Genomic DNA, 230686 nt, shown 5'->3' on the forward strand with positions numbered 1-230686 from the left:
AAGCGCCCGCCAGGAAGCCGCGAACCGAGCGCGGCAGCCAGCCGGTCGCTTCCGAGATCTGATTGACGGTCGCGCCCTCTGGCCGGCGCAGCATCTCGATCACCGTGGCGGCCTTAGCGCCCGCGCGCGGTCGGGGCGAGGAAGCTGGGTCATCTTGCTGGTCGCTGCCCTCCGGCAGTCCAGCGCCAACCCGGCCCGTCGGGGTCAGGTGGAAAACACCATCGCGTTCCTCGACTAGGTTCAGGGACGCGAGGACGGCGGCGCTCTTGCGGGGCGGTCCCTTGATGGCGAGGCCGGCGTCGGTGGCCCCGGCAAGTCTGGCGATCAGCGCTTCCTGGGCTGGGGTGAGATTTAAGTCGGTCATGTCGAGCGTCCTGTCGGGCGCGGCGGGGGTCGCCGCACGACGGGAAGCCCCGCTCGCGCCTCGGCTTCGGGGACGCTGGCGACCGCGTAGCCAGCGCCGACCACAACGCTCCGTTCGGAACCGAAGTCCAGCGCCTAGGAGGCTGCTGTCGCCATATTGCGGACCAAAGCTTCGCCCGCGCGGGCGAGCGTGACAATGTCCTCGGCAGTTCGACCCAGCAGGCGCAGCCTCGGCCCCTGATCCGCCTCTGGAGCCAGCACGGCCGTATCAGCTATGTGAATGCCAAGGTCCGAGATCGCCATCACGATCTGGTTCAAGGCCTCGTCAGCAACTTGATAGTTCATCATGTGCGGAGAAGGACATCGGCGGCCCTGTTCCGTCCACCTACGACGAGACTCTACTCGTCCAGCAGGACGCCGATTGTGATCTCGAAAGCCCGGGCAACCTTCTCCACGGTGACGATCGAGGACACTTTGGTGGCGCGTTCGATCTGCGACACGAACGTCCGATGCACGTTGGCTCGATAGGCCAGCTCTTCCTGCGACCAGCCCTTCTCGCGTCTCAGCGCCTTCACGCGCGTGGCCAGTCGCTTCTGGATCTCCATGGTCCAGACAGAGGCTCGGGCGCAGCCTTGTCATCTACAGCCTAATCATCTCGTTTCGACTTGATGGGCTGGGATTTCCATGGCTCATCGCGCCCATGGAGATGAGTAGTCTGCAGATCGATCCGTGGGCCTCCGGCGCGAGTGTCGAGAGGGAGAAACTGTTCGAACGTCAGCTCATCGGGGAGATTGTCCGCCGCATGCTCCTGCGGGGACGCCGCTGCGAAGTGCTCAGGGCCGAGTTCGATGCGTCCGGGCATGATGTCCTGCTCGAGAGCGACGGGGTGTCGAGGCATGTTCAGCTCAAGGCCATGCGCGGCGACGGTCGTCGCATGGATGTGAACATCCACACCGCCCTGGCCGCCAAGCCCTCGGGCTGCGTGATCTGGATGCTGGTTGATCCGGCCAGCCTAACGACGAGCGGGTTTCTCTGGTTCGGCGGCCGGCCGGGTGAGCCCTTGCCGCCCCTGGGCGACAGGGTGGTGAAACACACGAAGGCGAATGCCGACGGCCTAAAGACCGAGCGACCCGGTCTGCGTGAGGTTCGGCGTTCGCGGTTCGAGAAGCTCCAGGACATCGACCAACTGATCGAGCGCCTGTTCGGCACGGTGATCGAACGTGATGTCCTGCGGCTCAAGCGACATCTGCGCCAGCAGCCGCTTGTGCCAGCCGACGGCCCGGCCTGGATGGCCCATCTGCAAGCCGGTCGTTTCGAGGCGTTTCCGGAACGACTGGATGATGACGGCCAGATCGCTCTGGCGCATCTGGTCGATGGTTACGCGCTCATGGGCCTCAGCGGACCAGCGGAGGCCAGCGCCGTCGTCGCCCCAGTGCTGGTGGCGCTGGATACCGCCGACGGGATTCTCCCCTCCAACCTATGGGCGGCGATGTTTCTCGAACACCGCCGCCTGAGGTTCGAGGGGAGGGAGCCAAATGAGCAGGAAGCCGCCGCGCTTCGTCACATGGCCGATCGATTGCGCCATAGTCTCTTGGCCTGCTAGACCTTAGGCTCCACCGAAATCTTACGGTTTCGCCACTTTTCTTCCTTCGCGCCCGCCAACCGCATCCACTGGTCTTCTGGCACTTCGTAGTGGATCACGCCGCCGCGACGCTGGGAAATCTGCGATTCAAGGTGGTCGACCAAGATTTCGAGACGAGCGTTTTCCCTAAGTAGATGCCTGTGCAGCTCGGTCAGTTCCCCATGGATACCGGCCGCCTCGGCGTGCTTCTCGAGGAAGGCCTTGGCCGATGGAGCGTGACCCGAAGCCCCTTTGCGGCCGAGCGCTATCATGTTGGCCCGAACGAGACTGATCTCATCGATTTTTCCCGTCGCCTTATCGACCATTGGCACCGTCATGGCGCCAACCTCGAGCATCGCGAGGCGATAGCCCGCCGTGGTGTTGTGCGTCATTCGGCGCTTGGAAGGTCGACCGCTTGGATTGCCCGACCGGCCCTTTTCGAAACGACCACTCTTCTTGGCTTTAGTCCGCTCCATCATGCTGCCTCCAGCTCGAGGGCCACATCGGCCAACGCGTTCATCTCCGCCCGGCGACGCTCGGCCACCTCGGCGAAGGTCTCGCCCGAGGCGTCCAGCACCGCCGACTTGCCGGTCAATTGTTCCCACCGACGGATCGCCACCTCGCAGTACGTGGGTTCGTACTCGATCAGCCGGGCCCGCCTCCGGGTCTTCTCGGCGGCGATCAGCGTCGAGCCCGATCCGCCGAAACAGTCGAGCACCAGATCACCGCGCCGCGACACGTCCTTGATCGCGTCCATGATCAACGGCGCGGGCTTCACCGTTGGGTGGAACTGAAGCTCCGACGCGCGCCCCGTCTTGCGCACGCCTCGGCAGTCCCAGATATTCGTCCGGTTTCGGCCGTGCTTGCCCAGCTCGACATTGTTCAGATAGGCCGCGTCACCGACCTTCCAAGCGAACACAAACTCGTGCTGGCTGCGATAGAAGGTGCCCATGCCCGCCTGGTCCTTTGCCCAGACGCACACGTTCAGCAGTTCGGAGTAGACGCGCCGGCCAGCCGCCATCATCTCCTCGATATGCCTCCAGTCCATGCACTGATAATGGACGGCGCCGTCGACGCTCACATCCGCCGCGTTCCGGAAAACCGTCGCCAGGAAGTCCGTGAACTGGGCGGGGCTCATCTCGCCGGAAGCCATGGCGAACTCGGCGTGCTTTACCTTACCCAAGCCGCCGACGAAGCCATCGATCGGTACGTTATATGGCGGATCGGAGAACACCATGCGGGCTCTGTCGTCCCCCATCAAGACGGCGAAGTCCTTGGCCTCCCGAGCATCCCCGCACAGGAGCCTGTGTCCGCCGAGCCGCCAGAGATCGCCGCGCTCCACCGTCTCGGTGACGCGCTTCTTGTCGGGGGTCGCATCCAGCTTCGCCTGCTGCGCGGTTTGCCCCTCGAGCAAGACGTCGATCTCCCCGGTCGAGAACCCGGTCAGGTCGAGATCGAAACTGACCAGGGCATCCAACTCCTTGAACTCAATGGCCAGAAGCTCCTCATCCCACCCCGAGTTGAGCGCGATCTTGTTGTCCGCGATCGCGTAGGCTCGCAGCTGTTCCTCGGTCAGGTGAGACAACGGCAGGGTAGGGATTAACGCCAGTCCCAAGGACTTGGCCGCCTCGACACGGCCATGTCCGGCGACGATCCGACCCTGGTCGTCCGTCAGCACCGGCTGGGTGAAGCCGAACTGCCGGATAGAAGCCGCGATCTGGGCGATCTGTCTTTGGGAATGCGTCCGGGCGTTGCGCTTGGCGGGTTTCAGCTCCGACGGCGCCCGAGACACGAGCTGACCGTCAATCTCTGTCGGCGCGGTCACTTCTCGAGATCCGACAATAGGGTCCGCGCAAGGGCGGCCTCCGTCGGAGACGACTTGGCGATCGCCTCGTGAAGCTGCTTCGCCGCCTTCTCCTTGGTCAGTAGCCGCAGCTCGCCGGGCGAGCCGAGCATGACAAGCTGGTCAGCAGTCTTGATGCCCATCAGGTCCAACGCCTGCGGCGGAAGGATCATGCATCCGTTACGGTCGATAGCAATCATGTGTACATAGTCTCCCTGTTCGCTGACCGGCGGCTTCGCCACCACGGCGCGGCCATTAGCCCGGTCCCGAGCGATAACTGTGTACACATGATTAGCACTTATCGCAAGCAGTGTTGCGATTTCGGGTTTTGGCACGCCAAGCGCCACAAGTGCGCGGACTTTTTCAGCCTTTGTGGCCCCGCCAGAGACGACTTTCTCGACTTCGTTGCGCACGTCACACCTCGTTTAATCAATGTGTGATGTTCATAGGTTATCGCACGATAGATGTGAATGCTTTTGTGCGCTTAGCCGCTGGATCGCAGCGTCAGCACGGCCGAGGGTCTGAAAAGCGCCAGAAGGAGACATTAGCTGGAAGCCCGACAACAGACATTGCCTTAAGACCAGCTTAGCCTTTCCCCTACGGCCCGTCGGATAGCGAGACGTGGATTGCGTGTCGTTCAAAGCGCACCCAGATCGCCGCCTCAATTCGCGAATGGTGAGATCAGACCGCGCTCCTGCCCTTCAGGAACAACGGTGTACCACACGCGCGTGCCGAACGAATCGGGTACAGACTCCCGCGCGAAATGACCGACCCGACCTATCCCGCGCACCCCCTGCCTCTCGACGGCGTCGAGGCCCCCCGCTTTTTCGAGTGGAACACCGCGCCGGGCCGGTGGGAGCTGTTGTGCGGTCGGCTGCTGGATCGAGACCCCCGGTTCCGCGCCGCGGATCTGTTCGAATTGCGCGGCCTCAAACAGTACGGTCTGGACGCCCTGGCGGAGATCGAAGCCGGAGGTCAGGTCGGTCTGTCTGCGAAATGCTACGAAAGGGCCACGGCCTCGGAAATCCGGGATTGGTCCACGGACTTTCTCGAGGAATGGGAGACCTACTGGAAGGCGAGGGACGTTCGGACCTTCATCCTAGCCGTCGCGGCACCGAACATCACCAACGCCGCCAATCGTGATCAGATCGCGATGGAGAAGGCGCGCTTTGCGGCGTTGGGGATCGATTACGAAGTCTGGGGGCCGGAGCCCGTCTACGACCGGCTTCGCCCCCACGAAGACCTTGTCACGCGGTTTCTTGGGGACCCATGGCGCGCTGTGATCTTCGGGCCGCGCCTGCCGGCCGCCACAGCCGTCGACGCCGTCCTTCTTAGACAGCTAGATGCGACCCAGGGGGCGGTGGCGGAACAGGTGGCGGCGCGGATGTCGGACGCGCTGGAGCAGTTGTGGTCGGGAGAGAGCGCCGCTGTCGCCTCGATGCTTGAGGCAGTGAAGGGCGCCACGGTCTGGCCGTTCCTACCGGATCGGCTGAAGGCCACCGCGCTGCGCCTTTCCGCCAGGATCGCGATCGAGGAGGCGCGCCTCGGTGACGCGGAGACCGAGGCTGCTGCGGCGGCGTCGCTGTGGCCGACGGACAAGCTGATCGAAGCCAAGATCGTCCAGGCGCGGCAAGGTCCGGCTGCGGCGCTGGAGATGCTGGGGACGCCATCCGACGTCGATGCCCGTCAGTATCGCGCCAGCCTCAAGGTCGCGATCGGGGAGATGGACGAAGCCGACCGGCTGCTCGACGACCTGGGCGACATGCAGGACACCGCCGATCTTGATCGACTGCGGTCGTTTATCAGGCTCGGCCGGGGACAGTTCGACGAGGCCCTGAGTTTCGCCGAGGCCGCTGCGGCACGGGCACCCCGCCGACTATTGGTCCGGCTGGCGCTCGCTGTGGCGCGGTATGCCAGCGGACTCAGCCCGGCCATTCCGCCCATGTTCGCACTCGGCCCGAACGTCCCACCCATGGAGCTGGTCCGGCAGGACGGGGACAGCGTTGCGCGCCGAAGGGTCGCTCTTGACGAGTTCAAGGCGCTGGCCGGGACCCGGCTGGGGGATCAGGCCGGCTTGCGGGACTGGGTGCTTGCGGCTCTCTGTTGCACGCCGGCTGATCGGGCCGAGGCCGAGGCTCTTGTAGCGGCGCGTCTGGAGGCGGATCCTCTGGACCTGACGGCGCTGTATGCCGTCACCGCGCGGTCGTTCCCGACCGATGTTTCCGCCAGCCTGCAGGCCCTGACCGAACGTGTTGACGCGGGTGACGCGACCGACGGCCAGGTCCAGGCCTTCGTGCAACTCTCTATGCCGACCTCGACGCCGCCGGAGATCGCATCACGCCTCGAGGCGGCTCTGGATCATCTGTCGGGTGATGGCCTCGACGAAGCGAAGACTTTGATCAAACAGTTGCGCACCCCTGCCGTGCCCTTCGAACCCGCCGTCCGCGTCATCGACTGGCTGAACCAGGACCCGCCGGACCCTCGTGGTCTCGAACTGGCCGGCGATCTGGCGTCCGCCGGGCGATGGTCGGACCTCGTCCCGGTGCTCGACCGGCTCGACCATTTCAGGACGCCGACCTCCATCTCCCTCGTCGCCTATGCGATGCACCATGTCGCCAAGCCAGCCGAGGTCCTGGCCTTCATCGATGCGCATGTCGCCGACTATCCGGACGGCGTCCTGCCGCTGGACATGCGCAGGCTCAGCCTCTCCGCAATGAGCGACGTCAACGCGGCCGAGGCCACCCGGATCAGTCAGGCGCTGGTTCTGGAAACCGGCGTCGCCGAAGATCGGAAACATCTGGTGGGCCTCCTGCTGTCTGCGGGAACCGTGCAGACCGCCTTGCCTCACATCCGCCGCCTGTTGAATGACCAGGCGATCAGTCCCGGCGACGCGATCCGCTACTCGATCGCGACGGTTGGTGACGACGTCCTGCTCGCCCGGGCGCTCTGGCGACACGGTATGAAGCTGGGCGTCCCGGAGGCGTTGCTGCTGCATGCGCTGTCACAGGGCTACCGCTTGGGGCTCGACGATGAGGTGGCGCCCCTGATGCCCCGGATGGCGGCGCGCGCCCAAAGCGACGCCGGCGATGTCTGGATGATCGACGCCGCGGACCTGCCGGCCATGCTGACGCAGAGGCGGGACGAGATCGAAGACGTCAACACCAAACTGTTGGACGGGCTCGTGCCCATCCACCTGGCTCCGAGGGGCATCGTCGGCTCGCTGGTGGTCATCTATCGGCTCACGCCCACACCGACCTTCGGACCGCAGCCGCTCCTTCTCCTCCGCCACGGCTCACGCCCTGCAGAGATCGAGCCGCCGACGCCCTGGGACGACTGGCAGTTGGTCCTTGACCCGACCGCGCTGCTGATCGCCGATCAACTCGATCTGCTCGATCACCTCGAGGCGCTGACCCAACCGGTCCTGATCAGTCGAAACCTGCCCGATGTCCTCTACGGGTTCGAACAGGATGCGCCCCACGGGCAACCGGCCCGGGTCGAGGCGGCCAAGCAGCTTCTCGCCGCTGTGGGCGCCGGACGCCTCGGGGTAGCGACCGATGAACCCTCGACGGTCCGCGTCCGTCACGAGGTGGACGAGGGAGGCTCCGGTATCGCCCTAGGCGAGGTCGTCGATTTCATCGACGACCAGACACGGGGCGAGAGCGGCCTCCTCGCCGGTCAGGCCCTTTGCTTTTCGGAAGGGACCCTGGCGGCCCTGGCCATGAATGGGCGCCTCGAACCGGCGCTCGATCTGTTCCGGTGTGAAACGACCCGGAGCGATCTGGCGGCGGCGACGGCGGAAACCCAGGCGGCCGAGGAGGGTGACCGACTCGCCAGCCGCGTACGGGGGCTGCGAGAGCGGATCGCCGCCGGCATCGCGACCGGCCGATATCTCTTCCTGCCCGACCCGCCCGGTCTGCCCGCCGCGGAGACGGTCGACGATGAGGGAGATGAGGGAGATGAGTGCCAAGTCGAATCCGGCGGCGCTGAGCCCGAAGCGGAGCGCCCGCGCCGACGTACGCCGCTGGAGATGTGTCTCGTCAACAACTTGACCGCGTCAGACGGGCTCGGGCGTGTCGTCTGGATGGACGATCGGATGACGAGCGGATACCGGCGGACGCAGGAGAATCCGATCGTCACGACGCCGGATGTGCTCACGGCTCTCGTCGCCGCCGGGCGGCTGAGCGAAGAGGATCGGCGGCTGCGGCTCTTGAGCCTACGCCGGGGCGGTGCCGCCTTCATCCCGATGACCGCAGACGAGGTTCTTCCGCCGCTCGCCGCCGCGACGGTGCGAAACGGGCGCGTGGTCGAGACGGAGACCCTCACCGTGCTCAGGCGGAACCTGGCGTCGGCCCTCCGGCTGGATCGCCATCTCGCCATCGGCGGACGTGAAGGGCGCGCCGACGAGCAGGCCTTCATCAGCAGCACCCTGCGTTTGACCGAGGAATGTCTGCGGCGAATCTGGAGCGATATCACAATCACCCATGAGGACCGGGTCGCCCGGGCCGATTGGGTCTGGGAGAGCCTCCGGGTCGAACGCTGTGTGCGACCGCTCCCGGTCGATGCGCCGGGGGGGGGCGGCAACGGCTTGCTCGCCTCGGTCACGCTTGCCGGTCTTCTGTGTCTCGGGTCCCAGATCGACAACGGTTTATACGCCGAACGGCTCGAGCGTCGGAAGGCCTACATCGACTGGCTGGACCGACGGGCTCTCAAACCGCGAAGCGGACGCGGCAATGCGGAGTGGGTGCGACGCCTGTCGGAACAGTTCCGGTCGCTCTACGAAGCCACGTTCGAGATCGAGGTCGATCCCGAAGAGATTCCGCTCGTGCGCAAGCTGCGCAATGACGAGATCAACGCCTTGCCGAAGGAATTTCGCCGTCTGGTGCTGGATAAGCCTGACTTCGCGGAAATGGTCGGGATGACCTCGACGTTCACGACGACGGCCGGCCCGCACACCTTCGACAGCGCCCTCTTCTGGGCCGCCGTGGCCCGCGCCGTGAGAACCGGTCGGACCACCACTAGGTCCCGCGAGGGCGCGTCCATCGCCCTGAGTTGGACGGACGATCTGCTGAAGGTCGGCGAGAGCTCCCCGACATATATGGCGGTGCCGTTCGCGCAGGCTCTGGCCGGCAAAGGCGCGGAGCGACGACGCGCGATCCGAGCCCATATTTCAAGCCTCGAGCTGCCGGAGGTGCGCCGCAACGAAGCGATCGCCCAGGCCGCCAAGGCCACCTCCAACGTCGCACTCGTCCAAGCGATGACCGCCGCCCATGAGAGCGTGGTGGAGGCGCTTTACGAAGATATCGCGTCGACCCTCAACGGCGGCCGGGACTTCGCCCTGACGGTTCTGTTGCCGCCGCCCGCCAAGGCCGCCCTGCACGCCTTGCGGCTGGACGGGCCGGGCGCGCTCCCGGACCGGGCCCGTCTCGCCTGGGCGGAGCTCGCCGAGACCTTCGGCGAGGACCAGGCGTTGTTACGGCTGGGCGGGCTGCCTGTCGATCTAGCGGCGCTCGTGGGCGATCTCGAGCCGTCGTTCTCGCCGAGTCCCGTGTGTCTTGCGCATATGGCCGCTGGTCGATTGCGCGCCGGGGCCGAGCCCGACAAGGCGATCAGCGTCCTGTTCGCGCATACGGAGGATGCCCATGGATTGTTCATCGATCTGATCGAATGGACTCGAAGGGCCTACGCGAGCGACGTCGAATGGTTATCGGCGCCGCTGGATGACCAGCTCGCCCTCTGCTGGAGCCACGCCCACCGACTTCACACCATCCTGTCGTCCCTGACGGACGATTTCGCCCTGCTTCAGCAACGCTTCGCCGAGCGGCAGCCGGATCAGCCGTTCGAGCAGGAAGTCGCGGGAGGTCGCGCGTACCAATGCGATCGTGCGAGCGCAGGGCTGCTTCGGTCTTCAAGTCTGATCTACCGGGGCTTGGCCTATGTGTTCGGAGACACGGTGCCCTGGCTGGATCTTACCGCTGAGGTCCAGTCCGCCGTCGCCAGCCGCCTCATGGCGTCCGCGACAGACTCCATCGCGCCGGATGCCGGCGTCATGATCGCTGGGCCGACCAGCACCAACGCCATGGGGACCTGGCTCGACCTGGAACCTGTGGGTCTGCTCGATAAGCGCCTCGCCCCTACGGGCCTGCGCCAGCAGTATCTGAGGTCGGCGCTCGATGCGCTTGAGAGGACGCCAGATGATGTGGCGGCCTGGCGCATGGCCAGCCTCCTCGTTCGATCCGGCTGCGACGGCGAGGACGTAGACCGCTATCGCGCGGCTGTGCTCGCCGCGGACTTCGCCGCCTTGGGCACGAACGCCGAGGGACGGTCTCTCTGCCATGTGGCGATGGAGGGGTTCGCGGGGCTTCAGCCGCTGTCCGAATCGGAGCTTCTCGAACGGATACGCGCCATGGCCAGCGGCTGTGCAACGACCTGGCGAGGCGCCTTGCAACTCGGCGAGGAGGCGACGGACGCCGTGGTCACGCCGCTCGTCCTGACGCTGATATCCGGGGCGCGAGACGGCGATGTCGGGTCGACTTTGACGCGGCTTCATCGTGGAGCCCTGGCGGCGGCGCATGGCTGGCCTGCCCTCGCCGGCGTGTTCAGGATTCTATTTGATCGCTGGTACGGTCGATCGGCGCCATCAACCGACGCTCTCTGGTCCGCCTGTGTCGACTTCCGCGCCTGGCCCTGACGTCGTGCCTTTGATCGCGTAGCACTCGGAGGTCGCGCGGACCGCGACTAACGCTCAGGCCTGGCAGTGCCGCGTCGTCGGCGTAGCATGTGCATTTGGATGGCGCGCAACAGAGGAGTGCGCGCCGCCTGATCATTCTGCAGCTGATCGAACTCGGCTCCGCAACTAAACCCAGAAGGGAATCTCGGTTGATCTCCAATGGTCAGGATTGGCAATGTCCGCTACACCGAGCGACATGAAATGGATCACGATTGACCAGCTGGATATCTGGGCCAGAACCCTACAGGCGCGCACGGAGTTGCCGGAGCTGGTTGCGGATTTGATCCGCGCCTCGGCCTCGACAATCAAGGACATTCGCTTCCCCAGCGGCAGCAAGGGACAGGTTCGTGGCTTCGACGGCTGGCTCGAGGCCGTGGGGGTCCCGCCCTATGTCCCGGACGGGAAATCCATCTGGGAATTCGGGGTCTCGGGGGCGACCAACACCAAGCTGACGGCGGACTATGACAAGCGCACGGGTGAGGTGTCAGCCGCCGATCGCGCAGACCGGACCCTTGTCCTCATCACGCCCTACACCTGGGACGATCCGAAACTCAAGATTGTCGACTGGGTCGACCGGAAGAAGGCGACCGGGGACTGGAAGGATGTCAGGGTTCTGGATGGCGTCCAGATCATCGACTGGCTCAGCATGCGCACTGGCGTTGCTGCGCGCTGGGCCCGTCTGATCGGCGCCAGGCCCGCGGATGTTCGCTCAACCGACCAGTATTGGGAAGAGTACGGCTACAGGTTCGAGACGCCTTTGAGCGAAGACGTGGTGCTGTGCGGTCGCGAAAAGAGTGCTGCCCGGCTGATCGAGGGTCTGCTGGGCTCGAACGGTGCCGTTCCCTTCGTCGCCGATTCTCCTGAGGAAGTCGTTGCGTTTGCAGTCGCCGCCATCCGCAAGGCCGAACCGTCGGTGCGCGAGTTTCTGGAGGCCCGGACCCTGATCGTGGATACAGAAACGGCAGGCAAAGCCCTCCTAAGCGAAAGCCAGACGGTGTTCCTGCCCCGCGCACAGGCCGTCTCGACCATCCCCATGCTGGCTTCAAGAGGCCCGACACTCAGGGCGGGGAGTTATGATCGTCCGGATCAGGGGGCCGAGGTCCTCGACAAACCCTCTTACCAGGAGTTGACGAAAGCCTTCGAGGCCATGGGGCTGGAGAGTGACAAGGCCGCCAAGACGGCCAGGGATTGTGGTCGGTCGATTACTGTTCTGGAGCGCACCTTCCCGGGGGCAGGTTTGATCGATCCGCCGCGCTGGCGGGACCGAGGGGACAAACTTCTCGCCGCTCTCCTTGCCACCGGCTGGGATGCGCATCACCAGAAGGACTGCGCGGTTGTCGCAGCCCTCGGCACCGGGGACTACGGCGACATTGAGCGCGACCTCCGTCCTTTCCTGCGTTCAGAAGATCCGCCGTTGGAGCAGACGGGATCGGTCTGGCGCCTGAAGGCGCCGGTAGATGCCTTCGTTCACCTCGCGCACCGCCTCGGCCCGGACGATCTTGAGCGCTTCCGGGCAGCCGCCCTTCAGGTGCTTTCGGAGATCGAGCCCGACCCGAAGCCCGACGACTTCATCCTGACGGCGGCACAAAAGCAGGAGCAGTTCAGCGAATGGCTGCGCAACGGCGTCTGCACAACGATCCTGCAGATCGCAATGCTCGCCCGCCCCGCGGGCCTGAACCTGAACGGCGCGTCCTCGCAGGACTGGGTCGATGCACTCGTCGATGATCTGCCGCTCGACAAGGACCATCGCCTGTTCGCTAGCCTTCGCGGCCAGTTGACCTATCTCATGGAGGCGGCCCCCCGCCCTTTGTTGGCGGCCCTCGAGCGGTTGCTCGAGGGGAACCTGATCGCGCCGCTCTTCGAGGAGATTGAGGGCCCTTTAAGTCCGTACAGCCGCCATACAGGCGTGCTGTGGGCGCTCGAGATGCTCGCATGGGACCCAACGTATCTCGTCCGGGTCTGCGACATCCTCGCCCGCCTGGCCATGATCGATCCAGGCGGACGCCTGACCAACCGCCCCATCAACAGCCTGCGCGAAATCCTGTTGCCCTGGAGTCCGAACACGCATGCACCGGACAGCCTGCGCCTTATCGCGCTGGAGGCGGTCGAGCGCCGCGACCCTGATATCGGCTGGCGGCTGTGCCTGTCGCTCCTTCCTAAGGACCACGATTTCAGCACGGTGACTGTGAAGCCTCGGTTTCGGGAAGCTGGCCTAGACGAGGCGGTCGTGCCAACCAACGATAGCCTTGCGGAATTCTATATCGCGCTCGCCGGACGAGTGTTCGATCTGGCCAGAGGAAACGGAAACAGGATTACCGACCTCATCCCCCTGCTCGAACGCTTCGGGGGGGAGGCTTGGGGGCTGGCGATCGGCCTGGTCGATCAGTTCATGCAATCGTCGACCAGTCCCGATCGGCGTCCTGTCTGGGACGCCCTAGTCAGGCTGCGGGATCGACATCGTCGCTTCGCGGCAGCTGAATGGGCTATCTCAGAAGGTTATCTGCGGCAGGTCGAGGCCTTGGTAGACAGCTACGCCCCGGCTGATGCCTTGGCTCGGTTCGGCGACCTGTTTGATGACTGGTTCCCCACGATCAAGGACATCCCAAACCCGGATGAGGAAACCATCCTCAACGCGCGTCGCGCCGCCTTGAGGGAAATGCTCGGCCGGTCTGATGCGCCGGAAGCGCTGATCACTCTCGCCTTGCAGTCCAAGCTGCCCTGGTCTGTAGGGCAGGCGGCAACCTTCGAAATCAATGATCTCGACGAACTGGCAAGCTTGATCGCTCTCGCATTCGCCGACCCGGTGTCGGCGCGCGTTGAGTTCGCAGGGTCGGTCTCGGCCAGCGCCCATAAACGCTTTGGCGACGCCTGGCCGGCCCGCGTAGCGAAGCTGATCGCGGAAGCCGAACTCACACCGGACCAAGCCGCCCATCTGATCTATCCTTGGCCTGAGACCGATGCGACGTGGGACTTCGCGGCGTCCCTAGGCGCCGAGATCGAGACCCGGTTCTGGTCCACCAAACGGGCCTACAGGCTGAAGGCCGGGGATGCCGATCTCGGTCGCACGATCGACAGATACGTCCATGCCGGCCGACCGGGGGCAGCGCTTGACGCTGCCTCGGACCGCTTGGAGGAACTGGGCGCGCCTCGCGTCATGGAACTGCTCGACGCCCATATCGAGGAGATCCTGGTGACGGGCGGAAAGGGCGTCGACGACACCATGGGCCGCTACCGGCTGGAGCAGCTCTTCAAATTCCTCGACGCGAGCGGCGCTTTCTCACGGGCCGACATCGCCCTCAGGGAAATGAAGATCTTCCCACTTCTCTACCACGGTCAGCGCCCACTGGCCCTGCACGCGCTCATGGCGGAAGAGGGTGCCTTCTTCGCCATGATCCTGGCGCAGGTCTATCCGCCGAAGACTGACGAGATCGCCGACGAAGCCGCGAAACCGGCGCGACAGAAACGTGCCGAGGTGGGGTTCCGCCTGCTTCACGACTTCAAGACGGCACCGGGGGTAACCGACGACAACCGGGACATGGACAAGGACACGGCTTTGGCCTGGATTACCGCGGTGCGAGCCGCCAATACCGATCCGGACCGCAACTCGCTCTACGACGTCTTCATCGGTCAGGCGCTCGCTCACGCTCCGATTGGCCCAGACGGTGGCTGGCCCCACACCGCACTTCGGGGGATCCTAGAACAGTTGGCGTCCCCCGACATAGAGCGCGGGATCGCGACAGAGCGCTTCAACATGCGCGGCGTCTTCATGAAATCGCTGTTCGAGGGCGGAGGCCAGGAGCGTGATCTCGCCGCTACCTACCGGGAGTGGAAGGATCTGGCGGCAGCCTGGCCCCGGACGAGCACATTACTTGAGAACATCGCCAGGCGATGGGATAGCAATGCCGAGGATTCCGACCTGCGCGCCCGCCAGGACATGATGCGGGACTAAAGCCGAAGCTCGCCTCCGGTCTCAGGGCCTTATTGGTTCAGGTCGCATCGACTGCACCGGGAGCGTCAATGACCAAACGCAGTGAACACTTCAACGTGCGCCGAGCGGAACCGCTGAAGGTCAGCTAAGAGTCAAAATCTGCCCTTTGGCGACCTGACGACGCTTTTCGCTGACGCAGTTTTCGAGCCTAGCCCCGTCAATATCGGACGCACCTCCCTCGCTATCCCGCCGACCCCGCTGGACTTCCCCGCCGAATGACGGTCAGTGGCGGTCGTGGACACCCTCTCTCCAACCGAGCGCTCCGAGCGCATGTCGCGGGTGCGATCGCGCGACACCAAGCCGGAACTTCGGGTGCGTCGGTTGGTCCACGGCATGGGCTATCGCTACCGGCTTCATCGCAAGGATCTGCCCGGCAAGCCGGACTTGGTGTTCGGTCCTCGCCGCAAGGTCATTTTAGTGCACGGTTGCTTCTGGCACGGCCACAACGACCCGAACTGCAAGCTCGCGCGCGCGCCCAAGTCGCGGATGGAATTCTGGGGACCGAAGCTGACGCGGAACCGGGAGCGGGACCGCGAGGTGCGAGACCAGTTGATCGAATCGGGCTGGGAGGTTCTGACTCTCTGGGAGTGCGAACTGGGCGACGGCCCGGCGTTGGAGCGGCGCGTGAAGGCTTTCCTCGGATGAGATCGGTCGAACTGTTCGCGGGCGCAGGGGGGCTTGGGCTGGGCGTGGCCCAGTCAGGGTTTGACCATGCGGCGGTGGTCGAGTGGGACCGGTGGGCCTGCGATACGCTGAAGGACAACAAGCCTTGGCCGGTGACGCAGGGCGACGTGAGGCTGATGTCCTACGATGGCCTCGGGACCATCGACCTCGTCTCGGGCGGACCGCCATGCCAGCCCTTCTCCCTGGGCGGCAAGCACAACGCCCATCTTGATCATCGCGACATGTTCCCCGAGGCCATAAGGGCGGTGCGGGAACTCCGACCCCGCGCCTTCGTGTTCGAGAACGTGAAGGGCCTGACGCGGGCGACCTTCCAGAACTACCTCACCTACATTCGGCTGCAGCTGGCTCATCCGGAAGTCACGGCCCGACCCGAGGAGCCGTGGATCGACCACCTCGGTCGGCTCGAACGCCACGAGACCAGCGGCTCGACGTCGGGCCTGCGCTACAACGTGGTGCTGCGCCTGCTTAACGCCGCCAACCATGGCGTGCCGCAGAGGCGCGAGCGGATCTTCCTGGTCGGGTTCCGCTCGGACCTTGGCGTCGAATGGCGCTTCCCCGACGAGACCCACTCCGCCGCCGCCCTGGCTTGGTCGCTGACCCACGATGACGAATACTTCGACCGGCACCGGATCGGCCGCGCCGAACGTCTGCTGCTGCGAGAGGCCGCGCCCAGGATCAAGGGCGACAAGCCGACCGCGCTGCCGTGGCTGACCGTGCGGGACGCCTTCCTCGGCCTACCGGACCCCGAACTGCAGCCGAAGACGGCGAGAGGCTTCCCGGACCACCGGTTCATCCCTGGCGCCCGATCCTACCCGGGCCACACCGGCAGCCCGCTGGACGCGCCGGCGAAGACGCTCAAGGCCGGCGTCCACGGCGTGCCGGGCGGCGAGAACATGCTGCGTCGGCCCGATGGATCGATCCGTTACTTCTCGGTGCGCGAGGCCGCGCGGCTACAGACCTTCCCCGACGACTTCCTCTTCCATGGCTCCTGGACCGAAACCATGCGCCAGCTCGGCAACGCCGTGCCGGTGCGCCTGGCCGGGATCGTTGCCCGCTCGGTGGCGGATCAGCTACATCTGTCGGATGAGCGTCCTGGCCCCCTACAACCCCCTGGAGAAGCGGCACTTGGCCGAAAGCGTGGCCAACGCCCTCCTGCACAGGCCCATTGAGCCGCTCGCGCCGACCCAGCCCTTCGAAGGCGCCGGCATCTACGCCATCTATTACACCGGCGACTTCCCGGCCTACGCCAAGGTCGCCGACAAGAACCGCGACGGCGCCTTCGCCTTGCCGATCTATATCGGCAAGGCCGACCCCATGGGCGGACGCCGGGGCGGCGACTTCGACGCCCCGCACGGTCGTGCTCTGTGGAACCGGCTAGCCGATCACGCCAAGTCGGTCGCCCAGGCCGATAATCTGACATCCGAGGATTTCGCCTGCCGTTTCCTGGCGGTCGACGACGTCTGGATCCGCATGGCCGAGCGCATGCTGATCAGCTGGCACTTCCCGGTGTGGAACCTCGTCGTCGATGGCTTCGGCAATCACGATCCGGGCGGGCGTCGCGCGACCCAATATCGATCGCCCTGGGATGTGCTGCATCCGGGACGAACCTGGGCCGTCAAGCTGGCGGACAGCGGCGTGACGCCTGAGGACATCTCGACCAAGGTCGCGACCCATCTCGAGGCTCGCGAACGGGCGGAGCAGGAGAAGGCGGCGGCGGATGAGGCGGCCGCCAAAAGCTGATCGACGGCCGTTCTCAATTCTGCGTCTGAGCGAAGTGGGGACGGTCGTTGGAAACCAAGTGCATCTGTTAAGCCAGCGAGCTAAAGGATTTCGGCGTTGCCTCCGCGCAAAGCGAAACGCTCCAACGGGCTGAGGGTTTGACAGAGTGGAACAATACGATCTGGCTGCTGATCGACATTTCACAACAGCTGAGTTCCTGAACGCCGGTGGGCATGTTTGCGATGCTGGGTATCACTACGGCTTAAGCGGCGAGAATGCTTTGAAGCATTCATTACGAGCATCGGGCGTGGAAGCATTCTGGCTGTCGGTCGGGCGCGACCGTTTCCAAACCGCTATGCAAGGCCACTTCACTGGTTTGACTTCCAAGGTTGATCAGCTTCGGGCGGAAATTTTGGCCAATGCAACGGGACGGCTCGCGGCGCCGATTGTTAGCGTCGTCTTGGCGCCTGCATTCCTCAGTATGTTTTCTGGCTGGTCGATCATGATCCGTTACGCTGACACCGGATTCACCCCCGTCCAGCAGGTCGATTGCGATAGATGGAAGGTCGATGCAACGGACTTGATGCTCAATTTGGTGGTTGTTTGATGTTTTATCACGAAGTGCTTGGCATTGCAGTCGAGACGGTAGCATCTTTTGGTGTTTGTCCCGATAGTGTTGGATATGTTCGCGATGGTACTGGTCGTTTACTCGTAGTAGCTGAAGATATCCCGGACAAGGCGCAAGTTGGTATTGCGCTGAAGGATAAGCTGGGGTCTTACGCAGCTTCAGTACCTCTAATAACCGGGGAAGTCGCTAAAAAGGTCCTCGAGGGGCCCTCAAGCGATAGAGTTGTTCATTGCGAAGGCCGCGCTTGGCAAGTCCGCTATTTCGACCGAAGGCTCGTGGGTGCCGACTGGTTGCATCAGCCTGCACAAAAAGACGACGCAGTCCGCGTCCCGACCATCGTTTTCGGCTCGTTGAAAGGCGGAGTAGGCCGCTCAACTGCAATGTCAGTTTTATGCGCTGACCTAACGAAGTCGGGCAAGCGAGTCCTGGCTGTGGACTTGGACATCGAGGCGCCCGGCCTAGGGTTCATGTTACTCCCGCAGGGTGATACGCCTGAGAACGACAGGCGGCCCAAGTTTGGCACTGTCGACTACCTTGTGGAACACGGTATAGGCGGGGTCCCGCAAGATGCCTTGATCGACTTCTTAGGTGTTAGCCCTTACCTCGGCGGCTTAGCGGATGTCGTTCCCGCAGTGGGACGTCTGACAGATGATGAACCCCATCTTATGATGGAGAAATTGTCCCGGGCCCTAGTTGAGGATCTGACTAGCGAGCGTAAATCTGTGCTTGATCAGGTTAGGACTATGATTGACGCGTTGTCGGCGTCTAACCAGTACGACGTCGTGCTTATAGATGCTCGTGCAGGTCTTGGTGAGATTTCTGCGGCCCCTCTGTTAGGTCTTGGGGCTGATGTGGTTCTTTTTGCGACGGATCAGTCCCAGACATTCAGAGGATATCGCTACTTACTGGCACATATGCGCCAGAATTTTATGATGAGCGATGAAGGCGATTGGCGACAGAAGTTGCATTTCGTCCAAGCTAAAGCCCCGTCGGCGAGTTCGAGAAGATTGTCTTTTAGGGAGCGCTTGTATGAAATTTGTGCGGAGTTTCTTTATGACGAAGAACGACTGGATCAGTTCGGGCAAGTAGTCAGAGCGCCATTCAATCCATCGCCAGATGAACTAGGTTATGCTGTTCCACATGACGCGTCTTTTGTTGAGTTCCATCCGAACTATGATGCGTTTGATCCAACCGAGGACGGAACGCAGCTGGATCGAGAAGTTTACCGAGGTCCGTATGGTGCGTTTTTGAACTGGGCGTGGGGTTTGCTCGGTTTTGTTAGAGAAGAGGAAGTTTCGCTTGCTGACTAGAACCCAAGTCGATGGACTTCGTGAAGGACTTCACGATCTTCCTGCTCTCAGCGCGCATACTACTGGGCAGGAAGTGCGTGGTGAACAAATATATTTCCCGGCAAGTCACCTTGAAGCGTTAGATCCGAACGCAACACTCGTCGTCGGCAATCGAGGTATGGGTAAAAGTTTTTGGGCAAGCGCTTTGGTTCAACCGCAAACGCGTGAGATCATATCGAAAGCATATTCCGACATTGCTCCACGACGCTTGGAGGGTGTCGATGTGTATTTCGGTTTTGCCGACGCCGAAGGCGGGCATGGGTCCGTGTCGAAAGAGCAAATTGCTGCGGCTGCTGCGAGTGTTACGCCTGAAACGGTTTGGAAGGCCGTTCTAATAAGAACTTTGGCACCGCTCGTCGGCAAGGCCGTGCCTCTGCGCTTTGTTGAATTGGCTCGTTGGGTCCGAGACAATATTGAAGAACAACGGGAAATATTGCGCCTTGCTGATGATGGTTTCAGAGAGCGCGGCCGAAGTGCTTTATTTCTATTCGATCAGCTGGATCAACTGGCGGACAGCTGGGATGAAATTCAGAGGCTGACGCAGGGGCTACTGAAGGTTGCCTTATCGCTCAAAAGCTATCGTCACCTGAGGGCGAAAATCTTCATGCGGCCTGATCAGGCTGAAAATCGGGAGTTATTCCGTTTTCCTGATGCATCGAAAATTTATGGAGGGAGAGTGCGTCTCAGATGGAGAGCAGTGGAACTCTACGGGCTTCTCTATTTTGAGTTACTGAGAAACGAAGCCTCGAAGCCACATTTCGAAGAAATCTGCCGAGCTGCAGGCATCGACCTGAGAAGGAAGCATAAACGGCTGCGGATACCGGCTGACTTGGCATGGCACCCACCCGCCCAGCACAAGATTTTCAACGAAATCGCTGGTGAATTTATGGGTAAGTCTGCCAAACGTGGACTTCCCTATACATGGATCCCGGTTCACCTTGCAGATGGTAAGGGTGAAGTTTCTCCCCGCACCTTCTTAAAGGCTATAAAAACTGCTGCAGATCACATCCCGCCACCTATGTACACCGCCATGAACCACGATGGCATTGAAGAGGGCGTTCGTGAGGCATCGGAAAACCGATTGGCCGAGCTACAAGAAGACTATCCTTGGGTTTCGGATGCATTGATCCCACTTCGTGGTCTGTTGGTTCCCTGCAGTTTCGATGAAGTTAAGGCTGCGTGGACGTCTGCGGATACGACTAATAAGATTTTGAAGAAATATCACAGGACCAGTGCGCCGATTGGCTTAGAGGTTGCAGATTTGTTTGGTGATGTTGAAACTCCCCATGCACTACTTGCTAGCCTCGAAGAAATTGGAGTGCTTGAAACTCGACCTAATGGCAAAGTGAACGTCCCCGATATATTTCGAATAAAGGCTGGTATTCTTCGCAAGGGTGGAGTCACTCCTCAGCAACGACAAGCACTATAGTTAATTAGTAGTATTTTAATATGTCAAATGCTAGACCTCTATTATTGTTCGTGTCCCCAAACAGCGCGATTTGATAGTTTGATGTAGGACACGTATAGAGCGGCGACAGGCAGCAGCAAGAACGCTACCAGATCAATGGGCTGGGTTGGGCTGTTTTGCCCCCTTAGGGATCGTATTTCAGCCTGTTCCAAATGTCTGTCCACAACGATCTGCTGACAGCGAACAAACATATCTTTTTCGCGCCTAAGCGGCATTCTTGGAATGATAATGTAGCCGCTGATCTAAACGCCTTGCGCACATGCAAAACGGGAAAATTGCCAGCGACACAGCGAACCAAGTCACGATGCTTATGATTTGACAGCCGCCCCACATTCCGAAAGTGTGGCTTTAGCAATCAGGGGTGGCCATGACTTATCTTTCGAGGCTCTGCGGGGCAGCAGCGCTGCTACTCATGCTCACCCTTGCCGCAGCCACAGGCGCTCAGGCTCAAACCAGTACTTTAAATTCCGGTTGGGAGGATCGCGGCGAGTTTTTCAGCGACCCGACATCTGCATGTCGTGCGCAGTGGGTCAAGTCGGGAATGAACAATGGCTACAGCCGCTTCATCGGCTACAGCGATGCCGAGTCCAACTTTGTTACGAAGCACTGTGAGTGGACGAGTCAGCAGTATCTGTGTCCCCAAGAAACGGGTGGAGGCGTAGTCAACTGCGGAACCGTACTTCCTGGATCGGTGAGTCTAAGCTGTATTTCGGGCAGTAGAGCTGTCCTCCCTGGTTCTTGCGTTCCTGTTGGAGACGCGTTCCCAGAACGGCAAAATCAATGCGCAGCTGTCAGCGGGAAATCAATCAATCCCTCTGTTGGCAACCCAATATTGCTTTCAAGCGGATCGAAGCTGTACGATGAAACTGATTATGAGACTGATGACGGACTTCTAAGAATACGGCGCCTGTACCGTAGCAATCCAATTGGACGATCCTACAGTGCCCACGCACCGTCTGGGGGCCTTGCAGGCGGGTGGGCATTCGACTTTGCTTACGAACTTCAGTTGGATCGTTTGTGGGGCACCTCAACAAGCAGTCCGCAAGTTTATTTGGCGTTGGTGTCGCCTGAAGGATCTGCGTTCGATTATGTGATGGGGAGCGGCAATATCGTATCTCCTAATACGATCGATATCGCACCCGTCTACGCGGGCTCTCAGTACAAGATTGAGTTTCTGGGGCCTATGCCTGCTACAATAGGCGGCCTAGATGACGTTTCGACGCAGTGGAAAGTTACAGACGAGTACGACACCGTATGGACGCTCCAGACGTTCAAATCTCCAGTGACGGGCAAATTCCGAACAGCGAAGCCAATCCAAAGGGTCCTGCGTGGGGGCTACATGTGGTCGCTCTCCTACGGAGCCGATGGAGATCTTCAGTCCATCACGGATAGCTACGGACGAGTACTTTCATTTAGTTGGTCTCAATATTTCAAATCTTCTGCGCCGAGCGCCACAGGCGTTCTGCCTTATCCCGAAGCAGTTAGCGAGATTGAGCTTTTGGACGGCTCATCCCTTGTCTATTCCTACGATCCAGCTCCGGCGACAGCTGCACCGTCAACGGCGAAGGTGGAGCGACTGACCAAAGTCGAACGTCTCTCAAGCACTAATGTTGTGGTTAACAGCCGTGCGTACCACTACGAAAATCCCACCTTCCCAAGACACCTCACTGGGATCACAGACCATCGAGATGTGCGTGTCGCCACCTACGGCTATGACGCCCAGGGTAGGGCGACCTCAACTGAAGGGGCGAATGGCGTTAATAGGTATGCTGTTGAATACGGGGTCTATTCCGACGGATTAACGCGCCGTGTTACCAATCCGCTGGGCAAGGATTCAATATATAAATTCCAGCGATTTACGACGACAGCTCTCAATGACCTTCGACTCGTTTCCGTTGACGGAGAGGCAAGCGCAAACTGCCCAGAGAGCGTTCAGACCGTCGGTTACGGCTCCAACCGTTTTGTGACAAATGTTGTTGATGAAGAGGGGGTTCGTCGGACGACGACGCGCGATGCTCGCGGACGCCCGACGACGGTTGTTGAGGCGGCCGGCACTCCGAGCGCCAGGACTACGCAGATCGTATGGCATCCGACGTTCAATCAGCCGACCCAAATGGCCCGGCCTGGGTTGACGATAGACCTGACCTACAATGCGCTGGGCCAAATCGCCACGCGAACATTGACGGACACGACCACGATCACGGCGCCGTACTCAACGGGCGGAAGAACGCGAACCTGGTCATACAGTTGGTCCTCGACGGGGCTCCTTCAAAGTGAAGATGGGCCTCTCCCAGGAAACTCGGACACAACGACGTACAGCTACAACGCCTCGGGTCAGCTGACGAGCATGACCGATCCTCTAGGTCACGTCACCCAGGTCACTTCCCGCGATGCTTCGGGGGCGCCGCTGACCGTCGTCGATCCTAATGGCACACAGACGCAGTTTGCCTATGACCTAATGGGCCGGCTGCTTACGATCACCACCAATCCCGGCTCGTCCCAATCTCAGTACGCGTTGACCTATGACGCCGCCGGCAATGTGACCAAGTTGACGCTGCCGCGTGGGGGATGGCTGGAGGTCACCTACGACGGAGCAAGCCGCATCACGGCGGTCAAGAACAGCCGAAATGAGCGCATCGATTATGAACTTAACCCGGTTGGCGAGAGCGTCAGATCGACCACGCGCAATCCAGCGTCGTCGATCACCCAAGACCAGCGGCAGGCTTATGACGAGTTGGGGCGTTTGATCCGTCTGACGGGCGCCAATGCTCAGAATGTGCTCTTCGGTTACGATAAGGTCGGAAGCCTTGTCAGCGCGACCGACGCTGAAAGCGAATCCTGGTCCTACACCTTCGATCGCTTGCGGCGCGTGCTCAAGGAGACGGATCCAGAGGCTGTCGAAACGGCTTATTCCTACGCGCCGAACGATGCTCTATCCAGCTTGGAGGACGGTAGAGACCTGACGACCAATCGCGTGGTCGACGGGTTTGGCTTGACGATCCGAGAGACGAGTCCAGACCGAGGCACGCTCACATATTGGTATGATCAGCGCGATCTATTGGTGAAGTCGCAGGACGCGGACGGCGTCGTTCACAACTATGCGTATGACGCGAATGGACGCTTGTTATCGGAGACATTCAGCGGCGCTAGCTGGGAGAATATCACCTACAGCTATGACAATACCGCAGGGGGCAACAAGGGGATCGGCCGTCTCACAGGCGTTTCAGACGCGTCAGGTTCCCACGCCTATGTCTATGACGCCCAAGGACGCGTGACCTACGACACCCAGGTCATCGGCGGTCAGCTCTATGTCGTGTCCTACGCCTATGATTCGAACGGCGACCTGGCGTCCGTCACCTATCCGTCCGGGCACATCGTCAACTACGCTCGAGACAATACCGGTGTGACGACAAGCATCACAGCCAAGGCTTCGGCATCTTCGACGGCCGTAAGTTTGGTCAGCAACGTCACCTACATGCCTTTCGGCCCGCTTTCCGGAATGACCTTCGGAAATGGCCTGACGACGACCCGACAGTTCGATCAGAACTATTGGCTAGCCGGCCTGACGCTGGGCGCAACGGGTGCCAACCGGTTGAATCTGGCGTTCAGCCGGGACCTCAATGGAAGGCTCACAGGGGTCACGGACAATCTGGCGACGGGGCGCGCGGCTGCGTTCGGTTACACGGACGCCGGCAGAATCCAGTACGGCGTGGGTCCATGGGGTGTGAACAGCTATAGTTATGACGGGGCTGGAAACCGCGTTGAGGTAAGAACCGAGGTCGGGAACACGGCCAGCTACGAGTTTGCTCTCACTCCCGCTTCGAACAATCGCATCACGGAGGTTCGCGACACAAACTGGGCGTTGAAGCGGCAACTGGCCTATCGCGCTGGCGGCGATCTCAGCACCCAGACCTTCGTCGGAGGCGCGACGTTCGAATATCTCTACGGCGCGCACAAGCGTGTGCTTGGCGTGAAGAAAAACGGGGCTGACCTGTCGGCCTATCGTTACGATTACACGGGACGCAGGGTCTCTGCGCAAATGCTGGGTTCGGCGCCCTCGCTGACCCATTACGTGTTCGCGAACGATGGACGTCTGCTGGCGGAATACAATGCCAACACGGGTTCGATGACGCGTGAGTACGCTTGGCTCGACGACATGCCGATGGCCATCCTCACGGGGACCGGGACGACGCTGACGCACCTTTACATTCATACGGGGCAGATCGGCGAGCCCCTGATGATGACCGATGCGTCAAAGGCTGTGGTTTGGAGCGCGGCCTTCGATCCCTGGGGGCAGCCCGCCATGTTGTCGCCCACGGCAACATCCCCGCTGTTCATGCGATTGCCCGGACAGTGGCAGCAGAGCGAAACGGGGCTGTATCAGAACTGGATGCGGGATTACGATCCGACCTTGGGACGTTACGTTCAGACGGATCCGCTTGGATTGTACGCCGGGGCCAATCTCTATGCCTACGTCAATGGCGACCCGCTTCAACTAACGGATCCAACCGGCGAATGCCCGTGGTGTTGGGGAGCTGTGATCGGCGGTGTTGTTGGAGCTGGGGGAAACCTTGCTTGGCAGCTCTACCAAAACGGTGGCGACTTTGACTGTGTCAATCCTTGGGAGGTGCTGCGTTGGGGAGTGGAGGGCGCGTTTACCGGAGCTACGCTAGGTCAAGGAACCAGATGGGCCCTGATCGGGAAAGAGTTCAAGATTGGGAAGAATTTCAGATTGGCTCCTTTTGGGAACCGCGGTCCAGGCCGCACTGGTGCTCCTCATTACCACAGGCGGCCGTCACCAAATGAACGCGGCGAAGTGCCATCTGGGCAGAGCATTAATCGTCATCGGCCTTGGCAATCGCATCGTGATGATAAGTCTTGGTGGGATAGGTTCTAATGAGTGATTCTAAGCCGTTAGGTCTGCTAGTCGCTGCTGATGAGCCGGCTTTGCTTTACCCTAGTGTCGACGCCGCTGAGCGAGATCTAGAGGTGATTGATGTAGAGGATGGGGTTTATCCATATGCCATCGACTTTGATGGTTATCTATACGATATCAAGACTGATGGTGCGTTTAAAACATTGATAATAAGAAAAAGGCCACTCGTCAGAAATGAGTCGTTGCTAAGGAAACTTTTATTGATAGTGCTGGACAAATCTTTGTCTGGCAATGCCTCAACCTTCAGTACTGAATTTCTTTTGATGGAAGCCAAGAAGCTGAAGTAAAATCATTGCGTCAGCGTGTCGGACTGGCGCATGTGGGAATCAAGCGCTAGCAGGTTAACTGGCGCAGGCCGCGACTTGCCCAGCCCGCCGAATTCTCAGGCGGTCGCGGCTACCCAAGCTGCATTGGCTCCAGCGCGAAAGCGGCGAAGTGTGGGCCGGCTGATGAGATGGCGCTGGGTGTAGAAGGTGTTGTAGATCGCTGCGTGAGTGGTGAGGAAGCGCTGGGCCGAAGCCTGGGATTCGAAGAGCTGCTGCTGTCGCTCTCGACGCCGGATCGGCAGGTGGGAGTTCTCCGCTCGATTGTTCTCCCGAAGCCGACCGGGTGAATGCAGATGGCGCAGGCTCAATGCCTCAAGAGCAGCGGGATAAGATCGAAGACCGTCGGTGACGATGGGTTCTGGCTCAAGAGGCTGGTTTCGCGACAGCCGCTTGAGCAGCGCCAGTGCTGGCTGCGCGTCCCGACGGCTCTGGACGACGAGGTCCATGACCTCGCCCTCATCGTCAACCGCGCGCCACAGGAACATGCGCTTTCCGCCAATCGAACAGACGACCTCGTCCAGATGCCAGCGAGGGGAAGGGGAGGGGCGGAGCCGCTTCAGCCGCTTTGCGATCTGGGGTCCAAACTTGATCGTCCAGCAGCGGATGGTCTCGTAGCTGACGTCGATTCCGCGGGCGGTCAGTAACTCCTCGACGTCCCTGAAGCTCAGTCTGAAGCGAAAGTAGAGCCACACGGCGTGGCGGATGACCTCCGCCGGAAAGCGGTGGCGCTTGAACGATATCAGCTTCATGGAATTCGTCCCGAATTAGCCGCTTACGTCGGCCCTCAATGGAGACAAGTTAGCGTTAGACTGACAGCACTCGGCGGCCCGATCAAACGGATGCGATACGACTGACGAGCAGCGATCAGCCTATGCGAGCTTTATCAACAACTATCACGCGCTCGTCATCATTCGGTAGCTTGACCATTGCCGCCTAACCCGACCACGGTTCGCCAACGGGGTTTGGGGAATCACGGTGAAACAGGGACTGATGGGCCTCTCGTGCCTGACTGTACTCGCGCTAGGAGCTTCAGCCCAAGCGCAGCAGACCGACACCTACTTTTACGATGTGCAGGGACGCCTAGTGGCCACGACTAAGGCGCCGCCTAATGGTGGTTATCGCACGAGATACGGCTTGGATGCGGCGCACAACCGCAGCGGCCGCATCACCGAGCAGGTGCCTACTCGAACGACTAGCGACCAACTCTTTCCCGGACAGAATCTGTTGCCGGGTCAAAAGCTCACATCCGCTGACGGCCGCTTCATCTTTTTGCTCCAGGCCGGGGACAGCAATGCCGTCATCTACGGCCCGTCCGGCGCACTGTGGTCGACCAACACATCCAACGGGCGCGGTACGATCTTGACGCTTCAGACAGACGGCAATCTCGTCATTTACGGGCCGTCAAATGATGCTGTTTGGAGCAGCGGCACTCCCGGCAACGCGGGCGCGCGCTTGGTCATGCAGAGCGACGGCAACCTCGTCATCTATTCGGGCTACACGGCCTTATGGCACACCGGCACCGGCGGCCACTGATCTTGGGGAAGATCATGAACCACACACTCAAGGCCGCGCTGCTGATCAGCAGCGCGCTCGTTGCAACGCCGGCTTTGGCTCAGCAGCAGCCGACACCTCCCGAACACTACACCCTCGACCCTCGGGGCGTGGACTTGGTGCAGGGCACGTTCAACTATTCAACGGTTGATGTGGCGATTGGCCCGCAGGGGCAGGGCGGCCTCGCCCATGGTCGTGTATGGGTGAACAACGGCTGGCGTGACACATTGTCTGGCACGATCGCCGTTTCGGGTTCGACCTACGTGGTCAGCCTCGGGGCGCAGTCAGAAGTCTTCACGAAGTCAGGGTCGAACTTCATCCCGGCTTCGAACAATGGTTCCAAGCTTAGCCAGAGCGGTTCGGCTATAACCTTCACCACAAAAGATGGAACGGTCGCGACCTACTCGACCACTTATAGTGGCAGTACGACCCCATATCAGGCCAATAATGCCGCGCTTGTTTCGGTGTTGTATCCGACCGGAGAGCGCCTGGATTATCAATGGAATGGCGTAACCTATTGTACAGGTCCCGATCGAATGTCGCCGGATGGTGAGCCCGTTGGCTGCCTAGGCTACAGAAATGCTGTCCGTTTAGAGGGCGTAGCCAACAACCGGGGCTATGCGATTGATTTTATCTATGCGTCTGATGCTACTCCGCAAAATCTCGGAGAAGTGCGGATGCAATGGTTGAGACGGGTGGGAGCGAGGGGGGTGAACCGCGCCGTTGACCCCTGCTTAACGACGCCGGGTGGATGCGATGCCCTTACAAAAGACTGGCCTAGCGTGAGCTACGAGGCTGGCGCGTATGGTGGAGCAATTCAGTCGGTAACCAACCAGGCAGGACAAACGGAAAGTTATGTCTACGGATCTGGCGGTCTAGTTTCGATCGCAAAGCCGGGGTCGGCAGCTGTTTCCATCACCTATTCGGGGGGGAAGGTGTCCAGCGTCACCGACGCTTCGGGCAGCTGGAATTACGCCTTCGTCGACACTGGATCGGTTCGGACATCGACTGCGACGGGACCGGCTGGACAACAGGTTTCTGTCAACTCCAACATGGGTATAGGCCGGGCGACGTCTGTTCAGAACGCACTGAACCAGACGACATCGTACGCCTATGACGGCCAGCGTCGTTTGCAGCGTGTGACGCAGCCGGAGGGGGACTACGCCGAACTGACCTACGACGGGCGCGGCAACGTCACCCAGACGACCTATGTGGCGAAGGCGGGTTCGGGGTTGAGCAATCTGACGACGACGGCGAGCTTCCCTGCGTCATGTTCCAACCCTGTGACCTGCAACAAGCCCACCTCGACCACGGACGCGCGCGGCGCGGTGACGGACTACGCCTGGAACGGCACGCACGGCGGGCTGGAGAGCATGACCCTGCCGGCGCCGACGCCGGGGGCCGTGCGCCCGCAGACCCGCATCGCCTATGCGGCCCAAACGGCCTATTACAAGGACGGCAACGGGACGATCGTCGCCTCGCCGACGTCAATCACCCTGCCGGTATCGGTATCGCAGTGCGCGACCAACGCTGCGCCAGCCTGCGTGGGGACACTCGATGAAGTGCGCCAGACGGTGCAGTACGGCACGCCGGGCGTGGCCAACAATCTGCTGCCGACCGTGGTGACGCAGGGCGACGGGGCGGGAACGCTGAGCGCCTCGGTCACGACCGCCTACACCCCCAATGGCGACGTGGCCTCGGTCGATGGCCCGTTGCCGGGAACTGAGGACACGACCTACTACCGCTACGACACCGCCCGGCGACCGATCGGCGTGATCGGCCCGGATCCAGATGGTCCGTCCGGCAGTCTGCTGCGTCGCGCCCAGCGCGTGACCTATGACGCTGGCAGCCGGCCGACCCAAGTCGAGCAGGGCATTGTAAACGGCCTATCCGACACGGATTGGAATGGATTCAACAGCCTGCAGCAACAACTGACGGCCTATGACGCCTATGGTCGTCCGGTGATCGCTGCGTTGCGCGGTGGTGGTGCCGCCCATTCGGTAACCCACATCGGCTATGACGCTGCCGGTCGCCAGAACTGTGTGGCGACACGGATGAACCCGGCCGCCTTCGACAGCTTGCCGGGCTCGGCCTGCGAACTGGGCGCGCAAGGTGCTTACGGCCCGGACCGCATCACCAAATACGACTACAACGTCGCCAGCCAGCTGACCAAATCGACCTCGGGCTACGGCACGGCGAATCTGATCACGGAAGAGGCAACCTACACCGCGAATGGCAAGCCGCTGACGCTGAAGGACGGCGCGGGCAACCTCTCGACGATGGTCTACGACGGCTTCGATCGCCTCTTGCAGATGCGATACCCGAACGGTGCCGTGGGCAACGGCGCGTCCGACGCCAACGACTACGAGCAGTACTGGTACGACGCCAACTCAAACGTCACCAGCTATCGCAACCGGGCGGGCGAGATAATCAACGCTGGCTATGACGCTCTAAACCGCAAGGTGGCGATGAGCGGCACGATGATCGCGGATCGGAGCGTCAGCTACGACAACCTGAACCGTCTGAAGGGGATGAGCTTCGCCGGCGGTGGAGCGTCGTCCTACAACATTTACGATGCCTTAGGTCGCCTGATCTCTCAGGCCCAGGCCGGCGTGGGGACGATGAGCTACGCCTACGACCAAGCGGGCCGGCGCACTTCCATTCATTGGCCGGACGGCTTTTGGGCGGCTTATGACTATGACTATGCGAACGAACTAACCGGCGTTCGCGAGAACGGCGCGACGGACTGGCGATTGTCGGCCTGGGCTTATGACAATCTCGGTCGCCCCATCGCCCAGAGCCGCGGTAACGGCGCGACGACCTACTGGAGCTACGACGCGGCTGGCCGTCTGTCGGCGTTGAGCCATGACGCGGCGGGGACGGCGAGCGACTTCGGCCTGAATCTGGCCTACAATCCGGCGGGTCAGATCGTGACACGCACTCTGTCGAACAACGCATATGCTTATCAGCCGGGGGTCGGGAATACGGCCTACGCCAACAACGGCAAGAATCAGGTGACCAGCGTAAATGGCGCCGGCATCGGCTACGATGGTCGTCAGAACATCATCAGCGTCCCGGGCCTGGGCAGCTATGGTTACAACGGCTCCAATGAGCTGACTTCGGCGACGGCGGGCGGCGCAACTACGGGCTTGTCCTATGATCCCGGCGGCCGGCTGTATCAGTCGGGCTCGACGCGGTTCCTCTACGACGGCCAGCAGGTGGTGGGGGAATACAACACCTCGGGCGGCCTACTACGCCGCTACGTCCCTGGTTTGGGTCTAGACAATGTGGTTACGGCCTATGAGGGCTCTGGCTACGACCGTCGCTATCTGCTGTCGGACGAGCGTCGCTCGGTCGTGTCGATCACGGACGGGCAGGCCAACGCCTTGACGACCAACACCTACGATGAATACGGCCAGCCCGGATTGGGCAACAGCGGCCGGTTCCAGTACACCGGCCAGATGTGGCTGCCGGAAGCCCAGCTGTACCACTACCGGGCCAGAGCCTATGCACCGCAGCTCGGGCGATTCATGCAGACAGATCCCATTGGGTATCTAGCGGGTGCCAACATTTACGCTTACGTCGGCACAGATCCGATCAACCTGATTGATCCATTTGGGCTGGAGCAGGGGCCTGTGACGCTCCCGCCAGTGGACCCGGTCCCAGGGAATATTTGCGGGAGGCACGCCTCGTCCTGCATAGTAGGGCGCGAGGCTATACAAGACTTTTTGGACTCAATTGCAGATTTGGGCGAAATAGTTGTAACCGGCGTGAGAAAAAGTGAGGTCATTAAGACGGCAAAGAACAATGCCGATGCCGCAAGGGATTGGCTGCTTAGAAACTATTGTCTCGTTGGCGGTGTTGAGGGCGTGCTCGGTGGCGTAGCCGAGGGTACTGTTGGTGCTAGGGGGGGCGCGAACGCGAACGCCGGAGTTGACATCGCTTCGATACGTTATCGTTTTGAAAGTCGTGGTGGAAACTTGGTGTCGGGATTCTTTGTGACTCAAGGTGCCGAGGCGAAATTGGAGATAGGCGCACCTGGCGTGCCTGGGGGCGGTTTCGAATTTGGCCGCGAAGCGAGGCGTGAAACCACATTGAGTAGCGGCTCAGCAGCGCGCTTGCGTGCAATGCCTTTCACAAGTCAAGATGACGGGTTCTTAGGATTGCAAGCTGGTTTTGCGCTCGTAGCTGGTGGGAAAGCAAAAATCGGCGTTGAAACAGGTTCCTGCTAGTATAGTGGTAGAGTTATGAAAAAGATTTTTTGGACTATGTATGTAGTTTACGTGGTCATGGGGTGTTGGCTGTACGGTATCCCGAGATCACTATCTAGTTTTGCCGCAATTGTGGTAATACCCGGATTGGCATTAACATTTCTCTATTATTTTTATGATGGCCTGTTCAAGGCGGGCGGGCGTGCTTTGAAGAGGAAAAATCCAAACCAGCACTAAACCTGGCTGCGGACGCGTCTTGCCAGTCAAGTCCAAGCCTTCACATGGCAAGCTTCCGGAAGTCGGGGTGGACAGGCTAGCCTATCAGTTGAAACTGAGGTCAAAGGCATACACGGATACGTTCCGTACCCGTTAGGGACGGGCGGCGCCACAAGCTGACCATCTTGCTTGGATTTCAGTTGAAGCCGCGTAGAGGAACCGCCTAGCACTATTTGTCGGGCCAGTTACACTATGTCGATGCTTGCTTTGTCTAAACCAGACTGTATGCGTCAAAGCCCGAAACGCGAACGACCCTCACCGTATCCCCAGCGCAAATAGTGATGAAGCGGGTCGTACGGCGACGTGTCAGAGTATGCGGCATGATAGGCCGTCGTTGAAAACTCAGGCGAAGGATTTCGCCCTGCTTGCCAGCCCCCATTGTGATAGTCGGTCAGCGGATTGGTCGATGCCGACAGACCATAGGTCGATCGATACCAAGCCGTGTTGAAATACCGGTTGGGCCAGCGGTTCTCCGAAGCGCCATACTGAAGCCAGTGCTGATAGGGATCGAGCCCGGCATTCAATATGTCCGGATAGGTCTGCAAGTAGAAATACGGATCGAAACCGTCATCCAGCACCTGGACGCCGCCGATCGCTTCGCAACACCTCCGCTTCGAGCGGTTATCGGCCTGATCAATCTGATAATAGGTGGTGTTGGCGCTGTTCGCCCCTGAATGGGTGAGACGGCCGTGCACATCGTAGGCGTAAACCGTGGTCTGCGCGAAAGTCGGCGTGGACAGCAACGCCGATACGCACGCGATGAGAGGGACGCGACTTTTCATTCGGTGGATTCCCTAAGGCGAACTTCACTGATGGTCCGTCGGCCGTTGGGGCGGTCGAGCTGGACGAAGACGTCGACGCTGGCGCGGACGTAGTGCAGCACATCGTTACGATTGAGCGTGCTCGCACCCTGGAGGACTAGGAGCGCCAACTGTTCAACAGCGCGCTCGGGGCTGTCGGCATGGATCGTGGTCATCGACCCGGGATGGCCAGTGTTGACCGCGCGAAGGAAGGTGTAGGCCTCCGGACCTCGCAGCTCGCCCAGGATGATGCGATCGGGCCGCATCCGCAACGAGGCGTTGAGCAGATCCTCAGCGGTGACGGCCGCTTCGCCAAGCGGGCTACGCGCCGCCAGAAGGCCGACGCCGTTCGGATGGCGCAGATTCAGTTCCGGCGCGTCCTCAATCAGGATCAGCCGTTCCTGAAGTGGTATCTCGCGGATGAGGGCGTTGAGGAAGGTGGTCTTACCGGTCGAGGTCCCGCCGCTGATCAGGATGTTTCGTCGCGCAGCGACTGCCGTCTTGAGCAAAGTAGTCGCATCGCCGGCGTTGCTGAGCGCTCGAAGCTGCTCGTCCACCTCAGCCTGTCCCGCCTGGCCGCCTAGTTTGACGTCGGCGAAGGCGCCGGCGGCGGCGTAGTCGTCGAGCCGAAGATCCGCCGAGACCTGCTTACGGATGGCGATCGCGATCGGGCCTCGCGTCGCCGGCGCCATCACGATCTGCACGCGCTCGCCGCCGGGAAGGGTGGCTGACAGGATCGGATGCTCGCGACTGATGCCTTGGTGACCGTGCGCGGCGATCTGCCGAGCCAGACGTGTCAGGGTTTCGGTCGAGAGTTCTGGCGTCTCGTGGTGTTCAATGGCTCCACCGAGCGTCTCCGCCCAGATCTCGCCGGGCCGGTTTACGTAGAGGTCGGTGATGTCGGGGCGGGCGAGCAATGGGGCCAGCGCCGCTAGATAGCGATGCAGATAGACCTGGCCGGGCGCGCCGCCGTCGCTCATCGCGTCGAACCGTTGGGGATAAACTCGAGGTCTCGAGAGACCAAGGCCGTCACCCGCGCACCGGCCTCGACGCGGAGCGTCGGTTGGATGCCCCGAGCCGTGTTGCCACTTCCCGACGTCTGCGTCGATCCGGGTAGGGCGATGATGACGCCCGCGTCGCGGCTCAGGCTGCGTCCCGCCACGGCCGCGCCGACGTCCAGGGTGGTTCTCAGAAGTGCCGCTCCGAAACGCTGAAGAAAGTGATTGTCGACACGGCCCCGGACGCCCGACCGACCCTGAAGATCACCCGCGGGAGAGGACAGGGCGATCGTCACCCCGTCGGGGCGCACCAGGCGGGTCCACTCGACCAGGGCTCGGCTTTGTCCCGGAGACAGGTCGGTCTGATAGGCGCCGAACAGGCGCGAGCCGCGCGGTATAAGCACGCGGGTGCCGTCGAAGCCCCGCACGTCGCGCGATACGACGGCGCGGACGGGTCCCGGCTGGGTGGAATCGATAGCGGTTTCAAGAACGGCGGGAATGACCGAGCCTTGGGCGACCGTTGAAGCGGGCAGACGAAGCCGTCCCGACTGAGCAGCCGCCGCGCGGACCACGACGCCCTGGCCGCTCGCGTTCTGGCCCGTGCTCTGGACGTTCTGCCCTTCCGCCCGTTCGAGGTCTTCGCCACGCTGCGGACCGCGCATTGTGTCGATCACCAAGGCCGATGCCGTGGATCCGCCGCCGCCATTGGTCGCCACGGCACCCTGCGGCGAGGGCATGCTGGGAGGCGGCGTATAGGTTGGTGGTGGCGCATAGCCCGGCGGCGGGGGCTGAGGCGCGAACGGGATCGGCTGTATCGGCGGCTGCTGGCGCATCTGTGCTGGTGCGCGCGGTGGCTGACTGAATGAGGGCTGCGCCGCGATCACGACGGGATCGGTTAAACCGACTAGCGGAGGCGGCGGCGGCGCGGGTGGATCTGGTGGAAGATAGAGCGGGGGAGGCGATTGCACCGTCTGGAGCACATCGACGGACCGCGCCTTGGCAGTTGGCGCAGTCGAGGCACGCCGATGCCCGTCTAGAACCGCGAAGAGGACGATGCCGGCCAGGACGAAGCCTACGACCGTGACCCAGATCGAAAGAGGGCGATTGGCCCGAGCGACGACGGGCCGGCTGTCGTTCGAAGGCGCGAGCGCCGGTCGGGGATCGCGATCGAAAGGCGTCACCGTCTCGGCCTTTCGCGCTGTCGCTGCGCACGCGCCGTTTGGCCATCAAGTTTGAAGGCCAAGGTCCGGTGCACGCCGTCGATCACATAGCGCCCCTCGCGCATATGACCTTCGAGCAGGACCTGGTCGCCTTGATCGTCGACGGCGAAGAGCGCGGGGAGGGTTTGGTTCTCCCTCCACTGGATATAGGTCCGCACGCCGTCGTCATCCATTGCGAGGGGCCGCACGGCGCTGGCCCCCGAGATCCGATAGCGCCCGACGCCGGGCCGCGCGGCGGCGTCGGCGTCGTCCGTGACAAAGCGCACCGTGAAGACGGTGTCGGGACCGGGTGAGAAGGCCGAGGTCAGTTCGAAGGTATAGATCCTGGCGTTGGTGATCACCGTCATATTGGTCGCGCCGTTCGACCTCAGGGGTTTGAGGAAGAGGGCGTTGGATTGACCATTCAAGGTGGCCTGCCAGGCATCGGCGTCGCCGATCGCGACATTCTCGACCTGCTCGCCCGCCCCGAACAGGATGGTCGCCTGATAACTGGTGGCGACCTTGAGCCTGACGATCTGGGTAGGATCGTAGCGCACAGTTTGGATGCGGGGATCGCCGGCGGCCGCCGGCGGCGGGGCGCTGCCGACCGTTTGCGCCATGCTGGGTGACGCAATGAGTGTGAGACAGATTAGCCAGGTCTTCATGGCGTCTGGACCTCCACCGCCTCAACTGGCTCGACTGGCTCGAGCTGAGTGCCCTCGACCACGACAGGCGTAGACTGGCTATCCGGGGGTGACGGCAGGGCCTCTGGGTCGCGACGGTAGGTGAGCACCTGGAAGCCGAGGGGATTCAGGAAGCGATCGGCTGCTGACATCGGTTCGCCGGAGAATCGATATTGAACGATCGCGACCCAGGCGATGGGGGGATGCGCGGACCCGCCCGCGTCTCTTCGGATGGTGTCGAAGCGGACAAGCGCGGATCGATCGTTCAAGGGCGACACGCTCTTGATCTGGGTCTGAATGACTGTCGTCTTTGGATAGCGAGCGAGCGGACTATCGATGTTGCTCGCCTGCATGAGGCTGAGATAGTCGGTCCGCGCCTGATCAGCGGACCACAGCCCGACCTTTTGGTAGTTCGCCTGCAGCGCCGCCGTGTCGAAGCTCTCGCGCGCGATCACGTATTGAACCAGCATGGATTGGATCAGCGCTTTGTCCGGGGACAGCTGCACGGGGTCGAGGGGCTTCAACTCCTGAACAAACCCGGTCGTCCGATCGACCAGCAGCGTGTACGGCACGACGGTCTTCAGGGGCGCCATCGTCATCAGGGCCAGCCCCTCGACGACAGCGACGCCGGCCGCGCAGCCCGCCACGATCCAGGCAACGCGGCGCGAAGCGCGGAGGGAACCGATCTGGTCGGCGGCCCAGCTGCCGGCTTCCCGATAGTAGGCGTCCAGAGCCTCTCGACTGGATTTCTTCATGAGCGACGGTCTCTAAGCGCGGCGGCAAGCGAGGTTCTGGGCTTGGTTCGACGAAGCGCCTGCCCGGCTGGCGGAATGGCGAAGGAATCACTGGTCGCACCCGACCCTGACGACGACTGGACGACGGAGGGCGTAGACGTGGAGCCTCTAGCCGCGAGAGCCTGACCTTCCCGCCGTTCGGTAGAACGGACGGCGTCGGCTATGGCCAGGGCGCGTGACGGTGCGCCAAGGCCGAACGTCCCGGCGGGCAGTGCTGCTGAACGTGTTTCGCGGCCCTGAGGTGTGATCACTGCGATCTCTCTGGCGGGTCGATCCCAAGGGTACGAAGCCCGACCCAGGCTAGGCCAAGACGTCATGAAGCTGAGGCGCAACAGGATCGCGAGCGCGCCGAACAGGGCGATGGCGAACCCAAGATTGAGGACGAGGATTTCCACCGGCGCCGAAGCGGCCAGGGTGGACGACTGACGCAAGGTCACGACACGGGTGAGCCAGGGTTCAAGCAGAGCCAGTTGCACTCCCCAGATCAGCGTCGAAGCGACCGATGCGAGGAAGGTGAAGACCAGCGCGCGAGCCCAGCCGATAACGAGACCTCTCGACAGGCCAAAGAGAAGAAGGCCAGCGAACAGAGGCGTGAGCGCCAGAAGAAGGCCTGCCGTCAGTCGCACGACCGCGAAAGCGGCGATGACGCCGGTCAAGAACACGATCCTGGCCCAACCGAACGCGGGGTCGTCCGCGATTGGGAACCGTTGCTGCTCGCCCGAGGGTGACGGCAAGGTCGCGGCCGGCTCGCGCCCGGTGCCCAGATTGGTGAGCGTGATGATTGAACGGTCGGTCGTCTGCAGTCGGGCGATAAGCGAGGCGTCTCCGGCGGCGCCCGGCAGCGCCGCGGCGCCGCCCAGAGCCCTGGCGATCTGTTCGGGACCCTCGACGATGACGTCATAGACGAGCGTCTTATACGCGGGCCAACTGCTGGCCAGGGTCAACACTACGCCGATCTTGATCATGGCCATGACGCTGTCGCGCATGCTCGGCGTCCGGCCCATCATCATGCGAAGACCGAAGAGGGCGACAAACACGACCAGCAGACCGGTGATGGCCAGGGACAGGAAGGACGACGGCGACGCCAAGGCTTGATAGCCCACACCGCCCAATGTTTCCGCCCGGCAGTCGATGTGAAGCAGAAGTCCGGACAGAAAGGCGTCGCCGGTCGTGAGCGCGGGACAGACGGCCATGGTCAGACCGCCTCCAGAAGCACGGGCATCCAGTCCGCTGGATCGTCGCCGACCTCGGCGCGGATCTGATCGAGGAGGCGCACTGATCGCTCGCGACCCGAAAGGATCGTGAGAAGGTCCCGCTCGCCGGAAAGATCCAACCGGGCGATGACGCTGTCGCCGCCGTGCTTGACGAGGAAGCAGTGAGAGCTGTCGGGAAGGCTGCGCACGAGGTCGAACTCGTGCGGCGTCAGACCGAAGCCGCCGACATAGTCCTCGGCGCGGGCCTTGGGGTTGATCATGAAAATCTGAGTGGCGGCCTGTTCAACGATGGCGCTGGCGATCCGGCTTTCCAGGGCGTCCTGAGCACTTTGGGTGGCGAAACCGACGATGCCGTTGCGCTTCCGGATCGTCTTTTCCCAATCCTTGATCCGACGCACGAAGACGTCGTCGTCCAGCGCCTTCCACCCCTCATCGACGACGATGATCGCCGGCGACCCATCGAGCCGCTCCTCGACCCGATGGAACAGGTACATCATCGCCGGCGTCCGCAAGGTCGGGTCGTCCAGCAGCACCGTCATGTCGAAGCCGACGGTGTCGATCGTCAGATCGGTCAGATCCTCTGGATTGTCGAACAACCAAGCCCGCTCACCGTCGCCCCACCAAGGCCGGAGCCTGGACCAGAGATCGCCCGCATGAGGTCGGCGATCGCCTCGGAACAGCTCGACCAAGTGACGTAAACGGCGATCCTCTCGGGCTTGATCGAAGTTCGCCGCCACCGCGTCGCGGATCCGCTCCAGGTCCTCAAGATCGGTCGCGCCCGCCAAGGCCGTCAGCCAATCGACCAGGAAGGCCCGGTTGATCGGCGTATCCTCGATCTGGAGAGGGTTGAGGCCCGAGGCGGAGCCGGGTCGAAGCACGTCATAGCGGCCGCCCAGCGCGCGAATGAAGAGTTCGGCGCCGCGATCCTTGTCGAAGAAGATAATGCGAGGCGACAGCTTGCGCGCCTGCGCGAGCAGGAAGTTCAGCACCACGGTCTTGCCCGAGCCCGAGGGGCCGATGATGGTGAAGTTGCCCAGATCGCCCTGGTGGAAGTTGAAGAAATAGGGACCGGCCGCCGTCGTCTCGAGCAGGGTGACCGCCGGACCCCAATGGTTGTCGCTCGGCGAACCGAGCGGGAAGTTGTGGATGCTGGCCAAGCCGGCAAAGTTGTTCGTCGAGATCAATCCCCGGCGGGCGATATAGTTGAAGTTGGCAGGAAACTGCGCCCAGAAGGCGGGCTCCAGCGCGATATCTTCGCGCACGGCCACGACGCCCAGATCGCCCAAAACCGCCGTCACCTCGGCGACGCCGGCATCGACCGCCTCGAGCGTGTCCGCGCGCACGGCGATGGTCATGTGGTGCTCGCCATAGCCGGCGCGTCCGGCGGCGACCTCGTCCTTGGCCTGCATCAGCTCGCCACGCAAGGACAGGGCTTCATCCTCGGTCGAACGCATGCGGCGCAGCGCCAGGTTCATTTTCTCGAGCGCCGCCTGCCGCTCAACGAAAGCGAAGGACTGGGTGATGGTCAGTTCGTGCGGCAAACGCATCAGCTCATCGAACAGGCCGGGCGCGCTATAGGTCGGGTAGTCCTTGATCGAGACGATTCCCACGAAGCGTCGCCGCAGATGGCCCGCCGGCGCCAGTTCGATCGCGTCTTGCCCGAAGCTCACGCGACGGTAGGGCAGATAGGCGCCAAGATCCTGATGCGGCATCAAGACAGGACGCTGTTCGCCGTTGTAAAGCGCCGACAGGAACTCCAGGGGCTCCGAGCAGAAACCGTTTGGGGTTTCGCGAACGCCGAGCAGCCTGGGCTCATAGTCTCCGAGCGCGGCGACAAGCGCTTCACGCCCCGCATTCAATTGCGCCAGCTCGTGAGCGTGGGCCAGGTCATCTTGTTCAACAGCCCGCCCGAGCCAGGTGCGTAAGCGATCCGCCACGCCCAATCGGCCCTGGAGAGGGCGACGCACCAAGGTGAGATAGAGGTCGTTGGCGAAGAGCGCCTTGGTGTTTAGCCGGTCGGACCAGCGCTCTCCCAGGGCTTGGGAAAAGGGGTCGGGAAATCGGTCCTCGCCGACGACATCGAGCCGGCGTCGTTCGATATGGTGATACAGGGCGAACCGGGACGTGCCTACCGCTCGCAACATCGCGTCGCGTAGCGCCTTGCGATAGTTGAGCTCGGCCGTGTCCGCGGTCTCGAACAGCAGGCCTCGCAATCGGATGACCTGTAGGAGAAGGCCGTCTCGCATTTCCAGGGTGTGGTCGTCGACATGGCGTGCATAGGGCAGGTGAGCGCCGGCCGGCTGCTCGCGCCTAACCGAACGGCGGCCCTGGCTCAGGGCCGGTACGAGTTGCATCGCCACAGACTGTAGTTACGAACGCGAGGGCACCGACGCACGCGGGTCAGCCAGAGATCGACGATGCGTGGCTCCTTCAGGCAGAGCAGGACGCCCACACCGTGGATGATCAGGGCCGCTGGCAGCACCCAGATTGACCGAAAGATCAAAAAGAGCTCGGCGGCGAGGACAGCGTTGATCACGAAATAGCTGTAGGTCACGCCAGCGAACATCTGGGGACGGGTGAGCGCGGTGAAGAGCGGCGTCCGCTCGAGTTCGTTCACCCTTCAGCCCCCCATCATCGCGGTCGAGCGAATGCCAGCGACGATGCTGGCGGCCCCGAACAGAATGAAGCACCCCAAAATGACGATGGCGCCGTAGCGCCAGTTCAGACGACCGCTGAGCATCAAAAAGCCCACGCAGGCGACGGCGATGACCGCGACCACCGTGGCGATCGTGCCCAGCAAGGTGCCTTGGAGCCACTGAACCGCCTTGACGATCGGGCCCGACCCTTGCGGGTCCGCCATCAAGCTCTGCGCCTGCGCCACGGCCGGCGTGAAAATCGCGACGCACGCGGCGGCCACGTCGCGTACTCGTGCGACCACTCTACTCATCGGAACCCCCGGATACCTGCTGGATCATAGTCGCCGAGAAATCGCTGGGCGCCAAGACAGGAAGCACCACTTTGGATTGGTTTATGAGCCTGCAAGCCCAGCGCCGCGAAACGCGCTCGCTCCGCCAACGGCGGATTTGTTGGGGATAAGGCGTAATCGCTCGGCCATGCCAATCGACACTGCTCGGGGAGCGAGATCGCCTTGACCGGGAACAACTGTCACGCGCATGTTTTCGATGAGAAGCTTGGCGGTTTATCGCCTGTGCGCTCGTGACGAAGAGATCGAGCGAGGAGGGAAGCAAGATGATTAGAGCGATGGCAGGCTTGGCATGCATCGTCACGACGGCGGCATCGAGCGCGTCCGCGCAGGAAGCCCAGATCCTTGACTATGACGTTCATGGCCGGCTCGTCTCAGCCTACCGCGATAGGCTCGCCGGTTCGAACGTGACGACCTATGCGCTTGACGGGGCCGACAATCGCGCCGCGCGGTCGAGCGGTCCGGCCATGACGGCGTCCTGGGAAGCGGAAACCCTGCCTCATGTGGTCGGGTTCGCCGAAGCGGACGGCTGGGCCGCCAACATCAATCAGCCACAGCACTTCATGACCTACGGTCCCTATACGCCCGACGTGCCGATGGGGCAGCGCGTGGCGGTTTGGCGCATGATGGTCGATTGGGTCGACGTCTCGGGATCCTCCAGCGCGGTCGTGCTCGATGTTTACGACGCGACGACAGGTGAAGTGCTGGCTATCCGAGGGATCTCTCATGCCTCGTGGCGGACGCCATGGACTTATCAATGGTTCGAGCTGCCGTTTGAAATGAGCGCGTCGCGCGCGGGCCATTTGCTAGAGTTCCGGACTTGGTTCGTTCCCATCGCCCACGTGCGGGTCGACAAAATCGGCTACCGCTAACTGACCACTGCCGCTCTCATAAATGGTGACCATCGAAGCTGCTGTGTAGGGTGCGGCGGTCTGTCGCAGGCGCGTCTTTAGAGCGCGGAAAAGCAATGCTTTTGCTTTGCCTTATACAATCTCGGCGTGAGGCTTATCGACAGTTGTCGACAGCCCAATCGCTTCGGTTGGTTGACGGATAACCTAGGCCATCGAATGCTGCTTGTTGGGCCTGGGGGGCGCATGAAGTTATTTTTTGTATCGGTGACGTTTGTCGCGCTGGTTGCAAGCGCGGTGCCGAGTTTGGCTCAGGAGAGCCAAGTCTTGAGCTATGACGCGCACGGTAGGTTGCTTGCCGTCCATCGCGATTCGAGCGGCATCTCATCGGTCACGACCTACGGCCTAGACGCGGCGGACAACCGAGCGACGCGCTATTCTGGTCCTACGATGACGGCTGTGTGGGAAGCGGAAGCGCTCAACCATTACACGGGTTATGCCCAGGATGAAGGGTGGGAAGCAAACGCCCAGCAACCGAGCAGCCTCCTGATCGCGGGACCGTATACGCAGGCGGTGCCGGCCGGCTCCCGCGTCGCTGTCTGGAAGATGATGGTCGGCCCGACCAACAGCTCGGCGGCCTTAGTGAAGATCGATGTGTTCGATCTGTCGACCCACGAGGTGTTGGCTGAGCAGGTTCTGCCTCGCGCCGCCTGGCGGTCGGACTGGAGTTATCAATGGATCGAACTGCCGTTCCAGATGGACCCGTCTCGCGTCGGGCACATCATGGAGTTCCGGGTCCACTACTTTTCCGTCGCCCACGTGCGCGTCGATAAGGTCGGCTACAGATGAAGCGACTTTGTCCTTTCGCGATGGCGGCTGCTGTCGCAAGCGCCGGCGCGCCCGCGGTAGCGCAGCAGACTGAAACCTACTTCTACGACGTTCATGGCCGGCTGCAGGCGGCCGCGAAGGCTCCGGCGGTGGGGGGCTCGGTCAGCCGCTATGGGCTAGATAGCGCAGACAACCGCAGTGGTCGCCTGACGGAAGCTGCGCCTCAGCGGTCTATCGTGCACGAGTTGCAGTCGGGGCAGTTCATACTCGTTTCCCAGTTCATTCCCTCCGCCGACGGGCGGTTCTCCGTCGTCGTTCAGCAAGACGGTAATGTCGTACTCTACGGACCTTCTGGTGCGATGTGGGTGGCGCCTTGGACGTGGGGTCGAGGATCAACCACCATGACCATGCAGACGGATGGCAATCTGACCGTCCGCGGGCCGCAAAACGAACTCATCTGGCAAAGCGGCACCGGCGGTTATCCCGGCGCGCGTCTTGTCATGCAGAACGACGGCAATCTCGTCATCTATTCGGGCTGGACGGCCCTTTGGCACACCGGCACCGGCGGCCAGTAAAAGCGTGGGAAATCAAATGAAGATCGCACTTAAGGCCGCGCTACTCCTCAGCAGCGCTCTCGTCGCCACCCCCGTTTGGGCACAGCAGCAGCCTACACCCCCGGAGCATTATACGCTTGATCCGCGTGGCGTGGACTTGATTTCAGGGGCTTGGATGCCTGTGAGGGGCAAGACACAGATCGGGCCGGCGGATACTGGGCTTTCTTATAGTCGTATGCTGCTAGACAACGGAATCTGGTGGGATCCTGCTGTTGGCGGTATTACCAGCTGTGGGATTGGAGTTGATTGTGTCGTCTCGATCGAGGGTGTGACAGAAGTTTTTACTTCAACCGGGACGCTAACGTTTGCGCCAAAATCAGACACGGCATCGACGCTAGTGTTTGATTGGGGCGCCGAAAACTTCACTTACACTCGCGGTGATGGAACCATATTCCTAATGGAAAGGAAGGGTGTTGGGCATCTTCCAGATGGTGTCGTTACGCGCAAAACGACACCGGCCGGTCTTGTTACCAACTATAACTACAAGGTCGAAAAGAAATGCGTTGAAGTTGGTGGCGGCGAAGATCCCGAGCTGTACGGAAGAACGGCGGGATGCTTCGAGCAAATATCAGGTCGCATACAGTCGTATCAGAACAATGCCGGCTATATGGTCCACTATGATTACGAGTCCAACGATTTTGCGGATGAGCTGAACTGGGGAGTCGTGAAGAAAGTAACAGCGCTTAATATCGCTGTGGACCCTTGTGATGGCCTTGCTGCGACATGCCTATATTCTCAGGTCTGGCCATCTGTCACGCACCAATCAGTCTATAATCCAAACGACATCTACGATGTCGACACGGATCAAAGTGGAAGGGCGACGACCTACCGGCGATTTGGCGCTCATGTAACCAGCATCGACTATCCCGGTGGTGTGGCAGAAGATGTCGCCGTTACATATGATGGCGCTGGATCAACCCTCTGGGTGGCCAGCCTTACCGATGCGTCCGGCACCTGGACATATAGCCTCTCTGATGCAGGTGTGACTCGAACGCTCGTGTCATCTGGCCCGCTGGGTCAGCAGATCACGGTCACGTCGGACCTGACCATCGGTCGCGCGACCTCTGTGAAGAACGCTCTCAATCAGACGACATCGTACACCTACGACAGTCAGCGCCGTTTGCAGCGGGTGACGCAGCCGGAAGGTGACTATGCGGAGCTGACCTACGATCCCCGAGGCAACGTCACCCAGACGACCTATGTGCCGAAGCCGAACTCAGGGCTGAGCAACTTGACGACGACGGCGAGTTTCCCGGCGTCGTGTTCCAACCCACTTACGTGCAACAAACCGACCTCGACCACAGATGCGCGCGGCGCGGTGACGGATTACGCCTGGAACGGCACGCACGGTGGGCTGGAGAGCATGACCCTGCCGGCGCCGACGCCGGGCGCAGTGCGCCCGCAGACCCGCATCGCTTATGCGGCTCAAACGGCCTATTACAAGGACAACTACGGAACGATCGTCGCCTCGCCGGCGTCAATCACCCTGCCGGTATCGGTGTCGCAATGCGCGACCAACGCTACGCCGGCGTGCGTGGGCACGGTCGATGAAGTGCGCCAGACGGTCCAGTACGGCACGCCAGGCGTGGCCAACAATCTGCTGCCGACCGTGGTGACGCAGGGCGACGGGGCGGGAACGCTGAGCGCTTCGGTCACCACCGCATACACCCCCAATGGCGACGTGGCCTTGGTCGACGGCCCCCTGCCGGGAACTGAGGACACCACCTATTACCGCTACGACACCGCGCGCCGCCCCGTGGGCGTGATCGGTCCAGATCCAGATGGTCCGTCAGGAACTCTGCTGCGTCGCGCCCAGCGCGTGACCTACGACGCCGGCAGCCGACCGACCCAAGTCGAGCAGGGCATTGTAAACGGCCTGTCCGACACGGATTGGAATGGGTTCAACAGCCTGCAGCAACAACTAACGACTTATGACGCCTATGGTCGTCCGGTGATCACTGCGTTACGCGGCGGTGGTGCCGCCCATGCGGTAACTCACATCGGCTACGACGCCGCCGGTCGGCAGAACTGCGTGGCGACGCGGATGAACCCGGCCGCCTTCGACAGCTTGCCGGGCTCGGCGTGCGATCTGGGCGCGCAAGGTGCTTACGGCCCGGACCGCATCACCAAATACGACTACAACGTCGCCAGCCAGCTGACCAAATCGACCTCGGGCTACGGCACGGGAAGCTCTATCACAAAAGAGGCAACCTACACCGCGAATGGCAAGCCGCTGACGCTGAAGGACGGCGCGGGGAATGTCTCGACCATGGTCTACGACGGCTTCGATCGGTTGGTGCAACTGAACTATCCCGATGCTGCCACGGGTGCGGGGACATCTTCAGCGACGGACCTCGAGCAATACGGTTACGACGCCAACTCCAACGTGATCGGCCATCGCAACCGCGCGGGAGAGATCATCGATTACAGCTATGACGCGCTCAACCGACAGGTTGGGATGGGCGGAGCGGCGATCGCGGCGCGCACGATCAGCTACGACAACCTCAACCGTCTGAAGGCGATGAACTTCGCCGGCGGTGGAGCATCGTTCTACAACATTTACGATGCCTTGAATCGCCTGATCTCTCAGGCCCAGGCCGGCGTCGGGACCATGAGCTACGGCTACGACCAAGCGGGCCGGCGCACTTCCATTCATTGGCCCGACGGGTTCTGGGCCGCCTATGACTATGACTACGCGAACGAACTGACCGGCATTCGCGAGAACGGCGCGACGGACTGGCGACTGTCGGCTTGGGCCTATGATAATCTGGGTCGCCCTATCGCCCAGAGCCGCGGTAACGGCGCGACGACCTATTGGAGCTACGATGCGGCCGGGCGTCTGTCGGCGTTGAGCCATGACGCGGCGGGGACGGCGGGCGACTTCGGCCTGAATCTGGCCTACAATCCGGCGGGTCAGATCGTGACACGCACTCTGTCGAACAACGCATATGCTTATCAGCCGGGGGTCGGGAATACGGCCTACGCCAACAACGGCAAGAATCAGGTGACCAGCGTAAATGGCGCCGGCATCGGCTACGATGGTCGTCAGAACATCATCGGCGTCCCGGGCCTCGGCAGCTATGGTTACAACGGCTCCAATGAGCTGACTTCGGCGACGGTGGGCGGCGCAACGACGGGCCTGTCCTATGATCCCGGCGGCCGGCTGTATCAGTCGGGCTCGACGCGGTTCCTCTACGACGGCCAGCAGGTGGTGGGGGAATACAACACCTCGGGCGGCCTACTACGCCGCTACGTCCCTGGTTTGGGTCTAGACAATGTGGTTACGGCCTATGAGGGCTCTGGCTACGACCGTCGCTATCTGCTAGCGGACGAGCGTCGCTCGGTCGTCTCCATCACGGACGACGCGGCCAACGCCCTGACCATCAACACCTACGATGAGTACGGCCAGCCAGGCCCGGGCAACAGCGGCCGCTTCCAGTACACCGGTCAGATGTGGCTGCCCCAAGCTCAGCTTTATCACTACCGGGCCAGGGCCTACGCGCCGCAGTTGGGGCGTTTCATGCAGGCTGATCCGATTGGTTACCGAGCTGGGGCGAATGTATATGCCTACGTTGGTGGGGATCCGATGAATTTCGCAGATCCTCTCGGCCTGTCACGATTGAGACATGGCGATTGGGTCACGGAAGCTCAGTGTGTAGCGGGTGGGGGAACTGTGGTCCAGCAAAGTGGTGGCGCTTACTGTTCAGCTGGGGTCGCTTCTGGCCCGTACTTAGGTGGGGGCGGGCATGATGGAGCTGCAGGGATGGCAAGTGGCGGATCTTCGGGAGCGGGAAGTGGAGGCGCAACATCGTCGCCGGCACCTGCTGAGCCTTCGAAGTGTCCAGCGGGTGCGAGGCTGAATTTGGGCCGGGGACCCGCAGCTACTCTCTTCGGTGGCATAATAGGTGGATCTGTTGCTCTGACCGGAAATGTTTCTGTCCCTTGGCAATCTGTATTAGATGGTAGTTTCGTCGGCACTCAATTTAGCCTGACACCGTCCATCACCTTCTTGGGGGGATTTGGACTCTTTGCTGGTGCTGGTGAAAACTACTCCCTTGGTATGTCAGGGCAGCCGTCCCAGACAAATGTCAGCTACGGATCGAATTGGGTATTTCAATTGGGTGCCGGTGATGGAGGTGGAGTAGAGGTTTCCTCAGTATTTAGTGCTAACCCAAACTACGGTTTTTCAATCGGCCCTCGAGGCGCACTCGGAGCGTATGGCGCTGGCGGCTATCAGAGGTCAGTTACATTTGCAACTCCACAAATTGGGTGTGTGTCATGAGCAGTAGCAAGAATACTGGCGTTAAGATTCTAAACAGAACGATCCGGCAGTCTTTATTTCTTGCCGCTATATTTGGTGCTATTATAGTGGCGGCTACGGCTATGAATTTGTTGGGTATTGATACTGGCTTTGATGCTAGCTTATACTTCTTCTTTGGTCTATGTTGTGTCGTATCTATAGTTATCTTTGCTGTCGCAAAGTTTGCAAAATTTATTATCAAATCTTAAGCTGACAAGCGCTGCCAGGGTAGCCGCCAAGCGCTGTCAGCCTGATCGAGGCTGGCCGCAACTGTCACAACCCGATGAAATCTCAGGCGGCGGCTGCCGCTCATGCCGCCTGGGCTCCGGCGCGGAAGCGACGAAGGGTAGGAAGGGTGACAAGATGTCGTTGCGTGTAGAAGGTGTTGTAGATCGCGGCGTAGGTTGTGAGAAAGCGCAGGGCTGAGGCTTGAGATTTGAAGAGCTGGTGTTGCCGCTCTCGTCGTCGAATCTGCAGGTGAGAGTTTTCCAGCCCGATTGTTTTCTCGCAGTCGGCCGGGGGAATGCAGATGGCGCAGACCGAGTTGGCCCAAGGCCGCCTGGTATGATGTGAAGCCATCGGTGACGATCTTTTCAGGTTCGCCGGCTGGTTTCGTAGCAGTCGGCGGAGCAGCTTCAGAGCCGCATTGGGGTCTCTTAGTCGCTGAACCCCGACGTCCAGCACTTCGCCCTCATCATCCACGGCGCGCCAGAGACACATGCGCTTCCCACCGATCGAGTAAACGACCTCGTCGAGATGTCAGCGGGGAGAAGGGAAGGGGGCGAAGCTTCTTCAGCCGTCTTGCAATCTGAGGTCCGAACTTGATCGTCAAGCAACGGATCGTCTCGTAGCTGACGTCGATCCCGCGTGCGGCCATTAGCTGTTCAACGTCGCAAAGGCTTAGGCTGAAGCGAAAGTAGAGCCACACGGCCTAGCGGGTCACTGCCGCAGGGAAGCGATGGCGCTTGAACGAGAGCGGCTTCAGGAAATGCGATCGCCGATCAGACCGTTAGGCGGCACTGAAGTGGAGACAAGTTATCGTTAGACTGACAGCACCGCCACGCCGCTGTCCGCAGGAGCGAGGGTGCAACCCGAAATCAGGCTTCCGGCCGGCTGTCCCTGTCACCTGATCCTGGGCATTTCGGCAAAGATCCTCCGCGTGACCCAGGTCAGAAGCCGCAGCAGAACTGGCGCGGTTCTTTCTTGATGACGGCTCACCTGTCGCCCCTCGTGTCTGTCAGCGGGCCTCGTCATTGATGACCGCGCGCCTGTGGGGCTGCTCGCAGGCTTGACGAGGTTTGAGAACGCCTGAGCGTCTCACGCCCCAGAGACTTCGGTCGCTTCACTCTCGCGGGACTTGTGGGCGACCCCAATACCGAAGGACTGGGAAGGCGCGGCGTACCGGCGCAGGCCAACGTCTTGTCGACCCGAACGGCCTACATCGGGTCGGTGGACCCGATCTCCGCAAGCCAGTCGCTGAGCAGATCGTGACGGATCGGACCGTCCGACAGCACGATGTGCGGCTGAGGGCCGGCCGGAGGCACTTCGGACGGGGGATAGCCGAAACGTTCGCGGAACAGGCGATTGAAGTGGCTGATGGAGGTGAAGCCGTAGCTCCAGGCGATTTCAGCGATGGAAGGCTTCAGGTCGATCCGCTGTCTCAAGGCCTGGCGGGCGTGGTGCAGGCGCCGCTCCTGAACGAAGCGGTTCACGCCCCCGACCCGCTCGAAAGAGCGATACAGGGTTGCGCGCGACACCCCTGCGGCGGCGGCGATTTCCGCCGAACCGAAGGCGACGTCTCCGGCGTCCAGCCGGGTCTCGATGAAATCCACCGCAAGACGCCGCACGGTGCCCTGGATGGTCGATATTTCCGGCGCGCCGATGGATGTCTCAATGCCCGCGACCCGGCCGATCACCAGCAGCAGCGATTGGATCGCCGCGTCGAGGGCGGCGTCGCTTAATTCGGCCGCCTCCTGCGCCAGGATTTGCATCTGGCCCCTCACCAGCCTGACGCCGGGCAAGTCGGGCGACAGGATCCGTCCGTGCATCTCCGGTCCCAGCAGGGGAGGCGGCGCCAGGTTGCGCGGCACCATGATCGCCAGCAAATCGACCGTCTCCAGCCTGGTCGAGGACAGCCGCCCGAAATCTCGTATCTGCAGGGCGCCCGGCATGGCCTGGGCGCTTCGGCCGTCATATTCGCCGACCGTCGCGGTCCGGTTGATGACCAGGTTCAGACCATCGACGGAAGAGCGCCTCAGCAGATCCGGGCCGCGGCTCAGGGTTTGCTGCACGGATCGCCCCGTGCCGATCCCGCCGACCGCGCTGAGGGTGCTGCGCATATGATTGTAGAAGTTGGCCTGATCCTCATCGCTGATGCCCGACACCTCGTAGATGTCGGCCATGGCGATCAGATAGCGTTCCAGCGCATCCGGCAGGGTGGCGGTGGAAACATCCCAGGCGATCGTACGAGGGTAGGGCACGCGAACTCCTGGATCACGAAAGGAAAGCGCGAGCCATTCCCCTTGATGCGCAATTCACCGGCCGGATGTAAAGACGCTTGATCTTGCAGGATTTTGTCAAACCCTATGCGTCTCACCGGCGTGAGACGTACAGGCGTTCCTCGTTCCCCATGCACATGGCATCCGGCGGTCATAAAGGCGTCGGCGGAGGGCCGAGCGCCTCTTCGGGGAAATTCAATGGCCAGCCTCTTCAACCTTGCAGGCGTCTCCGCTGTCGCCTGTCTGGCGCTTGCGGCGCCCGCGACCGCGCAGAACTACGTCGCCAATCCGAGTTTCGAGAATCCGTCTATCGCGCCGGGGGGCAGCACGGTTGGCGCGATCCCCGACTGGACCGGCAGTCTGAGCGGCCTCTTTCCTTTCGGCATTGGCTACGAGCGCGCCGAGTTGATGACGCCGAACGGCAATCAGTGGGCCTATACGAACGACGGCGTCAACGCCCTCGCCCAGCAGACAACCAAGGCCGTAGTGGCTAATGAGGTCTATGAACTGACCGCCGAGTTCGGGCGGCGCACGGACAATCCGGCCGTTACGCCCAGTCTCGAACTCTGGGTCGGCGGCACAGTTACAGAAGGCGGTGTCGTTGGTGGTACGCGTGTCGGCGTCCAGAGCGTCAACCCTGTCGCGGGACAGTTCGCGCCCGCCACGGTGCGGTGGACGGCGCCGGCTGCCGGCCCGCTGATCGGTCAGCGCCTCAGCGTGCGACTGGCGAACAGTTCGGGCGCCCAGGCCAACTACGACAATGTCAGCTTGACCGCGACGCCGGGCGTCGCCCCCGTTCCGACCCTGTCCGAATGGGCGATGATCCTGTTCGCCGCCATGCTGGGCGGCGGTGCGTCGCTGTACCTCCAATACCGACGCCGGCTCGCCTGAAAATGCAAGCCTTAAGCCCGCCCCCGGTCTGTCGGGGCGTCGGTGACAACACTGTCCGACTGGAAACCGCCTTGACCAACAGCACCCGCACCCTCGCCCTCAAGCTTCGGGCCCACATCAAGGCCGCGTTTCTCGCCGGCGTCGTCCTTCTTGGGCCGACGAGCGCCTTGGCGCAGACCGTCACCACCTATGCGACCGGGGCAAACAATCCGTTCAAGCTGTCCTTCGATCGGAGCGGCCAACTCTACGTCGCAGAACCTGCATTCGACAGAGTATCGAGGGTCCCAGTGGGCGGGGGCAGCGCCACTCTGGTCGTCATCAACACTCCGGGCTCTGGCCTGGGGGGCATAATCGGGCCTGACGATGCTCTGTATGTCCCGAACGAGAACGGCGAGGTCTATCGATACGCGCCTGGCGCCACGACTGCCGACGCCTCGGCCTATGCGACGGGTTTTGCAGGTCGGCTCTACGCCCTCGCTTTCGATGACGCGGGCCGCCTGTATGGCGCTACATACGATACCGCAACCATTTACCGTACGCCGTCCGGCGGGGGCGCTGCCAGCTCGGTCTGCACCTTGCCGACAGGCACTTTCACCATCGTCATCAGCGCCGCCGGCAATCCCTTGGCGGTGTCAGAGTCGGACGCCCGCATTTATCAGTGTGCGGGAAGTACGGTCTCGACCTTCGGTGTTCTGCCTGACGGCGACAATTACGCCCTAACAAAGGATGCAGAGGGCAACATCTATTCCGGGTTGTTCTCAGGTGCGAACGCGGGCGAAATCTATCGCTTTCCGCCAAATGGCGGAGCTTCCACGCTCGTCGCCCGAGTTCAAGGCGCGAGCATATACTCCTTGGCGTTCAAGAACGCCGATCTGTATGCGGGAGACTTCAATACCTCCACGGTGTTGCGCATCGCGAACGTGGCGCCGCCTCCTGCACCAGCGCCCGTTCCCACGATGACTGAATGGGCGATGATCCTGTTCGCCATGATGCTGGCGGGCGGGGCGGCGCTGCACCTTCAGCGTCGGCGTCAGTTCGCCTAGGCTGGTCCAGAATGCCCGCACCGTCATGGGCAGGGAGCGCGTCAATGCCGAGAGCCACGTCGATGCTGAAATCGCCGGCGATCCAGTATCTGGGTCTGTTCCTGCTGATCACCGTGGCATTGTTCAGCGTTCTGGCCACGCCCTGGGCCGAGCGCCTGTTCGTCGCCCCCTTCACCCGCAGCCTGGTGCACGTCTGCGCCCTGCTGATCGATCTGGTCGACGATCGGGTGATCGCAGACGGCGCCATTCTGCGCTTCGATGACGGCAAGGGCGCCGTGCAGGTGCTGGCGGGCTGCAACGCCGTGGAGGTCTGCGCCCTGCTGACGGCCGCGATCATCGCCTTTCCTGGAAAGCTACGATACGGCCTGATCGGCGCGGCTGCGGGCATCGTCGCCCTTCAGACCATCAACCTGTTGCGCATCATCAGCCTGTTGTATCTCTCGCGCGGGTCGCAGGAGGTCTTCGAGTTCTTTCACCACTATGTTTGGGACGCCATGATCGGCCTGGAGGGGTTGCTGATCTTCTTCTTCTGGACCCGGTGGCAGGTGCGGCGCGAGGCCTCCGACCGGACCGCCGCCACGCCGGTCGCGGCATGAGCCGGATGTCGGGTCCAGCCGCCCGCACGCCCGAAGACGCCGCGCGTCGCCGTTTCGCGCTGTGGGCCGGCCTGTCCCTAATCGTTCTTCTACCGCTCTGGTGGATCTGGGGGGCTGACCTGATCATCGCGGCGCTGCGTCCAGTTGCGGGGGGAGTGTTCCGCCTATTCGGCCTGACCGGAGCGATCGAGCCGATGGCCGGCGGCGGCTGGGCGGTCGGAACGCATCTGACCGAATCGGGCCGTCCCATCACCCTGCCGCTCAGTCAGGAAGCGCTGCGCCGCATGATGCTGGGCTTTCCGCTTCTGGCCGCCTTCATGATCGCCCCGCCGCGTGTGGAGAGGGTCTGGCGAATGGCGGCGATTGCCGTTCCGGTCCTGTGCCTCGTCTTCATCCTCTTTCTGGTCCTGGCCGTCTGGGGCGACTTGGCCCCGATGCTGAGCCCGGACCTGGCGTCGGAATCGCTGGGCGTCCGCGTTCGCGCCGATCAACCGCCTTTGCCCGGCTTGCTTGCGCAGGTGGCGATCATCGGACGCTATGTGGCCTATTCGATCGCACCCCTGCTGACGGCCCTGATCCTGTGGGCCACGCTCAACCCCCGGGCGTTGAAGGCCTTGGTCGCCGAGATCGGGGAATGAAGCGCTCGCAAGGGGGGCGAACGTCTGCCCGACAGGATCGTCGCTAGTAAGGGCAGACGCGATTTCCATGTCAGACCCCATCACAGACCGCATCCGCTTTGCGCCATGCCGCGAGCACCGGCAGGACGATCAGGGTGAGGATCGTCGCGGTGGTCAGGCCGCCGATGACGACCGTGGCCAGGGGCTTTTGCACCTCGGCGCCGGCGCCTGAGGCGAACGCCATGGGTACGAAGCCGAGGACGGCGACCAGGGCCGTGGTCAGGACGGCGCGCAGGCGGCTGACGGCGCCGTAAAGCGCCGCCTTGGTCGGCGCATCGCCCTCGGTCAGGCGTTGGCGGATGGCCTGCATCAGCACCAGGCCGTTCAGCGTCACCACGCCCGAGACGGCGATGAAGCCGACCGCTGCGCTGATCGACAGCGGCATCCCGCGCAGCGCCAGCGCCAACGCGCCGCCCACCAGGGCCAGCGGCACGCCTGCGAACACCAGGGCAGCGTCCTTCCATGATCGCAGCGCCAGCACGAGCAGCAGGCCGATGGTCAGGAAGACGATCGGCACGATCAGCGCCAGTCGGGCCGAGGCGCGTTGCAGGTTCTCGAACTGACCGCCCCAGTCGATCCAGCCGGATGGCGGCGGCTGGACCTGTTCGGCGACCTTGGTTTGCGCCTCAGCGACGAAGCCGCCCAGGTCGCGTCCGCGGACATTGGCCTGAACGATCATGCGGCGCTTGCCGTCGGCGCGGCTGATCTGGTTCGGTCCCTCGCCGACGTCGAAACGTGCGACAGAAGACAGAGGCACGGTCGGCGCCCCGGACTGGGCGTTCTCGGGCATGACCGGCAGCTGCTCCATGACCGCCGGATCGGCGCGCAGGGCGTCGTCCAGCCGCACGACCACATCGAAGCGCCGGTCGCCCTCGTTGACCTGACCGGCCGAACGGCCGGCGAAGGCGATGGCCAGGGCGTCCGCCGCGTCAGAGGCATGGATCCCCTGCGCCGCCGCCACCGTGCGATCCACGCTGGCGGTGATGGTCGGTTGGCCCGAGACCTGCTCGACCCGCACGTCCGCCGCGCCCTGGATGCCGTTCAGGACGCCCGCGACCTGCTGGGCCGTGCGCTCCATCGCGGCGAAGTCGTCGCCATAGACCATCACCGCCACGTCCGAACGCACACCCGCGATCAGTTCGTTGAATCGCATTTCGATGGGCTGGGTGAACTCATAGGTGTTGCCCAGCAAGGTCGAGAGCCGCGTCTCCATCTCCGCGACAAGATCGGCTCTCGGCAGTCGCGGATCGGGCCAGTCTTGGCGATCTTTCAAGATGACGAAGGTGTCCGAGATGGACGGCGGCATGGGGTCGGATGCGACCTCTGCGGTGCCGGTGCGGGTGAAGACACGATCGACCTGGGGCATGGCCTTCAGCGCGCGCTCGACCTGGAACTGCATCGCCTGGCTCTGTTCCAGAGAGGTCGAGGGCACGCGCAGGGCCTGGACCAGGACGTCGCCCTCATCCAGTTGCGGCACGAACTCCCGCCCCAATGTCAGTAAGGCGATGGCGCCGGCCAGCAAGGCGACGCCCGCGCCGGCGAAAACGCGCCGTGGTCGGGCGATGGCGTGTGCAAGAAGCGGCTGGTAGCGCGCCTTGGCCGCGCGGGTCAGCCGAGTCTCCTCATGATCCAGCTTGGGTTCGCGCACCAACAGGGCGGCCATGGCGGGCACGAAGGTGAAGCTGAGCACGAAGGCGGCGGCGAGCGCCAGCATGACGGTGGCGGCCATCGGGCCGAACATCTTGCCCTCGACCCCCTCGAACATCAGCAAGGGTGCATAGACCAGCAGGATAATCGCCTGGCCGAAGGCGGCGGGTCGCGCCATTTCGCGCGCTGAGGCGGCGGCGACCGACAGCCGTTCGGCGGTCTTCAGAGGCCGACCCGTCTCCGTCCGCTTCAGGCTCAGGCGGCGCAGGGTGTTCTCGATCACCACCACGGCGCCGTCGACGATCAGGCCGAAATCCAGCGCGCCCAGGCTGAGCAGATTGGCGCTGATCCCGAAACGGTTCATCGCCGAGGCGGCGAACAGGAAGCTGAGCGGAATGACCAGGGCGGTGATGATCGCCGCCCGAACGTTGCCCAGGGCGAAGAACAGCACGGCGACGACCAGCAGGGCGCCGAGCAACAGATTGTGCTCCACCGTGCGGATGGTCGCCTCGACCAGTTCGGTACGGTCCAGTTCGGGCTTGAGGACCACGCCGGGCGGCAGGCTGGGCGCAATGGCCTTCAGCCGTTCGCCGACGCGGTGCGCCACCTCTCGCGAGTTCTCCCCCTGAAGCATCAGGGCCGTGCCGACCACCGTCTCGCGGCCGTCGGCGCTGGCGGATCCTAAACGAGGCGCGCGGCCGATCTCGACCGTGGCCACGTCGGACACGCGGATCACCTGGCCGCCCCGGTTCAGGATCGGCGTCTGGGCGAGGTCGTTCAGGCTCTTCAGCCGAGCGTCGGCGCGTACGATATAGGCCTCGCCCGCACGATTGACGTATCCGGCCCCAGCGATGCGGTTGGCGTGCTCCAGCGCCTCGACCAGTTGCACCAGGCCGACGCCATAGGCGGCCAGTCGGCTGGGGTCGGGATGGACCGCATATTCCTTCACATAGCCGCCCAGCACATCGACGCCGGCGACGCCGGGCACGGTCTTCAGCTGGGGCGCGACCAGCCAGTCCTGAACCGTGCGCAGATAGGTGGCCTTTTCCTGGTCGGTGACGAGGCGTTCGCCCTCGGGCGTGACATAGACCGCGCCCGTTCGCGCCGCAGGGCCGGTCAGTTTCAGCGTCCAGATGTAGACTTCGCCCAGGCCGGTCACGACCGGACCCATCGAGGGAGAAAGCCCCTCTGGCAAATCCTCACGCGCGGCCTGCAGTCGTTCGTTGACCAGATTGCGGGCGAAATAGATGTCGGTCGCGTCAGTGAAGACGGCGGTGATCTGCGAGAAGCCATGGCGCGACAGGGAGCGGGTCTCGGTCAGGCCCGGCAGCCCCGCCAGCGTTGTCTCCAGCGGGAAGGTGACCTGGCGTTCGACCTCTTCGGGTCCTAGCGCCGGCGCCACCGTCGTGATCTGCACCTGGCGATTGGTGATGTCGGGTACGGCGTCGATGGGCAGATGCAGCAGTTCGCGCCCTCCCAGAATGGCCAAGACGACGGCCAGTCCTACGACCAGCCAGCGGAAACGCACGGAGGCGTCGATGATCCGGTTCAGCATGATCAATGTCCGTGCTCGGCTTCGCCCTTGGCCAGTTCGGCCTTGAGCAGGAAGGCGCCGACGCCCGCGATACGCTCGGTCCCGGTCAGGCCGGACGCGATCTCGATCCGGCCGTCCGAGGTTCGTCCGGTTACGACCGGGCGTGCACGGAACCCGCCGTCCTCCTGAACGAAGACGGACGGCGCGCCCTCTAGGGTCTGCACCGCGTCCAACGGCACGACAGGCGTTCCTGAGCCCGCGCCGGCGGAAACGCGGGCGGAGACGACCGATCCCGCCGGGGCGTCTCGCCAACAGGACGGGCGCGAACCACGACGACCCCGTTGGCATTGGCCGGGGCGATGGCGACGACGACGCCGGACATGACGCGCGATCCGGCGACCGTGCTTTCCAGCCTGTCGCCGACCTTCAGGATCGCAGCGGCGGCGGGCGGCGCCTCGAACACCAGTTCGACACGGCCGGGATCGGCGACGGCGGCGACCTGCAAGGCCTCTTCGTGCAACACCTGACCCGGTGACGCGCTCAAACGCGTGACGACGCCCGCGATGGGGCTGCGCACCACCGTCAGCCCGTCCGCTCCGGGCGCGCCGAATGCGCCGACACGAGCGCGGGCGGCGCGGTGTTGCGCCTCCGCACGACGGGTCTCGGCGGCGGTGACGTCCAGGCGCGCCTGTGACACCCAGCCCTGTTCGAACAGGGTGCGATCGCGCCGTTCGGCGGCGCGCGCGGCCTGGACCGTCGCGCCCGCCGCGTCGGCGTCCGCCCTTGAGGCGGCGCCGTCCGGACTGCGCACGGTGATCAGCGGCGAACCGGCCGCCACGCGATCGCCCAGGCCGACGTGGACGCGCACCACGGCGCCGCCCAACGGCGCATCGACCGCAGCCTCGGCGCCGGGCGCAAAGGCGACGCGGCCCGGCAGCTTCAGTTCGGCGCCGCCGCCGCGCTGCACGGCGACGATCGACACCCCGGCTCGCGCGGCCTCCTGCGGCGTCAGTGCGACGAAGGCCGCTTCGCCGGGTTCGTCTTCGGCGTGGCCCGCCTCGGCATGTTCGGCTTCGGTTGGCGGTCGGTCCAGAATGCGCGCGGCGCCGAAGCCCGCGCCTAATGCGATGACCACGGCGGCGCCGGTCATCAGCCAGTATGTCTTCAAGGTCATGATCGATCCTCGCCCGGCGCACGGCCGGGCCCAGAGTTCAGGACGCGCGACGTCTCCGCCACGCGCAGGGCTCAGGAAGGGCCGGACCACAGGTCCAGCCGAGGATCAGGCTCTCGGTGGGCGCTCGGGACCGTCAGGCCGCCCGAGCGGGCAAGCGACGCTGTCGCTCCACGCCTGAGGCTGGCCGAAGACTGCGATGAAACGCGGCGTCGCCAGGTCGCTGGACATGGCGGAATGCGGCGCATGACAGCAGCCGTTGGCGCACGCCGGGCCGCAGTCTGGACATTGATCATCAGCGCCGCCGACCAGCTCGACCACCTGGACGCCGCCTGAGGCTTCCACCGCGCAGGCATGGCTTTCAAACGCGGGCATGGCGAAGGCGACCGTCAGCAACAGGGTGCAGACGAAGGCAAATCGACGGACCATTTCCGGCAGCGCTTTGAACACAAGGTGGAGCTTATCACGATCGGTCGGTGAAGTCCTTGCCGCTTGGGCAAGTGCTTCATTCGGGATGGGGAGAATGAATGTGGCGCTCCAAAACGCTGAAAATCTAAAAACTGATTTCGCGACTTGAAACTGATTTATGAAGGTCCTGTTCGATAACTGGACCGGTTAGTCAGCACGATGTGGGTTTTAAATCGCACCACCGCACGACAAATTCGGCCGCCTGACGGGCGACCTGTTCAGCTGATTGCCCCGGCTTGAACACGGCCGAGCCGATGCCGAAACCGGAGGCGCCCGCGGAGCGCCAGGCGGACATGCTGTCGGGATCCACGCCGCCGACGGGATAAACCCGGGTGGCGGCGGGCAGGACGGCGCGGACGGCTTTGAGGCCCTTGGGTCCGGCGATCTCTGCGGGGAAGAGCTTCAGGGCGTCGGCGCCGGCGTCCAGGGCCGCGAAAGCCTCGGACGGGGTGAAGAAGCCGGTCAGGGACAGCAGGCCCAGGGTCTTGGTCTCGCGGATCACGTCGACATTCGTATTGGGCGAGATGATCAGCTGGCCGCCGGCGTCCGCGACCTCGTGCGCCGCCGCGACGTTCAGCACCGTGCCGGCGCCGACCAGGGCGCGGCCGTCCAGGGCCTGGCGCAGACGGCGGATGCTGTCCAGCGGCTCGGGCGAGTTCAGCGGCACTTCCAGACAGCGGAAACCGGCGGCGACGATGGCCTCGCCGACCTCGACCGCCTCATCCGGTTTCAGGCCGCGCAGGATGGCGATCAGCGGCAGGGCGTCCAGACTTTCGATGGCGACGGGGATCATCGGGATACGGCCTCGTGAATGCGCCACAGACCCTTGGCCGTGGCGGCGGCGCCGTCCGCGATGCGGACGTCTTGGAAACCACCCTGCGCCAGGGCGGCGGCATAGCGGGGGCTCAGGGCCTCGGCGCCGATCAGGATGACGGGGCGGTGGTTGGCGTCGGCCTGGGCCGCGACCTCGGCCCCGATCAACAGGCCCGACAGATAGTCGGCCGAGGACGCGGGCGAAAGGCGTCCGGCCAGACCCTCGACCCGCACGGAAAACAGGGCAGCGGTGACGGCGGGATCGCGCAGGGATCGCTGGACACCAGCGGCGAAGGCCTCGTCGTCCACGCCCGGCTTGCCCATCTCGGCGCCCAGGATGGTGCCCTTGCGAATAGCGGCGAACAGTTCGCCGGTCATGAAAGTCCGAAAGCCCGTGATCCGTCCGCCAGCGGTGCGGATCCATTTGCTGTGGGTGCCGGGGGCGACGACCACCGCATCGTCGGGTGCGTCCAGGCCGAAGACCTGGGTCTCCTCACCGCGGATCACGTCCTGAAGGCGGCTGTCCTCGAACACGGCGACCCCGGGCACGATGGAGACGTGCGGCGCGTCTTCGGGACTGGCCACGCCTCTCGCCAGGTCGGCGACGCCGGCGGGGCAGGGCAGATAGGCCATTTCACGCCACCGGCCCCGCGCCCCGGCCATGCCGCTGATCAGGACGGGCATGCCGTCGTCCAGCCAGCCGCGCGCGACCTCGGTCAGCACGCCGTGGAACTCGTTCGGCGCAAGGCCGCCGGCGCCGCGCGGGTCGGAGCGGCTGTCCAGCACCGCGCCGCCTTGGGCGATCCGCATGACGCGAAGATTGCTGGTGCCCCAATCGACCCCGATCAGTCCGGTCGCTGAACTCACCTCACCACCAGATCGTATAGACCAGGATCAGGAAGGCGATCACGCCGACCGCCGCCAGGTTGAAGCCCAGCGAGGTCTTGTAGCTGATCTTGTCCAGCTTGATCTTCATGGCGTCAGGCTTGGGCGGGACCAGCAGGGACACGATCACCGCTGCGATCAGCGAGACGACGAAGACGACGCTGACCCGGTTCATGAAGGGGAAGATGAACTGGCCGGTTTCCTGCAGCCACCAGAAGATGGCCGACAGCACGACCGAGCCGATGGCGGCGGTCAGGGCGCCGGCTTCGGACGCGCGCTTCCAGAACAGGCCCAGCATGAAGATGACCACGATGCCGGGTGTGAAGAAGCCGGTGAACTCCTGGATGAACTGGAACGCCTGATCGAAGCCGCCCAGCAGCGGACGGGCGGTCAGGATGCCGATGATCACGGCGGCGACGGCGGCGATGCGGCCGACCGTGACCAGCTGATGTTCGGGCGTGTCCTTCTTGATCTTGGCGTAGAGATCCAGGGTGAAGATGGTCGAGATCGAGTTCACCTTGGAGGCCAGGGACGCGATGATGGCGGCGATCAGGGCGGCGAAGACCAGACCCTTCAGTCCGACCGGCAGCAGGTTCATCATCGTCGGATAGGCCTGGTCCGGCGCCGACAGATTGGGGGCCAGGATCAGCGCCGCCATGCCCGGCAGCACCACGATGACCGGCATCAGCAGTTTCAGATAGGCGGCGAAGGCGATGCCCTTCTGCGCTTCCGGCAGCGACTTGGCGGCCAGGGCGCGCTGGATGATGTACTGGTTGAAGCCCCAGTAGCTGATGTTCATGACCCACAGGCCGCCCAGCAGGACGGCGATGCCCGGCAGCTCCTGATAGTGGGGGTTGTCCTTGGACAGGATCATGTCGAACTTGTCCGGGAACTGGGTGATAAGGGTATGGAAGCCCGCCGCCGCGCCGCCCGCGCCGCCGATCGTCGACAGGGCGATGAAGCCGATGATCAGCCCGCCACAGACCAGCAGGGCCACTTGGACGATGTCTGTCAGGGCCACGGCCTTCAACCCGCCCCACAGCTGATAGGCCAGGGCGAAGACACCGATGGCGACGATGGCGTAGTCCTGGTTGAAGCCGGTGACGGTGTGCACCGCGATGGCGCCCAGCCACAGGATCGAGGTCACGTTCACGAAGACGTAGAGCAGCAGCCAAAAGACGGCCATCACATTGCGGATCGTCGGCCCGTACCGTTGCTGCAGGAACTGCGGCATCGTCACGATCTCGTTGCGCAGGAAGATCGGCAGGAAGAACTTGCCCACGATCAGCAGGGTTAGCGCCGCCATCCATTCATACGACGCGATGCCCAGGCCGATCACATAGCCCGAGCCGCTCATGCCGATGATCTGTTCGGCCGAGATGTTGGCCGCGATCAGGGAGGCGCCGATGGCCCACCAGGGCAGGCTCCTGGACGCCATGAAATAGTCGGTGGAGGTCTTTTGCTCGCCCGCCTTGCTGCGCGAGACCCACTGGGCCAGGCCGAAGATGAAGATGGCGTAGATCGCCAGAATCGCCAGATCCATACCCGCGAGCGACATAATACATTCCCCCGATGCGCCCGTGTTCGGGCTTAAGTCGAAGCCTAGGTTAGCCCCCGGTCAGCCGCAATGGACTTTTTATATGCGCTTGTGTATTTTACCTGCGGTAATGTAGCCTTCGTGTTCCAAGCCTCGGCTTCCTCCGCGACGATGGCGAGGGCAACGTAGGGCCCAAGCGACAGGAATCCCATGACCGACCAAGACGCCGCCGACGATCGCAAATATCGCGCGCCCGCCTTGGAGAAGGGCCTCGACGTTCTTGAACTGCTGTCGGCACAAGGCGAGCCGATGACGCCGTCGCAGATGTCCGTCACCTTGGGACGTTCCGTCAGCGAACTGTTCCGCATGATCCAGGTGCTGGAGTTCCGCGGCTATATCGAACAGTCCTCGGACGGCTATCGTCTGACCAACCGCCTGTTCACGCTGGGCATGACCCAGGCGCCGATCAAATCGCTGGTCGACGTCGCCATGCCGGCCATGCGCGATCTGGCGTCGGCGACGATGCAGTCGTGCCACCTTGTTGTGCCGTCCGGCGATCAGATCGTGGTCATCGCCCGGATCGAGAGCCCCGGCGACCTCGGCTATTCGGTGCGGATCGGTTATCGGCGCAGCATCCTGCACGCCACCTCGGGCTTGATGTTCTATTCGCGGGCCAATGAACGGGCACGGGCGCATCTCAAGGAGATATTGGTCGGCCTGTTCGGAGTAAAGGCGGTGAACGAGTTCGCCGCCCGTTCGGAAGCGATGACCCAAGGCGCCTATGTGGAGCGGGCCAGCGACTTCGTGAAAGGCGTCACCGATCTGGTGGCGCCCATCATGGGGGCGGACGGCGTGATCGCCACCTTGATTACGCCTTTCATCGAACAGGCGCCGATGATCTGCACCAAGGACGAGGCGGCGACGATGCTGGTGCGGGCCGCAGAGGTGATTTCGGAGCAGATGGGCGCCGTTTCCCAAGCTTGATCCCTATGCCGCCCATTTTTTGTTGACGGCAACAAGTTTCATTTGTGAAAAGAGCCTTGGGCCGCGCAGACGACCCTCCGGCCTGGGGAGGCCCGCATCTATGGCTGCCATCTACTCCGACCTGAAGGGCAAGACCGTCGTCGTCACCGGCGGCGCCGGCGGCATCGGCGAGAGCATCGTTCGCGCCTTTCACGCCCAGGGCGCGCGGGTCGGGTTTCTGGATATCGACGCCGAACGCGGGGCGAAGCTCCAGGCCGAACTGGGGCAGGACGCGTTGTTTGTCGCCTGCGACCTGACCAACATTCCGGCGCTGAAGGCCGCTATCGGCTCAGTGCGTGACGCCTTTGGTCCCATCGACGTCCTGGTCAACAACGCCGCCCACGACGAGCGTCACGCCACGCTGGAAGTGACTGAGGATTATTGGGACGGCCGCATGGCTGTGAACCTGAAACACCAGTTCTTCGCCGCCCAGGCCGTGCTGCCGGACATGAAGGCTACGGGCAAGGGCGCGATCGTCAATATGGGCTCGACTTCCTGGGTTATCGGCCAGGGGGGCATGGCCGCCTATACGGCCTGCAAGTCCGCCGTCATCGGCCTGACCCGTTCGCTGGCGCGCGACTTCGGCCCGTTCGGCGTTCGTGTGAACGCCGTCGCGCCCGGCTGGATCATGACCGAGCGCCAACTGGAGCTGTGGGTCACGCCGGAAACCGAAAAAGACATCTACGCCAACCAGTGCCTCAAGCGCCGGCTCGTGCCGGACGACATCGCCCGCGTCGTCGTCTTCATGTGCTCGGACGAGGCGGGGGCGATCACCAATCAACACTATGTCGTCGATGGCGGCTGGACCTGAATGACCGATACCTCAAAGCCCAAGAAGCCTCTCCGCAGCCGCGCCTGGTTCGACAATCCGGAGAACCCGGACATGACGGCGCTGTATCTTGAGCGCTATCTGAATTACGGCCTGACGCGCAGGGAACTGCAGTCGGACAAGCCGATCATCGGCATCGCCCAGACCGGCTCGGACCTGTCGCCGTGCAACCGCCACCACCTGGTCCTGGCTGAGCGTGTGCGCGAGGGCATTCGCGAGGCGGGCGGCATCGCCATGGAGTTTCCGGTCCATCCGATCCAGGAAACCGGCAAGCGTCCGACCGCCGGTCTGGATCGCAACCTGGCCTATCTGGGTCTCGTCGAGAGCCTGTACGGCTATCCGTTGGATGGCGTCGTCCTGACCATCGGCTGCGACAAGACCACGCCCGCCTGCCTGATGGCCGCCGCCACCGTGGACATCCCCGCCATCGCCCTGTCCGTCGGCCCGATGCTGAACGGCTGGCACAAGGGCGAGCGCACGGGTTCGGGCACCATCATCTGGAAGGCGCGCCAGATGATGGCGGCCGGAGAGATCGACTATGACGGCTTCATCGAACTGGTGGCCTCGTCCGCCCCGTCGGTCGGCTATTGCAACACCATGGGGACGGCGACGACGATGAACTCGCTGGCCGAGGCGCTGGGCATGTCGCTGCCCGGCTCGGCCGCCATTCCGGCGCCGTACCGCGAACGCGCCCAGGTCGCCTATCAGACCGGCCTGCGCATCGTGGAGATGGTGCGCGAGGATCTGAAGCCGTCCGACATCCTGACCAGGGAAGCCTTCCACAACGCCATCGTCGTCAACTCCGCCATCGGCGGCTCGACCAACGCCCCGATCCACCTGACGGCCCTGGCCCGCCACGCCCACGTCGATGTGCCGTTGCAGGACTGGCAGACCGAAGGCCTCCACGTGCCGCTGCTGGTCAACCTGCAGCCCGCCGGCGAATATCTGGGCGAGGACTATTTCCATGCCGGCGGCGTGCCGGCCGTCGTCTCCGAACTGATGAAACAGGGGCTGATCCACGAGGACGCCCTGACCGTCACCGGCAAGTCCATCGGCGAGAACTGCAAGGGCGCCGAGATCGTCCTGCCCGACGTCATCAAGACCTTCGACGCCCCGATGAAGACCGACGCCGGCTTCGTCGTCTTCACCGGCAACCTGTTCAACTCGGCCATCATGAAGCTGAGCGTGATCTCGCCTGAGTTCCGCGAACGCTACCTGTCCAACCCCGACGACCTGAACGCCTTCGAAGGCCCGGCCGTCGTGTTCGACGGACCCGAGGATTATCACCACCGTATCGACGACGAGAGCCTGGGCATCACCGAACAGACCCTGCTGTTCATGCGCGGCGCCGGCCCCATCGGCTATCCGGGCGCGGCCGAGGTCGTGAACATGCGGCCCCCCGCCTACCTGATCAAGAAGGGCGTCAGCGCCCTGGCCTGCATCGGCGACGGGCGCCAATCCGGCACCTCCGGATCGCCCTCGATCCTGAACGCGTCGCCGGAAGCGGCGGCGGGCGGCAACATCGCCCTGCTGAGGACCGGCGACCGGGTCCGCATCGACCTGAACACCGGCCGCGCCGACATCCTGATTTCGGATGAGGAATTGGCCCAGCGTCGCCAGGCGTTCGAAGCGGCGGGCGGCTACAAATACCCCGCCTCCCAGACCCCGTGGCAGGAGATGCAGCGCGACGTGGTCGGTCAGCTGGAAACCGGCGCCGTCCTGGAGCCGGCGATCAAATACCACCGCATCGTGGACACCATCGGCCTGCCGCGCGACAATCACTGACGGCCTTAGAGCGTGATCGGTTGAGGTGAGATCGCTTCGCGGTTCCGCTGATGCCGTAATCAGGCTCCAGAATTTCGCTCCAGGCGTCGCCGCCTTATTGCAGCGGCGGCGCCTTGCAGTTGGCGGCGATGAAGGCCTCGTGGGTCGGCATCCGCGCCACGCCCTGCTGGATCATCGCCTTCATTTTCTGCAACCATTGCTGGACCTGCTCCAGAGGGATGGTCTCCGTGATCGGATCATGCCGCTCGGGGATGACGCCCTGGCCGAGCAGCACGGCGATCCAGCTCGTCTCCTGAAACAGCTCGTCCTCATAGCGGAAGATGCGCCCCCGGCTGCGGAACTGATCCATTTTCTGCTTTAGCGTCTCGGGAATCGGCATGGCCCGCACGTGGCGCCACAGGGGCGAGTCGTCGCGCGCCGTGGCGTGATAGTGCAGGATGATGAAGTCGCGGATGCGCTCGGTCTCCAGCCGCATCATGCGGTTGTAGTTGTCGATATCGGCCTGGGCGAAGCCGGTGTCGGGGAAGTGCAGCAGCAGTTTGGATATGCCCGACTGCACCAGATGGATGGAGGTGGACTCCAGCGGTTCCAGGAAGCCCGACGCCAGGCCCAGGGCCAAGCAGTTCTTGTTCCAGGTCCTCTTTCGGCGACCGGTGGTGAACCGCAGGAAGTTGGGTTCCGCCATCGCCTCGCCGTCCAGGGAGGCGCGCAGCTTGGCTTGAGCCTCATCGTCCGAGATGAAGGGGCTGCAATAGACATAGCCGTTGCCGGTGCGGTGCTGCAGCGGAATGCGCCAGCGCCATCCCGCCTCAAGGGCCGTCGATTGGGTATAGGGCGTCGGATCGCCGACCCGGGTGCAGGGCATGGCCACCGCACGGTCGGCCGGCAGCCAATGGGTCCAGTCCTCGTAACCTGTCTTCAGCGCGCCTTCGATCAGCAGGCCGCGGAAACCCGAACAGTCGATGAAGAAGTCCGCCTCCAGCTCGCGGCCGTCGTCCAACCGCACCGACTGAATGAAGCCGTCGCCGTCGCGCAGGCGCACGTCGGCGATCTTGCCCTCATGCCGCACCACGCCTTGCGACTCGGCGCGCTGACGCAGGAACCTGGCGTACAGGCCGGCGTCGAAATGGAAGGCGTAGGTCATCTGCGAGCCAGCGCCGCGCGGGTCGGTGTCAGGCCGGGTGAACCGGCCCATGCGCGCCGCCATCGTCGTGACGGAATAGGCGTCCAGGTCGTCGTCCAGCCCCGCCTTGTTCAGCCTTAGCCAATATTGGTGGAAGGAGGCGGCGTCGATGCGCGTGCCATAGGTTCCGAACGGGTGGAAATAGCTTCGGCCCTTCTGGAACCAGTCGTTGAACTGGATGCCCAGCTTGTAGGTCGCTTGGGTGGCGCGGACGAACTCGTTCTCGTCGATGCCCAGCAACTGGTTGAACAGCAGGATCGGCGGAATCGTCGCCTCGCCGACGCCGACCGTGCCGATAACCTCGGACTCGACCAGTTCGATCTTCACCGTGCCGCGCGTGACGTGCGCCAGCGCGGCGGCGGCCATCCAGCCGGCCGTGCCCCCCCCGACGATCAGAATACGCTTCAGTGGGGCAGGGATCATCGTGCGTAACCGGTGAAGGTGGTGGAGTGGTCGGGCAGGGCGGCGGCCGCCCGTGCGATCAGTTGCGCGAACTGCCGCGCCTGTCGATCCACGGTCTCCAGATCATCGAGACAGACCAGGGGCGACGCCTGTTTGGGCCAAGTGCCCAAGCCGGTGAACACAGCAGCCCAACTGTCTTCGCGGAAGGATTCGTCCTCCAGCAGGCCGACCTCCCCGCGCGCGTGGAACAGTTCGATCTTTTCCATCAGCGTATCGGGCGGCGCCGTTTCGCGGCATCGGTCCCACATCGCGCCGGCGCGACCGGCCAGATGATAGTGCAGGATGATGAAGTCGCGGATGCGCTCGAACTCCTGGGCCGAGCGTCGATTGTATTCGCGGATCAGGGCCGGATCGAAGCTGCGGTCGGGGAACATCTCCAGCAACCGCCCGATGCCGGTCTGGATCAGGTTGATGCTGGTGGATTCCAGCGGTTCGACAAAGCCGGACGCCAGTCCCAGCGACACCACATTGCCCTTCCAGGCCTCGCGTCGCCGCCCGGTGACGAACCTCAACCGATTTGGCTCAGCCAACGGCTCCGACTCGATCTGGCCCAGCAGGTCGTCCAGCGCCGTCTGATCGTCCACGTGATCGCTGGAATAGACATAGCCGTTGCCGACCCGGTGCTGCAGGGGAATGCGCCACTGCCAGCCGGCTTCTCGCGCACGCGCCGTGGTGATGGGCTCGGGCGCCAGGCTCGAGCTGCACGGCACGGCGACCGCGCGGTCGCACGGCAGCCAATGCGTCCATTCCTCATATCCCGCCTGCATCGTCTGTTCGATCAACAGGCCTCGAAAACCCGAGCAGTCGATGAACAGGTCCGCCTCGACCTCGCCGCCGTCTTCCAGCGTCACGGCTCGCACCAGACCGGTCTCGCCGTCGCGATCCACACCCGTGATCCGCCCTTCGCGCCGGACGACGCCCAGCTTTTCCGCCAGCGTTCTCAGCCGCCGTGCAAACAAGCCGGCGTCGAACTGATAGGCGTATGAATAGTGGGACAGCACCGAACGGCTGTCCTCGACCGGCGGGGCGAACTTGCCGGCTCGGGCCATGGCGGTCGGCATGGACCAGGGATCAAGGCCGTCGATCCGACCGGCGGCCTTCAGGCGAAACAGATATTGCCGCCAGGCCTGTCCTGCGACGGTCGGACCATAGTCGCCGAAGCCGTGGAAATATTCCGAGCCCGGCGCAATCCAATCCTTGAAGGCGATGCCCAGTTTGGCGGTCGCGGCCGTCGAGCGGATGAAATCCTCCTCGGACAGCCCGATCGTCTGGACGAACTGTCGGATGGGCGGAATCGTGGCCTCGCCCACGCCCACCGTGCCGATGGATTCCGATTCGATCAGGGTGATCCTTAAGGCCAGACCCTGGGCGCGGGTGAAAGCTCGGCCCAATGCGGCGGCGGCCATCCAACCGGCCGTTCCGCCGCCCACGATGGCGATGTGGCGCACCGGTTCTGGCTGGTCGCTCATGCTTCTTCCCCGTCGCCCGCTTGGCGCGGATCCTGTGTCGGCATCTAATAGCCAAGGATCGTCGCGGCGCTATTGTGGTAGCGCTAACAGAAAATGCTTTTCAGCTCATGAAAACTTGTGCATCCTTGAAAGGTGATCATGCCATCGAAGGGTGGGTGAGTTCACGTCGGGAGGGATGTCGCCCTACGTCGTCAATAAGCGACGGGCGCGACCAGCAGGAAGGTTCTGAGACCGATGTCTCGTCAAAATCACGTTCGTCGCGTCGCTCTGCTTTGCGGAGCATCCTTGCTTACGGTCGCGGCGACGCTGCCGACCGCCGTGTTGGCCCAACAGGCCCCGGCCCAGTCGGATGATGCGACGACGGTCGATGAGGTCGTGGTCACCGGCATCCGCGCCCAGCTCCGCTCGGCCCAGGCCATCAAGAAGAACTCAGAGGTCATCGTCGATTCGGTGACCGCCGTGGATATCGGCGCCCTGCCGGACCGCTCGGTGTCGGAGGCCTTGCAGCGCATTCCAGGCGTCACCCTTCAGCGCACGAACGCCGCACGCGATCCGGCCCGTCTGGCGGCAGAGGGCGGCGGCGTCTTCATCCGCGGCCTGTCGTGGGTGCGTTCCGAAACCAACGGCCGCGACATCTTCTCGGCCTCGAACGGTCGCGGGCTCAGCTTCGAGGACGTGTCGGCGGACCTGCTCGCCGGCGTGGACGTCTACAAGAACGTCGCGGCGAACATGATCGAGGGCGGCATCGCCGGCACGACCAATCTGCGGACCCGGGTTCCCTTCGACAACAGCGACCCGCTGTTGGCGATCAACGCCGACTACAACTACGGCGACCTGTCCGAAAAAGGTTTCTGGTCGGGCAGCATCCTGGCGACCGATCGTTGGCAAACCGGCATCGGCGAGATCGGCCTGCTGGCCAACGTCAGCGTTTCCAACGTCGGCAACCGCACGGATTCGATCTCGGTCGACCGCTATGATCCCGTGACCCTCAACGCCGGCAACGCCAGCACCGATGGTTCGGGAACGGCTGGCGAGACTGTGTTCGTGCCCAAATATCTGGGCTGGCGCACGATCGACTGGGAGCAGAAGCGCACCGCCGTCGCACTGGCCGCCCAATGGCGCCCGAACGATCAGTGGCTGTTCACCCTGCAGGGTCTGGCTTCGCAGGCCGACGCCTACAATGTCGAATATGCGCTGGGCACCGACAGCATCGTCTCGCCCAACTCCAGCTATCGGTATGACGACCAGAACGTCTTCCTGAGCGGCAATATTCCGGCCGCGACCTGGAACACCGACACCCGCGTCGGCGACGACACCAAGAAGACCAGCGATGTCGCGCTGAATTTCCAGTACACGCCTGGCGGCGCCTGGTCGTTCTCGGGCGATCTGCAATATGTGAAGTCCTCGGCCGAAATCTATTCGATGACGGCCTTCACTCAGCTTCAGAACCGTCCGGACCTGTCGATCACCATCGACGGCGATCTGCCGACCGTGACCTCCACCGGCGGCACGCCTGAAGACAAGTCCGCCTACTGGTGGGCGGCGGCCATGGATCACATCGAGGACAACGAAGCCGACGAACTGGCGGGTCGCCTGGACGCCCGTTACGACTTCGACGAGAACTCGTCCTTCTTCAAATCCGTCGCCTTCGGCGTTCGCGGCACCGAGAAGAACTACACCAACCGCCAGACCGGCTATAACTGGGGCCTGTTGTCCAACCAGTACTGGGGCAACGGCGGCGGCGCAGTCGTTTATCTGGACGACACGGGCTATCCGGGCGGCACGCAGGACCCGCGTCTGCCGAACTCGTCTACCCTCTATCGTTTCGACAACTTCTTCCGCGGCGATGCGCCGGTTCCGGGCGTGGCGTGGTTCCCGGCTGAAAGCCTGCTGAACCAGGGCACGGCCTATGCCTACGATATCCTGCGCAACACAGAGAGCTCGGGCTGGGGTTGGACGCCGCTCAGCGACGACTATGAAAGCTATCGCCTTGGCGGCGGCAACGGCGGCATCACGGAGCTGACCGAGAAGACGCAGGCCGCTTACGTCTATGCCCGGTTCGGCAATGACACCGGCTTCTTCGGCCGCGCCTTCGACGGCAACATCGGCCTGCGCGCGGTGGACACCAAGACCACCTCCAACACGGTGACCACCCTGCCGTCCATCCAGGGCGCCTGTCCGCCAGCCAACGCGCCGGGCGCCAACTGTGCGGCCTTCAATCAGGCGGTTCGGTTCGTGAACGGCGGATCCCTGGACGGACAGCCGGTCGAAAGCAGCTACACCAACTGGCTGCCCAGCCTGAACCTGCGTGGGTTCCTCAGCGACACCCTGCAGGCTCGCTTTGCGATCTCGCGCGCCATGGTGCGGCCCGAGATGTATCAGCTCCAGCCGTTCACCAACCTGTCGATCAACTTCCAGCCCGACGGCTACACCCTGAACCCAACCACGCCCTTCACCGGCGTGGGCGGCAATCCGGCGCTGCGTCCGATCACGGCGACGAACTACGACGCCAGCCTGGAGTGGTATTTCGCGCCCACCGGAAGCCTGACGTTCGCGGCCTTCCACAAGGACATCAAGGACTACATCTTCACCGGCACGGAAACGCAGTCGATCACCAACGGCGGCGTCACCTACGACTTCCTGATCACGCGCTACACCAACGGCGCCGAGGGCACGGTGGACGGGTTCGAGCTGGCCTATTCGCAGTTCTTCGACTTCCTGCCGGGCGCCTTCAGCGGCCTCGGCTTCCAGGGCAACTTCACCTACATCAGCTCGGACGGCGGCAAGAACACCAGCCAGAACATCCTGGACACGACCCAGAACGGCGCCGCCTCGGACAGCACCCTGCCGCTCGAAGGCATGTCTCGCACCAGCTACAACGCCGCCATTCTGTATGAGAAGTACGGCATCTCCGCGCGCTTGGCCTACAACTGGCGCGAGGAATATCTGCTGACGACCTCGGCGGCGAACGTGAATGCCCCGGTGTGGGCCAGCGACTACGGCCAACTGGATGGCTCGATCTTCTATAACCTGACCAAGGACATCAAGATCGGCGTTCAGTCGACCAATATCCTGAACGAACGGACGATCTTGAAGGTGGGCAGCGAGACCCGCAAACCGCCTTACAACTGGGTCGATACCGACCGCCGGATCGCGGTGGTGCTGCGCGCCGCCTTCTGATCGGGCTTTGACAACGGGGCGCCGGCGGTCGTCGGCGCCCCGATCTTTTTCTTGTCGACGTTGGGAGGCGGCGATGGGCTATTTCACACGCGGGTTCGCCGCAGCCTTATCGGCCGCGACCCTGGTCGCCGCCGCAGCTTCGTCGGTTCTCGCCCAGTCGCCCATTCCGCAACTGGTTGAACAGAATGGCCGTCACGCTCTGATGGTGGACGGCGCGCCCTTCACCATCCTGGGCGGACAGGTCAACAACTCGTCCAACTATCCGGCGCCCCTGGCCCAGGCCTGGCCGGCGCTCCGTTATATCGGCGCCAATACGGTCCAGATCCCGCTGGGTTGGGAACAGATCGAGCCGGAGGAGGGGCGTTTCGACTTCTCCTTCGTCGATCACGCCATCGAACAGGCCCGCGCCAACGACATGCGCGTGGTCTTCCTGTGGTTCGCCACCTGGAAGAACACGGCCCCGGCCTATGCGCCCGCCTGGGTCAAGCTGAACCCCGAGCGGTTCCCGCATCTGATCGAGAAGAGTGGCAAGGAAAGCTACGCCCTGTCGCCCTATGGCGTTGAGACTCTGGCCGCCGACGCCCGCGCCTTCGCCGCCCTGATGCGCCACATCCGTCAGGTGGACGAGCGCAAACGCACCGTCATCATGGTCCAGCCGGAGAACGAGGTCGGCACCTACGGCCCCGTTCGTGACTACTCCCCCGCCGCCCGCGCCGCCTTCGACGGCCCCGTGCCCCAGGCCCTGCTGGACCGCACCGGCAAGGCGCCCGGAACCTGGTCCGCCGTCTTCGGCAAGGACGCGGACGAGTTCTTCCACGCTTGGTCCATCGGCCATTACGTCGGTCAGGTCGCCGCCGCCGGCAAGGCGGAATATCCGCTGCCGATGTACGTCAACGCCGCCCTGCGCGACCCGACGAACGATCAGGATCCCGCCACCTACGCCTCGGGCGGCCCGACCTGGAACGTGATCGAGGTGTGGCAGGCCGCGGCCCCGTCCGTCGATTTCCTGTCGCCCGACATCTACACGCGCAAGTCGGGCGAATACGAAGCCCACCTGGATCGTTACGCCCGGCCCGACAACGCCCTGTTCGTCGCCGAGACCGGCAGCGACACGCAATACGCCCGCTATCTGATGGAGACACTGGGCCGGGGCGGCATCGGCTTTTCGCCCTTCGGCATCGATTACACCGGCTATTCCAACTATCCGCTGGGCGCCAAGGAGATCACCGAGAAGACGCTGGAGCCGTTCCGCGACCTTTATCGCCTGATCGGACCGTGGCAGCGCACCTGGGCGCGTCTGGCCTTCGAGGGCAAGGTCTGGGGCGCAGCCGAACCTGACGACCGCAAGCCCGAGGTCATCGACCTGGGCGATTGGACCGCTACAACTGGCTATCAGCGCTGGCAGTTCGGACCGAGCAGCCAGCCTATCGATCCCAATGACGTGCCCGCCGCCTCGGCCCAGCCGAACGGGGCCATCGCCATCGCCGAGATCGAGCCGGGTCAATTCATCCTGGCCGGTCACCGCATCCGCATCGACTTCGCCGCCAAGCCTTCGACCGACGGCAAGCGCCGCATGGTCCTGCGCGTCGAGGAAGGCCATTTCGACGACGCTGGCAAATGGGTGTTCGAACGCATCTGGAACGGCGACCAGGTCGATTACGGCCTGAACTTCTCCACCGATCGACCGCAGCTGTTGCGCGTCGTCACGGCCACCTACTGAACCCTGCAAGAGTAACGCGAGCGCCCGCCATGATCCCGACCCTCGCCCGCCGCCTGTTCCTGGCCGCCCTGATGACCGCCCCTTTGGCCGCCTGCGCAGGGCAGGGGCTGATGAACGGCGCCTCCGCCGGGGCCATCCAGCAGGCGGCGTTCGAACGCACGGCGACCGGCATTGTCGTCACCCCGGCCGAGGGCGCGGCCCGTCGCGTCCGGCTTGAGGTCTACGGTCCCGAAACCATTCGCGTCACCGCAACCGAGAATGCGGACCTCGAACTGCCCGCCAGCCTGATGGTCACGGCACAGCCCTCGACCACGACGCCGTTCCAGGTCGAGACCCGCGGCGACCTGGTCGTGCTGAAGACCGCCGAGGCGACGGCGGAGGTTTCGCGCGAGACCGGCGCCGTCCGCTTCCTCGACGAGAACGGCCAAGAGGTGCTGAAGGAACGGGCCGGCAGCCGCGAGCTGAGCCCCGTCACGGTCGAGGACCAGAAGGGCGACCACCGCTTCCTGGCCACGCGCCAGGTCTGGGAAAGCCCGGCCGACGAGGCCTTCTACGGCCTGGGCCAGCACCAGCAGGGCGTGATGAACTACAAGGGCCACGACGTTCAGTTGGCCCAGCACAACATCGACGTCGGCATTCCGCTGGTCGTGTCCAGCCGCAACTACGGCGTCCTGTGGGACAATAACTCGATCACCCGCTTCGGCGACCCGCGCCCCTACGGCATGATTGCGGACCAGTTCATCGTCCGCGACGCCACCGGTCGGTTCGGCGGCCTGACCGCCAGCTACTATCAGAACGACCAGCTGAAGGTTCAGCGTCAGGAGACCGAGGTGAACTACGAGTTCATCCGCGAATGGTCGCGCTGGCCCGAAGGCTTCAAGTCCCAGCCGGGCCAGCCGGTCCAGACCGGCGACATGGGCAAGCCCGGCCAGGACGGCGTCAAGGTCGTCTGGGAAGGCACGCTTGAGACCGCCGCCGCCGGCCTGCACAAGTTCCGCCTCTATTCCTCGGGCTATGCCAAGGTCTGGATCGACGGGCGGATGGTCGAGGACAACTGGCGCCAGAACTGGAACCCGTTCGATCACGACTTCCAGGTCCAGATGGCCGCCAATACGCGCGTGCCGATCAAGATCGAATGGATCCCTGAAGACGGCTATATCTCGCTGCGTCACCAAGACCCGCTGCCGGCCGCCGATCTGGGCGCGCTCAGCCTGGCTTCGGAAGTCGGCACGGCCATCGACTACTACTATATCGGCGGCGACGATCTGGACGGGGTGATCTCGAACTATCGGGGTCTGACCGGCAAGTCGGTGATGCTGCCCCGCTGGGCCTACGGCTTCTGGCAGAGCCGCCAGCGTTACAACACCCAGGACGAGGTCACCGGCGTTGTACGGCGCTATCGCGAGCTGGGGCTGCCGATCGACAACATCGTTCAGGACTGGTTCTACTGGCCAGAAAACGCTTGGGGCTCACACCAGTTCGACCCCGCGCGCTTCCCGAACCCGACCCAGATGGTCAAGGACGTTCACGACATGAACGCCAACATCATCATTTCGGTCTGGCCAAAATTCTATCCGACGACGGATCACTACAAGCAGTTGGACGCCATCGGCGGCATGTATACCCGCAACGTCGATGTCGGCGCGCGCGACTGGGTCGGACCCGGCTACGCCAACAGCTTCTACGACCCGTATCTGCCCGCCGCCCGCGACCTGTACTGGAAGCAGATGTCCGACAGCTTCAAGGGCATGAACTTCGACGGCTGGTGGCTGGATTCGGTCGAGCCGGACATGCACTCCAATCTGGACATCCCAGAGCGGACCCTGCGCATGGGGCCGACCGCCATCGGTCCGGGCGCCTACGTCTTCAACTCCTATCCGCTGGTCAACGCCGAGAACGTCTACAACAACTTCCGGCGCGAGAAGGGCGACGAGCGGACCTACATCCTGACCCGTTCGGCCTGGGGCGGCCTGCAACGCACCGGCTCGACCCTGTGGTCGGGCGACGTGGTGGCGCGCTGGGACAATCTGAAGGACCAGATCTCGGCGGGCGTGAACACCGGCCTGTCGGGCCTGGCCAACTGGACCCACGACATCGGCGGCTTCGCGGTCGAGGCCCGCTATTCCAACCCGGCCGGCATGAAGCCCGAGGACAAGGCCGAGTGGGACGAGCTGAACCTGCGCTGGTTCCAGTTCGGCGCCTGGTCGCCGATCTTCCGTTCGCACGGCGAGTTCCCGCTGCGCGAGGTCTATAATCTGGCCCAGCCCGGCACGTCGCTCTACGACGCCTACGCCCAGCAGATGCGCACCCGCTACCGGCTGATGCCCTATATCTACAGCCTGGCCGGCGACGTCTATCAGCGTGACGCCACCATCATGCGCGGCCTGGTCATGGACTTCCCGTCCGACCTGAAGGCGCGCGACATCAACGACCAATACCTGTTCGGCCATGCCCTGCTGGTCGCCCCGGTGACGGAATACAAGGCGCGCAGCCGCTCGGTCTATTTCCCGCAAGGGGCCGACTGGTACGACATGCTGACCGGCCAGAAGTTCGCGGGCGGTCGTTCCGTCACGGTCCAGGCGCCCGAGGACAAGATCCCCGTCTTCGTCCGCGCCGGCTCCATCCTGCCCACCGGCCCGGCGATCCAGTACACGGCCGAAAAGCTGGACGGCCCGCTGACCCTGATCGTCTATACCGGCGCGAACGGTTCCTTCTCCCTCTATGAGGATCAGGGCACGACCTACGCCTATGAGCGCGGCGAGTTTTCCAACATCCCCATGACCTGGAACGACGCCACAGGCGTCCTGACCATCGGCGCGCGGACGGGTTCCTATCCGACCATGCCGGCGAACCGCACCATCAATGTGCGCTTCGTCAGCGGACCGGGCGCCGATGTCGGCAACTTCGACGCCGCACCGGCCAGGACGATCCAATACAATGGCCAGGCTGTGGAGGTTCGGCGTTGAACCAAGACCGAGCATCGACATCGGACATGATGTCGATGCTCAACCTGTTGTTATGACGGGACTTTGAAGAAAGATCGGGGCGCTTTCCATACAGGGTGTCCAGCCGCCTTATGATCGGGACCTGATCTTTGACATCTTAGGCCCCGATCCCGACGGCTGCGAAGAATTCGCTCGGCCCTACCGGCTGATGATCGGCCGGGCGGAAATTGCACTGTCTTGCACTTTGCACGCCATTTCGGGGTGCGGTGCATTTTCGACCCTTCCGCTGCGGCGGACAGACCGGAGGCGCGGATGCGCTCGTTCTTGCTTGCCGCCGCGGCTTTCGCCGCGCTCACGGGGGCGTCGCCCACACAGGCGCAGGTCCAGCCCCAGGCGGCCGCCACGGCTCCTCTTTTCGACGCCATGTTCCAGGACCATGCCGTCCTGCAGCGTGGCCGTCCGATCAAGGTGTGGGGCAGGGCCGCGCCCGGCGCCGCCGTCTCGGTCAGCCTAGGCCAAGCGCAGATCCAAGCGACGGCCGGCCTCGACGGCGTCTGGCGTGCGAGCCTTCCGACCCTGACCGCCGGCGGCCCCTATGTCCTGACGGCCCGGTCGGCCGGCGCGACCCAAAACGTCTCCGACATCATGATCGGGGATGTCTGGTTGTGTTCAGGCCAGTCGAACATGGAGTTCACCGTCCGTCAGGCCACGAATGCAGAGAGCGAGATCGGCGCCGCCAACGACGACAAGATCCGCCTCTTTCTGGTCGGTCGTTCCAGCCTGCCGGCGCCGTCCGCAACGCCTCGCGCCGTCGGCCAGTGGCGCGTGACCAGCCCGCAAAGCGTGCGTGATTTCTCGGCCGCCTGCTATTTCATGGGCCGAGACCTGCGTCGTGCCGAAAACGTGCCGGTCGGCCTGATCGCTGCCTCCTGGGGCGGGTCGATCATCGAGGACTGGCTGAGCCGCGACGCCGTCGAAAAGCTGGGCGGCCATCAGCAGGCGTTGAACGCCTTGGACGCTTACGCCCGCGATCCGGCCCAGGGCGACGCGATCTGGCGACGTGTGACCCAGGACTGGTGGCGGGCCAATGATCCCGGCACCAAACAGGGCTGGCATCTGGCCCGCACGAACGACGCCGACTGGGCGCCGATCCCCGCCGAGGGCTTTTGGGAGTCCACCGTGCCGGGCCTCGCCACCTTCGACGGCATCGTCTGGCTCCGCAAGGAGATCGAACTGACCGCCGCCCAGGCCCGTCAGGCCGCGACGCTGGAGTTGGGCCCGGTGGACGACGCCGACGTCACCTGGATCAACGGACAATACGTCGGCGGCCAGCAGGGCTGGGACACGCCGCGCACCTACGCCGTACCTGCCGGCACGCTGAAGGCGGGTCGCAATCTGATCGCGGTCGGCGTGCTGGACACGAACGGCGGCGGCGGCGCCTGGGGACCGGCGGCGAACAAGCGGCTGGTGCTTGCGGACGGCACGGCCGTCAGCCTGTCTTCGGGCTGGCGTCACCGCGTCGCCGCGCCGCTGGGCGACCTGCCCAATCCGCCGCGCACCCCCTGGATCGGCGGCAGCGGCACGACCACCCTGTACAACGGCATGATCGCGCCCCTGGGCGCCTATGGCCTCAAGGGGCTGGCTTGGTATCAGGGCGAGTCGAACATTGGCGACTATGTCGGTTATCGCCGCCTGCTGCCGGCCCTGTTCGCCGACTGGCGCGCCCGGTTCGAAAATCCCGAGATGCGGATGCTGGTCGTGCAACTGGCGAACTTCGGCCCGATGGCCGGTCAGCCCACCAACTCCTATTGGGCGGCCCTGCGCGAAAGCCAACGCACGGTCGTCAACGCCGATCCTCTGGCAGGCCTCGCCGTCGCCATCGACATCGGCGACCGCTACGACATCCACCCGACCAACAAGCTGGAGGTCGGCCGCCGCCTGGCGCTGGAGGCCCGCCGCCTCGACGGTCAGGCTCAGCCCGTCTCGCCCCAGCCGATCACCGTGACCCGCGACGCTGACGGCGTCCACATCCGCTACGCCGCCTCGGCTCAGCTCGTGGCCCATGGCTCGAACCGCCCGGTCGGGTTCGAGCTGTGCGGGGCCGACAGCGCCTGTCGCTTCGTTGACGCTACGCTTTCACAAAACGAGGTGGTGCTGTCGTCCGCCAGCGCGAGCGACCTCAAGGTCCGCTTCTGCTGGGCCGACAGTCCAGTCTGCAACCTTTACGGCCCCGCCGGTCTCCCGGCGGCGCCGTTCGAGGCGGAGATCCGCTAAGCGGTCAGACTAGCCCCGCGCCGCTCAGCCTCATGGCGGGCGCTGTGGCGACGGGCCGTTGGGCCGGCAGGTCGATGGTCAAACCCTCGTCCGTCTGACGGAAGGGCAGGGCGCCGCCGCCCAGCAGTTCGACCGCCTCGACACGCCCCACCTGCTGGGTCAGCGCCCGCACGACCATCTTCCGGTCCTGCGGCCAGTCCAGCGCGAAGGCGTAGAGGACGTCGCCCTTGGTGGTGAAACGGATGTCTTGGCCGGTCCACGGCCGCGCCGCGCCCTCGCCATGCATCCCGCCCACGACCGCCGTCGGCCCCTCGCCATAGATGCGCCAAGGGCGGGTGTCGAAAATGGCCTCGCCGTTGACCTTCATCCAGGCGGCGATGTCCGTTAGGATCTGGCGCTCGTCGCTGTCGATCGATCCGTCCCCGCGCTGGGGGATGTTCAGCATCAAATTGCCGTTCTTGGAGACGACATCCACCAGCCGCTGCACCACGCTGTGGGCCGGGACGTAGGCGTGGTTGGTGAAGCGAGCGCGGTTGTAGTGCCAGTCGCCGATACAGGTGTCGGTCTGCCACGGCTCCGGCTTTAGACTGTCGGAAAAGCCGCGCTCGACCGTCTCGGTGATCGCCTTGCGCTGCAGATCGTCCAGCCGCTTGCCGTTCACGACGGGCAGTTCGCCGCGCCAAGCCAGGGAAGCATTGTAGAACTCGGCCGTCGCCTCCAGCCCGTACCGCCCGAGCGGCAGGCCGTAGTTGTCGAAATAGACCATGTCCGGCCTGTATTTGGTGATCAGGTCGCGCTGTCGCAGAACCCAGGACCGCACGAACGCCGGATTGTTGGCGGGCGGCGTCTCGATCCACTGGCCGTCGCGCGCATCGTGCCAGGCGTTCATCTCGGCGATGGAACTGATGCCTTCCGGCGGAGCGAAGGTCGGGCCGGTGTAGAGCTCCTGCGGGTCCAGCCCGTCCCACCATTTGCCGGCGCCGTCGGCCTTGGTCAGGCGCGCCGCGTCATAACGCACGCCCTTCAGCGGCCCCTCGGCGTCATAGCCGTAGGCCGTCTGCCACCAGTGCCAGGCATGGGCCGCGTGGTTCGATACGGCGAACCGCAGGCCCCGCGCCCGCACCGCCTTCTCCCAGGTTCCGACAATGTCGCGCTTGGGCCCGACCCGCATCACGTTCCATTCGTGATGGGCGCTGTCGAACAGGTCCAGATTGTCGTGGTGGTTGGCCATCGACATGAGGTAGCGGGCGCCCGCCGCCTGATAGAGGTCCAGCAGGCCCTCGGGATCCCACTGGTCGCCCTTGAACTGGTCGATCAGCTCCATGAAGCCGAACCGGCTGGGGTGGCCGTAGGTCGCGACGTGGTGCTCATAGAAGGGGTTGCCCTGGATATACATCTGGCGGCCGTACCAGTCGCCGAACTCCGGCACGCACTGCGGCCCCCAATGTGACCAGATGCCGAACTTGGCGTCCCGGAACCAGTCGGGCGTCTTGTAGCCCGCCGCCAGACTGTCCCAAGTCGGCTTGAACGGCCCCGTCGCTGTTTGGCTCGGCAGGGTGGCGCAGGCCCCAAGCATCGAAGCCGACGCCCCGGCGGCCAGCAGTCCACGTCGCGATAGGGTCATGCGGGTTCTCCATAAACGACGCCGCGTCCGTCGGTGGCGACATAGACCCGGCCGAAGACGCGCGGATCGCCGGCGATGGCCCTGAAGCGTCGTCCGTATTCGTGGTGGTCGTCGTTGACGCGGACCCAGGACCGGCCCTTGTCGTCCGACCGGAAGACGCCCCTGACGTCGCCGCGCGTGCCGATGGCGAACAGGGCAGGGTAGGTCGATCCGGCGGGCGGCTTGCCGAAGTCCATCATCTCGACGCTCAGCCCGCCATCGATCATGTCGAACCGCTGACCGCCGTCGCGGCTGTTATAAAGGCCGCTGCGCGATACGAACCACAGATCGCCCTCATGATCGGGCGTCGCCTTCAGCGGGAAGGCGGTCTCGCGCCAGGTCGGGCGATCATCGGCGGTGTTCGCAGGCAGACCGCGCGACGGCACGACGGCGAAGCTCTCGGCGCCGTCGACGCTGACGTACCAGGGGCCGGTGCGGAAATCCAAAGCGTAGAACAGCATCGGGTCCTTGCGGTCCGCCACGGGTCGCAGCAGCAACGGCAAGCCCGCGCACGCCTTCCAGGTCTTGCCGCGATCCCGCGACCAGACGATCTGAGGCGTCCCCAGCACGAAGGTCGAACCGTCCGCCGACACGGTGATCGGCGCGTCGCGATAAAGGTCCATGCGCGGATTGTCGGCGACGACCGGCGTCTCGCCCAAAGCCGGCCGGGGCCGACCCAGCGGCTTCCAGGTCAGACCCGCATCGTCCGACCAGGCCAGGGTCGAACCGTCGTGCCCTTGCGACGCCACGCCCTCGTGCGGCGTGCCGCTGCGCACCACGATGTCGGGCGCGGCGCCCGCATAGTCGATCTGGTTGGTGTTGGCGAAGACGGGGGTGGTGAACTGGCGCTGGGGCGAGCGGTTCAGGTCTTCATGGGCGAAGCCGGATATGTCGCCGAAGCCGGTCAACAGTTGCGGTCCCTTGGGCGGACTGACCAAGGTGATCACGGCCGTCTGCTCGATCCCTGCGACCCAGGGCTTCCAGTCGGTCGGCCGATTGTCGTCGGCGGCGGACAGATTTCGCGTCTCATAAACGGTGGCGCCGGTCGCATAGATCAGTCGATCGCTGTCGAACGGATCCAGCGCCAGCGCGGCGATCCACCAGCCGAAGTCGGGCTTGTCATTGCCCCAGTTCAGATACGGCGTCGCGCTGACGTCGTGCCGGGCCTTTTCCCGCAGACTGGTCCAGTTGACTCCGTCGTCCGTGCTGCGCCAGAGGGTGTCGCCGGGCTGCCAGCGGTTCAAGGTCGAGACCACGATGACGCCCGGCCGGTTGCGATCCAGCGCAACGCCTATGAGGCCGCCCCCTTGTGCGGTCTGGGGGCGGGGCGGGCTGATATCGCTCCAGGCGCCGGTGTCCGTGTCCAGCCGCCAGACGGCACCGTCCGTCACGCCGTTCGGTCCGATGCCCAGCGTACACGTCACATAGAGGATGCCCCGGTCGTCCAGTTCCGCCTTGGCCGCCGACAGCTCGGGGCGCGGTCCGCCCTCGACCGGCCGCCACGTCCGACCGGTGTCGTCGGATCGATACAGGGCGTGTTCGTGCGGATCGGCGACCCCGACGAACAGCGTGCGGGACGCCTGACCGCCCTGGCCGCTGCGGGGATCGAAGACGACGAAGCTCAGCCCGCCGTGGGTGCTGCGGTCGGTGGGCGTACCCAGACCCTTCAGTGGAAAGCTATCGACCTTGCGCCAACTTGCGCCGCCGTCAGTCGAGCATTGCAGCCCGTCATGGCGCGATCCGAAGTAGAGAATACGGTTGTCATTGGGATCGATGGCCAGCCGTTCGCCAAGCCCGCGTCCGTTCTCGTTGCCGCCCATCCGGAAAGGGACGTCGGTTCGCCGCCATGTCTCGCCGCGATCGGTCGAGCGCAGCATGGCGCCGGGATCGCCTCTGTGAACGCCGACGGCCGCGTGGACGATATTCGGATCGACAGGATCGGCGGCGATGCTCTCAATGCCGAAATCGCCGGACAGAGGGCTGGAATCCATCAGCGGCGCCCAGCGGCCCGCGGCGGCATCAAACCGATAGGCGCCGCCCATGTCGGATCGCGCATAGGCCAGCCCGCGCTCGATGGGGCTGAACACGATGCCGGGAATGAACCCGCCCGCGCCGACCACGACGTTGCGCCAGACATAGCGGGGGGGCTCTTTTGCGCACGCCTTTCCGGTTGTCGCCACGCAGGCGACGGAAAACGCCATCATCCCGGCGGTGCGTCGCGTCACGCTTGTTGTCATGCCGCGTCCTCCCCCTATCGAAGGCATTGACCTGCCTCTCAATGTTAGCGCTAACTTAAACAGTTGACATCATTGTTATAGGTGCATCAAGTTGCGTCTGTAAAAATCAGGCGTCGGTCAACGGCGTTAGGGAGCGAACCTCGGGTTCAAACGGATTTCGCCGCTGTCGGCGCGTCAAACCACGCCCTGATTTTCACAAACCCTGAGCGAACTTCCGGCGCGACCTGCGTGGTCGCGCCGGGTCTTTTGTCACATGATCTGCTGACAGGCTGATGAACCGACATGACCCTGCGTATTCTGAACTCTCGCCAAAGCGCCGTTTCCACCTTGGCGCTGGGCCTTGTCCTCATGTCGAGCGCGTGCGCGATTGATCCTGGCAGGGTTCGCGCTGTTCCGGTTCAGGCGGTGACGGCGCAGGCGTCGATCGTGACGGATGCGACCCGCGCCCATCCTGCGCTGTGGCCGCGTGCGGCGTCGCCGGCGGCGATGACCGATGCGGCGACCGAGGCCTTCGTCAGCGAGCTGATGAGCCGGATGACGCTGGAGGAGAAGGTCGGGCAGACGATCCAGGCCGATATCGGCTCGATCAAGCCTGAGGACCTGCTGACCTATCCGCTGGGCTCGATCCTGGCGGGCGGCAACTCGTCGCCTGGCGGGGACGAGCGCGCCTCGGCCGACAAGTGGGTCGAACTGGCCCGGGCCTTCCGCGCGGCGGCGGCCCAGCGGCCGGGTGCCAGGATCCCGCTGATTTATGGCATCGACGCCGTGCACGGTCACAACAACATCGTCGGCGCGACCATCTTTCCGCACAACATCGGCCTGGGCGCCGCGCGCGATCCCGACCTGATCCGCCGCATCGGCGAGGCGACCGCGCTGGAAGTCGCGGTGACCGGCGCCGACTGGACCTTCGGCCCCACCCTGGCCGTGCCCCAGGACGACCGCTGGGGTCGCGCCTACGAAGGCTATGCCGAGAACCCAGAGGTGGCCCAGAGCTATGCCGGACCCATGACCCTGGGCCTGCAAGGCGCGCTTTCGGCTGATCATCCGCTGGCGGCCGGCCATATCGCCGGATCGGCCAAACACTTCCTGGCCGACGGCGGCACCACGGGCGGCAAGGACCAGGGAGATTTTGCGGGATCGGAACAGGAGCTGATCCGCACCCATCTGTCCGGCTATCCCCAGGCCATCGACGCCGGGGTGCTGTCGATCATGGCCAGCTTCTCCAGCTGGAACGGCGTCAAACACTCGGGCAACGAGACCATTCTGACCGACGTGCTGCGCGGCCCGCTGGGCTTCGACGGCTTCGTGGTGTCGGATTGGAACGCCCATGGCCAGCTGCCGGGCTGTTCAAACGAAAGCTGCGCCCTGGCCTTCAACGCCGGCATCGACATGTTCATGGCGCCCGACAGCTGGAAGCCGCTCTATGCCTCGACCCTGGCCCAGGTGAAGTCGGGCGAAATCCCGATGGCGCGCCTGGACGAGGCGGTGCGCCGCATCTTGCGCGTCAAGGTCAAGACCGGCCTGTTCAACGATAGCCGCCCGGTCGAGGGGCATCTGAACGAGCTGGGCTCGCCCGCTCACCGCGCCCTGGCGCGCGAAGCGGTGCGCAAGTCGCTAGTGCTGCTGAAGAACGAGGGCTCGGTCCTGCCGATCCATTCGGGCGCGAGGGTGCTGGTCGCCGGTCACGCTGACGACATCGGCCAGGCCTCGGGCGGCTGGACCCTGACATGGCAGGGCACGGGCAACTCGAACGCCGATTTCCCCAACGGCCAGTCAATCTGGGGCGGCATCCGCGAGGCGGTCGCCGCCGGCGGCGGTCAGGCGACGCTCAGCGCCGATGGCTCCTTCACCCAGAAACCCGACGTGGCCATCGTCGTCTTCGGCGAAACGCCCTATGCCGAGTTCCAGGGCGACGTGGACACGCTGGACTTCCTGCCGACCGAACCGCTTGAGACGTTGAAGCGGCTGAAGGCGGCGGGCATTCCGACCGTGTCGGTCTTCCTGTCGGGCCGCCCGATGTGGACCAACCCCGAGATCAATGCGTCCGACGCCTTCGTCGCCGCCTGGCTGCCGGGCACGGAGGGCGGCGGGATCGCCGATGTGCTGGTCGGCGATGCGGCGGGCAAGCCGCGCAACGACTTTACCGGAACCCTGTCCTTCAGCTGGCCCAAGACCGCCAAGGGCGAGCCGCTGAATGTGGGCCAGCCCGGCTATGACCCGCAGTTCGCCTATGGCTACGGCCTGACCTATGCGCGCAACACCCGCGTCGGCGCCCTGTCCGAAGACAGCGGCGTGGTCGGGGCGGTCGGCAGCCTGGACCGCTACTTCGTCGACGGCCGCTTCGTCGCGCCCTGGTCGCTGATGCTGCGCGATGCGGGCGGCGAGTTCCGTCTGGGTTCTGAAAAGAGCGGCGCCAGTCCGCGCGGCGGCGTCTCGGTGCGATCCACCGACGGCGCCGGCCAGGAATCGGCGCGCGCCCTGACCTTCTCGCAGGGCGGGGGGCAGGCCCTGATCGCGGCGCAGCCGGTCGATTTGACGCGCCAGTCGAACGGCGAGATGGCCATCGCCTTCCGCTACCGCGTGGACGCCCGGCCCAAGGGGCCGGTGTTCCTGACCCTGGGCGCAGGTTCGGTCGATATCTCCAGCCTGATCGCTGCAGCCCCCGTCGGCGAATGGCGCACGCTGAAGGTGCGGCTGTCGTGCCTGCGCGATCGCGGCGCCGACATCGCCGCCGTTGACCAACCCTGGGGCTTGCGCACCGCTGCCGACTTTGCGGTCACCGTCGAGGATATCCGCCTGGCCTCAAACGAGGGCGACGCCGTCTGTCCGACGCAGTAGGCTGGCGCTCGCCAACGGGGGGACCGGCCGCGTGACCAATGCTGAACTGAGCGTGGCCTTCTTCCTGCAGATGGCGACCATCATTGCCGCCTGCCGCATCGTGGGTTGGCTGGCCAAACGCTACCTCGGCCAGCCGCAGGTGGTGGGCGAGATGATCGCCGGAGTGGTCCTCGGGCCATCGCTGTTTGGCCTGTTGGCGCCCGATCTTCAGGCGGCCCTGTTCCCCAAGGAGTCGCGGTCGATCCTGTTCGTCGGCGCCCAGTTGGGCGTTGGCCTCTACATGTTCCTGGTCGGGCTTGGCTTCCGTCGCGACCACTTCAGGGCCAATGCGAAAAGTGCGGCTGCCGTGTCGCTGGCGGGCATGGCGGCGCCCTTCCTGGTCGCCGTCGCCATTGCGCCCTGGCTGGTCGCTGAGGGTTTGTTCGGGCAGGGCATCCAGACTTGGCAGGCCATGCTGTTCATGGGCGCGGCCATCTCGATCACGGCCTTTCCCATGCTGGCGCGCATCATCCATGAGCGGGGGCTCAGCGGCACGCGGCTGGGTTCGCTGTCCCTGGCGGCGGGCGCCATCGACGACGCCGGCGCCTGGTGCGTCCTGGCCATCGTTTTGGCCAGCTTCGGCGCCGGGCCGATGGTGGCGGTGACGGCCATCGCGGGGGGCGGCGCCTTCGCCCTGTTCATGCTGACGCTGGGGCCAAAGCTGCTGGCGCCGCTGGGCCGGATCGTCGAGCGGGAAGGGCGGCTCAGCCCGACGGTACTGGGGGTCGTGCTGATCCTGTTCATGCTCAGCGCCTGGGCCATGGATGCGGTCGGCATTCACGCCGTCTTCGGCGGCTTCATCCTGGGCGTCGCCATGCCGCGCGGTCTCTTGAGCGACGAGGTCAAGCGTCAGCTGGAGCCGTTCGCCGTGCTGGTGCTGCTGCCGATGTTCTTCACCTTCTCGGGGCTGAACACACAGCTGACCATGGTCAACAGCCTGGGGCTGCTGGCTGTGACCGTCGTCATCCTGCTGGGCTCAATCCTGGCCAAGGGCGGCGCCTGCTGGGCCGCCGCGCGCCTGACCGGTCAGGACAACGCCACGGCCATGGGTATCGGCGCCCTGATGAACGCGCGCGGCCTGATGGAGCTGATCATCATCAACATTGGCTTACAAAAGGGCGTCATCGGCCCGGCCCTGTTCTCCATCCTGGTGCTGATGGCCATCCTCACCACCCTGATGGCCTCCCCCCTGTTCGAATGGGTTTACGGCAGGAAGGCGAGAGAGCGGGGCGAACTGGGCGCGACCGGTGATCACGACGACGCCGCGCCGATGCGCGCCTAAATCCACGTCCACATTTTGAGGGCGATTCCTGTGAAATGCTTGCACATCAGAGGCTTGGCGCTGGTCGCAGTGCTTGTCGGCGCCTCTATGGGTGCGAACGCCCAGACGGCAGGACCAAGGGTGATTTCGGTCGATTTCGGCGGTGCGTCCACGCCCCGCGATCGCATGGCCGAGTTCTCGGTCGGCGCAGACTATCCCGGCACGACCATTCGGCCCGAGGCCTTGGCGCAGCTGAAGACGGCGCGCGACGAGCTGGGTTTTCGCTACATCCGCTTTCACGACATCTTCCATGACGACATGGGCGTCTATCGCGAGGTGGACGGCCGTCCCGTCTATGATTGGACCAGGATCGACCATCTGTACGACAGCTTCCTGGCCATCGGAATCAAGCCCTTCATCGAATTGGGCTTCACGCCCGATGCGATGAAGACGTCAGACCAGACGCTCTTCTACTGGAAGGGCAACACCTCGCACCCGCAGCCCGAAAAATGGGTCGGGCTAGTCGACGCCTTCGTGCGGCATCTGATCGACCGGTACGGGATCGACGAGGTCCGGTCGTGGTATTTCGAGTTCTGGAACGAGCCGAACCTGGACGGATTCTGGGAGCGAGCCGATCAGGCGGCCTACTTCGACTACTACGTACGGACGGCGCAGGCGATCAAGGCGATCGATCCCGCACTTCGCGTCGGCGGGCCGGCGACGGCCGGAGCGGCCTGGGTCCCAGAGTTCCTTGCCCACGCCGATCAACATCGGGCGCCGGTCGATTTCGTCACCACCCACACCTATGGCGTCGAAGGCGGCTTTCTGGACGAGAAGGGCGAAGGCGACAACAAGCTGTCGCGCAACCCCGACGCCATCGTCAGCGACGTACGCAAGGTGAGGGCTGAGATCGAGGCTTCGACGCGTCCGGAGCTGCCGCTGTTCTTCACGGAATGGAGCACCAGCTACAATCCGCGCGATCCGATCCACGACGACTATTTCGGCGCCGCCTATGTGCTGGACAAGCTGCACCGAAGCGAAGGTCTGGCGCAAGGTATGAGCTACTGGGCCTACAGCGACCTGTTCGAGGAGCCGGGCCCGCAGACGAAGCCGTTCGACGGCGGCTTCGGCCTGATGACGCCGCAGGGCGTGCGCAAGCCGACCTGGTTCGCCTACAAATACCTCAACAGCCTGGGCGACCGCGAACTGCCGACCGGCGACGACCAGAGCATCGCCACGCTGAAGGGCGACACGGTCCAGGTGTTGGCCTGGCGCTATGAACTGCCGGATCAGTCGGTCAGCAATCGGCCCTTTTTCCGCCAGGTGCGCGAGCCGGCGGCGGCCGCGCCGTTGCAGATTGTCCTGCGGGGTATTCGACCCGGCGCGTACACCGCCTCGGTCCGGCGCGTCGGCTTCAAGTCCAATGACGCCTACACCGCCTATCTCGAAATGGGTTCGCCCGCGACGCTGTCCGAAGGGCAACTGGAGACCCTGCAAACCTTGACCCTGGACGAGCCCAGGACTGTCACAGTCACCGCTGGCGCTGACGGAACCACGCAGGTGGATTTGCCGATGCGTGTCCAGGATGTGGTGCTGGTCGAAATCGGCGCGTCGTCCGATCTCTGAGCGGCAAAGCGTGTCTGACGTAGGTTCGGGCGGCGGCGATCCGTCCATGGCCGCGAGCGGGTTGCGGTAAACATCGAGCGGTGTGCGCCGGAATGGTGGACGCGCCGTGTCGAGCGTGCTGCTGTCCTTGCCGTGACCGATCAACAGAATCCCCGCCGCAACTACACCATGGGCGACATCGCGCGTCTCGCCGGTGTTTCGCCCATGACCGTATCGCGGGTGGTCAACGGCGATGCGCGGGTGCGCGAGGCGACGCGCGAGCGCGTCGAAGCCATCATCCGCGAGACCGGCTATGTCCCCGATCCCGCCGCGCGGATCCTGGCGCGGGCCGGGGGCGGGCGGATCGGTCTTCTCTACGCCAACCCGTCCAGCGCCTATCTGGCCGAGTTGCTGTCTGGCGCTCTGGATGGGGCGCGATCGGTTGGCCTTCTGCTGCTGATCGAACCGTCTCAGCCAGGGGCGCCCGAGGAGGAGCGGGAGGCGGTGCAGAGGCTAGCGGCCGGCGGAGCTCAAGGGGTGATCGTGCCGCCGCCCCTGGGCGAATCGGCGGCGACACTGGACGCAATCGCGATCAGCGGGATGAAGGCTGTAGTTCTGGCGGCCCCCGCGCTGCGGGACGGCCTCATCTCAATACGGGTGGATGATCAGGGTGCGGCGCATGAGATGACGCGGCATCTGCTGGATTTGGGTCACCGCGCCATCGGCTTCGTCGAAGGCCATCCCGACCAGAGCGCCAGCGCCGATCGCCGCCAGGGCGCTCAGGCCGCCGTCGATTCGGTTGCAGGCGCGACGATGTGGGCTGAGCCCGGCGACTTCACCTATCGCTCGGGCTTCAAGGCGGGACAGAGACTACTGGCGCGCTCGCCCCGGCCGACCGCAATCTTCGCCAGTAACGACGATATGGCCGCCGGAGTTTTGGCCGCCGTTCATGCGGCCGGCCTGTCGACGCCGGGCGACATTTCGGTGGCTGGGTTCGACGATACCTATCTGGCCGCGAGCGTCTGGCCGACCCTGACGACCATCCGCCAGCCGGTCGCCGAAATGGCGCGTTCGGCCGCGGTCATCTTGGGGCGGGATGGTGAGGCGGAGGGTGCTATCCCCCACCAGTTCATCGCCAGAGAAAGCACCGCCCCTCCGCACGATTGACATCCGCCCTCCGCTCAAAGATGTTAGCGCTAACACGTCTGAGAACGTGGGGAGGATGAAATCGTGTTGCTTGCTGAGTGCCTGCCGGCGGACTGGCGCGACGCGCGCCTGCTTGGCCGCGTGCTGACAAAGGCCGGCCCCTCGCCCGTACTGGCGCGCGGCGGGCGGCTCTACGACCTTTCGAACCGTGTCGCGACCACGGCCCAGGCGGTTGCGTTTGACGATTTGGATACGGCGGGCGTGGACCTGGGTTCGGTCGACGAACTGACGGTCGGCTCCGCCTGGTTGTCGGATCCGGACGCCATTCAACTACTTTCGCCGCTGGACCTGCAATGCATCAAGGCCTCCGGCGTCACCTTTGCGGTCTCGGCCCTGGAGCGGGTGATCGAGGAGCGCGCGCGCGGCGACGCCGACGCCGCCAACGCCGTGCGCCAGTCCATCCTCGACCGGATCGGCGGCGACCTGAAGGATCTGCGTCCCGGCTCGGAACAGGCGGAGGCCGTCAAGGCGCAGCTGATCGCCGAGGGCTTGTGGTCGCAATATCTCGAAGTCGCCATCGGCCCCTATGCCGAGATCTTCACCAAGGCCCCAGTGCTGGCCTCGGTCGGCTGGGGCGCCGAGGTTGGGGTGCGGGCGGACTCGGCCTGGAACAACCCGGAGCCCGAGGTCGTCGTCATATGCGATCCGTCCGGCCGTCCGGTCGGCGCTAGCCTGGGCAACGACGTCAATCTGCGCGACATAGAGGGACGCTCGGCTCTGCTGCTGGGCAAGGCCAAGGACAATAACGCCTCGGCCTCGGTCGGCCCGTTCATCCGCCTGTTCGACGACGGCTTCGGCATGGATGACGTGCGCGCCGCGACCGTGCGGTTGGAGGTCGAGGGGACGGACGGCTTCATGATGACGGGCGAAAGCTCGATGAGCCTGATCAGCCGCGATCCCGAAGAACTGGTGCGCCAGACCCTGAGCTCGCATCAGTATCCCGACGGTTTCGCCCTGTATCTCGGCACCATGTTCGCGCCGATCGATGACCGCGATGCGCCGGGCAAGGGCTTCACCCACAAGATCGGCGACCGTGTGCGCGTTTCGTCCGAGAAGCTGGGCGTGCTGGAGAATGTGGTGGCGACCTGCGACCAGGCCCCGCTCTGGAAGTTCGGGGTGCTGGAACTGATGCAGAATCTGGCCGGTCGCGGCCTTCTGGGAGTTTCCGCATGAGCGGCGCCATCTATCCGTCGCTAAAGGGCCGTCTGGTCGTCGTCACCGGCGGTGGGTCCGGCATCGGCGCCGGCTTCACCGAAGCCTTCGCGCGCCAGGGCGCCCGTGTCGTCTTCTTCGACATCGCCGAGGCGGACTCGAAGGCGCTGGAGGCGTCGCTGGCCGAACTGTCGCCCGCCCCGACCTTCCGCCAATGCGACCTGATGGACGTGACCGCCTTGCAGACCTGCCTGGCCGAGATCGCCGACGAACATGGCCCGATCGACGTCCTGATCAACAACGCCGCCAACGACGACCGTCACACGCTGGCGGAGGTCACGCCCGAATACTGGGACAATCGGATCAACGTGAACCTGCGTCATCTCTATTTTGCGGCCCAGTCGGTCGCCGCCGGAATGCGCGAGCGGGGCCGAGGCGTCATCATCAACCTCGGCTCGATCAGCTGGCACCTGGGGCTGCCGGATTTGTCGCTTTACGAAACCGCCAAGGCGGGCATCGAGGGCATGACACGGGCCCTGGCGCGCGAGCTGGGCGGGGACGGCGTGCGGGTCGTCTGCATCGTGCCCGGCAACGTCCAGACCCCGCGCCAGATGAAATGGTACACGCCGGAAGGCGAAGCCGAGATCGTGGCGGCGCAATGCCTACCCGGTCGTCTCCAGCCCAACGATGTCGCCGCGCTCGGCCTGTTCCTCGCGTCCGACGACGCGCGCCTGATCACGGGTCATGAGTATTTCGTGGACGCCGGCTGGCGATAGAGTTTTCTGGGTTTCACGCCCGCGTCAGACGGGCTTTCGGAGGGAATATCGAGATGGCAGGACCGACGGGGGGCTCAGGCCCCGACATCGCGGGCGACGACCGCGTCAACATGGCCTTCATCGCCCTGATCGTGGCGGTCGCCACCATCGGCGGCTTCATGTTCGGCTATGATTCCGGCGTCATCAACGGCACCCAGGACGGGCTGGAGGCGGCCTTCAACCTGTCGGCCCTGGGCACCGGTTTCAACGTCGGCGCAATCCTCTTGGGCTGCGCCGTCGGCGCCTTTATCGCGGGACGTTTGGCCGACGCCATCGGCCGTCGCACGGTGATGCAGATCGCCGCCGTCCTGTTCATAATCTCCGCCTTCTGGGCGGGCGCGGCCGACAGCTCTGCACACTTCATCATTGCCCGGTTCATAGGCGGCTTGGGCGTGGGCGCGGCCTCGGTCCTGTCGCCGGCCTATATCTCCGAAGTGACCCCGGCCTCGATCCGCGGCCGACTGTCGTCGGTGCAGCAGATCATGATCATCACCGGCCTGACCGGCGCCTTCGTGGCCAACTACGCCCTGGCCAAGACCGCCGGCGGATCGACGGCGGAGTTCTGGCTGGGCTTCCCCGCCTGGCGCTGGATGTTCTGGCTGCAGGTCATCCCCGCCGCTGTCTATCTGATCGCCCTCCTGGTCATCCCGGAAAGCCCGCGCTTCCTGGTCGTCAAGAAGAAGGACGCCCAGGCCGAGGCCGTGCTGTCCAGACTGTTCGGCGCGGGCGCCGGTGCGCGCAAGGTTCAGGAAATCCGCGCCTCGCTGGTGGCCGACCACAAGCCCAAGTTCGCCGACCTGCTGGACCCCGCGACCAAGAAGGTGCGCCCGATCGTCTGGGCCGGCCTGATCCTTGCCGTGTTCCAGCAACTCGTCGGTATCAACATCGTCTTCTACTACGGCGCGGTGCTGTGGCAGTCGGTCGGCTTCTCCGAGAACGACGCGCTGCAGATCAACATTTTGTCCGGCGTCCTGTCGATCGCCGCCTGCCTGGCCGCCATCGCCGTCATCGACAAGATCGGCAGAAAGCCTCTGCTGCTTATCGGTTCGGCCGGCATGTTTGTGACCCTGGCTGTCGTCGCCTGGTGCTTCTCCAAGGCCGCCCTGATCGACGGATCGCTGCACCTGGACGATCAGACCGGCCTGATCGCCCTGATCGCGGCCAATGCCTATGTGGTCTTCTTCAACTTCAGCTGGGGCCCGGTCATGTGGGTCATGCTGGGCGAGATGTTCCCCAACCAGATGCGCGGTTCGGCCCTGGCCGTCGCCGGCTTCGCCCAATGGATCGCCAACTTCGCCATCTCGGTCAGCTTCCCGTGGATGGCCGCGACGCTCGGCCTGGTCGTCACCTACGGCTTCTACGCGGTCAGCGCCCTAATCTCGTTCTTCCTGGTCCAGGCTTGGGTGAAGGAAACGCGCGGTCGCGAACTGGAAGACATGACGGGCTGATTTTCGCCCTCCCATACCCATCTCCCCGAAACGGGCGGCGCTCCCCCGCCGCCCGTCAGCCTTATGAAAAGGACGTCCCATGACCGACACGCTTGAACTTTCGCACTGGATTGGCGGCGAGAAGGTCGCGGGCGCGTTTGCGGGCGAGAGCCTGAACCCGTCGGATACCCGCGACGTCGTGGCCCGCACGCCCAAGGGCGGGGCCGCCGAGGTGGATCAGGCCGTTCAGGCCGCCCGCGCCGCCTTCCCTGGCTGGTCCGACGCCTCGCCGGAAGTCCGCTTCGACGTGCTGGACAAGGCCGGTTCGCTGATCATGGAACGGGCCGCCGTGATCGGTCGCCTGCTGGCCCGCGAAGAGGGCAAGACCCTGCCCGAGGGCATCGGCGAGACCATGCGCGCCGCCCGCATCCTGAAATATTTCGCCGGCGAGGCCCTGCGCGTCCACGGCCAGAACCTGGCCTCGACCCGTCCGGGCGTCGAGATTCAGACCTATCGCCAGGCCGTCGGCGTCTTCGGCCTGATCACGCCGTGGAACTTCCCCATCGCCATTCCGGCGTGGAAGATCGCCCCGGCCATCGCTTTCGGCAACACGGTCGTCATCAAGCCCGCCGGCCCCACCCCGGCGACGGCCGAGGCGCTGATCGCCATCCTGCATGAGGCCGGCCTGCCCAAGGGCGTGGTCAATATGGTCATCGGCGACGGCGACGTCGGCCGCGCCATCGTCGCCCACCCCGGCATCGACGGCCTCAGCTTCACCGGCTCGCAAGCCGTGGGCGCGGGCGTCGCCGAAGGCGCGGTCAAGCGCCAGGCGCGGGTCCAGCTGGAGATGGGGGGCAAGAACCCGCTGATCGTTCTGGACGACGCCGATCTGGACCGGGCCGTCAACATCGCCCTGGACGGCAGCTTCTTCGCCACCGGCCAGCGCTGCACCGCCTCCAGCCGCCTGATCGTTCAGGACGGCATCCATGATCGCTTCGTCGCCGCCCTGGCCGAGAAGGTCGCCGCCCTGCGCGTCGGCCACGCCCTGGATGCCAACACCCAGATGGGTCCGGCCGTGACCGAGGCCCAGCGCGAGGTCTCCTACAAATACATCGATATCGCCCGCGAGGCCGGCGGCCGCATCGTCACCGGCGGCGAGCGTCTGACGTTCGACGCCCCGGGCTGGTACGTCCAGCCGACCCTGATCGCCGAAACCGCCGCCGACGCGCGCATCAACACCGAAGAGGTCTTCGGCCCCGTCGCCTCGACCATCCGCGTCGCCAGCTATGAAGAGGCGCTCGCTGTCGCCAACGGCGTCGAGTTCGGCCTGTCGGCGGGCATCGTCACCCAGTCGCTGAAACACGCCCGCGACTTCCAGAAGAATGCCAAGGCCGGCATGACCATGGTCAACCTCGCCACCGCCGGCGTCGACTATCATGTGCCCTTCGGCGGCTCCAAAAAGTCCTCCTACGGTTCGCGCGAACAGGGCTTTGCGGCTGTGGAATTCTACACCCAGATCAAGACCTCCTATTCGGCGGGCTGATCGATGAGCGAGCCGGAACTGATCTGGCATATTCAGGCGGAGCTGGGCGAAGGCCCCGTCTGGGACGCGGCGCGCGCTGCGCTGTGGTTCGTCGACATCAAGGGGCGAAAGCTGCATCGCTACACCCCAGCGACCGGCGAAAAACGCTCGTGGGACACGCCCGACCAGACCGGTTTCGCCCTGCCCGCCGAGGACGGTTCGTTGATTTGCGGCGTGCGGGGAGGGCTTTATCGTTTCGACCCGGAAGAGGGCGACTTCTCGCGCTTCCAGCCGGTCGAGGAAGACCGGCCGCAGAACAGGCTGAACGACGGCTTCGTCGCGCCTGACGGCTCGCTCTGGTTCGGTTCGATGGACGACAGCGAGGAAGTCGAGACCGGCGCCCTATACCGCTGGTTCCGGGGCGAGCTGACGCGGCACGACGACGGCTATGGCGTCACCAACGGCCCCTGCCTCAGCCCCGACGGCCGCACCCTGTATCACCACGACACGCTGAAAAAGACCGTCATGGCCTTCGACCACTACGACGGCGTGATCTCGAACAAACGCGTCTTCGCCGTGACCGAGGACGGCTATGCCGACGGCCCCAGCATGGATGCGGCGGGCGTGCTGCACGTCGGCCTGTTCAACGGCTGGGGCGTGGCCCGTTACGCCCCGGACGGCGCGCGGATCGGCAAGATCGACATGCCGGTCCAGACGGTGACCAAGGCGGCCTTTGGCGGGCCGGACCTGCGCGATCTCTATATGACCACGGCCTGGCTCGGGAACGCCGACAAGCGCGCGGAGCAGCCGACGCTGGGCGGCCTCTATCGCACCCGCGTCGAGACGCCGGGCCTGCCTCAGAACCTGATCCGCCTGTGATCGTGCTGACGGCCGGCGACTGGCGCGCGACCCTGGCGCCGGGGCTGGGCGGGGCGGTGCTGACCCTGGACTGGCGCGGCCAGCCGGTGTTTCGGCCCACGCCCGATGGCGCGACCGACATTCTGGAGACGGCCTGTTTCCCGCTGGTCCCCTACGCCAACCGCATCGCCGATGGACGCTTCGTCTTCGAAGGGCGCTCGGTCCAACTGCCGACGCTGGAACGGTTCGCGCCTCACGCCCTGCATGGCGACGGCTGGCTGCTGCCCTGGACCGTCGAGAGCCAGACGGAAAACCGGGTGGAGATGAGCCTGGACTGGCCCGGCGACACGGACGGCTGGCCCTGGCCGTGGCGCGCGCGTCAGGTCGTCGAACTGACCGACGAAGGCCTGTCGATTAGCCTGTCCGTGACCAACACCGGCAATGCTATTATGCCTGCCGGTCTGGGCCTGCATCCCTATTTCCACCGCTATGCAGACAGCCGCCTGACCCTGTCGGCCGAGGGCGTCTGGATCACTGACGCCCGCGAAATCCCCGAACGGCTTGCGCCGGTCGCCGAGGTTGCGGACTGGTCCAACGGCCTCGCCCTCGCCGACGCCCCCTTCGTCGATCACGCCTATGCCGGCTGGACGGGCGAGGCCGTGCTAAATGACGGCGGTCGCTGGGTGATGCTGAGCGCCTACGCGCCGGCGCACTGGACCCAGGTCTACGCCCCCCTCGGCGTCGATTTCTTCTGCGTCGAACCCGTCACCCACCGGCCCGACGCCCACAACGCACCGGCGGGCGAGGACCACGGTCTGGCGCGACTGGCGCCGGGCGAGACGTCGTCGTTCGCCATGCGGATCGGCGCGACCCCCCTCTGATCGCTCAGCCTGCGGCGACCGCCCGTTTCCATGCCGGATAGTCCTTGTCCAGCAGCTCTTCGGGCCATTCGCCGACGTAGCGATAGCCGTTGCGGCGTTCGTGCTCGATCTGCATCAGGTCGCGTCGGATGACGGAATCGCGCCCGATGTAGATGGGGCGGCCGTCCTCCAGATCGTAGAACCGGGCCCAGATGCGCGCGCCGGGCTTTGGGGCGAGGATGCGGTCGCGGCGGCCTTGGGCGTCGGTGACGAAGACCTCGGTCGTGTCGCGGAGCGCCGCGCTCTCCAGCCAGGCGACGGCGCCGTCCACGGCGGCGACGACGTCGGGACGGGGGTCGGGCAGGCTCATCAGGAAACGCACGATGCCGACGCTTTCCTGGCCCGACAGGGACGGGGGCTCGAAACGACGCGCCCAGGCGGGCGCCAGGGTCTGGGCGTCATGCTGGGCGCACCAGCCGGTCAGGCCGCCGTCGCGCCGCACCTGCGTCTTCAGCAGGGTCTCGACCCCGCGCGCCACGGCCTGACGCGCCCGCTCGCGCCGACCTTCATCGACGAAGGCGTAGGGCGCCGCGCCGTCGCCCACATCGCGCAACAGCTCCATCACATGGACCATGGCGTCGTCGTTGTAGGTGATCTGGTCGTGATAGCCGCCGCGCAGCGGATAGAACTGGGCCCAGCCGCCGTTGGGCTGTTGCGCCGCCAGCAGATAGTCGAGGCCCCGGTCGAAGGCGGCGCGGCTTTCGGCGTCCCCGGCCGCGATCGTTCGCGCCAGAAAGGCCAGCGGCTGGGTCGTGCCGCCATTGTCGATCGTGTTGTTCAGCGCCGGGTCCGCATCGGGGCGGGGCGGGACGAACAGGTCGGTGTTCTTGGGCCAGCCGCCTTCGGCCGATTGATGCTGGATGACGATCGCGGCCAGTCGACGCGCTTCGGCCGATCCATACCAGTCGGTCGGATGGCGCAGGGCGGCGCTGCTCCAGGCGACGGCGGGCGAGGCGGCGACCGGCTCCTGCGCTGACGCCGGCGCCGACGTGAAGCCGGCTGCAATCGTCAGGACGCCGAGGATCAAGACTATCTTTTTCATCAAGAGACCTTCGGGTTCGGCAAAAAGAAAGGGACGCCGATGTTTCGCGGCGTCCCCCTGAAGGGACAGCGTCCCGGGAGAAGTCAGCTGTCGAACGTCGTCATCAGAATACGAACCTCGCACCGACGAAGTATTGGCGGCCGGTCGAGCCATAGTTGTTGACCACTGGATCGGCTTGGTAGGCCCAGCGCGTGTCGGTCTGATTGGTCAGGTTCAGCGCCTCGGCGGTGAAGGTGACGTTGTCCGTCAGCTTGTAGGTGAAGGACGCATCCACATTCAGCGTCTCCTCCGAGCCGATGAAGTCGTTGATCAGCGGCGAGTCGCACACGCCCGGATCGCAACCGCCCGACGCCAGCGGATAGGTGGTCTGATAGGCGGCGCGATAGGCCGACGAGACACGCGCGCTCCACTTCTCGACCTCATAGAAGATCGTGGCGTTGAACGATTTGGGCGAGGCGCCCAGGAAGGGCGCCGTGCCCGTCAGGTTGCGGGCCGGGTCCAGGATATATTCCAGCTCGGACTCGATCTGGGTGTAGTTGGCCTGGATGCCGAAACCGTCGAACGGCGCGGGCAGGAAGGTGAAGTTCTGCTGATAGGCGATCTCGAAGCCGTCCAGCTTGCCGCCTGGCGCATCATTGTACTGACGCACCTGGAAGGGCAGGTCCTGGTCGATATAGGCCCGGCGGCTGTCGGAGGCGACATCGGTCAGGCCGTCATAGGCGGCGCGCAGATTGGCGATCTGCTCGGCGTCGAAGATCTCGCTCAGCTTGCCTTCGCGCAGCACCACCTGCGGGAAGCTTTCGATCTCCTTGTGGAACACCGCGACCGACAGAATGGCGTCGCGGGCGAAATACCATTCGACGTTGAAGTCCAGATTGGACGCGCGGAACGGCTTCAGCTTGGTGTTGCCCAGGGTGATGGCCGCGTTGGATCCGTCGAACTGGGCCGGGTCGGCGCCGATGCCGACCGGAACGGTGAAGGCCGTCACGCCCGGCTGCAGGGCCGTCATCTGCGGGCGGGCCATCACCTTGGCCGCCGCGAAACGCAGCATCAGCTTGTCGTTCAGCTCCCACACCAGGTTCATCGACGGCAGGGTGTCGTTGTACTGGTTGTCGTTCTCGACCGGACGGCCGCTGGGCGAGCGTCCGCGGGAATCGATCTTGGTCTCGGCGCGGCGCAGACCGGCGTTGCCGCGCAGCTCGCCCATGAACAGCGGCACACGGAAGTCCATCTGGCCATAGTAGGACAGGCTGTCCTCATCGACCCAGAAGGTGTTGACCCCGCCGTTGCGCAGGTCCGACAGACGCCAGTCGCCCCAGGCGTTGATGCAGTCGCAGTCGAAGCCGAAGCGGTTCTTGAAGGCTTCCAGATTGGGCGCAAAGAAGCTGGTCGGCGTACCTTCCGGCACATTCAGCCCGTCGCCCCAGCTGACCAGTTGTCCCATCTGGCCGACGGTCGTGGCGGCCGCCAGTCCGGAGCGCACGCCCTCCAGCAGCGACGGATTCATCGTGTCGCTGATCAGCCGCTCGTAGCGCGTGTAGTAGAAGTCGAATTTGCGCTTGCCGATGCCGAACTTGAACGTGAAGTCGTCGTTCAGGTCCCAGACGAAGTCGGCCTTGGCGGTCCGGTAGCCGTTCTCGGTGATGGTGCGGTAGTTGCGAATGGCCGAATAGCCCTTCACGAAGTCCCAACTGTTCGGATTGGCCACGTCGAAGCCGAACTTCATGATCGGCATATCGCCGCCTTCGCGGTCGTCGTAGACGAAGTAGTCATTGCCCGCGACGCCCTGGCCCGAATCGAGCCGGATGAAGTCGACCAGCAGGCCGGTGTTCTCATTGGTCGACTTGGAATCGCCGACCAGCAGCGACATGCGGAAGGTGTCGCTGAACTCGTGCTCGATGTTGATCGAGTTCTGACGGAATTCGGTGGTGTAGCCGCCCTGATCGACCGCCGAGCGGAAATCGACATTGCCCAGCACCAGATAGTTGGCGTTGGCGCCCGTCTCGCTCAACCCCGCATCGATCAACCGCACCGACGGCCGGCCGATGAACGCGCCCCGCATGGCCAGATACTGGGGGTGCGCGACGTAACCGACCGATCCCGGCTGGTTGTAGTAGTCGTAGACGTCCAGGTTGTTGGGATTGAAGCTGCCCGTTCCGGCGGCCAGATTCTGGTTGGTCGCGCCGGGCGCCGTGGTGAAGATCGGGGTGGAGCCATACAGCGACTGGCCGCAGTCGATGGCGTCGCGGAACTCGGTCGCGGCCTGGGTCGCGCAGTTGGCGTAGGCGGCGCGACGGTTGGCGTAGGAATTGTTGGTCGCGCTGGTCGTCGGATAGGTCTGATAGCTGAAGGCCGTGGTGGTGCGGTTGCCGTTGGTGTTGTTGCGGTTCAGGCCCACCGGACCGATCTGATAGTTGGTCGAGATCTGCGTCATCTTCGAATACAGATTGTCGAAGTTGATCGTGGTCCGCTCGGTCGGACGCCACTGACCCGACAGGGTCACCCCCAGCCGGTCCTGCTCCACGTCGCGGTGGTTCAGCGTCGCCAGAGCCGGAATGCGCACAAGCGAGCCGCGCGTCGCGCCGCCGTTGATCAGATTGTAAGCGGCCGGGTTGGAGCCGATCAGCAGATTGCGCGCTTCCGGATTGGTGACGCGGGGCAGGGCGGTCGCCGGATTGGTGCCGATGGGCAAAGCAAAACCCTGATGATCGCCCGCGGCATTCGTCCCCACGTTATTGAAGGTCGCGCCGCGATAGGTGTAATCGAACGAGCCGACCTGACGCGAATAGCTGTCGATGGCCTGGGTGCGCTCATTGTAGGCGACCGAGCCCAGAAGCCCGAACTCCCCGATCTTGCTGGTCCAGCGGTCGGACGCCAGCAAGGCGAGGCGCGGATTGTGAGTGCCGCCGTTCTCGTAATAGGCGTCCTGAAGCGTCAGGGCCAGGCGGCGTTCCTTGAAGTCAAACGGACGTCCCGAGATCAGATCGACCGTGGCGCCCAGCGAACCCTCGTCCGTCTGGGCGTCGGCGGACTTCTGAACCTTCAGTGAGTTGAACAGCTCGGACGCGAAGGTGTTGAACTGGAAGCCCCGGTCGCGACGCAGGGCGCCGTCGGCATTGCTGGCGCCCGAGGTGGACAGGGTCTCCAACCCGTTCAGACGCACGCGGGTGAAGTCGCCGCCCAGGCCGCGCACCGAGATCGAGTTGCCTTCGCCGTTCTCGCGGTCGATCGACACGCCCGGGATCCGCTGCAGCGACTCCGCCAGGTTGGCGTCCGGGAAGTCGGCGATGTCCTCGGCGTTGATGACGTCGACGATGGTGTTGGAGCGGCGCTTTTCGGTCAGGGCGCTGGCCAGCGAGGCGCGGATGCCAGTGACGACGATCTCGCCCACTTCAGTGGCGTCTTCGCTGGGAGTCTCCTGCGGCTGGACCTGGGCCTGAACCGGGGCGGCGAACAGCATGGCCCCCATGACGAGCGCGACCGGCGAGGCCGCCGCGCGCAAATATCCCGTGGGTTGAGTTCTCATCCGCTTCCTCCGTTTCGTCGTGCTCCAGACCTCTTTGCGGGTCGGATGCCGACAGTCCCCTGTCCCTCGAACGCCGAGGATCTCCAAAATCTCGTGATGAGATCGACGCGCCCTAAGCATCAATGTCACCGGTGTCATAAAACGAAAAACCGTGTTTCGCCATACCCAAATATTCGAGGCGCATCACAGCGCCTTGAACGTGAAGTTCTTGAACCGCGCCTCGCCGTCGCCGGCCGCGTAGATGCCGGGCCGCAACATCATGAAGCCGCCGCGAACATTTTGATTATAGCCCGAGACCTCCATGCCCCGGTCAAACCGCTGCCAGGTCACGCCGTCGCCCGAGGTGTCGAAATAGACGTTCTGGTAGGCGTTGGTCAGACGGATGAACATGCGTCGTCCATGCGGATTGGCCGGACGCCCCCGCTCGATCCCGTACTGGTGGGTGACGTAGCGGGTCGCGTCGAAACCGAGGCCCGCATACAGCGCCCGGTCGTAGAACAGGATCAGGCCCGCCACCGCGCCGGGATCGATCTCGACCTCACACTCGATCTGATAGGCCTGTTCGCCCTGGACGAAGGTCAGGGGCGAACAGTCGACCGGCGCCTTGCCCTTGGCCTTCATGTGCAGGACGCCGTTCTCGCGGCGCAACCGATCCTTCTCGTTCGGCTGCGGGTCGTAGAAGCTCCACTGGATGCCGAATTTGTCGGTCGAGAAATCGTCCGACAGGGCCATGCCGTGCGGCACGGCCTCGCCGCCCCGGGGCTTGGCGATGGGCTGGGAGAGGTCGCCGCCCTTGGCGCGGAACCAGCCGTCGTCGGTCCATTCGATGGGGTCCAGCAGGGTCTGGCGGCCCAGGCTCCAGTAGGCGTTTTCATAGCCGTGATAGACCATCCACCAGTCGCCGTCGGTCGGGCCTTCGACCAGGGTGGCGTGTCCGCGCGACCACCATTTCTCGGCGCCCGAGGCGGTGCGGACGATGGGGTTGTGTGGGTAGTCCTCCCACGGGCCGTTGATCGACTTGGACCGTGCGGCGATGACCATGTGACCGGTCGGCGGCCCCGCCGTGCCGCCGATAGCGGTGATCATGTAGAAATACTCGCCGCGCCTCAACAGTTTCGGCCCTTCCTGGGCGAAGCCTTCGACGATCCAGTCCTCGGGATAGCGCCAGGCGTTATACACGCCGCGCTCGACCGGGCCGTCGGTAGCCAGGCCGTCGTCGGTCAGCTTGACCCGGTCGCCGCCGTTCAGGAACAGGTAGCGTTTGCCGTCCTCGCCGACCACGTGGCCAGGGTCGATGTTGGCCGGGATCTTCAGGTCGATCGGCTCGCTCCACGGCCCCTCGATCCTGTCCGCCCAGATGACGTAGTTGGAGCGATACTCGGGGAGGCGGGCGGGGATGTAGCAGTAGAATCTGCCCTCGTGCTTAATCAGCTCCGGCGCCCAGACCGAGCCGATGTTCGTCGTCAGGGCCGCGACGACCGGCTGCCAGTTCACCAGATCGCGCGAATGCCAGATGTGAATGCCGGGCACCGACTCGAATGACGAGAAGGTCATGTAGTAGTCGTCGCCGTCCTTCAGGATCGACGGATCGGGGTGGTCGCCTGACATGATGGGATTGAGGAAGGTGCCGTTCCCCAGATCGGCCATCCGCTGGCCCTCGATTCCCCGCCGCCATTTCATCGAGGCCCATTCCCGACCCAAGGGCGCGGCCTCTTCGTTCGTCTGGGCGAAGGCTGAACGCACGGGCAGGGCGGCGGCGGCGACGCCTCCCAAGAGGCCGGTCAGGGCGGCGCGGCGATCGACGGGTTCCATGGGCGTTCCAGTTGTCGTTGTCATTTGGAGTGGCGAGCGACGGCGATGATCGCCCGAAATGACACCGATGGACAGAGCGGGGTATCGGATTAGTTTTTTGCGGTCTGCTAGCGGGGAATGGACGCGAGGGCATGCGCCGTCGGATCATTCGCAACGGTCTGGGTCTTCTCGCTTCCGCACGAACGCTATCTCGGGCCGCAGGAGCTTCGGATCCGGGCGATGAGCGTCTGGCCGCGCGCCACAGAAATCGCGACCTGACACTTCAGCCGTTCGGGCAAACAGGATTGCTTTGAACGCCCGGTTGGAGTCTTGGCCGGTACGTTGCCTGATCTGCGATGGCTCCCAATCATGTGGGCAAAGGTCGCTCCTAGGCCGCCAAGACCGCCGCAGATGACGCCAGCCACTCCAGCTCGTCGCCGTAGGGATGGCAGTGCGCCAGGATGCGGGTTTCGCCGGTGGGCCAGGCTGTCAGGCGCAGCTCGACATGGCTGCGGTCGCAGGTCCATTCGAAGCTGATCCAGAGCAACGGGTGGTCGGCGTCGGCGCGGCGGCCGGCGGTCGAGAGGAGCGCTGCGATCTGGCGACGGTCGTCGTCGCTGAGATATTGCAGCACCATGGTGTGCATGACGACGCGGCAGCGCCCGGCCGGCTGAGGTTCGGCCAGCCGGTCGGCCAGCCAAGGCACGGCGTCGCCCTGATCGATGCGCGGCGGATGATCGGCGGCGATGAGCAGGGCGTTCTCGAGGCGTCGGGTGCGCGCCGGCTGGTCGGCCCAGGCGAAGGCCAGCAGCCGCTCGCGATGCGCCGGGTCTGCGGCGTTCAGCGGATGCAGGTCGACGCCGCGCGCCGCCACGATGGAGACCGGGCCGACCTTCGGCGATGCGCCCTGCCACAGGGGCTCGATCTGCACGTCCGAGAAGGGATCGCCAGCTGACGCTGAGCCAAGGGTATAGGCGTAGCGATCCAGATTCAGGTTCAGGCCGCAGCTGGACCCGAGCTCGAGCAACTCGAAGGGCATGGCGCGATCCAGAGGGGCGGCCATCAGCGCGCTCATCAGCGCGGCGGCGCGCGCCACCTCGTTCGTTTGCGGTGGATGGAGGATCCAGTCGGCGATGTATTGATCGTTCCGGGCCAAGGCGTCGGCCACGGCCGCGTCGAAGTCGGTGTGTTCGCGACGATAGAGGCTGGTCAGGGCATAGGACCGGCCCGCGCGCGCCAGGGCGTGAAGGGCGCCGTTCAAACGTAGAGCCAAGGCGGCTGCGGCCTGATCGCCTGGCCAGTCATACAGCCGTGCGGCCGTCAGCGGCGCGTGAGACAGCTGCCGGCTTGCGGCTTCGAGAACGCAGGCGACGAAGGGCGACCCCATGGCGCGGCAACGGTCAGCCTGGGCCGCGAGTTCTTGGGTGAAACGGTCGGCGACGGGGCAGATCATCCAGTCACCAATGGCATCGTCACGCGTTCCGAATAAAACGAACTGTTACTTGTGTGCCCCAAGTTCGAAAAGTATTCGCTCAAGGGTTGCGCCCCGACGTTGCTTGAAGCGCGGACGGGATGGGTGACTTACCTATGATCACCTCGCTTAACAGCGCGTGAATCTCGCGAAATTCAGGTCCGGTCGATGTAAGCGGCCAAGCGTCTCCAGCTTAACTATCTTTTTAGTCGTTCCGTCATAGGAGTGGATAGTCACCTGAAAAACAGGGTGTTTTGCGTAGCTCGAACCAAGACCGGGCTGTGCGCAGTGGCGTCAGCTGAGTAATTAGCTGCCCCTAGGTAAGTATAAGTGCGTAACGGGGGCGAGCTCATGATGTCCAAGATGCGAATTCCGAAGAAGCTGCGGCTTTCCTTCACCCTGATCTGCGTCTCGGCGGCGGTCATGATGGCGGTGTTCTTCGCCACGATCATGATGATCCGCGCGTCCATCGAGAGCAACAATCTCAGCCGCACGATCGAGGCGCAGGCGATGTCGCTGGAAACCGCGATCCTGCGTCAGAACAGCCAGTTTCGAGGCTTTCTGGTCACCGGCGACGAGACCTATCTGAAATCCTACTACGAAGGGCGCGACGAGTTCGACAAGGTCGTCGTCGAACTGAAGGGTCAGCTGGGCGACGTGGAAAAACAGGCGCTGCTCGAAAAGTCGCGCCTGGCCACCCTGGCCTGGAGAGCCGATTGGGGCGATCGCATAATCGCCGAGGTTCGCGCCGGCAAGCGCGAGCAGGCGCAGCAAGAAGTCCGTGACGCGGGCAAGAAGGTTCTGGTCAGCGACGCCGTCCTGCCTCTGCGCGATCTGCGTGAGGCCGAAGCCGCCGTCACCGAGAAAAATCTGGAACGTCAGCAGGCTGCGATCGTCACCGCGATCATCGCCCTGATCGTCGGCGGCATCGCCCTGATCACGATCGCCATGGTTCTGTCGGCCATGCTCAGCCGCATGATCGCGCGTCCGATCACGGTCCTGACCGAAGCCATGGGGCAGCTGGCCAAGGGCGACAACGACATCGTCGTGGACGCCAGCCATGCCGACGAACTGGGCGACATGGCGCGCGCGGTCCTGGTGTTCCGCGACACGGCTCTGGCCAAGGCCGAGGCCGAACGGGCCAAGGCGGCCGCCGATCTGGCCAAGGACGCCGCCGAGCGCGAGAAGATCGTCGCCGACGCCGCGCAACGTCACGTCGTCGAGGAGCTCGACACAGCTCTGGAAGCCTTGGCCGCCGGTGATTTGACCCACACCATTCGCACGCCGTTCGCCCCGGAATATGAGCGCCTGCGCACGGCCTTCAACGTGGCGGTCCAGGGTCTGGAAGAAAGCCTGGCCAGCGTCGCCGGTTCGGCACAGAGCGTTCGCCTGGGCGCCACCCAAATCTGCTCGGCGTCCGAAACCCTGTCGTTGCGAACCGAACAGCAGGCGTCCAGCCTGCAGCAAACCACCACCGCCACCAACCACGTCACCGACATGGTCGGCGACACGGCGCGCAGCGCGGCCAACGCCCGCAACGCCATCACCCTGGCCAATGGCGACGCCGCGGACGGTCGCGTGATCGTTGAAGAAGCGATCGTCGCCATGGACGCCATCAAGGCCGGATCGCAGGAGATCGGCGAGATCATCAACATGATCGACGCCATCGCCCTACAGACCAATCTTCTGGCCCTGAACGCCGGCGTCGAGGCCGCGCGGGCGGGCGATGCGGGGCGTGGGTTCGCCGTGGTCGCGGGCGAGGTGCGCGAACTGGCCAAACGCACCGTCGACGCCGCCAAGGACATCAAGCAGCTGATCAGCCGCTCTTCGGACGAGGTGCGGCTGGGCGTCGACCGAGTCGGCGAAACGAGCGAGATGCTGGCGCGGGTCGTGTCCAAGATCGGCGACGCCAACACCCTGATCGTGGACATCGCGCAAGGAGCGCAGGTCCAGTCTGAGAACCTGAAGCAGGTCAACAGCGCCGTCGGTAGCATGGACCGCATGACCCAGCAGAACGCCGCCATGGCGGAAGAGGCGACGGCGGCGGCGCGCATCCTGGCGACCGAAGCCGATGAGCTGGCGACCCTGGTTTCCAGATTCCGGCTGAATACGACGACCTCGGCCGCGCCGGCGCCTCGCCGGGACACCGCGTCCGCCCCGAGGCAGGCGCCCAAGGTCATCCGCACGGTCGGTGCGCTCGCCCTGTCGAGCGAAGCGGCCGATGACGACTGGAACGAGTTTTAAGATATCAAGCCAGTTGAGTGTAGAAGAAATCGGTGCAGTAATCCGATCTTTGTAAGCGCCGTTATGTCAGTATTAATCCGTAGTCTGGCATTATAAATCATCAAACACATCCGTGTTTTATTGATAACAGCCATGCAAGAAACTGCATGGAAGAATTTCCGAACGAAAATCAGTTGTCCAGTCTCTGCACTGCAAGACAACGCCTTGGAGGCTTCCTTGAAATCCCTGTACCTCACGGCTGCGTTTGCGCCGCTTATCCTCGCCATGCCTGCTCATGCGCAGACGCAGCCTGCGCCACAGCGCCAGACGGCCTGGGAGGCCAGCCGGACGCGGGCCAATGACGACGTGATCGTGACGGGCGTGGCCAAGGCGCGCGACAGGCTGGACAGCGCGACCTCGACCAGCTCGATCAACGATGTCGAGATCGCCAAGATCGGCGCCTATTCCGTCAACGACCTGTTCCGCACCATCCCCGGCATTCGCGCCGAGGCCAGCACGGGCGAGACCAACGGCAACTATACGATCCGCGGCCTGCCCATGGTCAGCACCGGCGCGAAGTACCTGCAATTCCAGGAAGACGGTCTGCCGGTCCTGGAGTTCGGCGACATCCTGGCGCTGACGTCCGACTATTTCATGCGCTACGACTTCAACGTCGGCCAGATCGAGTCGATCCGCGGCGGATCGTCCTCGACCTTCGCCTCGAACGCGCCGGGCGGCGTGATCAACCTGATCTCGCAGACGGGCGAGGTCGAGGGCGGTTCGGTTCAGGTCTCTTCGGGACTGGATTACGACACCTACCGCGGCGACTTCAGCTATGGCGGTCACCTGAGCGACACCGTGCGCTTCCACGTCGGCGGCTTCTATCGCGAGGGTGAAGGCCCGCGCGACGCCGGCTTCACGGGCAACAAGGGCGGCCAGATCAAGGCCAACATCACCAAGACCTTCGACGGCGGCTTCGTGCGTCTGTACGGCAAGATCCTGGACGACACCGTCATCGCCTATGGGCCGACGCCGCTGCTGGTTTCGGGCACGAACGACGATCCCAACTACAGCGACGTTCCGAACTTCTCGATGACGCGCGACACTCTGACGTCGCGCAACACCACGGTCTTCCCGCTGCTGGACGGCGACAACAACCTGAAGCGCGTCAATCTGCAGGACGGCAATCAGGTCCAGGTGCGCGCGCTGGGCTTCCAGACCCGCTTCAACCTGCACGGCTGGACGATTTCCGAGCACATGCGCTACGCGCAACAATCGGGCGATCAGTCGTTCAATTACCCGCTGGCCGTGGTGCCGGCGGCCCAGGCGCCGCTGGCGTTCGGCCGTCGTCCCGGAACCCTGGCCTATGCCACGGGACCGCGCGCCGGTCAGGCGATCACCAGCCCGACGACCCTGAACGGCAACGGCCTGCTGGCCTATTCGACCCTGGTCCATACCGACATCGATAGCCTGGACAACTTCACCAACGACCTGCGCGCCAACCGCGTCTGGAAAATCGGCGGCGGCGACCTGACGACCACCGTGGGCGTCTATTCGGCCCAGCAGGATCTGAAGTTCGATCGCCAGTACATCCCGTTCCTTCAGGACGTCGTGGGCGACGGAAACTCGGCCTTGGTCGATATCTTCAATACGAACGGCACGCCCCGCACGCAGGACGGCGTCGTCAACTTCTTCGGTCCCTCGGGCGCCGGGTCCAACTCGCGCACCGATGTGACCTACAAGGTGCTGGCGCCCTACGCCTCGCTGAACTACCGGCTGGGCAAGCTGGCGCTTGGCGGGTCGATCCGCTTCGACAGCGGCGACGTCAGCGGCCGCACGGTCGCCAACGGCCTGACCGACGTCCGTACCATCGACGTGGACAACGACAGCGTCATCTCGGAAGCCGAGCGCACCTTCGCCTTCGCGCCTGCCGCCAGCGCGACGCCGGTCGACTACGACTACGACTATGTCTCGTATTCGCTCAGCGCCAACTACCGCGTCTCGGACAGCTTCTCGACCTTCGCTCGTTACAGCGAGGGCGCACGCGCCGCGGCGGACAAGATCCTGCGTTCGCCGGCCATCAGCAATGTCGACGGCGACTTGCTGCAGGCCGACGCGGCCTATGATCCGGTGAACCAGGCCGAGATCGGCATGAAGTATCGCGCCAACGGCCTGTTCGCCAACGTCACGGGCTTCTGGGCCGAGGTCAGCGAGACCAACCAGCAGATCCGCGCGGATGCCGGCGGCGTCACCCGCCTGGTGCTGGTCCAGCGCAGCTACGAGGCCAAGGGCGCCGAGTTCGAGGCCGGCGTGCGTCATGGTCCGTTCAGCCTGACCGGCAGCGCCACCGTCACCAGCGCCGAGATTACCAAGGCCGAGGATGCGGCCCTGGTCGGCAACTCGCCGCGCCGTCAGGCCGACCTGATCTTCCAGGTCATGCCGCAGTACGAGACGGACCTGTTCACGGTCGGCGCCAGCGTCGTCGGCACGACCGAGAGCTATACGCAGGACGTCAACCAGCTGAAGATGCCGGGCTACGCCACGGTCAACGCCTTCGTCCAGGTGCGCCCCATCGACCGCGTCGTGCTGTCGCTGACCGCCAACAACCTGTTCGATGAAACCGCCCTGACGGAAGTGTCGGCCGACAGCCTGCCCGCCAGCGGCGTTGTGCTGGCCCAGGCCCTGCCTGGCCGCACCGTCACCGCGGCCGTGCGCTTCTACTTCTGATGCAAAGCAGGCTTCCGGACGCGAGCCCGGAAGCCTGTTCTGTCAGGGGCTATATCCAATGACAGCGGGCGGCGTTGTTGAGGAGGCGGGCGGCTTCGAAGATCAGGTGATCGGCGGACAGGGGCTTGGGGATGACGACGTCGGCGCCGGCGCGTGAGGCCAGATCGCGATGGTTGGACGAGGCGTTGGCGGTGAGCATGGCAATCGGAAGCCTGTTGACCTCCCGTTGCTGTTCGCCTCTGCGGATGCTGCGGATGGCCTCGACGCCGTCCATGACCGGCATCTGCATGTCCATCATGATCAGGTCGTAGGCGTGCGCTGACCACAGATCGACGGCTTCCTGGCCGTTTTCGGCGACCTCGATCTGACAGCCGAAGCCGCTGAGGAGCGCCTGGACGACCTGCTGGTTGACGAGATTGTCCTCCGCCAAGAGGATCCGCGCGCCGTAGAGTCGATCCAGCGCTTCCACATGGCTCTCGCCTTCGTGGGTGATCTCGCCGCTGGGATCCATCGGCAAGTCGAGAACGAAGAGCGTTCCCCGACCGGGCTTTGAACGCACCCTAAGGCGGCCGCTCATCAGCTCCGCCAGACGACGACTGATGGAGAGGCCAAGGCCCGTGCCGCCGAACCGCCGCGAGATGGAGTCGTCGGCCTGGCTGAACGGCGAGAACAGCAGTTTGGCCGTCGATCGATCAAAGCCCATGCCGGTATCGGCGACGCGGATGCGAAGACGCCCGGACGGCTTAGAGTAGCGCCCATCGACCAGCACCTGGCCGACTGCAGTGAACTTGATGGCGTTGGAGACCAGGTTCAGCACGATCTGACGCAGGCGGGCCCCGTCGCCCAAGAGATGGGGCGGAAGACCGTCGAACCGGGAGATCAGCTCGAGTCCCTTTTCGCTGGCAAGCGGCTGCATCAGATCGACCGCGCCGGAGATGGTGTCGGACGGCGCAAAGGGTTCGTTAACCAGGTTCATCTCGCCGGCCTGGATTTTGGACAGGTCCAGCACATCGTCCAGAATGCGCCTCAGCGTCTCGCCGGACTTGATGATCAGATCGACCTTCTGACGCGCATCGTCGGGCAGGTCGGCGCCTGACAGGGACTGTGCCAGGCCCAGGACGCCGTTCAACGGCGTTCGAACCTCATGGCTCATGGTCGCGAGGAAGGTGTCGCGCAGCGCGGCGGCGCGTTCGGCGACGAGCCGCGCTTCCGAAAGGGCCTCCAGAGCCAACACATGTTCGGTCACCTCGAAACGAATGGCCGTGTAAGACGCCGGACCATCGGGACCGCTGAGCGCCGGCACGATAGTCGTATCGACCCAATAGAGGCTGCCGTCCTTGCGACGGTTCCGCAACGTGCCGGTCCATACCTTGCCGCTGCGGATCGTGCGATACAGATCCTGGAAGAAGGCCTTGGAATGCAGGCCGGAGTTCACGATCCGATGGGTCGAGCCGATCAACTCTTCTCGGCTGTAACCGCTGACTGCGACGAACTTCTCGTTGCAGTCGGTGATGACCCCATGTCGATCGGTCGTCACCAGGATAGCGGCGACTTCGAGCGCTCTTCGAAGTTCAGCATCAAGCGCGCCTCCCGTGCTTATCCCCAGCGATCGGGCCGCCGTGACAGGGTGGGCGGGATGTCTTTTGACCGACGCCATCGGCTCTTTCCGGTTGTTGCCTCACCCACTCTGTTCCCAAAGGCTTGCGCGGCAATCTAGGATTGCGCCGGTATGAAATGATTTCCTTATGGATGCGCTGTTAGAGGTTCGGTAGCCCTAAGGGTTGACCTTCGTCTATCTTGCAGGTTGCGGCCAATCCTGTCACACCGGACCTATGGGTGTTCGGGGGACGATCAACGAGTTCACCGTGCGGGAGTTCGATGATCCCGCCATGGCGCTGTATGCGCTCGACACCGCCTTGCTTGAGCTTGATCGCCAGCTTGATCGCGTCCTGCGCGCCGATGGTCAAAGCAATGCCGCCGTCCGCGCCTTGAGCCTGATCGCCGGCGAGGGCCGTCGCGGCGTCAAACAATGTGCTCTCGGATCGACGCTTCAGGCGCCGCCGGCCTCGCTATCGCGGCTGGTTGATCATCTGGTTCGTGCCGATCTGGTCAAGCGTTCGCCCCATCCGAACGACCGGCGTGTCACCATGCTGGAAATCACCGAGGCAGGCCGCGCCGTTCTGGACGATCGGCGGTCGCAATACGGTCGTCTGGCCGGCCTTTTGACCAGCGAGGGTCTGAAGACCGCCGCCCAGCTGATCCCGCTGCTGCAGACCATGGCGAAGGACGTCGGTCATACCGCGACCTGACGTCAGACCGGCGCAAACAATGCTTCCGCTGTGAAACAGTCTACAGGCTGAAGGGACTTCAACCGGCCTTTAGATCGAACCTCGTCCAACTGACCGCCATGCAAGGGGGCCGTCATGTCGGACGCAATGAATCTGGATCAAAGACTTCGCTTCTTGAAGCTGGACAAGGCCGCGAGGTCTCGGCTTGCCGACGCCAGACCCGTCATCGAGGCTGCGCTTCAGCCCAGCCTTGAAGCCTTTTACGCCCAGGTTCGCGCGACGCCTGACGTGGCCCGCTTCTTCGGCGCGGAAAGCCAGATCGCGGGGGCCAAGGACGCCCAGGCGCGACATTGGGGCCTGATCGCCTCGGGCGCCTTCGATCCGGCCTATGTCGAGGGCGTGCGCCGCATCGGCCAGACCCACGCCCGGATCGGCCTGGAGCCGCGTTGGTATATCGGCGGCTATGCCCTGGTCCTGGAAGGGCTGATCGAGGCGATCGTCACATCCCACGCCAAGACGCGGTCGCTGTTTTCGAAGCGCGACGACGGCAAGGCTCTGTCCGCGACGCTGGCCAGCGTCGTGAAGGCCGCCATGCTCGACATGGATTTCGTCATTTCGCTGTATCTGGAAGCCGCCGAGACCAAGCGCCTGGAGGCGGACCAGAAGCGCGCAGAGGCCGAGGCCGAACAGACGCGGGTGGTGGAGGATACGGCGGCGGCTCTGGCGGCTCTGGCGCAGGGCGACCTGCGAACCCGCATCGCGTCCGACTTCACCGGCGGCTATGCGCGCCTGAAGACCGACTTTAACACCGCCATGCAGCGTCTGGACGACGCCATGGCCGAGATCGCCGGCAATACGGGCGCCATGCAGCTGGGCGCCGCCGAAATCAGCGAAGCGGCCGACGACCTGTCGCGGCGCACCGAGCATCAGGCGGCGACGCTGGAGGAAACGGCGGCCGCGCTGGACGAGATCACCGCCACGGTGAAGCGGGCGGCCGAAGGCGCCAGTCGCGCCGCCGCGGTCGTCGAAACCTCGCGTCAATCCGCCGAGCAGTCGCGCGAGGTGGTCAGCCGCGCCGTCGAGGCCATGACCGCGATCGAACAGTCGTCGTCGCAGATCAACCAGATCATCGGCGTCATCGACGAGATCGCCTTCCAAACCAACCTTCTGGCCTTGAACGCTGGCGTCGAGGCCGCGCGCGCGGGTGACGCGGGACGAGGGTTCGCCGTGGTGGCCTCCGAGGTTCGGGCCCTGGCGCAGCGCTCCGCAGAGGCGGCCAAGGAGATCAAGTCGCTGATCACCACCTCGTCCGTCCAGGTGAAGTCCGGCGTCACCCTGGTCGCCGAAACGGGCGAGGCCCTGTCGTCCATCGTCAAGCGCGTCGCCGAAATCGACGAGCTGATGAACGAGATCACGGCCTCGACGCGCGAGCAGTCGACGGCGCTGGAAGAGGTCAACACCGCCGTCAACCAGATGGACCAGGTGACCCAGCAGAACGCCGCTATGGTCGAACAGTCGACGGCGGCCAGCCACAGCCTGACCTCTGAAAGCCGTCAGCTGTCGGATCTGGTCCAGCGTTTCAGCCTGACGCGCGAAACCGCGCTAAGCAGCCGAGCCCTCGCCGCCCCGGCGCCGCGCAAGCCGAGCGCGCCCCGGCCTACGCGTCCGGCCGCGCTGCGATCCTCCGGCTCGGCCGCGCTGGCCGTCGTGGAGGAGGCGGACACGGCCGGCTGGGAGGAGTTCTGACAATGAGCCAAGGAAGCGCAAGCTACCGGATGACCTTGGCCTGCGGGCGGCTGTTGATGCTCGACGAGATCAACGCGCTGACGTCGCGCTGGAACGAAGCCCTGGCCGCCAGCCAGACCGACGAACAGACCTTCCAGACCATATCCAACGCCTGGCGCGACATGGGCGCCTTCATCAGCCGCGCCGTCTTTCAGAACGCCGCCGACGTCCGCCGACTATCGCTGGAACACCGCTGCCAAAGCGCCGGAAACGACAATGGCTAGCGGACGGGGTCCCTATTCGGCTGCGACCACTACGACCGGTCGGCGTGACATCAGCACGATCATCAGCAGACCAAGGGCGGACGCGCCGGCGCCGGCCAGAGCAACGGCCGGATAGCCGAGGCCGCCGGCGATGACGGCGCCGCCCAGAGCGGCCCCGATGGCGTTGCCGAGATTGAAGGCGCCGATGTTGACGGCCGAAGCCAGGTTCGGGGCCTCACGCGCTGCATCCATCACGCGAACCTGAAGCGGCGGCACGAGCGCAAAGCTGGCGATGCCCCACAGGAAGATGAGAACGGCGCTTACGCTGGCCAAAGGCATGGCCACGGCGAAGGTCAGCAGGACGAGCGACAGGCCGGCGAGGGTGACGATCAGCGTGCGATCGACGGAACGATCAGCAAACTTGCCTCCGACCCAGTTGCCGACGGTCAGCCCCAGCCCATAGACAACGAGCATCGCGGTGACGAAACCCAGCGACGCACCGGTCTGTTCGCGCAGGATCGGCGTGATGTAGGTGAAGACGGTGAACATGGCGCTGGAGCCGACAACGGTCAGGGCCAAGGCCGAAAGGACGCGTCTGCGGCCAAGCACGCGCAGTTCAGCCAACATGTCGCCGGCGGCAGGTGCGGCGGCTTTCGGTAGCGTTAGGGCGAGGGCCGCCATCACCATGACGCCGATCATCGCAATGCCCCAGAAGCTGGCCCGCCATCCCAAGGTTTCCCCAGCCCAGGTGGCCAGAGGCACGCCCATGACATTGGCGATGGTCAAGCCCATGAACATGGCAGCCACCGCCCCGGCCTTGCGGTCTGGCGGCACGAGCCCGGCCGCGACAATAGCGCCGACCCCAAAGAAGGCGCCATGGTTCAGCGACGTGATGATCCGCGCGATTATCAGCAGGGCGTAGTTGTCAGCGAGCGCAGACAGCGCATTGCCAATCGTGAAGATGCCGGCGAGCCCGATAAGCAGGGTGCGGCGAGGAACGCGGCCTGTGGCCAGGGTCATCAAGGGCGCGCCCAGGACGACGCCCAGAGCGTAGGCGCTGATCAGCAGACCGGCCGATGGAATAGAGACGCCCAGATCGGTTGCGATGACGGGCAACAGCCCCATGGGGGCGAACTCGGTCACGCCGATACCGAACGCACCGGCGGCAAGCGCCAGCAGGGGAGGGTTGAGTTTCATAGGGTGGAAATTGACGTGACCCCCTGAAACTCCTCCAGGAATAGCTAGAGTCCGCCCAACGAAGGACGGACAGAATGAAGCGATCGAGGTTCACGGAAGAGCAGATCATCGAGATCCTGCGGGAGCAGGAGGCCGGTGTGACGACGGCGGAGGTGTGCCGGCGGCACGGGGTCAGTTCGGCGACCTTTTACAAATGGAAGGCCAAGTTCGGCGGGCTCGATGTGTCGGAGGCTCGGCGGCTGAAGGCGCTCGAGGATGAGAATGCCCGGCTGAAGCGGATGCTGGCGGACGCGATGCTGGACAACGTGGCGCTGAAGGAGCTGCTGGGAAAAAAGTGGTGACGCCCGCCGGCTATCGCGAGGCGGCTGGCCATCTGCAGGCCGCCTACGAGATGAGCGAACGGCGGGCGTGCCGTGTGCTGGGTGTTGATCGGACGAGCGTGCGCTATCAGGCGACGCGCCCGAACGACGGCGCCCTGCGCGACCGGCTGAAGGCCCTGGCCCAGGAGCGTCGCCGGTTCGGCTATCGCCGCCTGCACGTGCTGCTGCGGCGCGAGGGCCATGCGGTCAACAGGAAACGGGTCCAGCGGATCTATCGCGACGAGCAACTGACGGTGCGCCGGCGGGGCGGCCGGAAGCGAGCGATGGGCACGCGGCGACCGCTGGACCTGCCGCTGGCGCCCAACCAGCGCTGGTCGCTGGACTTCGTCGCAGACCAGCTGACGGACGGGCGGCGCTTCCGCATCCTGACGGTGATCGATAACTGTACGCGCGAGTGCCTGGCGCTGGTGGCCGACACCTCGCTGTCGGGCGCGCGGGTCGTGCGGGAGTTGGACGCCGTCATCCGGCAGCGAGGGCGGCCCGACACCATCGTCAGCGACAACGGCACGGAGTACACCTCGAACGCGGTCCTGGCCTGGGCCGACGACACCGGCGTCGGCTGGCACTACATCGCGCCGGGCAAGCCCCAGCAGAACGGCTTCAACGAAAGCTTCAACGGGCGGCTGCGTGACGAGCTGCTGAACGAGACGCTGTTCCGCTCGCTGCCGCACGCTCGCGCCGTGCTGGAGGCGTGGCGACGCGATTACAACGAGCAGCGTCCGCACTCGAAGCTCGGGTGGCTGACGCCGCAGGCTTATGCAGAAGCGCTCACCGGACACATCGGCCGGCCTGCTGCGCTGGTTGATGGCTGCGCAGACCGGCCTCTTGCCAACCCAGCCGATCACAGCTCAGATCACCAAAGGACTCTCGTTATGGCTGGATGAGAAACGGGGGTCACGTCAAAATCCGCAGACCAATAAGACTTGCGCACAGATGGACGCGGTCGTACCCAGCGGTTAGGCCTTCCGAAAGCGAAGGATTTTTGAAATGCACGCAAAGGCGCCGTCAGCGGGCGCAGATCGCGCCCGCGATATGGAGGTGTTCGCGGCTGTGGCTGCGGCCGGCAGCTTTTCAGCCGCAGGTCGGGTTCATGGGCTGACGCCATCGGCCGTAAGCCGAACGATCGATCGGATCGAGGCGCGACTGGGTGTGCGGCTCGTTCTGAGGACAACCCGCGCATTGACGTTGACGGCCGAAGGCCAGGCCTATCTCAGCGCCGCAAGGAGAATTGTCGCCGACCTGGATGAGGCTGAACAGTCCATTTCGGATCAGGGCGCGCCGCAGGGACGCCTAAGGGTTAGCGCATCCCTGGCGCACGGTCGGCAGGTGGTCGTGCCGCTGATCGGCGCGTTCGTGGCGCGCTACCCGCAAATCCTCGTCGACATCAATCTGACGGATACTGTCGTGGATGTCGCGGCTGGGCAGGCCGATGTCGCCATTCGTTTCGGGCCGTTGCTGGACAGTCCGCTGACGGCGCGACGGCTGGGTGAGACGGGGCGAACGATCGTGGCGTCGCCGACCTATCTCGCGCGTCGCGGCGTGCCGCGCGTGCCGGAGGACCTGCACCAACATGACTGTCTGAACTTCAACTTCCGAAGGTTGGAGCCCGTGTGGCCTTTCCGACGGGACGGTCGTGACTATGCGCTCACGGTTCGCGGCCCCGGGGAAGCAAACAATGGCGAGAGCCTGACGCAGCTTGCGCTGGCCGGCGTCGGCGTAACGCGTGTGGGCAACTTCAGCGTCGCCGCCGCGATCGCGAAGGGTGAGCTCGTGCCGCTGCTTGAAGATTTCAATCCTGGTGATCGTGAGCCCATCCATGCCGTCTTTGTCGGCGGCGCGAGCGTGCCCGCTCGCATCCGGGTGTTCGTCGACTTCTTGGTCGATCAGTTGCGGCCACGGACGGTTGCAACAGACACGGCCGAAGTCGCCCCTAGTGCTGGAACGGGGTGATCGCGGCAATTCGTCGTAGAAATGAACCCTGCGGAACCGTCACAGCTGGCTTGGCTTTTCCCTTTCACGGGGATCAGGAGATCCGGCAAGGGGCGAGGGTGCAGATTTGAGTTGGACGCCGTATTGCGGACCCGCGCCGGCTTTCGGCGAGTGGCGCTGGAATCTTGATCCGATCTTGCTGGCCGTCCTCGTTGCAGCTGCGGGCGTGGTCCTGTGGCGGTTGGAAGGGCGGCGGCGCGGCTATGGCCTGGCGGCCGTCGCGGTATTGGCCGTTGGATTTGTCTCCCCGCTGTGCGCCCTCAGTTCGGCGCTGTTCTCGGCGCGGACGGTGCATCATGTGCTGTTGGTCGGCGTCGCCGCGCCCTTGCTGGCGGCGGCCCTGCCTATGAGACGATATGGGTCGCTGATCCTGGCGACGACGGTGCAGGCGGTGGTGTTCTGGGCCTGGCACGCGCCTGACGTCTATGGCGCCGCCCTGTCGAACGATGCGGTCTATTGGGTGATGCAGATCAGTCTGCTGGCGAGCGCCGTCTGGTTCTGGTGCGCGGTGCGGTCGGCGTCTGCACCGGCGGCGGTGATCGCCCTGTTGGCGGCCATGCTGGCGATGGGGCTGCTTGGTGCGGTGCTGACCTTTGCGGGGCAGGCGGTTTATGCGCCCCATGCCTATTCGACCCTGGCCTGGGGCCTGACGCCGCTGGAGGATCAGCAGGCGGCCGGGCTGATCATGTGGGCGCCGGCGGCGGCGCTGTATCTGTTCGCCGCCCTGTGGCGGCTGGGGCGGATGATCGGCCCTGACGCCGAGGCGCATCCGGCATGATCGAAAGACTGTTCAGGCAGCTGCTGGAATGGGCGGCGGGTCACCATGACGAGGGCCGCTATTCGCCAGTCGGCATCGGCTTTCATTGGGTGATGGCGGTGCTGGTGATCTTCCAACTCGGCTGGGGCTGGTGGATGGGGCGGCAGCCGGTGGGCGGGGCCATGATGGCCGCCTACGACCTGCATTTTGCGATCGGCGTGCTGATGCTGATCCTGGTGATCGGCCGACTGTCATGGCGACTGCTGGCGCCCGACCTGATCAATGATGCGGACAAGCCGGGTTGGGAGAGCATGGCCGCCCATGTGACCCACTATGTCTTCTACATCTGCCTGTTCGGCCTGCCGCTGTCGGGCTGGGCCATGGTTTCGGCGACGGATCGGACGCGTCAGCTGGAGACGTTGGGCTTCATCAAATGGCCGCTGCTGCCGCTGCAAGATCTGTCGAACACCCAGCTATGGGCGATCGAGGCGGCGGCGGAATGGATGCACTGGGGACTGGTCATCACCCTACTGCTGATGATCCCGATCCACGCCGGCGCGGCGCTCAAGCACCATCTGATCGATAGGGACGACGTGTTTCACGCGATGCTGCCGGTCGTGCCGCAGCTTCGACCGAAGCGGACCCGGTGGCAGCGGCGCTGGCGCGCGCTGGAGAAGCGGGTTGCGTCGACAGCCAGAACGCTATGGCGCGGGCTTCTGGGTCCGAAAGCGATTTGACGGCGGCGGCCATCACGCCGCGCGGGTCGTTGCGGCGTTTGCCTGCTTTCCAGCGGTCGATCTGTTCCAGCGTGTAGGCGGCGGGCTGACCCGCGATCTGCGGGTTGCCGCCTTGGCCCGAGCCTTGACCCCGGTCGCCGTGACATGAGGCGCAGGCGACGATGCCGCGCGAAGGGTCGCCGTTCAGATAGATGTCGGGCGCAGGCGCCATCGACGCGGGCGTTTGCGTCGGCGGCGCGGGCAGGGCGGCGTAGTAGGCGGCGACCTCGCGTCGGCCCTGCTGGTCCAAGGCCTTGGCGATGCGGGTCATGGCGTCGTCGGGACGAAGGCCCGATGCATAGTCTTCCAACTGTTTCTGCAGATAGCCGGCGTCCAAACCCGCCAGGCGCGGGGCGGCGACCCCGTCCCCGCCGCCGTCCAGGCCGTGACAGGTGAAGCAGGCGTTGGCCGCCCCGCCGGCGCCGCCGCTCATGGCGATGACCTGACCGTTCGCCGTGAAGGTGCGATCCGTCTGGCCCGGCGTGGGGTCGCAGGCGGCGAGGCCGGTCAGCAGCACAAGGACGGAAAGGGAGGCGCGCACGGCGGTGCAACACCTGCTTATGGCGAAGGTTCCTTATGGCGATGCGCCGAGGCTCCATGTCGCAGTCGGGAACCTCCGTCCGACAAGGGGATTGCTCTGGCGAAGCTTTGGGGGGCGGATGGGTTTTCGGACGACGGGCGAGGCGATGGGACGAAGGGCGGCGGCCTGCGCGCTGGCGCTCGCCCTGTGCGCCTGCGTGGACAAGTCCGACCTGCCCCGGCCGGTGGTTCAGGCCGATGCGGCCGCCGGACTGGCGGTGATCAAGGAAGTCGGTTGCGCCGCCTGTCACCGGATACCCGGCGTCGCCTGGCCCGAGGGCCGGTCCGGCTCGAACCTAGCGGGGTTCGGCGCGCGCCCCCTGATCGCCGGACGCTTGCCGAACCAGCCCGATGTCCTGATCCGCTGGCTGATCGACGCGCCGTCGATGGACCCCGGAACCGCCATGCCGCCCATGCCCCTGACGCAAGACCAAGCCCGCGACGTCGCGGCCTATCTGTACACGCTCGATGAAGACTGACGCCCCTCCCGGAATCGCCGGCTGGCCGCCACCCGTGCTGGATCCGGCCGGACCCTTCGCCGGACCGATCCAGACCGTCGCCTGGGTGCTGTTCATCATGGCGGCGGTGGTCATGGTTGTGGTGGCCGTGGCGCTCGGCATCGCCCTGTTCGGGCCGCGCAAATGGAAGCGGCGGGTCGGCGGCGAACGCCTGATCTGGATTGCGGGACTGGTCTTCCCGGTGGTCGTTCTAACAGGGCTGCTGGTCTATGGGCTGACCACCACGGCGCGGGTGGCCGATGCGCCCAAGCCCGGCGAAATGCGGGTGCGCGTCACCGGCGAAATGTGGTGGTGGCGCGTCGCCTATCTGGATGGTCAGGGGCGAGAAATCGTCCAGGACGCCAACGAGGTCCACATTCCGGCCGGCCAGCCTGTCGTGTTCGAGCTGGAAAGCGCGGACGTGATCCACAGCTTCTGGGTGCCGCGCCTGGGCGGAAAGACCGACATGATCCCCGGCCGCCGCAACTTCATGCGCCTGCAAGCCGATGCGCCTGGGACCTACGGCGGCCAATGCGCCGAATACTGCGGCGGTCCTCACGCCTTGATGGGGCTGGTGGTCGTGGCCCATGCGCCGGACGACTATGCCGCCTGGTTGGCGCGTCAGTCGCGGCCGGCCGCCGTCGTGCCCTCGGCCCAGGGGCCGCTTGCCTTGATCGACCAAGGGCGCAAAGTCTTCGCCGCCTCGGGCTGCGCCGCCTGTCACACCATTCGCGGGACCGAGGCGAACGGTCTGGCGGGACCGGACCTGACCCACGTCGGCTCGCGCCAGACGCTGGGCGCCGGCATCCTGCCGAACAATCACGGGACGATGGCCGGCTGGATTTCGGACAGCCAGAGCCTGAAGCCCGGCAACCGGATGCCGTCCTATGCGGTCCTGTCGGGCCAGGACGTGCGCGCCGTCGCCGCCTATCTGGAAAGCCTGAAATGAGTTCGGAAACCGGGTTCGATCCCGAACTCTACAAACGCTTCCCCACCACCGAAGCCCGGCCCGAGGGCGAGCTGGAGCAGCTCGACGAGGTCTGGTGCGGCCCGCGGCGGCCGTGGGAGTGGATCACGGCGATCAACAACAACTACATCGGCGTCTATTACGTCGGCGCGGCCATGCTGTTCTTCGTGCTGGCAGGCGTGCTGGCCCTGTTGATGCGCACGCAGCTGGCCCTGCCGATGACGGGCTTCCTGGCGCAGGAAACCTACAACCAGATCTTCACCATGCACGGCACGGTGATGATGTTCCTGTTTGCGGTGCCCGCGGTCGAGGCGCTGGGCGTGCTATTGCTGCCGCAGATGCTGGGCGCGCGCGATCTGCCGTTCCCGAGGCTGAGCGCCTACGCCTTCTGGGCCTATCTGGTCGGGGGGCTATGCTTCTTCGCTTCGCTGTTCTTCGGTCTGGCGCCGAATGGCGGCTGGTTCATGTATCCACCGCTGACGTCGACGACTTACTCGCCGGGCATCAACGCCGACTTCTGGCTCCTGGGCATCGGCTTCATCGAGATTTCGGCCATCGCCGGCGCCATCGAGATCATCGTCGGGGTGCTGAAGACGCGCGCGCCGGGCATGACGCTGGACAAGCTGCCGATCTTCGCCTGGGCCATGCTGATCTTCGCCTGCATGATCATCATCGCCTTCCCGTCGATCATTTTGTCGACCCTGCTGCTGGAGCTGGAACGCGCCCTGGGCTGGCCCTTCTTCGATGCGGCCAAGGGCGGCGACCCCATGCTATGGCAACACCTGTTCTGGTTCTTCGGCCACCCCGAGGTCTACATCATCTTCCTGCCGGCGGCGGGGGCGATGTCGACCCTGATCCCGGCCGTCGCCCAGACCAAGCTGGTCGGCTATCGGCTGGTGGTTCTGGCCATGCTGGCGACCGGCTTCATCAGCTTCGGCGTCTGGGCGCACCACATGTTCACCACGGGCATGCCGCAGATCTCGATCAACTATTTCAGCGCCGCCTCCATGGCCGTCAGCGTGCCGGCGGGGGTGCAGGTCTTCGCCTGGATCGCCACACTGGCGGCGGGCAAGATGCGGTTCAACACGCCCGGCCTGTTCGCGGTCGGGGGGCTGGTGATCTTCGTCATGGGCGGGCTGACCGGGGTGATGGTCGCCATGGTGCCGTTCGACTGGCAGGCCCACGACAGCTATTTCATCGTCGCCCACCTGCATTACGTCCTGATCGGCGGGATGGTCTTCCCGCTGTTCGCCGCCATCTACTACTGGACGCCGATGTCCAGCAGCCGGCCGCTCAGCGAGCGTTGGGGCAAGTGGATCTTCTGGCTGATGTTCGTCGGTCACAACGTCACCTTCATGCCCATGCACCTGACCGGGCTGATGGGCATGCCGCGCCGGGTCTATACCTATCTGCCGGATCGGGGCTGGGACCTGCCCAATATGATCTCGACCGTCGGCTCCTTCATGTTCGGCCTGGCAGTGGTGCTGTGGATGATCGACATGATCCGCAACTTCCGGCCCTTCGGAGAGAAGGACGCGGGCAATGTCTTTGGCGGGCCGGGGCTGGAGTGGCTGCCCGCCGGTCGATACTCGCTGCGGTCCGTCCCGGTGATCAAGAGCCTGTATCCGGTGTGGGACCAGCCGAACCTGGCGCGCGATGTCGAGGCCGGCCGCTACTTCCTGCCCGGCGCCCCGCGCGGAGAGCGAGAAACCATGATCACAAGTCCGATCAACGCCGAGCCTCAATATCTCCAGCGGATGCCCCGGCCGTCCAGCTGGTATGTCTGGGGCGCGATCTTCACCGCCGGCTTCTTTTTGATTTTGACGATCCAGGCCTACGTCGCCTCCTTGGTCAGCGGCGTGCTGGCCGTCTACTGCATCCTCAAATGGTGCTGGGGACTGGATCGGCCCGGCGGTCCAGCGGCGGTGGATGTCGGCGGCGGCGTGCGACTGCCGACCTATGTGTCCGGCCCCAGCAGTCATGGGTGGTGGGCGATGGTCATCACCCTGACCGTGTCGGGCATGGTCGCGATCATGGCTTGCTTCTCCTACGTCTTCCTGTGGAGCCGCCGGCCGGACCTGTGGCAGGCGCCGCCCGAGATCGGCTCGCTGCCTTTGACCCTGGGTCTGCTGGCGGCCGCCGGACTCGGCGCCTGGGCGTCGCAAGGCGCGCTGAAGCTGGACCGGCCGCGCAGCGCCGCCATCGCCTCTGTGCTGATGCTGGTCGCCACCGTGGCGGCGGGCGGCGCCTTTGCGTCTGAGGCCTCGGCCTGGTGGAACTCGGGCCTGCGCCCCGACGCCTCCAGCCAGGGCGCGACCGTCTATGCGCTGTTGGCCTGGCAGGGGACCTTCGTCGGCATTTCGTTGTTGATGGGACCGTTCGTCCTGCTGCGCTGGCTTTGCGGCTTGGTGTCGTCCCGTTATCCGGCGACCTTTGAAGTGGTCGCCCTGTTCGTGGCCTTCACAGCGGTTCAGGGCGCGGCGACGACCCTTCTGATCCGCCTGTTCCCGGGCGTCGGCGCATGAGGTTCTGGCTGCTGATGCTGGGGGGGCTCCTGATTTGGGCCGCCCATTTTCTGGGGCTGTATCTGCTGTCCAGCGCCGCCGACGTGGCGCGTGGCGACGCCGGCGCCTGGAACATTTTCGGGCTGACTTTCAGCGCCCTCTGTCTGGCAAGCATTGGCGCCCTATGGTGGAAATGTCTGATTGCCCTGCGTGCAAAGCCGGAAGCGACACGGTCCTTCGGCTTGCGCCTCGCGATCGCCGGGAGTTTGCTGGGTGCAATCGGAGTTGTGTTTCAAACTCTGGTGCTTGTCGTCGATGGTAAGATGTGAGGCTGATTTTGCGGCCTGATCTCTACCGACAATCAGGCTGCATAGTATTTTCTGTAGGCCCGGTAGTCGTAGTCGGCTTGGCCATAACCTAGGCCGGCCTCCGCCCGGACATCGACTTGGCTCAGGGTGACGCCGGAAAGGCGAACACCGGATTGGCTGAGGATGCGGATCGCAGCGGCGACGGCGCGCGCGGGCGTCTTTCGCCAGCGGGCGAGCAGGACGACGGTGTCGGCCTTGGCCGCTAGGATACGGGCGTCGGCGAGGACCAGAACGGGCGCGGTGTCGATGACGATCAGGTCGAAGGCCTGACGCAGTTCGTCGAGCAGGGTGGTCATCGGCGGGGCGCCGAACAGGTCGTCGGCCGACAGGCCTGATCCCGACAGGGGCAAGACCTGCGCGCCGGAGGCCGGGTCCAGCACCGAGACGTTTCGCCAGGCCGCCGCGCCGTGAAGGACCTCGGCCAGGCCGTGGTCGGGGTTCAGGCCCAGCATTCGCGTCACGCCGCGCCGACGCGGGTCGCCGTCGATCAACAGCACGCGTACGCCGGAGCGCGCGGCGACGCGGGCCAGACAGACGGCTGTAGTGGTCTTGCCTTCGCCAGGCAGGGCGGAGGTGACGGCGACGATGCGCGCGGACGGTTCGCCCACGACGCTGACGATGGGGATGATCGACGTGCGCAGCGCCCGGAAGGCCTCGGCGAAGACCGACAGCGGTCGTTGGACGACGAGGTCGATCGGGTGCAACGTCTGATCCTCCGCCGTCGCCACGGAGGAGGCGAGGGGAATGGCGCCGACGGCGCCGACGCCCAGCCTGCGCTCGATGTCATCGGGGCCGCTGAGGCCTGTCTGCAAGGCGTTGGCAATGATGACGGCCCCGGTTCCCCCCGCCGCGCCGAGCACCAGTCCCAGCGCGAGGGTGATCATCAGGTTCGGTGCGCTTTGCGCGGTCGGAGGCGTGGCGCGCGAGACGATGCGGGCGTCCGCCTGTTCGACCCCGGTTTGGGCGCTGGTCTCGCGATAACGATCCAGGAAGGCGCGGTAGACGGCGCGGGCGGCTTCGGCCTCGCCTTCCAGTTCGCGCAGGCGCACCGAGGCGGCATTGTTGTCGGCCAGGGCGCCGCGCGCGGCGTCCAGGCTGGACTGCACCGAGGCGGCGCGTTGGCGGGCGACCTGGGCCTGGGCGTCCAGGTTGGAGACGACACGGCGGATCTCGGCCTGGATCTGGGCGTCGATGTCGGCCAACTCCTGACGGGCGCGGATCATGTCGGGGTGCAGCGGGCCATAACGGACCGACAGGTCCGCGACGCGCGTGCTGATCGCCGCGCGCTGGGCCCGCAGGTTCTGGACGACGGGAGACGAGAGGGCCTCGCCCACATCGTCGCCGTTGGAGCCGGCCGCCATCTGGGCGCGGGCGGTGCGCAGGCGGGCGTCCTGCTCGGCCTGCTGCGCGCGGGCCAAGGCGAGTTGCTGGTTGTACGCCGAGATCTCCTGCTCGGTCAGGGTGGCACCTTGGGCGCTGAGCAGGCCGTTTTCTATCCGGTAGGCTGAGACGGCCGCGTCGGCGGCCTCGACCTGGCGGCGCAGATCTTCCAGCCGGGTGCCCAGGAAGGTGTTGGCCTGGGCGTTAGCGTCGAATTTGGCGGTCAGTTGAGACTGGAGATAGGCGTCGGCGAAGGCGTTGGCGATGCGGGCCGCCTTGATCGGACTTTCGGAGGTGACGCTGACCGCCATCGAATAGGTCAGGCCGACGCGGCGCACGGTCAGGCGTCGCCGGACGGCGTCGATCACCTGTTGCCGCTCGATCTGAGGGTCGGCAGCCGCAGGCGTGGCTCGCGGCAGACGCCGGGTAAGGGGCGAGGATCGCAGGCGAGCGTTGAACTCAGGATCGCGAATTAGATCCAGCGTCTGCACGACTTGGGCGGCAAGCTGGGGTGACTTCAGAACTTCGACCTCGGTGTCGACGATGGCCGCCTCGGCGTCGAGCGCCGACAGCACGGCCTGTCCCGCAACGACCTGTTCCTTGCGCGTATTGATCTGGAGGCTGGCGGTCGCAGTATAGACGGGAGGCTGGCCCAGCATCAGCGCCAGCACGATCAGGCAGACGGCTGCTGCGACAGCGATAAACAGGCCGAGACGACGCCGGAAGGCGGCGATCAGGGCACGGAGGTCGATGGCGTCGTCCGCCGGCTGGCCGGGACCGCCGATCGCGGTGTCGTGGTGGGTCATCGCGCCATCGAACGGTGATCGTCCCGTCCAGTGGTGCGATGATACCTTCAGGTTGTCAATCTTCGCGCTGTGGCCGTGCGATCAGAACTGTGAGACAACCGCGATGGACAGGCGCGTCGAGCGATATGTGGGTCCCGCAGCCGCTCCGGACGAGGATTGGTCGAGATACGTCAGACCGGCGGTGAGGCCGTAGCGACGGTCGAGGCGATAGAGGGCGCTGAAGCCGGCGGCGAAGCGGGTGTCGGTGCGGTCGAGGCCGGTGTAGTCGTCTTCGCTCCACGCCGTTTCCGCCGTCAGGATCAGGTTGCGCAGCAGTTCGTGATCCATGCTGATCGACACGTCGGTGCGCAGGGCGCCGGCCGAGCCGATCACGCCGGTGTCCTCGACGCTGCGCCCGGCGGCGGCGGTCAGGGTCGTCAATTGCGTCGGAAACCACGACAGGCGCGCACGACCGCCAAAGTCGTCGAGATCGCCGTAGGCTGCGTTCTGGAAATCCTGGCGGATGTATCCGACGGCGACCTCGCCCCGGATCAGGGCACCTAGCTCAAAGTCCATGCCAGCCAAGGCTTCGTGGCCGGAAGAAGATCGTTCCGGCGACCCTCTCACGTTTCGATAGTCGCGGTCATCGCGGGCGACCTGAAAGAAGAGGGCCGTGGCGGGTGAGAGGGCGTAGTCGGCGCGGCCGGTCAGGCGGGCGGCGGTGCGATCCCGGTCGTCATGTTCGATGACGGCGCCGGCAGCGCTCAATCCATCGCGGTAGTCGTAGCGAAGGACGGCGGCCTTGGCGGACAGGCGCAATCGACCCCGTGTGCGTGTCGCCGCCAGCGAGGCGGAGACCAGATCGAAGGCGATGGGTCGGCGAGCGACGGGATCGGCCCCGGCGGCGATGCGCGCTTCGTGATCGTGGGCGTAGTCGGCGGCCAAGGTGATATCGACGCCTCGAACGATGTCGAGACGGCCGGCGCCGCCCAGGCTCCAGTCGGTCGTGTTCTCGCTGTCGAAGTCGAGGTTGCGGTTGATCTCGGCGCGGGCGTGGGTTTCAAACGCATGGCGCGACCAGTTGGATCGGACGACAAACTCGGGTGTCAGGCGAAAAGTCGTTGCAGGCTGACGGTCGCCCTCGGCCGCAAAGATATTGTCGTCATGGACGACGCCCGACTGAAGCTGGGGAAAGGCCGTGAAGCCGCCGGCCCGGATGCCGAGCGGGTCGTAGGCGGGTTGCGGGCGGTCGCGTACGGCGACCGCACGGTTGCGAACGAAGAGGTCGATTTGCGCGTCCTGAGCCGAGCGCAAAGCCTGGGCGGAGGCGTGGGTTGCGCCGAACAGCATCAGGACGAAGCCGGCCGACAGGATTTCGCGTCGCATCGGCCCCCCAGCCTTCTTGCGTCAACCGTTCTCGTATTGACGCCACCAGGCGACGAACTTTTCCAGTCCGATCTTCAGCGGGGCCTTGGGCTGATAACCGCACAGGGCGTTCAGCTTGGAAATGTCCGCATAGGTGGCGGTGACGTCTCCGGGCTGCATGGGCCGCATGATTTTTTTTGCCTCGACGCCCAGCGCGGTTTCCAGGGTGGAGATCATCTCCATCAGGCCGACGGGCTGGCTGTCGCCGATGTTGTAGATTTCATGCACGCCCCGCGCCGGGGGGCGGTCCAGCACGGCGATCACGCCGTCGACGATGTCGTCGATATAGGTGAAGTCGCGCGCCATCTTGCCTTCGCCAAAGACCTCGATCGGCTCGCCGCGCACGATCTTCTGGGTGAAGCTGAAATAGGCCATGTCGGGCCGGCCCCAGGGGCCATAGACGGTGAAGAACCGCAGGCCCGATTGCGGAAAGCCGTAGAGCTTGGCGTAGCTCTGGCTCATCAGTTCGCACGAGCGTTTGGTCGCGGCGTAGAGCGACACCGGGTGGACGGTCGGATCATCCTCTCGGAAGCCCGAACCCTCCAGAGGCCGGTCGCCATAGACCGAACTGGACGAGGCATAGACCAGGTGGGTCACGTCACTGTGCCGCGCGGCCTCCAGCATCGACAGATGGCCGGCCAGGTTGGACCGCTCGTAGGCGAAGGGGTTCTCAAGCGAATAGCGCACCCCGGCCTGGGCCGCGAGGTGGACAATCCGCTTGACCCCGGCATCCGCGACCAGCGCAAGCATCTGCGCGTGGTCGGCGATGTCGGCGCGGACCATCCTGAAGTTGTCGCGACCCTCAAGCCGGGCGGCGCGGGCGGCCTTCAGGCGCGGATCGTAGTAGTCATTGAAGACATCGACGCCGATCACCTGCTCGCCCCGGTCCAGCAGCCGCTCGGCGACGTGCATGCCGATGAAGCCGGCAGCACCCGTGACGAGGATCGGCGACCCCATCAGCCGCGCCCGATGCCCATGTAGCGGAAGCCGCGATGCTTCATGTCCTCGGGTCGATAGATGTTGCGCAGATCGACCAAGACCGGCTGTTTCATCAGCAGCTTGATGCGGTCCAGATCCAGGGCGCGGAACTGGTCCCATTCGGTGACGAGGACCACGGCGTCGGCGCCGACGACGGCGTCATAGGCGCTGTCCTTCATCTGGATGTCCGGCAACAGCTTGGCGGCCTCATGCATGCCTTCGGGATCGAAGGCCTGGATGGTTGCGCCGGCGGCGATCAGAGCAGGCGCAATGTCCAGCGACGGGGCGTCACGCATGTCGTCGGTGTTCGGCTTGAACGTCAGACCCAGAAGGGCGACCGTCTTGCCCTGAACGCTTGTGCCCAGGGTCGCGGCGACGCGGTCGGCCATGGCCTTCTTGCGGGCGTCGTTGACTTCGACCGTGGCCTCGATCAGCTTTGTCGGCGCGCCATACTGCTGGGCGGTGCGGACCAGGGCGATAGTGTCCTTGGGGAAGCACGAGCCGCCATAGCCGGGGCCGGCGTGCAGGAATTTCGAACCGATGCGCTTGTCCAGACCGATGCCGCGCGCGACCTGCTGGACGTCGGCGCCGACGGCTTCGCACAGGTCGGCCATCTCGTTGATGAAGGTGATTTTCATCGCCAGGAAGGCGTTGGCGGCGTATTTGATCAGCTCGGACGTGCGACGGCCCACGAACAGCAGCGGGCTCTCATTCAGGTTCAGCGGACGATAAAGTTCGCTCATGACCTTCTGCGCGCGACCGCCGGCGTCGCCGGTCATGTCGTCGATGCCGATGACGACTCGGTCGGGACGTTTGAAGTCGCCGATCGCGGCGCCTTCACGCAGGAATTCGGGGTTGGAGACGACGGCGAAGTCGGCCTTCGGATTGGTCTTGCGGATGATGGCTTCGACCTCATCGCCCGTGCCGACCGGGACGGTCGACTTGGTGACGACGACGGTGAAGCCTTCGATCAGGCCGGCGATCTCCTCGGCGGCAGCGTGGACGTAGGACAGGTCGGCATGGCCGTCGCCGCGACGCGTCGGCGTGCCCACGGCGATGAAGACGGCGTCGGCCCGGCGAATGGCCTCGGCGCCGTCCAGGGTGAAGAACAGTCGACCTTCGCGCACATTGGCGGCGACCAGATCATCCAGCCCCGGCTCATAGATCGGGATTTCGCCCCGCTCCAGCCGCTCGATCTTGGAGGGATCCTTGTCGATGCAGGTGACGACATGGCCGAAGTCGGCGAAACAGGCGCCGGACACCAGGCCCACATAGCCCGTCCCAATCATCGCTACGCGCATCGAAATCCCTCATCAGCCGCGAGCCGACCTTTAGCGGTGCGGTGCGCCCGGGGACAATGGCTTTTGGTTTCGCGGTGCAACGCGCCTGCAGCCGACGCCGTCCAGCGGCGGCTGCAGGATCGGGCTTTAGAGGACGCCGATCATCGACGCGACCAGCGGGTGGCGGACGATGTCGCGCTCGGCCAGACGCACCACGGCGATGTCGGGTACGGCCTCCAGTCGCGCCGAGATGTCCGACAGGCCCGAGATGCCGGGCAGCAGGTCCGACTGCTGCGGATCGCCGGTCACCACCATGGTCGAATGCCAGCCTAGGCGGGTCAGCAACATCTTGAGCTGGACGTAGGTGCAGTTCTGCGCCTCGTCCACGACGATGAAGGCGTTGTTCAGCGTGCGGCCGCGCATATAGCCGACCGGGGCGATCTCGATCAGACCTTCGGCCATCAGCGCCTTGATCTGCTTCATCGACAGACGATCGGACAGGGCGTCGTAGAGCGGGCGCAGATAGGGAGCCAGCTTGTCTTCCATGTCGCCGGGCAGGAAGCCGATGGATTCGCCGGCCTCGACGGCGGGACGGCTCAGGACGATGCGGCCGACCTTGCCCGCCTCCAGCGCCTCGACCGCCTTGGCGACGGCGAGGTAGGTCTTGCCGGTGCCCGCGGGACCCAGCGCCATGACCAGGTTGTGGTGGTCGATGGCCTCCATCAGCTCGCCCTGGCCCTCGGACTTGGGCTTCAGCGTCTTCAGGTAGCCCTGGTCGCGGTCATCGTTCGAAGGATAGGGCGACCAACCCGATCGTTCATTTTGGGGCGCGTGAAGCCGACGAACTTTCGACTCCTCCATGAAATCACGCGAATCCAGGATTCCGTGTTCACGCGTTTGACGCTTGGTTGCAGCACGCTTGGTCATGGACGCCTCCAGGGCATGAAAAAAGGCGGACCCGAACGGGCGCCGCCTTGGATGGTCTTGGGGAGGAAGAGGTCGCGGCCTGCAGAGCAGCGGCCCGGATCGACAGCAGGGCCGTCTGCAACGGGGTGCGCCCGCCGCCAAACAACCGAACCAGGATCCCAACGCGCCACGCGAAAGCCCCGACTTGATGACCGGATCGGGCTTGATCCGGTTTCGGATCCGGGGCCGAAATGGCGACCCACGAATCGCATCAACAGAATGATGCTATCGTGGTTAGCGATCCGTTAAAGCCCTCATTTTTCAAAGATTAGGCGGTGTACAGATGACCATTTACGCCTTGGGCGACAGCAAACCGCAGCTTCCGCCGCAGGGCGAATACTGGGTGGCGCCAAGCGCATCGGTAATAGGGAACGTGATTCTCCATTCCAACGCCAGTGTCTGGTTCGGCGCCGTGCTGCGGGGGGACAACGATCCGATCACCGTGGGGCCTGACAGCAACATTCAGGACGGCAGCGTGCTGCACACCGACATGGGGTCGCCGCTAACGCTGGGGCGCGGCGTGACGGTGGGGCACAAGGCGATGCTGCATGGCTGCGAGGTGGGCGACTACAGCCTGATCGGCATCGGGGCGGTGGTGCTGAATGGGGTCAAGATCGGCCGGAACTGCATCATCGGGGCCAACGCGCTGATCACAGAGGGCAAGATCATCCCGGACAACAGTCTGGTCGTGGGCCAGCCCGGCAAGGTGGTGAGGGAGCGTGACCCGGCGCAAATCGCCGTGCTGCAAATGTCAGCCGAACACTATGTGCAGAACTGGAAGCGGTTCGCGGCGGAGCTTCGGCCTCTATGACCGGCTGAGGACAGTTCGCGCCGCCGCCGCATCGGCGTCGATCTGGGTCTTCAGGGCGTCGAGACCGTCGAAGGTCTCCTCGCCGCGCAGCCAGGCGACCAGTTCCGTGTCCAGCGTCTGGCCGTAGAGGTCGCCGTCGAAGTCGAACAGCCAGACCTCCATCAGCGGGGTCTCCAGCGCATACATGGGACGCACGCCCAGGCTGGCGACGCCGTCGATCACCCGTCCGTCCGGCAATCGGCTGCGGGTTGCATAGACGCCATAGGCGGGGCGCATATAGTCGCCGAGCGCGATATTGGCGGTCGGCACGCCGATGGTGCGGCCGCGCTTGTCGCCGTGGATGACCTCGCCGCGAATAGCGAAGGGGCGGCCCAGGATGGCGGCGGCGCGGGCCATGTCGCCGGCCTTCAGGGCCTCGCGCACGGCGCTGGATGACAGTTTCAGGCCGTCTGCGTCATCCAGCCGTTCGGCGACCGAGACAGTGAAGCCCAGCCGCTCGCCGTAGGCGCGCAAGGCCTCGGGCGAGCCGGAGCGGCCCTTGCCGAAGGTGAAGTCGAACCCGACGGCGGCGTGACGGATGCCCAGACCCCCGGCCAGCACCCGCTCGGCGAAGGCGGAGTCGCTCATGCCGGCCATCTCGGCGTCGAAGGGCAGCAGATAAAGGATGTCCACACCGAGCGGCGCCAGGGCTTCGGCCATCTGGTCGGCCGTCATCAGTCGAAAGGGCGCGGCGTCCTTCTGGAACCAGCGGCGTGGATGAGGATCGAAACTGACGACGCCCAGCGGCGCGCCCAGCCGTTCCGATGCGTGACGTGCGCCGGCGATGACGGCCTGGTGCCCGCGATGCACGCCGTCGAAGGCGCCGACGGCGACCGCCGCGCCCTTCAGCGCGTCCGACAGGTCGCGCCAGTCGCGGACAATCTGCATCAACGCTGGGACGGTTTGCGCCGGCGGGGGACGCGGACGACGGCGACGCCGTCCATGATCATGGTCTCGCCGACGAAGCCTTCGCAACTGAGCTTGACCCGCGCGCTCTCGGGCTCGACCTCGATCACGGTGATCAGGATGCGCACGACGTCGTCGATCCGCACCGGCTGATGGAAGGCCAGGGTCTGGGAGATATAGATCGAGCCGGCGCCCGGCAGGATGGTGCCGACCACGGCCGATCCGAACGAGGCGCTTAGCAGGCCGTGGGCGATCCGGCCGCGATAGGCGGTCTTGGAGGCAAAGGCCTCGTCCAGATGCACCGGGTTGAAATCGTCGGACGCCTCGGCGAACAGCCGAATGCGGTCCTCCGTCGCGACGACGATTTTCTCGGCCGCCATGCCGACGTGAAGTTCGTCCAGGATGTAACCACCGGACGGATGCTGCTGAACCAATTCGACCATGGATGAGGCTTTAGCGGCGGTGCGACAAAATGGCGAGCCTTACCAGTTCAGTTCGAGCGCGGCGTATCGCGCATAGGTCGTTTCCGCCTTCAGCAGAGCGGCGGCGCGGGCCGGGTCGAGCGCGCCGTCTTCGCCCTTGGCCTGGTCACCGTGGATGCCCTGGGCGATGAACAGGCAGTCCAGCCCTTGCGCGTTTGCGCCCATCACGTCGGTGACGACGCCGTCGCCGATGCACAGGATGCGCGAGCGATCGACGGGGCGGCCCAGCAGGCCTTCCGCCTCCTTGATCGCCAGATCGTAAATCGGGGCGAAGGGCTTGCCCGCCATCACGACCCGGCCGCCCTGCGATTCATAAAGGTCGGCCAGTGCTCCGCCGCAGTAGATCAGCTGGTCGCCGCGCTGCACGACGCGGTCGGGATTGGCGCAGATCAGTTCGATGTCGCGTGCGGCGCCGACGGCGAATCGCTCACGGTAGTCTTCGGGCGTTTCGACTGTGTCGTCGACCGGGCCGGTGACGGCGATGAAGACGGCGTCCTCAGGCGACGCCGCGCGCTCGAGGCCAAGACCCGCGTACAGCGGCGCGTCACGTTCGGGGCCGACGATCCAGGCCGGACCCGGCGCGCGCCTGGCCAGTTCGGCGCGGGTCGCGTCGCCGGAGGTGACGAAGGCCTTCCACGCCTCGCGCGGCACCCCCAGCCCGTCCAGCTGAGCGATCACGTCCGACGCCGGGCGGGGCGAGTTGGAGATCAGCACGACATGGCCGCCCTCGCGGTTGAACCGCGTCAGCGCCTCGCACGGGCCAGCCCAGCTTTCGCGGCCATTATGGATCACGCCCCAGACGTCGCAGAGCAGGATGTCATAATCGCCGGCGACGGCGCCGAGGTGGGGCAGGGCGTGGGGGAGGGTCATGGCGCCGTGATTAGCGGCTTGGCCGCCGAGACGGAAGGTCTAGCTGAACCGGCGACGCTGCTCGGCGCTGCGCAGGGTCGAGCGCAGGAACTCGGCCGGAGGGTCGGTCTCGGCCAAAACCTGTTCCTTGATGGCGCGGGGTTCGCCGAACAGGTGGCCCTGGCCCATGCCGACGTCCAGTTCGAGAATGTCGACGACCTGGCGTTCGTTCTCGACCTTTTCGGCGATGACCTCGACGCCGTAGCGGCGGGTCAGGGCGGCGAAGTCGGCGGCCTGGATGTCGGGCATGGAGCGCAAGGGCGCGCCGCCGTCCAGGTCCAGCAGTTGTTCGATCATCAGATCGGCCGCGACCTTAATGAACTTGACGTCCGAGCGTTGCAGATCGGCGAAGTCGAGATCCAGCGTCTGCACCTTATCCAGCGAGAAGCGGAAACCCAGGTCGGCCAGTTTGGCCATGTTGCGCGCCTCGATGGCGCCGCGCGCGTCGAACGTCGCCTGGCCCAGTTCGAAGATCAGGGCCTGGTTCAGGTCCCGATTCTCGCTGAGGAAATCCAGGAACTGCGGGAAGAAGGTCTCGTCGCCCAGCGAGGTCAGGGCCACGTTGCAGAAAACGCCGACCTTGCGATCCTGACGCGCCAGCCGCCGCACGATCTGGGCGCAGCGGAACAGCAGCAGGTTGTCGATAGCCGGCACCAGACCCTCGCCCTCCGCCAGGGACAGATATTCCGCCGGCATCATGACGCGGTCGGTGGCGTCGCGCAGCCGGGTGAAGCTCTCGTAGAAGATCGTCCGGCGTTGGGGCAGGGAGACGACCGGCTGAAGATACAGATCGACGCGGCCTTCGCTGAGCGCTTCGTGGATGGTGCGAAGCAGGACGTTCGACTGCGCCATGCGACGGCCCTCGAAGGTCTCGACGCCGATATGGGGCGCGGTAGCCAGGCGTTCGTCGATGCTTTCGCTCATCTGCTGGACCAGCGATTCCAGCATCCGGACCTCGCCGGTCAGGGCGTCGGTGTCGGACAGGACGCCGGTCTCGATGGCGTGCGCCAGTTCGGTCAGGGCGCCCTGTGTCGATTCCATCGCATCAGCGAGCAGGCGGTGGGCCTCGCGGACCTGGCCGATTTCCTTTTTCAGGACGCGGCGTTCGGCGATGCCGGTGACGATGCCGTGGAAGGCGCCCAACAGCCCCAGTGCGCCGAGCGTTCCGGCCACGCCTGCGCCGATCCCAAGGCCCGCGCGCCACAGGAAGGCGCCCACGGTCATGCCGAGGAACAGATAGGCGAAGTAGAGAAAGCCCGTTGTTACGTTGCGCATCGGCTGGCGGTCGGCCACTCCCGGATGGAATCGCCTGAGTATCAGGCTATCAATGTCATTCGGCTAGAGCGGGGCTGCAAATATCCCCGCCAAACCTACGGGAAACGCAATGGAACTGTTCGATCTGACCGGCAAGGTCGCAATCATCACCGGCTCATCGCGGGGAATCGGCAAGGCCATCGCCGAACGGCTGGCCGAACACGGGGCCAAGGTCGTCATCTCGTCGCGCAAGGCCGGGCCGTGCGACGAAGTCGCCGCCGAGATCAACGGCAAGTACGGCGCCAAGGCCGATAAACCACGCGCCATCGCGGTGCCGGCCAACATCGCCTCCAAGGAGGACCTGCAGCGTCTGGTCGATGAGACCAACGCCGCCTTCGGCCAGATCGACATCCTGGTCTGCAACGCCGCGACCAATCCCTACGCCGGGCCGATGGCGGGCATCGCCGACGACCAGTTCGAAAAGATCCTGCAGAATAACGTCATCTCGAACCACTGGCTGATCCAGATGGTCGCGCCGCAGATGGTGGAGCGGAAAGACGGGTCGATCCTGGTGATCTCGTCCATCGGGGGGCTGCGCGGCAATGCGTTGATCGGCGCCTACAATATCTCCAAGGCCGCCGACATGCAGCTGGTGCGCAATCTGGCGGTGGAGTGGGGGCCGTCGAACGTGCGGGTCAACTGCATCGCGCCTGGGCTGGTTCAGACCGATTTCGCCAAATATCTTTGGGAGAATCCGGAGCTGCTGAAACAGGTCACCGAACCGGCGCCGCTGAAAAGGATTGGCCAGCCCGATGAAATCGCGGGCACGGCGGTTTATCTGTGCAGCCCTGCGTCGGCCTATGTGACCGGCCAGACCCTTGTGGTGGACGGTGGATTGACGATTGCCTGGTGAAGATGCGCGCTCAAGCAGCCCGAAGGGCGGTAGCGCAAAAGAGTGGAAGCAGGATTTGATCTGGCGCCTGGAGGCCTTCGGCTTTCAGGCGCTGTTCGGCTTTCTACGCCTGTTGGGCGTCGAGCGGGCGTCCGGGTTGGGCGGCTGGCTGCTGCGCACCCTGGGGCCGCTGACCGGCACGCAAAAGACGGTGATGCGAAACCTCCGCATCGCCTTTCCCGACATGCCGGCCGCTGAGCGCGAGGCGCTGGCGCTGGCGCAGTGGGATCAGACGGGGCGGACCTTCGCCGAACTGGCAGTCATGGATCATCTGACGCCCGAAGGCGGTCGGGTCGAGGTGGTCGGGATGGAGCGGCTGCACGCCCTGCGCGACAGCGGCCGGCCGGCGGTGCTGATCTCGGGACATCTGGCCAACTTCGAGGTCATGGCGGCGGTGATCATGGCCTCGGGCGTGCCGTGCCAGGTGACCTATCGCGCCGCCAACAATCCGTATGTCGATGCCCTGATCCGCCATAGCCGCGAACGGTACGGCATCCGCCTGTTCGCGCCCAAGGGCGACGGGACGCGCGAGCTGATGGCGGGGATGAAACGCGGCGATTCCATCGCCCTGCTGGTCGATCAGAAATACAATCAGGGGCCGGAGGTGGAGTTCTTCGGCCAGCCGGTGAACGCCTCGCCTGGAGCGGCCAGGCTGGCGTTGAAGTTCGACACGGTCATGCTGCCGCTGTCGGTGGTGCGCCTGCCGGGCGTGCGGTTCCGGGTGACGGCGCACGAGCCGATCGTGGTCAATCAAAGCGAGGACAAGGCGGCGGATACGCTGGCCGGCATCCAGGCCGCCAATCGCTTCGTCGAGGACCGGGTGAAAGAGCATCCCGTGGACTGGTTCTGGGTCCACAAGCGTTGGCCGGACAAGGTCTATGCGGCGTTGGACCGCGAGGTGTCCGATCCTCGACGGTAGGGCCCGGCGTAGTCGGGCGTCTCGCGGCGCCGACGGCAGGGGCCGATATAGCCATCGGCCTTGATGAAGGGGCGGGGCTTCATGATGACGGCGTTCAGCCGATCCAGCACGGCCTTGGCGGTGATCGGCTTGACGATGAATTCGGTCACCCCGGCGTCGCGGGCCTCGTAGACGCGGCTGCGTTCGGAATGGCCGGTCATCATGATGATCGGCAGAAACGGATTGGGGCTGTCGGGGCTGGTGCGGACCAGCCGTGTGAACTCGACCCCGTCCAGCGGGAACATGTTGAAATCGACGATGGCCAGATCGATCGCGTGGCGACGCAGCAGATCGAAAGCCGTGGCGCCTTCGGACGCCTCATAGACGTTACGGATGTCGGCCGAATGCAGCACGGCCGACGCGATGGCGCGCATATTCTGATTGTCGTCCACAAGCAGGACGTTCAGCGATTTCAGAGAGAACATCGGGCCCCGCCAGATCTTTGATCGAGGCTAAGGGGATATGCGTAGTCTCGCAAGAGGAGCCTTTGATCAGGCTTGACTTTCTGGAACACGCGCACCGATCATGAGGGAAGGATCCAGGTTGCGATCGCGCCATTTCATGCGCCAGCACAGGTGCGGGCCGGTGGCGCGGCCGGTCATGCCGACGCGGCCCAGCGGATCGCCGCGCCGGACGCGCTGACCCAGCGCCACATCCAGCCGCGACTGATGCAGATAGCAGCTGATCAGGCCTTGGCCGTGGTCGATCAGGGTCAGGCCGCCCTCGAAATGCATGTCGGGGCGGACGAAGGCGATGCGGCCGTCGGCGGGGGCGCGGATCACGCTGCCCTGAGGGGCGGCCAGATCGATGCCATAGTGCGGCCGGGCGGGCGTGCCGTTTAGGACGCGCTGGGCGCCCCATGCGCTGGAGACCCGGTAGCTCTCCAGCGGCCAGACGAACCCGTCCTTGAAGTCGTCGGCGTCGATGAGGCTGGCGAAGCCCTCCGTCTTCAGCGCGATCTCCTGCTGGATGCGGGCCAGCAGAGCGGGATCGCTGGGCTCGACGGTCGAGGGCGCCAGGCCGTTCACGCTGGTTGACGGGAAGGCGTAGGGGGCGATGTCGAGCGTGCGTCGGGCGGACCGGTCGCCGGATCGGGCCTCGACCTGGGTGGTCGGATCGGCGTCGCGGTCGAAGCCGATCACGAAGAGGCCGGTGGTCGAGGCGGTGGTCAGGGCCTCGCCGTCGACGAAGATCAGAGCGCGCGGCGCGGTGCGGCCGAAGGCGTAGCCGCCCTGACGCCAGGCGCCGTTCAAGGCCAGCGGCAGGGCGTTGCGGTCTTCAGCCATTAGCGGCGCGGCGATCAGGCTGGCGCCCGCGCCGGTCAGCAGGGCGCGGCGCGACGGGATCATCGATCGCCTTGCTGGGCCGCGATGAATTCGGCCGGGCCGAAATAGGGCTGCTGACGGCTGGGGCTCCAGTAGCGGAGGACTTCCAGCGGGATCGGTTTGTCCGTCACGGCGCAGCGCACGAAGCGGCCGGGCTTCAAGACGGCGAACTCGCCGTCGCCATAGTGAAGAACGGCCTGATCTGCGGCGATTTTGTCCATGAGCGAACGATAGCGGGCGGCGGGCGGCGCGGAAAGGGGCTCAGGGCGCCGCGACCGCATCCGTGATCGGGCCATCCGCGGCTGCAGGTCGGATCGCGCCGGCGGCGGGCGGCTTCGGCTTGCCGCCCATCCGGTCGGTGAACAGGAAGACGAAGGGGTTCAGCGAAATCGACAGCAGGGCGGCGGCCAGGATCAGGTCGTGGGTCTCGCGGCTCATGGCGCCCAGGGACACGCCGAGCGCGGCCAGGATGAAGGAGAACTCGCCGATCTGGGCCAGGGACGCCGCGACGGTGAAGCCGGTCGGCCGATCCAGTTTGAAGGTCTGGGTGATGACCAGGGCCGCGACCGACTTGCCGACGATGACGATGCCCAGCACGCCCAGGACCGCCCACGGCTGGCGCACCACGATCATCGGGTCGAACAGCATGCCGACCGAGACGAAGAACAGCACGGCGAAGGCATCGCGCAGCGGCAAGGAGCGCTCGGCCGCATTGTGACCCAGCGGCGAGGCATTCATCACCAGACCGGCCAGGAAGGCGCCCAGCGCGAACGAGTGGAACAGGAAATAGGCCAGCCAGGCGATGCCCAGGGCGATGGCGAGGACGCCCAGGGTGAAGAGCTCGCGCGACTTGGTGTGGGCGATGCGGATCAGCAGCCAGGGAATGACCTTGCCGCCGACGACCAGCATGCCGACGACGAACAGCACGACCTTGAGCAGGGTCAGGCCGACGTCGGTTCCCAAGGCGGCGAGGTCCGTCTGGGTTCCGGCCGGAACCAGCACCATGGGCAGCATGACCAGGGCGATGACGATGACCAGATCCTCGACGATCAGCCAGCCGACGGCGATGCGGCCGATCTCGCCCTTGACCTGTTTGCGCTCCTCCAGAGCGCGCAGCAGGACGACGGTCGAGGCGACGGACAATGCAAAGCCCATCAGCAAGGCCTCGACATCGCCCAGGCCCAGCACGAACCGGCCGAGCCCCCAGCCCAGCACGGTGGCGACGCCGATCTGAACCAAGGCGCCGGGAATGGCGACCTTGCGGACCTGCATCAGATCCTTGGGGGAGAAGTGCAGGCCAACGCCGAACATCAGCAGGATGACGCCGATCTCGGCCAGCTGCGGGGCCAGTTCGGTGTCGGCGACGAAGCCGCCCGTATAGGGGCCGACGATCACGCCCGCGACCAGATAGCCCACCAGGGGCGACAGTTTCAGCCGATGCGCCAGCATGCCGAACACGAAGGCGAGGACGAAGCCCCCGACCAGGGTGAGGATCAGGCTGTCGGCATGCGGCATCAGGGCTCCTGTCGCGAGCGAAGGTGTGATTTGGGTAGGCTTTGCAGTTGGGGCGCGAGGGGCGGTTTGACAAGATGACGCAGTGTCGCGCGGGACGGAAAACGGCTTTGTCTTCGCGGCGTTCGGCCTGCGAAGTCTGGAGGGCTGGGCGGAGCGTCGGGCCTTCGCCCGGAGTGTGATTAGAGATTACCGTTTCGACGAAGGGTGTGACGCTCCGCGCGGGGGGTTGGCCTGCAAGCTCGGGGCGCCGAGCGGTGGCGGTCTTATCGCCTAACCCCATAAGCCTGCGACGGGCGGGTCGGAGCAGCGATCCCCAATCCCCGGTGCGGCCGAGTATCCCCCTCGACCCTGCGACGCGACTGCGGACGCCGGGGCGATTCCCCGACCGATCAGCCCCGGCGCCGCGATGGGGTCTCACCATCGCCCTCGTTCCCTCCGCTCTCGCCGCCGCAAGGTCGCAGGCCAGGCGAGCCCTCCATGCGACGAGACGGGTGTATTATGGGGCCGTTTGACCCCGTGGATGGGAGACGGGGAACATAAATCAGCAAGCGGTTGAAATCGCTGCGGATGGACCAGCGGCATTGCGATGGCTGAGCATCGTCTCCTCCCCATGTCATGGGGAGGTGGCTCGAAGCGTAGCGGAGAGACGGAGGGGCTCTTCAGCGCATCCCGGCGCTTAAGCGGCGTCTAGAACCCCTCCACCGCTTCGCGGTCCCCCTCCCCGCCAGGCGGGGAGGAGACGGTGTTGTGGTCAGGCGTGCGTCTGTTCCCAATACCGAACCGCATCGGCGTCGCGGGCCGAGAGGTCAGGATAGGCGGGGTCGGAGCCGACGTCGGGGACCCGGCGCCAGGAACGGGCGCATTTCGGGTTGTCGGAGCGTCGCACTAGGGCGCCTATGCCTGCATATTCAGGCAGTCTGAATGGCACTTCGGGACCTTGAGGGTCATCGCGAGTCAGCCTTGCGACACTGGCGATGCAGAAGTCTGCCATGAACTGGTCAGGATTCTCAGACCCTGCAACGTCTTGAACCAGTTGGATCAAAGCCGGGTCATCCAAGACGATGAGAACATCAGCATCGAGGCTGGATCCTATCATCTTGTCACGTCGTGCCAGTTCCAAACTACCTAGCACTACTTCGCGGATGGGAAGCAGGTTCTTGAGTTTGGTGTAGGCCGTTTCGTTCTCCCATTCTGCCGGAGTGTCGGGGATCACCCGGGCGCAGTTGGAGCCGGCGTCGGGGAAGCGGGTCGTCCAGGCCTCTTCCATCGTGAAGGGCGTCAGCGGGGCCAGCCAGGCGGTGAGGCGCATGAAGACTTCGTGCATCACCGTGCGGGCGGCGCGACGGCGCAGGCTGTCGGGGCGGTCGCAGTACAGGGCGTCCTTGCGGATGTCGAAATATAGGGCCGACAGGTCGCCGGCGCAGAACTCCAGCACCGGACGGACGACGTCCTGGAAGCGGTATTCGCCGTAGGCCGCACGGACCTGGGCGTCGAGCTCATGCAGGCGGTGCAGGATGAACCGCTCCAGCGGCGGCATCTGGTCCAGCGGCAGGCGTTCGGCCTCGTCGAAATCGGCCAGGGCGCCCAGCAGATAGCGAACGGTGTTGCGAAGCTTGCGATAGGCGTCAACCGTGGTCTGCAGGATCTGTTTGCCGATCCGCTGGTCGTCCGAATAGTCGACCAGGGCCACCCACAGACGCAGGATGTCGGCGCCGGATTCCTTGATGATGGTCAGGGGGTCGGTCGTATTGCCCTTGGACTTGGACATCTTCTCCCCCTTCTCGTCGAGGGTGAAGCCGTGGGTCAGGACCGCCTTGAACGGGGCGCGGCCACGGGTGCCGCAGCCTTCCAGCAGGGACGACTGGAACCAGCCGCGGTGCTGGTCGGAGCCTTCCAGATAGAGGTCGGCGGGCCAGTGGGCGGGACGGTCGCCGGTGTAGCCGTTTTCCGGCAGGCGCGGGTCCAGCGTGAAGGCGTGGGTCGAACCGGAGTCGAACCAGACGTCCAGGATGTCTTCGACCTTTTCATACCGGGCCGGGTCATGCGCGCCCAGGAAGTCGCTGTCCGGCGCGGTGAACCAGATGTCGGCGCCGTGTTCGGCGACGGCCTTGACGATCCGGGCGTCCACCTCGGGGTCGTGCAGGGGCTGGCCGGTCTGTTTGTCGATGAACATGGCGAGCGGCGTGCCCCAGGCGCGCTGGCGGCTGACCAGCCAGTCGGGACGGCCCTCGACCATCGAGCGGATGCGGTTCTTGCCGGCGACGGGATGGAAGGCGGTGGCGTCGATGGCGTTCAGCGCCGTCTCACGCAAGGTGTCGCCGCTCTTCAAGGGTTGATCCATGCGGATGAACCACTGGGGCGTATTGCGGAAGATGATCGGCGCCTTGGAGCGCCAGCTGTGCGGGTAGGAATGCTCCAGCCGCCCGCGCGCCAAGAGGTTGCCGGCCTCGATCAGCTTTTCCATCACCGCGCCGTTGGCGGGACCGAACTTGCCGGTCTTCTTGCCCTCGGTCTCCAGCACCTTCAGGCCCGCGAACAGCGGGACGCCGGGGTAGTAGGCGCCGTCGGGATCGACGGTGTCGGGCACCTCGTGATGACCGTGGGCCTTCCAGACCTCGAAGTCGTCGGCGCCGTGGCCGGGCGCGGTGTGGACGAAGCCGGTGCCGGCGTCGTCGGTGACGTGGTCGCCGGCCAGCAGGGGCACGGAGAAGCCGTAGCCGCTGTCGAGCGCGGCCAGCGGGTGGGCGGTCTCCAGGCCCGACGGATTGATGTCGTAGACACGGGTCCAAGCGGCGATCTTGGCGGCCTTGAACACCTCCTCGGCCAGCTTGTCGGCCAGGATCAGGCGGTCGCCGGGCTTGGCCCAGGGCGCGAACTCCAGGCCTTCCTCCATGGCCGTGACCTCATACAGGCCATAGGCGATCTCGGGGCCATAGCTGATGGCGCGGTTGGCCGGGATGGTCCAGGGCGTGGTCGTCCAGATGACGATGGACGGGGTGCTGGAGCGGAAGGCCAGCAGGTCGTCGGGATGGTCGTCCGACATGGCCGTGACCGGGAACTTGACCCAGATCGTCGGGCTGACGTGGTCGTGGTACTCGATCTCGGCGTCGGCAAGCGCCGTGCGCTCGACCGGCGACCACATGACGGGCTTTGATCCGCGATAGAGCTGGCCCGAGTTCTTGAACTTGTGGAACTCGGCGACGATGGCGGCTTCGGAGGTGAAGTCCATGGTGGCGTAACGGTTGGCGAAGTCGCCGACGATGCCCAGCCGGTGGAACTGGTCCTTTTGCAGGTCGATGTATTTGCCGGCGTATTCCCGGCAGGCGCGGCGGAACTCGTCCTTGGACACCTCGTCCTTGCGGCGGCCCTTGGCGCGGAACTGCTCCTCGATCTTCCACTCGATCGGCAGGCCGTGGCAGTCCCAGCCGGGGACGTAATCGACATCGTAGCCCAGAAGGAAGCGGCTGCGGACCACGAAGTCCTTCAGCGTCTTGTTCAGGGCGTGGCCGATGTGGATGTCGCCGTTGGCGTAGGGCGGGCCGTCGTGAAGGACGTAGAGGGGGGCGTTCTGCTGCTGCCGCTCGGCGCGCAGGGTCCCGTAAAGGTCGCCCCACTGTTCCAGGATGACCGGCTCCTTCTGGGGCAGGCCGCCGCGCATGGGGAAGGGCGTCTCGGGCAGGAAGACGGTGTCACGATAGTCGCGGGCGGTGGATTCAGAGGTGTTTTCGGGGGCGTCGGCCATGGGTCGTCTCGGCGTCTTGAAAATTAGGTCGCTGTTCTCTTCGCCCTATCGCGCCTCGCGCTGCTTGAGGGCTTTCAATCCCGGCGTGCACGGGGCCATGCGGCCCAGAAGCGCTACGCCGGGCGGCTAATCGAAATCAGGCGAATGGAGACGCGGACGGTCATTGTGCTGGCGGTCTAGCAGACGGATGCGGCATTGCGCCATCCCGAAGCGCAGGCCTCATCAACGGAAACGAAAGGCTTTTGCGGTTTTGTGACGGGAGGATCGGCCGGAATCTTGTTCGGCCGACACGATATTCGCTTGGGAGTTCCCGCCGATGCGGCTGCGGATCACGAAATGGATGCTGGGCCTGGCGGCCGGTCTCGCCGTCTCGGCGGGCGCCGGAGCCGCGCTGGCGCAATGCACGTCCGGCTGTCAGCCGCCGCCCTGCACGTCGTGCGAGCCTCCGCCTCCGCCTGAGCCGCCGCCCTGCAACGGCGGTGGAAACTGCGGTCCTGGCGGCGGTGGAAACTGGAACGGCAACATCAACACCAACGTCAATGTGAACGTGAACCTTGGCGCGAGCGCCAATGCGAACGCGGGCGCCGGGGCCAACGCCAACTCGGGCGCGCGGTCCTACGTCAATGCGCGCGCCGGCGGGTTCTCGGGCAGCTTCGGCGGAGGCGGCGGCGCGGCCTATGTCAGCGTCGATCAGCCCTATCCGACCACCATCCAGGGCCTGGCCGTCGAGGGCGTGATCGCCCAGACGGTGCGCACTCCCTACAGCGCCTTCCGCAGCATGATGAAGCGGGTCGTCATCCAAGCCGTCTGCATCGACGACCGCCAGGTGCCGCATCCCGCCTCGCAGGTGCGGCCGGATCGCGAGATCGCCGAAGGCTTCGAGGGCGAGCTGTATCGCTGCCTGTCGGGCACATGGCTGCAGGCGACCATCGCCGACTACAACGGCGACATCAGCTTCGATCACGGCACGACCCTGACCTGCCGCAAGCATGAGGCGCTGTGGTACGGAACGGGCGGCAAGCTGGAATGCCGTCCCGAGAAGCCCGAGCGGGATTGCAACGAGCGTTCGCTGCTGCGTCGCTACGGCGCCGGGATCAAGATTCTGACGATGTATCGCGAAGAGGAATACACCGAATACCGCGAGGAACAGGTCGAGAGCGCGACCGTGCTGACCGGGGTGATCACCCTGGACGGCGGCGTCGGCGGCCGGGTCTTCTGAACCGGACCTAAACATGCCCGTTCAGCCGCCGATCAGGCGGGACATGAGATAAGGCGACCGTCGGCTCTCCGTCGACGATCCTGACGACTGGCCCCGGTTCGCGAGAACCGGGGCCTTTTCGTGGGCGTTACTGGGCCGCCGGTTGAGCTGTGACGGTGGCGCGCCAGGCGCTGTCGGACTTCAGATACTGGCGAGCCAGGGCCTGAAGGTCGGCGGCGGTGACGGCTTCCAAGGTGGCGATCTGGTTGCGGGTCTGGTCCAGCGTCGCCGGGTCGCTCTGGGCCTGCGACAGCTGGGTCAGCCAATAGCCGTTGTCGGCCATGCTGCGACGAATGCGCTCGACGGCCGGGCGACGGGCGCGGTTCAGTTCGTCCTCGCTGATCGGATTGTCGCGCAGGTCGGCGGCGATGGCGTCCACCGTCTCGAACAGCTTGGGCAGGGCGGCCGGCGGGGTTTCCGCGGTCACCGAGATGAAGCCGTAGCCCGGATAGGTGTCCGAGGCGGTCGAGCCGGCGCTGGGCGAATAGGCCAGGCCTTGCTTCTCGCGGATTTCATCGTTCAGGCGCAGCTGAAGCACGTCCGACAGGATCGACAGCTGACGCGCGGTCTTGCGATCTTCGACCTGATCGGTGGTCGGCCAGGCGACGAAGCCCAGCGCCTGTTCGGCGGGTCCGGTGTGATATAGCTGGACCGGCGTAGTGGTCGGGGCCGGGAACTTGCGCACCGTCGAGCCGGCGGGCGGTGTGGGCGCCTGACCGCGCGAGGGCAGGGCGCCGAAGGTCGAGCCGACGGCGGCGATGACCGCGTCGATATCGACGTCGCCGACGACCGTGATCTCGACCGGACCCTGGGCCAGGGCCGAGCGAACGCCGGAACGGATGTCGTCGATCTGGATCGCGGCGATCTGTTCGGCGCTCGGGGTCGTCTCACGCGCGTCGCCGCTGGCCAGCAGGCCGGAGGCGTCGCGTTGGAAGACGCCGCGCGGCGTGGCGCCCAGCTGGGCCAAAATCTGCGGGAACATGGCCTTGGTCTGTTCGAACGATGCGCCGCGCAGACCCGGATCGGTCAGGTAGGCGGCCAGAACCTGAAGCTCCAACTGGAGATCGGCGGGCTTGGTGGCGCCGGCGAAGATATAGGCGTCGCCGGCCTGATTGACCGCGGCGCTGTAGGTGCGGCCGCTCAGGACGCGGTTCATTTCGTCCAGGCTGAGCTTGCCCAGACCCCCGGGGGCCAGGACGGTGCTGGCCATCGACAGGGGCGACAGGGCGTCGGCAGGCAGGCCCAGTTCGCCAAGACCGGTGCGGGCGCTGACCAGAATCTGGTCGGCGCGGAAGTCGGTCTTCTTGATGTTCAGCAAGGTGCCGTTCGGGAAGCGAACCAGGGTCGCGCCCAGATCTGCGACTTCCGAACGGGCGGCAGGGACCGCCGGGGCGCCGAAGTCAGCATAGGGCCACTTCAGCTCGGCCTCGGCGGCGCGGGCTTGCACCGGGGTGTTGCGCGAGGCTTCCAGCGCAGCGGTGACGGCGGCCTCGCCGCCCTCGACTGGGACGGGGGAGCTGAACAGCAGCAGCGGGCCCTGGCCCTCGAACACCGCCTTGGTGGCCTGATTGACCTGATCGACGGTCAGGCCTTCGACAGCCTTGTTGAACAGATCGAGGTTGGTCTGGGGCGAGCTGAAGACCTGGTCGTCGTTGACGGCGCCCAGGAGGCCGGTCGCAAGGGCCGGGGTCGAACGGGTCGCGGCCGAGGCCACCGCGTTCTGAAGCGCGGTGCGGGTGTTGACGATTTCGCGCTGAAGCTCGGCGTCGCTGACGCCGTACTCCGCCAGACGACGGCTTTCCTGCTCGACGCTTTCCAGCGCACGCTGCCAGCCGCCGGGATTGAAGGCGACCGACAGGGTGCCGGCGTCCAGGCTGTCGAACAGCGACTGATAACCGGCGCCGGCGCCGATGAAGGGCGGGTTGTCGGCGCGAGCGATCTCGCCCAGGCGACGGTTCAGCACGGCCAGACCCAGGCCGCGACGGACGTCGGCGGCGCGTTCGGCGGCCGTGTCGGGGCTGAGGTCCGGGGCCTTGATCCAGTTGATCTGGATGGAGGACTGAATGCCCGGCTCGACAAGGATGCTGGTCTGCGGTTGACGCGGGGCGACGGTGCCCAGATCGGGCTCCGGACCATCGACGGCGGTCGGCTTCCAGTCGCCGAAGGCGGCCCGGACCTTGGCCTCCATCGCATCCACGTCGAAGTCGCCCACGGCGATGAAGGTCGCGCGCGAGGGGCGATAGTAGGCGTCGTAGAAGTCGACGAAGCGCTGGCGCGGTGCGGTGCGGATGATGTCGAGGTCGCCGATCGGCAGGCGTTCCGACAGACGCTGGCCGGGCGCCAGCAGGCCGAGCTGGGTCTTCAGCACGCGCAGTTGCGGCGTGTCGCGGGTCCGTTCTTCGCCGACGATGACGCCGCGCTCGGAATCGATGGCGTCCGGCGCCATCAGGGCCGCAGACATCATCTCGCGCAGGATGTGCAGGCTGGGATCGACCGTCTCGTCCTTGGTGTTGGGCAACTCCAGCATATAGGCGGTCTGGTCGAAGCTGGTGAAGGCGTTGGTGTCGGCGCCGAAGGCCAGACCCAGGCGCTCCAGAATGCGCAGCATCTCGTTCTCCGGCACGTCCTTGGTGCCGTTGAAGGCCATGTGCTCCATGAAGTGAGCCAGACCCTTCTGATCGTCGCGCTCCATCAGCGAGCCGGCGTCGATGCGCAGACGGAATGAGGCTTGACCCGGAGGCGTCGCATTGTGCAGCAGGGCGTAGCGCATGCCGTTGGGCAGCAGGCCGTAACGGACGGCCGGATCGGCGGGAATGTCGCTGGCGGCCTGGGCCCAGGGGGCGGACGGCGCGACCTGACCGGCGGCCGCCGCAGCGGGCGGCGCGGTCTGGGCGAGAGCAGGGGCGGCGAACGCCCCGGTGGTCAGGGCCAGTCCCGAGACGGCGACAAGCAGCAGATGACGCGCAGAACGCATAAGATCACTCCGAAACCGCAACCCCCGATGGCGCGATGCCGGATGTGTAAAGTGTGCTTGCCTTCGCCACAAGCGGGGCTGGCGAACCTTACCGACTTGTCATGTTCAGATCAGCCGCCGGGGCGGCTGATGTAGAAGCTGGCGTTGTTGCCGACGGCGTTGGCGCCGACCACGGCGGTGCGTCCGGACGAGACCGTGGCGTTGGTGGTCGCCGTGACATTGCCGCTGTTGGTCTGGGTGTTGTTGACGTTGACGTCGCCGCCGCACTGGGAACAGGCATAGCCCGTCACCGCATTGCCGACCGCGTCGGAGCCGACATAGGCGTCATAGCCGTTGACGCCGACATAGGTGGCGTTGGCCTCGACCCCGCCGATGTTCAGCTGGGTGTTGTCCAGCTTCAGATAGATGTCGTTGTTGCCGGCGACCGTCTCGTTGGCGACGCTGCGGGCCGCCAGAACCGTCTGGCCCTGGAGGTTGGTCTGGACGCGGGCGTCGGCGCGGACGCGGCCGGCGTTGGCCTGGTCCGTCTGAATCAGCATGGAGCCGCCGGCGTTGGCGGTGATCGCCTGGTTAGCCCCGGCGTTGGCGCCGACCGTCAGGTCCCAGCCGTTGTCGACATAGACGTCGGTGCGCGCCTCGGTCGTCGAGGCGGCGTTCGATTGGCGGATGGCCAGATCCTGGTGCGATGCGCCCGTTGTGTTGGTCTGAACCGCATTGGCGACGGCCTGGGACGAGAAGGTCGCGGGCGCGGGAATGTACTGAACGTCGGCGACGGTCTCGGCGAAGACGGTGGTCTGGGCCCTCTGGTCGATGACGCCGGTCAGGGACGAGGAGGGGCCGCCCAGGGCGACGGCGTTGGCGACGGCGGTGCTGGTCGCGAAACCACCCTGCAGAACGCGGCCGTTCGGCGCCTGAACATAGGTTCCGGACTCGACCCGGTCGCCGGTCGCGGACTGGCTGGCGTCCAAGGCGAAGGTGGCGCGATCGGTGGTGACGCCGAGATAGTTGCCGCGCGCGGTGGTATCGACGCTGAGTTGGCCGTCCGCCTCGCCGTTCACGACCACATTGCTGCGGGCCACCGTCGCGCCGGTCATCGACTGGCGCGAGAGCAGGCCCGCGGAGGCGGCTGTGACCCCGCCCGCAAGCGCATTGCCCTGGGCGTTTGTGCTGACGGTCACCTGATCGACGGACAGGTCGATATCCACCAGGCCGGTGACATCGCCAGTCTGCGTCTGGGTGCTGGAGCAGGTTTCGCCGGCTTGCGGATCGCAGGTCGGCGTTTGCTGGGCGCTCGCCTCAGTGGCGAGTGCGGCGAACGTCGCCGTCGCGGCCATCATGCCAACGAGACGGATCGGCGCGGGTCTGGCCATTGTTGGTGTCCTGAGTGGGATAGGCCGGATAATAGCCGCCGGTCGGGCCGACCGTGGAATCGCCGAGCGGGTCGTTGGCGGGGTTCAGGCAGATTTCGGGGCCTGGCGCGCCATAGAGGTTGGCCATGAACTCGACCGTGGCCCGTTCGACCAGGGCGCGGACGGCCAGTTGCGTCGGCTCCATCCCGCCCGTGCCGGCCGAGATGTCGAAGACGTTGCCGTTCAAGAAGTCGAAGACGCCGGCCGAGATTTCGCGCCCGATGATCTGCTTCTGATAGGAGACGACATCGACGACCTCGAGCGTGGTCGTCTGGACCAGGCGCAGGTCCATGGCGATGTTCATCACATAGACGCGGTGGTTGACGATGCCAGAGCCGGGGCGGTTGCTGTCGACCTCGCCGCCGGCGATGTCGAAGCCGCCGGAGCGGATGTTGTAGTTCACCTCGGTGATGCCGCCGACGACATAGAAGTCGGAGCCCGGCACCTGACCGGCCAGGATGCGGCGGTACTGGGTGTCTTCGGGGCCCTTGGCGTCGGGAGCCTGGTCGCCGATCAGCTTGTTGTTGGCGTAGCGCAGCTCAAGCTCGGACACTGAGGTGTCGTAGCGTTCGACAATGCGGGCGCCGGCCTTGGCCAGCGCCGAGTTGGCCATCAGGGAGGCGCCGCCGGTGATCTGGCGGCCGCCATCGGACGACACCGTGCCGGTGTAGTCGCTGATCCGGCCCACGGCCATGCGTGGGGAGGGCAGGTTGTAGCGACGGGCGTAGTCGGCCAGGCAATAAAGCGCGGCGGAATAGGGCGTGGGGTTTGCGGTCACCGGCGCATTGCCGATCGGCGTCGCATATTGCCCCGACGGACCCGCGACGGGGCTGACGCAGCCGGCGAGCAGAAGGGCGACGGCCGAGACGGCGGCGGACCCCTTTATAAGATGACGGCGGCTCATGGCAGGTTGATGTTCCCGTTCAGGGCCGTACCGGCGTTGATGGCGCCGGTATTGGTCTGGGTCGAATTGACGATGACGGTGTTGCGGCTGCCCTGGACCACCACGTTCAGCTGATTGCCGATGGCGGTGGAGCCGCCGATGGTGGTGCCGCCGTTGCTGGACGCGCCTGCGCCGGCATAGGCCGAGGCCGCGCCGCCGGACTGGCTGGAATAGGATGAGGCGCCCGACTGGATGATGCCGTTGACGATCAGGCGATTGCCGTTGGCGTCGCGGGTATAGCCGGTCGCGGCCGTATTGGCGGCCGTTCGCGCGCCGCCATAGCCCTGCTGGAAGCGCGAAGCGCCGCCCGAACCCGTCGACTGCGCGATCGCCGGCACGCTCGCAGCGGCGGCGAAGGCCATGACGGCGGTGGATACAAACAGCCTCTTGGCGGGCATTCTGGGGTTCCTCGCGCACAAACGAACGCCGGACCACGAGCGTGATCCGCACCCCAACCTGCATTAAGGTTATTAAGAAGCGCTTGATGTGACGCAGGTCACTGAGCATTTGTGGCGTCATGTCAGACGCATCCGGTCGATTCGATCCGCCGAACAGCCGCCCGGCGCGAGAGCCGATGTTCAACGTGCCGCTGGTGGTGCTGCTGATCGCGGCATCGATGCCGACGCTGTATCTGTTCCAGCGCGACCTGCCCGACATGGGCATGAGCATGGCGTTTGCGCCCATTGATCTGGAACAGGGACGGTGGGGCGGGCTGCTCACGGCCATGCTGCTGCACGGCGGCTGGACCCACGCCATCATGAATGCGGTGGCGGCGCTGGCGTTCGGGACGCCGGTGGCGCGGCTGTTCGGGACCAAGGTTGGTCCGACGGTCTTTCTGCTTTTCTATCTGGTCTGCGGCGTGTTGGCGTCGTTGGGCTATGGACTGATCCACTGGGGATCCAGCGAGCCGATGGTCGGCGCGTCCGGCGCCGTCTTCGGCCTGATCGGCGCCGCAACGCGACTGCTGGGTGGACAGGGCAGGGTGCTGCCGATGGGCGATCGCCGCGTGATCAGCGCGGCCATCACCTGGATGGCGGTCAACGCCGTGACCGGAATGATCGGCGGCCTGCCCGGCGCCGAGGGCGCGCGGATCGCCTGGGAGGCTCACGCGGTCGGCTTCGTCGTCGGCTTTCTGGCCATCGGTCCCTTGGGGCGGATGTTCGGAAGCGGGGCCGCGCCTCATCCGTGAGGCGCGTTGATTCCGGACGGGGGCTGAGCGATCATCGCTCCCTGAGCGGCCCTGTCGCCATTTCGGCCCTGCGGTCGTCTCTTATTAGAGAGAAGGGACCGCGATGTTCGTCGCCGAAATCCTCAAGACTAAGGGAAACGCCGTCTTCTCCATCGCGCCGGATCTGACGGTGACGCAGGCGTGCGCAGAATTGGAGCAGAAGCGGGTCGGAGCGTTGGTCGTCTGTGATGGCGACCGCGTGGTCGGGGTGTTTTCCGAACGCGATGTGGTCAAGGCGTTGGCGGCCGATGGCGCCGATGCGCTGGCTCGTCCGGTCGCCGACTATATGACGGCCAAGGTGATATATGCCGAACCGGCCGAGGAGATGTCGGCATTAATGACCCGCATGACCGATCGGCGCATCCGGCATCTGCCAGTCATGCAGGCGGATCGTCTGGTCGGCGTCATCTCCATCGGCGACGTGGTGAAGTGCCAGATCGCCGAACACGCCCATGAGGCCGAGAGCTTGCGGACCTATATTGCAGGCTGAGAGGCAAGCGCGCCGTTTGCCGATTCCGGTTTTGCGAGAAACTTCCCCTTGTTGGTCAGAATCCGCTTGCTGACAAATCCGCCTCTCCGTATAGAGCCGCCTCGCTCGGAAACGGGCCGGCCGGCGGGGCCGCGGGGGTTTAGGTCCTCACGGTTTCACGGAAGAAAGAAGCGAAAAACTTCTTGCTTTCATCGGTTGGTTTAACTAGGTTCCGCGCTCCAATCGAATCGCCGACGGGTTTTTAGAGGTAAGCCTCGCTTTCCTCCGGTGGTTTCTTGCGGTCTGAAGGGTTCGCTCTTCTCTCCGAAAGATCTCTGAAAAGAGCGGTTGACACGGGGTTTGCGGTTCTCTAAATCGCCGCCTCCGCCGACGACACGGCGTTAAACGGTCGGGCCTCTTCGGAGGTTCCACGGTCTTTGACATTGTTGATTTGGAAAGAGAAACGCAGGCGGCGGTGTTCTTGCGATGACCCTAGAAGGTCATCATACGACACTGACTATCTGCGGTCTTTTTGAAAAGATACCATGCGTCGGTCTTCGGATCGATGACGTGGGAACTCGTCAATAAAATACGTAGAACTAATGCCAAGACCGCTTCGGTGGTCTTCAAGCTTAGGTCAGAAGTCAACTCAACCTGAGAGTTTGATCCTGGCTCAGAGCGAACGCTGGCGGCAGGCCTAACACATGCAAGTCGAACGAACTCTTCGGAGTTAGTGGCGGACGGGTGAGTAACACGTGGGAACGTGCCTTTAGGTTCGGAATAACTCAGGGAAACTTGTGCTAATACCGAATGTGCCCTTCGGGGGAAAGATTTATCGCCTTTAGAGCGGCCCGCGTCTGATTAGCTAGTTGGTGAGGTAAAGGCTCACCAAGGCGACGATCAGTAGCTGGTCTGAGAGGATGATCAGCCACATTGGGACTGAGACACGGCCCAAACTCCTACGGGAGGCAGCAGTGGGGAATCTTGCGCAATGGGCGAAAGCCTGACGCAGCCATGCCGCGTGAATGATGAAGGTCTTAGGATTGTAAAATTCTTTCACCGGGGACGATAATGACGGTACCCGGAGAAGAAGCCCGGCTAACTTCGTGCCAGCAGCCGCGGTAATACGAAGGGGGCTAGCGTTGCTCGGAATTACTGGGCGTAAAGGGAGCGTAGGCGGACATTTAAGTCAGGGGTGAAATCCCGGGGCTCAACCTCGGAATTGCCTTTGATACTGGGTGTCTTGAGTATGAGAGAGGTGTGTGGAACTCCGAGTGTAGAGGTGAAATTCGTAGATATTCGGAAGAACACCAGTGGCGAAGGCGACACACTGGCTCATTACTGACGCTGAGGCTCGAAAGCGTGGGGAGCAAACAGGATTAGATACCCTGGTAGTCCACGCCGTAAACGATGATTGCTAGTTGTCGGGATGCATGCATTTCGGTGACGCAGCTAACGCATTAAGCAATCCGCCTGGGGAGTACGGTCGCAAGATTAAAACTCAAAGGAATTGACGGGGGCCCGCACAAGCGGTGGAGCATGTGGTTTAATTCGAAGCAACGCGCAGAACCTTACCACCTTTTGACATGCCTGGACCGCCAGAGAGATCTGGCTTTCCCTTCGGGGACTAGGACACAGGTGCTGCATGGCTGTCGTCAGCTCGTGTCGTGAGATGTTGGGTTAAGTCCCGCAACGAGCGCAACCCTCGCCATTAGTTGCCATCATTTAGTTGGGAACTCTAATGGGACTGCCGGTGCTAAGCCGGAGGAAGGTGGGGATGACGTCAAGTCCTCATGGCCCTTACAGGGTGGGCTACACACGTGCTACAATGGCGACTACAGAGGGTTAATCCTTAAAAGTCGTCTCAGTTCGGATTGTCCTCTGCAACTCGAGGGCATGAAGTTGGAATCGCTAGTAATCGCGGATCAGCATGCCGCGGTGAATACGTTCCCGGGCCTTGTACACACCGCCCGTCACACCATGGGAGTTGGTTCTACCCGAAGGCGCTGCGCTGACCGCAAGGAGGCAGGCGACCACGGTAGGGTCAGCGACTGGGGTGAAGTCGTAACAAGGTAGCCGTAGGGGAACCTGCGGCTGGATCACCTCCTTTCTAAGGATGCTTCTCCAGGCCGTCTCTCACGAGACTGTCTATTGAGGCTCCAATAGCTGATGCGCTCAAGCAGCAATGCGATAGCGCTAGGCATAAACGGCGGAACGCCGCCGTCTCCGTTTCTCTTTCCACTTTCGTCATCGACGCCTCGACCATACGGGTCGTTGAGTTGGTGACGCGATCGCGAGCCTGGGTGTCTATGACCCGGCTGTCGCTGCCATAGGCCCGTAGCTCAGGTGGTTAGAGCGTACGCCTGATAAGCGTAAGGTCGGCAGTTCGAGTCTGCCCGGGCCTACCAGGACTTCTGGTTCGCTGGGGTTCTCAGCCTCAAGACGGCATCGCCGACAGCTCTCCTGGGCTTCGCACTATTCCTGATGGAATGGGGCCATAGCTCAGTTGGTAGAGCGCCTGCTTTGCAAGCAGGATGTCGTCGGTTCGACTCCGTCTGGCTCCACCAGGATCTTGTGATCGCATCAAGAATTGCCCGTCGGCGCTCGCCGGCTGGCATTGATATCGTAAAGGAAGAACGTGACCGGCTCCCCTGAGCTTTGAGGTCTCTGTTCGAGAAGAAGACATTGTCTGACAAAAATCAGGCTTGGTCCCCCGGCATCTTTCCAGTCGGGCGGAATAAACCAAGCATGAGTTTTGCTGAGAAACGATCAAACGTTGAAGGGCTTCTGACGGATGCCTTGGCGTAGAGAGGCGATGAAGGACGTGGCAAGCTGCGATAAGAACCGGGGAGGCGCTAGCACCCTTTGATCCGGTTATTTCCGAATGGGGAAACCCACCTTTACAGTCTTCCAACTCTGCTCTTCGGGGCAGCGATTGGCGGATTGTTGAAAGGTATAATGAGCTGAATACATAGGCTTCATTAAGCGAACCCGGGGAACTGAAACATCTCAGTACCCGGAGGAAAGGACATCAACCGAGACTCCCGTAGTAGTGGCGAGCGAACCGGGACCAGGCCAGTGCTCTTGTGAAATAAAGACGAACGATCTGGAAAGGTCGGCCATAGTGGGTGAAAGCCCCGTAGTCATCAAACAGCAAGAGACTCGAGTAGGGCGGGACACGTGAAATCCTGTCTGAACATGGGGGGACCACCCTCCAAGCCTAAGTACTCCTCTACGACCGATAGTGAACAAGTACCGTGAGGGAAAGGTGAAAAGCACCCCGACAAGGGGAGTGAAACAGATCCTGAAATCGGAAGCCTACAAGCAGTCGGAGCCGCCAAGCGCGGTGACGGCGTACCTTTTGTATAATGGGTCAGCGACTTCATGTGTCGAGCAAGCTTAAGCCGTTAGGTGTAGGCGCAGCGAAAGCGAGTCTGAATAGGGCGATAAGTTCGACGTATGACGACCCGAAACCAGGTGATCTATCCATGAGCAGGTTGAAGGTTGGGTAACACCAACTGGAGGACCGAACCCGTGAATGTTGAAAAATTCTGGGATGACTTGTGGATAGGGGTGAAAGGCCAATCAAACCTGGACATAGCTGGTTCTCCGCGAAATCTATTTAGGTAGAGCGTCCGACGAATTCCTTGGGGGGTAGAGCACTGGATGGTTGCGGGCTGCGCGAGCGGTACCAATACTAACCAAACTCCGAATACCCAAGAGAACTATCGGGCAGACACACGGCGGGTGCTAACGTCCGTCGTGAAAAGGGAAACAACCCTAACCATCATCTAAGGCCCCCAAGTCACGGCTAAGTGGGAAACGATGTGGGATTGCTTTGACAATCAGGAGGTTGGCTTAGAAGCAGCCATCCTTTAAAGAAAGCGTAACAGCTCACTGATCAAGCGATCCTGCGCGGAAAATGTAACGGGGCTCAAGCCGTGCGCCGAAGATATGGGTTTGCAGTTTACTGCAAGCGGTAGCGGAGCGTTCCGTAGGCCGGTGAAGGTCAGGCGTGAGCCTGGCTGGAGGTATCGGAAGTGAGAATGCTGACATGAGTAACGATAAGAGTGTGAGAGACACTCTCGCCGAAAGACCAAGGGTTCCTGCGTAAAGCTAATCTGCGCAGGGTTAGTCGGCCCCTAAGGCGAGGCTGAAAAGCGTAGTCGATGGGAAGCAGGTAAATATTCCTGCACCAGCTGGAAGTGACGGATGGCTTAACTCGTACCCACTTATTGGATTGTGTGTGCGGGGGCGTTGTCCCAGGAAATAACTCCAGCAGAGACCGTACCCGAAACCGACACAGGTGGTCAGGTAGAGCATACCAAGGCGTTTGAGAGAACTATGCTGAAGGAACTCGGCAAATTGCACGCGTAACTTCGGAATAAGCGTGACTCACCTTGCGCAAGCAGGACTGAGTGGCACAAGCCAGGGGGTAGCGACTGTTTAGCAAAAACACAGGGCTCTGCGAAGCAGCAATGCGACGTATAGGGTCTGACGCCTGCCCGGTGCCTGAAGGTTAAAGGGAGATGTGAAAGCGTCGAACTGAAGCCCAGGTAAACGGCGGCCGTAACTATAACGGTCCTAAGGTAGCGAAATTCCTTGTCGGGTAAGTTCCGACCTGCACGAATGGCGTAACGACTTCCCCACTGTCTCCAGCATAGGCTCAGTGAAATTGAATTCCCCGTGAAGATGCGGGGTTCCCGCGGTCAGACGGAAAGACCCTATGAACCTTTACTATAGCTTCGCCTTGGCGTTAGCGACCGTATGTGTAGGATAGGTGGGAGACTATGAAACCGGGGCGCCAGCTCTGGTGGAGTCGTCCTTGAAATACCACCCTTACTGTCGTTGACGTCTAACCGAGGGCCGTTATCCGGTCCCGGGACATGGCGTGGTGGGTAGTTTGACTGGGGCGGTCGCCTCCTAAAGTGTAACGGAGGCGCGCGATGGTGGGCTCAGACCGGTCGGAAATCGGTCGTCGAGTGCAATGGCATAAGCCCGCCTGACTGCGAGACTGACAAGTCGAGCAGAGACGAAAGTCGGCCATAGTGATCCGGTGGTCCCGAGTGGAAGGGCCATCGCTCAACGGATAAAAGGTACTCTAGGGATAACAGGCTGATTTTGCCCAAGAGTCCATATCGACGGCAAAGTTTGGCACCTCGATGTCGGCTCATCACATCCTGGGGCTGGAGCAGGTCCCAAGGGTATGGCTGTTCGCCATTTAAAGTGGTACGTGAGCTGGGTTCAGAACGTCGTGAGACAGTTTGGTCCCTATCTGCCGTGGGTGTTCGAAGCTTGAGAGGATCTGTCCCTAGTACGAGAGGACCGGGATGGACATACCTCTGGTGTACCTGTCATGGCGCCAGCTGTGCAGCAGGGTAGCTAAGTATGGAATAGATAACCGCTGAAAGCATCTAAGCGGGAAACTAACCTCAAAACAAGGCTTCGCTGAGGATCGTGGAAGACTACCACGTTGATAGGCCAGGTGTGGAAGTGGGGCGACCCATGAAGCTTACTGGTACTAATAATCCGATCGGTTTGATCGTTTCTCAGCAAAACTCATTCGATGATTGCTCCTTGACCAGAGCAATCTCAGACAATGTCTTCTCATCATCCGCTGTCCCCCTGGTTGACCTGGTGGCTATGTCGGAGGTTCCCCACCCGATCCCATTCCGAACTCGGTCGTTAAGCCCTCCAGAGCCAATGGTACTTCGTCTCAAGGCGCGGGAGAGTAGGTCGCCGCCGGGTCTACCAGGCGGACAGCCGATGATGAACAAACACCGCAATCGCGGTCCTTCTCGAACCGTTCTTCCTTCACGATACACTACCGTTTGCCGCGGGATGGAGCAGCCCGGTAGCTCGTCAGGCTCATAACCTGAAGGTCGTAGGTTCAAATCCTACTCCCGCACCCAAAACACCAAAAAGCCCCACCGCCAAAAGCCGTGGGGCTTTCTGCTGTCTGGCGGTCAGAGGTCGAGTAGCAGACCTCACGATCCAACGCACTTTATGGCGGCGTGGGCGAGACAAACGCTCCTGGGTACGCAAGCGGGCGCAACCCCCGGCCGGCCTTGGGGTTGAGCCAGGATGAAATCGTCACCTGCCGACACCGATCTTTCCGCCACAGGCCAACAGCTCCTCGTTGGAGGGCCAGCGCCCGAGCAGGACGACGGCAAGCGTTGGAAAATGCCGGCGGCGGCCGTGGCGGCTGGACTTGCTGAGATGAAGACAAAGCGATCGCAGGCCGTGGTGTTCATCGCGACCAGCGAACGTCGCGCCGATGAGATTGCGGCGGCGCTCTCACCGATGGTGAAGGACGCCGAGGTGCTGGTCTTGCCGCCTTGGGACTGCCTGCCTTACGACCGCGCCGCGCCTTCGCGAGAAAGCATGGGGCGGCGGATGGCCGTCTTGGCCGCCCTGAACGAAGCCAGCGTAATGCCTGTGTTCCTGGTCGCCTCGCCCGATGCGATCGTGCAGCGGACGCCGTCGCTCGAACGGATCAAGGCCCGCTTGTCGCTCGCGGCGGGCGAAGCGCTGGATCGCAAAGCCTTGGAGTCGTTTCTGAAAGATACGGGCTATGCGGCGGATGAGCGGGTCGATGAACCTGGCGAGTACGCTCTGCTTGGCGCGGTGGTCGACGTCTTCCCGCCCGCGTCCGCCACGCCTTATCGCATCGCTCTGGACGAGGCAGACCGGATCATCGAGATCCACGCCTTCGATCCCGTGTCGCAGCGCCGGGGCGCCGAGATCGAGACGATCTGTCTGACCCCGGCGGCTGAGTGGAGCGACCGGTCGCCCGAGGATGATGAGGCCGATCATCAGGACACGGGCCCGTCGATCGATGCTGAGACCTCCACGACCCTGTTTGATTTCCTCGTAAAGCCGATGATCCTGACCGACGTGGGCGTCGAGGATCGGTTCGAACGCATTCGCGGGCATGTGGCCGAAGCCTATGACACGCGCCTGCGGTTCAGCGAGGGCGCGCGTCCTGCGAAACCCGACACCCTCTATTTGACGGAAAAGGACGTTCGGCAGGCGTTGAAAGGCGCCAAACCCCTGAGCGTCGAGGGTTGGGCGCCGACGCCGGCCTTCGCATTGGAGAAGTCGCCGGGGCGGGCCCTTAAACAATTCATTGCCGAGCGGCGCGAGGCGGGCGACCGCATCGTTCTGACAGGATTGCCTCATGAGCACAGGATCATCCTACGCGTGCTGCGTCGCCACGATATCGATACGCCCGTGACGCTCGAGGGCTGGAGCGCGATTGCGCCTCTGCAGCCCGGGCAGATCGCCGTCGTAACCGCCGATCTGGACACAGGCTTCCGGCAATCGGCGACCGGTCTCGTCGTCCTGACGCCTTCGGACATATTCGGCGGCCGGATCGCGCGAGGATCCGGCGACACGAACGATGCGTTCGAAGAGACCGAACTGCGGCTGGACGATGTGGTCATCCATGAAGACCACGGTCTGGGCGTCCTGAAGGCGTTGGAGCGGGTCGCTGCCGATGGTGTCGAGCGCGACGTTCTGCGCATCGAATATCACGGCGGAGGCACCATCCTCGCGCCGATCGAGGAGTTCGGCAAAATCTGGCGTTATGGCTCGGAGCCGGACGCGGTGTCGCTGGATCGGCTGAATACCCAGGGATGGCTGAAGCGACGCGCCAAGGTCAGCGCGCAGATCGACGAGGCCGCAGCGGCCCTGTCCGCCCGGGCCGAAGCGCGCGCAGCGCTGAGGACCGAGCCGATCACCGCGCCGCGTCAGGCGCTGGCCCGGTTCGCCGCAGGGTTCGCCTTCCCCGAAACAGCCGATCAGGCGCGCGCCATCGAGGCGGTCCTGTCCGACCTGGGATCCGGCAAGCCCATGAACCGGCTTGTCTGCGGCGATGTCGGTTTCGGCAAGACCGAGGTCGCCCTGCGCGCTGCGGCGGCCGTGGCCCTTGCCGGCAAACAGGTCATCGTCGTCGCCCCGACCACCGTCCTGGCGCGCCAGCATTTCGAGGTCTTCAAGAGACGGTTCAAGGACACGGACGTTCAGGTCGGCCACTTGTCGCGCGCCGCAGACAGCGCGGAGGCGCGGGCGGTCAAGACGGGGCTGGCGGACGGCTCCATGCGCGTCGTGGTGGGTACGCAGGCGCTGGCGTCGGAGGGGTTGGCGTTTTCCAGCCTTGGGCTTGTCATCATCGATGAGGAACATCGCTTCGGCGCGCAGATGAAATCTGCCTTGGCAGAAAAAGCGCCGCATCTGTTGTCGATGTCGGCCACGCCGATTCCAAGAACCCTGCAGAGCGCCATGGTCGGCATTCAGGACGTCAGCCTGATCGCTAGTCCGCCCGCCCGACGCCGGCCCATCCGAACCTTCATGACCCCGTTCGACGCCGGGGCCGTTCGCTTGTCGCTGATGCGCGAGAAGGCGCGAGGCGGCCAGAGTTTCGTGGTCGTGCCGCGGATCGAGGATATGGAACCCTTGGCGGAACGCTTAAAGACCCTGACGCCCGAGCTGTCAGTGGTCTCGGCGCACGGCGACATGTCCCCTTCCGCGATCGACGACGCCATGAGCCGCTTCTCCGACGGCGAGGGGGATGTGCTGCTGGCCACGAATATCATTGAGACCGGCCTGGATGTGCCGCGCGCCAATACGATGTTGATCTGGCGGCCGGACCGGTTCGGCCTGGCGCAGTTGCATCAGCTGCGCGGGCGTGTCGGCCGGGGGCGCCGCCAGGGCTTCACCTATCTGCTTTCCGATCCCGAAGCGCCGATGGCGGCGGCGACGGAGGCCCGTCTTCAGACATTGGAGGCTCTGGACCGACTGGGGGCAGGCTTCGCGATCAGCGGGCGTGATTTGGATCTGCGCGGCGGCGGCGATCTGGTGGGCGAGGAACAGGCCGGACATGTCAGGCTGATCGGCTCGGCCCTATATCAAGCCGTCCTGGCTCGGGCGCTCGCGGCTGTAAAAGGCGATCCCAACCCTGACCAAGCCTCTCCCAGTCTAAACGTCGGCGCGACAGGACATCTGCCGGCGGACTACATCCCCGACGAAACCGTGCGCATCAATCTTTACGCCCGGTTGGCGCGCGCCACGACGGCGGAAGATGTCGACGCCCTGCGAGACGAAGCCGAAGATCGGTTCGGCTCTTTGCCAGACCCCGCAGAGGATCTGTTCACCGGCCGTCGCCTGGCGGCGCTCGCCCGTGATGCCGGCGTCACGGAAATCGTATCGGGACCGAAGGCGACGGCGTTGCGAATCGCAGCGGCGCGTCGGCCCGGCATGGAAGCGTCCTTGCCGTTGCGCGATGATCGACGCTGGTCCGAGGATCGCATGATCGTCGACGCCGCCAACGATCAGCCGCACGACACGGCTTTCATCGAGAAGCTTCTGACCGAATTGGCGGCGGCCTGAGGGCAGGGCGGGTTTGAGCCGGTTTCAACGTCTGGAGTCTGCTTTGTTGGGAGCAATTCCGCCGCTGGCGCGCTGATCGACGACCGCCGACCGATCACGGCGGAGCCTCGCGTCTTCGCATTTTAAAAAGCCCGTGCATGCCCACAGACACTCGCCTCACCGTCGTCTTCCTTCATTCCCTGGGCTCTAGTCGCCACGATTGGGACGCGGTGATCGACCGGCTTTCCGATGAGGTGCTGACGGTCACGATCGATCTTCCAGGGTTCGGGGACAGGGCGGGGGAGGGCTATGGCGATGTCCAGGTCGTGCTCGACGACCTGAGCCGCCGCCTTACCGATCTTCATCTCCCCCGCTGGATCCTTGTCGGCCACAGCATGGGCGGCAAGTTTGCGACCTTGATCGCTGCGCGGGCGCGTGACGGGGCGGCGGGTCTAAGCGGGTTGCTGGGCGTGGTGCTGGTCGCCGGATCGCCACCCTCGTCGGAGCCGATGGACGAGAGCAGGCGTGCGGATATGCTGACCTGGTTCGACGATCCGACCAGGATCGAGGATCGGGGACGCCAGTTCATCGACGCCAATACCGCCGCCGGTCTGCCGCAGGCCGCCTTCGATCGGGCCCTGGCTGATTTCACTCGATCCAGCCCCGAAGCCTGGCGCGGATGGCTGGCCGAAGGATCGCGCGAGGACTGGTCCGATCAGGCCGGCGTCCTGCCTTTCCCCGCCCTGATCATCGCCGGCGCAGAGGATGGCGATTTGGGTGAGGCAGCGCAGCGGCGTGTCAACGCCCCCCACTATCGCGCATCTGATGTGGTGGTCGTGCCGCATGCGGCGCATCTGATCCCTCAGGAACAGCCGAACCGTCTCGCGGGCCTGGTTTTAAAGTTCGTCGAGAAGGTCGGTTCATCCGCGCTGCCGGCGCGCTTTGTGAGTCTGATGGCGTCCGAGCGTGTGTCGGATCGCACCCGACGCGCAATGCTGGATCGTCATTTCGGTCCGGCGCCAGCCGAGGGCGGCGTCCTGAACCCGTCCCAGCGCGCCGTCCTGTCGGCGATGATCGCGCGCATTCTGTCTGATGCAGGCGATCCGGATGATCTGACGCGGCGTCTGGATGTGGGGCTCGCCAGCGGACAGGGCGACGGGTGGCGGTTCGCCGATCTTCCCTCGGACGCCGAGGCCTGGCGACGCGGGCTGGATGAGATCGCCGCCATGGCGCCGGAGTTCGCAACTCTGGCCCCCGATCGCCAAGACGACATCCTGCGCACCATTTCACAGGGCGAATGGCCCGAGCCGGGCCGGCTTTCGGCGGACGCCATGAGGCTGTGGTTCGAGGACGTCGTGTCCGAGGCCGCGCGCCTGTGGATGTCGCTGCCGGCGACTTGGGCCCAGATCGGTTACGACGGCTTCGCTACGGGCGGCGAAGGCCGGTTTCAGGGCTACGATCAGACGGCGGCGGATCACACCGAACCTTGGCGTCTGCCAATGGAGGGCGTGGGTTGAGCGCGCCTGCAAGGACGGCCGGCGAAACCGATGTCGTCATCATCGGCAGCGGGGCCGGCGGTGCTCCGATCGCGGCCAGGCTGGCGAAGGCCGGGCTGTCGGTCACGGTGTTGGAGGCGGGGCGGGCCTTCGATCCGGCGGAGCATACGCCAGACGAAACGACGGCCGATCTCTATTGGATGGAAGAGCGCCTCAGCGGAGGGCGCGACCCGACCGCCTTTGGAGCCAACAACTCCGGCCAGGGGGTCGGCGGCTCGCTGCTGCACTGGGGCGCCTTCTGCCCAAGACCCGATCCCCGTGATCTGACGCTGGCCTCGGAGAGGGGACGCGGGCGGGACTGGCCGTTCGGCTGGGACGAACTGAAATCCTATGTCGAGACCGTAGAGACGGTGATCGGGGTCTCAGGCCCGGCCGACTATCCTTGGGGCGGGCGACAGTTCGCCTATCCACCTGTCCCGCGCAACGCCCCGGCGGATGCGATGGCCCGTGGCGCGACGGCCGTCGGGCTGACCGTTACGGATGCGCCGGCGGCCGTGCTGTCCCGCGATCGCGAGGCGGGGGCGACGCCCCACCGCATGGCCTGCGTCAACTGCGGCGCCTGCCACCAGGGATGCAGAACAGGCGCCAAGGGCGGCGCGGACAACAGCTTTCTGCCGATGGCCGCAGCCAACGGCGCCACGATCATCGCCAACGCGCGGGCGATATGCGTGGAGCGTGAGGTCGGTGGGCGGATCAAGTCGGTGATCTATCGTCGCGAGGGGCAGGACCATCGGCTGAACTGCCGGGCGCTGTTCCTTTGTGCGGGCGGTGTCGAGACGCCGCGTCTGCTGCTGAACTGGGGATTAGGCAACGCCGGCGGCGAGGTCGGCCGCAACTTCATGACCCATGTGGCGACCCAGGTCTGGGGCCGGTTCGACGCCGATATGTCGATGAACCGCGGCTATCCCTCTTCCCTAATCAGCGAAGAAATGGTGCGGCCGTCGGACGCGAACTTCGCCGGCGGCTATCTAATCCAAAGCCTTGGCGTCATGCCGGTCACCCTGGCGGGTGGGTTCGCGCGCGGCGCGGGCCTATGGGGCGCGCCGCTGGTCGATACGCTACGCAACTATCGCCGGCTCGCCGGGATCGGCATCAATGGAGAGTGTCTGCCGAACGACGACAACCGCCTGACCCTGTCCGATGAGGTCGACGCCGTCGGGCTGCGCAAGGCGCGGATCGACTTCAGCTATGGCGAAAACGAGCGGCGTCTGGACGCCCATGCCCGGCGCGTGATGACGGAGCTTTGGACGGCAGCGGGCGCCGAGGATATCTTCGCAGTGGCCCGGTCGGCGCACACCATCGGCGGCTGCCGGATGGGGGACAAGTCGGACGGGGCGGTCGTCGACGCCGACGGGTGCAGCGTCGAGATCGACAATCTGTACGTCTGCGACAACTCCGTTTTCCCCAGCGCGCTTTCGGCCAACCCGGCCTTAACCCTCATGGCCGTCGCCCTGCGCACGGCCGATCGCTTCCTCGAACGTCAACGAACAGGAGATTTGTGATGGACCTCGGGATCAAGGGGCGGATCGCCCTCATTTCCGGCGCCGATTCCGGCATGGGCAAGGAGACGGCGCGGCTGTTGCTGGAAGCCGGCGTACGGGTCGCCCTGACCGACAAGCCGGACGGCACGCTGGATGAAGCCGTCCAGGAGCTTTCCGCCTTGGGCGAATGCATCGGCGTGACCGGCGACGTTACCAAGGCCGACGACGTCGAACGGCTGTGGGCGGAGGTCCGAGACCGCATGGGCGATCCGGACATCTATGTGAACGCAGCGGGCGTGACCGGCGCGACCGGCGATTTCCTGGATGTCGATGACGCCGGTTGGCTGGAGACGCTCGACATCAATCTGATGGGCGCGGTGCGGATGTGCCGCCAAGCCATTCCGGCCATGCGCCGCTCGGGCTGGGGCCGTATCGTCCTGTTCGCGTCGGAGGATGCGGTCCAGCCCTATGTCGATGAGCTGGCCTATTGCGCCTCGAAGGCCGGCATTCTCAGCCTGGCGAAGGGTCTGTCAAAGGCCTACGGCTGCGACAATGTGCTGGTGAACACGGTCTCGCCGGCCTTCATCGCCACCCCAATGACCGACGCCATGATGAACAAGCGCGCCGAGGAACGCGGCGAAACCTTCGAGGAGGCGATCAAGAGCTTCCTGAAGGAAGAGCGACCCGGCATGACGCTGGATCGCAGGGGCAAGCCGGAGGAGGTGGCGGCGGCCGTCGTCTTCCTGTGTTCGGAGCGCGCCAGCTTTATCAACGGTGCGGGCATCCGGGTGGATTCCGGCTCCGTCGCCACCATCGCCGGCTAGTCGCCCGGCAGAACGAGAGAGACCGGCGGCGGGATTATTCCGCCGCCGGTTTTTATCTTGTCAGGCGACGCCCATGCCGCCGGTGACGCCGAACACTTCGCCCGTGATGTAGCTCCCTTCCTGCGAGGCAAGCAGCACATAGACCGGGGCGATCTCGACAGGCTGGCCCGGACGACCCAGCGGCACCTGCTCGCCGAACTTCATCACGGCTTCCTGCGGCTGTCCGCCGGACGACTGCAGCGGCGTCCAGAAGGGGCCGGGCGCCACCACATTGGCGCGTATGCCCTTTTCGATCAGCTGCTTGGACAGGGCCTTGGTGTAGGCGACGATCCCGGCCTTGGTGGTGGCGTAGTCCAGCAGGATGGCCGAAGGCTCATAGGCCTGGATCGAGGCGGTGGTGATGACCGAGGCGCCCGCCGGCAGATGCGGGACGGCCGCCTGGGCGATCCAGTGCATGGCATAGAGGTTGGTCTTCAAGGTCTTGTCGAAGTCTTCCGACGTCACCTGAGAGATGTCCTCGCGATACTGTTGGCGGCCGGCGTTGATGACCAGGATGTCCAGTCCGCCCAGCGCGGACACGGCCTGTTCGACCATCTGCCGGCACCAGTTTTCATCGGTGATGTCGCCGGGAAGGTCGATGGCCTTGCGGCCTTCGGCCTCAATCAGCGCGATGACTTCGGCGGCGTCCTTGCGCTCGGACGGCAGATAGGACAGCGCCACGTCGGCGCCTTCCCGAGCATAGGCGATGGCGGCCGCGCGGCCGATGCCGCTGTCCGCGCCGGTGATCAGGGCCTTGCGTCCTTTAAGCTTGCCGGAACCCTGATAGCTGTCCTCGCCATGATCGGGCTTGGGGTCCATCTCGCGCGCTTCGCCGGGCACGGGTTGCGGTTGGCGTGGGAAGGGCGGCTTTGGATATTGCTCGCGCGGATCCTGAAGGGTCAGTCGATCAGTCATGGAACGTCTCCGTTTCGGGCTGGGGGGAAGTGGTCTGCGCCTTGCCGACGGCGGTCAGGGCGGTCAGATGCGCGAGGTGGCTGAGCCCCTGCGGCATGTTGCCGAGGTAGGCGCCGGTGTCCGGGTCGATCATCTCGGTCAGCATGCCCCAGCGGCCGCTGAGGGCTTCGCGCAGGCCGTCGATGCGGGCGCGCGCCTTGTCCGGTTCGCCGAGCGTCGCCCAAGCTTCGGCGATCCAGAAGGAGCAGGCGATGAAACAGCCTTCCTCGCCCTGCATGCCGGTATAGCGATAGTGAAAGACGCCGGCGCCGAGATGGCGGTCGAGCGCCTCAAGGGTTGCGCGCAGCCGCTCTTCGCCATCAAACCGGAACCGCACGGCCAGGGCCAGGGCGGCGTCCAGCTTGTCGCTGCCCGGATACATGACGAAGGCCTGAAGGTTTTCGGACCAGCAATGCGTCTCGACCCAGTCAAAAATCCGGTCGCGCTCCCGCCGCCAGCGATCCCGGCAAGTCGTCGGCAGTTGTCCCGCGTCCGCCAGCTCGACCGCGCGGGCCAAGGCCTGCCAGCAGCTGATCTTGGACATGGTGTAGTGCTGCTCGTCTTCCAGCTCCCACATGCCCGCGTCCGGCTGTCGCCAAGCGTCGGCGCACTGATCCGCCAGTTCGGACAACTGCTGGGCGCTGGCGCTGTCGAGGATGTTGCCGCAGCCGACGAAGCGCGAGGCGGTCTCAAAGATGTCGCCGAATACGCCGTGCTGGGCCTGGTCGGCGGCGCGATTACCCGTGACGACCGGACGCGAGCCTTTATAGCCCGGCATGTCCCAGTGCGTTTCCGGCGGCACGAGTGCGCCGTCGAGGCTGTAGCAGACCTTGGCGCCATGGCGCTTCAGCTGCATCAGCAGCCAACTGAAAGCGGCCTTGGCCTCCGCCTGGGCGCCGGCCGCCAAAAAGGCCTCGATCGTATAGCCGGCGTCGCGCAGCCAGGCGTAGCGATAATCCCAGTTCTTATCGCCGCCCAGACGCTCGGGCAGGGACGTCGTGGCGGCCGCGGCGATGGCGCCGGACGGGGAATACAGCAGCAACTTCAACGCCAGGGCGCTGCGAATGAAGTCTTCGCGATACAGGCCGGGGCAGTTCAGGCGCGCCGCCCAGTCCCGCCATTCCTGATCCGACAGGTCGATGCGGGCGTCGATCTCTTCGATGGACGGCACGACCAGCGGCTCGTCCCGCCCGGCGACGATGGCCACCGTTCGCCGCTCGCCTGCGCCGACCACAATGGTTCCGACAATGCCCTCATCGGACCATTCGCATGAGATGCGCGGATCGTGGACGAACAGGCCGAGCACCCGCTCGACGTGGAAGACCGTGTGTTCGCCGATCTTGGAATGATACGGATTGGCCGTATCGCCCCGACGCCCCAGACGCATGTCCAGGGCGAAGGTCACTTCGCCCTCCAGGCCATCGATACGGCGGGCCAGTTCGCACCAGGGCAAACGACCGGCCGTGCCGCTGTTCAGGCTCTCGGTCAGGCGCGCGCGCCCATTGGCGGTGGTGAACTCCGTCTCCAGCACATTGCTGTCGGGACGATAGCGGCGGGTCGCCGTGAAGACCTCGATCGGCGTGATCGAAAACCGGCCGCCCTCCGGATCCAGCAGCCGGTCGAAAAGGGGCGGCGCATCGATCGCCGGGACGCACCACCAATCGATGCCGCCATCCAAAGCCGACAGAGCCACCGTCCGGCCCTCGCCCAGGACGCCATAGTCTTCGAGGGCGACGTATCCGTCGGGACGGAGCGTCTGCGATGAACGCGCGGGATCGGGTGTGAAGACCGTCTCGGTCATCGTTTGGACGATCCGATCGCAAAGCCAGCCGCTGCGGCAAGGCCCGCAAGGACACCGACCGCCGCGACCTTGAGCGCCGCGATCTGGCGGCTGGACACGAAACCGATCAACGGTCTGATCACCCGTTCGGTGTCCGGGCCGTCGATCGCCGCCGGGCCTTCCTCCGGGCGGTCGAGAGTGCCCAGACGGGGAAGTTGGGGGTCGCCCTGCTGCGCTGTGATCATCTTGGCGGCCTGGCGATCCGCCAGCGCCGGCGTCAACTGTTGCGCCAGCGTCATCAGCCACGTCGTGCGACCCACGAAGACCTTGCGGCTGGGGCGCTGCACAGCCGACCAGACGGCGTATGCACACAGGCGAGGATCGAACAGGGGATCTGGAATGACCTGCGCTCGGTCTGTCCGGTTGCGTGACCACAAAGGCTGGGGCGTGTTGACGGCCGGCAAATAGACGGTGGTCAAGGTGACGTTGGAGGCTGAGGCGATCAGTTCGGCCCGAATGGCCTCGGTAAACCCATCGACGGCGGCCTTGGCGCCGCAATAGGCCGCCTGCAGCGGGGCAGGGCGCAGCGCCAGTCCCGAGGAAATCTGAATCACCGCCCCCTTGTCCGCCGGCCGCATGGCCCGAAGCGCCGCGCGTGTTCCGTAGACCTGAGACAGATAGGTCGTCTCGACGACGCGGCGGTAGTCGGCGTCGGTCAGATCTTCATCGCGCCCGATGACCGTAGACATGGCGTTGTTGACCCAGACATCGATGCCGCCGAAAGCGTCCACGACATCGCGGCCCGCCTGCTCGACGAACTCCGGATCGGACACATCGCCCGCCATGCCGATCACTCGGTCGCCCGAACGATTCAGCTGTTCGACGGCGTTGAAAAGCCGCTCAGCCTGTCTGGCGATAACCACGACCTGCCATCCGGCTTGGGCGAACCGCTCGGCAATCGCGAGACCGATGCCGGCGCTGGCGCCTGTGACGACGATGACCGGCATGGCGATCCTTCTGATCTCGATTGCGGAATGACGATTGCGGCTGCGGCCTAAGGGGAGGCTCTGACAACGACACGTCCGGAGGAAGGTTGCCGTCTTTCCGGCGACCGGCACTCCGGGGCGCTAGTCAGCATTTCGATGCTGGCGCGAAGCGTCGACCATAAAGATGGAACAGGCGTAAGCATGCAGGACGGCGGCAAAGACTGTGCAACGTCATTCGCTGTCGTGCGATGCGGAGCCGCTGGACCAAGCGGCTTAGCTTCGGATAGTTTCTCTCTGCTGAAGGCGGGGTGAAACGATGCGTGCAGCTTGGATCGGCTGGGTTGCTGTCGGCATTTTGGCCGGATCAGCGCCGAACGCCCTTGCGGCGGTCTCCCAAGTTCAGGCCGCACCCCAAGAGGCGGCCCAAGGCGACGCTACAGTCGCTCTGACCTATGCGGCCGCTCAGCAACGTGTTCGCTCCAACTCCAGTCTCGGTCGCGCTGCGGGCTATGGGATGCAGGCCGCCAAGGCCCAGGCGGATGTGGCTGCCGGGCTGAATCGGCCGACCGTAGCGCTCGATGCTCAGTTGATCCGTTATCGCAAGACATTCGATCTCTCGCTGGGCGACACGCTGGACCGCGCACAGGCCGAGCTCGGCGCCGCCATTCCTGGGCTCATCGCGGATTTGCCCGGTGTGCCGGGTGACGTGTTGCAGAGTGTCGGCCAGCGGCTGGAAGCGGCGCTTCCCGAAATTTTCGCCGCCTTGCCGCAAGACGTCCGATTGCAGGTCGACGACACGACCTTTCGCCCCACGGTGACGGCGCTTCAGCCGATCTATACCGGCGGCGCAATTCCAGCTCTCCGACGAGCGGCGGCGGCCAATGTGGATCTGGCGCAGGCGAAGCAGCAGGAAGCTGTCAGTCTGGAGGACGTAAATCTGGCGCGGGCTTACTTTGGCCAGGTGCTGGCAGCCGAAGCGCTGAAGATCGCACGCGAGACCCGTGACGGCTTCGATCTGCATTTGCGCAACGCTCGACTGTTGGAATCGCAAGGCGTGCTCAGCCACGCCCAGACGCTTCAGGTCGAAGTCGCCCGCGATGCGGCTCAGCGGCAGGTCAACAGGGCCGAACTGGAGCACGACAACGCCGTGGCGTCCCTCGCCAGGGTTGTTGACACCAATGGCCCCGTCATTCCAACCACGCCCCTGTTCGTGAACCGTGACCCAGTCGGTCCAGCCGGCGTGTTTCTTGACCAGGCAAGCCAGACGAACGCTCGCCTTGCGCAGGCTCAAGCCGGGCGCGATCTGGCCGAGGCGGGCGCCGATCTCGCGGCGTCACGAATGAAGCCGTCCGTCTATGCATTCGGAACCTACAACCTGAACTCAGACGACGCTCTGCCGACCGAGCCGGATTGGGCGGTTGGGATCGGCGCCCGTTACACTCTGATTTCGACGGTGGATCGACGACGTATGCTGGGGGCCGCACGTGCCCAGGCCTCGGCTGCTGCGGAGGTGGAACGACAGGCCCGAGACGACGCCCGATTGCTGGTCACGCGAGCCTATAATCAGGCGGAGTTGGCGCGTCGTCAGTTTCTGAGCATGGACAGCAGCCTGGAGGCCGCCAGCGAGAATCTTAGAGTTCAGGAGGTTGGGTTCCGTGAAGGCGAGGCCACAGCCGCCTCGGTCGTGGACGCCCGCAATCTTCTGGGGGCCGCGCGTTTGCAACGCGCAGCAGCAGCTTACGAATATGATCTCAGCCTGGCCGCCTTGCTGGCGGCGTCGGGAAGCGATCTGACCTTGAACGACTATCTGCAACGCGAAGACCGGATCAGCGCGCCATGAGCGAGACGCCTCCCTTTGCCGATGCCTCGACAAACGGTGCGCCGACCATCGCGGCCAGTCGTACGTCTGCACGGCGACGTATTCTGCCTGTGATCGTGGGCGTCGGCCTCGTGCTGATGATCGGCTTCATCATCGTGGGCCTCTTCCTCGCGGCCCGTCCTGTAAGGGATCAGGTTCAGGGCATGGTCGAGGCGGAGACCTTCACTGTTGCGACCAAGGTGCCCAGTCGCGTGGAGCGCTTCCTGGCTTCAGAGGGCGATCAGGTGAAGGCAGGTCAAGAGTTGGCTCTGATGAGCAGCCCGGAGGTTGCAGCAAAGGAGGCTCAGGCCCGGGCCCTGCTTCAGTCGAGTGAGGCCATTCAGTCGATGAGCCGCGAAGGCGCTCGCCGCGAGGATGTGCAGTCGGTCGAGTCCGTCTGGCGCGCCGCCCAGGCGACGGCTCGTTTGGCGGACCAGACTGCGCGGCGGGCGGAGAACCTGTTCGCCGAAGGCGTGATTTCCGCCCAACGCCGTGACGAAGCCGTGGCCGCTCGCGCTGCTACAGCCTCGCAGTCCGAAGCCGCCCGTCAGCAGTATCTGAAGGCATTGGCAGGGACACGGCCGCAGGAAAAATCCGTTGCCGACGCCAATGTGCAAGGCGCGCAGGCCGCCGTCGCCGAGGTCCAAAGCCTCCAGGGTGAGACACGACTGCTTGCGCCAAACGACGGCGAGGTTGCGGAGCGTTTCGCCAATGTCGGCGAGCTCGTGCTCACGGGCGTGCCAGTCTTCACAATCGTGGACATCGGCGACCCGTGGGTTACCTTCAGTGTGCGCGAGGATCAGTTTCGCGATCTGAAAATCGGCGCGATCGTGCGTGGCGATGTGCCCGCACTCGGCCTCGCTGACGTGGGCTTCCGGATCACCGCCATCAATCCTCAGGGCGAGTTCGCCACCTGGCGCTCAACCCGGCAGTCCAGCGGCTATGACGTGCGAAGCTTTCAGGTCAAGGCCAAGCCTGTTCGACCTGTCAGCGGCCTGAGGCCTGGCATGAGCGTGCTGTTCGATTGGTCCGCACGGTGAGACGCCTCGCGGCCGTCTTTGTATCGGCCGTTCGGGACGAGGCGCGCCTCTTGGTGACCCGACGGTGGGACGCGTTCGTCGCCTTTGGCCTGCCGCTGATCCTGCTGATGGTCATCGCGGCGATGCTGGCCCCTGGAGTGATCCGTCAGGCCCCGGTCGCCGTGGTCGATCAGGACAATTCGGCCTTCAGCCGCGCCGCAATCCGCAACATGGAGGCGAGCCCCGGTGTTCGCGTGACCCATGCTCCGGCGACGATGACGGAGGCCATGGCCTTGATGCGGCGGGGCGAGATTTACAGCGTCGCTCATTTTCCAGCAGATTTTTCTGACGGTGCGTTTCGTCGGCCGGAACAGGTGACCGTATCATTCAACGGCGCCTTCCAGACGGTCGGCGCCTTGTCCGCCTGGGGACAGAGCGCGGCCATCGCATCAGCGGCCGGCCAGCAGTTGCAAGAACGCGCGCGCCAGAGAGGATTGCCCGAAACCGCATTGCAACTCCCCGCTGTCCAAGTGTCGATCGTCGGCAATCCGCAGCTCAGCTTCGAGCTTTTTCTCGGCGGACTTCTGGCGCCGGGGGTCCTTCATCTGCTGGCGGCTTGTTCCGCGGTGCTGGCGGTTGGTCGGCTGATGCAGGGCGGCTCCTTCAAATGCTTCAAGGCCGAGACAGACGGCTTCACGACGACAGCTCTGATCGGGCGACTCATTCCGCACTTCGTGATCTTCAGCCTGTGGGGGTTGGCCTGGATCGCTTGGCTCAGCGGCGTCCGGGGCTGGGGTGTAGCAGGCTCGCTCCCTCTGCTGATCCTTGGCATACTCGCCTTGATGGCGGTGAGCGTTGTCTTGTCGGCTTTTCTGGTCGCCGCGCTTGGCGAGGTGGATATGGCGTTCTCGGCCACCGCCATCTATTCGGGTGCGGCTATCGCCTTTTCCAATGGCACTCTCCCGCTGGACCATGGGCCGCGCTTCGCCCGGATCTGGAGCGATATCCTTCCCTATACGCACTATCTACGGCTGCAGACCGGCCAGCTAGTCACGAGTGCGACTTCCGCATCGGCATGGCGAGACTTGATGATCCTGAGCGGCGTCGCCGTCGTTGGTTTTCTTCTAATGGCGCTGTTCATCCGGGGACGGGCGCGTCTTGTCCCCAAGCCGGAGAGTTTGAACTTTCCGCTTCCGCAACAGGGCGTTATCGCCGCCTTTGCCGCGACATTCCGGAACCTGCCGCGTGCGCGGCCGGTCAGCAGCCTGCTGATCCTGGCCGTCGTCCTTTACGCCTTCTACTATCCGGCCGCATATGCCGGACAGGCCGCGACGGGACTGCCCATCGCCATAGCGACACCGACGCAGACAGCGCTGACGCGCACCCTTGTCGAAGACCTGAATGCTTCGCGCGAGATCGAGGTCGCCGCCGTGATTTCATCCCCTGCTGAGGGCTTTGAACTGATGCGGCGCGGCGTGGTCGATGGGGTCGTCGTCCTGCCTCAGCGTTTTGAGGCCGATCTGGTCAGGGGGGCGCCGACGGGCGTGGCCATCTGGCTTAACGGCGGCTATCTGGTTCGTGTCACAGCCGTCGGCAAAGCCGTCGCCGCCGCAACAGCGCAGGTCGCCGAGGCGCAGTTGAAGGGGCTGCCTGATGTCGCCCGCACCGTCAGATTGGCGCCGACTCTGGAGCAGGTTTCGCTATTCAACCAGACGGAGGGCTATGGCGGCTATGCCGTGCCGGCGGTTAGTCTGATCATCCTGCAGCAGACGCTATTGCTGGGCGCCGGCGTGATTACAGCCGTGCGCCGACAGACCGCCGCGCCTAGGTTGAGACGCAGCGCGCGCTTGGGTCTGTGGCTGGCGCTTACGGCGATTGGGACAGCATCCAGCCTCTTCTATTTCGGTTTCGTATTCTGGTTTCAGGACTATCCGCGCGCCGGCAACCTGATGGGCGTCCTACTGCTGGCGCCCATTTTTTCAGCAGCGGTCGCCGCTGTGGGTCTGCTTCTAGGCGTGCTTTTCGATCGCCATGAGAGAGTCTTGCAGGTTCTGGTCGGCACTTCCGCGCCCTTGTTCTTCCTCTCCGGCGCTGCGTGGCCGCATTTCATGATGCCTGAAGGTCTCGTTTGGCTCGCGCATCTTTCACCGTCCACCGCTGCGGTTCAGGCCTTTGTTCGCCTTAACGCCATGGGCGCCAGCCTTTCAGAAGTCTCAGGTTTGGCAGCCATTTTGACAGGCCTTGCCCTCGTCTATGGCGGCTTGTGGGTGGTGCGCGGCTCTCTGCGCGTGACGGCAAGGTCGTCATTGTCGCAAAGCGCAGCGGGAGAATGAGGACCAATCGAAGCGCATGGATGGGTGGCTATCGCGACGCCCACCTTAGCGTCAGGCCGATCGTGCGAGGCCGCAAAGGCGTGATGGCCTGGGCGTCGGGCAGGCGGAAGGGGTCGCTGTAGGCGAAGGTGTTGGCTTCGGTGTCGAACAGATTGTCCACGAAGACGGTCGCCGTCCACGCCGACGCCTCGACGCCCAAGGCCAGCCTGCCCGTGCCGTAATCGCCCATTCGATATTGCTGGCGTCCGTCGAACGTCAGGCGCGACGCGCCGACGTAGGACAGGCCGCCGTCGGCCAAAAGTTCAAGACGCTCGCCAAGCGGACGACGCCAGTTGAAGCCGACATTCGCAGAAGCCCGGGGCACCCCGGGCAAGCTCGCGTCGCGACGGGAATCAAACCGCGCGCTGGGCGAGGTGATGCGTGGGTCGGCGACGAGCCCGTTGGCGAAAAGCTCAAGCGTCTCAGAGGGACGCCAGTTGGCCTCGACCTCGAAGCCCTTGTCGGCGCCGTCGCCGACGTTGACGACATAGGCTAGGCCGCTGGGCAAAAACTGGTCGCTCTGCACATTGCGCCAGCGTGCGGCGTATACGGCGGCGCGGAGGCGGGTGCGACCGTCCGCCGATCGGTACTTGGCCCCCAACTCGGCGTTCCACAGGCTATCTGGCTGGTATTGGCGCGCTGGTGAGTCGGATCTGCCGCTGAAGTCCTGACCGATGACCCCTGCGGTGTTGAAGCCGCCGGTCCGGTGGCCCTGGCTGATCAGAGCGGATAGATTCAGGCGATCGCTGGGCTGCCAAGCGAGTGCGATCTTGGGCGTAAAGCCGGCGGATTCCCCACTTCCGTCGAAGGATCGCGAGCGGCTGAACTGTCGAACCAGGGAGGTGGTGTCGTATTCAAGGGCGTAGTAGCGGGCCCCGGCGGTCAGGGTCAGGTCGTGGGGCAGGTCCAGCGACGCTTCGCCATATACGGCGGCCTCGTTCAGCCGGTCGCGCCGCGCCTCTGAATAGACCGTGCGAGGCTCGGGCGTCAGGGCGGACAGGACGGGATTGGTGCGTGTGGTGTTGGACGACACCAGACCGCCGGCCAACCAGCGCCAGCGACCGATATCGGGAGAGGCGAAGTTGGCCTCGCCGACGACCAGATGGATTTCCTTGCCTTCGTCCAGCGCGCCAATGCGCCAGCCCGATCCGAAGCGGCGAAGGGCGCTGGAGGCGTCGTAGCGGCTCTTGAAGCCATGCTCGACGACCGAGACGGAAGTATTTAGCCGGCCCCAGGCGCCACGTCCCTCGATCGAGGCCGAGCCCTGGTCGAAGCGGTTCTGATGCGGTTCTCGAACCAGATTGGCGCGCCTCAAAGGGCCGAGGCCGCGATAGACGTAGTGGGTGTCCTCGGTGACGATGGACTGGTGAACGACGCCGGCGCGTGCCGTCCAGCCGGGCGCAATCTCCAGCGCGGCGGACAGCCGGCCGCCGCGCCGCGTGCCGTCATTGACCCGCCGCAGGTTCAGTTCGACGTCGTTGATATAGCCGCTGTAGGTCTCGCCATAGAGGGCTGCGCGGATCGCGGCGCGGTCGCCGGCGATAGGCAGGTTGGCGACCAGGCCGTAGTCGGAGTTCCAGCCGCCGCCGTCAGTGCGCGACCGGGTCGCAGAGAGCGACAGAGATTCCTCGCCCATCGCCGGAGCCCGCGTGACGATACGCACGACGCCGCCGATGGGGCCGGTGCCGTACAGCGTACCTTGCGGGCCGCGCAGCACCTCGACCCGGTCGATGTCGATCAGCTTCAGATCCGGGTCCGGGGCGGCGTATGTGACCGGCGTCAGGTCGAGGTACAGGCCGACGGTGGATTGGGTCAGGCCGGTGAAGACGCCGTCCGATATGCCGCGCAGCAGGATCTTGTTCCGGCCGGGGCCGAGATTGGTCACAGTCATGCCGGACACGAGGCTGTCCAGTCCCTGCATGCCCGTGACCCCAGCACGGGTGATGCGATCGGCGCCGACCGCCGTCATTGCGGATGAAGAAGACTGGATCAGTTCGGGTCGGCGCGGGGCGGTCACGACGACTTCGCTGACTTGAGCCACGTCTTCCGGCGACGCCACAGCAGCGGCGGGGCGTGGGGCGATCGGTCGAGCGGGAGCGGGCAGTGCGCTTAGTTGCCTGCTGATGATCACAGCGCCGTCTTGGCGGATGGCGTAGCGACATCCGCTGCCCGCCAGCAATCGCGTAAGGGCCGCGTCCAGCGACATCCGGCCACTGATCGCTGGGCTGACGCCTGCACACGACGTCAGGCTGCCGCCCAGTGAAACGCGGGCCTGAAGCGCCAGGTCCAGCAGGGCGTCGTCTACGGACTGGCGCGGGATGTAGATGTCGAACAGACGCGCATCCGCCTGCGCCGGCGTGCTCAGGGCCGTCGTGGCGAGCAGAAAGAGACTGGGAAGAAGGGCGGCGGCGTGTGGCTTGGACCGGCCGAGGCGTTCGGGCCGCCCGCCCTTAACCGACCTCACGGGCGTTGACGCGGACTTCACGCGAAGATGCGTCCACGCGGACGGGGGCGAAATCCTGCAACTGCTTCAACATCACGGCCTCGTCGCCAATGCGAAGGGCGCCGGTGAACCGCAGCGCCCGAGCCGATGTCGATAGCACGACCGGCTTGTCGAGATAACGCGAAAGATCGTCCGCGACATCAGTCATCGGTCGGTTGCGATAGACGAGAACGCCTTGTCGCCAAGGTGAAGTCTGGTCCGGCGAAACCTGAGACAGGGCTGGGGCCTGCTCGCCGCTCTGCGCTAGCGCCTGACCGGCGACCAGTCGGACCTTGGGTGCGTTGACGGGTGTTACGGCGACGACGCCACGCTCCACGGCGACGGCGAAACGGTCGCCATGGTTCAGCACGTTGAAGGCGGTGCCCAGCACCTCGACCTGATGATCGCCGGCAGCGACGATGAGCGGATGGGCAGGGTCGTGGGCGATGTCGAAGGCGGCTTCGCCTTCAGTCAGCGACACCGAGCGGTTGTCGCCGTCGAATCGGACGTCCAAGGTGGAATGGCGGTTTAGATAGACGTGCGATCCATCTTCGAGCGCGACCGTCAAGGGCGCGTCGGTGGTGGCGTAGATTTGCGAGCCCGGCGTCAGCCACAGGAACAGGCCGACAGCCAGAGTGACGCTGGCGGCGATGCCGATCGCCGCGCCCAGCCAGGGCAAACGTGTCTTGGCGCGACGTGCACGTGCAGCGGCGAGGTCGATGACCGGGGTCTCTGTCGGTGCGGCAGGGGCGTCCAGATCGACCCACAGGCGCTCGACGGCGTCATAGGCGGCGGCGTGGGTCGGCGACGCCTCCAACCAGTCCTGGAATTCAAGCCAGGCGGATTCGGGCGCATCGTCGTCACGCAGGACGACAAACCAGTGCAGCGCCTTTTCCTCGATGTCGGTTTGTGCGGTCATCCGTTCCCAGCCTGGAGGAACGCCGTGCAACGCGCCTCCTGATAGCAAGACGGCGCCGCCAAGCTTTCACCTTCAGATAAATTCCCCCAGGGCGTGAAAAGAACCGGCATCACGGTTGAACCTTGCGGGACAGGACGCGCAGCGCGTCCATCATGTGCTTCTCGACTGAACTGCGCGAAATGCCCATTTGGACGGCGACGTCGGCATAGCTGACCCCATCGAACTTGTGCAGGCGAAAGACGGTCTGGGTCTTGGCGGGCAGGGTATCCAAGGCGGCGAGAAGGCGCGCCAGTTTCTCGCGCCCGGCCACGACCGCCTCTGCCGAAGGGGCCGCGTCCAGGTCTTCGGCGGCGCCCGTCTCGTGGTTCAGCTGACGCCACTGGGCGTCGCGGTTGGCCGACCGCTGCCCTGACCGCCAGCGATCCATCAGCAGGTTGGAGGTCAGGCGAAATAGAAAGGCGCGAGGATTGTCCGGCGACGGGTCAAGATCGAGCGTCGAGACCTTGAGATAGATGTCCTGCAGCACATCATCGACATCGCCCGACGCGCCGCCCAGCCGCGCGCGGCAGAACCGGGCCAGATCCTCGCGCTGCTCAAGATAGGCGGCGATCAGGGGATGCGCGGCAGGCGCGGTCAAACGGGCGAAGTCCTCTCGTGCAGCCAGACGGGCCAAGACCTTCAATGCCGTGACGATTTTCATGAGGCAAGGGCTGGTCGGCGGCGTCCTTGTCATGAAGGCGCCGTGTTGCGGCGACGAGCAGGACCCAGATGCGCGCGTTTGCAGGATATAACGGCACGACGGCCCCGGTTCTTTCGGTCGGCTAGGGCGTAGTCGTGTTCGATCTCTGGCGCTCGGGCTTCATCCGCCGTCCCTTAAGCAGCTTCATTGACCATGATCCGCGCGCGGACGAGATCGTCTGGCTGCCGGACTGCGGACCCCATGCCTATGTCGCGGACCCGTTCGGGATCACGCGCGACGGGGTGCTGACCGTCTTTGTCGAGGCGTTCGACTATCATGTGCGTCGAGGCGAGATTCACTATCGTCAATTCGACGCCGACGACCGGCTGGTGGGGCAGGGCGTGGCCCTGTCCGAGCCCTGGCACCTGTCCTATCCGACCCTGATTGAGGACGGCGGCGAACTCTACATTCTGCCGGAAGGCTACAAGAGCGGCGGGCTGATCCTCTATCGCTGTGTCCGTTTCCCGGACCAGTGGGAGGCGGTGGCCCGGATCGGCGAGGCGGCTGCGATCGACGCCACGGTGGTGAAGCACGACGGCCGGTGGTGGATGTTCCATGCGCTGCCCGGACCGGACGACCGAGCGATGCGCGAACTGCACATCGCCTGGGCCGACAGCCTGACGGGGCTGTGGGCGGCGCATCCCGGCAATCCGGTGATGGGCGGTTTCCAGACCTCGCGGCCGGGCGGGTCGGCGTTCGTGCACGACGGCGCGCTTCATCTGCCGGTTCAGGACTGCGCTGTGACCTATGGCGCGGCGATCAATCTGCTGCGGATCGATGTGTTGTCGCCTGACGCGTTTTCGGCGGTGGTCGTGAAACGGTTTGAGCCGGGCCATCTGCTGGACGGGTACGGCGACGGCTTTCACACCCTGTCCGGTCAGGGAGACGTCACCTTCATCGATGTGAAGGGCATCCGCCAGTCGTCGGCGGAGCCATGGCTGAAGGCCGGCTTCAAGGCGCGTCGGCTGCTGGGCCTGAACGGGCCGCGCGGTCGCCGCGCCACCGGCGCCGCCGTTCATCCTGAAATCTTTTCGACCGTCTCCGTCCGCAAGCAAGGTTGACCATGCGTATCGCCGTCGTTCTGCCGCGAGGCTGCACCTTCTGTCCGGACAAGACCAACTCGATGGAGACGGTGGTGCGCACCCTGTCCGCGCACAGCCGTTTGAACCGGTTGGTGACGCTGATCGCCGACGCCGGCGGGCCGACGCCCGCAGGCGTGCAGATGGTGACGGTGCCGGCTGGGCTGAGCCGCAAGGCGCGAAATGCGGCGGTGGTGGACGTTCTGAAGAAGCTGTCACCGGACATCGTGGAATACCATCAACAACTGAAGGCGGCCTCGGAGCTGGCGAGACAACTGCCTGACGCGATCCACGTTCTTTATCGCCACACGCGGATCAAACCGTCGCGCAACCTGATCGAACGTCTGAGATATGGTCGACGCCTCGCGCGGTTCGACCGTCTGGTGTTCGTCAGCCGGGCGGCGGGTGAAGAGTTCGCAACGGATTATCGGAGTCTGGCCGGGCGCGTCTCGTCGGTTTGCAATCCGATCGAAAGCGACGCCTGGCGCGCATCGCCCGAGCAGCGCGAGAACCTGATCCTGTTTTCGGGACGGGCGATGAGGGACAAGGGGCTGGACCTGTTCTGCGCAGCCCTGGCCGAGACGTTGGATCGTCATCCCGACTGGCGCGGCGCACTGATGCTGGGCGACTGGGACAAGCATCAGGATTGGGCCGCGCCGCAGGTGCGGATGCTTGAGCGGTTCGGCGACCGGGTTGAAATCCACAAATCAGCGTCGTTGGACGCGGTGCGGGCGATGACGCAGCGCGCCGCCATCGCGGTCACGCCGTCGCGCGTGCGCGAGGCCCTAGGTCTGGCCGCGCTGGAGGCCCATGCGGCGGGCGCGGCGCTGATCTCGTCGGGACGCGGCGGCTTGCGCGAAGCCAGCGGCGAATATGCGCTGTATGTCGATGTCGAGGAGGCCGGCTCTCTGACGAGCGCCATGATGCGTCTGGTCGAAAATCCCGATGAAAGTCTGGCTCTGGCGCGTGGCGGGCAGGCATATGTCGAGCGGGTGCATTCGCCGGCAGCGCGCGCAGCCGAGTTGGACGCCTTGCGCGAGGCCTTGGTCGACAAGGCGTTCGTCACGCCGAAGCCGACGCTGCGCCGGCGTCCTCTGTTCGGGCCGGCGGCGTCGCTGACCCGGCTTCAGGGCTAGGCTTCAGCCTCTTCGGATGAGGCTGTCGTAAACGTGGGTGACCGCGTCGAACCGCACGCGCGTCGGCTGGTCGCCCAAGGGCGCGGCCTGGAAGTCGGCGTCGGTCAGGCCGGCGGCGACGGGATCGGCGATCTTGTCGGTGTTCCAGCCCAGCAGCAGGCGACCGCCCGGGCGTAGGATGGCCGCCAGAGCCTTCAAGGCGCGCTGCTGCTGGTCGGGACTGTCGACGCCATAACCCAGCACCCCGTTGCAGACGACGGCGTCGAAGCTCAGGTCCGGGAACAGCCGATCCGCCTCGCAAACGTCGCCTGTGCGGTGGCGACCCTCGCGGCCCCAGCGTGCGGCGGCCGGATCGATGTCGGTGGTCCAGACCTCGCCGCCCTGCGCCTCCAGCAAGGCGTAGTCGTCCAGAGTATACTCGCGGCAACCGACCCACATGATGCGCCCGCCGTCGGCCGCCAACGCTGGGACATAGCTGTCGGCCATCACCTGTCGGTCGGGCAGGGCGCGGATTCGCGCCGCCTTGGCGGACCGTCGCCTGCGGTCGGCGTCCTTACCGAAGATCAGACCCCTGACGAGCGTTCCCAGACCCACGTGCTTCCCCTTGGACTGTTCGATACGGTTGTTATCGAGGGGGCGGCGATCTGTCTCGCGCTTTTCCGGGCGTTTCGGATCGCCGGGCTTTGATGTGGCGAAACGACCGCCTACTGACGGCGCATGATCCAGGACGCTCCTCCCCCCGTCACGCCCACCGCCTTGCCCGAGATCGTCGTCACCGCCGCGCGTCTGCCGCCGGCGGCGGCCGATGCTGCGTTTTCTGTGGTGCGGATCGATGAGGGGGTCTTGTCTCGGTCGTCGCGTCTGGACGAGGCGCTACGGTCCGTGCCGGCGGTGTCGCTGTTTCGACGCACCAGCAGCGCGGCGGCCAACCCGACGACGCAAGGGATTTCGTTGAGGGCCATTGCGCCGTCCGGGGCAGGTCGGACGCTGGTGCTGCTGGATGGCGTGCCGCTGAACGATCCGTTCGGCGGCTGGGTCATCTGGTCCCAGGCGACGCCGGAATCTCTGGAGAGCCTGGATGTGATCCGGGGGGCGGGCTCGGGCCCCTATGGCGCGGGCGCGCTGACGGGCACGATCACCCTGCGTGAACGCGCGAAAGGCGGCGCGGTGGATGTGTCCGCGTCCGAGCGCGGCGGGTTGCGGGCGGCGGGGTCCGCCTCCACGCGACTGGGACCTCTGGCGGTGATGTTGAGCGGGTTGCGCGAAGTCAGCGACGGCTATGTGCCGGTGCGCGGGCCGGCGGCAGGCGCCGCGGACACGCCGCTGGATCTCGACAGCCGAAGTGCAGCGCTGCGCGTCGATACGGCCTTGGGACAGGCGAACCTGTCGGTCAGGGCGGCGAACTGGGAGGAGGATCGCGGATCGGGTCTGGCCGGAACGCGCGCCAACGCCAGCGGGCACAGCCTGAGCGCCACGGCGGCTCAGACGCCGTCGGCCGACGGCTATGGCTGGCGGCTGCAGGCATGGCGGATCGACAGTAATCTGGCCAACAGTTCGGCCTCAGTGTCGGCCGATCGATCGACCACGACGCCGGCCAACGATCAGTTCAAGACGCCCGCGACGGGATGGGGACTGAACGCGGCGCTGCGCCGCCGCATGACCGATTTCGCGGGCGGACGGCTAGAGTGGGAGGTGGGCGCCGATGCGCGCTTCAACTACGGCGAAACCAACGAACTGTTCAGCAATCCGACAGGAGCCGGCTTCACCCGCATTCGGCGTGCGGGCGGGGAGACGGCGGTGGCCGGGGCCTATGTCGATGCGTCCTGGACCGCGGCCGACTGGCTGGTGGCCGGCGGACTGCGGGTGGATCGGTGGGAGAATGCCGGCGGATTCCGTCAGGAGAACACGCTGGCGACCGGCGCGGTCTTGCTGAACGAAAGTGATCCGGATCGGTCGGGCGAGGTGGTCAGCGCGCGTCTGGCCCTTCGGCGTGATCTGGGCGGCGGCTATGCGGCGCGGGCGGCGGCCTATTCCGGATTCCGGCCGGCGACGCTGAACGAACTGCACCGGCCGTTCCGCGTCGGCAACGACATCACCGAGGCCAACGCCGCCCTGACGCCGGAAACGCTAAAGGGCGTGGAGACGGGATTGGCATTCGACCGCGAGGGCATGCGTTGGGGTGCGTCGGTGTTCTGGAATCAGATCGAAGACGCCATCGTCAATGTGACGCTCGGGTCCGGGCCGGCGACCTTCCCGCGCGCCGGGTTCGTGCCGGCGGGCGGCGTGCTGCGCCAGCGCCAGAACGCCGGGACCATCGACGCCTGGGGTGTGGAACTGACGGGGGCGCTGGACCTGTCGTCAGCCGTGTCGCTGAACGCCGCTGCGTCCTGGACCGACGCCGAGATCGACGGCGGATCGTCCGCCGCGCAGCTGACCGGGTTGCGTCCCGCACAGGCGCCGGAATGGAGCGCGACGGCCGGGCTGGATTGGCGCGCGACCGATCGACTGACCCTGGCGCTGGCGGCACGTTATGAATCGAGCCGGTTCGACGACGACCTGAACAGCCGGGTGCTGGACGCCGCCGTGACGCTGGATGCGCGAGGGGAATGGGCCTTCACGCGGAACGCGACCCTTTGGATGGCCGCGGACAATCTGTTCGACGAGAATGTCGAGGTGTCGGAAACGGGCACGGGCGTCGCCGGATATGGCCCGCCGCGAACGCTCAGCATCGGTCTGCGGTTGAGCTATTGAGCACGCGGACCGGCTGTCTTCTCGACCAGGTTTTTGCGCGACGCACAGATTTCGTCCGCCTGACGGGTGAAAATGACCTTCAATGCTGTTGCGCGAGGCCGCTGGCGCGCTAAGCGCTAAAGGCGGTCGATCCACGGCCGCTGATCCCAACGACGAGCCTGTCATGTCCGAAGAATTCTACCGCATGAAGCGGTTGCCGCCCTATGTCATCGCCGAGACCAATGCGATGCGCGCGGCGGCCCGTGCGGCGGGCGAGGACGTGATCGATCTGGGGATGGGCAACCCCGACCTGCCGCCACCCCAGCATGTGATCGACAAGCTGATCGAGGTGGCCAGGAAGCCCGACGCCCACGGCTATTCAGCGTCACGCGGCATCCCCGGCCTGCGCCGCGCCCAGGCCAACTATTACGGCCGCCGCTTCGGCGTCGATGTGGATCCCGAGACCGAGGTGATCGTCACCATGGGCTCCAAGGAGGGGTTGGCCAGTCTGGCTACCGCCATCACCGAGCCGGGCGACGTGATCCTGGCGCCCAATCCCTCCTATCCGATCCACACCTTCGGCTTCATCATCGCCGGGGCTGCGATCCGCAGCGTGCCAACTACGCCGGACGAGAAGTATTTCGAGGCGCTGGAGCGGGCCATGGCTTTCACCGTACCGCGGCCCAAGATCCTGGTCATGAACTATCCGTCGAACCCGACGGCGGAGACGGTCGATCTGGCCTTCTACGAACGCGTCGTGGACTTCGCCAAGGCGAACGACCTGTGGATCATCAGCGATCTGGCCTATTCGGAGCTCTATTACGACGGTAAGCCGACGGTCTCCATCCTGCAGGTGCCGGGGGCCAAGGACGTGGCGATCGAGTTCACCTCCCTGTCCAAGACCTACAGCATGGCCGGTTGGCGCATGGGGTTTGCGGTCGGCAACAAGACGCTGATCGCGGCGATGACGCGGGTGAAATCCTACCTCGACTATGGCGCCTTCACGCCGATCCAGGCGGCGGCGTGCGCGGCGCTGAACGGGCCGCAGGACATCGTCGAGCAGAACCGCAAACTCTATCACCGCCGGCGCGATGTGCTGGTCGAGAGTTTCGGCCGTGCGGGCTGGGACATTCCCAAGCCGGCCGCCTCCATGTTCGCCTGGGCGCCCTTGCCGCCGGCGCTGAAGCATCTGGGCAGTCTGGAGTTCTCCAAGCAGTTGCTGACCCACGCAAAGGTCGCGGTGGCGGCGGGCGTGGGCTATGGCGAGAACGGCGAGGGCTTCGTGCGCATCGCCATGGTCGAGAACGAACAGCGCATCCGCCAGGCCGCGCGCAACATCAAATCCTATCTGAAATCGCAGGGCGTCAATGTGCCGCCCAGCCGGGAAGACTGACTATGCCGTCTGGACTGATCGCGCTGCTGGACGACGTCGCCGGCATCGCAAAGCTGGCGGCCGCGTCGCTGGATGACGTGGGAGCGGCGGCGGGCAAGGCCTCGACCAAGGCCGCCGGCGTGGTGGTGGACGATGCGGCGGTGACGCCGCGCTATGTCATGGGCCTGTCGCCCAGCCGCGAGCTGCCGATCATCAGCAAGATCGCGCTCGGGTCGTTTCGCAACAAGCTGATCTTCATCCTGCCGGTGGCCCTGGTGCTCAGCGCCTTCGCGCCCTGGGCAATCACCCCGATCCTGATGTGCGGCGGGACCTATCTGTGTTTCGAGGGGGCGGAAAAGCTGCTGGAGGCGATGGGGCACGGCGGGCATGAGAATGCCACGCCGGTCGCGCGCGATGCAGCGGCGCTGGAGAAGACGACGGTGTCGGGGGCGGTGCGCACCGACCTGATCCTGTCGGCCGAGATCATGGCCATCGCTCTGGCCGATGTGGCGGCGCAGCCGATCCTGACCCAGGCCGCTGTGCTGGCTGTGGTCGGCATCGCCATGACCGTCGTCGTCTATGGCGCAGTCGGCCTGATCGTGAAGATGGACGACATCGGCCTGCATCTGGCCCAGCGGCCCAACGGCGGGGTTCGCGCCCTGGGGCGGGGTCTGGTCAAGGGCATGCCGATGGTGATGAGCGCCCTGTCCGTGATCGGCACGGCGGCCATGCTGTGGGTCGGCGGCGGTATCTTGTTGCATGGCTCCCATACGCTGGGGCTGCACTGGCCGGCCGTGCCGGTCGAGCATCTGTCGCATGCCGTCGGCGAACTGTTCGGGCCGTTGGCCGTCGTGATGAGCAGGCTGACGACGGCGGTGGCCTCGGCCGTGATTGGGCTGATCGTCGGCGGGGTGGTGGTGCTGGTCCTGCATCAGGTCGCGCGCCTGCGCTCCAGGGAATCGCACTAGGAGCGAGCCGGGCTGTCACGCGGGCGCCATCCGCAACAGCTAGAGGCCGCACGGCTGTTGTTGGAGTTGTTCATGTCCCTGTCGCGTCACGTCGCCGCCGCGTGTCTGGCCGTCTTGTCGATCGCTGGCGCCGCCTGTGCGGGCGCGCCGGTCGCCCAGCCGGCGGTTCAGGCCGCTGCGCCGCAGTCGTCGCTCGCGGCCCTTACGCCGCCCAAACTGATCGTGACCATCGTGGTCGATCAGTTCAGCGCCAACCTCTTCAACCAGTATCGCAGCCGCTACAGCGGCGGCCTGCGCCGGTTGGCCGACCAGGGACTGGTGTCGATCAACGGCTATCAGACCCACGGTCTGACCGAGACCTGCCCCGGCCACTCCACGGTTCTGACCGGCATGCATCCGGCCGAGACCGGCATTCCCGCCAACGATTGGATCGACGGCAAGACCGGCAAGGAGATCTATTGCCTGGCCGCGCCGCAGAACCATCTGGCGCACGGGCGCGACGACACCGACAACGGACCGGTGGGCCCGGACCAACTGCGTGTGACGACGCTGGGCGATTGGCTGAAGGCCGTCAGTCCGGACAGCAAGGTGATGGCGGTGTCCGGCAAGGATCGTGGGGCGATCAATCTGGCCGGTCATCAGGGGCAGGCCTTCTGGTTCACCGACGGGTTTGGACTGACAACCTATGTCGAGCCCGGTCAGACGGCCGAGACGAAGCTGGCGCCGGTTGCGGCGTTCAACCGTGACTTCAACGCCTGGACGGCGGCGACGCCGACAGCCTGGGACTATCAGAACGCGGACTGCCGGGCGCTGGCGGGCGACTGGACCATTCGCGGCCAGACCTTCCATTCGGTGCTGCCGCCGGCGGGGCTGAAGTTCGACACCTCGCCATTGCTGGACGAGCAGACGCTGAAGGCGGCGGAATATCTGCTGGACAGCCAGAAGCTGGGGCAGGGGACGGCGACCGACATGCTGGGCGTCAGCCTGTCGGCCACCGACCGGATCGGCCATATGTACGGCACCCAGGGGCCGGAGATGTGCGAGCAGATGCACCGGCTGGATACGGCGCTGGGCGCATTCCTGGACAAGCTGGCCCAGGTCCCGGGGGGCGCGCTGGTGGTTTTGACGGCCGATCACGGCGGTTCGGACTTCGTCGAGCGGCTGCACGAGCATGGCTATCCGCAGGCGCACCGCGCCGATACCGATGCGATCAAGGGCGTCAACGCCGCGCTGAAGGCGCGCTTCAACCTGGACGCCGATCCGCTGCAGTCCGGCGGTTCAGGCTGGATGGTCGCCAATGCGGATCACAAGTCGCTGCCCGATCCGTTGCGGACACAGGTGGCGGAGGCGGCGGTCGAGATGCTGCGCGCCCTGCCGGACGTGGCCTTCGCCGAGACGCGCGACCGGCTGCTGGCCGAGCCCTTGCCCGACAGCCGTCAGCCCGAGATGATGACGGTGCGCGAGCGGATGCGGTTGTCGACCGTCGCCGAGCGATCGCCCGACATCCAGTTCGCCTGGACCCAGAACACCACCTCGGGCGGCCGCGTCGGCTCGACCCTGGCCGGACACGGCACGCCGTGGGAATATGACCGGCGCGTGCCGATCATATTCTGGTGGCCAGGCGCCAAGGCCGAGGAGCGGTTCCTGCCGATCCGGACCGTCGATATCGCCCCGACCCTCGCCCATGTGATCGGCGTCGCCGCACCCCAGGTCGAGGGCCGATGCATCGATCTGAACGGGTTCGCGGTTGCGGCTTGCGGGACGGCGGCCAGATAAACTCCTGTTTCCGGCCGTCAACTCGTGTTTCCTGAGGGGAAGGCGGCCTTACGCAGCGCGGGTTTCGTTGGCAGAAGAGGGCGAAATCGCCCAGGCGGCCCCGTTTTGCCGTCCGAGAGAGCCAACAGGAAACGTCATGAACCGAGCCCGTCGCGCGCGCATCGTCGCCACCCTGGGACCCGCCAGCCGTGCGCCCAGCACCGTCAAGGCGCTGGCCCAGGCGGGGGTGGACGTCTTCCGCCTGAACTTCAGTCACGGGTCGCATGAGGATCACGCCGCGGCATTGAAGGCGGTGCGCGGCGCCGAAATGGCCTTGCAGCGTCCGCTGGGCGTGCTGGCCGACCTTCAAGGGCCGAAGCTGCGTCTGGGCCGGTTCAAGGACGTCGAGATCGCGGTCAAGCCGGGCCACACCATGCGTTTCGACCTGGACCCGACGCCCGGGGACGAGACGCGGGTGCAGATGCCGCATCCCGAAATCTTCAAGGCGCTGCGCAAAGGCATGCTGTTGCTTCTGGACGACGGCCGGGTGCGGCTGCGTGTGGGCGAGCGAACTGACGAGTGGGCCGATGTGACGGTTGAGAGCGGCTCGAAGCTGTCGGACCGCAAGGGCGTGGCGGTGCCGGAGGCGGTGATCCCGGTCTCGGCCCTGACGCCCAAAGACCGTGAAGACTTGGCCTTCGCCCTGCGGATGGGCGTGGATTGGGTGGCGCTCAGCTTCGTGCAGAAGCCCGAGGACATGGCCGAGCTGAAGCGGATCGTGAATGGTCAGGCGGCCTGCCTCGCCAAGATCGAGAAGCCGGCGGCCCTGGCCGATCTCGAAGCCATCCTGGACTATTGCGACGGGGTGATGGTGGCGCGCGGCGATCTGGGCGTCGAGCTGGATCCCGAGGATGTGCCTGTGGCGCAAAAGCAGATCGTGCGCGCGGCCCGCAATCGCGGCGTCCCGGTGATCGTGGCCACTCAGATGCTGGAATCCATGACCAGCGCCCCGGCCCCGACCCGCGCCGAGGCGACCGATGTGGCCAACGCGGTCTATGAGGGCGCGGACGCCCTGATGCTGTCGGCCGAGACGGCGTCGGGCGACTATCCGCTGGAATCCGTGGGCATCATGAGCCGGATCATCGAGCGGGTCGAACGCGATCCGATGTGGCCCAGCCTGATGGGCGCCGAACACGCCGGCATGGACGAGCATGATGTGGACGCCCTGGTCGGGGCGGCGCGGATGGCGGCGAATGCGCCCTCGACTGGCTGTCTGGTGGTGTTCACGACCCTGGGCGGCACGGCGCGGCGGATGGCGCGCGAGCGGCCGCTGAAGCCGATTCTGGTGCTGACGCCCAATCCCAACACAGCGCGCCGGCTGGCCCTGGTCTGGGGACTTGAGCCGCGTCTGGGCGAGCAGCCGGACTCGCTGGAGGCCGTGACGGACGACGCCGTCAACAGCGCGGTCAAATATGGTCTGGCCGAGCCGGGCCAGCGCATCCTGATCCTGGCGGGCACGCCGTTCGGGGCGCCCGGTGCGGCCAATCTGCTGCGACTGGCTCACGCGCCTGCAGCGACGTTGAAGGGCCGCAAGAAGAGCTAGAGAGCGATCTCGCGCCCCTCCGCCGCGCTGCGCAGACCGGCATCGAGGATGCGCATGACGGTCAAGGCCTGGTCGGCCGGGACAGGCGGCGGGCCCTTGCCGAGGATCGCATCGCGCATGGCGGCGTAAAAGGCGGGATAGTCGCCGCGCTCCGGAGCCGGCGTGGTGCGGACGGTTTCACCGTCTATCTGTTTCGTCAGCACACCGGGCGAGGGATCGAGGCCCCAGTCCGCGTCGCAGGGACGCAGGCCGGCCTTGGACTGCCCCTCCTGGGCGTCGAGGCCGCGTTTGATGAAGCTGCCGCCCGTGCCGTGGACAGCGTAGCGGAGACTGGCCTCGGCGGCGAGGTGGCTCATGTTCAGGATGACCCGCAGACGGTCATAGCGCAGCAGAACGTGGGCGTAGTCGATGGCCGTGGCGCCGAAACGTTGGGCCTGGAGGTCGGCATAGATGGCCAGCGGTGGCCCGAACAGCTGGACCGCTTGGTCGATCAGGTGCGGACCCAGGTCGGCCCAGACGCCGCCGTCGCGTCTGTCCTTCCAGCGGTCGGTGACGGTCGGACGGAAGCGGTCATAGTGGCTTTCGAACACGGCGACGTCGCCCAGTTCGCCCTGGTCGATCAGGCCGCGCAAAGTCAGGAAGTCGGCGTCCCAACGGCGGTTCTGGAAGACGCTGAAGACGCCGGGGGATGATGCCGCGACGGCGGCGACGCTTTCCGCGTCAGCCAAGGTGGCGGCGAAGGGTTTGTCCACCACCACCGACTTGCCGGCCCTCAGCGCCGCGATCGACTGTTCGGCGTGCAAGGCGTCGGGGGTGGCGACGACGATCAGGCCGATGTCGTCGCGGGCGATGGCTGTGTCCAGATCGGGCAGGACCTCGACGTCGGGCAGGTCGGCGTGGACCGCTTCGGGCCGTGACGAGACGACGGCGGTCAGGGTCAGGCCCGGGGTCGCCGCGATCAGGGGCGCATGGAAGGTCTGGCCCGCCAGGCCGTAGCCGACGACGGCGACGCCGATGGGTGCATGTGAGGTCATGCCCCGATCAATAGCGGTCGGGGCGCGGGCCATCCAGCACATAGGGCACCACGCCGCGCTCGTTCTCGGGGACGTGAAGGGTGCGGTCCAGGGGCGGAAAGGCGCGCTGGGTGCAGTCGATGCGCTCGCAGATGCGGCAGCTGACGCCGATCCGGGCGGCGGGGCCGTTCAGGTCCAGACCGGCGGCATAGACCAAGGCGCCCGCATGCTCGACCTCGCAGCCCAGGGACAGGGCGTAGCGGCGGTCGTTGGCCAGATAGGATCCGCTGGGTTTGGACACGCTGCGGGCGATGGAGATGTAACGCGACCCGTCGGGCATCTCGGCCAACTGCACCCCGATCCGGTCGGGCGCCGCGAAGGCTTCGTGGACGTTCCACAGGGGGCAGGCGCCGCCGAAGCGGGCGAACTGGAAGCGGGTGGCGCTGTGGCGTTTGGTGATGTTGCCGGCCATGTCGACGCGGGCGAAATAGAAGGGCACGCCGCGCCAGCCCGGCCGTTGCAGGGTCGAGAGCCGGTGGCAAACCTGTTCGAAACTGACCTGGAAACGAGTGCGCAGCCGGTCGATGTCGTGCTTCTCCTCGCGCGCGGCCTCCAGGAAGGCGCGATAGGGCAAGAGCAACGCGCCGGCCGCATAGTTGGCCAGGCCGACCCGGGCGACGTCCCGCGCGGCGTCCGTGCGGAACGCGGCCTGATCCAGTTCGGCTTCGATCAAATCGCGGAAGGACAGCAGGGCCAGCTGGTGCGCCAGCTGGAACGACCGCGTCGCGCCGGGCTGCCAGGCGTCCAGCGTCAGGACGCGGCTGGCGGGGTCGTAGCGACGCAGGGCCTCCTGACCGGCGACATAGGCGACGCGGACGCCGTGCGCCTGGCTCAGCGCAGACTCCAGCGCCCGCTCGATCTGGCCGTCCTGCACCAGCGTCGTCGCCAGCGCCTCGGCCGCGGTGTCCAGCGTGTCGATGTAGTTGTCGCGATAATGGAAGAAGTCGCGCACCTCTTCGTAGGGCAACAGGGCCACGCTGGCGCCGTGTTCGTCCCGGCCCAGGGTGTCGTCCAGCGCCTTCACACGCTCGTCCAGGCGGCGGAACGTCTGGTGCAGGGCCAGAAACTGGTGGGCCAGACGCGGGGTGTTGGCGACAGCCTGTTTCAGCTCTGCGGCCGTGGGCGGCTCGGCCTGACCCGCAATGTCGGTGGTGGCCTCGCGCAGGTCGGCGATCAGGCGGGCGTCGCCCTCCAGATCGAACAGGCTGGCGTCCACGTGAAAGGCGCGGGTCAGGGCGATCAGGACACGCGCAGTCGCCGGGCGCTGGTTGGTCTCAATCTGCGACAGATAGGACGGCGACAGGCCCAGCCGTTCGGCGCAGGCCTCCAGCGTCCAGCCGCGGGCCTCGCGCAGCTTGCGCAGTTTGGCGCCCAGGAAAAGCTTCTCAGCCATTCGCAACTTTGCAGATCATATCGCCATCCTTTGCAAGCCCGCGCAGTTCCACACTTTTTGCAAAGTTGCGTTTGCCATTTTGCGATGAAGGCGCCACGCGTTCTTTGAACGAGAGGCGAAGATCCATCATGACTCAAGCTATCCTTGAAGAACTGGAGCGCCGTCGCGCCGCCGCCAAACTGGGCGGTGGGGAAAAGCGTATCGCCGCCCAGCACGCCAAGGGCAAGCTGACGGCGCGCGAACGCATCGACGTGCTGCTGGACGAAGGCTCCTTCGAGGAGACGGACATGTTCGTCGAGCACCGCAGCCATGACTTCGGCATGCAGGATCAGCGCATCCCCGGCGACGGGGTGGTGACGGGTCGCGGCACCATCGGCGGACGGCTGGTCTATGTCTTCTCCAAGGACTTCACCGTCTTCGGCGGCAGCCTGTCGGGCGCCCATGCGGCCAAGATCGTCAAGCTGCAGAAGATGGCCCTGACAACCGGCGCGCCGATCATCGGCCTGTTCGACGCCGGCGGGGCGCGGATCCAAGAGGGGGTCGAGAGCCTTGCCGGTTACGCCGAGATCTTCCTGCAGAATACCCTGGCCAGCGGGGTCATCCCTCAGATCAGCGTGATCATGGGCCCGTGCGCGGGCGGCGACGTCTATTCGCCCGCCATCACCGACTTCATCTTCATGGTGAAGGACACGAGCTACATGTACGTGACCGGACCCGACGTGGTGAAGACGGTCACCAATGAGGTGGTCAGCCACGAGGACCTGGGCGGCGCGCGGGTCCATGCGGGCAAGTCTGGCGTGGCGGACGGGGCGTTCGAGAACGACCTTGAGGCCCTGTCGGAGGTGCGCCGCCTGATCGGCTTCCTGCCGCTGTCGAACCGTGAAAAGCCGCCGGTGCGCGAAAGCTATGACGAGCCGGAGCGGGACGAGCCGTCGCTGGACACCCTGATCCCGGCCAATCCGAACCAGCCTTACGACATGAAGGAGCTGATCCTGAAGGTGGTGGACGAGGCTGACTTCTTCGAGATCGGGGCCGACTTCGCCAGGAACATCATCTGCGGCTTCGGGCGTCTGGACGGCCAGACGGTCGGGATCGTCGCCAACCAGCCCCAGGTGCTGGCGGGCGTGCTGGACATCGATTCAAGCCGCAAGGCCGCGCGGTTCGTGCGCTTCTGCGACGCCTTCGACATTCCGCTGGTGACGCTGGTGGACGTGCCGGGCTTCATGCCGGGGACCAAGCAGGAATATGGGGCCCTGATCAAACACGGGGCCAAGCTGCTGTTCGCCTATGCCGAGGCGACGGTGCCAAAACTGACCCTGATCACGCGCAAGGCCTATGGCGGCGCCTATGACGTGATGAGTTCGAAACACCTGCGCGGCGACGTCAACTACGCCTGGCCGACCGCCGAGATCGCCGTCATGGGCGCCAAGGGGGCGGTCGAGATCATCTTCCGCAAGGAGGCCGGCGATCCCGAGGCCCTGGCCGCGCGCGAGGCGGAGTACAAGGACCGGTTCGCCAACCCCTTCGTGGCGGCGGGCCTGGGCTATATCGACGACGTCATCATGCCGCATGGCACGCGGCGGCGGCTGGTGAAGGCGCTGCGGACGCTGAAGAACAAGGTCCAGGAGAACCCCTGGAAGAAGCACGACAATATTCCGCTGTGATATAGATGCTCCATCTGACAGCGATCCACTTCACAAAGGCTGAGCTTGATCTAATTCCTGCGGATCATCGACTAGCCTACTTCGGCATCTGTCAGATTGCCGACGAGACCGCCATTCTTCTTAGAACTGCGATATCGGCTATCAATTCGGGTGGCCCCGCCGATCCAGCATACGTGCGCGATATGTCGAACGCGACCGCACTGCTCGCGACGCGACTGCTGGCGGGTCGATTGTTTGAAGCTCGCCAATTCATCAACAGCCGCGAAGTTGCGGTGGCATTTCGAGAGCTATCAGGGCTCGCCGCTCAGCACGATCAGCGTGTTGGGCCGTCACTCGAACGAGCCCGGGTGGGTCGGGCCGCGCTGTTCAGACTGATAAATGCATCCAGATTGATAGGTCCGCTAAGAAATAGGGCGGCCTTCCACGCGGAGATGGGGCTTATTGAAGAAGCTTATGATCAACTTCCTGTTGGTATGAATTTCGTCGATTATATTGGCAGTACTAGAGGAAACTCGATCTTTGGTGGAGCCGAGTCCCTCCATTTGACAGCTCTTTCAGCTCTCGTTGGTCAAGGTGACGTTCCCGACTTTGATCGGGCTCTAGCCCAGACGGTTCGTGAAGTCGGTGAGGCCGTTGGTTATCTTGGTGACTTTACCGAAGGCTTTGTGAGCGCATTCATTGTGGCCCATCTCGGCGTTGAGCGTCTCCAAGGAGACCGCATCGCTGTGCCTAGCGCAGTACCAATTGATGAACTGCGGCTTCCCCTTTTCTCCACCCATCCTCGCGAACCCTCTTAGGTCGCGCTCCATAATTAGCCTTGGGACAACGGCCAATGTTCTCCAAAATCCTCATCGCCAACCGGGGCGAGATCGCGGTTCGGATCATCAAGACCTGCCGCAAGATGGGCATCAAAACCGTGCAGGTCTATTCGGAGGCCGACGCCGGGTCGCTGGCGGTCGAGATGGCCGACGAGGCGGTGCTGATCGGGCCGGCGCCGGCGGCGCAGTCTTACTTGCTTGCCGACAAGATCGTTGAGGCGGTGCGCCAGACGGGGGCGCAGGCCGTGCATCCGGGCTTTGGCTTCCTGAGCGAGAATGCCGGATTCGCGCGGCGGCTGAGGGACGAGGGGATCGCCTTTATCGGCCCGAACCCCGAGGCCATTGAGGCCATGGGCGACAAGATCAGCTCCAAGAAGCTGGCGGCCGAGGCGGGGGTCTCGACCGTGCCGGGGCATATGGGGCTGATCGAGACGCCGGAGGAGGCGGTCAGGATCGCCAACCAGATCGGCTATCCGATCATGATCAAGGCGTCGGCCGGCGGCGGAGGCAAGGGCATCCGCGTGGCCCATTCGGACGCCGACATGGCCGAAGGCTTCGCGGCGGTGAAGGCCGAGGCGCTGAACGCCTTCGGCGACGACCGGGTCTTCCTTGAGAAGTTCATCATCGATCCGCGCCACATCGAGATCCAGGTGCTGGGCGACAAGCACGGCCACGTCGTCCACCTGTTCGAGCGCGAATGCTCGATCCAGCGTCGCAACCAGAAGGTCATCGAGGAGGCGCCGTCGCCCCTGCTGGACGAGGCCACCCGAGCGGCCATGGGGGCGCAGGCCGTCGCCCTGGCCCAGGCGGTGAACTATGACTCGGCCGGCACGGTCGAGTTCGTGGCCGGTCAGGACAAGAGCTTCTTCTTCCTGGAGATGAACACCCGGTTGCAGGTCGAGCATCCGGTGACGGAGCTGATCACCGGGGTCGATCTGGTCGAACAGATGATCCGTTCGGCCTGGGGCGAGACGCTGGCCTTCGAGCAGAAGGACCTGAAGATCGACGGCTGGGCCATCGAAAGCCGCATCTACGCCGAGGATCCCTATCGCGGCTTCCTGCCCTCGATCGGGCGACTGGTCCGCTACGAGCAACCGGAAGAGGGCGAGCAGGACGGCTATGTGGTCAGGAACGATTCAGGCGTCCGCGAGGGCGACGAGATCAGCATGTTCTACGATCCCATGATCGCCAAACTGTGCGCCTGGGGCGAGACGCGCGAAGATGCGGTGACGGGCATGGCTCGCGCCTTGGAGGACACCCACCTGTCGGGCCTGGGCCACAATGTGCCCTTCCTGGCGGCGGTGATGGATCAGGACCGGTTCAAGTCGGGCAATCTGTCGACCAGCTATATCAAGGACGAGTTCCCGGACGGCTTCCACGGCCTGAAACCGACTCAGGATCAGGAGCGCATCCTCATCGCCTCGGCGCTGGCCATGCACGAGGTCATCGCCGAACAGGACGGCGATCCGTCGGACCGCACCGACTGGATCGTGATGATCGACAAAACGCCGCACGGCGTCGGCCTGTCTTATGACGAGGACGAGGAGATGATCCTGACCTTGACGGGCGGGGGCGACATCCGCCTGTCGGACATCGACTGGCGGCCGGGTCTGGCACAGTTCAAGGCCGATCTGGACGGCGAGCCCTTCACCGCCGAGGTCAAACGCGTCGCCGACGGGTTCGACATCCGCCACCGTGCGGCCAAGGCGCGGGTGCGGGTGCTGCGGCCCCACGTCGCCGAACTCTATGCGCGCTGACGTGACCCCCTGAAACTCCTCCAGGAATAGCTAGAGTCCGCCCAACGAAGGACGGACAGAATGAAGCGATCGAGGTTCACGGAAGAGCAGATCATCGGGATCCTGCGGGAGCAGGAGGCCGGTGTAGCGACGGCGGAGGTGTGCCGACGCCACGGGGTCAGCTCGGCGACCTTTTACAAATGGAAGGCCAAGTTTGGCGGGCTCGACGTGTCGGAGGCTCGGCGGCTCAAGGCGCTCGAGGATGAGAACGCCCGGCTGAAGCGGATGCTGGCGGACGCGATGCTGGACAACGTGGCCCTGAAGGACCTGCTGGGAAAAAAGTGGTGACGCCCGCCGGCTATCGCGAGGCGGCTGGCCATCTGCAGGCCGCCTACGAGATGAGCGAAAGGCGGGCGTGCCGTGTTCTGGGCGTCGATCGGACGAGCGTGCGCTATCAGGCGACGCGCCCGGACGACGGCGCTCTGCGCGACCGGCTGAAGGCCCTGGCCCAGGAACGTCGACGGTTCGGCTATCGTCGCCTGCACGTGCTGCTGCGGCGCGAGGGCCATGCGGTCAACAGGAAACGGGTCCAGCGGATCTATCGCGACGAGCAACTGACGGTGCGCCGGCGCGGCGGCCGGAAGCGAGCGATGGGCACGCGGCGACCGCTGGACCTGCCGCTGGCGCCCAACCAGCGCTGGTCGCTGGACTTCGTCGCAGACCAGCTGACGGACGGGCGGCGCTTCCGCATCCTGACGGTGATCGATAACTGTACGCGCGAGTGCCTGGCGCTGGTGGCCGACACCTCGCTGTCGGGCGCGCGGGTCGTGCGGGAGTTGGACGCCGTCATCCGGCAGCGAGGGCGGCCCGACACCATCGTCAGCGACAACGGCACGGAGTACACCTCGAACGCGGTCCTGGCCTGGGCCGACGACACCGGCGTCGGCTGGCACTACATCGCGCCGGGCAAGCCCCAGCAGAACGGCTTCAACGAAAGCTTCAACGGGCGGCTGCGTGACGAGCTGCTGAACGAGACGCTGTTCCGCTCGCTGCCGCACGCTCGCGCCGTGCTGGAGGCGTGGCGACGCGATTACAACGAGCAGCGTCCGCACTCGAAGCTCGGGTGGCTGACGCCGCAGGCTTATGCAGAAGCGCTCACCGGACACATCGGCCGGCCTGCTGCGCTGGTTGATGGCTGCGCAGACCGGCCTCTTGCCAACCCAGCCGATCACAGCTCAGATCAACCTAGGACTCTCGTTATGGCTGGATGAGAAACGGGGGTCACGTCAGCGCCTGCCGGAGAAGGTCGCGGCGGACACCTCCAAGATGGTGCTGTCGCCGATGCCGGGGCTGGTGGTCTCGATCCCGGTGGTCGTGGGCCAAGAGGTCAAGACCGGCGAGACGGTGGCCATCATCGAGGCCATGAAGATGCAGAACATCCTGAAGGCCGAGCGCGACGGGGTGGTGAAGGCCGTCGGCGCCAAGGACGGGGATCCGGTGGCGGCAGACGACGTGCTGGTGGAGTTCGGATGATGACGGGCTTTCCCGCGCCCACGCCGCTGGAATGGCGCGAGGCGGCCCAGAAGGCGCTGAAGGATCAGCCGATCGAGTCGCTGATGCATCTCGACGCCGATCAACTGGTGACGCGGCCGCTGTACGCAGGCGCGACGGGCGTGCAGCCGATCTTCGCCCCGCGTCCGTCCGACTCCGAAGGCCGGGCCTGGGATCTGCGGACGCTGGTGGAGGGCGACGATGCCGAAGCGGTCAACGCCGCCGTCCTGAGCGATCTGGAGAACGGCGCGGCCTCGGTGGTGCTGAAGGGGCGGGTGCTGGCGGATTCCGCGCCCCTGGGCCGGGCGCTGGAAGGCGTGGCGCTGGAGCTGGCGCCCATCGCGCTGGACGCCGGTATCGACGGGCCGGATGCGGCCAATGCGCTGGCGGTCGTCGCCAAGGGCTCGCCGCGCGCCCAACTGCGGTTTCATATGGACCCGCTGTCAGCCTTCGCCGAGGCGGGCGGCGCGCCGCGTTCGGTGGAAGAGCATCTGAGCCTGGCGGCCAATACGGCGGCGCGTCATGCGGGCGCCTATCCCGACGCGACCTTCTTCATGGCCAGCGGCCGGGTCGCGCACGAGGCGGGCGGATCGGCGGCGCAGGAGCTGGCCTTTGCGGCGTCCAGCGTCGTGGCCCATGCGAAGGCGGCGGTCGAGGCCGGCATGTCGGTCGAGGCGGCTTTGCGCGGCACGGTCGTCGGCCTGTCGGTCGATGCGGAATATTTCGACAGCCTGGCCAAGGTGCGAGCCATGCGGCTGATCTGGGCCAGCCTGACGAAAGCGTTCGACGTGGACGTTCCGGCTGTGATCGAGGCGCGCTCGTCGCGGCGGATGCTGTCGGCGCGCGATCCCTGGCCCAATCTGCTGCGGCTGACGGCGGCCGGCTTCGCCGGCGCGGTCGGGGGGGCGGACGTCGTGGTGCTGGATGGCTTCACCCGCGCCTCCGGCACGTCGGACGCCCTCGCCCGGCGTCAGGCGAGGAACACCCAGTTGGTCCTGATGGAAGAGGCCAATCTGGGACGGGTCGACGATCCGGCCGCCGGCTCCTGGTATCTGGACGCCCGCACGCGGGACCTGGCCGAAGCCGGCTGGGCCGAATTCCAGATGATCGAGGCCGAGGGCGGTCTGGTCGAGGCGCTCAAGGGCTCGGTCATCCAGCCCCGCATCGCTCGCGCTCGCGCGATCCGCGAGGCCGCGCTGACGAACGGTGCGGCGCAGATCATCGGCGTGACCAAATATGTGGACGCGGACGTGCGGCCGGCGCCGGTCCAGGCGGGCGATGAGACGGCTGTGGCGGTCGAGCGGGTTTGCGAGCCCCTGTCTCCGATCCGGTTCGCCGCGGCTTTCGAGGAGACGGCTAAATGAGTTTTCCCGACTTCAGCAAGATTGCCCTGAACCTCGATGCGACCGGGCAGGGGCCGACGCGCGATCCCTGGCTGACGCCCGAGGGGCTGACGGTCGAGACCGCCTATGGTCCCGACAGCACGGAGGCGCTGGATCATCCGCACGGCCTGCCGGGGTTCGCGCCTTTCGTGCGTGGTCCCTATCCGACCATGTATGCGGGCAATCCCTGGACGATCCGGCAATACGCCGGTTTCTCGACCGCCGAGGAGTCCAACGCCTTCTATCGCCGCAACCTGGCGGCCGGTCAGAAGGGGCTGAGCATCGCCTTCGATCTGGCGACGCACCGGGGCTATGACAGCGACCACCCGCGGGTGAAGGGCGACGTCGGCATGGCGGGCGTCGCCATCGACAGCATCTATGACATGCGGACCCTTTTCGACGGGATCCCGCTGGACCAGATGTCGGTGTCGATGACGATGAACGGGGCGGTGCTGCCGATCCTGGCGCTGTATGTCGTCGCGGCGGAGGAGCAGGGCGTGCCGCACGCCAAGCTGACCGGGACCATTCAGAACGACATTCTGAAGGAGTTCATGGTCCGGAACACCTACATCTATCCGCCCGAGCCCTCGATGCGGATCATCGCCGACATCTTCGCCTGGACGGCGCAGGAGACGCCGAAGTTCAACTCGATCTCGATCAGCGGCTATCACATGCAGGAGGCGGGGGCCTCGGCGGATATCGAGCTCGCCTATACGCTGGCGGACGGGATCGAATATCTGCGGGCGGGTGTCGCGGCGGGCATGCCGATCGACCGGTTCGCGCCTCGGCTGAGCTTCTTCTGGGCCATCGGCATGAACTATTTCATGGAGGTGGCCAAGATGCGGGCCGGGCGCCTGCTGTGGGCCGAGGCGGTGCGCAAGGAGGGCGGGGTCGATCCGAAGTCGCTGTCCTTACGCGCCCACTGCCAGACCTCGGGGTGGAGCCTCGCCGCGCAGGACGTGTTCAACAATGTGCCCCGCACCATGGTCGAGGCCATGGCGGCGGCGGGCGGCCAGACGCAGAGCCTGCACACCAATGCGCTGGACGAGGCCCTGGCCCTGCCCACCGACTTTTCGGCCCGGATCGCGCGCAACACCCAGATCCTGTTGCAGCAGGAAACGGGGCTGACGCGGGTCATCGATCCCTGGGGCGGCAGCTTCTATGTCGAGCGGCTGACGCACGAGCTGGCCGAGCGCGCCCGCGCCCATATGGCCGAGGTCGAGGCCCTGGGCGGCATGGCCAAGGCGATCGAAGCCGGCATCCCCAAGCTGCGGATCGAGGAATCCGCCGCCAAGACTCAGGCGCGGATCGACACCGGCCAGCAGACGGTGGTCGGGGTGAACAAATATCTGAACCCTGTCGTCGACGACATTCCGATGCTGAAGGTCGACAATGCGGCGGTGCTGGCCGCCCAGATCGACAAGCTGAAGCGCCTGCGCGCCGAGCGGGACCAGGCGACGACGGACGCGGCGCTGAACGCCCTGACCGAGGGCGCGCGCGGGAACGCCAACCTGCTGGAACTTGCGGTTCAGGCGGCACGCGCCAAGGCGACGGTAGGTGAAATCTCCGACGCGCTGGAGGCCGCCTTCGGCCGCCACGTGGCCACGGTCCAGACCGTGTCGGGCGTATACGCCAAGGAGGCCGGCAAGGACGCCCGCTTCGCCCGCGCCCGCGAGATGGTCGCGACCTTCGTCGAGAACGACGGCGGACCGCCGCGCATCCTGATCGCCAAACTGGGACAGGACGGGCACGACCGGGGCCAGAAGGTCGTTGCGACCGGATATGGCGATCTGGGCTTCGACGTCACGGCGGGCAGCCTGTTCCAGACGCCGTCCGAGGCGGCTCAAGAAGCGGTCGAGAAGGGCGTTCACGCGGTCGGGGCATCGTCGCTGGCGGCCGGGCACCTGACGCTGGTGCCCGAGTTGAAGGCCGAGTTGGAGAAACTGGGCCGGCCCGACATCATGATCGTGGTCGGCGGGGTGATCCCGCCGTCCGACGTCCAGCCTCTGCTCGATATGGGTGCGGCCGCCGTTTATCCGCCCGGTTCGGCCATCGCCGATACGGCCGTCGACCTGATCGAGAAGCTGAACCAGCGTCTGGGTTACGCCCAGCCTGCCCCCGCAAAGGACAAACCATGATCGGCGCCCTGAACCACGTCGGCGTCGCCACGCCGTCCATCGCGGACTCGATCAAACTATATCGCGACATTCTGGGCGCGACGAAGATCGGCGAGCCGTTCGACCTGCCGGCGCAGGGGGTGAAGGTCTGTTTCGTCGATACGCCGACGGCTCAGATCGAGCTGATCCAACCCTATGACGACACCAGTCCCATCGTCGGCTTCCTGGCCAAGAACCCGAAAGGCGGCCAGCACCACGTCTGTTTCGAGGTCGCGGACATCCATGCCGCCGTCGCCGAGATGCGGGCCAAGGGCGTGACAATCCTGGGCACGGGCGAGCCGCGCATCGGGGCGCACGGGACGCCGGTCGTCTTCCTGCATCCGCGTGACATGGGCGGCGTGCTGATCGAGCTGATGGAGACGCCGAAAGCGGGGCACTAAGCGGAGCCTTTGGTCAGGTTGGGCCGTTGAAGCCGAAACCAGAGGACATGACATGATGTCGCACCGCCTGACCGCATTCGTCGCCATCGCCGCCTTGGCCGGCGCGGCAGCCTGCTCTCGCACCGAGCCGGAACAGCCCGCCGCCCCGGTCGAACCGTCGGCCGCGCCTGCATCCAATGCGCCCTCGGTCGGCTATGCCTGCGAAAGCGGCGCGACGCTTCAGGTCCAGTACATCGACAGCGACAACGCCAAGCTGACCCATCATAACCAGACCTATACCTTGCGTTCGGTGCAGGCGGCCAGCGGCGCGCGCTATGTCGGCGGCGGGGTGGAATGGTGGACGGCGACGCGTGATGGACAGGAGAGCGGCACGCTGAGCCGACTGGGGCCCGACGGCATGACCGGTGTCGCGGTGCTGGAGCGCTGCTCGCGGCCGATCCCTGGCGCTGATGCGACGCCCGGACCGCTGCCGGCGCCGGGTCAGGCGCCGCCCGAGGCGACCGGCGGGGTCTTGCCCGCTGCGCTGCCCTGTAAGGGGCCGCAACTGACGCTGGCGGCGGGCGACGGGGATGCGGGCGCCGGAAATCGGGTCACCAACTTCAGTCTTCAGAATATCGGAACCCAGGCCTGCAGCCTGACCGGCTATCCGACAGTGACCTTGCAGGACGCGCGCGGACGCACCCTGTCGTCCATACGCGCCGAACAGAGCCCCGGAAGCTATTTCCGCCAAGGCCAGGCCCCGACGCCGGTCCAGCTGACGCCCCGCGCCAAGGCCTATTTCGAAATGGCCTGGAGCGTCGTGCCCAACGAAGCCATGCAAAAGACCTGTCCCGACGCGGCCACGATAAAGGTCACGGCGCCCAGCGATACCGCCGCCGTCAGCCTGCCGTTCTCGTTCAGCCCCTGCGGCGGTCGCATTCGCGTCAGTCCAATCCGGGCCGAGGCCAACCCGGCCCCGGCGACCTGAGGCGGGTGGAAACCGATCGAAAATCGGCGTAGGTCGCGGCCCATGACCCAGAGCTTCTACGACCGCGTCGCCGGCGAACTGTCCGAGATCGACGCCCAGGGCCTGACCAAGCCCGAACGCATCATCGCCTCGCGCCAGGGGCCTGTGATCCAGGTCGCCGGCCGCGACGTGCTGAACTTCTGCGCCAACAACTATCTTGGCCTGGCCGGCGACGAGCGCGTGACCCAGGCCGGAATGGCGGCGCAAGCGAAGTGGGGCGCCGGCACCGCGTCCGTGCGCTTCATCTGCGGCACGCTGGAGATCCACAAGGAGCTGGAAGCGGCCATCGCCGCCTATCTCGGTTTCGAGGACGCCATCCTGTTCGCCGCCGCCTTCGACGCCAACGGCGGTCTGTTCGAGCCGCTGCTGAGCGAGAACGACGCCATCGTTTCCGACAGCCTGAACCACGCCTCGATCATTGATGGGGTTCGGCTGTGCAAGGCCAAACGCTATCGCTTCGCCAATTCCGACATGGACGAGTTGGAAAGTCGGCTGAAGGAGGCCCGCGCGGCCGGCGCGCGCGACATCATCATCGCCACCGACGGCGCCTTCTCGATGGACGGGTATATCGCCAAGCTGGACGAGATCCGGGCGCTGGCCGACAAATACGACGCCCTGATCATGGTGGACGACTGCCACGCGACGGGCTTTTTGGGTCCGCAAGGCAAGGGCTCCTTCGCCTATCACGGGGTGGAGGTGGACTTCGTCACCGGCACCTTCGGCAAGGCCCTGGGCGGCGCCATGGGCGGCTTCATCTGTGCGAAGAAGTCGGTCGTGGAACTGCTGAAACAGCGGGCGCGGCCCTATCTGTTCTCCAACGCCTTGGCGCCGGCGGTGTGCGGATCGAGCCTTGAGGCCATCCGAATCGCCCAAGGCTCCGAAGGCGACGCCCTGCGCACCCGCCTGTCCGCCAACGCCCACCGCTATCGTAACGCCATGGCCGATGTGGGCTTCACCCTGCTGGACGGCGAGCATCCGATCATCCCGGTCATGCTGGGCGACGCCAAGCTGGCGCAGGATTTCGCGGCGCGGGCGTTGGAGCTGGGCGTCTATGTGATCGGGTTCTCGTTCCCCGTCGTGCCGCGCGGCCAGGCCCGCATCCGCACACAGATGTCGGCGGCCCACACCTTCGACCAGATCGACCGTACGGTCGAAGTGTTCACCCAGGCGGGCCGGGAACTCGGCGTCATTTAGCCCTTTTCGCGCGCCATCGACGAAGACCAAGCGGCGAGGAGGCGTGAGGCCTCAGCCGCAGGTTTCGGGATGAACCCGGAGCCACGATTTCAGGGAGTTAAGACTATGACCGACACGATGAAGGCCCTGGCCAAGACCGCGCCCGGCGTCGGCCTGGAACTGATCGACGCGCCGATTCCCGAGGCGGGACCGGAGGATGTGCTGATCCGGGTGCATCGCACGGCCGTCTGCGGCACCGACATCCACATCTGGAACTGGGACGAGTGGTCCCAGAAGAACGTTCCGACCCCGATGATCACCGGCCACGAGTTCGCCGGGGAGATCGTCGCCATCGGCAAGGACGTGGATCGGCCGCTGAAGATCGGCCAGCGCGTCTCGGCCGAGGGCCACGTCATCGACCTGAACTCGGAAGCCGCCCGCGCCGGCCATTTCCACCTGGACCCCAAGACGCGCGGCATTGGCGTGAACCGTCAGGGCGCCTTCGCCGAGTTCGTGGTGGCCCCGGCCTTCAACGTCATCGAGCTGCCGGACGATGTGCCCTATGAGATCGGCTCGATCCTCGATCCGTTCGGCAATGCGGTTCACACGGCCCAGCAGTTCGACCTGCTGGGCGAGGATGTGCTGGTCACCGGCGCCGGCCCGATCGGTATGATGGCCGCCGCTGTTGCCCGCCACGCGGGCGCGCGCACCGTGGTCCTGACCGACATCAACGACTTCCGGCTGGAGCTGGCGCAGAAGGTCGCGCCGGGCGTTCGCACCGTGAATACGACCAAGGAAGACATCCACGATGTCATGAAGGAACTGGGCCTGAAGGTTGGCTTCGACGTGGCGCTGGAGATGTCGGGCTCGCCCATCGCCTTCAAACAGTGCGTCGACACCCTGATCATGGGCGGCGGCATGGCGCTGCTGGGCATTCCCGGCAAGCCGATGGAAACCGACTGGGGCGCGATCATTCTGAAGGCCCTGACCATCAAGGGCGTCTATGGCCGCGAGATGTTCACCACCTGGCGCAAGATGCTGGGCCTGCTGAAAGCCGGCCTGGACCTCAGCCCGCTGATCACGCACCGCCTGGGCTACGCCGACTACCGCGAAGGCTTCGAAGCCATGAAGTCGGGCCAATCGGGCAAGGTCGTGCTGGACTGGGATAAAGCGGCCTGAGAGACGAGTACCGCTGATCAAACAGCGAGCAACTGTTTGATCAGCGCCTTTTCGAACCCCTTGGTTTCCGATCCCGGCAAGGCCCTGCCGATTTCACCGCTTTCGAACAGGGCGAAGACCTTGGGGTGGACGTAAGAGGCGCGGCAGACGGTGGGGGTGTTGCCCAAGAGGCCGGCGACAGCCTTGACGCAGACGGTGATCTTTCGCTTGGCGTCGGTGGGCGAGGTCGGGGCCTCGGTGTCGCGCAGCGCCCGCGCCGCCGAGACGGTGCCGGCCCAGGTGCGGAAGTCCTTGGCCGAGAACTGCTCGCCCATCGCCTCGCGGATGTAGGCGTTCACGTCGTCGGAATCGACCGGGCACAGCGCGCCGTCGGCCGCGCGGTATTTGAAGAGTTGCTGGCCGGGCAGACCTTCCAGCTGCCGCACGACCTTGGCTAGGCGCCGGTCTTTGACGCTGACGCTGTGATCCTTGCCGCTCTTGCCGCGAAACTCAAACGTCAGGGCCGCGCCGTCGACATCAATGTGGCGCTTGTGCAGGGTCGTCAGGCCGTAGCTGCGGTTCTGTTTGGCGTAGATGGAATTGCCGACGCGGATCAGGGTGATCTCCAGCAGGCGCACGGCGGTCGCCAGCACCTTGTCGCGACAGACGCCGCGAAGAGCCAGATCATGTTCGACCTTCTCCCGCAGTTTCGGCAGGTTGCGCGAGAAGGCCGGCAGCTTGTCGAACTTGTTCTCGGAGCGGGCCGTGCTCCAGTCGTTGTGATAGCGGTATTGTTTGCGGCCCTTCACGTCCCGGCCGGTCGCCTGGATATGGCCGTTGGCCTTGGGACAGATCCAGACATCGGTCCAGGCGGGCGGAATGGCCAGGGCGCGGATGCGGGCCAGGGTCTTGGCGTCCGTAACGGTCTTGCCCTTGGCGTCGCGATACGACCAACCCTTGCCGGCGCGGCGCCGGGTCAGGCCCGCGAACTCGTCGCTGCAATAGCTGAGGCCTTGAGGGACTTCGGCGGCGATGTCGAAGGCGTGCGATCCGTCGGCCATCACCCGTTCGCCTTTTCGAGACGGTCATGCAGCCGTTTGATCCAGCGCTCGGCCGGATCGCCACCCCACAGCAGCCAGGCGATATAGCCGGCCGAAGGATCGGTGCGGCTGCCCCAGCCCTTGCCGTCCTTGTCCACGGTGTGGCGGGCGAAGTAGCTGTAGATGTCCTTGATGTCCTTGTCCGAGACGGGCTTCTGATCCGCCAACTGATGGGCGCGGCGCACGCCGACCTCGGTGCCGCCCCGGTCGTGCTTGTCGCGCAGGTCGAGACCACGCTTGGCCTGGGTCGCGACCCCCTTGGGCGGCTTGCGTTGCGCGTCGGTGAGGGTGGTTTTGGCGGCCATCGCATCTTTCCGTACAAGGACTTGGGCCGAACGCCGTGTCTGGCGCGCGAGTTCCGCTTGACCGCGCGGGCCGGGCGCGAGACGAGGCGGCATGAACTATCGCCACAGCTTTCACGCCGGAAACTTCGCCGACCTGGTCAAGCACGCCTTGGTGCTTTGGTTGGTGAAGGTGCGGCAGGCGGCGGGGCCGCTGGCGGTGTTCGACACCCATGCGGGGGCGGGGTTGTACGATCTGTCGGGCGACGGCGCGCGGTCCAAGGAGGCCGAGGCCGGCGTGGCGCGGCTGATGTCCGCCGAGGGGCGGACGCCGCTGATGGACGCGCTGGCGGCCGAGGTCGCGGCGCTGAATCCTGAGGGCGGGTCGCGGTTCTATCCGGGGTCGCCGTTGCTGATCGCGGACGCGCTGACGCCCGGCGGTCGCTATGTCGGGTTCGAGCTGAACCCGCCGGTGCGGGCCATGCTGGCCGAGGCGCTGGCGGGGCGAGCGAACGCCGAGACGCGCGAGGGCGACGGCTATGCGGCCGTGGTCGCGGAGGCGGCGAAGACGAACGGGCCGCTGGTGCTGATCGACCCGCCGTTCGAGAAGCCTGACGACTATGTGCGGTCTGCCGAAACAGCCATCGCGGTCGTGAAGCGTGACCCCAACACGACGGTGGCGATCTGGACGCCGCTGAAGGATCTGGAGACCTTCGACGGCTTTATCCGGCGGCTGCAGGGCAGGGCGGGGTCGACCCTTGTCGCCGAGGCGCGGTTGAGGCCGCTGACCAATCCGATGAAGATGAACGGCTGCGCCATGGTGGTGGTCAATCCGCCGGCGGGCGCGGAAGCGGCCGCGACCCAGATCTGCGGGTGGGTCGCGGGGGCGCTGGGGGAAGCCGGCGGACGGGCCGAGGTCTGGACCTTCTGACCGCAGTCACTAGGTTGGTCGCATGACGCGCATCGCCATTCTGGAAACCGGACACCCGCCGGAGCATCTGAAGGACGATTTCGACGACTATCCGGCGCGGTTCCGGGCCCTGCTGGGCGAGGGCGTGCCGACGACGCGGTTCGACGTGCAGTCGGGGCAACTGCCTGAGGATCCGTCGGTCTTTCAGGGGGCCATTGTCACGGGGTCGGCGGCGGGGGTCTATGACGACCTGCCGTGGATCCCGCAGCTGATCGACTGGCTGAGGGCGGCGCGGGGGCGGACGCGGCTGGTCGGCATCTGTTTCGGGCATCAGGCGCTGGCCCATGCGTTCGGCGGCGTGGTGGAGAAGTCGCACAAGGGCTGGGGCGTGGGGCTGCACCGCTATGACGTGCGTGAGGATGCGCCGTGGATGCATCCGCGTGCGCGGACGATCGCCATTCCCGTGTCGCACCAGGACCAGGTCGTCGCGGTTTCGGACGATGCGCGAGTGATCGCCTCCAGCGGCTTTACGCCCTACGCCGGTCTGGCCTGGGGTGACGATGCGATCTCGTTCCAGTGTCACCCGGAGTTTCAGCCGGACTATGCGGCGGCGCTGATCGAGGGACGGCGCGGGGCGCGCATCCCGCATGATGTGGCGGATCAGGCGATCGACAGTCTGAAGCGGCCCAACCACCGGGCAGTGCTGACGGCCTGGATCCGCGCCTTCCTGCTGCTGACGCCGCCGCCGGTCGAGGATCACGGTAGCGGGATTTAGAGCCCCAGCAGCCGGATCAGCGCCAGCGCCAGCACCACAAGGGCGCCCAGCGACAGGACGACGGCGGCGACGACCCGTCCGCCGGCGCGGGCGACGGCGCGGATGTCGGTCTGCAGACCCAGGGCGGCCATGGCGACGACGGTCAGCAGGCCCGAGGCGGCGGCCATTGGCGCGAGCGCGGCCTGCGGGATCAGATCAAACGAGCGCAGGCCGATCATGATCAGGAAGCCTATGATGAACCACGGGAGCAGGCGCGACAGGCCGGGCTTTGCGGCGCCGGGCGCGCGGTCGCGGAAGATCAGCGACAGGGCGAGGATGACGGGACCGAGCATCAGCACCCGCACCAGCTTGACCACCGTGCCGGTTTGAGTGGCGACGGCGCCGAAGGGCGCGGCGGCGGCTAGAACCTGCGGCACCGCATAAACGGTCAGACCGGCCAAGGCGCCGTATTGCAGGCCGTTCAGATGGATCAGGCCGCCCAGCAGGGGCAGGGCAAGAACCACGATAACGCCGAGCACGGCGGTGAAGGCGATGGAGGCGGCGACCTCTTTCCCGTCGGCGTCGATGACGGGGGCGACGGCGGCGATGGCCGAGTTGCCGCAGATGGCGTTGCCGCAGGCGACCAGCAGAGCCATGCGCGCGTTCAGGCCCAAGGCGCGACCGACGCCAAAACTGACGACGATGGCGAGCGCGACCAGGGCGAAGATGCCCAGGACGAAGCCGACGCCCAGCGACGACAGGGTGGCGGCGCTGACCGAGGCGCCGAGCAGCACCACCGCCACCTCCAGCAGCATCTTGGCCGAGAAGTCGATCCCGGCCTTGAACCGCGCATCGGGCGTCCAGGCGGTGCGGACGGCGGCGCCCAGCAGGATGGCCAGCACCAGCGGCTCCAGCCAGACATGGCCGATGACGTCGCGCTCGATACTGGTCAGGCCGATGGCGGCCAGAGTGACCAACAGGCACAGCATGACGCCGGGCCGGATCGTGCGCCCGAACGCTGTCGCCGACGCCAGCGTGGGCGCGTGGACGGGGGCGGGCAGGGCGGCGGACTTCATCGTCAAGCGTGATGCGCCTGCCCTCGACGGCGGTCCAACGGATAGTTATGGTCGTTTTAATCCGATTTGGAGATCAATCGTGACCTTGGAACGCCTGCGTATCTTCGTCGCCGTCGCCGAGCGTGACCATGTGACGGCGGCGGCAAGGGCGCTGAACCTGACGCAGTCGGCGGTGTCGAATGCTCTGGCAGCTCTGGAAGCCGAGCATGACGTGCGGCTGTTCGATCGGGTCGGGCGGGGCGTGGTGCTGAACGAGACCGGCCGCGCCTTCCTGCCCGAGGCCAAGGCGGTGCTGGCGCGGGCTGCGGCGGCCGAGGCGGCGCTGGCGGACATGAGCGCCCTGCGGCGCGGGCGGCTGGCGGTGTTCGCCAGCCAGACCATCGCCAGCTACTGGCTGCCGCGCCGGCTGGTGGATTTCCACACGGCCTATCCTGGCGTCGAACTGGCGGTCGAGATCGGCAACACGCGCGAGGCGGCGCAGGCGGTGCTGAGCGGCGCCGCCGAGATCGGCCTGGTCGAGGGGGCGGTGGAGGAGTCGGCCCTGTCGCAGGTTCAGGTGGGGTCGGATCGGCTGGCCGTACTAGTCACGCCGGATCATCCGTGGGCGACGCGACGTCGGCTGGACGCGAAGGATTTGTCGGACCAGCCCTGGGTGTTGCGCGAAGTCGGCTCTGGCACGCGATCGACGCTGGAGGCGGCGGTGCGGGACATCGGGGTCGATCCCGCGACCCTGTCGGTGTCGATGACCCTGCCGTCGAACGAGGCCGTGCTGGCGGCGGCCGAGGCGGGGGCGGGGGCCACGGCCCTGTCGGAAAGCGTGGCCTATGCGTCGGTGGCCGCCGGGCGGCTGGTGACGGCGCCCTTCACCCTGCCGGAGCGGCCGTTCCGCCTGTTACGACACCGCGAACGGTATCGCAGCCGGGCCGGCGACGTGTTCGTCGAGGCGATGGGCTAGGGCCACTTCACCACCGGCGGCATGGACGACAGGATCGAATCGACGTTCCCGCCGGTCTTCAGCCCGAACATGGTGCCGCGGTCGTAGAGCAGGTTGAACTCGACGTAGCGGCCCCGGCGGATCAGCTGTTCCTCGCGCTCCTCGACCGTCCAGGGCTCGGCCATGCGAGCGGCGACGATGCGGGGATAGACGTCCAGGAAGGCCAGGCCGATGTCGCGGGTGAAGGCGAAGTCTCGGTCATAGTCGCCGCTGTCGTGATGGTCGTAGAAGACGCCGCCGGTGCCGCGCGGCTCCTTGCGGTGGGGCAGGTAGAAATACTCGTCACACCATGCCTTGTATTTGGCGTGCCAGGTCGGGTCGTGGGCGTCGCAGGCGGCCTGCATGGCGGCGTGGAAGGCCACGGTGTCAGGGTGATCCTGACGACGATCCGCCATCAGCACGGGCGTCAGGTCGCCGCCGCCGCCGAACCAGCTCTTGGTCGTGGCGATGAAGCGGGTGTTCATGTGGACGGCCGGAATGCGCGGGCTGACGGGGTGGCAGATCAGGCTGATCCCCGTCGCGAAGAAGCGCGGATCGACGTCGGCGCCGGGCACGTTCTTGGCGTAGTCAGCGGGAAAGGCGCCATGCACCGTCGAGACGTGGACGCCGACCTTTTCGAACAGCCGGCCGTGCATCATGCCCATGACGCCCCCGCCGCCCTCGGGCCGCTCCCATCCGGTGCGCACGAAGCGACCGGGTTCGCCGGGGAACAGGTCGGCGGGGGCTGCATCCTCCAGCGCCTCGAAGGCGGCATGGATGCGGTCGCGCAGATGTTCGAACCATGCGCGGGTCTCGACCTTCTTCAGGTCGAGCGGATCGGTGAAGACGGCGTCGCTCATGGCGCGCTTGAACCACGTCGCGGCAGCGGCGTCATCCGGACAGGTTGTCATAAGCAGAATCGCGGGCGCTAATGGCTGTCTGCCGTTTTCAGGAAGCCCGCCCATGATCCGCCGTCTCCTTTCCGTCGCCGTCGCCTCGCTCGCGCTGGGAGGGGCGGTTCAGGCCCAGGACGCCGAGGAGGCGCGGGTGATGGAGATTTTGAAGACCACGCCGCTGATCGACGGGCACAACGACCTGCCTTGGGCGCTGCGACAGCAGTATGGGAATGACGTTTACGCCGTTGATCTGACGAGGAATCTGGCGGCGTCGACCAAACTGCATACCGATATCGCGCGCCTGCGGGCCGGGGGCGTCGGAGGGCAGTTCTGGTCCGTCTATGTGCCTGCCAGCCTGACGCCGCTGGAGGCGGTCGAGGAAACCTTCGAGCAGATCGACACGGCCAAACGCATCATCGCCGCCCATCCCGATACCTTCGGCCTGGCGACCACGGCGGACGAGGTGGATGCGGTGTTCAAATCGGGCCGGATCGCCAGCCTGATCGGGATGGAGGGCGGCTATTCGATCGACGATTCCCTGGCCCTGTTGCGGGAGTTCTACCGAGCCGGCGCGCGCTACATGACCCTGACCCACTCCAAGACCACGACCTGGGCCGACAGCGCGACGGACGCGCCGAAATGGGGCGGGCTCAGCCCGTCCGGCGAGGCGGTGGTCAAAGAGATGAATCGGCTGGGCATGATGGTCGACCTCAGCCACGTCTCCGAGGAGACGATGCTGGACGCCATGCGCGTGTCCGATGCGCCGGTGATCTTCTCTCATTCGTCGGCGCGGGCGGTCACGGATCATCCGCGCAACGTGCCGGATCGGGTGCTGCGAATGATGCCGCAGGACGGCGGCATCGTGATGATCAACCTGGCGCCCGGTTTCGTGTCCGAGGCGGTGCGGGCCTGGAACGGGGCCAAGGCGGGCGAGGAGGCGCGGCTGAAGACCCTGAACCCCGGCGATCCCGGCGCGGTGGAGGCCGGGCTGACCGCCTGGACCGCCGCCAATCCGACGCCCCAAGCGACGCTGGCCGACGTGGTGGCGCATATCCAGCATGTGCGAGAGGTCGCAGGCATCGACCACGTCGGCCTGGGCGCTGACTTCGACGGTATCGGCAGCCTGCCGGAAGGCATGGGCGGGGTGGACGCCTATCCACGCATCCTGGCGGCCCTGATGGCGGCGGGCTGGAGCGAGGCCGACATCCGCAAGATCGCCGGCGAGAACCTGCTTCGGGTCATGCGGGAGGTCGAGGCCGTCGCGGCGTCAAAGTCCGGCGAACGGCCTTCGATGGCGCGGCTGGAGCCCGCGTCGGCTCAGAACTAACCGACCCCGCCCGTCTGGCGCAGGCCTTCCCACAGGGCGATTCCGGCGGTGACCGACAGGTTCAGCGAGCGGGCGTCGGGCCTCAGCGGCACGACGACACGCGCGTTGGCGGCGGCGTGGACATAGTCGGGGGCGCCGGCGCTTTCCTTGCCGAACAGCAGGGTATCGTCGGGCTGGAAGACGAAATCGGGCAGGGGAGTCGCGCCCTTGGTCGTAAGCAGCACCAGCCGCCCGGCCGGACGATCCGCCTGGAAGGCCTCCCAGTCGGCGTGGCGGGTCATGTGGGACAGCGGGCCGTAGTCGAGGGCCGCGCGCTTCATGGCGCGGTCGTCGAAACGGAAGCCCGTCGGCTCGATCACATGCAGATCGACGCCGAAACAGGCCGACAATCGGATGCAGGCTCCGACGTTCTGAGGAATGTCCGGTTGAAAAAGGGCGAGACGCATTCTAAGGCCTGACATACGCGCGGCGAGGGGGTTTGTCGCGGTCTGTTTGCGAGCGTTTCGCAAGAAACGTCAGCAGCTTGCGTCCAACGCGGCGCAAGTCACGGGCCGTCGGGGATTCCCGGCGTCTTTTGTTGGTTCGTGCCGTGGCTGGGGACGCCCTTGGGGGTCTTCTGCGGCGTTCGAGAGGTGGAAACGTGGCCGAATCGGTCGTGCATACGGAAGACGGTCACAGCCCTGAGGGCGGTGATCCCAATCGTCGGGACTTTATCTACATTGCGGCGGGCGCCGCAGCGGTCGGCGCGGGCGCCATGATCGCCTGGCCGCTGATCAACCAGATGAATCCGGCGGCCGATACGCTGGCGCTGGCGTCGATCGAGTTCGACCTGACCAAGGTTCAGGAAGGCCAGCAGGTCGTCATCAAATGGCAGGGCAAGCCGGTGTTCGTGCGTTACCGCACCCCGGCCGAGCTGCAGAAGGTCATCGCGGACGATCACGCTCCGGACCTGAAACAGCCCCAGACCGACGCCGAGCGCACCAAGCCGGGTCACGAGAAATATCTGGTCGTCATCGGTTCGTGTACGCACCTGGGTTGCGTGCCGACCTTTGGCGCGGGCGATTACGGCGGCTGGTTCTGCCCCTGCCACGGCTCGCACTACGACGCTTCCGGCCGCATTCGTAAGGGGCCGGCGCCTCTGAACCTGGTGGTGCCGGAATACGATTATCTGTCCGACACCCGCGTCAAGATCGGCTGAGGACCAAGGGGGAATCATGAGCGATCACGAGAGCACCTACGTCCCGAAGACGGGCGTCGAGAAGTGGCTGGACACCCGGCTGCCGATCATCCGTTTCGGCGCGGACTACATGTCCCTGCCGACGCCGCGGAACCTGAACTACTGGTGGACCTTCGGCGGCATCCTGGCCCTGTGCCTGATGACGCAGATCGTCACCGGCATCGTCCTGGCCATGCACTATACGCCGAACGTCGATCTGGCCTTCGCCTCGGTCGAGCGCATCATGCGCGACGTGAACGGCGGCTGGCTGATCCGTTATGTCCACGCCAACGGCGCGTCGATGTTCTTCATCGCCGTCTATCTGCACATGCTGCGCGGCCTCTACTACGGCTCGTACAAGGCGCCGCGCGAGATGATCTGGATCATCGGCTGCGTGATCTTCTTCCTGATGATCGCCACCGCCTTCCTGGGCTACGTCCTGCCGTGGGGCCAGATGTCGTTCTGGGGCGCTGAAGTCATCACCAACCTGATCGGCGCCATCCCGGTGCTGGGCGAGCCGATCCTGATCTGGCTGCGCGGTGGGCCGGCGATCGACAATGCGACGCTGAACCGCTTCTTCTCGCTGCACTATCTGCTGCCGTTCGCGATCTTGGGCTGCGTCGTGCTGCACCTTTGGGCGCTGCACTCGGCCGGTCAGAACAACCCGGTCGGCATCCTGATCCCGAAGGATCGGGAGAAGAAGGACACGCTGCCCTTCCACCCGTATTTCACTGTCAAGGACGGCTTTGCGATCATCCTGTTCCTGATCCTGTTCGCCATCTTCGTCTTCTATCAGCCGAACGCGCTGGGCCACGCCGACAACTACATCCCGGCTAACCCGCTGCAGACGCCGGCGCACATCGTGCCCGAGTGGTACATGCTGCCCTTCTACGCGATCCTGCGCGCCATTCCGGACAAGTTCGGCGGCGTGGTGGCGATGTTCAGCGCCATCGGCGTGCTGTTCGTCCTGCCTTGGCTGGATACGTCGAAGGTGCGCTCGATGCGCTATCGCCCGACGATGCGGACCTTCTTCATCATCTTCCTGGTGGTGGGCGTGGGCCTGGGCTGGTGCGGTGGTCAGCTGCCTGACGCGCCGGTGATCGGGTCGTTCAAGACCTTCACCCTGATCGACGGCGACCTGAACTCCTACTTGTGGCTGACGCGGGTCTTCACCCTCTACTACTTCGTCTTCTTCCTGATCATCATGCCGTTGGTCGGGTTGAAGGAGCAGCCGCTGCCGATCCCGGCGACGATCTCCGAGCCGGTCCTGACCGGCGCCGGCGCCGTCGAGCACAAGGTCTGAAAATCATGACGATTGGAATGAAGACCGTGTCGTTCAAGACGATCATCGCCTCGGCCGCGATTGCGCTGGGTCTGTTGAGCGCGGCCGCTCCCGCCATGGCGGCGGGCGCTGCGGCCCATCCGCGCTCGGGCGGATTCAGCTTCGAAGGGCCGTTCGGCACCTATGACCAGGGCCAGCTGCAACGCGGCTACAAGGTCTATCACGAGGTCTGCGCCGCCTGTCACAGCATGAACCTGATGCACTATCGGAACCTGGGCGACCGTCATGGGCCGTTCTGGAATCCGAAGTATCCGAACCCGAACGACAACCCCGTCGTGAAGGCTCTGGCCAAGGAAAACCAGGTCGGCGACATCGACAGCGAGACCGGCGAGGCGATCCAGCGTGACGCCACGCCCGCCGACAAGTTCCGCGCCCCCTATCCTAACGCCACGGCGGCGGCGGCGGGCAATGGCGGCGCCGCGCCGCCCGACCTTTCGGTCATGGCCAAGGCCCGTCACGACGGCGCGAACTACATCTATTCGCTGCTGTCGGGCTACAAGGCCGCGCCGGCCGGCCTGCAGATCCGCGACGGCCAGCACTACAACCCCTATATGGCCGGCGACCTGACGCCGTTCTGGACGGGCGACCACAAGGACGTTCCGCCCGGCGGCTTCATCGCCATGCCGCCGCCGCTTCAGAACAGTCAGGTGACCTATGACGACGGCTCGCCTCAGACGGTCGATCAATACGCCAAGGACGTCGCGGCCTTCATCGCCTGGACGTCCGAGCCGAAGATGGTCGAGCGCAAGCAGGCCGGTCTGAGCGTGATGATCTATCTGCTGCTGTTCGCCGGCATCACCTATGTCGCCTACCGTCGCATCTGGAAGGGCGTCGCCCACTAAGGGCATCGCCGCCGGATCGAAATCGTAGGCCCGCCGAGGTTCGCCTCGGCGGGCTTTTTCGTTTGCGGATCATGTTTGGTACGGCCCGAAGCCGTTGTGTGCACTGTCTGAAGTTGATTTTCATCGCCTTGAGGTAGCGCGTGTTTGCAACCTGTGTCTAAATCGCTGACGAACTTCGGGAGGTGACAATGCTTACAACTGTTCTCGGCTTTGCGATGACAGTTTCCGCCGCGCAGCCGAACACCACACCAAGTCCCTCGAACTCTCAGGTCATCTACGCGGTCGGCGGCCTTGCGCGTTTTGAAGACAACGACCGTCGCCTGATTGTCGAAAACGAGCGGCGTGATCAAATCCAGCGTTGGCGGCAGGTGGTCATCAACCAGCGCTTCGAGCTGGCTGACAAACTCGACCGTTTGATCGCCAGCGGCGATTGCGAAGCTGCGAGGAATCTGGCCGTCAGTGGTGGTTATGCCGACATTCGCGAGGCCGTGATAAAAACCTGCGACGCTCGCGAGAGCCCCGTGGCACGCTAACGGAAGGCTCGTTTGTGTCGACAGCTGGATGATCGCCCCCTAGGGTCGCGCATCGTTTCTGGCTGTGGGGCCTTCAGTTCATGCGTCTTGTCTCTTCTTTCGCCGCTCTTTTGTTGGCGAGCGCCGCCTTGTCCGCCTGCGCCACGGCGTCCAATCCCGCTGCGGTTCATACCGTCCCGACGTTCGATGCGGCGCGCATCTCGCAGGACATCAAGACGTTATCGGACGACAGTTTCGAGGGCAGGGGCATCGCCACCCCGGCCGAGGAAAAGGTCATCCGCTATCTGAGCGAAGGCTACGCCGCCGCCGGGTTCGAGCCGGGCGGGCCGAACGGTCAATGGACGCAGGACGTGATCCTTAACCGCTTCACCCAGTCCAATGTGCGCGCTTCGCTGAAGCTGGGCGACTGGACCCTGCCGATGACCCAAGGGCGCGAGGTCGCCATCTCGACCCGCCGCCCGGCTGAACACGTCAGCCTGAAGGACGCCCCGCTGGTCTTCGTCGGCTATGGCATCAATGCGCCCGAGCGGCAGTGGAACGACTTCAAGGGCCAGGACCTGCGAGGCAAGATCCTGGTGGTGCTGGTCAATGACGCCGACTTTGAGGAGCCGGCGCTGAACACCTTCGGCGGTAAGGCCATGACCTATTACGGCCGCTGGACCTACAAATACGAAGAGGCGGCCAAACAGGGCGCGGCGGGCGTGCTGATCGTGCACGAGACGGCGCCGGCGTCTTACGGCTGGCAGACGGTCGCCAACTCCTGGGGCGTGTCGCAGTTCGACATCCTGCGCCAAAATGCGGCGGCGGAGCGCGTGCCGATGGAGGGCTGGATCCAGCGTGACGTGGCGGTCGACCTGTTCCGTCGCGCGGGTCTGGATTTCGACGCGCTGAAGGTCCAGGCGCGCAGCCGTGACTTCCAGCCGGTCGCCTTGCCCGGCGCATCCTTCTCGACCGAGTTCGACGTGGCCACCAATCAGGTCACCAGCCACAACGTCATCGCCCGCCTGCCGGGCGCGACTCATCCGGACGAGACGATCCTCTATACCGCCCACTGGGATCACATCGGCATGGGCGAGCCGGATGCGACCGGCGATCGCATCTTCAACGGGGCGGTGGACAATGCCTCGGGCACGGCGGGGCTGCTGGAACTGGCGCGCATGTTCGGTCGCGCGCCGCGCACCGAGCGCTCGATCGTGATGATCAGCTTCACCGGCGAGGAAAGCGGCCTGCTGGGCTCGGAATACTATGCGGTGAACCCGGTCTATCCGCTGGCCAAGACGGTGGGCGGGTTCAACATGGACTCCATGAACGTCTATGGCCGCGTCACGGGGCTGGGCGTCACCGGATATGGCCAGTCGGACTTCGACGAGCGTCTGGCGGCGGCGGCCCAGCCGCAAGGGCGAGCACTGGTCCCGGACTACGAGAATGCGGCCGGCACCTATTACCGTTCGGACCACTTCCCGCTGGCCAAGCGCGGCGTGCCGATGGCCTATGCCGGCAGCCGGGGCGAATTCCGCGACGAGCCGATCGCCGCGCGCGAGGCGGCGCGGTCGGAATACGGCGCCAAACGCTATCACCAGGCGGCGGACGAATGGTCGCCCGACTGGGACTACAGCGGCATGATCGAGGACCTGACCGTCTTCTACGATGTCGGTCGCGCCCTGGCGAACGGTCGCGACTGGCCGCAGTGGAAGTCGGGCTCAGAGTTCGCGCCGGTGCGCGCCACGACCGCGTCCGAACGCCGCTAGTCTTTTCACACATCAAGATGGGGCGGGGAGGAATCTCCACCCATTTGCCATTTCGCCTGTCGAGTCAGTTCAATGATCCATCGCCGTTCACCCCTGGTCGCCCTTGCGGCGCTTGCGCTCACCGCCTGCGCGACGACGCCGGTCGCATCGCCGGCGCCCAAGCTGGACGCCTTCGCCGTCGCCTCGGCCGCGACGCCTCAGTTCAGCGCCCAGCGCCTGTCGGACCACATCAAATATCTGGCGTCGGACGAGTTGGAGGGACGGTTTCCCGGCCTGATCGGCGAACAGCTGACCCTGGCCTATCTGCAGGCGCAATACGAGGCGATGGGGCTGGAGCCGGGCGGGCGCGACGGATCGTGGCTGCAGCCCGTCGATCTGGTGCGATTCACGCCGGAGCGGGCGCCGACGGCGTCCTGGACAGGGGCGGACGGCATGGCGCATCCGCTGGTTTCGGGGACGGACATCACCCTGCGCGCCGGGTCGGCGGAACCGGTCGTGACGGCCGAGGCGCCGCTGGTCTTCGCCGGTTACGGCATTTCGGGCCCGACCTGGGACGACTATGGCAATGCGGACCTGACCGGCAAGGTCGTGGTCATTCTGCGCGGCCAGCCGACGGTGATGGGCGAGGACCCCAACTTCTACGGCTCGACCACGCACAAGACCCAGGAGGCGTTGAAGCGCGGAGCCGTGGGCGTCATTACGCTTCAGGATCAGGACAACCGCTGGCGTCGCGCCGTGGGAGGCGCGACCCGGCCGCAGATGACGGTCAAGGGCGCGCAGGACCCGCGTTTTAGCGGATCCATCAACATGGCCACGGCGACGGCGATCGGCGGCACGCCCCTGGAAGCTGCCGTCGAGCGGGCGAAAACGACCGCCTTGGGGGGCGTTCTGGATCTGGGCGCGCGTCTCAGCGTCGATATCGCCGAGACGACCGAAGTCATCCACTCCAACAACCTGCTGGCCAAGATTCCCGGCACCGAGCGGCCTGACGAATACGTCTTCTATTCCGCCCACTGGGATCACGTCGGCAAGGCCCGGACGCCGAACGCCGAGGGCGACGACATCTTCAACGGCGCTTGGGACAATGCGTCGGGGACGGCCGGTCTGATCGAGATGGCGCGGGCGTTCAAGGCTGGACCGGCGCCGAAGCGCACCGTGGTCTTCTTGCACGTCACGGCCGAGGAGCAGGGGCTGCTGGGGTCGGAAGCCTATGCCGCCGATCCGGTCTATCCGCTTGCCATGACGGCGGCGGACATCAACATTGACATGCTGCCTTTTACGCCCGCAACGCGTGACGTGGCGGTGTTCGGGGTCGGCAAGTCGGAGCTGGAGGATATCCTGGGCCGGTTCGCCGCCGTACAGGGGCGGGTGGTGACGGGCGACGGCTATCCGGAGGAAGGCTTCTACTACCGCTCCGACCACTTCAACTTCGCGGCCGGCGGGGTGCCGGCCCTGATGCCGTGGACGGGCCGTGATTTCGTCGAGGGCGGGATCGAGGCGGGCAAGCCCTATTACGAGGGCGCGATGGCCAAATACTATCACAAGCTGACCGACGAATGGCGGGCCGACTATGATTTCACGGCCGCCTTGCAGAACCTGGACCTGCTGTATCGGCTGGGGCTGACGGTGGCCGACAGGGAGAGCTGGCCTGCGTGGAAGCCGACGGCCGAGTTCAACGCCATCCGCGACCGCACGGCCGATCAGAGGCGCTAGGCCTCAGGCCGCGCCGAACGGATAGGGGCTGACGGACTTGGACCAGTCATCGACCGCCAGCGGGCGGTCGATGGGGGCGGCGGCGCGTTCGGCGCACGGGTGGCGGTGGCACAGGCGGCAGGCCGGGCCGATGGGCGTGACCTCGGGGTTCTGCAGGTCCATGCCGTGGGCGTAGGCCAGACGATGCGCATGACGCAGTTCGCAGCCCAAGCCGACGGCGAGGTCGTGGTGCTCGCCATAGCCGTCGTGGCCTTGCCGCTCGACCGTGCGGGCGAAGGTGAACCAGCGGCCGCCATCTGGAGTCTCGATGATCTGGGTGACGATGCGGCCGGGCGTGCGGAAGGCCGAATGCAGCCGCCAGCGCGGGCAGGCGCCGCCGAAACGCGAGAAGGGAAAGGCGCCGGCCGCATAGCGTTTGGAGATGTTGCCCGCCTGATCGACCCGCATCAGGAAGAAGGGCACGCCGCGCGCGGTGGGGCGCGACAGGGTGGTCAGGCGGTGCGCGGCCTGTTCGTAGCTGACGCCGAACCGGGCCTGGAGCCGAGCCAGGTCATAGCGCGTCTCTTCCGCCGCCCGCTGGAAGGCGGCGTAGGGCATCAGGGTCGCGGCGGCGAGCGTGTTGGTCAGGGCGACCTTCAGCAGCGATCGAGTGGGCGCGTCCGGGGCGTTCGAGGCCTCTGCCAGCGCGTTGAGCGCCGGCCCTTGCTCGGCCAGGGCCAGTTGATAGGCGATGGCAAAGGCACGCGAGGACGGCCCCAGGGTTTCCGACAGCAGCAGACGGCGGCGGTGCAGGTCGTAGCGGCGGGTCCAATCCACCATGACCTCGGCCGGCAGGGTGCGAACGCCCAGATCGTGCCTGGCCGCCAGCCGATGGCGCGCGGCGGGTTCGAAGCCGTCGGCGTGGGCGGGCGCCTCGGCGGACAGGGCGTCGGACAGGGCCTCGCCCATCTGGTCCAGTTCGGGGAAATGGTTGCCGCGCGACTGGATGTATTCGCGCACCCATTCGGCGGGACTGGTCTCGATCGGGCTTTCGCCCGTCTCGGCGGCGGCGCGTGCGCGCGTGCGGCCGTCGTCGAAAGCCTGATAAAGGCGCAGCAGTGCGTCGGCGACGCCAGGCGCCTCTTCCAAGAGTTGCACCAGTTCATGCCGGGGCGCGGACAGACCCTTGAACAACGGGTCGGTCAGGATTTCCGTGAGACGCGCCTCGTCCGCCGCGCCGCCCTGGTTCAGGGCGCGCAGATCGACGTCATAGGTGTCGGCCAGTCGCAGCAACAGCTGGGCTGAGACCGGGCGCTGGTTGCGCTCTATGTGATTGAGATAGCTTGGAGAAACGTCCAGATCGGCGGCCATCGCCGTCTGGGTCAGGCCCAAGTCACGTCGTAGCCGCTTGAGCCGGGCGCCCAGAAACAGCTTGCGATCAGCGGCGGCGTTCATCGTCGGATAATGTCACAACATGACTGAATAAGCAAAGTCATAGTATGACAAGATGACTTCATTGATGGGGTTGGATATGTATCAGTTTTGACCGGCGCGTGTTCTTGTCTCCGACACGGCGGCTGCGGCCGCGCCCTTCAGAGACCGAGTTCGACCATGACCACCTTCGCCGATCTGGTGCCTTCGCCCGCCGGCCGTTTCGACGGCATCGAGCGCCCCTACACCCCTGAGGACGTCCTGCGCCTGCGCGGCTCGGTGCCGATCACCCATACGCTGGCGGAGCGCGGGGCCAACCGCCTGTGGCAGTTGCTGCACGACGAGCCCTTTATCAATGCGCTGGGCGCCGTGACCGGCAACCAGGCTATGCAGATGGTCCGCGCGGGTCTGAAGGCCATCTATCTGTCGGGCTGGCAGGTCGCGGCCGACGCCAATACGGCCGGCGCCATGTACCCGGACCAGTCGCTGTACCCGGCCAACGCCGCGCCGGAACTGTGCCGCCGCATCAACCGCACCCTGCAACGCGCCGATCAGATCGAGCATGCCGAGGGCGGGGCCAAGCGCGATTGGTTCGTTCCCATCGTCGCCGACGCGGAAGCCGGTTTCGGCGGGCCGCTGAACAGCTTCGAAATCATGAAGGCCTTCATCGAGGCGGGCGCGGCCGGCGTCCACTTCGAGGATCAGCTGGCGTCCGAGAAGAAGTGCGGCCACCTGGGCGGCAAGGTTCTGATCCCGACCCAGGCGCATGAGCGCAATCTGGTCGCCGCGCGTCTGGCCGCCGACGTCATGGGCACGCCGACGATCACGGTGGCTCGGACCGACGCCGAGAGCGCGCAACTGATCACCTCGGATATCGACGAGCGGGACCAGCCCTTCATCGATCGGGACAACCGCACGCCTGAGGGCTTCTTCCGCCTGAAGGAAGGCACGGGTCTAGACCACTGCATCGCGCGGGGCCTGTCCTACGCCAATATCGCCGACCTGCTGTGGTGGGAGACGTCGCACCCGGATCTGGACGACGCCAAGAAGTTCGCGGAGGCCATCCAGAAGGCCCATCCGGGCAAGCTGATGGCCTATAACTGCTCGCCGTCCTTCAACTGGAAGGCCAAGCTGGATGACGCCACCATCGCCAAGTTCCAGCGGGAGCTGGGGGCCATGGGCTACAAGTTCCAGTTCGTGACCCTGGCCGGCTTCCACAGCCTGAACAACGCGATGTTCGAACTGGCGGACGGTTATCGCGATCGCGGCATGGCGGCCTATTCGGAGCTGCAACAGCGCGAGTTCGCCAACGAGGCCATCGGCTACACCGCCACGCGTCACCAACGCGAAGTCGGCACCGGCTATTTCGACCAGGTCGCCACGGTCATCTCCAACGGCACGTCCTCGACGACGGCGCTGAAGGACTCGACCGAGACCGCCCAGTTCACCCACGCGGCTTAAACCGGAAAGGAATCCGCAAATGGAACCGCTGACCCGAACCGAAGCCATCATCGACTTCTGCCTGGCGCCCCTGGCGCTCGACACCGGCACGGAGGCCGAACGTGAGGTGCGTCGGCGCATGACGCACGTGCTGAGGACCTATCAAGCCAAGACCGCGACGCCCGTCGCCGTGGACTTCTCGTCCATGCCGTCACAGGTCATCAACGAAGCGGCGCACGGTTACGAATAGGCCGCTCGCCCACGAAAAAGGCCCGCTCCGATCGCTCGGAGCGGGCCTTGCTCTGTTCGAAGTCGCTTAGCGTGACGGCGTCGTGTTCAGCGATTGGGTGGTCGCAACCGCCGGGGTCGGAACAGGCGTCGCTTGCGGGACGGTGACGGAGATAGGCGTGCGCGCCGGCGCGGCTCCGGTTTCCTGAGGGTCGCCGACGACGATGGTGGTGATCTGCGTCGCCTCGGTGGTGCAGGTCGCCAGGTCGCGGGTGATGTGACGGCCCAGGCAGAAGATGTCCTCGTAGCTGGGGCGCGAGGCGGCCAGGCACTGGAACAGCATCAGCTTGGACATATCCATGCAGAACTCGCTGTTCGGCTCGTGCGTCAGAGCCTCGGTATTGACCCGGGCCTCGTCGCCGCCGGCGCCGAGCGCGCCCAGAGCCGCGATGGCCAGAGAGCGGACGACGGCGGGGGTGTAGGGCGGGCCCTTGCGCGAAGGCTCAAGGCCCAAGCCCGTGCCGCTGTTGGCGGCGGCGAACAAGCGGCTCGATTCCTCGGGCGACGGCAGCATCTTCACGGCCGACAGGGTCTTTGCACTTTCCAGCCGCACTTCGCGGTTCGGAATCGGCGTGATGGCCCAGCGGCGGCGGGGATCGCTGCGGCCCTGGATGGTGTAGGCGTCCTGCTCGATCGCCTCGGCGATGGCGCGCATGGCGATGGCGTCCTTGCCGACGGTCGCCGAGATCAGACCAGCGGCCGCATCGGCGCCGGGCAGGGTGGCGGCGTAGGCCGGATCGGCGACGATCTGGGCGACCATGCGCTGACGTTGCGCCGGATCGATCGCATACTGCTGTACGCCGGCGACGAACTCGGGCGACTGCAGGGCGATGATGGCGCCGTATGCGATCAGCCCCCGCGACAACTGGTCGGCGTCATAGGCCGAACCCTTGCGCAGGGCGGCCTGGATCGATTCCGCATCGGGGAAGCCGCCCGGCTGGATCGTCTGGGCTTCACGCAGGAAGGCGACGTAGATCGCGGCGGCGTCCGCCACGCCCTGGTTCAGCGACACGGGGGGCGGCTTGCGAGCGGCCAGTTCGGCCGCCAGACGCTGGGCTTCCAGCTCGGCCTTCGAGGGTCCGCTCTCGCAACTGGCGAGCAGGACAGCGGCGGCGAGGGCGGCGGCCGACAGACCGCGGCTCAGTAGGGCCGTTTTCATGGAGACTTCCTCAGGCGAATACGCGCGCAAAAAGCGCCAATACTGTTGGCGCTTATAAGGCGGGCCTTATGGTTATCCGAAGGTTAATCGAACAGTTTCGACACCGATTCTTCGTTCGCGATCCGTCGGATAGCCTCTCCGACCAGCGGAGCCACGGAAACCGCTCGGATTTTCGGGCAGTTCAAAACTTCGTGGGGTTGCTCGATGGAGTTGGTGATCACCAGCTCCTTCAGCGGGCCGTCGGTGATGCGCTGGACGGCGGGGCCGGACAGGACGCCGTGGCTGATATAGGCCGAGACCTCGGTCGCGCCCTGATTGATCAGGGCCTTGGCGGCGTTGACCAGGGTGCCGCCCGAATCGACGATGTCGTCGAACAGGATGCAGCGGCGGCCCTGAACGTCGCCGATGATGTTCATGACCTCGCTCTCGCCCGCCTTGGGCCGGCGCTTGTCGACGATGGCCAGGTCGGCGTCCAGGCGGCTGGCCAGCGAACGGGCGCGCACCACGCCACCGACGTCGGGCGAGACGATCATCAGGTCGTCGCCGCGGGCGTAGTTTTCCTTGATGTCCTGCGCCAGCACGGGGGTCGCGACCAGATTGTCGGTCGGAATGTCGAAGAAACCCTGGATCTGACCGGCGTGCAGATCCATCGTCAGAACGCGGTCGGCGCCGGCGCGGGTGATCAGATTGGCCACCAGTTTGGCCGAGATCGGCGTGCGGCCGCCGGTCTTACGGTCCTGACGCGCATAGCCGAAATAAGGAATGACGGCCGTGATCCGTTTCGCCGAGGCCCGCACCAGGGCGTCGGTGATGATCAGCAGCTCCATCAGGTTGTCGTTGGCCGGATATGAGGTCGATTGCAGGATGAAGACGTCCTCTCCGCGGACGTTTTCCTCAATGATGGCGAAGACCTCGTTGTCGGCGAACCGCTTGACCTGGGCCTTGGTCAGGGGCGCATCCAGGTGGTCGGCGATCGCCTGGGACAGTGCGCGGTTGGAGTTGCCTGAGAGCAGCTTCATCGGCCGGTCATCCTTTCGCCGTCATCCGCCCCCCATGAACGGCGGTCGGTTGGCGCGCTCTTTACCAGTGGAGCCGGGCAGGGCAAGTCGTATGCTGAGTTTTCCTCGGCATGGCGCGGCTCGGTTGCGGGTGCTAGAGGTCGCCGCGTTGGTTTCCGGGGAACGGCTTCAGGGCCGTCCTTCACACGTCATGGGGTCGTCCTTGTCCGCTTCTAAGTTCCGTTCCGGCATGGTGCTGATGGCCGCGGCGCTCGCCGCAGTGACGATTTCAGGCTGCTCGGGCACCAAGCGTCCCAAGCTGGCCTATGAGGAACGTCCGGTCGAGGCGCTCTACAACACCGGCTATGATCGGCTGCAGCAGCGCCGCTGGTCCGACGCCGTGGACTATTTCCAGGAAGTCGAACGCCAGCATCCCTATTCGGACTGGGCGCGTCGTTCGATCCTGATGCAGATCTACGCCTACTATCAGAATAACGCCTATGCCGACGCCATCGCGGCGGCCGACCGGTTCATCCAGCTGTTCCCCGGCAATCCGTCGGCGTCGTACGCCTTCTACATGAAGGCGGTCTGCAACTTTGAGCAGATCACCGATGTGGGGCGCGATCAGGGTTACGCCACCGCCGCCCTGGCCGGTCTGAAGGATGTCTCGCGCCGCTATCCGGGCACGCCCTATGCCTCGGACGCCGCCGTCAAGATCGACATGGTCAACGACCAGCTGGCCGGCAAGGAAATGAACATCGGCCGCTACTATCAGCGCGCCAACCAGCCGCTGGCGGCCCTGAACCGCTACAAGGCCGTGATCGCCAACCCGGACTTCCAGCGCACCTCGCATACGCCCGAAGCCCTGTATCGCCTGGTCGAGGTCAACCTTCAGCTGGGTCTGAAGGAAGAGGCGACGCGCAACGGCGCAGTGCTGGGCTACAACTACCCGGGCAGCCCCTGGTACGCCGAGGCCTATGCGCTGCTGACCGAAAATGGTCAGACGCCGGACAAGGTGCCCGAGGGCAAGCGCGAAAGCTGGCTGCAGCGGATCATTCCGGGCTGATCACGCGACGGCTTGTGCAATCCGGCGGGGATCGGGATTCTGTCGGTCATGATTCGTTCCGCCGGCGCCTGACGCGATGCTGACCGCCCTTTCCATTCGTGACGTCGTCCTGGTGGACGTGCTCGATCTCGAGGTCGAGAATGGCCTGACCGTGCTGACTGGCGAAACCGGGGCCGGCAAGTCGATCATTCTGGACGCGCTTGGCCTGGCGCTCGGCGGGCGCGGCGATGCAGGCCTGGTGCGTAATGGCGCCAAACAGGCGGTTGCCACCGCCGTCTTCTCCGCTCCCGATGATCCCGATCTGCTGGCCCTGATCGCCGACAAGGGGTTCGAGGTTCAGCCGGGCGAAGAGCTGATCCTGCGCCGCGTCTTGGGCGCCGACGGTCGCAGCCGGGCCTACGTCAACGATCAGCCGGCCGGTGTGACCGCCGTGCGCGAGATCGGCGCGGCCCTGGTCGAGGTGCACGGACAGCATGAGACGGTGGGCCTGCTGGACTGGCGAACGCACCGCGCGTCGCTGGACGCCTATGGCGGGCTGCAGCCGCAGTTGTCTGCGGTCGCCTCGGCCTCCGCCAAGCTCAAGGCCGCCGAGGCCAAGCTGGCCGAGCTGAAGGCGCAGGCGGCGGACGCCGATGCGCGGCGCGAAGAGATCAGCTTGAACCTGTCCGAGCTGGATGCGCTGGATCCGCGCGCCGACGAAGAGACGGAGCTAGCGGGCGAACGCGCCCTGCTGGGCGCCGCCGAAAAGGCCATCGCGGATTTGGGCGACGCGCGCACTCAGCTTGGCGGCGACAAGCTGAGCCAGAAGCTGGGCGCGGCGTTGAGGGCCGTCGAACATGCGCGCCAGAGGGCAGGGCAAGCGGGGGCCGAGGGCGATCATCCGGTCATCGTCAAACTGTCGGCCGCCGTGGAGGCGATCGACCGCACCATGGTCGAGGCGGCGGAAGCCCTCGCCGCCGTGGACGCCGCCGCCGACGCCTTCGACTATGAGCCCGGCCGTCTGGACAAGGCCGAGGAGCGTCTGTTCGCCCTGCGCGCCGCCGCCCGCAAGCTGCACACCACTGTCGATGCCCTGCCGACCCTGCGCATTCGCCTGCGCGAGCAGCTTCGGCTGATCGAAGATGGGGAGGAGGCGCTGACCAATGCCGGGCGCGAGGCGGCCGAGGCGGCGGAAGCCTATGATCTAGCGGCCACTTTCCTGACCTCGGCGCGGGAAGCGGCCGCCGAACGGCTGACCGCCGCCGTCATGGGCGAGTTGGGCCCGCTGAAGCTGGAGCGCGCGCGGTTCCGCGTCGCGCTGGAGCCGATCGAGGGCCGACGCGGGCCGGACGGCGTCGAGACGGTGCGGTTCCAGATCGCCACCAACGCCGGAACCGACTTCGGCCCGCTGGACGCCATCGCCTCGGGCGGCGAACTGGCGCGTTTCGCCCTCGCGATGAAGGCCGCTCTCGCGAGCCGCGAGGACATGCGTCAGCCCGTGATGATCTTCGACGAGGTCGATCAGGGCGTCGGCGGCGCGGTCGCCGAGGCCGTCGGTTCACGCTTGAAACGCCTGTCGAACGGCGCCCAGGTCCTGGTCGTGACCCACAGCCCCCAGGTCGCCGCGCGCGGCCATGCCCACTGGAAGGTGATGAAGGCCGACCGCGACGGCCTGACCACCACCACCGTCGTTGCCCTGGACGATCAGCGCCGTCAGGAGGAGATCGCGCGCATGTTGTCCGGGGCTGAGATCACCGACGAAGCCCGCGCGGCGGCGCGGGCTTTGATCGGATAAGACAAAACCCCCGGAGCGCATGCTCCGGGGGCCGCCAAAATCAACTCAGGATCAGTTGGGCTTGGCGCCGGCGTTGGCCGAGCCGTTTGCGCTGGCGCCGGCCGACAGCGCTACGCCGCCGCGTGAGGCGGAAGCCGAACCGTTGGCCGAGCCCGAGCTGGCCGCGTCGCCGCGCGACGTCGAGGCGGAGCTGGATGCGTCGCCCGAAGCCGAGCCGGAGACCGAGGCGGAGTTCACGGTCGACGCGGCGCCTTGGGCCAGACCAGACGCGCGATCACGTGCGGCGCCGGCGGTGGTTTGAGCCGCGCCGACCGTCGTCGCCGCCGTGGAGGCTGCGGCGTCGCCGGTGCGGGCCGCCGTGGCCTCAGCGCGGGCGCGGGCCTGTTGAGCGCGGCGTTCGGCACGGGTCAGGGTGGACGTCGCGCGGTCGGTGACGCGCGAACTGTCCAGCGAACCGCCCAGGTTTCCGGTCAGGGAGCCGGCGCCCGTCGCGCCGCCGGTCAGGCCCCCGACTTGGCCGCCCAGGCTGCCGCCGAGATTGCCGCCCAGACCGCCCGAGCCGCCCAGGATCTGAGCCTGCGAGGCACCGGCCAGCATCAGGCCGAAGGCGACGGTCGCGGTCATCAGGGTCTTTTTCATCGTCGTATCTCCTGTTGTTCCGGGCTTTGATCGCCCTCACAGGGTCCAACGACGGCGTCGGTCGGTTTCATCCCGGCAGACGAATCTTTTTTACGACGCCAGACTGCCGCGCGCGCCGACAGCGGCCGGCGGGGTGCGCAGGGAGAGGCCCACAACCCCTTGGCCATAGACGGCGTCGCGGCCGGATGCGCCGGCGTCGACCGCGGTCAACCCTTGGCGGCCGGACTTGCCGATCAGGCCTGCGACCAGCGGCGCGGCGAAGGAGGTGCCGCGCACCGAAACGAAACTGCCGGCGCGTCCGGCGGCGGCCATGTCGGCGCCCGGCGCGGCGTAATCGACCTGATCTCCGCGCCCCGCTTCGGGAAGGACGCGGCCCTGGGCGTTGACGGCGGTGACGCCGATGACCTGGGGATAGGCGGCGGGGTAGAGGGGCGGGGCGGCGGGGCCGTCGTTTCCGACCGCAGCGACCAGGATGACGCCGCGCCGCTGCGCCGCCGAAACCGCGCGTTCAATCAGAGCGTTGCGCGGCCCGACCAGACTGATGTTCACGACGGCGACGTGACGTTCGACCATCCAGGCCAGGGCCGAGGCCAAGGCTGTCGCCGACCCGCCGGCGGCGCGGCCGCCGTAGATGTCGGCGACCAAAAGCGCCGCGCCGGGATCGCCGCCCTTGAAGACCCCCGCATCCCCGACCATCAGCGATGCGACCGCTGTGCCGTGCGCGCCCATCTGCGGCGGGCCGGAAAAGCCGCGTTGTTCTATGGCCAATCGGGCCAGGGCCGGGTGGGTCGCTTCGACGCCTGTGTCGATCAGTCCAAGGCGGGCGCCCGGCGCGGCGCCGTTCGTCTGTGCGGGAGCGGGCGTCGCGAGAGGTGCGGCCGCCATTCCGGCAGGAGAGGCGACATGGTTGAAGGTGATCTCCGCGCCGGGAGCCAAGTCACGAAGCCTCCGCACCGCGCGATCCAGAGACAGGCGACGTGGCGGCGCCAAGACCACGATCGACAGGTCGAGCGCGTCGAGACGCTCTTCGCGCAGAACGGTGAAGCCCGCAGCCAGAGCCTGTTCCCGCGCGTCCTGCGGCAAATCAACCGCCACGACTTCGCCCGTCACAACGGGCCAGCCGTCGGGATCCGTCTGGAGCGCGCCGCGCGAGCTTCGGACCATATCAGTCAGGCGGGCGGGCGCTCTGAGCGCATCCTCGACGGTATCGCGCGTCAGACCTTCAAGCGTTCCCCTTTGCGGAATGCGATCGGTCAGGCCTGAAGGCAGCGACGGAAGGGAGGACGGGAGGCCGATCTGCGCCACGGCCGGCGAGGCGACCGCGCAAGCCACAAGCGTCGCCGCCATCCATCCGATCGTCAGCCGGTTCAAAATCACCCGATCCGCTCCTTGCGCCGTCTTGCATCGTCAGGCGATCCATTCGCCTATGCCCATTCGCTTGTGACAAGGGATGAAACGCGCCGCGCCGCGCGTTTCATCCCTCATGACAGAGGAACACGCGTGGACGAATTTCAGACGGAGTTGGTGGCGATGCTTCCGCGCCTTCGCCGGTTCGCGCGCGTTCTGCGGCCCCAGGACGCCGACGCTCAGGACTTGGTGCAACAAACGGTCGAGCGCGCTCTGGCCTCTCGAAAGGGGTTCAGGGCCGGCACGCGGTTGGACAGTTGGGCGTTCACGATCATGAGACGGATCGCCATAGACGACGGTCGAAAGGCCCAGCGGTGGTCGCGTGTCGTCTCGCCCGAGGACGACGCCACGCCGCGGGCGCCCGATCCGGCCCAGGCCGGCGAGGGGTTGCGCACCGACGCCCTGGAAGCGCGCGACGCCATCGACGCCCTGCCGGAAGATCAGCGTCAGGCCGTGGCTCTGGTCCTGATCGAGGGCCTGTCCTACGCCGAGGCGGCGCAGGTTCTGGGCGTGCCTGCCGGCACATTGACCAGCCGACTGGTGCGGGGCCGCCAGGCCCTGGTCGAAATTCTCGCCGCCCAAGGAATAACCGGATGACCCGCTACGACGACGAAACCCTGATGCGGCGGATCGACGGCGAAATGCCGGTCGTCGAGCGCGAGCGGATCGATGCGGCGGCTGCAAGCGACGCCGATCTGGCGGCTCGGCTGGCGGCGCTGCGGACAACCAGCGCCGCTGCGCGCGCGGCCTTCCCGATCCAGAGCGATGCGCGCGATGCGGATCTGGCCCGGCTCATCATGGCGTCGGGCGCCGCGCCGACGAAAAGCGCAGGCTGGAAGCTCTGGCTCGGCCAAGTCTTTGCGCCCCGGTCGGCCGTCATCTGGGGCGGTCTGGCGACGACGGCCTTCGTCGCTGGCCTATTGATTGCGCCGTCGCTGAACGGGTCGACCGGGTTCGCCCTGACAAGCGACGGCGCCGTGGCGGACGCAGGGCTGGTGCGGGTGCTCAACACGGGCCTGGCGGCCGACGGCGCCGACGACCAAGGGCGGGCGGTCGGACTGACGTTCCGGAACGCCGAAGGACGCTGGTGTCGGACGTTCACCGCCACGCAGGACAGTGTCGCAGGGCTGGTCTGTCGCCAAGGCGAAGACTGGCGGCTTCAGGCGCTGGCGCCGGCGGGGTCTCCGGGCGGTGAAATCCGTACGGCCTCGAGCGACACGCCAGCCGTCGTGCTTGCGGCTGTCGATACGACCATCGCCGGAGACGCTGTGGACACCGCCGCCGAACGCCGCGCGCGCGACGACGGTTGGCGTTAGGCGCCCAGGATCCAGCCTTCTTCCTGTTCGACCTGGGCGATCAGCTCAGGCGTGGCGTCCTTGGGCGGGGCGAACGCCTTGGCCAAGTCGCCGGCCTCGTCCATCCGGGCGAGGGCCTCGGCCGTGGAGCGAACCTGGGCCTGGTCCTTGAACTCACCGGGTTGAGGCTTGGTCTCGTGCATCGACGGCCAGACCTCGACAACCAGGGCCGACAAGGGTTCCACGTCATCGGGGGTCAGCGCGCGCCAGCCGGTGCCGAAGGGCCAGACGGCGCCTGACGGGCCGAGGCTTTCCAGAAGCCGCCGCACAGCCGGGATGCCGACCAGGGTCTGGCCGCCCACGGCGCCGGCGCCGTGCATCTGCCACACGCTCTTGGGCTGAAGCCGGCCCTTGCGAGCCGCGTTTTCGGTGGCGCGGAACTCGGGGATGTCGGCGCCGGAGCCTGCGGGCGGTTTGGTCGTGGTCAACCAGCGCTGGGCCTGTTTGGCCGGCGCGCCCCACAGAGGCCAGGCCTCGTCGGTCATCAGCCGGTTCATCTTGGCCGCGACCTGATAGCGGTTGTTGGTGTTGTCGGGTTTGTCCACGACGTTGGAGGCGATGAATTTCCACATCAGCTGCCACGGGGCCTGCCCCGCCGTCCCGTCAAGCTTCAGGCGCGCAGCCGTGCCGGCGGGATAGCCGAAGTTGAAATCCAGCCCGACCAGCACCCGGTCGCCGCGCTTTCTGTGGTCCGCCAGAATCGAGGCCAGCAGGGCTTCGCCTTCGGCCCGGGTCGCGACATTGTGCGTCTCGGTATAGAGGCGGAAACGCACGTCGCGCTTGGCCACGCCGATCCACAGCGAGGTGTCGCCGAGCTTCTTGGTTTCGGCGGCTGTCCAGTCGGCGACGATATAGGCGTCGAAAAGGCGGGCCAAGGCGGCCTCCCTGATAAAGGCGTGTCGGATAGGAGTGAGCCGGGCTTCTAACGCCGCATCGCGGCGACTGAAAGGCCCATGCGGCGTCTCAGCCCTTCAGCAGGGCTTCCAGATGCGACAACCAGCGGCGGCCGAGACGAAGCGCCTCGCCGGGCGACCCCGTCTGAACGGGCAGGGCGGCGTCCCACAGGGCCAGCTCGAACTCCGGGTGGCGGGCGTCGGCGAACATCAGGCGCAGCACGACCTGTTCGGCGTCGGGGGCCAGCACGTCCAGCGACTTGCGCGCCTCGCCCCGGCGGATGCGGGCGACGACGTGGCCGTCCACGATGATCTCTCCCCCCTCGACCTCATCGAAGGCGTAGACCAGGCCATGGGCGCCGTTGGCCCAAAGCACGACGACCTGTTCGACGTCGAAGTTCAGGGCGCAGGCGCGACCTTCGCCCGGCGACAAGGCCTCGACCTCTGGCGCGGCGCCCAGGGTCTTGAGCATGGCGCGGTGCAGGCGGCGCGGCGGCTCCATCCACCACGACAGCGCCAGGGCCAGGGTCGTCAGCAGGGCCGCCGCGAGGGCGATCAGCAGCACCACCCGCAAGACGTCGGCCATGGTCGTCAGGCCTCTAGATCAATGTCGACCACCACGGGAACGTGGTCGCTGGGTTTTTCCATGTCCCGGGCGTCGCGATGGGTCTCGATCCCCCGGAACCGGTCGGCGGCCTGTGGCGACAGCAGGGCGAAGTCGATGCGGATGCCGTGGTCCCGCTGCCAGGCGCCGGCCTGATAGTCCCAGAAGGTGTAGGTGCCGGCCGGTTCGCCGCCGATCTCGTGCGCGTCGGCCAGGCCCAGATTCTTC

General features: G+C 65.2%; 171 protein-coding genes, 3 tRNA genes, 3 rRNA genes and 4 pseudogenes (2 of these 181 running past the window's edge). 104 read left to right on the top strand and 77 right to left on the bottom strand.

Translation table 11 applies throughout. The features are described 5' to 3' along the window. From A4249_RS01765 to A4249_RS01775, 3 genes are all read right to left on the bottom strand, one after another. On the bottom strand, positions 1–364 hold the 5' portion of the coding sequence (locus tag A4249_RS01765; protein ID WP_066550406.1) for a DUF3489 domain-containing protein. Its footprint begins 77 nt before the window's first position; only the first 364 of its 441 coding nucleotides appear in the window; the start codon lies at positions 362–364; the stop codon falls past the left edge of the window. 134 nt (positions 365–498) lie between these two features. Beyond that, complete coding sequence (locus A4249_RS01770) at positions 499–681, bottom strand: hypothetical protein (RefSeq protein ID WP_156494593.1); 183 nt, start codon at positions 679–681, stop codon at positions 499–501. Between the two features lie 80 nt (positions 682–761). After that, positions 762–968 carry a helix-turn-helix domain-containing protein gene (locus A4249_RS01775; RefSeq protein ID WP_066550412.1) on the bottom strand — a complete coding sequence of 69 codons (207 nt, stop codon included), beginning with the start codon at positions 966–968 and terminating at the stop codon, positions 762–764. A gap of 197 nt (positions 969–1165) precedes the next feature. Here A4249_RS01775 and A4249_RS01780 point away from each other — a divergent pair, with 197 nt between their 5' ends. Continuing rightward, a complete protein-coding gene (locus A4249_RS01780; RefSeq protein WP_156494595.1) occupies positions 1166–1966 on the top strand; it encodes a hypothetical protein in 801 nt (266 codons plus the stop codon). On the opposite strand, the gene A4249_RS01785 is transcribed toward A4249_RS01780, so the two are convergent. From A4249_RS01785 to A4249_RS16460, 3 genes are read right to left on the bottom strand one after another with little or no spacing between them, the layout of a single operon-like run. Further along, on the bottom strand, positions 1963–2463 hold the full coding sequence (locus tag A4249_RS01785; RefSeq protein ID WP_156494597.1) for a DUF5681 domain-containing protein: 501 nt from the start codon (positions 2461–2463) through the stop codon (positions 1963–1965). The two genes, A4249_RS01780 and A4249_RS01785, sit on opposite strands and share 4 nt — an antisense overlap. Further along, positions 2460–3809, bottom strand: coding sequence for a site-specific DNA-methyltransferase (locus tag A4249_RS01790; RefSeq protein ID WP_197458432.1), 1350 nt, complete (start codon positions 3807–3809; stop codon positions 2460–2462). Before A4249_RS01790 ends, A4249_RS01785 begins: the two co-directional genes overlap by 4 nt. Then, on the bottom strand, positions 3806–4240 hold the full coding sequence (locus A4249_RS16460) for a hypothetical protein (protein WP_156494599.1): 435 nt from the start codon (positions 4238–4240) through the stop codon (positions 3806–3808). The genes A4249_RS01790 and A4249_RS16460 overlap by 4 nt, the downstream gene beginning before the upstream one ends. A gap of 740 nt (positions 4241–4980) precedes the next feature. Between A4249_RS16460 and A4249_RS01805 the strand changes: the two genes are divergently transcribed. The 10 genes from A4249_RS01805 to A4249_RS01845 all read left to right on the top strand — a co-directional run bounded on the left by A4249_RS01805 (position 4981) and on the right by A4249_RS01845 (position 25613). Beyond that, the gene (locus A4249_RS01805; RefSeq protein ID WP_156494601.1) at positions 4981–10515 is read left to right on the top strand and encodes a hypothetical protein; all 5535 of its coding nucleotides are present in this window, start codon (positions 4981–4983) and stop codon (positions 10513–10515) included. Positions 10516–10750: 235 nt separating this feature from the next. Further along, on the top strand, positions 10751–14503 hold the full coding sequence (locus A4249_RS01810) for a hypothetical protein (protein WP_156494603.1): 3753 nt from the start codon (positions 10751–10753) through the stop codon (positions 14501–14503). A 264-nt stretch (positions 14504–14767) separates the two neighbouring features. Then, positions 14768–15187 carry a very short patch repair endonuclease gene (locus tag A4249_RS01815; protein WP_442854490.1) on the top strand — a complete coding sequence of 140 codons (420 nt, stop codon included), beginning with the start codon at positions 14768–14770 and terminating at the stop codon, positions 15185–15187. Further along, the gene (locus A4249_RS01820; RefSeq protein ID WP_066554648.1) at positions 15184–16395 is read left to right on the top strand and encodes a DNA cytosine methyltransferase; all 1212 of its coding nucleotides are present in this window, start codon (positions 15184–15186) and stop codon (positions 16393–16395) included. The genes A4249_RS01815 and A4249_RS01820 overlap by 4 nt, the downstream gene beginning before the upstream one ends. Further along, positions 16364–16966, top strand: a complete 603-nt coding sequence (locus A4249_RS01825; RefSeq protein ID WP_197458433.1) for an Eco29kI family restriction endonuclease — start codon at positions 16364–16366, stop codon at positions 16964–16966. The genes A4249_RS01820 and A4249_RS01825 overlap by 32 nt, the downstream gene beginning before the upstream one ends. Positions 16967–17111: 145 nt before the next feature. Further along, positions 17112–17552 (top strand): hypothetical protein, encoded by a 441-nt coding sequence (locus A4249_RS16465; protein WP_156494604.1) that lies wholly within the window; start codon positions 17112–17114, stop codon positions 17550–17552. After that, entirely contained in the window at positions 17552–18883 is a 1332-nt protein-coding gene (locus A4249_RS01835; RefSeq protein WP_197458434.1) for a tyrosine-protein kinase family protein, read from the top strand. The genes A4249_RS16465 and A4249_RS01835 overlap by 1 nt, the downstream gene beginning before the upstream one ends. After that, positions 18873–20351 carry a hypothetical protein gene (locus A4249_RS16470; protein WP_156494606.1) on the top strand — a complete coding sequence of 493 codons (1479 nt, stop codon included), beginning with the start codon at positions 18873–18875 and terminating at the stop codon, positions 20349–20351. Before A4249_RS01835 ends, A4249_RS16470 begins: the two co-directional genes overlap by 11 nt. Positions 20352–20757: 406 nt before the next feature. Continuing rightward, complete coding sequence (locus tag A4249_RS16195) at positions 20758–25287, top strand: RHS repeat-associated core domain-containing protein (RefSeq protein WP_082854009.1); 4530 nt, start codon at positions 20758–20760, stop codon at positions 25285–25287. Next, positions 25287–25613, top strand: coding sequence for a hypothetical protein (locus A4249_RS01845; protein WP_066550438.1), 327 nt, complete (start codon positions 25287–25289; stop codon positions 25611–25613). The genes A4249_RS16195 and A4249_RS01845 overlap by 1 nt, the downstream gene beginning before the upstream one ends. A gap of 95 nt (positions 25614–25708) precedes the next feature. On the opposite strand, the gene A4249_RS01850 is transcribed toward A4249_RS01845, so the two are convergent. After that, positions 25709–26401 carry an IS6 family transposase gene (locus A4249_RS01850; protein ID WP_066550439.1) on the bottom strand — a complete coding sequence of 231 codons (693 nt, stop codon included), beginning with the start codon at positions 26399–26401 and terminating at the stop codon, positions 25709–25711. A 226-nt stretch (positions 26402–26627) separates the two neighbouring features. On the opposite strand from A4249_RS01850, the gene A4249_RS01855 reads away from it, so the two are divergent. Together A4249_RS01855 and A4249_RS01860 are read left to right on the top strand one after the other, a co-directional pair. Further along, positions 26628–27185, top strand: coding sequence for a hypothetical protein (locus tag A4249_RS01855; RefSeq protein WP_197458435.1), 558 nt, complete (start codon positions 26628–26630; stop codon positions 27183–27185). 14 nt (positions 27186–27199) lie between these two features. Next, positions 27200–31435, top strand: coding sequence for an RHS repeat domain-containing protein (locus A4249_RS01860; RefSeq protein WP_197458436.1), 4236 nt, complete (start codon positions 27200–27202; stop codon positions 31433–31435). A gap of 485 nt (positions 31436–31920) precedes the next feature. Here the strand turns inward: A4249_RS01860 and A4249_RS01865 are convergent, their stop codons facing one another. The 9 genes from A4249_RS01865 to A4249_RS01905 form a co-directional block, all read right to left on the bottom strand. Further along, positions 31921–32472 (bottom strand): hypothetical protein, encoded by a 552-nt coding sequence (locus A4249_RS01865; protein ID WP_066550445.1) that lies wholly within the window; start codon positions 32470–32472, stop codon positions 31921–31923. After that, positions 32469–33470: a P-type DNA transfer ATPase VirB11 gene (virB11, locus tag A4249_RS01870; RefSeq protein ID WP_066550447.1), complete on the bottom strand. Its 1002-nt coding sequence runs from the start codon at positions 33468–33470 to the stop codon at positions 32469–32471. Before virB11 ends, A4249_RS01865 begins: the two co-directional genes overlap by 4 nt. Beyond that, positions 33467–34225 carry a TrbI/VirB10 family protein gene (locus A4249_RS01875; protein WP_197458437.1) on the bottom strand — a complete coding sequence of 253 codons (759 nt, stop codon included), beginning with the start codon at positions 34223–34225 and terminating at the stop codon, positions 33467–33469. Before A4249_RS01875 ends, virB11 begins: the two co-directional genes overlap by 4 nt. A 440-nt stretch (positions 34226–34665) precedes the next feature. Further along, a complete protein-coding gene (locus A4249_RS01880) occupies positions 34666–35307 on the bottom strand; it encodes a TrbG/VirB9 family P-type conjugative transfer protein (RefSeq protein ID WP_066550450.1) in 642 nt (213 codons plus the stop codon). Between the two features lie 41 nt (positions 35308–35348). Next, on the bottom strand, positions 35349–36125 hold the full coding sequence (locus tag A4249_RS01885; RefSeq protein WP_066550453.1) for a virB8 family protein: 777 nt from the start codon (positions 36123–36125) through the stop codon (positions 35349–35351). Next, complete coding sequence (locus A4249_RS01890) at positions 36122–37357, bottom strand: type IV secretion system protein (RefSeq protein WP_066550455.1); 1236 nt, start codon at positions 37355–37357, stop codon at positions 36122–36124. The genes A4249_RS01885 and A4249_RS01890 overlap by 4 nt, the downstream gene beginning before the upstream one ends. Before the next feature lie 2 nt (positions 37358–37359). Then, on the bottom strand, positions 37360–39732 hold the full coding sequence (locus tag A4249_RS01895; RefSeq protein WP_066550457.1) for a VirB4 family type IV secretion/conjugal transfer ATPase: 2373 nt from the start codon (positions 39730–39732) through the stop codon (positions 37360–37362). Next, the gene (locus tag A4249_RS01900) at positions 39711–39995 is read right to left on the bottom strand and encodes a type IV secretion system protein VirB3 (protein WP_066550460.1); all 285 of its coding nucleotides are present in this window, start codon (positions 39993–39995) and stop codon (positions 39711–39713) included. Before A4249_RS01900 ends, A4249_RS01895 begins: the two co-directional genes overlap by 22 nt. Before the next feature lie 3 nt (positions 39996–39998). Continuing rightward, positions 39999–40325 carry a TrbC/VirB2 family protein gene (locus A4249_RS01905; RefSeq protein WP_066550463.1) on the bottom strand — a complete coding sequence of 109 codons (327 nt, stop codon included), beginning with the start codon at positions 40323–40325 and terminating at the stop codon, positions 39999–40001. A 302-nt stretch (positions 40326–40627) separates the two neighbouring features. Between A4249_RS01905 and A4249_RS01910 the strand changes: the two genes are divergently transcribed. The 4 genes from A4249_RS01910 to A4249_RS01920 all read left to right on the top strand — a co-directional run bounded on the left by A4249_RS01910 (position 40628) and on the right by A4249_RS01920 (position 46933). Beyond that, positions 40628–41233, top strand: coding sequence for a hypothetical protein (locus A4249_RS01910; protein ID WP_156494609.1), 606 nt, complete (start codon positions 40628–40630; stop codon positions 41231–41233). Positions 41234–41455: 222 nt separating this feature from the next. Further along, the gene (locus A4249_RS01915) at positions 41456–42058 is read left to right on the top strand and encodes an RHS repeat domain-containing protein (RefSeq protein ID WP_197458438.1); all 603 of its coding nucleotides are present in this window, start codon (positions 41456–41458) and stop codon (positions 42056–42058) included. Continuing rightward, positions 42055–42612: a hypothetical protein gene (locus tag A4249_RS16200; RefSeq protein WP_082854013.1), complete on the top strand. Its 558-nt coding sequence runs from the start codon at positions 42055–42057 to the stop codon at positions 42610–42612. The genes A4249_RS01915 and A4249_RS16200 overlap by 4 nt, the downstream gene beginning before the upstream one ends. A 16-nt stretch (positions 42613–42628) precedes the next feature. Further along, positions 42629–46933 (top strand): RHS repeat domain-containing protein, encoded by a 4305-nt coding sequence (locus A4249_RS01920; protein ID WP_082854014.1) that lies wholly within the window; start codon positions 42629–42631, stop codon positions 46931–46933. A 327-nt stretch (positions 46934–47260) separates the two neighbouring features. Here the strand turns inward: A4249_RS01920 and A4249_RS16205 are convergent. Further along, positions 47261–47879 (bottom strand): annotated as a pseudogene (locus A4249_RS16205) (IS6 family transposase). A gap of 508 nt (positions 47880–48387) precedes the next feature. Then, a complete protein-coding gene (locus tag A4249_RS01925) occupies positions 48388–49431 on the bottom strand; it encodes a helix-turn-helix transcriptional regulator (RefSeq protein ID WP_066550484.1) in 1044 nt (347 codons plus the stop codon). 216 nt (positions 49432–49647) lie between these two features. Between A4249_RS01925 and A4249_RS01930 the strand changes: the two genes are divergently transcribed. The 4 genes from A4249_RS01930 to A4249_RS01945 all read left to right on the top strand — a co-directional run bounded on the left by A4249_RS01930 (position 49648) and on the right by A4249_RS01945 (position 52617). Beyond that, positions 49648–50340, top strand: coding sequence for an IPTL-CTERM sorting domain-containing protein (locus A4249_RS01930; RefSeq protein WP_066550486.1), 693 nt, complete (start codon positions 49648–49650; stop codon positions 50338–50340). Positions 50341–50411: 71 nt separating this feature from the next. Next, the gene (locus A4249_RS01935) at positions 50412–51383 is read left to right on the top strand and encodes an SMP-30/gluconolactonase/LRE family protein (RefSeq protein ID WP_197458439.1); all 972 of its coding nucleotides are present in this window, start codon (positions 50412–50414) and stop codon (positions 51381–51383) included. 44 nt (positions 51384–51427) lie between these two features. After that, positions 51428–51979, top strand: coding sequence for an exosortase H (gene xrtH, locus A4249_RS01940; RefSeq protein ID WP_197458440.1), 552 nt, complete (start codon positions 51428–51430; stop codon positions 51977–51979). 5 nt (positions 51980–51984) lie between these two features. After that, positions 51985–52617 (top strand): exosortase H-associated membrane protein, encoded by a 633-nt coding sequence (locus A4249_RS01945; RefSeq protein WP_066550497.1) that lies wholly within the window; start codon positions 51985–51987, stop codon positions 52615–52617. Between the two features lie 70 nt (positions 52618–52687). Here A4249_RS01945 and A4249_RS01950 read toward each other — a convergent pair whose 3' ends face one another. The 7 genes from A4249_RS01950 to A4249_RS01975 form a co-directional block, all read right to left on the bottom strand. Then, on the bottom strand, positions 52688–55858 hold the full coding sequence (locus A4249_RS01950) for an efflux RND transporter permease subunit (RefSeq protein ID WP_066550499.1): 3171 nt from the start codon (positions 55856–55858) through the stop codon (positions 52688–52690). 2 nt (positions 55859–55860) lie between these two features. Beyond that, the gene (locus A4249_RS16860) at positions 55861–56076 is read right to left on the bottom strand and encodes a hypothetical protein (protein ID WP_231868747.1); all 216 of its coding nucleotides are present in this window, start codon (positions 56074–56076) and stop codon (positions 55861–55863) included. Beyond that, a complete protein-coding gene (locus A4249_RS01955; protein WP_231868748.1) occupies positions 56049–57011 on the bottom strand; it encodes an efflux RND transporter periplasmic adaptor subunit in 963 nt (320 codons plus the stop codon). The genes A4249_RS16860 and A4249_RS01955 overlap by 28 nt, the downstream gene beginning before the upstream one ends. A 105-nt stretch (positions 57012–57116) precedes the next feature. Next, on the bottom strand, positions 57117–57437 hold the full coding sequence (locus A4249_RS01960; RefSeq protein ID WP_156494611.1) for a hypothetical protein: 321 nt from the start codon (positions 57435–57437) through the stop codon (positions 57117–57119). A gap of 190 nt (positions 57438–57627) precedes the next feature. Next, a complete protein-coding gene (locus tag A4249_RS01965) occupies positions 57628–58269 on the bottom strand; it encodes a 2-dehydro-3-deoxy-6-phosphogalactonate aldolase (RefSeq protein WP_066550508.1) in 642 nt (213 codons plus the stop codon). Next, entirely contained in the window at positions 58266–59156 is an 891-nt protein-coding gene (locus A4249_RS01970; RefSeq protein ID WP_082854017.1) for a 2-dehydro-3-deoxygalactonokinase, read from the bottom strand. Before A4249_RS01970 ends, A4249_RS01965 begins: the two co-directional genes overlap by 4 nt. A 1-nt stretch (position 59157) precedes the next feature. Next, entirely contained in the window at positions 59158–60732 is a 1575-nt protein-coding gene (locus A4249_RS01975) for a sodium/sugar symporter (protein WP_082854018.1), read from the bottom strand. Positions 60733–60921: 189 nt separating this feature from the next. Here A4249_RS01975 and A4249_RS01980 point away from each other — a divergent pair, with 189 nt between their 5' ends. The 3 genes from A4249_RS01980 to A4249_RS01990 all read left to right on the top strand — a co-directional run bounded on the left by A4249_RS01980 (position 60922) and on the right by A4249_RS01990 (position 64348). Continuing rightward, on the top strand, positions 60922–61695 hold the full coding sequence (locus A4249_RS01980; RefSeq protein ID WP_066550514.1) for an IclR family transcriptional regulator: 774 nt from the start codon (positions 60922–60924) through the stop codon (positions 61693–61695). Positions 61696–61795: 100 nt separating this feature from the next. Further along, positions 61796–62545 (top strand): SDR family NAD(P)-dependent oxidoreductase, encoded by a 750-nt coding sequence (locus A4249_RS01985; RefSeq protein ID WP_066550517.1) that lies wholly within the window; start codon positions 61796–61798, stop codon positions 62543–62545. Further along, on the top strand, positions 62546–64348 hold the full coding sequence (locus A4249_RS01990; protein WP_066550520.1) for an IlvD/Edd family dehydratase: 1803 nt from the start codon (positions 62546–62548) through the stop codon (positions 64346–64348). 94 nt (positions 64349–64442) lie between these two features. On the opposite strand, the gene A4249_RS01995 is transcribed toward A4249_RS01990, so the two are convergent. Together A4249_RS01995 and A4249_RS02000 are read right to left on the bottom strand one after the other, a co-directional pair. Beyond that, positions 64443–65954 (bottom strand): tryptophan halogenase family protein, encoded by a 1512-nt coding sequence (locus A4249_RS01995; protein ID WP_066550522.1) that lies wholly within the window; start codon positions 65952–65954, stop codon positions 64443–64445. Next, positions 65951–67462: a tryptophan halogenase family protein gene (locus A4249_RS02000; protein WP_066550524.1), complete on the bottom strand. Its 1512-nt coding sequence runs from the start codon at positions 67460–67462 to the stop codon at positions 65951–65953. Before A4249_RS02000 ends, A4249_RS01995 begins: the two co-directional genes overlap by 4 nt. A gap of 285 nt (positions 67463–67747) precedes the next feature. Here A4249_RS02000 and A4249_RS02005 point away from each other — a divergent pair, with 285 nt between their 5' ends. The 4 genes from A4249_RS02005 (at position 67748) to A4249_RS02020 (ending at position 77581) form a co-directional block, all read left to right on the top strand. After that, positions 67748–70642: a TonB-dependent receptor gene (locus tag A4249_RS02005; RefSeq protein WP_231868749.1), complete on the top strand. Its 2895-nt coding sequence runs from the start codon at positions 67748–67750 to the stop codon at positions 70640–70642. Between the two features lie 73 nt (positions 70643–70715). Beyond that, positions 70716–72362 (top strand): DUF5597 domain-containing protein, encoded by a 1647-nt coding sequence (locus tag A4249_RS02010; protein WP_066554653.1) that lies wholly within the window; start codon positions 70716–70718, stop codon positions 72360–72362. 29 nt (positions 72363–72391) lie between these two features. Further along, entirely contained in the window at positions 72392–75328 is a 2937-nt protein-coding gene (locus A4249_RS02015; RefSeq protein WP_156494612.1) for a TIM-barrel domain-containing protein, read from the top strand. 291 nt (positions 75329–75619) lie between these two features. Continuing rightward, on the top strand, positions 75620–77581 hold the full coding sequence (locus A4249_RS02020; RefSeq protein ID WP_066550530.1) for a sialate O-acetylesterase: 1962 nt from the start codon (positions 75620–75622) through the stop codon (positions 77579–77581). A 4-nt stretch (positions 77582–77585) separates the two neighbouring features. Here A4249_RS02020 and A4249_RS02025 read toward each other — a convergent pair whose 3' ends face one another. Both A4249_RS02025 and A4249_RS02030 read right to left on the bottom strand, forming a co-directional pair. Next, positions 77586–79205 carry an alpha-L-fucosidase gene (locus A4249_RS02025; protein ID WP_066550533.1) on the bottom strand — a complete coding sequence of 540 codons (1620 nt, stop codon included), beginning with the start codon at positions 79203–79205 and terminating at the stop codon, positions 77586–77588. Beyond that, entirely contained in the window at positions 79202–81469 is a 2268-nt protein-coding gene (locus A4249_RS02030) for a sialidase family protein (RefSeq protein ID WP_197458441.1), read from the bottom strand. Before A4249_RS02030 ends, A4249_RS02025 begins: the two co-directional genes overlap by 4 nt. Positions 81470–81763: 294 nt before the next feature. Here A4249_RS02030 and A4249_RS02035 point away from each other — a divergent pair, with 294 nt between their 5' ends. The 10 genes from A4249_RS02035 (at position 81764) to A4249_RS02080 (ending at position 95085) form a co-directional block, all read left to right on the top strand. Next, a complete protein-coding gene (locus tag A4249_RS02035; RefSeq protein ID WP_231868750.1) occupies positions 81764–84319 on the top strand; it encodes a glycoside hydrolase family 3 protein in 2556 nt (851 codons plus the stop codon). Positions 84320–84350: 31 nt separating this feature from the next. Further along, the gene (locus A4249_RS02040) at positions 84351–85640 is read left to right on the top strand and encodes a cation:proton antiporter (protein ID WP_066550539.1); all 1290 of its coding nucleotides are present in this window, start codon (positions 84351–84353) and stop codon (positions 85638–85640) included. A 54-nt stretch (positions 85641–85694) separates the two neighbouring features. Further along, the gene (locus A4249_RS02045; protein ID WP_442854491.1) at positions 85695–87245 is read left to right on the top strand and encodes a GH39 family glycosyl hydrolase; all 1551 of its coding nucleotides are present in this window, start codon (positions 85695–85697) and stop codon (positions 87243–87245) included. A 132-nt stretch (positions 87246–87377) separates the two neighbouring features. Next, entirely contained in the window at positions 87378–88391 is a 1014-nt protein-coding gene (locus A4249_RS02050) for a LacI family DNA-binding transcriptional regulator (protein WP_231868751.1), read from the top strand. A gap of 63 nt (positions 88392–88454) precedes the next feature. Continuing rightward, a complete protein-coding gene (locus tag A4249_RS02055) occupies positions 88455–89603 on the top strand; it encodes a fumarylacetoacetate hydrolase family protein (RefSeq protein WP_066550545.1) in 1149 nt (382 codons plus the stop codon). After that, positions 89600–90358: an SDR family NAD(P)-dependent oxidoreductase gene (locus A4249_RS02060; RefSeq protein ID WP_066550548.1), complete on the top strand. Its 759-nt coding sequence runs from the start codon at positions 89600–89602 to the stop codon at positions 90356–90358. The genes A4249_RS02055 and A4249_RS02060 overlap by 4 nt, the downstream gene beginning before the upstream one ends. A 53-nt stretch (positions 90359–90411) precedes the next feature. After that, positions 90412–91845 carry a sugar porter family MFS transporter gene (locus A4249_RS02065; protein WP_066550551.1) on the top strand — a complete coding sequence of 478 codons (1434 nt, stop codon included), beginning with the start codon at positions 90412–90414 and terminating at the stop codon, positions 91843–91845. 79 nt (positions 91846–91924) lie between these two features. Then, positions 91925–93367 carry an aldehyde dehydrogenase family protein gene (locus tag A4249_RS02070; RefSeq protein ID WP_066550555.1) on the top strand — a complete coding sequence of 481 codons (1443 nt, stop codon included), beginning with the start codon at positions 91925–91927 and terminating at the stop codon, positions 93365–93367. A gap of 3 nt (positions 93368–93370) precedes the next feature. Continuing rightward, complete coding sequence (locus tag A4249_RS02075) at positions 93371–94225, top strand: SMP-30/gluconolactonase/LRE family protein (protein WP_066550561.1); 855 nt, start codon at positions 93371–93373, stop codon at positions 94223–94225. Then, a complete protein-coding gene (locus A4249_RS02080) occupies positions 94222–95085 on the top strand; it encodes an aldose 1-epimerase (protein ID WP_066550563.1) in 864 nt (287 codons plus the stop codon). The genes A4249_RS02075 and A4249_RS02080 overlap by 4 nt, the downstream gene beginning before the upstream one ends. Positions 95086–95089: 4 nt before the next feature. On the opposite strand, the gene pelA is transcribed toward A4249_RS02080, so the two are convergent. The 4 genes from pelA to A4249_RS02100 all read right to left on the bottom strand — a co-directional run bounded on the left by pelA (position 95090) and on the right by A4249_RS02100 (position 102936). Next, complete coding sequence (gene pelA, locus A4249_RS02085) at positions 95090–96166, bottom strand: pectate lyase (protein ID WP_082854019.1); 1077 nt, start codon at positions 96164–96166, stop codon at positions 95090–95092. A gap of 103 nt (positions 96167–96269) precedes the next feature. Next, on the bottom strand, positions 96270–99692 hold the full coding sequence (locus tag A4249_RS02090) for a TonB-dependent receptor domain-containing protein (RefSeq protein ID WP_055752873.1): 3423 nt from the start codon (positions 99690–99692) through the stop codon (positions 96270–96272). A 183-nt stretch (positions 99693–99875) separates the two neighbouring features. After that, positions 99876–101504, bottom strand: coding sequence for a family 43 glycosylhydrolase (locus A4249_RS02095; RefSeq protein WP_066550567.1), 1629 nt, complete (start codon positions 101502–101504; stop codon positions 99876–99878). Between the two features lie 367 nt (positions 101505–101871). After that, complete coding sequence (locus A4249_RS02100) at positions 101872–102936, bottom strand: DUF2332 domain-containing protein (RefSeq protein WP_066550570.1); 1065 nt, start codon at positions 102934–102936, stop codon at positions 101872–101874. A 381-nt stretch (positions 102937–103317) separates the two neighbouring features. Between A4249_RS02100 and A4249_RS02105 the strand changes: the two genes are divergently transcribed. Beyond that, complete coding sequence (locus tag A4249_RS02105) at positions 103318–105198, top strand: methyl-accepting chemotaxis protein (protein WP_082854216.1); 1881 nt, start codon at positions 103318–103320, stop codon at positions 105196–105198. 216 nt (positions 105199–105414) lie between these two features. Further along, the gene (locus A4249_RS02110) at positions 105415–107904 is read left to right on the top strand and encodes a TonB-dependent receptor domain-containing protein (RefSeq protein ID WP_066554660.1); all 2490 of its coding nucleotides are present in this window, start codon (positions 105415–105417) and stop codon (positions 107902–107904) included. A gap of 49 nt (positions 107905–107953) precedes the next feature. Here A4249_RS02110 and A4249_RS02115 read toward each other — a convergent pair whose 3' ends face one another. Beyond that, positions 107954–109441 carry a PAS domain-containing hybrid sensor histidine kinase/response regulator gene (locus tag A4249_RS02115; protein WP_066550574.1) on the bottom strand — a complete coding sequence of 496 codons (1488 nt, stop codon included), beginning with the start codon at positions 109439–109441 and terminating at the stop codon, positions 107954–107956. Positions 109442–109769: 328 nt separating this feature from the next. Here A4249_RS02115 and A4249_RS02120 point away from each other — a divergent pair, with 328 nt between their 5' ends. The 3 genes from A4249_RS02120 to A4249_RS02130 all read left to right on the top strand — a co-directional run bounded on the left by A4249_RS02120 (position 109770) and on the right by A4249_RS02130 (position 112201). After that, positions 109770–110213, top strand: coding sequence for a MarR family winged helix-turn-helix transcriptional regulator (locus tag A4249_RS02120; RefSeq protein WP_174086625.1), 444 nt, complete (start codon positions 109770–109772; stop codon positions 110211–110213). Positions 110214–110327: 114 nt separating this feature from the next. Beyond that, a complete protein-coding gene (locus A4249_RS02125; protein WP_066550579.1) occupies positions 110328–111938 on the top strand; it encodes a methyl-accepting chemotaxis protein in 1611 nt (536 codons plus the stop codon). A 2-nt stretch (positions 111939–111940) separates the two neighbouring features. Beyond that, positions 111941–112201, top strand: coding sequence for a hypothetical protein (locus tag A4249_RS02130; protein WP_137722168.1), 261 nt, complete (start codon positions 111941–111943; stop codon positions 112199–112201). 12 nt (positions 112202–112213) lie between these two features. On the opposite strand, the gene A4249_RS02135 is transcribed toward A4249_RS02130, so the two are convergent. Next, the gene (locus A4249_RS02135; protein WP_066550582.1) at positions 112214–113377 is read right to left on the bottom strand and encodes an MFS transporter; all 1164 of its coding nucleotides are present in this window, start codon (positions 113375–113377) and stop codon (positions 112214–112216) included. Between the two features lie 74 nt (positions 113378–113451). Here A4249_RS02135 and A4249_RS02145 point away from each other — a divergent pair. From A4249_RS02145 to A4249_RS16865, 4 genes are all read left to right on the top strand, one after another. Further along, a protein-coding gene (locus A4249_RS02145; protein WP_156494614.1) for an IS3 family transposase occupies positions 113452–114641 on the top strand; the annotation gives its coding sequence in 2 pieces (ribosomal slippage) (positions 113452–113710 and positions 113710–114641; 1191 coding nt in all). 103 nt (positions 114642–114744) lie between these two features. Further along, positions 114745–115707, top strand: coding sequence for a LysR substrate-binding domain-containing protein (locus A4249_RS02150; RefSeq protein ID WP_066550587.1), 963 nt, complete (start codon positions 114745–114747; stop codon positions 115705–115707). 175 nt (positions 115708–115882) lie between these two features. Then, positions 115883–116524, top strand: a complete 642-nt coding sequence (locus tag A4249_RS02155; protein ID WP_231868752.1) for a cytochrome c oxidase assembly protein — start codon at positions 115883–115885, stop codon at positions 116522–116524. Further along, entirely contained in the window at positions 116521–117240 is a 720-nt protein-coding gene (locus A4249_RS16865) for a cytochrome b (RefSeq protein WP_066550592.1), read from the top strand. Before A4249_RS02155 ends, A4249_RS16865 begins: the two co-directional genes overlap by 4 nt. A gap of 7 nt (positions 117241–117247) precedes the next feature. Here the strand turns inward: A4249_RS16865 and A4249_RS16870 are convergent. Beyond that, positions 117248–117712, bottom strand: a pseudogene (locus A4249_RS16870) (c-type cytochrome); the annotation flags it as partial. 226 nt (positions 117713–117938) lie between these two features. Between A4249_RS16870 and A4249_RS02165 the strand changes: the two are divergent. Genes A4249_RS02165 through A4249_RS02180 form a run of 4 tightly spaced genes read left to right on the top strand, consistent with a single transcriptional unit; the run spans position 117939 to position 122155 of the window. Continuing rightward, positions 117939–118337: a c-type cytochrome gene (locus A4249_RS02165; RefSeq protein WP_082465125.1), complete on the top strand. Its 399-nt coding sequence runs from the start codon at positions 117939–117941 to the stop codon at positions 118335–118337. Then, positions 118327–119304, top strand: coding sequence for a cytochrome c oxidase subunit II (coxB, locus tag A4249_RS02170; RefSeq protein ID WP_066550594.1), 978 nt, complete (start codon positions 118327–118329; stop codon positions 119302–119304). Before A4249_RS02165 ends, coxB begins: the two co-directional genes overlap by 11 nt. Beyond that, entirely contained in the window at positions 119301–121847 is a 2547-nt protein-coding gene (locus A4249_RS02175; protein WP_066550595.1) for a cbb3-type cytochrome c oxidase subunit I, read from the top strand. Before coxB ends, A4249_RS02175 begins: the two co-directional genes overlap by 4 nt. Continuing rightward, a complete protein-coding gene (locus A4249_RS02180; RefSeq protein ID WP_066550597.1) occupies positions 121844–122155 on the top strand; it encodes a hypothetical protein in 312 nt (103 codons plus the stop codon). The genes A4249_RS02175 and A4249_RS02180 overlap by 4 nt, the downstream gene beginning before the upstream one ends. 32 nt (positions 122156–122187) lie before the next feature. Here A4249_RS02180 and A4249_RS02185 read toward each other — a convergent pair whose 3' ends face one another. The 5 genes from A4249_RS02185 to A4249_RS02205 all read right to left on the bottom strand — a co-directional run bounded on the left by A4249_RS02185 (position 122188) and on the right by A4249_RS02205 (position 128981). Then, positions 122188–124380: a GumC family protein gene (locus A4249_RS02185; protein ID WP_066550600.1), complete on the bottom strand. Its 2193-nt coding sequence runs from the start codon at positions 124378–124380 to the stop codon at positions 122188–122190. A gap of 81 nt (positions 124381–124461) precedes the next feature. Beyond that, positions 124462–125745: an outer membrane beta-barrel protein gene (locus tag A4249_RS02190; protein WP_066550603.1), complete on the bottom strand. Its 1284-nt coding sequence runs from the start codon at positions 125743–125745 to the stop codon at positions 124462–124464. Between the two features lie 21 nt (positions 125746–125766). After that, complete coding sequence (locus tag A4249_RS02195) at positions 125767–126741, bottom strand: SDR family NAD(P)-dependent oxidoreductase (RefSeq protein ID WP_066550606.1); 975 nt, start codon at positions 126739–126741, stop codon at positions 125767–125769. Continuing rightward, positions 126741–128063 (bottom strand): UDP-glucose dehydrogenase family protein, encoded by a 1323-nt coding sequence (locus A4249_RS02200; RefSeq protein WP_066550608.1) that lies wholly within the window; start codon positions 128061–128063, stop codon positions 126741–126743. Before A4249_RS02200 ends, A4249_RS02195 begins: the two co-directional genes overlap by 1 nt. Before the next feature lie 126 nt (positions 128064–128189). Next, complete coding sequence (locus tag A4249_RS02205) at positions 128190–128981, bottom strand: PhoH family protein (RefSeq protein WP_156494740.1); 792 nt, start codon at positions 128979–128981, stop codon at positions 128190–128192. Positions 128982–129291: 310 nt separating this feature from the next. On the opposite strand from A4249_RS02205, the gene A4249_RS02210 reads away from it, so the two are divergent. After that, on the top strand, positions 129292–129819 hold the full coding sequence (locus A4249_RS02210; RefSeq protein WP_055754156.1) for a gamma carbonic anhydrase family protein: 528 nt from the start codon (positions 129292–129294) through the stop codon (positions 129817–129819). On the opposite strand, the gene A4249_RS02215 is transcribed toward A4249_RS02210, so the two are convergent. From A4249_RS02215 to tipF, 4 genes are read right to left on the bottom strand one after another with little or no spacing between them, the layout of a single operon-like run. Next, positions 129814–130746: a bifunctional riboflavin kinase/FAD synthetase gene (locus A4249_RS02215; RefSeq protein ID WP_066550612.1), complete on the bottom strand. Its 933-nt coding sequence runs from the start codon at positions 130744–130746 to the stop codon at positions 129814–129816. The genes A4249_RS02210 and A4249_RS02215 overlap by 6 nt on opposite strands. After that, the gene (locus tag A4249_RS02220; RefSeq protein WP_017506733.1) at positions 130746–131207 is read right to left on the bottom strand and encodes a MaoC family dehydratase; all 462 of its coding nucleotides are present in this window, start codon (positions 131205–131207) and stop codon (positions 130746–130748) included. The genes A4249_RS02215 and A4249_RS02220 overlap by 1 nt, the downstream gene beginning before the upstream one ends. Before the next feature lie 39 nt (positions 131208–131246). Next, positions 131247–132116 (bottom strand): TIGR01459 family HAD-type hydrolase, encoded by an 870-nt coding sequence (locus A4249_RS02225; protein WP_066550615.1) that lies wholly within the window; start codon positions 132114–132116, stop codon positions 131247–131249. A gap of 39 nt (positions 132117–132155) precedes the next feature. Further along, complete coding sequence (gene tipF / locus A4249_RS02230; protein ID WP_066554663.1) at positions 132156–133430, bottom strand: flagella assembly cyclic-di-GMP phosphodiesterase TipF; 1275 nt, start codon at positions 133428–133430, stop codon at positions 132156–132158. A 109-nt stretch (positions 133431–133539) separates the two neighbouring features. On the opposite strand from tipF, the gene A4249_RS02235 reads away from it, so the two are divergent. Both A4249_RS02235 and A4249_RS02240 read left to right on the top strand, forming a co-directional pair. Beyond that, positions 133540–134322: an SDR family NAD(P)-dependent oxidoreductase gene (locus A4249_RS02235; RefSeq protein ID WP_066550621.1), complete on the top strand. Its 783-nt coding sequence runs from the start codon at positions 133540–133542 to the stop codon at positions 134320–134322. 55 nt (positions 134323–134377) lie between these two features. After that, entirely contained in the window at positions 134378–135280 is a 903-nt protein-coding gene (locus tag A4249_RS02240) for a lysophospholipid acyltransferase family protein (RefSeq protein WP_442854492.1), read from the top strand. On the opposite strand, the gene A4249_RS02245 is transcribed toward A4249_RS02240, so the two are convergent. The 5 genes from A4249_RS02245 to ileS form a co-directional block, all read right to left on the bottom strand. Next, positions 135238–135744, bottom strand: coding sequence for a response regulator (locus A4249_RS02245; protein ID WP_066550642.1), 507 nt, complete (start codon positions 135742–135744; stop codon positions 135238–135240). The genes A4249_RS02240 and A4249_RS02245 overlap by 43 nt on opposite strands. A 66-nt stretch (positions 135745–135810) precedes the next feature. After that, positions 135811–136668 carry a M23 family metallopeptidase gene (locus A4249_RS02250; protein WP_066550653.1) on the bottom strand — a complete coding sequence of 286 codons (858 nt, stop codon included), beginning with the start codon at positions 136666–136668 and terminating at the stop codon, positions 135811–135813. Then, positions 136665–136865, bottom strand: coding sequence for a DUF2093 domain-containing protein (locus A4249_RS02255; protein ID WP_055754203.1), 201 nt, complete (start codon positions 136863–136865; stop codon positions 136665–136667). The genes A4249_RS02250 and A4249_RS02255 overlap by 4 nt, the downstream gene beginning before the upstream one ends. 40 nt (positions 136866–136905) lie before the next feature. Beyond that, complete coding sequence (locus A4249_RS02260; RefSeq protein ID WP_066550656.1) at positions 136906–138159, bottom strand: cation:proton antiporter domain-containing protein; 1254 nt, start codon at positions 138157–138159, stop codon at positions 136906–136908. Positions 138160–138910: 751 nt separating this feature from the next. After that, a complete protein-coding gene (gene ileS, locus A4249_RS02270; protein ID WP_066550659.1) occupies positions 138911–141901 on the bottom strand; it encodes an isoleucine--tRNA ligase in 2991 nt (996 codons plus the stop codon). A 316-nt stretch (positions 141902–142217) separates the two neighbouring features. Here ileS and A4249_RS02275 point away from each other — a divergent pair, with 316 nt between their 5' ends. Further along, complete coding sequence (locus A4249_RS02275) at positions 142218–143120, top strand: hypothetical protein (protein ID WP_153923261.1); 903 nt, start codon at positions 142218–142220, stop codon at positions 143118–143120. A 127-nt stretch (positions 143121–143247) separates the two neighbouring features. On the opposite strand, the gene A4249_RS02280 is transcribed toward A4249_RS02275, so the two are convergent. The 4 genes from A4249_RS02280 to hfaA form a co-directional block, all read right to left on the bottom strand. Next, on the bottom strand, positions 143248–146133 hold the full coding sequence (locus tag A4249_RS02280; protein WP_066550661.1) for a M16 family metallopeptidase: 2886 nt from the start codon (positions 146131–146133) through the stop codon (positions 143248–143250). 110 nt (positions 146134–146243) lie between these two features. Continuing rightward, the gene (hfaD, locus tag A4249_RS02285; protein ID WP_231868753.1) at positions 146244–147503 is read right to left on the bottom strand and encodes a holdfast anchor protein HfaD; all 1260 of its coding nucleotides are present in this window, start codon (positions 147501–147503) and stop codon (positions 146244–146246) included. Then, positions 147430–148446, bottom strand: coding sequence for a holdfast anchoring protein HfaB (hfaB, locus tag A4249_RS02290; protein WP_039247049.1), 1017 nt, complete (start codon positions 148444–148446; stop codon positions 147430–147432). Before hfaB ends, hfaD begins: the two co-directional genes overlap by 74 nt. Beyond that, positions 148443–148883, bottom strand: a complete 441-nt coding sequence (gene hfaA, locus A4249_RS02295) for a holdfast anchoring protein HfaA (RefSeq protein WP_055754167.1) — start codon at positions 148881–148883, stop codon at positions 148443–148445. The genes hfaB and hfaA overlap by 4 nt, the downstream gene beginning before the upstream one ends. Before the next feature lie 119 nt (positions 148884–149002). Between hfaA and A4249_RS02300 the strand changes: the two genes are divergently transcribed. The 12 genes from A4249_RS02300 (at position 149003) to A4249_RS02355 (ending at position 163412) form a co-directional block, all read left to right on the top strand. Further along, complete coding sequence (locus A4249_RS02300; RefSeq protein WP_066550663.1) at positions 149003–149674, top strand: rhomboid family intramembrane serine protease; 672 nt, start codon at positions 149003–149005, stop codon at positions 149672–149674. Positions 149675–149777: 103 nt separating this feature from the next. Beyond that, entirely contained in the window at positions 149778–150203 is a 426-nt protein-coding gene (locus A4249_RS02305) for a CBS domain-containing protein (protein ID WP_066550668.1), read from the top strand. 629 nt (positions 150204–150832) lie between these two features. Further along, a 16S ribosomal RNA gene (locus tag A4249_RS02310) occupies positions 150833–152292 on the top strand. A gap of 221 nt (positions 152293–152513) precedes the next feature. Further along, positions 152514–152590: transfer RNA gene (locus tag A4249_RS02315), tRNA-Ile, on the top strand. 83 nt (positions 152591–152673) lie between these two features. Continuing rightward, a tRNA-Ala gene (locus A4249_RS02320) sits at positions 152674–152749 on the top strand. A 200-nt stretch (positions 152750–152949) separates the two neighbouring features. After that, positions 152950–155728, top strand: a 23S ribosomal RNA gene (locus A4249_RS02325). Positions 155729–155815: 87 nt separating this feature from the next. Then, a 5S ribosomal RNA gene (gene rrf / locus A4249_RS02330) occupies positions 155816–155930 on the top strand. The 16S, 23S and 5S rRNA genes sit together here with 3 tRNA genes alongside, the layout of an rRNA operon. A gap of 87 nt (positions 155931–156017) precedes the next feature. After that, positions 156018–156094 (top strand) — tRNA-Met (locus A4249_RS02335). 172 nt (positions 156095–156266) lie between these two features. After that, on the top strand, positions 156267–159572 hold the full coding sequence (locus A4249_RS02340) for a DEAD/DEAH box helicase (RefSeq protein ID WP_082854023.1): 3306 nt from the start codon (positions 156267–156269) through the stop codon (positions 159570–159572). Between the two features lie 137 nt (positions 159573–159709). After that, the gene (locus tag A4249_RS02345) at positions 159710–161068 is read left to right on the top strand and encodes an alpha/beta hydrolase (RefSeq protein WP_066550680.1); all 1359 of its coding nucleotides are present in this window, start codon (positions 159710–159712) and stop codon (positions 161066–161068) included. Further along, positions 161065–162609, top strand: a complete 1545-nt coding sequence (locus tag A4249_RS02350) for a GMC family oxidoreductase (RefSeq protein ID WP_066550682.1) — start codon at positions 161065–161067, stop codon at positions 162607–162609. The genes A4249_RS02345 and A4249_RS02350 overlap by 4 nt, the downstream gene beginning before the upstream one ends. Then, complete coding sequence (locus A4249_RS02355; RefSeq protein WP_066550686.1) at positions 162609–163412, top strand: SDR family NAD(P)-dependent oxidoreductase; 804 nt, start codon at positions 162609–162611, stop codon at positions 163410–163412. Before A4249_RS02350 ends, A4249_RS02355 begins: the two co-directional genes overlap by 1 nt. Positions 163413–163472: 60 nt before the next feature. Here the strand turns inward: A4249_RS02355 and A4249_RS02360 are convergent, their stop codons facing one another. Genes A4249_RS02360 through A4249_RS02370 form a run of 3 tightly spaced genes read right to left on the bottom strand, consistent with a single transcriptional unit; the run spans position 163473 to position 167192 of the window. Beyond that, positions 163473–164366, bottom strand: a complete 894-nt coding sequence (locus A4249_RS02360) for an SDR family oxidoreductase (protein WP_055807962.1) — start codon at positions 164364–164366, stop codon at positions 163473–163475. Continuing rightward, positions 164359–166206 carry a glycoside hydrolase family 15 protein gene (locus A4249_RS02365; protein WP_156494615.1) on the bottom strand — a complete coding sequence of 616 codons (1848 nt, stop codon included), beginning with the start codon at positions 166204–166206 and terminating at the stop codon, positions 164359–164361. Before A4249_RS02365 ends, A4249_RS02360 begins: the two co-directional genes overlap by 8 nt. Beyond that, a complete protein-coding gene (locus tag A4249_RS02370; protein WP_066550689.1) occupies positions 166203–167192 on the bottom strand; it encodes an SDR family oxidoreductase in 990 nt (329 codons plus the stop codon). Before A4249_RS02370 ends, A4249_RS02365 begins: the two co-directional genes overlap by 4 nt. A gap of 295 nt (positions 167193–167487) precedes the next feature. On the opposite strand from A4249_RS02370, the gene A4249_RS02375 reads away from it, so the two are divergent. The 3 genes from A4249_RS02375 to A4249_RS02385 are packed head-to-tail and all read left to right on the top strand — an operon-like array spanning position 167488 to position 172381. Beyond that, entirely contained in the window at positions 167488–169011 is a 1524-nt protein-coding gene (locus A4249_RS02375) for a TolC family protein (protein ID WP_066550692.1), read from the top strand. Next, entirely contained in the window at positions 169008–170069 is a 1062-nt protein-coding gene (locus tag A4249_RS02380; protein ID WP_231868754.1) for an HlyD family secretion protein, read from the top strand. Before A4249_RS02375 ends, A4249_RS02380 begins: the two co-directional genes overlap by 4 nt. Next, positions 170054–172381, top strand: coding sequence for an ABC transporter permease (locus A4249_RS02385; RefSeq protein WP_231868755.1), 2328 nt, complete (start codon positions 170054–170056; stop codon positions 172379–172381). Before A4249_RS02380 ends, A4249_RS02385 begins: the two co-directional genes overlap by 16 nt. A gap of 28 nt (positions 172382–172409) precedes the next feature. On the opposite strand, the gene A4249_RS02390 is transcribed toward A4249_RS02385, so the two are convergent. The 3 genes from A4249_RS02390 to A4249_RS02400 form a co-directional block, all read right to left on the bottom strand. Continuing rightward, entirely contained in the window at positions 172410–174884 is a 2475-nt protein-coding gene (locus A4249_RS02390; protein ID WP_082854024.1) for a TonB-dependent receptor, read from the bottom strand. Continuing rightward, positions 174871–175821, bottom strand: a complete 951-nt coding sequence (locus A4249_RS02395) for a FecR family protein (RefSeq protein WP_066550698.1) — start codon at positions 175819–175821, stop codon at positions 174871–174873. Before A4249_RS02395 ends, A4249_RS02390 begins: the two co-directional genes overlap by 14 nt. 109 nt (positions 175822–175930) lie before the next feature. Next, positions 175931–176521, bottom strand: a complete 591-nt coding sequence (locus tag A4249_RS02400; protein ID WP_082854025.1) for an RNA polymerase sigma factor — start codon at positions 176519–176521, stop codon at positions 175931–175933. Positions 176522–176655: 134 nt separating this feature from the next. On the opposite strand from A4249_RS02400, the gene A4249_RS02405 reads away from it, so the two are divergent. Together A4249_RS02405 and A4249_RS02410 are read left to right on the top strand one after the other, a co-directional pair. Beyond that, complete coding sequence (locus A4249_RS02405) at positions 176656–177621, top strand: glucosamine inositolphosphorylceramide transferase family protein (protein WP_066550701.1); 966 nt, start codon at positions 176656–176658, stop codon at positions 177619–177621. Between the two features lie 2 nt (positions 177622–177623). After that, positions 177624–178775, top strand: coding sequence for a glycosyltransferase family 4 protein (locus tag A4249_RS02410; RefSeq protein WP_066550704.1), 1152 nt, complete (start codon positions 177624–177626; stop codon positions 178773–178775). A gap of 3 nt (positions 178776–178778) precedes the next feature. On the opposite strand, the gene A4249_RS02415 is transcribed toward A4249_RS02410, so the two are convergent. Continuing rightward, entirely contained in the window at positions 178779–179369 is a 591-nt protein-coding gene (locus A4249_RS02415) for a class I SAM-dependent methyltransferase (RefSeq protein ID WP_082854026.1), read from the bottom strand. Between the two features lie 123 nt (positions 179370–179492). On the opposite strand from A4249_RS02415, the gene A4249_RS02420 reads away from it, so the two are divergent. From A4249_RS02420 to pyk, 5 genes are all read left to right on the top strand, one after another. Further along, a complete protein-coding gene (locus A4249_RS02420; protein WP_066550706.1) occupies positions 179493–181526 on the top strand; it encodes a TonB-dependent receptor in 2034 nt (677 codons plus the stop codon). Positions 181527–181689: 163 nt separating this feature from the next. Continuing rightward, positions 181690–182898, top strand: a complete 1209-nt coding sequence (locus A4249_RS02425) for an LL-diaminopimelate aminotransferase (RefSeq protein ID WP_066554680.1) — start codon at positions 181690–181692, stop codon at positions 182896–182898. A gap of 2 nt (positions 182899–182900) precedes the next feature. Beyond that, on the top strand, positions 182901–183845 hold the full coding sequence (locus A4249_RS02430; protein WP_066550709.1) for a DUF808 domain-containing protein: 945 nt from the start codon (positions 182901–182903) through the stop codon (positions 183843–183845). Between the two features lie 72 nt (positions 183846–183917). After that, entirely contained in the window at positions 183918–185621 is a 1704-nt protein-coding gene (locus tag A4249_RS02435) for an alkaline phosphatase family protein (RefSeq protein WP_066554683.1), read from the top strand. A 136-nt stretch (positions 185622–185757) separates the two neighbouring features. Further along, complete coding sequence (gene pyk, locus A4249_RS02440; RefSeq protein ID WP_066550712.1) at positions 185758–187203, top strand: pyruvate kinase; 1446 nt, start codon at positions 185758–185760, stop codon at positions 187201–187203. Here the strand turns inward: pyk and A4249_RS02445 are convergent. Genes A4249_RS02445 through A4249_RS16475 form a run of 3 tightly spaced genes read right to left on the bottom strand, consistent with a single transcriptional unit; the run spans position 187200 to position 189799 of the window. Then, positions 187200–188237, bottom strand: a complete 1038-nt coding sequence (locus tag A4249_RS02445; RefSeq protein WP_066554686.1) for an oxidoreductase — start codon at positions 188235–188237, stop codon at positions 187200–187202. The genes pyk and A4249_RS02445 overlap by 4 nt on opposite strands. A gap of 7 nt (positions 188238–188244) precedes the next feature. Next, positions 188245–189669, bottom strand: coding sequence for a helix-turn-helix domain-containing protein (locus A4249_RS02450; RefSeq protein WP_066550714.1), 1425 nt, complete (start codon positions 189667–189669; stop codon positions 188245–188247). Then, the gene (locus A4249_RS16475) at positions 189662–189799 is read right to left on the bottom strand and encodes a hypothetical protein (RefSeq protein WP_153923009.1); all 138 of its coding nucleotides are present in this window, start codon (positions 189797–189799) and stop codon (positions 189662–189664) included. The genes A4249_RS02450 and A4249_RS16475 overlap by 8 nt, the downstream gene beginning before the upstream one ends. Between A4249_RS16475 and A4249_RS02455 the strand changes: the two genes are divergently transcribed. From A4249_RS02455 to tdh, 11 genes and pseudogenes are all read left to right on the top strand, one after another. Further along, positions 189798–191333 (top strand): acyl-CoA carboxylase subunit beta, encoded by a 1536-nt coding sequence (locus tag A4249_RS02455; protein ID WP_066550716.1) that lies wholly within the window; start codon positions 189798–189800, stop codon positions 191331–191333. The two genes, A4249_RS16475 and A4249_RS02455, sit on opposite strands and share 2 nt — an antisense overlap. A 5-nt stretch (positions 191334–191338) precedes the next feature. After that, positions 191339–192130: a hypothetical protein gene (locus A4249_RS16480; protein WP_156494616.1), complete on the top strand. Its 792-nt coding sequence runs from the start codon at positions 191339–191341 to the stop codon at positions 192128–192130. A gap of 35 nt (positions 192131–192165) precedes the next feature. Continuing rightward, positions 192166–193899, top strand: a pseudogene (locus tag A4249_RS02465) (acetyl-CoA carboxylase biotin carboxylase subunit); the annotation flags it as partial. A 69-nt stretch (positions 193900–193968) separates the two neighbouring features. Next, positions 193969–195158, top strand: a protein-coding gene (locus tag A4249_RS02475) for an IS3 family transposase (RefSeq protein WP_165906610.1) whose coding sequence is annotated in 2 segments (ribosomal slippage) — positions 193969–194221 and positions 194221–195158 — 1191 coding nt in all. Because the reading frame shifts where the segments join, the coding sequence is not laid out codon by codon here. Between the two features lie 19 nt (positions 195159–195177). Then, positions 195178–195420 (top strand): annotated as a pseudogene (locus A4249_RS16215) (biotin/lipoyl-containing protein); the annotation flags it as partial. Next, positions 195417–196802, top strand: coding sequence for a methylmalonyl-CoA mutase family protein (locus tag A4249_RS02485; RefSeq protein WP_231868757.1), 1386 nt, complete (start codon positions 195417–195419; stop codon positions 196800–196802). The pseudogene A4249_RS16215 and the gene A4249_RS02485, both read left to right, overlap by 4 nt. Next, positions 196799–198958 carry a methylmalonyl-CoA mutase gene (scpA, locus tag A4249_RS02490; protein WP_066550723.1) on the top strand — a complete coding sequence of 720 codons (2160 nt, stop codon included), beginning with the start codon at positions 196799–196801 and terminating at the stop codon, positions 198956–198958. The genes A4249_RS02485 and scpA overlap by 4 nt, the downstream gene beginning before the upstream one ends. Continuing rightward, the gene (mce, locus tag A4249_RS02495; protein ID WP_055753156.1) at positions 198955–199377 is read left to right on the top strand and encodes a methylmalonyl-CoA epimerase; all 423 of its coding nucleotides are present in this window, start codon (positions 198955–198957) and stop codon (positions 199375–199377) included. Before scpA ends, mce begins: the two co-directional genes overlap by 4 nt. 52 nt (positions 199378–199429) lie before the next feature. Beyond that, positions 199430–200344: a DUF4232 domain-containing protein gene (locus tag A4249_RS02500; protein ID WP_066550724.1), complete on the top strand. Its 915-nt coding sequence runs from the start codon at positions 199430–199432 to the stop codon at positions 200342–200344. 42 nt (positions 200345–200386) lie between these two features. Further along, entirely contained in the window at positions 200387–201577 is a 1191-nt protein-coding gene (locus tag A4249_RS02505) for a glycine C-acetyltransferase (RefSeq protein ID WP_066550725.1), read from the top strand. A 105-nt stretch (positions 201578–201682) separates the two neighbouring features. After that, complete coding sequence (gene tdh / locus A4249_RS02510; protein ID WP_055807997.1) at positions 201683–202735, top strand: L-threonine 3-dehydrogenase; 1053 nt, start codon at positions 201683–201685, stop codon at positions 202733–202735. Between the two features lie 17 nt (positions 202736–202752). Here tdh and A4249_RS02515 read toward each other — a convergent pair whose 3' ends face one another. Both A4249_RS02515 and A4249_RS02520 read right to left on the bottom strand, forming a co-directional pair. Beyond that, the gene (locus A4249_RS02515) at positions 202753–203775 is read right to left on the bottom strand and encodes a DNA topoisomerase IB (protein WP_066550728.1); all 1023 of its coding nucleotides are present in this window, start codon (positions 203773–203775) and stop codon (positions 202753–202755) included. Beyond that, complete coding sequence (locus A4249_RS02520) at positions 203775–204119, bottom strand: hypothetical protein (RefSeq protein WP_066550731.1); 345 nt, start codon at positions 204117–204119, stop codon at positions 203775–203777. The genes A4249_RS02515 and A4249_RS02520 overlap by 1 nt, the downstream gene beginning before the upstream one ends. Positions 204120–204210: 91 nt before the next feature. Between A4249_RS02520 and rlmJ the strand changes: the two genes are divergently transcribed. Together rlmJ and A4249_RS02530 are read left to right on the top strand one after the other, a co-directional pair. Beyond that, the gene (gene rlmJ / locus A4249_RS02525; protein ID WP_066550740.1) at positions 204211–205026 is read left to right on the top strand and encodes a 23S rRNA (adenine(2030)-N(6))-methyltransferase RlmJ; all 816 of its coding nucleotides are present in this window, start codon (positions 204211–204213) and stop codon (positions 205024–205026) included. A 22-nt stretch (positions 205027–205048) separates the two neighbouring features. After that, complete coding sequence (locus A4249_RS02530; protein WP_066550743.1) at positions 205049–205780, top strand: glutamine amidotransferase-related protein; 732 nt, start codon at positions 205049–205051, stop codon at positions 205778–205780. On the opposite strand, the gene A4249_RS02535 is transcribed toward A4249_RS02530, so the two are convergent. Beyond that, a complete protein-coding gene (locus A4249_RS02535) occupies positions 205777–206835 on the bottom strand; it encodes a YeiH family protein (protein WP_066550746.1) in 1059 nt (352 codons plus the stop codon). The genes A4249_RS02530 and A4249_RS02535 overlap by 4 nt on opposite strands. 79 nt (positions 206836–206914) lie before the next feature. Here A4249_RS02535 and A4249_RS02540 point away from each other — a divergent pair, with 79 nt between their 5' ends. Then, positions 206915–207790, top strand: a complete 876-nt coding sequence (locus A4249_RS02540) for a LysR family transcriptional regulator (protein ID WP_066550748.1) — start codon at positions 206915–206917, stop codon at positions 207788–207790. On the opposite strand, the gene hemF is transcribed toward A4249_RS02540, so the two are convergent. Continuing rightward, positions 207787–208668, bottom strand: coding sequence for an oxygen-dependent coproporphyrinogen oxidase (gene hemF / locus A4249_RS02545; RefSeq protein WP_066554691.1), 882 nt, complete (start codon positions 208666–208668; stop codon positions 207787–207789). The genes A4249_RS02540 and hemF overlap by 4 nt on opposite strands. Before the next feature lie 103 nt (positions 208669–208771). On the opposite strand from hemF, the gene A4249_RS02550 reads away from it, so the two are divergent. After that, positions 208772–210031 carry a dipeptidase gene (locus tag A4249_RS02550; RefSeq protein WP_066550750.1) on the top strand — a complete coding sequence of 420 codons (1260 nt, stop codon included), beginning with the start codon at positions 208772–208774 and terminating at the stop codon, positions 210029–210031. Here A4249_RS02550 and A4249_RS02555 read toward each other — a convergent pair. After that, on the bottom strand, positions 210028–210477 hold the full coding sequence (locus tag A4249_RS02555) for a tRNA (cytidine(34)-2'-O)-methyltransferase (RefSeq protein ID WP_066550753.1): 450 nt from the start codon (positions 210475–210477) through the stop codon (positions 210028–210030). The two genes, A4249_RS02550 and A4249_RS02555, sit on opposite strands and share 4 nt — an antisense overlap. 194 nt (positions 210478–210671) lie before the next feature. On the opposite strand from A4249_RS02555, the gene petA reads away from it, so the two are divergent. The 6 genes from petA (at position 210672) to A4249_RS02585 (ending at position 217425) form a co-directional block, all read left to right on the top strand. Then, positions 210672–211229, top strand: coding sequence for a ubiquinol-cytochrome c reductase iron-sulfur subunit (petA, locus tag A4249_RS02560; RefSeq protein WP_045810115.1), 558 nt, complete (start codon positions 210672–210674; stop codon positions 211227–211229). Positions 211230–211245: 16 nt separating this feature from the next. After that, the gene (locus tag A4249_RS02565) at positions 211246–212550 is read left to right on the top strand and encodes a cytochrome b (RefSeq protein WP_039245598.1); all 1305 of its coding nucleotides are present in this window, start codon (positions 211246–211248) and stop codon (positions 212548–212550) included. Between the two features lie 5 nt (positions 212551–212555). Then, a complete protein-coding gene (locus A4249_RS02570) occupies positions 212556–213431 on the top strand; it encodes a cytochrome c1 (protein ID WP_231868758.1) in 876 nt (291 codons plus the stop codon). A 188-nt stretch (positions 213432–213619) separates the two neighbouring features. Beyond that, complete coding sequence (locus tag A4249_RS02575) at positions 213620–213964, top strand: hypothetical protein (protein WP_156494617.1); 345 nt, start codon at positions 213620–213622, stop codon at positions 213962–213964. A gap of 80 nt (positions 213965–214044) precedes the next feature. Then, positions 214045–215712 (top strand): M28 family metallopeptidase, encoded by a 1668-nt coding sequence (locus A4249_RS02580; protein ID WP_066550767.1) that lies wholly within the window; start codon positions 214045–214047, stop codon positions 215710–215712. A gap of 72 nt (positions 215713–215784) precedes the next feature. Beyond that, positions 215785–217425: a M28 family peptidase gene (locus A4249_RS02585; RefSeq protein ID WP_066550769.1), complete on the top strand. Its 1641-nt coding sequence runs from the start codon at positions 215785–215787 to the stop codon at positions 217423–217425. Positions 217426–217428: 3 nt separating this feature from the next. On the opposite strand, the gene A4249_RS02590 is transcribed toward A4249_RS02585, so the two are convergent. After that, positions 217429–218859 carry a helix-turn-helix domain-containing protein gene (locus A4249_RS02590; RefSeq protein ID WP_066550772.1) on the bottom strand — a complete coding sequence of 477 codons (1431 nt, stop codon included), beginning with the start codon at positions 218857–218859 and terminating at the stop codon, positions 217429–217431. Between the two features lie 156 nt (positions 218860–219015). On the opposite strand from A4249_RS02590, the gene aceA reads away from it, so the two are divergent. Together aceA and A4249_RS02600 are read left to right on the top strand one after the other, a co-directional pair. Continuing rightward, positions 219016–220296, top strand: a complete 1281-nt coding sequence (gene aceA / locus A4249_RS02595) for an isocitrate lyase (protein WP_066550775.1) — start codon at positions 219016–219018, stop codon at positions 220294–220296. Positions 220297–220315: 19 nt separating this feature from the next. Then, positions 220316–220525: a hypothetical protein gene (locus A4249_RS02600; protein WP_066550777.1), complete on the top strand. Its 210-nt coding sequence runs from the start codon at positions 220316–220318 to the stop codon at positions 220523–220525. Positions 220526–220591: 66 nt separating this feature from the next. On the opposite strand, the gene A4249_RS02605 is transcribed toward A4249_RS02600, so the two are convergent. Continuing rightward, the gene (locus A4249_RS02605) at positions 220592–221722 is read right to left on the bottom strand and encodes a hypothetical protein (RefSeq protein ID WP_066550779.1); all 1131 of its coding nucleotides are present in this window, start codon (positions 221720–221722) and stop codon (positions 220592–220594) included. Between the two features lie 83 nt (positions 221723–221805). Next, a complete protein-coding gene (locus A4249_RS02610) occupies positions 221806–222741 on the bottom strand; it encodes a ribose-phosphate pyrophosphokinase (RefSeq protein WP_066550780.1) in 936 nt (311 codons plus the stop codon). 190 nt (positions 222742–222931) lie between these two features. Between A4249_RS02610 and A4249_RS02615 the strand changes: the two genes are divergently transcribed. Continuing rightward, positions 222932–223786: an outer membrane protein assembly factor BamD gene (locus A4249_RS02615; RefSeq protein ID WP_066550783.1), complete on the top strand. Its 855-nt coding sequence runs from the start codon at positions 222932–222934 to the stop codon at positions 223784–223786. Positions 223787–223862: 76 nt separating this feature from the next. Beyond that, positions 223863–225560, top strand: coding sequence for a DNA repair protein RecN (recN, locus tag A4249_RS02620; RefSeq protein WP_066550788.1), 1698 nt, complete (start codon positions 223863–223865; stop codon positions 225558–225560). A 51-nt stretch (positions 225561–225611) separates the two neighbouring features. On the opposite strand, the gene A4249_RS02625 is transcribed toward recN, so the two are convergent. Next, positions 225612–226199, bottom strand: coding sequence for a hypothetical protein (locus A4249_RS02625; RefSeq protein WP_066550790.1), 588 nt, complete (start codon positions 226197–226199; stop codon positions 225612–225614). A 90-nt stretch (positions 226200–226289) separates the two neighbouring features. Beyond that, complete coding sequence (locus A4249_RS02630) at positions 226290–227546, bottom strand: S8 family serine peptidase (RefSeq protein WP_066554693.1); 1257 nt, start codon at positions 227544–227546, stop codon at positions 226290–226292. 183 nt (positions 227547–227729) lie between these two features. Between A4249_RS02630 and A4249_RS02635 the strand changes: the two genes are divergently transcribed. Both A4249_RS02635 and A4249_RS02640 read left to right on the top strand, forming a co-directional pair. Further along, positions 227730–228203: an RNA polymerase sigma factor gene (locus A4249_RS02635; RefSeq protein ID WP_066554695.1), complete on the top strand. Its 474-nt coding sequence runs from the start codon at positions 227730–227732 to the stop codon at positions 228201–228203. After that, positions 228200–228922, top strand: coding sequence for a hypothetical protein (locus A4249_RS02640; protein ID WP_066550792.1), 723 nt, complete (start codon positions 228200–228202; stop codon positions 228920–228922). The genes A4249_RS02635 and A4249_RS02640 overlap by 4 nt, the downstream gene beginning before the upstream one ends. On the opposite strand, the gene A4249_RS02645 is transcribed toward A4249_RS02640, so the two are convergent. From A4249_RS02645 to xth, 3 genes are all read right to left on the bottom strand, one after another. Next, positions 228919–229836 carry a cobalamin biosynthesis protein CbiG gene (locus A4249_RS02645; protein ID WP_066550793.1) on the bottom strand — a complete coding sequence of 306 codons (918 nt, stop codon included), beginning with the start codon at positions 229834–229836 and terminating at the stop codon, positions 228919–228921. The genes A4249_RS02640 and A4249_RS02645 overlap by 4 nt on opposite strands. A gap of 88 nt (positions 229837–229924) precedes the next feature. Beyond that, on the bottom strand, positions 229925–230440 hold the full coding sequence (locus tag A4249_RS02650; protein ID WP_055753176.1) for a hypothetical protein: 516 nt from the start codon (positions 230438–230440) through the stop codon (positions 229925–229927). Between the two features lie 5 nt (positions 230441–230445). Next, on the bottom strand, positions 230446–230686 hold the end of the coding sequence (xth, locus tag A4249_RS02655) for an exodeoxyribonuclease III (RefSeq protein WP_066550795.1). Its footprint extends 545 nt past the window's final position; the window shows 241 of its 786 coding nt (coding positions 546–786); the start codon falls outside the window, past its right edge; the stop codon is at positions 230446–230448.

It is taken from the genome of Brevundimonas sp. GW460-12-10-14-LB2, from assembly GCF_001636925.1.
Taxonomy (GTDB): Bacteria; Pseudomonadota; Alphaproteobacteria; order Caulobacterales; family Caulobacteraceae; genus Brevundimonas; species Brevundimonas vesicularis.

What these genes read in the sequence shown, in the direction of transcription:
- A4249_RS02180 (WP_066550597.1), top strand. Translation starts at nt 121,844, where the DNA reads ATGAGGTTCTGGCTGCTGATGCTGGGGGGGCTCCTGATTTGGGCCGCC.
- A4249_RS01885 (WP_066550453.1), bottom strand. Translation starts at nt 36,125, where the DNA reads ATGAAGAAATCCAGTCGAGAGGCTCTGGACGCCTACTATCGGGAAGCC.
- A4249_RS01845 (WP_066550438.1), top strand. Translation starts at nt 25,287, where the DNA reads ATGAGTGATTCTAAGCCGTTAGGTCTGCTAGTCGCTGCTGATGAGCCG.
- pyk (WP_066550712.1), top strand. Translation starts at nt 185,758, where the DNA reads ATGAACCGAGCCCGTCGCGCGCGCATCGTCGCCACCCTGGGACCCGCC.
- A4249_RS02070 (WP_066550555.1), top strand. Translation starts at nt 91,925, where the DNA reads ATGACCGACACGCTTGAACTTTCGCACTGGATTGGCGGCGAGAAGGTC.
- A4249_RS01875 (WP_197458437.1), bottom strand. Translation starts at nt 34,225, where the DNA reads ATGCCCTCGCCGCAGGGTGCCGTGGCGACCAATGGCGGCGGCGGATCC.
- A4249_RS02090 (WP_055752873.1), bottom strand. Translation starts at nt 99,692, where the DNA reads ATGAGAACTCAACCCACGGGATATTTGCGCGCGGCGGCCTCGCCGGTC.
- A4249_RS02195 (WP_066550606.1), bottom strand. Translation starts at nt 126,741, where the DNA reads ATGGGGTCGCCGATCCTCGTCACGGGTGCTGCCGGCTTCATCGGCATG.
- A4249_RS02365 (WP_156494615.1), bottom strand. Translation starts at nt 166,206, where the DNA reads ATGACCGAGACGGTCTTCACACCCGATCCCGCGCGTTCATCGCAGACG.
- A4249_RS02060 (WP_066550548.1), top strand. Translation starts at nt 89,600, where the DNA reads ATGAGCGGCGCCATCTATCCGTCGCTAAAGGGCCGTCTGGTCGTCGTC.
- A4249_RS02435 (WP_066554683.1), top strand. Translation starts at nt 183,918, where the DNA reads ATGTCCCTGTCGCGTCACGTCGCCGCCGCGTGTCTGGCCGTCTTGTCG.
- A4249_RS16475 (WP_153923009.1), bottom strand. Translation starts at nt 189,799, where the DNA reads ATGATGGATCTTCGCCTCTCGTTCAAAGAACGCGTGGCGCCTTCATCG.
- A4249_RS01920 (WP_082854014.1), top strand. Translation starts at nt 42,629, where the DNA reads ATGAAGATCGCACTTAAGGCCGCGCTACTCCTCAGCAGCGCTCTCGTC.
- A4249_RS01860 (WP_197458436.1), top strand. Translation starts at nt 27,200, where the DNA reads ATGAACCACACACTCAAGGCCGCGCTGCTGATCAGCAGCGCGCTCGTT.
- A4249_RS02360 (WP_055807962.1), bottom strand. Translation starts at nt 164,366, where the DNA reads ATGACTGATCGACTGACCCTTCAGGATCCGCGCGAGCAATATCCAAAG.
- A4249_RS01975 (WP_082854018.1), bottom strand. Translation starts at nt 60,732, where the DNA reads ATGTCGCTCGCGGGTATGGATCTGGCGATTCTGGCGATCTACGCCATC.
- A4249_RS01895 (WP_066550457.1), bottom strand. Translation starts at nt 39,732, where the DNA reads ATGCAACTCGTACCGGCCCTGAGCCAGGGCCGCCGTTCGGTTAGGCGC.
- recN (WP_066550788.1), top strand. Translation starts at nt 223,863, where the DNA reads ATGCTGACCGCCCTTTCCATTCGTGACGTCGTCCTGGTGGACGTGCTC.
- A4249_RS02610 (WP_066550780.1), bottom strand. Translation starts at nt 222,741, where the DNA reads ATGAAGCTGCTCTCAGGCAACTCCAACCGCGCACTGTCCCAGGCGATC.
- A4249_RS01945 (WP_066550497.1), top strand. Translation starts at nt 51,985, where the DNA reads ATGTCGGGTCCAGCCGCCCGCACGCCCGAAGACGCCGCGCGTCGCCGT.
- A4249_RS02245 (WP_066550642.1), bottom strand. Translation starts at nt 135,744, where the DNA reads ATGTTCTCTCTGAAATCGCTGAACGTCCTGCTTGTGGACGACAATCAG.
- A4249_RS02410 (WP_066550704.1), top strand. Translation starts at nt 177,624, where the DNA reads ATGCGTATCGCCGTCGTTCTGCCGCGAGGCTGCACCTTCTGTCCGGAC.
- A4249_RS02065 (WP_066550551.1), top strand. Translation starts at nt 90,412, where the DNA reads ATGGCAGGACCGACGGGGGGCTCAGGCCCCGACATCGCGGGCGACGAC.
- A4249_RS02020 (WP_066550530.1), top strand. Translation starts at nt 75,620, where the DNA reads ATGCGCTCGTTCTTGCTTGCCGCCGCGGCTTTCGCCGCGCTCACGGGG.
- A4249_RS02340 (WP_082854023.1), top strand. Translation starts at nt 156,267, where the DNA reads ATGAAATCGTCACCTGCCGACACCGATCTTTCCGCCACAGGCCAACAG.
- hfaD (WP_231868753.1), bottom strand. Translation starts at nt 147,503, where the DNA reads ATGGCCAGACCCGCGCCGATCCGTCTCGTTGGCATGATGGCCGCGACG.
- A4249_RS02355 (WP_066550686.1), top strand. Translation starts at nt 162,609, where the DNA reads ATGGACCTCGGGATCAAGGGGCGGATCGCCCTCATTTCCGGCGCCGAT.
- A4249_RS02015 (WP_156494612.1), top strand. Translation starts at nt 72,392, where the DNA reads ATGATCCCGACCCTCGCCCGCCGCCTGTTCCTGGCCGCCCTGATGACC.
- A4249_RS01960 (WP_156494611.1), bottom strand. Translation starts at nt 57,437, where the DNA reads ATGGTCCGTCGATTTGCCTTCGTCTGCACCCTGTTGCTGACGGTCGCC.
- virB11 (WP_066550447.1), bottom strand. Translation starts at nt 33,470, where the DNA reads ATGAGCGACGGCGGCGCGCCCGGCCAGGTCTATCTGCATCGCTATCTA.
- hfaA (WP_055754167.1), bottom strand. Translation starts at nt 148,883, where the DNA reads ATGCCCGCCAAGAGGCTGTTTGTATCCACCGCCGTCATGGCCTTCGCC.
- A4249_RS01910 (WP_156494609.1), top strand. Translation starts at nt 40,628, where the DNA reads ATGATTAGAGCGATGGCAGGCTTGGCATGCATCGTCACGACGGCGGCA.
- A4249_RS02280 (WP_066550661.1), bottom strand. Translation starts at nt 146,133, where the DNA reads ATGCGTTCTGCGCGTCATCTGCTGCTTGTCGCCGTCTCGGGACTGGCC.
- A4249_RS02275 (WP_153923261.1), top strand. Translation starts at nt 142,218, where the DNA reads ATGCGGCTGCGGATCACGAAATGGATGCTGGGCCTGGCGGCCGGTCTC.
- A4249_RS02260 (WP_066550656.1), bottom strand. Translation starts at nt 138,159, where the DNA reads ATGCCGCATGCCGACAGCCTGATCCTCACCCTGGTCGGGGGCTTCGTC.
- A4249_RS02555 (WP_066550753.1), bottom strand. Translation starts at nt 210,477, where the DNA reads ATGCGTCTCGCCCTTTTTCAACCGGACATTCCTCAGAACGTCGGAGCC.
- tdh (WP_055807997.1), top strand. Translation starts at nt 201,683, where the DNA reads ATGACCGACACGATGAAGGCCCTGGCCAAGACCGCGCCCGGCGTCGGC.
- A4249_RS01865 (WP_066550445.1), bottom strand. Translation starts at nt 32,472, where the DNA reads ATGAAAAGTCGCGTCCCTCTCATCGCGTGCGTATCGGCGTTGCTGTCC.
- A4249_RS01880 (WP_066550450.1), bottom strand. Translation starts at nt 35,307, where the DNA reads ATGGCGCAAACGGTCGGCAGCGCCCCGCCGCCGGCGGCCGCCGGCGAT.
- A4249_RS01950 (WP_066550499.1), bottom strand. Translation starts at nt 55,858, where the DNA reads ATGCTGAACCGGATCATCGACGCCTCCGTGCGTTTCCGCTGGCTGGTC.
- A4249_RS02505 (WP_066550725.1), top strand. Translation starts at nt 200,387, where the DNA reads ATGACCCAGAGCTTCTACGACCGCGTCGCCGGCGAACTGTCCGAGATC.
- A4249_RS02185 (WP_066550600.1), bottom strand. Translation starts at nt 124,380, where the DNA reads ATGACCCACCACGACACCGCGATCGGCGGTCCCGGCCAGCCGGCGGAC.
- A4249_RS02585 (WP_066550769.1), top strand. Translation starts at nt 215,785, where the DNA reads ATGATCCATCGCCGTTCACCCCTGGTCGCCCTTGCGGCGCTTGCGCTC.
- A4249_RS01985 (WP_066550517.1), top strand. Translation starts at nt 61,796, where the DNA reads ATGGCTGCCATCTACTCCGACCTGAAGGGCAAGACCGTCGTCGTCACC.
- A4249_RS02190 (WP_066550603.1), bottom strand. Translation starts at nt 125,745, where the DNA reads ATGCGACGCGAAATCCTGTCGGCCGGCTTCGTCCTGATGCTGTTCGGC.
- A4249_RS16480 (WP_156494616.1), top strand. Translation starts at nt 191,339, where the DNA reads ATGCTCCATCTGACAGCGATCCACTTCACAAAGGCTGAGCTTGATCTA.
- A4249_RS02575 (WP_156494617.1), top strand. Translation starts at nt 213,620, where the DNA reads ATGCTTACAACTGTTCTCGGCTTTGCGATGACAGTTTCCGCCGCGCAG.
- A4249_RS01835 (WP_197458434.1), top strand. Translation starts at nt 17,552, where the DNA reads ATGTTTTATCACGAAGTGCTTGGCATTGCAGTCGAGACGGTAGCATCT.
- A4249_RS16200 (WP_082854013.1), top strand. Translation starts at nt 42,055, where the DNA reads ATGAAGCGACTTTGTCCTTTCGCGATGGCGGCTGCTGTCGCAAGCGCC.
- A4249_RS02150 (WP_066550587.1), top strand. Translation starts at nt 114,745, where the DNA reads ATGCACGCAAAGGCGCCGTCAGCGGGCGCAGATCGCGCCCGCGATATG.
- mce (WP_055753156.1), top strand. Translation starts at nt 198,955, where the DNA reads ATGATCGGCGCCCTGAACCACGTCGGCGTCGCCACGCCGTCCATCGCG.
- A4249_RS02515 (WP_066550728.1), bottom strand. Translation starts at nt 203,775, where the DNA reads ATGGCCGACGGATCGCACGCCTTCGACATCGCCGCCGAAGTCCCTCAA.
- A4249_RS01775 (WP_066550412.1), bottom strand. Translation starts at nt 968, where the DNA reads ATGGAGATCCAGAAGCGACTGGCCACGCGCGTGAAGGCGCTGAGACGC.
- A4249_RS02250 (WP_066550653.1), bottom strand. Translation starts at nt 136,668, where the DNA reads ATGATCCCGTCGCGCCGCGCCCTGCTGACCGGCGCGGGCGCCAGCCTG.
- A4249_RS02130 (WP_137722168.1), top strand. Translation starts at nt 111,941, where the DNA reads ATGAGCCAAGGAAGCGCAAGCTACCGGATGACCTTGGCCTGCGGGCGG.
- A4249_RS01980 (WP_066550514.1), top strand. Translation starts at nt 60,922, where the DNA reads ATGACCGACCAAGACGCCGCCGACGATCGCAAATATCGCGCGCCCGCC.
- A4249_RS02500 (WP_066550724.1), top strand. Translation starts at nt 199,430, where the DNA reads ATGATGTCGCACCGCCTGACCGCATTCGTCGCCATCGCCGCCTTGGCC.
- A4249_RS01905 (WP_066550463.1), bottom strand. Translation starts at nt 40,325, where the DNA reads ATGAGTAGAGTGGTCGCACGAGTACGCGACGTGGCCGCCGCGTGCGTC.
- A4249_RS01965 (WP_066550508.1), bottom strand. Translation starts at nt 58,269, where the DNA reads ATGATCCCCGTCGCCATCGAAAGTCTGGACGCCCTGCCGCTGATCGCC.
- A4249_RS02215 (WP_066550612.1), bottom strand. Translation starts at nt 130,746, where the DNA reads ATGCAGATTGTCCGCGACTGGCGCGACCTGTCGGACGCGCTGAAGGGC.
- A4249_RS02640 (WP_066550792.1), top strand. Translation starts at nt 228,200, where the DNA reads ATGACCCGCTACGACGACGAAACCCTGATGCGGCGGATCGACGGCGAA.
- A4249_RS02400 (WP_082854025.1), bottom strand. Translation starts at nt 176,521, where the DNA reads ATGAAAATCGTCACGGCATTGAAGGTCTTGGCCCGTCTGGCTGCACGA.
- scpA (WP_066550723.1), top strand. Translation starts at nt 196,799, where the DNA reads ATGAGTTTTCCCGACTTCAGCAAGATTGCCCTGAACCTCGATGCGACC.
- A4249_RS02300 (WP_066550663.1), top strand. Translation starts at nt 149,003, where the DNA reads ATGTCAGACGCATCCGGTCGATTCGATCCGCCGAACAGCCGCCCGGCG.
- A4249_RS02210 (WP_055754156.1), top strand. Translation starts at nt 129,292, where the DNA reads ATGACCATTTACGCCTTGGGCGACAGCAAACCGCAGCTTCCGCCGCAG.
- A4249_RS16865 (WP_066550592.1), top strand. Translation starts at nt 116,521, where the DNA reads ATGATCGAAAGACTGTTCAGGCAGCTGCTGGAATGGGCGGCGGGTCAC.
- A4249_RS02420 (WP_066550706.1), top strand. Translation starts at nt 179,493, where the DNA reads ATGATCCAGGACGCTCCTCCCCCCGTCACGCCCACCGCCTTGCCCGAG.
- A4249_RS02535 (WP_066550746.1), bottom strand. Translation starts at nt 206,835, where the DNA reads ATGAAGTCCGCCGCCCTGCCCGCCCCCGTCCACGCGCCCACGCTGGCG.
- A4249_RS02165 (WP_082465125.1), top strand. Translation starts at nt 117,939, where the DNA reads ATGGGTTTTCGGACGACGGGCGAGGCGATGGGACGAAGGGCGGCGGCC.
- A4249_RS02445 (WP_066554686.1), bottom strand. Translation starts at nt 188,237, where the DNA reads ATGACCTCACATGCACCCATCGGCGTCGCCGTCGTCGGCTACGGCCTG.
- A4249_RS02450 (WP_066550714.1), bottom strand. Translation starts at nt 189,669, where the DNA reads ATGGCTGAGAAGCTTTTCCTGGGCGCCAAACTGCGCAAGCTGCGCGAG.
- A4249_RS01915 (WP_197458438.1), top strand. Translation starts at nt 41,456, where the DNA reads ATGAAGTTATTTTTTGTATCGGTGACGTTTGTCGCGCTGGTTGCAAGC.
- A4249_RS01805 (WP_156494601.1), top strand. Translation starts at nt 4,981, where the DNA reads ATGGAGAAGGCGCGCTTTGCGGCGTTGGGGATCGATTACGAAGTCTGG.
- A4249_RS01810 (WP_156494603.1), top strand. Translation starts at nt 10,751, where the DNA reads ATGAAATGGATCACGATTGACCAGCTGGATATCTGGGCCAGAACCCTA.
- A4249_RS02225 (WP_066550615.1), bottom strand. Translation starts at nt 132,116, where the DNA reads ATGACCCTCCCCCACGCCCTGCCCCACCTCGGCGCCGTCGCCGGCGAT.
- A4249_RS02395 (WP_066550698.1), bottom strand. Translation starts at nt 175,821, where the DNA reads ATGACCGCACAAACCGACATCGAGGAAAAGGCGCTGCACTGGTTTGTC.
- A4249_RS02635 (WP_066554695.1), top strand. Translation starts at nt 227,730, where the DNA reads ATGCTTCCGCGCCTTCGCCGGTTCGCGCGCGTTCTGCGGCCCCAGGAC.
- A4249_RS02125 (WP_066550579.1), top strand. Translation starts at nt 110,328, where the DNA reads ATGTCGGACGCAATGAATCTGGATCAAAGACTTCGCTTCTTGAAGCTG.
- A4249_RS02630 (WP_066554693.1), bottom strand. Translation starts at nt 227,546, where the DNA reads ATGGCGGCGACGCTTGTGGCTTGCGCGGTCGCCTCGCCGGCCGTGGCG.
- A4249_RS02255 (WP_055754203.1), bottom strand. Translation starts at nt 136,865, where the DNA reads ATGGACAAAATCGCCGCAGATCAGGCCGTTCTTCACTATGGCGACGGC.
- A4249_RS02615 (WP_066550783.1), top strand. Translation starts at nt 222,932, where the DNA reads ATGGGGTCGTCCTTGTCCGCTTCTAAGTTCCGTTCCGGCATGGTGCTG.
- A4249_RS01850 (WP_066550439.1), bottom strand. Translation starts at nt 26,401, where the DNA reads ATGAAGCTGATATCGTTCAAGCGCCACCGCTTTCCGGCGGAGGTCATC.
- A4249_RS02095 (WP_066550567.1), bottom strand. Translation starts at nt 101,504, where the DNA reads ATGGAACCCGTCGATCGCCGCGCCGCCCTGACCGGCCTCTTGGGAGGC.
- A4249_RS02000 (WP_066550524.1), bottom strand. Translation starts at nt 67,462, where the DNA reads ATGAGCGACCAGCCAGAACCGGTGCGCCACATCGCCATCGTGGGCGGC.
- A4249_RS01785 (WP_156494597.1), bottom strand. Translation starts at nt 2,463, where the DNA reads ATGATGGAGCGGACTAAAGCCAAGAAGAGTGGTCGTTTCGAAAAGGGC.
- coxB (WP_066550594.1), top strand. Translation starts at nt 118,327, where the DNA reads ATGAAGACTGACGCCCCTCCCGGAATCGCCGGCTGGCCGCCACCCGTG.
- A4249_RS02425 (WP_066554680.1), top strand. Translation starts at nt 181,690, where the DNA reads ATGTCCGAAGAATTCTACCGCATGAAGCGGTTGCCGCCCTATGTCATC.
- A4249_RS02035 (WP_231868750.1), top strand. Translation starts at nt 81,764, where the DNA reads ATGACCCTGCGTATTCTGAACTCTCGCCAAAGCGCCGTTTCCACCTTG.
- A4249_RS02590 (WP_066550772.1), bottom strand. Translation starts at nt 218,859, where the DNA reads ATGAACGCCGCCGCTGATCGCAAGCTGTTTCTGGGCGCCCGGCTCAAG.
- A4249_RS02370 (WP_066550689.1), bottom strand. Translation starts at nt 167,192, where the DNA reads ATGCCGGTCATCGTCGTCACAGGCGCCAGCGCCGGCATCGGTCTCGCG.
- A4249_RS02135 (WP_066550582.1), bottom strand. Translation starts at nt 113,377, where the DNA reads ATGAAACTCAACCCTCCCCTGCTGGCGCTTGCCGCCGGTGCGTTCGGT.
- A4249_RS02565 (WP_039245598.1), top strand. Translation starts at nt 211,246, where the DNA reads ATGAGCGATCACGAGAGCACCTACGTCCCGAAGACGGGCGTCGAGAAG.
- A4249_RS02220 (WP_017506733.1), bottom strand. Translation starts at nt 131,207, where the DNA reads ATGGTCGAATTGGTTCAGCAGCATCCGTCCGGTGGTTACATCCTGGAC.
- hemF (WP_066554691.1), bottom strand. Translation starts at nt 208,668, where the DNA reads ATGAGCGACGCCGTCTTCACCGATCCGCTCGACCTGAAGAAGGTCGAG.
- A4249_RS02105 (WP_082854216.1), top strand. Translation starts at nt 103,318, where the DNA reads ATGCGAATTCCGAAGAAGCTGCGGCTTTCCTTCACCCTGATCTGCGTC.
- A4249_RS02025 (WP_066550533.1), bottom strand. Translation starts at nt 79,205, where the DNA reads ATGACCCTATCGCGACGTGGACTGCTGGCCGCCGGGGCGTCGGCTTCG.
- A4249_RS02455 (WP_066550716.1), top strand. Translation starts at nt 189,798, where the DNA reads ATGACTCAAGCTATCCTTGAAGAACTGGAGCGCCGTCGCGCCGCCGCC.
- A4249_RS02345 (WP_066550680.1), top strand. Translation starts at nt 159,710, where the DNA reads ATGCCCACAGACACTCGCCTCACCGTCGTCTTCCTTCATTCCCTGGGC.
- A4249_RS02075 (WP_066550561.1), top strand. Translation starts at nt 93,371, where the DNA reads ATGAGCGAGCCGGAACTGATCTGGCATATTCAGGCGGAGCTGGGCGAA.
- A4249_RS01995 (WP_066550522.1), bottom strand. Translation starts at nt 65,954, where the DNA reads ATGATCCCTGCCCCACTGAAGCGTATTCTGATCGTCGGGGGGGGCACG.
- A4249_RS02570 (WP_231868758.1), top strand. Translation starts at nt 212,556, where the DNA reads ATGACGATTGGAATGAAGACCGTGTCGTTCAAGACGATCATCGCCTCG.
- aceA (WP_066550775.1), top strand. Translation starts at nt 219,016, where the DNA reads ATGACCACCTTCGCCGATCTGGTGCCTTCGCCCGCCGGCCGTTTCGAC.
- A4249_RS02100 (WP_066550570.1), bottom strand. Translation starts at nt 102,936, where the DNA reads ATGATCTGCCCCGTCGCCGACCGTTTCACCCAAGAACTCGCGGCCCAG.
- A4249_RS01990 (WP_066550520.1), top strand. Translation starts at nt 62,546, where the DNA reads ATGACCGATACCTCAAAGCCCAAGAAGCCTCTCCGCAGCCGCGCCTGG.
- A4249_RS02520 (WP_066550731.1), bottom strand. Translation starts at nt 204,119, where the DNA reads ATGGCCGCCAAAACCACCCTCACCGACGCGCAACGCAAGCCGCCCAAG.
- A4249_RS02600 (WP_066550777.1), top strand. Translation starts at nt 220,316, where the DNA reads ATGGAACCGCTGACCCGAACCGAAGCCATCATCGACTTCTGCCTGGCG.
- A4249_RS02580 (WP_066550767.1), top strand. Translation starts at nt 214,045, where the DNA reads ATGCGTCTTGTCTCTTCTTTCGCCGCTCTTTTGTTGGCGAGCGCCGCC.
- A4249_RS02305 (WP_066550668.1), top strand. Translation starts at nt 149,778, where the DNA reads ATGTTCGTCGCCGAAATCCTCAAGACTAAGGGAAACGCCGTCTTCTCC.
- A4249_RS02625 (WP_066550790.1), bottom strand. Translation starts at nt 226,199, where the DNA reads ATGAAAAAGACCCTGATGACCGCGACCGTCGCCTTCGGCCTGATGCTG.
- A4249_RS02375 (WP_066550692.1), top strand. Translation starts at nt 167,488, where the DNA reads ATGCGTGCAGCTTGGATCGGCTGGGTTGCTGTCGGCATTTTGGCCGGA.
- A4249_RS01890 (WP_066550455.1), bottom strand. Translation starts at nt 37,357, where the DNA reads ATGGCCGTCTGTCCCGCGCTCACGACCGGCGACGCCTTTCTGTCCGGA.
- A4249_RS02605 (WP_066550779.1), bottom strand. Translation starts at nt 221,722, where the DNA reads ATGAAAACGGCCCTACTGAGCCGCGGTCTGTCGGCCGCCGCCCTCGCC.
- A4249_RS02235 (WP_066550621.1), top strand. Translation starts at nt 133,540, where the DNA reads ATGGAACTGTTCGATCTGACCGGCAAGGTCGCAATCATCACCGGCTCA.
- A4249_RS02550 (WP_066550750.1), top strand. Translation starts at nt 208,772, where the DNA reads ATGATCCGCCGTCTCCTTTCCGTCGCCGTCGCCTCGCTCGCGCTGGGA.
- xrtH (WP_197458440.1), top strand. Translation starts at nt 51,428, where the DNA reads ATGCCGAGAGCCACGTCGATGCTGAAATCGCCGGCGATCCAGTATCTG.
- A4249_RS01930 (WP_066550486.1), top strand. Translation starts at nt 49,648, where the DNA reads ATGGCCAGCCTCTTCAACCTTGCAGGCGTCTCCGCTGTCGCCTGTCTG.
- A4249_RS01820 (WP_066554648.1), top strand. Translation starts at nt 15,184, where the DNA reads ATGAGATCGGTCGAACTGTTCGCGGGCGCAGGGGGGCTTGGGCTGGGC.
- rlmJ (WP_066550740.1), top strand. Translation starts at nt 204,211, where the DNA reads ATGAACTATCGCCACAGCTTTCACGCCGGAAACTTCGCCGACCTGGTC.
- hfaB (WP_039247049.1), bottom strand. Translation starts at nt 148,446, where the DNA reads ATGAGCCGCCGTCATCTTATAAAGGGGTCCGCCGCCGTCTCGGCCGTC.
- ileS (WP_066550659.1), bottom strand. Translation starts at nt 141,901, where the DNA reads ATGGCCGACGCCCCCGAAAACACCTCTGAATCCACCGCCCGCGACTAT.
- pelA (WP_082854019.1), bottom strand. Translation starts at nt 96,166, where the DNA reads ATGAAAAAGATAGTCTTGATCCTCGGCGTCCTGACGATTGCAGCCGGC.
- A4249_RS02430 (WP_066550709.1), top strand. Translation starts at nt 182,901, where the DNA reads ATGCCGTCTGGACTGATCGCGCTGCTGGACGACGTCGCCGGCATCGCA.
- A4249_RS16195 (WP_082854009.1), top strand. Translation starts at nt 20,758, where the DNA reads ATGACTTATCTTTCGAGGCTCTGCGGGGCAGCAGCGCTGCTACTCATG.
- A4249_RS01955 (WP_231868748.1), bottom strand. Translation starts at nt 57,011, where the DNA reads ATGACCTTGAAGACATACTGGCTGATGACCGGCGCCGCCGTGGTCATC.
- A4249_RS02530 (WP_066550743.1), top strand. Translation starts at nt 205,049, where the DNA reads ATGACGCGCATCGCCATTCTGGAAACCGGACACCCGCCGGAGCATCTG.
- A4249_RS02010 (WP_066554653.1), top strand. Translation starts at nt 70,716, where the DNA reads ATGGGCTATTTCACACGCGGGTTCGCCGCAGCCTTATCGGCCGCGACC.
- A4249_RS02175 (WP_066550595.1), top strand. Translation starts at nt 119,301, where the DNA reads ATGAGTTCGGAAACCGGGTTCGATCCCGAACTCTACAAACGCTTCCCC.
- A4249_RS02200 (WP_066550608.1), bottom strand. Translation starts at nt 128,063, where the DNA reads ATGCGCGTAGCGATGATTGGGACGGGCTATGTGGGCCTGGTGTCCGGC.
- A4249_RS01780 (WP_156494595.1), top strand. Translation starts at nt 1,166, where the DNA reads ATGCTCCTGCGGGGACGCCGCTGCGAAGTGCTCAGGGCCGAGTTCGAT.
- tipF (WP_066554663.1), bottom strand. Translation starts at nt 133,430, where the DNA reads ATGCGCAACGTAACAACGGGCTTTCTCTACTTCGCCTATCTGTTCCTC.
- A4249_RS02650 (WP_055753176.1), bottom strand. Translation starts at nt 230,440, where the DNA reads ATGGCCGACGTCTTGCGGGTGGTGCTGCTGATCGCCCTCGCGGCGGCC.
- A4249_RS02380 (WP_231868754.1), top strand. Translation starts at nt 169,008, where the DNA reads ATGAGCGAGACGCCTCCCTTTGCCGATGCCTCGACAAACGGTGCGCCG.
- A4249_RS02485 (WP_231868757.1), top strand. Translation starts at nt 195,417, where the DNA reads ATGATGACGGGCTTTCCCGCGCCCACGCCGCTGGAATGGCGCGAGGCG.